Genomic DNA, 229,891 nt, shown 5'->3' with positions numbered 1-229,891 from the left:
GCGAGCTTAAGGAAGAAACACTGGCAAACGTTGAAGAATTAGAAGAAGAAATGCTTAAGCGTGACTATATCGATATCGTCCAGATCTCTGTTACCGAAAACGCTGATCCGATGATGGCTATGGCAGGCGGCGGAGCAGGCGGTGCATTGATGTACCTGATCTTTGACCCGGAAATGGATAACTTCCCAGAAGTACGTGAAGATATAGAAGATTATTTAGCAGATATTGGACAATCAGGTGAATGGAAGAGCCAGAACTTCTCTGCATCGTCAGGTCCTGCAAATGAAGTCAGCTATACATTTTACAGTGAAGATTTAAATAAACTCAATAAAGCGGTAAAAATGGCTGAAGACGTCATGAAGAAAAATGACCACCTGGAAGATGTATCTTCCAGCGCTAAGGATTCGTTTGTTGAGCACACATTTAATGTTGATCAAAATGAACTGCTGAAATACGGACTGACAACGGGTCAAATCGTTATGATGCTTAATCCTGCAAAAACGGATGATGTATTAACTACGATTGAAAAAGACGGTGATACTTTAGACGTTATTGTTCAGCAGGAACAGACGAAACAACCTAAATCAGTTGATGATATTTTGGCAAGACAAGTTCCGACAGCCCTTGGAACGACAATGCCGTTATCAGAGCTTGTAACAGTTGAAGAAGGAACAACACTTAATACTCTTGCCAGAAGCAAAGGGGAATACTACGCAACCGTTTCAGGTAAGGCAATAGGTGATGATATTTCAAAAGCAACATCTGAAGTTCAAAAAGATATCGATAAGCTGGATATGCCTAAAGGCGTTACCGTTGGAGTCGCAGGTGTACAGGCAGATATGACGGAAACATTTACACAGCTTGGAGCAGCAATGCTTGCTGCAATTGCGATCGTTTACTTCATTCTTGTCGTAACTTTCCGTGAAGGTGTCGCACCATTTGCAATTCTATTCTCACTGCCATTTGCAGTAATTGGTTCATTTGTCGGATTATTAATTGCCGGCGAAACAATCTCTGTATCTGTCATGATGGGACTGTTAATGTTGATTGGTATCGTTGTTACGAACGCTATCGTTTTAGTAGACCGCATTATTCATATGGAACGTGAAGGTATGAGTATGCGTGAAGCGATTCTAGAGGCGGGAGCAACGCGTCTTCGTCCAATCCTAATGACAGCTATCGCAACAATCGGAGCATTAATTCCGTTGGCAGTTGGCTCAGGCGGAGGCGGATTAATCTCGAAAGGTCTTGGTATTACCGTAATCGGAGGATTAACTAGTTCCACGTTATTGACACTGATTATAGTACCAATCGTATATGAAGTATTGTCCAAGATCTTTAAGAAAAACCGTAAAGAAGTAGAAGAAAACTAAATGGTTAAGCCCTGCAAGGTGATGGTGTCATCCTGCAGGGCTTTTTTTATATATGGATGCAAAGTAGGTTTGTAAGCTGTAATTTTGATTTCTAGACCGTAATTTTAATTTATAAGCTGTAATTAAAATTTATAAGCTGTAATTATTTTTTCTAGACCGTAAAGTTACAATTATAGACTTTTCGGCAAATTGAACCGAACAAATCTCCAAAAAGGAAAAGGCCAACTAAAAAACGTTAGTCAGCCTTTTTTACATATCAACTGCTTCCGCACCCGCCGCCACAACTGCTGCCACAGCTGCTTCCGCCGCCATCACTATTGCAGCTGCTGTCATGATTATCGTTTCTACATGCGCTTCCACAAGCAGTCGAATCACCAGAATAGTTATTGGCCGGGTTTAATTTCCCCATATGACTGTCATACTCTTCAAAATGGTGATAGGAATAATAAAGCATGGCCCCAGCTAAAATGGGAGCACTATCAATCGCGGTTGGCGTAAGTTTTAATCCTTTATAAGGATCTTTTTCTTTTGTAAACCGTTCAATTTCACTTTTAATTTCTGTAAGCAATGCATGAACAGTATCCTTATCAGCGTTTTCTCTAAAATATCTTTTGCCTAATTCCTCAACGGAAAGAGTACGGAGCTCCTCTATAAGTCCTGGATGAAGCGGATTTTTAAAGAAAGTACCCCAAGCGACAGGTGTGAATTCTGTGAATACGAAAAGCTTCGCGTATAAAAGATCAAACCATGCTCTGCCATGAGGATCAGGTGTTACTGTATCATTTGGTGCGTGATGAATGTGCTCACCGCAAAGGTCTGTAGAAAACTTCACGTATTCCTTCGTATACATCAGCATCTCGTGCCAGATAGCATCCACTTTTTTGCTGAACATCGGAACGTTATTCAATAAAGAGCACATAATGAAGAAGCGTTTAAGCTCGTAGAAACAAACTTCAAAATAAGCTTCTGTAGCTTTAGGGTGCTCTGATAGATATCGACGTTTAAGTTTTTCCTTAAACTCGCTAGGAAGAGAAGCCTCTAACTTCTGGACCCTCTTTTTAAGATGGAGATGTTCATTGACGCCTAATTCTGGAGGCAAAGTGGTCATTTCAGCGATCTTTAAGTAATTAGGTTTTGTTGCTTTCTTTATCAAAATGGGAGCTGCTATAGCAATAACAAAAAATAAAATAAAAAGTTCGATCATGCCTGACGCCTCCTTTAAACTCTTTTACTCTAATACTCAATTAAATAATATATTCTTCTAACCTTCTTTAATGATAATATAAGATCAGTTAATTGTAAAAATGTGGATGGTGAATGAATGTCGATATTATTAATAGCTGGAATGATTTTAACTGTTATTCTTTTATCAAAACAAAGGAACTGGTCTTCAGTAAATCTTGTAACAAATATTAGCTATAAATTAAAGGGCAGCCAGTTAAGTCAAAACTTTTGGCTGGCAGGAGCAGCTTTATTTGCTGCAAATACTGCCTTGTTTTGCATAGCATTTGTCATCATGTTCTTTTTGCCAATGGGAACAATAATGGGTCTTTTATTATGCATACCGCTTAGTATTTTTACGTGGCTATTCATTTCTGAGATTTGGGATGGAAATGATAAAGACAAGATTAAGATGGCATGTGTGGGAAATTCGTTTTTCCTTATCCTAATGATTTGGGCTATCTGGTATTACATAACGCTCGAGTCAGCTTATCCTGGTGATGATCTGTTTATGGCATGGATCGGACTGATATTTTCATTGATTTTAGGGTTAGGAGCTATGGTAGTGAGTATGTTTGTGATTTTGAGGAACAAGTGATTTTAAAATCTGTTAACAATAAGTAAATAATGAACTTTGTCTTGCAAAAGAACTAGTTATTTATTGTAATACAATCTGTTGGGGCGAAACTTGAGGCTTATCGGGTGTAAAAGGCAGTTGACGGGTGAAACCTATAGGATTTGGGGTAAAAACGATAGTCTTAGGGGCGAACGTGTAACAGATAAAAGAACACGTACCGTAAAAAGAAAAGACTGGCGAACAGCCAGTCTTCCGCTTTTAAGTATAGCTAACTTGTTTTTTCGTACTTTCAATCTCAAAATCTTTTATATTGATCATATTGGCCGATACATAGTGTTCGTTTCCAACGTGCACTAATTGAGGAGGATAGAGCGGCTTCTCTGGCAGGATGATCGGCTCGCGATATGGATTGCGACGTTCTGGATCGGCAACCGGTATAGATGCCAGTAATGACTTGGTATATGGGTGTATCGGGTTGCGATACAGCTCTTCTTTTGGAGCTAATTCTATTAAATGCCCAAGGTACATAACGGCTACACGGTCACTCATGTAATGAACAACACTCAAGTCATGCGAGATGAACAAACAAGTCAGATTCAGTTCAGCCTGCAGATCTTTTAATAGATTCAGAACTTGAGCTTGGACGGAAACATCTAGTGCAGAAACAGGTTCATCCGCAATAATAAATTTCGGTTCAAGTATTAATGCGCGTGCAATCCCAATCCGCTGGCGCTGCCCGCCGGAAAATTCGTGAATCTTTCTTTGATAAGAGTTCCGTGGAAGTCCAACCTTCTCGAGCATACTTATCGCTTTATCCATACGTTCTTTTTTTGTCCCCATTTTTTGAATATACAGCGGCTCCTCAAGGATTTCCCCAACGGTTAAACGCGGACTCAAAGACTCATAAGGATTTTGAAAAATCATTTGGATTTCTTTTCGGTAAGGTCTTAGCTTTCCCTCATTAAGCCTAGTTATTTCTTTTCCTTCAAACCAAATCTGTCCGTGCTCAGGCTTATATAAACGCATAATTGTACGTCCGAGTGTCGTTTTTCCTGAACCTGACTCACCAACAACCCCGAGCGTTTCCCCCCGGTGGATGTTTAAAGAGACGCCATCAAGCGCTTTATGAACACCACTGCTGTCTGTAAAATACTTTGATAAATTCTGCGCTCTTACGAGTAGATTATCCAATTGCAACTACCTTCCTTTCGTCATCATAGAAACGAACATAATGCAGTGGCTCTACTTCAACTAGCGAAGAAGGAGCATTGAAAGAGCTGCTTTCGTAGGTGTACGTTTTTGGCGCAAATTTTCTGCCCTCATAACCGGTATCTTCAAAAGTATAATCGGCTATACTCTTTAAGCGTTCCTCGCTGTTCTCAGGATTGGGAATACTGCCAATAAGTGCTTTGGTATAGGGGTGAACAGGATTCTTAAATATTGTATAAACATCTGCAGATTCCACGATATGACCTCCTAACATTACGTAAACCCAGTCGGCATATTCAGCAACTACGCCAAAATCATGTGTAATCAGGAGAACGGAGGCATCCAAATCTGTTTTATAATGATCAATTAAATCAAGAACCTGTCTTTGGATTGTAACGTCCAAGGAAGTGGTTGGTTCGTCAGCGATAATAAGCTTAGGTTTGCACGAGATTGCCATTGCAATAAAGATGCGCTGTTTCATCCCGCCGGAAAGCTGCTCAGGGTATTGATCATAGACTTGGACTGGATTTTTAAAACCGACTTGTTCCAGCAATTGCAACGCTTCTGTCTTCAAATCAGTCTTTGGAAGCAGCTTATGATATTTAAGCCCTTCTGTGATTTGTACGCCAACTTTCATGCCTGGATTAAGCGAGGCGATGGCATCCTGAAAAATCATGGAGATTTCATTCCCTCTGATTTTTCGCATCTCTTTTTCAGATTGCTTCAATAAGTCAATTCCGTTAAAAATGATGGAACCTCTCTCCACTTTACCGTTAGGCGGCAAGAGATTTAACACTGAAAGAGAGGTGATACTTTTTCCAGAACCAGATTCTCCAATCAATGCAACGGTCTGGCCTTTTTCTATTTGAAGACTGACGTCATTTACCGCTATACTTTTTTCTCTTTTTTTCTTAAAAGCAACATTTAAATGTTCAATTTGTAATATATGCTGATCCATATTCTACACCTCTCTTTACAACTTGTTTGTCTCTTCTACACTATTTTGAATACCTTGAATGATTAAATTAAGAGCGAATATCGTAACCGCAAAGCATGTTAGCGGAATTAATATAACCCATGGTGCAGCTTGCAGTTTGGAAAAGGACATCCCGATAATTCCTGACCATTCACCAGCTAAAGGAATATCTACTAGTTTCACATTAAAAGGATCACCTAGCGCTAAAGTTTCCGCGCCGCCGATAAAAATAGCTAACACTCCTAAATGCGCTAAGAGTATCAATACTTGAATCATTTGCTGAGCAAATAAAAGCAGTAATCGTGTAGACAGCTCAGGGAGGACGTGTTTGTAATACACATAAGGCTTTTTTGCACCTATAGCAAATGTGTTATTGATATAGTCTTTGTTTAAAATGTCCCTGATCTCACGGGAAAAAGTTGAGATTAAAGGAGGGACACCGATACAAATTAATACAATACATTGCATCACGATTAGTTCCGTAAAGCTCTTGCGCTCCATTGCATGCTTCATCAATAGAGAACTCATGAATAGATAAGCTAATATTGTTGTAGGAATGGTAAGTGTGGCTGAAATTAGATCGTTTAGAAAAGAGTAATTAGCTTTTGGATTGATAAGCGTGATTCCAACAGAAACTATTATTCTAAAGAATGCGATTACAAAAGCAATTAAGATGGTGTACTTTGCTCCATCAATAATTTGATAAAAAAGCTGTTTACCAAACAAATCAGTACCAAATGGTGGATGTTCAGATGGAGAATATGGAATGTGATCAATCATCTTTCCATCTGCATCATATTTAAAGTCCATCAGTTTCATGGCTTCTGATCTTTGAATATCCAAAATGTCGGTCCAAAAGAAACTGAAGACTAGTAAACCGAGAATAAAAAGCAATCCAATCAGAAATTGTGGCTGTTTTGCTAGTTTTATAATCATGCCGCATTTTCCTCCATCTGTTTGTTATTTACTGACGCGTTATAGTTATCCGCAATTTCAAACAGAACAGAAAAAGGGATAGCAATGAATAGTGCAGTTACTAAAAAAGCGGCGCCCTTAGTATTCATTAATAAATACATAATTCCGTTTAGGTTGTAGACGTATTCCACAATAAACAGGTTTGAAAGCATGAAAACGAAGATTGTCTTTGAGTACTGAAACAGACTCGTCAGGATGTTTCTGAACACGTGTTTTAAAGTAATGTAAAAACGGCTAAGACCCATAGCTCTAGCTACCGTAACATATGGCCGGTGCTGTTCCTCTCTCATTAATAGAAGAGTAATTTTAAACAACTGAATGGTTGGCACGATTGAAAGTACGATAATAGGCAGCAAGTAAATGGGATTATTGTAATCGTTATAAAAATAGATGACGATTCCTGTCTTTTTGTAGAGATATACGATAAAAACTTGCAATATAACTACGATAAATAAATCGGGCAATGATTCTAATGCAGTTAAAAAACCATAAATAATCCGTTGAATAAGTCTCGGAAGCATTGTAGTAATGAAGGTTAGAATTAGTGCAACGAGCAAACCTACTAGCAGAGCAGCAAAGAAGATTTTCATGGAATAAAAGAACTGATCATAGATCTCAGGAAACATGTCTTTCGTTACGGTTAATCCTCTCAATGAATAGACATAAACCTGTTGATGAAGCTGAGTGTTTATACCGAATATTAACGCTGGAAGAATACTGATAATAAGAATACCTAGGATGGTTGAACGCAGCCGCCTTAAATAACTATGGAAGGAAAAATACATAACACACCTCAGTTCATAAAATGGTAAAACGCATTCGGGCTGATTACTAGTTTAGTAATTATGCGGCATCCTCCTCCGTCTTCTTTTTAACGGAGACGTTATAATTATCCGCAATTTCAAATAGCACCGAAAAAGGGATGGCAATGAAAAGTGCAGTTACTAAAAAGACAACACCTTTCGTATACAGCAGTAAAGTCAAAATTCCGTTTAAATTGTATACGTATTCCACGATAAACAGATTGGAAAGCATGAAAACAATAATGGGTTTTGAATATTGAATGAGACTCGTCAAAATGTTTCTGAACACATGTTTTAATATGATGTAAAGCCTGCTAAGCCCCATAGACCTGGCTACCGTCACATAGATTCTGTGCTGTTCTTCTCTCATTAATAAAAGAGTGAGCTTAAACAGCTGAATGGTGGGTACTATGGAAAGTACGAGAACTGGCAGCAAATAAATAGGATCATCAAAACTATTATAAAAATTAATTAAAACTCCAGTTTGTTTGTAGATGTAGACAATACATACTTGTAAAACAACGACGATAAATAAATCTGGAAAGGATTCTAACACCGTTAAAAAACCATAAATCATGCGCTGAATAAATCTTGGAAGCATTGTCGTGATGAAGGTAAGAATCAGTGCAATTAGTAAACCAACGATTAAAGCTAAAAAGAAAACTGTCATCGAGTAAAAGAACTTATCAAAGATCTCAGGAAATACATCGCGATTTACTGGCTGACCTAGGTACGAATATGTTGTATAGATCCATACCTTTTCTTGTAAATGAAAGTTTACGCCAAATAAAAGCGATGGAAGCGCACTGATAAGAAGAATTCCTAGAACTGTCGAGCTAAACCGTTTTGAGTAACTGCGAAAAGAAAACATTTAACACCTCTCTCCGATTGTGATTACAATTTGAAATAATTGTAAACCAAATGACATATTTTTGAAATATAAATATGTATGAATTTTCCAAAAATATCTCTTTTATTTATTTGACGTACCATATAACGTAATTCATTCAAAAAATTTACAAATAAAAAATACTGGAGCTTTATCCAGTATTTTTAAGGTGGTTTATGAAACTAGCTTAATTATTGGCAGCAAGATTAGCTGTGTCACCAAGTGCAGCATCATATGCGTAATCATCGCGTATTCCAGACCTTTCTTCCAAAAAAGATATCCAAAGAAAACAGCGAGTACTCCGTTTAAAACGAAAGCACGGGCTATAATTATGCCATTGAGCTGTCCATATAAAACCTCAGTTGCTGGCAGATGTCCTGCTGAAAAGAGAAGGGCTGCCAATATAATTCCTATCCAGTAAAAATATGAAGGGATGGTTTCTCTGTATTTTTTAAATATGAAAGACAATAGCCAAATGATGAGTGTCATAAGGAAAAGCCGCATTAATATTTCTTCAACGATTCCTCCGTACAATACTCCGGCAAGTGTGGCTTTCCACCATACGACCCCTTCGCCATTTCCGAGCTTTGGCATGTGAGGCTGAAATAGAAATAGATCAGTAAGAATCATAAAAAAAGATCCGATTGCGCCGCCTATAAGAGCTAGTTTTAAAGCGGATCGATCAATGACAGGTTTCTTTTTCTCAGCAATCCACGTCTGGATTAAGGGGAGTGTAAGTCCTGTTCGTTCTGTAAGCTTTAAACCAATCCAACTTAATACAAAGCTTACTAATCCAATTTGTAACGCAGCTATGCTAATCATGACCGGCAGAGGAACTGGAACTGCTCCAATCATTTTTTCATACTCAGCTGAAGTAACTGTATTTTTTAACGATTCCAGCTGGAAGGGAACAACGAATGCTCCTGCAAGCAAGCCAAGCAAACCAAGAAATAGGGCAATTTTTAAATGTTTCAATTGTTGCATCCTCCATGTTCACTATTCAATTTTTAAAATATCTTCCTTTAACCACTGTATGCCTTCCATGACGAATTCTTTCTTCTGGGATGAATGCGGCGTATGTTCTAAAACCCAATAAATATTGTTCTGTTTTTGCAGCCCCTTTCAGTTTTAAAGCGTGAAAAAAGACAGGAATAAGATCCCGTCTTTTTAAATCCCACCTGCGCCGCCACCGCCAGAATGGTGATTTTGCTGTGAAGCGTTCCAGGCAGCAGCATTGTTGATTTTGTTTTGATCACTGACATGTTCTTCAAGTTCATATTTTGCATTGTATCTTTTATACCTCTGTTTCGTTCTCCAATGTACAATTGCAAAAAGCAAGAGAACCGCAGCGAGTGGTGATAAAATAAAAACCCAAAACATTTGAAAACACCTCCTAGTGATCGTGGTGCACTAGTTAATCTATGAAGTTGGTTTTTAGATATGCTTATAAAAAAGCAGATCATCAACAAAGCGTCCGTTTAAGTAAAATTCACCGACAAGTCTTCCTTGTTCCTGATAGCCGCATTTTTTGTAAAAGTGGATGGCTTTCTCATTTGTTGATAAGACACGTAAAGACAGCTTGGTTTTGCCGTTGTCCCGTGCCAGTTGCTCAACAGCCTGCATAAGCTCAAAGCCGATGTTTTGACCATGATAATCAGGATGAACGGCCATTGCTAGATCTGCCACATGCAGGTTAGAAGGGACTGGAAATACATCTTTATAAAAAATGTAGCCGCAAACTTTTCCGTTGCATCGTGCGACAATTTGACTGCCGGCAGGAAACTGCTTCCCATAATCCTCAGGTGAATCCCAGCGGATGTCTGGTGCAGGTGTTGTTTCTATGTTCCAAACAAGATGATCAATTTCAACAAGCCCAGGATAATCCGCAGGTGTTGATAAGGAAATCTCTAATGCAGGTTTCTCCATATGTTACACTCTCCTTACCTAGAAAATTCCATAAAGAGACATGAAACTCCTTTATTTTCGCAATAAGAATTCCATTGAATTGTTTGAGAATTGTTAGGGGTCTGTCCCGGGACAGACCCCCTTCAATTCAGACACAATTTCAACACATGCAACATACAAACAGCTTTGCTTTTTAGGACATGAATCACTATAATATAAGAGGAATCCTTAGAAGCAGTCCATGAACGGACTGTTTTTTGTGGTTATACAGCGAAAGATTTAAGTTAAAACTTTTAATAGAAGTCAAACAACGAAGGTGAAAGATATGAAACGTGCTAGACTAATATATAATCCAAGTTCAGGAAGAGAAACGGTAAAGAAACAGCTTCCTTATATTTTGGATAGACTTGAAAACGCAGGATATGAAACATCATGTCACGCGACTACACCTGAAGATGGCTGCGCTACACGTGCGGCACGCCTTGCTGGAGAACGAGGTTTTGACCTTGTTATAGCAGCAGGCGGAGACGGAACAATCTACGAAGTAGTAAACGGACTTGCAAGCCTTGAGAATCGTCCGATGCTCGGTATCATTCCTGCTGGGACAACAAACGATTTTGCACGTGCAGTAGGTGTACCGCGAACGATCGAAGGCGCTTGCGACGTTCTTTGCGGCGGTACTCACATGCCGGTTGATATCGGTAAAGTAAATGATAAATTCTTTATTAATATTGCAGGCGGCGGACGAATAACAGAACTTACTTATGAAGTGCCGAGCAAGCTCAAAACGATGATCGGTCAGCTGGCATACTTCCTAAAAGGAATCGAGATGCTTCCATCGATTCGTCCGACATATGTTGAGATTGAATTCGATGACAAGGAAAAGTACGAAGGCGAGATCATGCTGTTTTTAGTAGCAAATACAAACTCTGTTGGCGGGTTTGAAAAACTTGCTCCATCTTCTGAATTCCATGACGGCCTTTTCGATGTTATCATCTTAAAGAAAACAAACCTTGCTGAATTTGTCCGTATCGCATCCCTTGCGATCCGCGGTGAACATATCCATGATGATCATGTCATCTACAAAAAAGCGAAACGTGTAAAAGTAACGCCTCGCGAAAAGATGCAGATTAACCTCGATGGGGAATTGGGCGGCATTCTGCCAGGTGAATTCGAGAACTTGCATCACCACTTCGAGTTGTTAGTACCAAAAGAAAGAATCAAACCATAATATAAGCAAACGAGACTGAACACCTAAGCAAAGAGCTATTAGGTGTTCTTTTTCTTTTTAGGGGGAGTAATTAAATATGAAAAACAACTCAAATATCCAAAAATATAAAAGACTGGCACCTTTCTACGATAAGTTTATGGGCAACCGCCTTTTTCGAAAGGCTCGTCAGCAAGCTTTTTCTGAAATTGAAGTTCGACAAGGGGACTCACTTTTGTTAGTTGGAGTAGGTACAGGAGAGGATTTTCCGTTTCTGCCCGCGGGCGCATCAATTACAGGCATTGATCTTTCCGAAGATATGTTAAGAATTGCTGAGAGTAAAAAGAATAGCCGGGACATCACGCTGCTCCAAGTGAACGCTGAAGACATGGATTTCGGAAATCAAAAGTTCGATATAATCGTATTAAATTTAATCCTAAGTGTTGTAGAGCATCCTGAAAAAGTACTAGAGAAAAGCTTAAACTGTCTGTCCCATGGAGGCACGATTTTGATATTCGATAAATTTATAGATTCCAATCAGAAACCGAACGTAATAAGAAGATTTCTGAACAAAATCACTTCAGCGATCGGAACGGATATTAACCGTGATTTTTACAAAATAAAGAGTGGCTTTCCGATTGAAATTACGAAAGAATACAAAACGATTAATGACCTTTATACTATTATTGTCGCACGTGAAAGCCTATCAAACGATATATCAGTATAGTCCATTTACAGTAATGCGATTTATCCCCTTTGCATGATTGTCTCTTCCTTTATTATGTTAGAAAATTAAAACAATTCATAAAAAAGGAAGTGGAGGGGTTTGGTTATGAAAAAGTTTTTTGCGTTATGCTTAACAGTTATGTTGGCTGCAGCTTTTTTCCTGCCTCAGCAAAATGCGAAGGCGGTTGCTGGAATAGAGGTAGACACTGAGTTGACGAAAGTTCTTGGTGATCTTACATCTAACACACTGGTAGAAGCGGTGGTTACGTATGAATCATTACCGAGTTCATCAGATGTAACAGCTCTACAGAATCTTGGTTTAGAAACAAAAACGTTCAGCAAACTGCCAATGGTTGCTGTTAAAGGAACGAAGCTTGAGATTACATCACTTCTTTCAAGCAGCTTTGATGCAGTATCGGTCTACCATAACAAAGACCTGAACTTTTTAATGAAAGACAGCCGCAAATTAATTGGGGCTGAGCGAGTTTGGAATGAATTAGGGTATACAGGTAAAGGAACTACCGTTGCCGTTATTGACAGCGGAATTGATGCAACTCATCCAGATCTGCCGTTTGGCGAAGAAAAAGTAATTCAAAACGTAAAATTCTTAGCGGGAGATCTGTTCTCGAACGAACCGCTCTACCTTGAAAATGTTCAAAACACAGATACTTCTTCCGGTCATGGAACACACGTTGCTGGAACAATCGCAGGACTTGGAACAGCAAGTGAAGGATTATATACAGGTGTCGCGCCAGATGCTAAGCTGGTAGGACTTAGTACAGGAGAAGGAATCAACATCTTTTGGGCGTTAGAAGCATTTAACTATGCGATTGAAAATCAAGAAGAGTATGGCATTGACGTAATCTCTAACAGCTGGGGAACAACAGGTGATTACTCAGCAAACGACCCTATCAATATAGCAAGTAAAGAAGCACATGACGCTGGGATGGTTGTCACATTTGCAGCTGGTAATGAAGGACCAGACGACAACACGTTAAATCCATATTCTGCTGCACCTTGGGTCATTTCAGTTGCTGCCGGAACAAAGGACAAGCAGCTTGCAGACTTCTCATCTCGAGGAGTTGAAGGAGATAACTTGCTTCACCCAGACATTACGGCACCAGGTGTTGATATCGTTTCTACAAAATCAAAAACTGGCGTTGTCATGAACGCACTTGGTTCAGTGACAGATGCTGAATATATTGCGACAGAGCATCTTGCAAACTACACAACAGCAAGCGGAACGAGCATGGCTACTCCGCACATTTCAGGTGTTGCAGCATTAATGCTTGAAGCAAACCCGAACTTGCAGCCGGATCAAGTTCTTCAATTGCTGGAATCAACAGCTGATCCGATGGCAGGTTACAAGCTCCATGAAGTGGGAGCTGGATACGTGAATGCGTATGAAGCTGTAAAAGCAGCGGGTAATTAATAGACAGTGAACAGACCTGAACATTTGGGTCTGTTCTTTTTATATATTGCCATTTGGTGTCCATAAGCAGTTGTGCTACAATCAGAAAAGCATAATGGACAAAAAGGGACGATGAAAATGACAAAGGCTGATTTGCCTGTTCATAAAAATGAGAGTTATGAAGTTGATATAGTGGATTTAACCCATGAAGGCGCTGGAGTTGCGCGCGTTGATGGGTTTACTTTGTTTGTACCGAACACATTGCCGGGAGAACGTGCCAAGGTAAAGGTTGTGGGCATTAAAAAAGGATTCGGTTTCGGAAAATTAGAAGAACTTATAGAAGCGAGTCCTGAACGAGTTGAACCACCTTGCCCGATCTACAAATGGTGCGGAGGCTGCCAGCTGCAGCATCTATCCTATGAAGGACAGTTAGAATATAAACGCAAGCAGGTAGAAGATGTGCTCACACGAATCGGAAAACTTGAGGGTGTGCCCGTTCTTCCGACACTGGGAATGGGCGACGAGCCATGGCGCTATCGAAATAAAGCACAAGTTCCGGTAGGAGAGCGAGATGGCAGAATCATTACAGGCTTCTACCAAAAACGCAGCCACGAAATCGTAGAAATGGACAGCTGCATCATTACAGGAGATACGAACGATGACGCCGTTCAAGCGGTGAAAGAAATCGTTAATAAGTACAACATTACAGCTTATGACGAACAAAAACACAAAGGCATTCTCCGCCATATCATCGCACGATATGGTAAAACTACTGGCGACTTGATGATTGTTTTAGTCACAAACAGCAAAGATCTGCCGCAGCGTAAAAAGATTATTGAAGACATTACATCAGCACTTCCAGAGATTAAATCAATCGTGCAAAACGTAAACTCTAAACGCACGAATGTTATTTTTGGAGACGAAACACGAGTATTATGGGGTGCTGAATACATCTATGATTATATCGGCGACATTAAATTTGCCATTTCAGCTCGATCTTTCTATCAGATCAACCCAGATCAAACGAAAGTACTTTACGACCAAGCGTTAAAATACGCTGAGCTGAACGGTGACGAAACGGTTATTGATGCGTATTGCGGAATAGGAACCATCTCGCTTTTCCTCGCGCAAAAAGCGAAAAAAGTGTACGGAGTAGAAATTGTCCCAGAAGCCATTGAAGATGCCAGACGAAACGCAGAACTAAATAACATCACAAATGCAGAGTTCGCAGTAGGTAAGTCGGAAGATGTGATTCCAGAGTGGAAAAAACAAGGTATCACACCAGACGTGATTGTAGTCGACCCGCCGCGTAAAGGCTGTGACGAAGAACTATTAAAAACGATTATTGAGATGAAGCCTGAACGCGTTGTCTATGTAAGCTGTAATCCGGCAACATTGGCACGTGACCTCCGTATTTTAGAAGACGGCGGATTTAAAACTGTGGAAGTACAACCGGTTGATATGTTTCCGCAGACAACACATTGTGAGGCAGTTGCGAAAATAGTTTTGAAATTGTAGCCCCATAAAAAACACTTATTAATTAAATTAAACATTTACGAAAACGACCAAAGATAAATTAAAGATTTACGAAAAGAAGAAGGAGAGAGTGGGACAAAAAAGCCTGCTGACTCCTTCTTTTTTATAGTTTGAGGAAGTGTGATTCGTAAAACGGTAAAATAAAGTTTTACAAAAAGAGCGAGACAAGCGTGATAAAAGCGAGTGAAAAATTGGAGAAAGCAGGATTCATGATAAGACTTTATTTTAACTGTGAACGAAAGAATGCGGGTTTAAAGGGAGAGGAATCGTAAGAGTTTATTTTATCTGTACATGAAGAAGACAACTGACCCTTAAGGGAGTTGCCTTTTATCGTTCTTTGAAAAGAAGCTTTAAATAGTTTTTGATGAATATGCATATTCTCATTGATACTATTGCTGGCTTTATACAACAGTGAGTTTAATTTTCTTAACACTTCTTAATTAGTGAATGTTAGTATATATATAGATGATTGGCATATTTTTGTAAATCAATACTTTAAAGTAGATGCGCGTTTAGAACGGAGCCTTTAATCGGGCATGATTCTAAAGGGGCTTTGTAACAAATCAGTATGCTATTCCTGGGACGGACTATTTAGCAGCATCCCTTAAAGATGCTGTTGGAGTCTTCAAAAATGCTTTTGGAATAAAACCAAAGTAGTGGCTGATGCTGTGCATGAAAAGGTCACCAAAAAATGTTTTGACTGTATGGCTCCACTTATCGGAACTAAAGGACAAAGTGTTTTCTACAGATATAGTGAACTGTCCAGATTTTATAATAAGGGAGGTTGGCGACTTTGGGTATTATAAAAGCAATTACCGATTCAGTTGAAGGAACCTTTACTAGTCAGTGGAAAAAACTAATTACAGCGGGACATTTTGATGAGCATACAGTTGTTGCTCCTGGAGTACTTAAAAATAATAATAATGGTCGCGGAGCTAATACTCATGGCTTTATGGATATAATTTCAAACGGCTCAAAAATATTTGTGCCTGAAAATACCGCAGCTTTCATCTTCAGTCAGGGTGGAATTGAGAATATGATCACTACCCCTGGTGGTTATGAATATAAAGATGGAGATAAAAGTATTTTTAAAGGAAATGGTATTGCTGCATCTATGATCAAACAGGCAAAAGATAGAATCGGATTTGGTGGTATCTCTTCTTCTGAAAAGAAGATTGCATTTGTAAATTTAAGAGAGATTCGTGACATTAAATTTGGTACACGCGGCCCTCAGGTTTATAACGATTTATACTATGGGTGCGACCTTGAGATCTACGCATATGGTGGTTTCTCTATTAAGGTTGTTGACCCTGAGGTATTTATTAAGAAATTTGTGCCTGCTAATACGAACAGCTATTCATTTAATACCCCGAATGTTAGAGCACAAGTTCTTTCTGAATTTGTACAATCATTTATTGTTGCACTTAATTCACTTTCAACTACTTATAGGATTTCACAGTTACCATCACAGGCTATGGAAATAGCCAAGAGAATATCCGAAGATCCGTATAATGCGGGTTCCTGGAAAGAACGTTTCGGATTTGAGATTACTAAAGTTAAAATTGAAAACATAGAATTCTCACCTGAGTCCAGAGTGCTTGTTAACCAGTTTTCTGCTAATAAGATGAATATGAGAGCTTATGAGGATGTTTCACAGAAGACCTCCAATATTGCGGCTCAGCAGAAAATTGCTCAAGGTATTCAAGACAACGGACTTGGAAACGGCGGTATGCTCTATGGAATGAATATGGCCCAGAATATTGGACCTCAAGGCCAGTCAGTCTCAACGCCAATTTCTTCCATGTCTTTCGACCAGAAGATCAAAACAGTGAAAAATCTAAAAGAACTAGTTGATATGGGTGTTTTAACACAGGAAGAGTTTGATGCCAAAAAGAAAGAAATCATGGGCCTGTAATAAAGCGGCAAAAATTAGATTAATAAGTGGTATAAAGTGCAAAAGCCGGTTATTTTAGTTGGTCGGCTTTTGGACAGGGCATTCAAGACAATGGTTTAGGGATTGGAGCAGGTATAATTTTTGGAAGGAATATGGCTCAATGTTTGAACCCACAGAATGCCTCAATAGTTAATTAAAATCAGTAATGTTGTTTAATAAGCAAATCAAGGTCGTCAAGAAGCTTAAAGGCTAGCTCAGTGACGGAATTTTGTCGCAAGATAAATTTGACGTAAGAAAGAGATAATGGGGTTGTAGATTATGTTAACAAATACTTTAAGTAAAGTTCCGGTGAAATATCACAATGGCCTTAGAAATGGACTTTTGTTTGCCGCATTTTTTACTTTTTATTTTGGATTATTATTTTTTATGGTTTTTACCGAAGAAAGTGAGACAATCACAAAAGAAACAGGGCACCTTTTCTGGAAAAAAACAACAGAAACTACGATTCATTATGATTTGAGTGAGAGGATACCATATCTTATTGCAACTATAGTTTTAATATTAGTGGCAGTTGTTTGTCTTGTTATTGTATTTAGATTGACTCAGTTATCTAGGAAATATAAAAACTATTTAGCTGTTATTAAAGGTAATGACAAACTATTAATTCAACAAATCGCGGATATTAATAATTCAAATCCACGCCAAGTTATGAATGACCTTCAAAATATGATCGATTCAAATTATATAAATGGGCACTATATTGACTATAAGCAGGGCCTGTTGGTGGCTAACAATTATAATTCTGAAAAGTTTGTTAAGAAGATAGTTAAGTGTCAATCATGTAGCGCGAGTAATGAAGTAGTAATCGGACAATCAAATTATTGTAAATACTGTGACTGCTTGATAATCCTTGGATAGTCTTTGACTAGAAATTCGTGATGTGTAAAAACACCAACATCCCATGTGTTGCCACACTCAACGCATTGTGAGGCAGTTGCGAAGCTTGTACTCTCATAGCTTTAAAGAGCCTTTTTCTTGATGGATGAGGCTTATTTTGTTTGTGAGGACCCCGTTTTAGTACCAAGTAAAATATTTTGCTTTGAATTATTTCCATAAATTATAAATGAACAGTATTTGATAATCATTTAGTAGTCATGATATAAGTGTAAAAGAATATTTTTTATCGATATTTTGAAGTTGTATCCATAGTGAGAGGATTTGAGCTTGAAATGATAGATAATTTTTGGCGTGATTTACCGCGTCCATTTTTTGTACTTGCACCAATGGAAGATGTAACAGATGTTGTTTTTCGTCATGTCGTAAGTGAAGCCGGTCGGCCGGATGTATTCTTTACAGAGTTTACAAACTCGGATAGCTATTGTCATCCGGAAGGCTTAAAAAGTGTCCGCGGCCGTTTGACGTTTACAGAAGATGAACAGCCGATAGTGGCACATATATGGGGCGATAATCCCGAATATTTCAGCCAAATGAGCATCGGCATGAAAGAGATGGGATTTAAAGGTATTGATATAAATATGGGCTGCCCTGTACCAAATGTCGCTTCAAGAGGTAAAGGGAGCGGCCTTATTCTGCGTCCGGACGTTGCGGCAGAACTTATTCAAGCAGCAAAAGCTGGCGGACTGCCTGTCAGCGTTAAAACACGGCTTGGCTTCAAGGAGGTTAATGAGTGGGAGGAGTGGCTTACGCATATTTTAAAACAAGATATTGCGAACCTTTCTATTCATTTACGTACAAGAGAGGAAATGAGCCTTGTAGATGCGCATTGGGAGCTTATTCCGGAAATCAAAAAACTGCGTGACCGTATCGCACCAGATACGCTGCTAACAATCAATGGAGACATTCCTGACCGTCAAGTCGGGCTACAGCTTGCAGAAAAATACGGTATTGATGGTGTAATGATCGGGCGGGGAATTTTTAAAAATCCCTTTGCTTTTGAAAAAGAGCCAAGAGAGCATAGCAGCCAAGAATACCTTGATCTTTTAAGACTGCAACTCGACCTACAGGATAAATATGCTGAAGAAGTGCCGCGTTCAATCACAGGTCTTCATCGCTTTTTCAAAATCTATGTTAAAGGATTCCCTGGAGCTGCTGAATTACGAAATCAATTGATGAACACGAAATCAACAGATGAAGTGCGTGAATTGCTTGATAACTTAGACTGATGACTTATAAAAACAAATAGAATATAAAGTGAAAAACAGTATGGAAACTCATGGGTTACATACTGTTTTTGTTTATTTATTTTTCACTTCAATACTAGAGTGCTAGTCCTTTAAAAATGACTAAAAAGTTATGGGATAGAGGAAGACGGAAGCCCTTGCAGAATAAAATATGCAATCAGAATATTGTAACGACAAGGAGGAGTTACGTTATGAAATTACTGCTTACATCTGCAGGCGTTAATAACAAAAGCATACACGACGCGCTAGTTGATATGCTGGACAAGCCAATCGCCGATTGCACTGCACTGTGCATTCCCACTGCGATGTACGGACATCCTTGGGTCGGACCAGGCGTGAAAACTTGGGAATTCATCAGCGGGAAAGAAGAGAATCCCATGGTTAATTTAGGGTGGAAGTCAGTGGGCGTGCTGGAGCTCACAGCGCTGCCAAGCATCGATGAAGATCGCTGGGTGCCACTGGTCAGGGAGACGGACGTCCTGCTGGTGTCGGGAGGCGACGCTCTCTACCTGTGCCACTGGATGCGGCAATCCGGGCTGGCAGATCTTTTGCCGTCGCTGCGTTTAGTCTATGTGGGAATGAGTGCTGGGAGTATGGTGATGGCACCTAACATTGGGGAATTCTTCGTTGGCTGGACTCCACCCAACGGTGGTGATAAAACACTGGGCCTGGTCGATTTTGCAATGTTCCCCCATGTGGATCATGAGATGCTGCCGTATAACACGATGGCTGCTGCAGAGAAATGGGCAGCCGGGATGCAGGGGTCGGCGTATGCAATTGATGATCAAACCGCCATCAAAGTGATCGATGGAGCGGTCGAAGTTGTATCCGAAGGGCATTGGAAATTGTTTACGCCTTGATTTTACTTAGTTCGTAGCAAAGTTAGTTCTAAAGTAATGAAGCTTTTAATTCACATTTACTAAAACTGAAGTCAGAATAAAGATTGAAATAAAAGAAGGAGGAAGCAGGATAAAAACCTGCTTCCTCCTTCTTTTTATGGGTTAAAGGCTAGTACAAGGTTTTCTTTTATTAATTATTGAGCAGCGATTTCCCCTTTTCCTAATTGGTAGATTCTACCTACACAACCTCATTATAATTAGTTATAATTTATATTTTTGTAAAATTAAGATAATTCTTATTGTTCATTCGCAACTTTTTCTTCTACTCTATAATGAATACTATCCAATTAATAGGAGGTATTACATAGTGAAGAAAAAGCTTTTAGCACCTGTACTTTTGTCGTCAGCGCTGTTGGTAGGTTCTATTCCAGTGAACGTCCTTGCGCAACCTATCGAATCTAGTGAGGTTAGTAGTGTACAAGCTTCTAAAGAGTGGAATGAAAAAGCAAGTGTTCCTTTTTTTGTGAAGGAGCGGTCTGCAGAGAAGTTCTCTTCTAGCAGTTCTTCCAATGCCTTAAATTATTTGAAGAAAAATCAAGATAAGATCGGGATTAACAATCCTGACAAAAATCTAAAAGTGAAAAGTGTACAAAAGGATGAACTGGGTATGACGCATGTCCGCTTTACTCAGGCAATCAATGGAATTCCTGTAGAAGGATCTGAAGTTATTGCACATTTTAATAAAAATAATGAAGTAGTATCTGTGAACGGCAGAACAAATCAGACTCTTGCCGTTGAGGCAGTGGATACAACTGCTTCTATCAGCAGTGAAGCAGCACTTCAAGCAGCATTATCATCAGTTAACGCTCCAGAAGTACTGACATATGACCCAACTGCTGATCTTGTTGTCTATCCATTTGAAAAGAAAAATCATACTGCTTATAAAGTGAATGTTAACTTCATGGGTGAGGAGCCTGGAAACTGGTTTGTGTTTGTGGATGCAAACTCAGGAAAAGTGATTGATAAGTTCAATGGCTTGATGCATGCGGATGAAAATAAAACGCAAACAGGCTCTGGAAAAGGTGTGCATGGTGAGCACAGGAACCTGCATATAACCCACGTGAAGGAAGAGAATTCTGGAACGAGGTTTGCTTTAGCGGACTACTCACATGAAAATCTTGAAGGTATCTTCACGTATGATGCTACAGCTGATTGGAATTCCAGCAATGACGCTCTATATACGGGGAATTCTGCCTCCTTCATAAGCGACTATGATCGAGCTGCTGTTGATGCTCATTATAATTCTGAGAAGGTTTATGAGTATTATCTAAACGAACATGGCCGTAATTCTCTAGATGGAGAAGGTATGGCAATTAATTCTTATGTACACATGGGAGTCAATTACAATAATGCATTCTGGAATGGACGCTATATGGCCTATGGAGATGGAGATGGTGAGTTTTTCATTCCTTTATCAGCCGGTCTTGACGTTGCTGCCCATGAAATGACTCATGGTGTAATCTCTCATACGGCAAATCTAGCATACCGCAATCAATCTGGAGCACTAAACGAATCATTCGCTGACGTTTTTGGTGCATTGGTTGACGATAGTGATTGGGAAATGGGCGAGGACATTATGGCACCGGCTGCTAAAGCTGATGGTGTAACAAGACTGCGCAGCTTAAGTGATCCAAACAGCGTTGTCGTAAGTAATCCCCAAAGAGCAGCTTACGGCAGCGGAGTCTATCCAGCTCATATGGATGAATTTTATAACATGCCACTTAACGTAGATAATGGCGGTGTTCATGTTAACTCTTCCATCACAAACCATGCTGCATACTTGATTGGTCAAGAACTTGGAAGGGAAAAATTAGGGCAAATCTATTACCGTGCTTTATCTTTTTATCTAACTTCAAATTCTAACTTTAGCGAGGCACGTCAGGCTCTCGTACAGTCTGCAATCGATCTTTATGGCGAAGGCAGCGCGGAAGAGACTGCTGTTAACGCTGGGTTTGATGCGGTGGGAATTTACTAAAAGCATTCAGAACGATTAACCTCAGGAGTTCACTCCTGAGGTGTTTTTAATTTTAATACAATAAAATGAGTAAATATTATTAAAATATTCAAATAATTACAACTTTTTTAAATAAATTGTAATCTATCAAAAAACAAACTATAATACTATTTATTAGAAAGACAGTTGTCTTTTTCGGGTGGAATATATTAGGCGTACATCCATTGTTCCCTTGAAAAGACTTTATTTTATTACAGGTTTTTGAGAATAAACAGCTTTACAATTCTAACTTAGATTGGTGATGGCATCTATGAAAAGTATACTGAAAAAGTGGAATCATTTGAGTCTTGTTAAACAGATCATTATAGGATTGATTGTTGGTATTATCCTAGCTGTAACGATTCCGCAAGCAGCAAAACCTGTTGTTATTTTTGGCTCTTTATTTGTAGGTGCATTGAAAGCTATTGCACCTGTGTTGGTATTATTCTTGGTTATGTCGGCTATCGCGCAACACAAGGCGGGCCAACAAACGAACATGAAATCGATTATCTTTTTATATCTTTTAGGAACATTTCTAGCAGGATTAACAGCCGTTCTTGCAAGTTTTATTTTTCCTGTAGGTTTGTCCCTTGGAAAGGGAGCGGAAGGTGTAACGCCTCCGGGCGGTGTTGTAGAGGTACTCAAAACCTTGTTGATGAACGTTGTTGATAATCCTGTTAATGCCCTTGTTAACGCGAACTATATCGGGATATTGGCGTGGGCGGTACTCCTGGGTCTTGCTTTAAGGAATGCACAGGATACGACTAAAACAGTGATCTCTAATGTTTCAGACGCTGTATCTAAAATCGTTACTTGGGTGATTAAGTTTGCGCCGTTAGGAATCTTGGGGTTAGTGTTTGAATCTATTACGGCGAACGGTATAGATTCGTTATTAAGTTATGGTAAGTTACTTGCGGTATTGATTGGTTGTATGGTTTTTGTGGCGCTGGTTTTGAATCCAGCCATTGTGTTCCTAGCGATAAAGCAAAATCCATACCCGCTTGTTTTTAAGTGTTTAAAGGAAAGTGGGATCACAGCTTTCTTTACACGCAGCTCAGCTTCCAATATTCCTGTAAATATGAAATTATGTGAGAAGCTAGGTTTGGATAAGGATAGTTATTCCGTATCCATTCCATTAGGTGCAACCATCAATATGGCGGGTGCTGCGGTTACCATTTCTGTTTTGACACTTGCCGCGGTTCATACACTAGGCATTGAAGTGGATCTTCTTACTGCAATTCTTCTTAGCGTCCTATCAGCTATTTGTGCTTGTGGTGCTTCAGGGGTCGCTGGCGGATCACTATTACTGATTCCTCTCGCTTGCAGCTTATTCGGAATTCCAGGTGATGTGGCAATGCAGGTCGTTGGAGTAGGATTTATCATCGGTGTCTTACAAGACTCTTTTGAAACGGCTCTGAACTCATCTACAGACGTACTATTCACTGCAACAGCTGAATATAAAGAGTGGCGAAAAGAAGGAAAAGAAATAAATATCCAAAAAGCAGCATAAAGTACTGCAAAATGAATGGCACCCCAACGATTTTAGCGTTGGTGGTGCCTTTTTCGTTCACAAATACCCATACTTTAAGAGGAATTATTAGGAAGTCCATGGAATGACTTAAGTGGTGATTATTTTATAACCACAGGAGGTTAATCATGGGAAGATTAGTTCATTTTGAAATCCATGTAGACGACATGGAACGGGCAATGAAGTTTTATGGAGAAGTTTTCGGGTGGTCGTTTCAAGACTGGAGTGAATACGCGGGATTGCCTTACTATGGGGCAGTAACAGGAGACGAGAATACACCAGGGATTAATGGAGCTTTAATGAAGCGGCAAAGCGCACCGCCAGAACCTAATCAAGCTATAAACGGTTTTACTTGTACAATGGGCGTGGAAAATTACGACCAAACAGAAGCTAAAATTCTTGAGCATGGCGGCAAGGTCGCGATGCCTAAATATGCACTTCCAGGAATGGCGTGGCAAGGATATTACATAGATACAGAAGGTAATATTTTCGGAATCCATCAACCGGATGAGAATGCGAAATAGAAATCAAAAATAAACAGGGAGTTCATTGAATGAGCTCCTTTTTCTTATTTCTGGAAAACCACAGTTAATTCTATTAAAAATATGGCTAAACTATTATTAGTAGAATAATTGCTGAAAAAGGAGGTGTTCATTTGAAAGGTTTTATCTTTACACTTGTTTCCGTTATAATTCTTTCTGGTTGTTTTCATAACGACAAAAGAACATCTGAAAAAGGCGAAAAGGATGCAGTAGAAGTGCTTTCCAGGCAAGCTGAGGTGATCACAACAGATTTAGAAATACCTTGGAATATCACCAAACAGGATAACACCTTTTATTTGAGTCAACGGCCGGGTAATATCATTAAGGTTGATGGTGATAGCGGATCGAAAACAGTTCAGAGTTTAGAAGTTTCAAAGAAAATTCTGCATAGTGGAGAGGGAGGGTTGCTAGGTTTCATTCTTGCTCCTGACTTTAATACTTCTCAAGAAGCGATTGCATACCATACCTATAGGGAGGATGGTGCTGTTTTTAACCGAATAATTACGCTAAAATTGACCGGTAATACATGGACGGAAAAAGTGATTATACTCGAGGGAATCCCTGGAGGAAGAATACATAACGGGGGACGAATTCAAATTGGTCCTGACGGAAAGTTGTATGCTACCGCGGGTGATGCAGGGAATCCGGAAAATGCCCAAAACGTAAATATTCTCGCAGGGAAGATTTTGCGTATGAATATAGACGGTACTATGCCGCAGGATAACCCATTTGAAAACTCTTATGTGTATTCATATGGCCATCGAAATCCGCAGGGATTGGCCTGGGACCAGAACGGAAATCTTTATAGCTCTGAGCATGGACAGTCTGCACATGATGAAATTAATTTAGTCGAGCCTGGAAAAAACTACGGTTGGCCGATTATTGAAGGTGATGAACAAGAATCTGGTATGGTTTCACCGATCTTTCATTCAGGGGATGTCACGTGGGCTCCTTCAGGAATTGCCATTACAGATAACAAAATCTATGTATCGAATTTACGCGGCGAACGAATTTTAGTGTTTGATCTGGCTGAGAAAACGGTCGATACTTTTTTTCAAAGTGCGGGGAGAATGCGAGATGTGCTGATTGAAGATAATGCTCTGTATACGATTACGAATAATCGTGACGGCAGAGGCACTCCGCGAGAAGGTGATGATAAATTATTGAAACTGCCTTTAGTGGAGCAGCAATAACTTAAATTTCATTGAAACAAAAACACCCATACCTCATAAGATATTATGAATTTTTAAAAGTGGGTGAAGGTGTTGAATTCTTATATATTTAGACAGGATTGGACCGCTGTTTTACAACTTTTAAATCAAAGCCTATATGCTGAGGAAATGGTTTGTTCCATGAGTACACAACTATTTGTCATTCCCGCAACAGCAGACCTAAAAGGAAATGCAGAAATGCATAACAGTCTAGTTCCAGCTTCTTATCATCGAGTGACAGCAGTGGGAAGTGCAATACGTCTGCAAAACGGTGAAACTCATGAGACAATCATTCGCATTTTGGTTTCATGTGTAAACAATGGACTTAAAAGAGATCAAGAAGTAACAAAATGGCTGCCTGTAATGAGAGACGATGCCCCTGAAGAATTTAAACCGTTTCTTGAAAACATAATCAGCTGGCAGCAACAGGCAGAAAAAAGTTTAACTTCAGCTAAACAGCTTTTAAAACAAATGGGGTATGAAGCACAAGGTTGATTTTTTAAAACTTTTATTAATTAGACATACAAAAGCTAAAAGCCAACATTTCGTGTTGGTTTTTTATTATGTTTATCTAAAAAGACATTGTTACAGGTAACTTTAAGAATTATGAAATCATTAACAATATCATGAATTCTATTAATTTGACGTTTGAAAGAAAATCAACTTTATAGTTTTAACCTAAAACTTTTCAACATTCTTAGACTGAAAATACTATTATATGACAATAAAATTTAGGTTATTATGTGAAACGTTCTATTAATCGTTACTATTTAAATTAATTTGTAGAAACAAGTAGATTTAATTTTCTATTAATATACTAATAATTCAGATATATTTTTATTTGTATAATATGTAAAAAATGAGGAGTGATATTCTTGTTAAAAATTTTGTCTCAGGCAGGCTTATCTTTAGCATTAGTTGGAAGCGTTGCATTCACTAGCTACCAACCAAATGATGTCCATGAACAAGCAAAACATACATACGATTTAAGCTTAGCTCATTATGTTGGTGCTTCTCCGGAATTGGTTGAAAAGGCTAAAGAATTAAATATTGATATTTCAAAGGCAGATCCAGCTGAAAAAATGAATAATGGTACAAAGTTCCAGCAGGCAGGGGATAATCATGTTGCATATAGAAGTGCAACTGGGGATGTACCGGTACTTGTAATCTTAGCTAAGTATCCGAATGGCGATGAACCAGTTGGGGACATGCCTGGGCAGGTACCAGCGAAGTACTATGAGGATTTAATTTTTGGAACTGAATATAATCCTTATGAATTAGAACAATTTAAACAATATGATGGAGCGGACGTACCAAAGGATCGTACCATGCAAAATGCTTACAAGGAATCCAGTAATGGAAAAATCAATCTTGTCAAAAAAGAAAATACAGATTTTGCATGGGTGGAAATGCCTAAAGGGGCATCCTATTATTTAGATCAGGAAGGTACTTATGCTGAAGGTGGTAAATACGTTCTTGGGAATGTAAATGGGGATGCTCACACTGGTGAATTTATACGTGATTTATTAAAAGCAGCTGATGATCAAATTGATTTCTCACAATATGCAGAGGATGGAGAAGTTCCAAATATCTTCGTCGTCCATGAAGGAACAGGGGCTGAATTCAGCCGTGACCCGGCACAGTTCTGGTCTCACAAGTGGTCTCTATTAAGCGCTCTTTATTACGGCAAATATTATGAAACTGGAAAACCTGCAGATGCTTATGAAGGTATAACTCAATCAGCGTGGATTGATAAAACGATTGCTCAGGATATGACATATGATGGCGTCATCGTTAATAACTATAACATTCAGCCTGGTATCGGCGGAAACGTAGCAGGATATGATCTTGCAACGGGTGTTTATAAAGAAGAATTAAAACAAGGTCCTTTCCCTGCTCAAACTGGTGTTTACGCTCACGAATTCGGACATGCTCTAGGGTTACCGGATTTCTATGATACTGTTTATACATCTGAAGGTGTTGGGAACTACTCCATGATGGCAGGCGGTTCCTGGATGCGCTATCCGAATGCTCCTGCTTATTCCGGAAACTCGCCAACACACTTCGATCCATTCTCTAAGATTTTCTTAGGATGGACTGAACCGATTAATGTAACTCCTGAAGATGGTGTTCAAGAAATTACATTACCTGCAATAAACCAGGCAAATGCAGATAATGGTATCGTTAAAATGGAAGTGCCAGGTTCAAATGGTACAGAATACTTTTTATTTGAAAATATCCAGCAAGATGGTTTTAACAAAGGATTAAACCGTCAAGGTGAAGATTCTCACGGATTAATGGCATGGCATGTGGACGAAAATATTATTAATCTATACCAAACAGCCGGCTTCCGTCCAAACAACGTGGAAAACTGGATGAATAAGCGATTCCAGTATAATCAGTCACAAACAGCTAGCGATGGAACAGTTGTTACCCACTATGGTTTATCTGTTCTCCAAGCAGACGGTAAGTATGATCTAGAAAAGTATGCGAATCGTGGAGATGCGGGTGACTTCTTTAAAACAGGTTCTAAGCTGACTCCAAATTCTTCTAACGTTCATACAGGATCCTATTACTTCTGGAAAGGATATGGTTCAACACCAGCTGACTCTGGAATCCATGTAACAGATATCGTTGAAAATGAAGACGGATCTATTTCAGCTAAATTCTTTTATAGTTTTAACGAAGGAAAGAAGAAGTAAAAATAAAATATTTAGATTAATAAAGTACCCTTTCTTAAAAGCGATTTGAGAAAGGGTACTTTTATAAGTTCTAAACTTGCTATGCACATTTTGTTTTGTTATACACCAATATCCCTAACAGCCCATAGGATATGAATAAAGTTCATTAAGCAAGGGGCAATTATATGTATAACTATTTCAGATTGCATCCAAGCATTATTTCTTTTGACAGAGGTGATGTCACGGGAGATAAGGTCCCTGACAACGTGTACTTAACCGGATCAAAAACACCTGACAGTCCCTTTATTCAAAACATTACGCTTATCGTTCAGGATGGAAGAACAGGTGCATATAAATCAGTGACTTTATCTGAAAATGCTGGTTATAATCCTACATTATTTTTAGGGGATTTTACCGGGAACGGTGTGGACGATATTTTAATACGCATTGACTCAGGTGGTAGCGGCGCTTTCACATATGATTACGTTTATTCTTTCGTGAATAATAACCCGCAGCTACTATTCGTTTTTAATGTATATAACGAGCAATTCCAATATGATGTTAATTACCAAGACAACCACAAAGTGAAAGTAGTCAGCAAGATTAATAATCTAACGTATTTAATAGATATTTCTTTAAGAGATCCAGAGTACTTGAGTGAAATTTATAATGCGAACGGAAAGTTGAAAAGTCCCATTGAGGGCTTTGTTAATCCATTAAGTGGATTATATCCCGTAGATTTTGACTCTAATGGAGTCTATGAGCTGATGGCGTATCAAAAAATAGCAGGAAGGTACAATGCAGATGCCCTAGGTTATTTTGTAAATACGTTAGGGTGGGAGAATGATAGATTTGTTCTGCGAAATCAGTATGTAGCTATTTCTGGTTATTAGAAGATCATTAATTACAAGCCTCCGCTAATGGAGGTTTTATTTTTTTTTTTTTTTCATAAACTCATTAATTTGAATATAATGGAAATATAATGCAAAAAGATGATAATACATTGCAAAGGTGGGATAGCATGATAGTTGATTGCCATTTTCATGTGGATGAAACCATGTTGACTCTGGATAAAATGATAGAGGATATGGATCAAAATAATATAGATAAAACAGTATTAATTCCACCTATGAACGAAACAATGTTTGAAAGAGAGAGTTTTTATCAACATAGCTTACAACGCTTATTTCGATATCTAATTTTAAATGCACCACCAATAGGACTCAAAATTTATGATGGTCTAGTTAAAGACGGCTGTTTAAACCTTTATGGGAATTCGTACGAGATTTTCACTAAACCTAATAATGATATAGTTGCTTCTGCCATTAATAAGTTTCCAGAGCGGTTTCTTGGCTGGGCAGCAGTAAACCCGAAAATACCCTCATCAGTAGAAGAAGTAGATTTATATCTTAGTAATCCTAGATTTATTGGTATAAAAGCTCATCCATTCATGCATGGATATCGGATCAGTGAGTTGGATTCAATTGCCGCTCTATGTGAAGCAAAAGGAAAACCTATGTTAATCCATCTTTCTTCTGAACCAGACTCTTATAAATATCTACCTGAGAAATACCCTAACCTAAAATTAATTTATGCACATGCGGGCCTGCCTTTTTGGAAGAAACTTTGGATTTACATAAAAAAGAAACCAAACATATTTGTAGATACCTCAAGTGATTACCTGACCCCATCACTTGTAAGAATGGCGGTAGAATTTCTAGGCTATCAAAAAGTTCTGTTTGGCTGTGACGGACCTTATGGAATGAAAGAATATAATGTATACGATTATTCGGCTAAAAAAAGTTGGATAGATAAACTACATATTCCAGGTAACCAAAAGGAATATATACTGGGGAAAAACTTTCTAAATATGATTAATTAAGATATTAGTTTGATTATCCTTAGTTAGACAAAGGTCTCCAGTTTGAGTAGAATACAGTCAAAAAGAAAATTAAAGGTGTTTTGAAATATGCAAAAAATCATTGTAATCGGAGCTGGAATTCTAGGCGCATCTGCCGCTTATCACTTGGCTAGATCAGGTGCTGATGTGACATTGGTGGACCGCGGGGATAAAGGACAGGCAACGGATGCAGCAGCAGGAATCGTGTGTCCATGGCTTTCACAGCGTCGGAATAAAGCTTGGTATCAGCTAGTAAAAGGCGGTGCTCGCTATTATCCGGAATTGATTGCTCAATTGGAAGCAGACGGTGAAACGGAAACAGGATATAAACGGGTAGGTGCGATAAGTCTTCATTCAGACCCTGAAAAGCTGGAAAAGATGGCTGAAAGAGCAATAAAACGGAGAGAAGACGCTCCTGAAATTGGTGAAGTTACGATACTTTCACCCGCTGAAACAAAACGATTATTTCCTCCTATTTCAGAAGAATATGGGTCTGTTTATGTAAGTGGTGGAGCTCGTGTGAATGGAAGAGCACTGCGAAATGCATTAGTCCGTGCAGCTGTAAAGAACGGAGCTAGTCTATTAAACGGTGACACAACAATTTTTCATGAAAACAATAAAGTCCTTGGAATAAAACTAGAGGGGAAAACGATGCATGCAGACCAAGTAATCGTTACGGCAGGCGCATGGTCACAAGAGTTACTGGAGCCACTAGGTGTTAACTTCAAAGTAACACCGCAAAAGGCTCAAATTGTTCATCTGGAATTGCCTCAAACTGAGACAAGCTCTTGGCCTGTTGTGATGCCTCCAACCAATCAATATATCCTTACATTCGAAGATGGCAGAGTAGTTGTCGGTGCAACACATGAGGATGAAGCGGGATTTGATAATCGCGTAACGGCAGGTGGAGTCAATGAGATTTTAAACAAATCATTATCAGTTGCGCCTGGTTTAGCAGACAGTACAATGCTCGAAACCCGAGTTGGTTTCAGGCCGTTTACTCCTGGATTCTTGCCAGTGATTGGTGCATTGCCTAACTATGAAAACATCTTTCTCGCTAACGGATTAGGAGCTTCCGGATTAACAAGCGGCCCGTACCTTGGCGCAGAGCTTGCGAAACTAGCTTTAAATCAAACACCCGAAATCGATCTTAGCAGTTATGATGTAGCAGGAGCAATTGAGAATGTTAAATAGAAGGTGAAAAGACAACTGAGAGTTGTCTTTTTTCGTTATACTACCCTATCCTACACCAATATCTTCTGACTAAAGTAATCCAAATACTCATTAACTTGAATGACATCATAAATCTTCTTTTCTAAACAGAATTTGATAACCAAATCAGCGGTTTCGCTATCGGTAAGTGAATAGCCGGCTGATTCGAGTAGCTGTTCAAATTCCTCCTGATCTAGTTTAAGTCCAAGTGCGAGTGCAATCACAGTACTTTTCTTAGGTCGATAATCAGACTTCGATCGGATTTTTGAAAAATGCTTTCGGTCAATACCAGCACTCTTATAGACCTCGCTATCACTAACACCTTTTTGACCAATAAAACGAAACAAAACTTCCTGAAGAGTGGGTTTTCGATTATTTTTTATAAAATCATCTAACTCGATATGAAGGCTTTCTAAAATACACTCTTCCTTCATATCGGAGTACATACATTCATGTAATTCAATAACTAAGTGGTCATTTATATAAGCTTCTAACTCTTTTAATACCTTTTGATCCAGCATAAGATCAGCCTCCAAAATGTCGCTTCACAGGCGACCAAATTATGGATAAGTGCAGCTATTATTATAGCATGACAAACAAATTTGGAGGATGATTAAGATGAATAAGAATTTAACAGAGATTATTTTTTTGCTGGATAGAAGCGGGTCAATGTCTGGATTAGAAAATGATACAATCGGTGGTTTTAATGCTTTTGTTGAAAGGCAATGCCAGCTCGAGGGAGACACGCTGCTCACCACAGTTCTTTTTGATGACCAGTATGAAGTGTTGTGGAACGGAAAAGATGCGGCGAAAGTAAAATTAACATCTAAAGAGTATTACGTAAGAGGGACTACAGCATTATTGGATGCAGTAGGTAAAACCATTTTAGATGTTGGCCACCGATTATCAAAGACACCAGAGGAGCAAAGGCCGGGCAACATCATTTTTGTGATCACAACAGATGGTATGGAGAATGCGAGTCGTGAATTCACCTATGAAAAGGTAAAAGAACTTATCAATCGTCAGCAAGAAAGATACAGCTGGGAGTTTATTTTCATGGGAGCAAACATTGACGCTGCAGAAGAGGCGGAGAGTTTGGGGATTAGTAAAGACAATGCTTTCGACTTTGAGGCATCAGAGGTTGGTGTTGAAAAGATGTACAATGTGATGTGTGAGGCAGTAACTTTTAAAAGACAAGGGTGATTCTATATTTGAAGACAAGAGTAATAACCTATATTTAAGATGGGAGGTAGTATATCCTGTCTTTTTTTTGTTTGTAAAAGTGAAAAAATTGTATTGAAACTTAATTTTCTGTGAGTTATAATTCCAATTAACGAAAGCGCTTTCGATAAAGAGGAGATAACAATGGTTACCATCTATGACATAGCAAAGAAAACGGGTTTTTCTACGACTACAGTTTCTAAAGCACTTAACAATTATTCAGATGTTAGTGAGAAGACGAGACAGAAAATTCTTCAGGCCGTGGAAGACATGGGCTATTTACCAAATGCACATGCTCAATCACTGTCAACGAAAAAGTCTTGGACAATCGGTGTTATGTTTTCTGAAGACAATGAAGTCGGAATGAAGCATCCTTTTTTTAGTGCCATAATAGAAAGTTTTCGAAAAAATGCTGAACGTGAAGGGTATGACTTGATTTTCGCTTCACGACATCTGCGTAATAGAGATATCAGTTACTTAGAACATTTTTCATATCGTGCTGTTGATGGCATAGTAGTTATTTGTTCTGATCCGCAAGATCCGCAAGTACAAGAGATGATAAATAGTAATATTCCAATTGTAGTAATCGATATGAACAATCAAAATTGCAGTCTTGTATATTCGGATAATATTGAAGGCGGAAAGCTGGCAGTTAACTATTTGCATTCACTTAGACATACGAAAATTGCTCATATAGCAGGTGATGCCTCAACAGATGCTGGTGCAGAGAGAATCAAGGGATATAACAAGGCTATGAATGACCTGAAGCTGCCGATACATGAAGGCTATCTGATTAATGGCGGATTGTTTTCGATAAACGAAGGTAAAGCAGCTATGGAAAAACTATTGTCGTTGGATGATGTTCCGACAGCAGTGTTTGTAGCTGGCGATCATATGGCTATCGGTGCAATTGAGGCCATTAAGGAGAAGGGGTTAAGAGTGCCGGAAGATATTTCGATCATTGGATATGATGATATCGAAATGGCCGCATACATTACTCCTAAATTAACTACGATCAAACAAGATACAGATATGATTGGTTATCAAGCAGCACAGCTATTAATGAACCAGATTCTTCAAAAGAAAAAATTAGTCGTCTCTAAGAAAATTCCAGTTGAACTTATTATTCGTGAATCTTGTTCAAAAAAAGAGAATTAAAAAAGAAAAAATTTTTTTCGGTAATTTCGAAAGCGGTTTCGAAATTTTTTTTCACAAAAAATCGAAACCGTTTTCGTAAATATAATCTTATATAAAGGCAGGGGTAAACACATGAAAAAGATGATTAGTATGTTTTTGTCTTTAGTGTTGTTAGTGGGATTATTTGCAGGTTGTTCAAGCGACCAAAACACATCAGGTGATTCTAAGAAAAAAGCAGATCTAAAAATCTGGTCATTTACAGATGAACTTAAGAAACCAATTAAAACTTTTGAAGAGAAGAATGGTGTAACAGTAGAGTTAACGATTGTTCCAATTGCAGACTATCCAACAAAGTTAAAGCCAGTTCTTGAAAGCGGTGTTGGAGCACCTGACGTTTTTACAGGTGAAATTGCCTTTTTGAAACAATGGATTGATGCTGGCTACTGGGAAAATTTATCGGAAAAGCCTTATAACGCAGATGAGATTTCCGATAAGTATGTGCCATATGTTTACGACTTAGGAAAAGATAAAGATGGTAATGTACGTGCGCTATCTTGGCAAACAACGCCTGGTGGCATTTATTACAAGCGAAGCATTGCAAAGGAAGTATTAGGAACAGATGATCCAGCTCAAGTTGGAGAAATGATGGGTTCCATGGATAAAGTATTTGAAGTAGCCGAAAAAATGAAAGAAAAAGGCTATAGCATGTTCCCTGACGAAGGTTCGATCCGCTGGTTTGCACAAGGTGATAACCCGCAGCCATGGGTAAATGAGAAGAATGAGCTACAGCTGACGGAAGAAAAAATTGCGTACATGGATTATTCAAAACAGCTTAGAGAAAAGAACTATACAGCATTAGCTCCTGAATGGTCACCATCTTGGTTTGAGGCTATGGATAAGCCGGTCAAGGTGAAAGAGAATGGCAAAGAAAAAGAGACAGAAGTATTTTCATATGTTCTTCCTACATGGGGACTTCACAGCGTATTAAAAACAAATGTAAAAGAATCAGTTGGAGACTGGGCTGTAACAAGTGGTCCGAGCCCTTATTTCTGGGGTGGAACATGGCTTGGTGTTTACAACAAGTCTGAAAATAAAGAGCTAGCTTATAAATTTGTGAAAATGATGACTCAAGATGATGAATTCTTAACATCTTGGAGCAAAGAAACAGGGGACGTACTTTCTTACCTTCCTGTTACAGATGCCATTAAAGATGACTTTAGCGATAAATTCTTAGGTGGACAAAATAACTATCAATTTTTCTTAGATCAATCAAGTAAGATCACTCCAGGAATCGTAACAAAGTACGATCAGCAGCTAGATACACTTTACGGAAATGCGGTTCAGCAGTATGTGACGGGCAAAAAATCAAAGGATGCAGCAATTAAAGAATTTTATCAAAAAGCGCAAAATGCTTATCCTGACTTAAAAGTGCCGCAGAAGTAAGTAAGTATGTAAGTAAGTAAATTAATGTGCAAGTGGCGGGGGAAGTACTCTGCCACTGCACAATTATTGAAAGGGGGAGGGGAGATGAAAAATCTAAACCGTTACGGCTATGTTTTTATTGCCCCATTTTGGATCATCTTCTTGGTGTTTAGTATTTATCCAGTTTTATTAACGTTCTATTACAGCTTTACTAATTATTCAGGCAGTGGTGAAGCGCAAGTAGTAGGACTCGCAAATTATAAACGCCTGCTGACAGATACGTATTTTGTAGAAGCCTTCTTTAATACTTGGAAAATTTGGGGTGTGAATTTTGCCCTTCAAATAGGACTCGCTTTAATTCTAGCGATGATTTTTTCAGATATGAGAATGAAGTTAAAAGGACTTGCTTTTTTTAGATCGATCTTTTACCTTCCCAATTTAATTACAATCAGTTCGGTCGCTCTGTTGTTCGGTATTTTACTAGATTGGCAGCATGGTTCGTTAAACATGATGCTGCTGAAGCTGGGAATCATTTCGGATCCGATCAACTGGCTGAATGAACCGACGACCGCTCAGCTTTCTGTATCGCTGATCTTGACGTGGATGTGGTTTGGCCACTCATTTATTGTCGTGATGGCAGGGGTGTCGGGGATATCCAAAGACTATTACGAAGCTGCATTGATTGACGGTGCAAATCGCTGGCAGACCTTTTCTAAGATTACGATCCCGCTTTTAAAGCCTATCCTGCTTTATATCATGATTACCTCATTAATTGGAGGTCTTCAATTGTTTGATTTGCCGATGCTTTTAACAGATGGAATCGGATCACCTGACGGTTCGCTTAATACAATGGTGCTCTATTTATACAATCAAGCCTTTAAATATAACAATTATGGATACGCTGCTGCTGTAGCTTATGGCTTATTTGTTATCACTCTCATATTCTCTGCTTTTATCTTCAAAGGGATGTATGGGAAAGAACGTAAACAACCAAGGCAGGTGTAAAGCATGATAGGGAAAACAGCGGTAGATAAAAGTTTTTCAAATCCAGTTCAAAATAAAAGTGTAATAGAATCGAAACCAAAACCAAAAAGAAGTATACCAAAACTGATTTTGTACATCGTACTCAGTGTTATGGCTATCGTCTGCTTCATTCCGTTTTTAATGATGCTTGTAAATGCAACCCGTTCCAATGAAGCGATTTTATCCGGTTTTACTTTAATCCCTGGCAGTACATTGGTTGAAAATTATCAAACGATGATGAGCTATATCAATATTTGGGCAGGTTTTAAAAATAGTTTAATCATTTCAGTTCTCGTTACGTTTTTGTCGGGATACTTTTCAGCTTTAACGGCTTACGGATTCGCTTTTTATATATTCAAGGGCAAAAATGCGATGTTTGTTTTTATGTTAGTGATGATGATGGTTCCTGGACAACTAGGATTGATAGGATTTTATGAGTTAAGTAAAACACTAGGAATACTCGATACCTATATTCCATTAATTGTACCGGCAGCGGCGAGTCCGTTCGTGGTTTTCTTTCTCCGCCAATATATTATAACAACGCTTCATCCTAGTCTGATTGAAGCAGCAAGAATTGATGGCGCAAGTGAATTTAAGATCTTCCATACGATTGCAATTCCTATTATGATGCCAGCGATTGCAACGATGTCCATCTTCACCTTTATTGGATCATGGAATAACTACATCATGCCTTTAGTGGTTTTATTCTCACCTGAAAAATTCACATTGCCGGTATTGATGGGATTCTTAAAAGGCTCGCAAGTCGCACAGAATCTTGGATCAATGTATCTAGGGATCGCTATCTCGGTAGTGCCAATCATGATTGCTTTTCTATTTTTATCTAAATATATCGTTAACAGCATTTCAGCAGGTTCTATAAAAGAATAGAGGAGAGAACATCTATGAAATTTAATGATAACTTTGTTTTTGGAACAGCAACATCTTCCTATCAGATTGAGGGAGCTAGATTAGAAGAAGGAAGATCTCTTTCTATCTGGGATACGTTTTGTGACGTTCCAGGAAAAGTATATAAACAGCACAACGGAAGCATTGCTTGTGACCACTATCACCGTTTTGAAGAGGATATCCAAAACATAAAGCAGCTTGGGGTAGAAACTTACCGCTTTTCTGTTTCATGGCCGCGTATTTTTCCTGAAAAGGGTGTGCTTAATCCAGAGGGAATCGCTTTTTATAAAAAATTGACTACACGTTTGATTGAAGAGGGAATAAAGCCAGCAATCACTCTTTATCACTGGGATCTTCCTTTATGGGCACATAAGGAAGGCGGATGGGTGAGCCGTGAATCTGTTGAATGGTTCTTGGATTTAGCGAGAGTTTGCTATCAGGAGCTTGATGCTGAAGTGGACTCATGGATCACACATAATGAGCCTTGGTGTGCAGGATTCCTAGGGTATCATCAAGGATTTCATGCACCTGGTCATACAAATATGGATGAAGCGGTCAAAGCGGTTCACCACATGCTTCTTTCACACGGAAAAGCGGTTCAATTATTAAAAAATGAATTTCAATCCGAAACGCCTATCGGAATTACGTTAAACCTATCACCAATCTATGCAAAAACAGATTCAGTGAATGACCAGCTTGCTGCTAATAATGCAGACGGATATTCAAACAGATGGTTTTTAGATCCTGTGTTCAAGGGGCAATATCCAGTAGATATGATGAACCTTTTCTCAAAATATGTTCATTCATATGACTTTATTGAACAGGAAGACATGGAGGTAATCTCCACTCCATGCGACTTTTTTGGAATCAATTATTATAGCCGTGGCCTAGTTGAATTTTCAGCAGCAAATGATTTCTTGCACAGAGGTGCATACTCTGATTATGACAAAACAGGCATGGGCTGGGATATTGCGCCTGAAGAATTTAAGGATTTAATCAGAAGACTAAGAGCAGAATATACAGATCTGCCGATTTTCATTACAGAAAACGGAGCAGCTTTTGATGACCATGTTGAGAATGGAAGAGTCCATGATAAGGAACGTGTAGATTATATCGAAAAGCACCTGCAAGCGGTTTCTGACCTAAATGATGAAGGAATGAATATTCAAGGATACTATTTATGGTCCTTAATGGATAATTTCGAATGGAGCTTTGGCTATGATAAACGATTTGGAATTATCTATGTGGACTTTGACTCACAGGAAAGAATTTGGAAAGACAGTGCTTATCGTTACGCAGAGATTGTAAAGAATAGAGGAAATCAAAAAAGCAACAAAGGTACGGATGTTTTAAGCGTATAGGTGAATTATTATAGAAGACAATGAAAAGGACTGCCACAAAAGCAGTCCTTTTTAAATTAGTTGTTATCTGGATCAGTATCGTCATTGTAAACACCAGGTGCCTGTTCTGCGTTGAATGTCCAATCTACTTGCAGCTTATCGCCTTGGAATTGGTTTTGATCTTCGCCGTTATCGACAAACTGGAATAACACGAACATTTTTTCTTTCTCACCAGGAGGAATTCCGTCTGGTCGCTGTGTGCTGCCTACAAACTCATCAATAGCTGTTAAATCAGGTTTTTGTTCTTTAAGTTGAGCTAGTGTTGTTTCAACCACAGGAACCGTCGCGCTGCTCGTGTTATACATGATGGTTACTTTGATATGATTGGCAAGGTCATCTGTATTATCTGCTTTAGCATCTTCAACCGTATACTTTGTATCCAATAGAACTTTGTAAATGTCTAATGATCCTTTGTTTTCGAACGTGAACTCGCGATAGACCTCATCTCCTGGTTTAATGTTGTCGATATTGACCACAGCATTCGGATTGATGGATAAATCAAGCGTACCTGCAGCGAATGTGTTTTTTGTTTCAAAAGTGTCACTGAAATATGCGAATGTACCTCCGCCCATTAGTGATAAACCTAGTGCTGCTGTCATTACACCTTTACTTACTGTCTTTGTAAAGCCCATTTTCTCAACCTCCAATAGTATTATGTAGATCAAATTTTATTAAACTCGTATGTATGGTTTTATACATAGAGAGCTAACCGTGACTTATACTTTTTCTAAATCTATTTTTCTAGCAGCTTTCACAATGGATATGAGAGCAGTTACAAATAATAGAAGTCCTGGTATGAATAAAAGAAGGGCAGAAGCTTCTTTCGACTGAGTCAAATTTAATGCAAAACCTAGATAAGGAACCGTAAAGCCCGTATACTTGCCAATCACATCACTGGATTTGACAGACCACATATCGGGTCCGTCATTGTTATCGCCTTTAGTAAGATAAGAAACTTGTCCATTTTTATTTTTAACCTCAGTAATCCTGTGAGTAACCAGCTTTTCTTCCATATGGAAAGTAATAATATCGCCCTTATCAAAGGAAGAAGGATCGTCTGCAAGTTTAATAGTAATGACGGATCCGGTTTGAAAGACTGGTTCCATAGAACCTGATAAAACAGCTTTTATCTGGTAACCGAATATGGTAGTTTCAGTTCCGGAAAAACGTGATGATAAAATAATAAAAGCGAGAAAACATATTATGATGAGTAAAGCGCTGCTCACTAGTTTAGTTGCTATCTTTAGCAATTTCTTCATTTTCAGTCACTCCTTCGTTTTGAACTGCGTTTTCCTCAGGTGTTTGTATTTCTTCAGGATTAACGTTTTCTTCTGTTTCAATAGAAGGAACAAGATCCTTGTCCTTTTTAAGAGTTTCTTTAAATTTATTTATGCGCTGTTCTATAGAAGTACGTGTTTGTTTTATGTATTGAAAATCAATCTTCTGTTTCATTTCTTTACTTACCTCATTTATTAATTTCCATCCTTCATGAACATAACGATATGTTTTTGGATCTAGCTTTTTAACTTGAATTTCATAGTTTGACAGTTCATTACGGACACCCTCAAAATCACGGAATAACATGTGAATTTCTTTTTCTTTTGCTGTGATTTTAGCTAGAGCTTCATTCAGTTCTTGTAAAGTTGCATCGTCTGAGACTTGAGGGAGGGTGTTGTATATTAAGCCCATCTCCTTATAAATTTGTTGTCCAGAGTTTGTGAGTTCACTGATCGCAGCTGGAAAAACAACTGCAGCTGAAACTTCAATGGGTTTTAGTAGAGCCTGACTGGAGAAAGCGGCTTCCGTTTGCCCTGCAACTTGTGCTCCTGTGTAAAAGGAAACGGCGCACAATCCTAACAGAAGAATGCCATCATAATATTTGCCTCTCATTTTCAGTCCCTCCTAATCTTGTTGATTGACCCTATTATTGCAGAATAAGCCCGGAATTGTTATTGGGTTAATTTGCGCTAAAATCATGGACATTTCTTGTCGAAAATAGGGAGAATGCAGGTGAAAGCGCAGAAAATGGTCTTAGAATTAACCCAATTGACCGTGTTCGTGATCTTCTTAATAATTGGAATTATTCCGGAAGCACATTATGAAGAAGAGGTGAATGAATTGAAGAAGAAAAAACAAAAAAGGTTAAACCAAAAAGTAGTAATACCAGCAGTTTTAGCATTATCGGTTACTTTAGGAGGACTTTCTTTACCTGGATCCCAAGCGTATGCTAATGAGCCAACCGTGTTGTTTCAAGCACCTGAGGGTTTGAGTAAAGCAGAAGTTGTAAAAGCATACTTGCAATCACAAGTGGTTTCAGGCGTTGGGACAAAAACATTATCTACAATTGGTGATCAGTTTAAGATTGTAAGTGAATTTGCAGATAGTGCGACGAATACATATCACGTTCGTACTGTTGAGCAATACAATGGTATTCCGATCTATGGAAGCGGACAAACTGTTGCACTTGATGCTGACAACAATGTGTATGCGTCATTTGGAAAGGTATCCCAAAATCTAGCACGTTCTATTATTCCAACTGAACCTTCCATTACAAAAGAGGGTGCAGAAACAACGGCAAAAGAACATGTGGTATCGCAAATTGGTGAAGTAAAGGAATATGATGGCGTAGAAACGGAACTTACGATCTATCCGTATGAAGGAAGAAACTATCTAACTTACTTAGTGAAAGTTTCTACTTCTGTTCCTGCTCCAGGGTTTTACCATTACTTTATTGATGCAACAACTGGAGAGATTGTGGATCAGTTCAACGCTGTCCACGAAGCGGATGCACCAGCAGTCACTCCTATAACAGGGAGAGGACTGGATGTATTCGGTAAAGTGCAGAACTTTATTGCAGTAAAGGACAGTGTTTCTGGTAAGAGTTATCTGCATGGAGCAGCAATAGCCGGGGGAACAACAACTAACCCGAACATAGTACCCGTTCATACGTATAAAGCGAACCGAATGGGTGAGACGCCTTTCATTCTTTTATCAGGGCTTTTTGGTTTTACCGGTTTTGAAGTAGAGACAGGAACTAGTTTCTTTGCAGACCCTGCAGCGGTTTCAGCTCATTCAAACTCGATCAAAGTAAATAACTACTATCAAAGTATCCATAAACGTAACAGTATAGATGGAAACGGAATGCCGATTATCAGCACGGTTCACATCGGTTCAAAATGGAACAATGCGGCTTGGAATGGAAAGCAGATGCTGTATGGAGATGGTGACGGTATTCTATTCAGTTCACTAGCTGGTGCTATGGATGTTGCAGGACATGAGATGACACACGGTGTAATCTCCAAAACAGCTAATTTAACGTACCAAGGTGAATCTGGTGCAATCAATGAATCCCTCGCTGATATTTTTGGAGCACTGGCTGAAATGCATTCACAAGGATTAACAAGCCCGTCTGAATGGGAAATGGGTGAAGATATTTTCACACCAAATGTTCCAGGTGACGGAGGACTTCGTTCAATGAGCAATCCAAAATCCAAAAAGCTTTCTGCAGCTTATGGCTTAAAAGACAACGCTTATCCAGATCATTATGAAGACCGTTATTTAGGAGAGTTAGACAAAGGCGGCGTTCATATTAACAGCTCAATCAACAACAAAGCAGCGTACCTGATCTCAGAAGGTGGCGAGCATCGCGGTGTAACGGTAACAGGTATCAAACGTGCGAAAACAGAGAAAATCTTCTACCGTGCTTTAACTAACTACCTTGTACCATCTTCAGGATTTAAAGAAATGCGTGCAGCTGCAATCCAGTCAGCACGTGATCTTTATCCAGACCGTAACGGAGCACCATCAGCAGAAACAAAGGCAGTAATCGCAGCCTACGATGCGGTTGGTGTCCCAGCACAATAATTTTTATCTTCCACGAAAGAGCCTTCTTTCGTGGATTTTTTATGGTAATTTATCGTGTCTTTTGTACCTCCTTCACTTTTGCTTAATAGACCTTAGTGCTTAAAAATAAGGGATGTAAAGGGATATAGAAGGAAGAGTAATTATGAACAAAGAAATAGAAATATCAATTTGAATCAACTTTTGTTCATAACAGTGGGATAGGGAGAGACATGTATGCTTGAGGGAGAAATTATAAAATTTTACCGAAAAAAAAGAGGACTGTCACAAGAACAATTAGGAAAGGACATTTGTACAACTACACATGTCAGTAAGATCGAGCGGGGACAGACGAAATACTCCGCTGAAATAATAGCCTTATTCTCTAAGCGTCTTGAAATTGATATACACAAAGAAATAGAATCCTTCCAAACCATTGAGAAAAAATTGCATCAATGGCATGCCTCAATCATCATGCAAAGAATAAAAGAGGTAGAGAAAACAAAAAAAGAACTGGATCAGTTTCCGCTGATTCGTTCATCCAAGCATGCTGTCCTTTACCAGTTAATACTGGCCAGATATTATATACTGCACAAAGAGTCTGCTAAAGCGATTGACGTAATCAATCAGATTCAAAAACAGGCATTTACGATGTCTCGTTATGAAGAAAACCTGCACAAACATATACTCGGGATCTATTATTTGCAAAAGTACAATGATTTTCATAATGAGAATCGGACAATAGCGGTCGAAATCTTAACATCAATCAATATGGATGATTACCAAAATGAAGAACTCTACTATCACTTAGCATTGGCTTATCATTGGATAAGTTCTAAGACAAACGCATACATTTATGCAAAGAAAGCAGTGGAATATTTTAAGAAAACGAATAATTTCTTTAGAGCCATCCAAGCAGAATCAGTTATGCTTGTGCAAATTGAATGTGCAGCAGATTCAGATTTCAAAGATAAAGTTGAACGGTACCAAAATTTAATTGAGGATAGTGAAGCCTTAAATGAAGTAACGATCACGGCTATGCTTTATCATAATTTAGGTTTTGAGTATTTCAAAAGAAAAGACTACCAAAATGCTCATACGTATTATGAAAAAGCATTAAAGATGGCTAACAAGCAATCTTCCATTTATTTAAATCGTTTGTTTAATTTTCTTGATAACGCTATAGATGGAGAATTAATAACTTCCAAACGATTGTTAAAATATGCGGATGAAGGACTTTCATCAGCAAAGTCATTAAAAGAACCGTTATACCAGCATTTGTTTAACCTTCTCATATATAAGATCAAGAATCAGTATGACCTGTATTATGATTATTTAGAAGGAACAGCTCTTCCCTTCTTTTTATCAAACAATCAATTTACGATGATCGATAAGTTTGGGAAACAATTATATCAACAATTTATGGATACAAAACAATATGAAAAAGCTGCTCAGGTTTCGAGTTTATTTATAAATAGAATCTAATAATCAGTGTTAATTTGACAGAGAGCATTATTAAACTCTCTGTTTTTAGTTTTTGTCTAAGGCTGATTTAGTAAACCTTGTTGCTATTTGAAGGGGTTGATCTCCGCTCCAGGATGCTCGCTTTCCGCGGGGCGTGCGGTGAGCCTCCTCGGCACTTTGTGCCCTTAGGAGTCTCACCTGTCCCGCTGATCCCGTAGGAGTCTCCCACCTTGCGCTCCTATCAACTAGACCAAGAAGCTTAATCAACAAAAAATGTTCAAAAGCAACAATCTTTTAGAAATGAGCCTTGTCTAAAGTTATATTCTCTACATCAATGGGTAAAATACCTATGCAGGTATTTTGGGATATTTATAGAAATAATCATCGGAACAAAATTGAGAGGGGAATACACATGTATTTTAAATCATTCTTTGATGAACAGCTTGCGCATATGTCATACCTTATTGGCTGCCAGAAGACTGGAGAGGCCATTGTGATTGATCCGGCAAGGGATGTTGAGCCGTATCTTGAGGTTGCTAAAAAAGAAGGCTTCAAGCTTCATGCAGCAGCAGAAACACATATTCATGCAGATTACCTTTCAGGAGCACGAGAACTTGCACATCTTTATAACACTAAATTATTTATGTCAGATGAAGGGGATAAAGATTGGAAGTATCAATACATTTCAGAGTATGATCATGAATTATTAAAAGAAGGGTCCGCATTTTCAATCGGGAACGTTCATTTTGACGTGATTCACACACCAGGCCATACGCCAGAGAGCATTTCCTTTGTTTTAACAGATAAAGGCGGTGGAGCAAATGAGCCGATGGGAATATTTACAGGAGATTTTCTTTTCGTTGGCGATGTCGGACGCCCGGATTTGCTTGAAAAAGCCGCTGGGGTTGCAGGGACATCAGAAACAGGTGGAAAGCAGCTGTTTCAGTCTCTTCAAAAGGTTGGGAAACTTCCTGAATTTCTTCAAGTTTGGCCAGCTCATGGTGCCGGGAGCTCCTGCGGTAAATCTTTAGGGGCAGTTCCTGTGTCCACATTAGGGTATGAAAAGAAATTTAACTGGGCTTTTCAGATTAAAGAAGAGAAACAACTCTTGGATGAGCTACTGGCTGGACAGCCCGAGCCGCCTAAATATTTTGCTCAAATGAAGAAACTGAACAAAATAGGTCCTGAATTATTAAATAAAGAAAAAACACCAAAAGCATCTCTGCCATTAAACCATGGTGAAGTTTTAGTAGATACACGCCCTGCTGCTGAGTTTGAAAAAGGTCATGTGAAAGGTTCCTTGAATTTGCCGTATAACGGTTCCTTTACGAATTGGGCAGGCTGGCTGCTGGATTATGAAACCAACATTGTTTTAATTGTTAAAGAAGAAGAGAACTTGTTAAATGTGAAAAAATCTCTGCAATCCATCGGTCTTGATCAGGTTACGGGCTATCTATTGCCTGAAGATATCGGTCAAGAACTTGAAGAAGGATATGAATCCATTTCTGCTGAAAAAGCAAAAAAATTACTGGATAAAGAAGATTTCTATCTTATCGATGTACGTTATCAAAACGAGTGGGATGACGGTCACATTCCTGGTGCCCATCATCACATGCTAGGGAACTTAGAAGATCAGCTCAATGAAATACCAAAGGATAAAAAAATCATCACTCACTGTAAGTCTGGAGCACGTTCTGCAATCGGCACGAGCTTGCTTCAAGCAAAAGGCTTTAAAAATGTTCTTAACTTAGAAGGCGGTTTTTCAGATTGGCAAAAAGAAGGATTACCGGTTAAAAAGGATTAAATGCAAGCCCCTGTTGAAGCAGGGGTTTTTGTTTATCCTGTGTAATTCTTTCCTTTTTGGGGAACATAAAAAATCATAGGAGGGATGAACGATGAAAGAAAAAGAAGAAAAAGTGAATCAAGAAACTTCTGAAGGATTAAATCAGCTTGTTGAAATTATTAATGCTAAAGGCGATACAGAAGAATTACAAGAAATCGTCAATAAATACGATGATAAAAAGGAACATTCCCCTTTATGCAATGACGACTTTTTCTACACGGACTTAAGAGCGATTGCAGAAGACGGGGCAAAAGAAGATTAAAAAAGACAGAGCGCAACCGCGTCTCTGTCTTTTAATTTGGCTTTTCACTAAAAGTTTGTTGCTATTGATTCATGTTTCATTCTCTTCATTGACAAGTTGATTGGAGAGCAAGGTGCGAGACTCCTGCGTGCCAGCCACCTGAATAAACCTCTTGCAAGGCATGCGACGAGGAACACCCTTCGTTCGAATTTGCTTGTAGACGCAGGAGCACATAAATCCCTTTGAAGGTGAGACTCCTAATGGCGCAAAGCGCAAGGAGGCTCACCGCCCGCCCCGCGGAAAGCGAGCATCCTGCAACGGAAATCAACCACTTCCAAAAGCAACAAGGATTGCGCGATTTAAACCAATATCACCCACAAGATCATCGTGAAGACAATCGTTACAATACCTTGCAGCAATGTAGCCATCGTTTGTGCTTTATAGGCATCTGTTACTTTCATCCCTGTAAACTCTGTCACTACCCAGTAGAAGCTGTCGTTCACATGGCTTACTGTCATTGCTCCTGCTCCAATTGCCATAACGACCAGCGCCAGCGGAACGGCTCCTTCAATTCCCAGACCAGGAAGCATCGGCGCGATAAGTGAAGATGTAATAACGAGGGACGCAGTCGAAGATCCTTGTGCTGTTTTTAAAGCAGCTGCAATCAGGAATGGAATGAGCAGGAATAGAGCTCCGCTAAAAATATCACCAAGCGACCAGCTTTGAATGATATCTGCGATGCCTGTATTTTTAATAACTCCTCCAAATGCTCCGCCAGCCCCAGTGATTAATAGGATGGGAGCGGCATCTAACAGCGCTTCTCCAACCCATTTTGTCATCGTTTCTTCGTTGTATTTCGGCAGCAAAAAGAATGCCGCAATCACACCAGCTAATAAAGCCACAAGAGGACTTCCTAAGAATAGAAAGAAGTTTGCGATGTCTCCTTTTGCACCTTGATAGGTCACAACAGAACCAACACCAATTAAAACAATCGGAAGCACGATCGGTAAAAAGGATAAAAATGTGGAAGGCATTTTACCAAATGAAGAGACAATTTCATCATAATTCAATTCTTCACCGTCATCTTCAACTTCAATTTTATCGGCCACTTTTACTGCCCATAAATAGCCGGCAATGGTAGCGGGAATGGCAACGATCAGCCCAATGACAATAATCGTTCCTAAAAATCCATTTGCACCAATATTACCAGCGGCTGCAATAGGACCAGGGGTTGGAGGGACGAGCGTGTGTGTGGCATACAAACCTGTAGCAAGAGCGACAGACATAGAAGCAACAGCCACTTTTGCCCGTTTTGCGAGTGCTTTTCTTAAAGAAGACAAAATGACGAATCCAGAATCACAGAAAACAGGAATAGAAACGATGTAGCCAATAATACTCATAGCGAGCTGAGGTCTTTTCGGTCCGACAACTCGAAGAACCACCTCTGCCATACGAAGGGCGGCTCCGGATTTCTCAAGAATGGTACCGATGATCGTTCCAAAAACGATAACGAGCCCGATTCCACCCATTAGACCGCCAAAACCAGTGTTAATGTTTTCAACAATCTTCATCAAAGGCATGCCGGAAACGATTCCGACAAAGAAGGTTCCTAGAATCAAAGATAAAAATGGATGAAGCTTAAATTTCGTGGTAGCGATTACAACTAACAGTACACCGATTAATAAAATGAAAAATAACATGATGTGCCCTCCAATTCTATTTTTGTTAGAGTTCCTAAAAGTAAGGAGAGATTCTTAAACTTTCTACAAGTGTAGTACAAAGTCCAGCAATGTCAATTCATCTTTTGCAGTAGTTTAATAATCATCATTTGGATTACATATGTTTCCATTATGGATAAACTAATCTAAACTAGACTGAAAGATAGGAGGATGAAAAATGGACAGTGTTATTCTTTGGTCTTATTTCATCGTTATTCTACTGCTGAATTATGCGGCTGTAAAAGTCAATAAAAGCGGGAGATTAAAGTTGTTTTATTCAGGACTCATCTTAATGATTTTAGCTCCAGTAATGGCTTTTATTACAGGTGCCCTATTGCTTAATTTAGTAGCCGATATTGGAGAAGGTGCTGGATACGGCGGGTTCTTCTTTGGATTTGTAACACTAGTGAATGGATTTGTGATGCTTGCGGCAAGTTTATTCATCGGCCTTAAGAAATACTTTAAGAGTAACAAGCAAAATGATTTGCAGGAAAAGCCATAAAAATATATGCAGAGGAACACAAATAAATGCTTTGGGTAAGTGCGAGAGGATTTTTGTTATTATAGGAGTATATGTATAAATAATAGGAGTCTTCCATCATGAAAGAACAATATTATGATCAATTGCTCAACATTCATACACACGGTAATCAAAAAGGATTCCATCCTTCGATGCATTATAACCGTTACGAACCTACTCCTTATGAAGCTCTGGAAACATTGTTTGAACACTATGTATTAAAGAGCAGTGACCAAATAGTGGATTTCGGATGCGGAAAAGGACGGCTAAATTTCTTCGTTCACCACTTATTTCAGGCATCCGCTGCAGGAATTGAAATGGATGAAACATTTTATGAAGAGGCACTCGAAAACAAAAAGAATTATATAAAGAAACACAGAAAAGGAATGGAAAGCATTCATTTTCAATGCTGCTTAGCAGAAGAATACAAAATCGATTCTAAAGATAATCGGTTTTATTTTTTTAACCCATTTTCTCTGCAGATCTTCATGAGAACAATCAAAAATATCCTGCGTTCTGTTGAGAAAAAACCGAGGGAAATTGAATTGATTTTATATTATGCACCAGAAGAATATATCTACTTTTTAGAGAATCAAACAGCATTTGAGTTGAAAGAGGAGATCGTATTGCCAGAACTGTACGAGAAAAATCCATATGAAAAGTTTTTAATTTATCGTTTGGTGTAGGAAAGGAGTGAGCTGCATGACTCAAGAGAACCCTTTGTTAAAGGCTTTTAAGGAAACAGAATATCAAATTCCCGGCCATGGTAAACGGGATAATTCTGTGTTAAAAGAAGCTCTGGAAACAATAGATGGACAGCTTGAAAGTGATGTTTACGGGAATGGAAAGGTCATTGAAGACTTTCAGGAAAAAATAGCAAAGTTCTTAGGAAAAGAATCATCTGTCTTTTTTCCGAGCGGTACAATGGCACAGCAGATCGCATTAAGAATCTGGTGTGATCAAAAGAGTTTAAAAAAGGTAGCTTATCATCCACTATCCCATCTGGAGATTCATGAAGAAGACGGTTTGAAAAAATTGCACGGTATAGAGCCTATTCTTCTAGCGGACAAGGAAAGAGTAATTACTCTTAAGGATGTTGTAAATATGAAAGAGGAAATTTCCTGTTTGCTGCTGGAATTGCCACAGCGTGAAATCGGCGGGCAGCTTCCGGAATATGAGGAACTTGTCGCTATTTCAAACTATTGCCGGGATAAAGGGATTAAACTTCATCTGGATGGCGCGAGATTGTTTGAAATTCTTCCTTTCTACCAGAAGACCGCGGAGGAAGTTTGTTCTCTTTTTGATAGTGTTTATGTTTCTTTCTATAAAGGAATCGGAGGTGTTGCAGGCGCAATTCTTGCGGGTCCTAAAGATTTTACAGAGGAATCAAAGGTATGGAAAAGGCGCCATGGCGGTGACCTGATTTCTCTTTATCCGTACATTATCAGTGCAAATTATTACTTTGACCAGAGAGTTAATAAGATGGAGCAATATTATGAAGAAGCGAAAGAACTCGCTGTGCTTTATAATCAGTGCTATTGTGTTAAGACTGTTCCGCTTGAACCTGTCTCAAATATGTTTCATGTTTATTTTACAGTACCAAAAAATAAGCTTGAGCCTATCCTCTTAGAACTGTATAACGAAACAGATATTGGTTTAACGGGATCCTTAAGAGAAGTTAGTGAATCTGAATGTTATTTTGAAGTTAACATAGGTGACCAATATACTAATATACCTAATGAGAGGCTAAAGAAAGTGTTCTTCAGCTTAGATAAAAGATTGCGAGAAAATAGAATCCGAGTATAACTAAATTCAAATTAGAATAACATAGTCTGTGAAAAAGTTCTTGATTCGCTCAAGGACTTTTTTGTTGTTTTAGCGGTTTTTTTACAATTCTTTATTCTTCTGTAACGGAGAATTTATTTTCATTTCATAGAATCTAAATTGTTATACAAGGAAAGTATCAAAGGAGTGGGTTATATTGGGTTTTGAGAAATGGTTAAAAGAGTTTAATCTTGAAAAAATGAATCGCAGGAACTTCCTTAAAACGACAGGTAAATCTGCTGCGGCAACTGCAATCGGACTATCTATTCCTGCAATTAATCAAACTGAAGAGATTGAAGCTGTTCCAGTTTTTACAGGCAATCCATTTACCCTAGGTGTTGCTTCTGGGGATCCTCTTCCTGACAGCGTAGTGCTCTGGACAAGACTCGCTCCTAATCCTCTTGCAGAGGATGGAAAAGGCGGAATGGAAAACAGGTATGTTTCCGTTCAGTGGGAAATATCCTACGATGAAGCGTTCAATAAAACTGTTCTTTCTGGAAATGAGATTGCAGCGCCTGAGCTTGGACATTCCGTTCATGCAGAAGTGTATGGGTTAAAACCAGGAAAAGAGTACTATTATCGGTTCAAGGCAGGTAATGAAATAAGTCCAGTAGGAAGAACAAAAACAGCACCTCAGCGTGATGCAGATATTAAAAGTCTAACGTTTGGCATTGCATCGTGTCAGGCTTGGACGGGTGGCCGTTTTGCTGCTTATCATAATATGGTCGAAGAGGACCTTGATTTTGTCTTCCATTTAGGAGATTACATATATGAAAAAGGAGATACAGAAACACTTACCGATTATCGCCTGCTTCATGCACAATATAAAACATCTCAGGATTTGCAGGCTGCACATGCCAAGTTCCCTTTTATTGTTACATTTGATGACCACGAAGTAGACAATGATTGGTCTGATGATATTTCTGATCCGAATTATCCGGGAGGTGAGCGTGAACGATTCCTCGCTGTTCGCGCAGCAGCTTTTCAAGCGTATTATGAACACATGCCGCTAAGACGAAGATCGAAGCCAAACGGTCCAGACATGCTTCTTTACCGTAAGTTTACGTTTGGCAGCTTAATAGAATTCAGCATTTTAGATACGAGGCAATACAGGGATAATCAAGTAGGAAGCGGCTTTCCTGGTGGACCTCTTGATCCTGAAGCGTCAAATCCTAACCGAACGCTTGTTGGATCTGAACAAGCGGATTGGCTCTTGAAAAATCTTCGGGATTCACGTTCTAGATGGAACGTAATCGCTCAGCAGACCATGATGGCACAGTACGATTACGACCCAGGTGAAGGAATTAGCGTTAATCACGACCAATGGGATGGCTATTCTGCAGATCGAGATCGTCTATTTTCTTTTATTAAAAAATATGAGCCTTCTAATCCGGTCGTTCTGAGCGGCGATTGGCACTCAAGCTGGGTAAACGATCTGAAGGAAGATTTTAACGACTCAAGCTCTAAAACCTTGGCAACAGAATTTGTCGGAACGTCAATAAGTTCAGGATGTGGATGGAAAAATCAAATAGAAGCAGCACTTTCCGTTAATCAGCATGTTAAATTCTTTGATGGAGATTACCGCGGGTATGTGAAATGCCATGTCACACATAAGTCGTGGGAATCGGATTATCGAGTTGTGTCTTCTCCAAGTAATCCAGACGCTGTTGCAGTAACGCTTGCTTCTTTTACAGTGAAAAATGGAAAAGCAGGAGCAGTCAGAATTGGTGGTGTAGACATTACTCGTATTGCAGCTGACACCATGATGGCAGGTCAGCCAAGTCCTGTTAAAGTAACATTAAGTAATGGTACAGCAAAGCAAGTAGAAGTGACTGTGAAAATTCCTGTTCCAACTGGATGGAAGAGCGAGAGCTTCACAAAAGTACTTGAACCATCCGACGAGGCTGTATTTGATGTGATGGTAACTCCTCCCGCAGAAATACCTGCAACAGAAAGACTTCGTGTAGAAGTGAATGCTGGAGAAACGGCCGTATATGGTCCGCCGCGGGACATTCAAGTGGTATCAGCATTATCAGGTGAAAATGTTCAGCTTGCTTTAGACGGTGGAAGCAGCTCAACGCCAATTTTTCCGACATACAAGAGATTGGTTCCTGAAGATACATGGGAAGTTTCAAACGGATACGGATGGGTTGGTACGGCACCATTTGCTAGAGATAGAGGTAATGCTGATGCATTGCAACGTGATTTAATAGCATCACGAGAAGAGCTTACTATTTTCAGAGTAAACGTACCTGCTGGAATCCACAAAGTTTACTTCCTGACTGGTGATTCCGTTTATGGATCTGCAAACACCATCATACGATCAGACAACAAACTATTAGCCGAGGCTGGCTATGCTTTGGATCCTGGTCAATTTAAATGGCTCAGCTTTGAACTGGATGGAGGAAGTACAGGAAAGGAAATTGATCTTGAAATTTCTAGCGAACTAGGTGATGGGGCATGGCGCCTAGTAGCGTTTGTAATGAAGGGACTGAAATAATAGGAACGCAGAAAAAACTCAAGCCGAAGCATGCTTGAGTTTTTTTGTAGGTTGCTCATGTAAATAGATGCAAAAATGAGGAGTCAGGGAAAAAGGATGAACCATCCCCGAAAGGAATTTAAAGGCAGTATGAAGGTACAAGCCCTATTTGCATAAGAATTATTAGAATTATTTCGGGTATAAATTGGCTGTAGTTGTCACTGATCTAACAGCATCTTATAATAAAGAAAGAAGTTCATAATTTCATAGATTCATTCGGTAAACATGGTGTCTGATACAGACTTAATAGGGAATCTGGTGAAAATCCGGAGCTGTACCCGCAACTGTAAGTGCTGACGAAATAAGCAAAACCACTGTCTAAAGACGGGAAGGGCTTAGAGTAGGCTGAAGCACGAGTCAGGAGACCTGCCATGTTTATAGTGTTGATCTTCTTCGGGAGTTGGGAAGATAGGACGGGGATATTTTAATAGATTGTTTCTATTGAGTATTCAAGCCTGCCCATCCTTTGTGATGGGTATTTATTTTGTCGTTCCAATTCCCGCCACTAAAACAGGAGCATGAAAGCTCCGGGAAAGAGGAATGGTATGGTACAGCAATTATCATCAAATGTCTCAAGAACGATTCAAACGAAACTTGTTTTGCCTCCGGATACAAATCATATGGGAACGATTTTTGGAGGAACGGTCTTATCGTATATCGATGAAATCGCAGCGATCTCTGCAATGAAACATAGCGGGAAGGTTGTCGTTACGGCTTCTATTGATAATGTAAACTTTCTATCTTCTGCAAAAGTTGGCGATATTTTAATTCTTGAAGGTTTTGTCATATCAACAGGCAGGACCTCAATGGAAGTGTACGTGAAAGTCGAGTGCCAAAACTTAGAGACGGGGAACAGAACATTAAACACGACATCTATTCTTACGATGGTTGCGATTGATAAGGATGGAAAACCAACTCCTGTACCTAGTGTTATTCCGGAAACAGAAGAGGAATTATCATTTTTTAAAAATGCCCAGTTGAGAAAAGAACGACGCCTGTTATATAAAAACGTGAATCAATAGCCATTCATGAATAAAGAAGGTAAGATAGTTAGAGATGAAAGGAGTGAGGGTCTCAGTGAAAATTAAGAATATAATTTATGTATCTCTGGGATTCTTATTTCTTGGATTAGGAATTATAGGTATCATTTTGCCCCTTATCCCCACAACACCTTTACTGCTTCTAGCATCTTACTTCTTTGTAAAAGGATCTAAAAAGTTTGAACTGTGGTTTAAAAGTACATCGATATACAAAAACCATTTAGAAGAATTTATAAAAGAAAAATCCATGACGAGAAAAAAGAAAATCACGATTAATCTGTTTGCTGATGCCATGATTGCGGTGGCTTTTATTATGGCGGATAGTACGGTAGTGAGGGTAGTGCTACTGCTTATTGTTGCGTACAAATACTATTATTTTATTACCAAAATCAAGACCATATAAAAAACCTGAGTGCGATAAATTTGTACTCAGGTTTTCTTATGTTTATTGAATAATTGCTGAGCTCCCTGCTAACGATTCAGGTGCTTTTCCTAGAGCAAGCTGGCTAAGTCTAGAGTAACCAGTATGTTTATATTCTAAGAAGACTTTTCTTAACTCTTCAATATCCTTGTCGCTTGTTAATCTTTGCATTTCTTTTTTATACAATCGAATAACAGACCCAATAACAAATTGAGGTTTGGCGTTTCCCGGTTCCTCATTCATGATTAGGCAGCCCATGTAATGATATTTCAGCTGCATAGCACGGGTAAGGTTTACTATATCGATTAGCTTTTCGAAAAGTTCAGGACAGGATTGCTCTAATTTATTGAGTGCAGCTTGTGCCGATTTTAATTCGTTTTGACTACATAATGTGATCATGCATATACCTCCTCTTTTGCATCCCATGGTTTATCCAGAGAGATGACAGCTGCTAGTTCTTTACTTTTCATACGTCTCAGTTTTCGGACTTCAGCTCTTTCTTTAGCTGTTTCATATAAGAATTTCTCTTCTTCTGTCTCAGGGATAACTTGCGAAACATCAACGGGCTTTTTATCTTCTCCTAAAGCTACGAACGTTAAGAAGGCTGTTGCTGCAATCCTTCGATCCCCTGTAATCATGTCTTCAGCAATCACTTTGCAAAAGATCTCCATAGAGCTTTTTCCAGTATATGAAACGAACGATTCAATACAGACAGAGTCGGTTTGGTGGATGGGATGTAAAAAGTCGATTGAATCGGTTGAAGCTGTTACACATTCTTTTACTCGAGCGTGTCTGCGTGCTGATAACGTTGCATTGTTATCGAGTTTTCTCATCAATACCCCGCCGAATAACGTATTATAATTATTTAAATCCAGGGACATAACCTGGTCAGTATTAATGATGCGGCTTTCTCGCGCTTTCTTTTTATTCATATGAATCAGTCCTTCCGGAATGGAAATTTCCATTTACAAGGCAAGTGTACGCCGGAATTAACATGGAGTAAAATGGTTATTTTTCATTTAGAACATAGCCGTTATCTATGTAAATGCTTACAACCATACCATGACTGCATAAAAAAAGATGATTCTCTGTGGAATCATCTTGAATATTTATAAAAGCTGTTCTTTCGCAAAGTGCAGCCATTCTTTTGCCGCAAAAGATAAATATTGATCTTTTCTCCAAATAAGTGCGAGTTCCCATCCGATTGAGGGATTCACTACCTTGATTGTTTTCACTTTTGTCGTAAGGTGCCGGCAAATACTTTCAGGCAATAAAGAGACACCGAGTTTGCAGGCGACCATCTCTTCGATAAACGACCATTGTGAGCTTTCCGAGATTACATGAGGATTAAACCCTGCACGGTTACAAGAGGAGATAATTCTGTCATGCAAAACAAAATCTTTATTAAACAATATGAAAGACTCACTGTTTAGATCAGATAGGTTAACTGCTTCATTTTGTGCTAAGGGATGATCTGGATGAATAATAAGCTTCAAATCTTCCTTCATAAGAGAAAAGTACTGAAAGATATCGTTGTTTGTTGGAAGTACAACAACCCCAATATCCAGATGGTGATTGGCTACTTCTTCTTCGATTTTCTTTGAGCCATCCTCCATCAACTCGAACGTTATCGCTGGATACTTCTCATGAAAACTTCCAACCAGCTTTGGAAAGAGACGGGAATCAAAAATGGGGGGCAATCCTATGCGAACATGCCCTTTGTGAAGTCCCAGCAAATTATCCATCTCAGATTCCAAGTTGTTAAACGCTTTATCAACGAGTTTGGCTTGTTCATAGATGACTCGTCCTGCATCGGTTAAAATCAGTTTCTTTCTGCTGGAGCGGTCAAATAGAACCAATCCTAGTTCATCTTCTAAATTCTTGATCATTTTACTTATCGTTGGCTGAGTGATGAACAGTTCCTCAGCAGCACGGGTAAAACTATTATATTTTGCAACCTCAATAAAATATTGCAATTGTTTAATATCCATTTCCACACCTAATTTCTTTGAGAAAGCTTCTTATAAGTTTAGTATGTAGCTTATCAAAATAATTTACCAAATACTATATTGTGAACTGCAAAAAAAGAACAGCCTTTTATCAGGCTGCTTCTACATATTATTAAGGGGCTTCGTACAAAACCACCAGTCATAGCATTGAATTTCTCCTGCTTGCGCTTGTTCTACACGTTTTTTCGCTTCTTGAACAGTGTTGGCAGGGGGAACGATGAGACGGTCGCCGATTAGATCGTTCTTCGGCCAGTTTGCAGGAGTCGCTGCTTTATTTTTGTCTGCAGTCTGTAAGGCTTTAACTGACCTTAAGATCTCGTGGATGTTCCGTCCGACAGAATCCGGATACGTTAAGATGAGACGGATTTTTCCTGTTGGATCGACAATATACACGCTTCGAACAGTTCTTGTTCCCATAGTCGGATGAATCATTCCAAGTCTAGTAGCTATTTTCCCAAGGCTATCAGCGATAATGGGGAAGGTGATCTCTACTTTCAGGTTTTGTTTGATCCATTCAATCCATTTTATATGTGCGAAAACCTGTTCAACCGATAAGCCGATCAAGTACGTGTTCAGTTTGTTGAATTCAGGCATCAGCTTTTGAAACGCAACAAATTCCGTTGTACAGACCGGCGTGAAATCACCGGGATGGCTAAATAATACAAACCAGTGACCTTGATAGCTTGTTGGCAGGACAAGTTCCCCAAGGGTGGTATGAACCGTCATCTCCGGGAACTGATCTCCAATGAATGGCTTTGTATATTCCTGTGCTTGCTCCATATCTCTCCTCCTCTATATGATTCTGGGCTGGTTTCCCAACATCTTGCTCTTCTTTAACAATTGAGATTCGCCCGTTTTCTCCCATTTTTCAACAAGTTCAATTGCTTCTTCAGGTGTAAAGCCCTGACCAACTAAAACGCCTGAAAGGATAAATTCCTGGAATAGATGAGTTAGATTAATGCCTTCCTTTGATTCTTCCAAAGCTCTTTTTACTAATGGATCAATATACATTACCCACTGGTCTGCTGTACTTAGTGGCTGAGTTTGTGATGGCAATGACGTTTCAGTCTGGACTTGCATTTCGGTATCTGGACTGCGGGATGAGCCGGGCTGGCTATTAAGCGTAAATAAGTAATTGTATTTTGCGCTGTGTTTAATTTCATCTGTAATAATGTTGAACAAAATGTCGCGATAATACCTGTTAGGAAGACCTTGCCGGATCACACGGTATTTCTCAACGGCGGCTAATTCCCCGAATAATGCTTTTACAAGACCGTCTTTATACGTTTTTGGCCGCTGAAATTCTTCACCAGCTGTTTGTGGCACCTCTTGCCCCGTAAGGTCTTTATAAATTTTTCTGAACAGCCGGTTATGTCTTTTTTCATCATCACGGATTGAGGCGATAATTAATTTTTCTTCATTTGTCGGTGCCACAGAAATTAAGTATTCATAAAACAACTGATCTTCTCGTTCTCCTGCAACCGCTTCTCTAATAAGCTTCAAAGAAAGCTGAAGTGCTTGCTGCTGTCCGCTGGTTTGCTGTTCCTGTGGATTCATATAGGTCATAAGCGTACCTCCAAAAAATAATGTCGCAATAGTCTATGCAGACGCCTAGCTTTTGCGCCTAACTTTTTCCTCTGTCCCTGCTTTTAAACACCACTTGTCCCTCTTGTGAATATGAATGAAATTAAGCTTGTTTGATAATTAAGGAAGTGTTTATATGAATGAACTATATTGGCTAGCCTTGGGTGCAGCAACCATTCTTTTCACTGAGGCAGCTGGCTGGTTTTATTGGCGTTACTTTGGAAAAGGATCAATGAAAAGTTATATGAATGAAGATCAGAAACCAGAGGGGGATTTTCGGGTTATTCGCAAAATAAATACACCCACACAAAAAATTGCATTAGTAGATGTGGATGGAGAAATGTGGATCTACAGCAATGGGGATGTGATGTTCAGTACGACACGGGATGAGGATGAATACGCTGATGTTATTGTTCACGTTCCGATGGCTCAGCAAAAAACGTCAAAAGTGTTTTGATTATCGGCGGCGGAGGCGGAATTACCACTCGTGAAGCATTTTTTTACTGTACCGTTCCACAACTTCTCGACCAAAGATGGAGAAGATTGGGGCTATATTCTGGCTACAAATCTTCCAGTCGATGCAAAGGATATTAAGTTAAAAGTGACATCTGACTTTTTGACAGAGGAGCGGCTGCAAGATATTCTGCACCTCCATACTACTTAGTAAATTGGGATAACAAAGGAAAAGTACAAACCGATCGAAATACCGTACTTCTGGATATTGTAAAAGAAGCATTCGGCTATTAAAACTGGAGCATCTGCTGAACAAGCAGGTGTTTTTATTTAAGGTTGTTTTCGTAAACACTGTTGCTATTGGAAGTGGTTGATCTCCGCTCCAGGATGCTCGCTTTCCGCGGGGTGGGCGGTGAGCCTCCCTAGCGCTTTGCGCTGGCGGGGTCTCACCTGTCCCACTGATCCCGCAGGAGTCTCGCACCCTTCCGCTCCAATCAACTTGACAATGAAGAGAATGAAAAATGATCCAAAAGCAAAAATCTTTTAGTAAAAAGCATATTTTGAAGTGGAAAAAATGCAGCTTAGGAGCTGCTTTTTGCAGGTTAGTTGTAAGTGGATTTACTGGGTGATTTTGCTGACATATACTGGTGACACAAGCTTAACAGTCCTTAAAACGAAAGGAGGACGAGAGATGAAGTTAACCATTCATGAAAGTGACGATCAGGATGAGTTAGAGATTATCGTAAAGTGCAAAGAGATGAACGAGGAAGTCATTAAAGTATTAACTTCTATAAGGTCACTGGAAAGAAAAGTGCTGGGAACACTAGATGGGAAAATTCATTTGCTGCTGCCGAACGATATATTTTATTTCGAGTCTGTTGATAAAAAAAACTTTGCTTACACGAAGCAATCCGTCTATGAAGTTTCGCTGCGCTTGTATCAGATTGAGGAGCTGTTTGGGGAGGGGAATTTCTTTCGGGCAACAAAGGCGACAATCCTGAATCTCGATAAAATAAAAACGATAACGCCTCGGCTTGGAGGAAGGATAGAAGTGACGCTTGTGAACGGTGAAAATATGACCGTTTCCCGCCAGTATGTACCTGGCTTAAAAGAAAAGCTAGGTTTTTAAAAAGGAGGATTTGAAATGTGGAATAAAATAATGGAGTTTACACTCGTTTTTAAAACGATGGCCGGGTTGTTTTTCTCAGCAGGGATCATTATTTATGTGGTGTTCGGTTTCATGCTGGGGGCTCGTGATATTTCGTTTGAAATGGTAGTTCAGATTTTCTTTTTAAGCATTTTTGTAACATGTCTTCAGTATCTGTTCTGGGATGATGAGAGTAAAGTGAAGTTATCCGTCGTGAGCAAACTGCTGATTCAATATTTATTATTAGGTTTGGTACTCTTTGGAATGTCACAGCTGTTTGACTGGTTCGCGATAGGCACAAAAACGTTCTATAACATGCTGATTTTGTATCATGTAATCTATCTAGGCGGTATTCTTGGCTTTTCAATTTACTTTAGAGTACTTGGCATGCGGTTTAATCAGAAAATGATGCATTATCGGGAGCAAAAGCAGGGTCGATAGTGCCGTGAGATGTTTTATAAGTCTTCAAGAAAATTTATAAGTCTTCAAAATGATTTATAGGTCTTCAAAAAATTTTATAAGTCCTCAAATTTTTTTATAAGTCTTCATAAATTTAAGAGTACAAAAAAAGAAGATGACCATGAAAAGTCATCCTCTTTCCAATTTAAGCGCCTTTACGCACTAAATCCACTTCCTTAGACTTTCCTCCAAACAAGTAATCTTTCACAGCGTTTGTAGAGAACTTCGCTTTTTTAACAAACAGCGGATTTAAGATTACGATTGCAGCAAAGTTAGCCATCAGCCCCCAGAACCCTTCGTAAATTCCGAGAGATGTTCCAGTTGAGTAAACAGTGAATGTTACTGCAAGTCCAACAAGCAAGCCGATAATTGTAGCTTCTCTCGTTTGATTTCTCCAAAACAGACTTACCACGATTGCCGGGAAGATCTGTACCATGCCGGAAACACCCAACAGCTGAAGTGATACAAGAGCTTGCGGGAATACAAGTCCGAACAATAAAGCCAGTCCAATTACAACAAACACCATACCACGCGTGATCATCGTCAGTTTTGCGCCTTTTACTTTTGGATTGATCAAATCACGATAAATGTTGTTCGCGAAAAGGTTCGATGCACCGATCGCCATGATTGAACATGGAATTAATGATGCAAGTGCAATGGTTGAATATGCCAACCCTTGTCCGATTCCGCCATAAGACTTTTGAATCAAAGCCAGTAATGCAAAGCGTGGATCTGTTCCATCAGGAAGAACGAGAAACGCGATAAAGCCTAAAAATACAACAAGGATTAAAACAATATTGTAAAGCGGTAGATACAAGGCATTTTTACGGATGGCATCAGCACTGTTTGCTGTGAACACGCCAGTTGCAGCGTGTGCCCACATGAACAAAGCTAGTGCAGATACGAAAGATGCTGTAATGAACCATGGGATGCCTTTTGGCCCTTCAGTAGGAATCGTCAGTAACTGAGGTGCTTCGGTTACGATCTTATCCACCATCGGGTTCCAGCCGCCAAAGTGCATGATCGGAAGAGAAACGACCATGAATAGCATAATTGCCCAAACGAGTACATCTTTAATGATTGCTGTATATGTCGGCCCTTTGATCCCGCTGAAAAAAGTATAAAGAGCAACAAGGAAGAATGATGTGATCACGACCACTTTTACATTGATAAAGCCTGTCCCTGCTACTTGCAAGGTATCTTGAATACCGCTTAGCTGCAGGCAGATATATGGAATAAGCATAAGTACGCCAACGATAGCGATTAGAGACGAAAGAAGCTTAGAATCAAATCGCTCACGTGCATAATCTGCCAGCGTCGTGAGTTTATGATGATTGGCTACTTTCCAAAGTTTCGGAAGGAAAAAGTAAGAGATAAAATACGCAAGAACAGAGTACGGAATCGCGAAGAAAGCAAGGCTTCCTGCCGTATATGCAGTACTCGTTAATCCAAGAAATGTGTAAGCTGTATAAAGGTCAGCCCCAACTAAAAACCAGACAAGAAGACCTCCGAATCGGCGTCCGCCTACAGACCATTCCTCTACAGAACTGCGGGTAGCTTTGTCTCTGCCGGCAAGAAACCCGATAAGAACAACGGTTAAAATAATACAAATTGTGATTGAAAGTGCTGTAAGATTTCCCTGCTGCATTTAATCCAAGCCTCCTTGTGATTTCTGAAGTTGATAGATGCCAAAGGTGCAAAAAGGAGTTAACACGATCCATAAAAACAGCCAGAATTGAAGAAACGGCAATCCTAAAATAATGGGGTCAATCCTGTTTACGAAAGGCAAGACGACTAGCTGAGCTCCAAATGGTAAAACAATTAATAAGACCAAAAGAATTTTTTTCATGATGCTGCGCTCCTTCTTAGATGTTTTTAGAAATATAATGTTCACAATCATAACAGCTATAAAAGTGCGTAACAAGGGTAATTTTATAAATTTTTAAAATATTTACGCTAATTTGAAAATGAAAAGGTTTTCATGTTTTTGAATGTAGTATAATCATACAAAATCAACCAAATGAGCGGGGTGTAGTTCATGAAAATGGTCGTTGCAACTTGCCAGTTTCCTGTTTCGTCTGATATAAAGAAAAACCAAAAATACATCATAAAGCAAATGAAAGAAGCGAAAGAAAAGGGAGCAGACGTTGCCCATTTTCCTGAAGCTGCACTTTCTGGTTATGCAGGGACTGACATGCCTTCACTAGATGGATTTGATTGGGAGCTGCTTAAGAAATGTACAGAGGATATCTTGGATATTGTTCGTGAACTTCGTATTTGGGTTGTCTTAGGAACCACGCACCCGTTAAGCGGAAATCATAAACCGCACAATAGTTTGTATATCATAAATGCTGACGGAAAACTGGTAGATCGCTACGATAAGATGTTTTGTGCAGGGGATGAGACAGAACAAACTGGCGATCTGGCTCACTATACTTCTGGGGATTATTTTTGCACGTTTGAAATTAATGGTGTGAAGTGCGGAACACAGATCTGTCATGATTACCGGTACCCTGAACTTTACCGTGAATATAAGAAAAAAGGCGTACAAGTAATGTTTCATTCATATCATGCGGCGAATATGGGACAAGAAAGATTAGAGGCTATTAAGTCTGCTGTGGGGAAAGAAAATTTAAAGTATAACCACGGCTTGACATATCCGGAGATTACCATGCCAGCAACGATGACAAGTTATGCCGCAAACAATTTTATCTGGATCAGCGCGAGCAACAGTTCTGCAAAAGAAAGCTGCTGGCCGGCCTTTTTTGTTAGAGCGGATGGAGTAACGGTAGGACGACTGCGCCGAAATGTAGCAGGTGTATTAATAACAGAGGTAGATACGGCTGGAGATTTTTACGATTCAACGGTTGCATGGCGTGACCGGTCCATGAATGGCGTTTATTATAGCGGGACCCTTGTGGAGGACCCGCGCTCAACTGATAGGAGGAGTCTGTGATTACCAATTGCGTGGGTCATAATGATCCCCTTCAATTCTTGCATCCCCATCTGGCACAGAAAAACCTGTTTGTTTGATGTTAGCTGCATCTTTTACCCAATATAAATACGTCCAGCCTTTCTCGCTGCTAAACTCTACTTCCAAATGATAAGGATTGTATTGTCTACCGTTTCTTCTAGTTATGTTCCAATCTTCACCGGGATACTTTTTCTTTAAATAGGCATGCAGTTGTTCTGTTTTAATGGAAACTTGGTAATTAATCCAATGGGGACGTATAAGAAAAAAGGCAAGTACGATTATAGTAATTGAACTAGCGACATACAAACCGACTTTTCTTTTGGTTTTCGGAATAAGAATTGCCACAATGAATAAAGCACTAAGAAAAATGACGGTAAAAATGATTTCAATTACTGTAATAGGGTGCAGTTGCATGACGGTTTGTCTCCAATCCTTATATAGAACTTATTGCTATATCTATTCTACAGATAGAGGGAGATTCTTTTTTCAAAAGAATACTCTTTTTCAAAAAGACACACATAACAGTTAATCCAGAAAAAACAGCTTTGAACCCAGAAAAAAGCACCCTCAATCCAAAAGTTTTTACGTTCAATCCACAAATTTAAGGCCGCAATCCACAAATTCAAAATTGTGTCCTTCTGAAACGGACGCGCCTTCAAAAACACAAAAAAAGCCGGCCATAATCGGCCAGCTTCCATTCTCTCTACCACAAATACGGCTTCACTACCATAAACCACAGCATAATCATCAGCAAAATGAGGTAAATCCACACTGCTTTTTTCAATTTGTCTGCTAAAGCATTTTGATCGCTGCCTTCTTCTTCAAACTTGCGAAGAGTCGGCGAAAAGGCACGCGCCAAAAAGAACAGCGAGCAAAATAAAATAATCAGTGTCACTAAAACCCATGGTGTACTCCACGTCCATGGTCCTAAAAGCAATAGAAGAACTCCTGATCCTACTAGGACATGACCGGCGTGTTTGGCCAGCCAGACGATAAAGCGAAATGTACCAAGATGGGCGTTCATTTCAGCACCTTCAGCGGTCCGAAGTTTTTTTACAATCGGAAACAGGATAAAAAAGGGGCCAATAGAAACAATAACGCTGAGAATATGAATATAAAGTAAACCCCTATACAACAAATCCATTCCAGTGTGTATTAACCTTTAACAGGACTGAATTCGTGCACCCATACTTTCATGTGAGGAAGCCAAGGCATTCCTGGGTGGTAAGATAAAATCGCTTCTTTATATGCCTCTACTGTTTCGAAACCTTCATCTTGTGCATGTTTGTCTGTTAATTCACCTAATGACTGTGAGTAAACATTGTCCACGATAAACTTGTGGCCTTGTAATTCCATAATTTCGCCTACATCAGCATATCTTCCGTTACGGCGAGTAGCAGTCTTTTTGCCCGCGATTACCATTTCAACATCCGATGGCATTGTTACAAGTCTTTCGATCGAACATGTTTTTGGCGGCAAATTGTTGTTTTCATGATTTGTCATATGTAAAAACTCCTTTTCTATTTTCTCCATTTTCTAATGTATCACATTTTATAAATAAGTCTGCCTCTTTTCTTAACATCTAAACGGTAAGATGTGTCTTTGCTATGTTAGGGATGTACCTATATAATCAAGAGATGACTCTACCTGAGGGGGGCAAGAAAAGTTTTGATACAAAAAGCAAAGCAAATGCTAGAGTTGCATTACGGTTATTCTTCATTCCGGAATGGACAAGAGCAAGCGATACAATCGGTTTTAGCAGGAGAAGATACTCTTTGTGTCATGCCGACAGGCGGAGGTAAATCGATCTGTTATCAGATTCCTGCTCTTGTTTTTGAAGGAACAACTATTGTTATTTCTCCTTTAATTTCATTGATGAAAGATCAGGTTGATACATTATTGCAGTTAGGAATCTCCGCAGCCTTCATTAATAGTTCGATAACAGCAGCAGAAACGAGAGAACGGATTGAAAAGGCAAAGCGCGGAGAATATAAACTTTTATATATTGCACCAGAAAGATTAGAATCCTATGACTTTATGGATCATTTAAGACAAATCGATATTCCTTTAGTAGCAGTGGATGAGGCTCATTGTATCTCGCAATGGGGTCACGATTTCCGGCCGAGCTATCAGCGTATTCAGAGAATGATAGGGAACTTGCCGAAACGGCCTGTTGTTCTTGCACTGACGGCAACCGCTACACCGAGAGTCCGCCAGGATATTTGCTGGTCGCTTGATATCGATGAAAACAAAACCGTTTTAACAGGATTTGAGCGGGAGAATCTTTCTTTCTCAGTGATTAAAGGGCAAGATCGTCTCTCTTTTCTAAAAGATTTTATTAAAAAGAACGAAAAAGAAGCGGGAATTATTTATGCGGCTACACGAAAGACTGTCGATCAGCTGTACGAGCATCTGAAAAAGAGCGGTATCCAGGTTTCGCGTTATCATGCCGGGATGAACGACAATGAAAGAATGGAACAGCAAGAGCAGTTTCTCCAAGATGAATCTTCTGTAATGGTCGCGACATCTGCATTTGGTATGGGAATCGATAAATCGAACATCCGATACGTCATTCATTTTCAGCTGCCGAAAAATATGGAAAGCTATTATCAGGAAGCGGGCCGTGCTGGCCGAGACGGATTACCGAGTGAATGTATTCTTCTTTATTCGTCTCAGGACGTTCAAGTTCAGCGGTTCTTGATCGATCAGTCAAGTGAATCTGACCGCATTTCGCAGGAACTTGAAAAACTGCAGCTTATGGTGGATTACTGTCATACAGAGAGCTGTCTGCAAAAAATGATTGTGCGCTACTTCAGTGACGAAGAAATACCGCCATGCGGACGCTGCGGCAATTGTACGGATTCACGCGAAAGCATTGAGGTGACGAGGGAAGCTCAAATCGTTCTTTCCTGTATCGTGCGAATGGGACAGAAAAGATTTGGTAAAACAATCATCGCCCAGGTGCTGACAGGATCCAAAAATAAAAAAGTGATGGAGCTGAAATTTAACAAGCTGCCAACATACGGCATGATGAAAGAAAAAAGCATAAAAGAAGTCACCGATTTTATTGAATTCTTTATCTCACAAGAACTGATTGCAGTCGAGCATGGCTCTTTTCCGACTCTTTACATAAAAGAAAAAGGAAAAGATGTTCTGTTAGGAAAAGAAACGGTGATGCGAAAAGAAGCGGTTCAGACAAAGCAGGTTTCAAACGACGATCCATTGTTTGAAGAGCTTCGAATGGTCCGAAAGGCGATCGCAGAAAAAGAAAATGTACCGCCTTTTGTTATTTTTGCTGATACGGCGCTGAAAGACATGTGCGTGAAACTTCCTGAAACAAAAGAAGAGTTTTTAACAGTCACAGGAGTTGGCCAAAATAAACTAGAGAAGTATGGTGAACAGTTTATCGAGGCTATTCTGGAATTTTTAGTACAAAACCCGGAGCGCAAAGAGAATGCAGTGAAGGGGTCTGTCCCGGGGACAGACCCCAATAAGAAAAAAGCGACACCAAATTCTCACCTTGAAACATACACGTTTTATAAAGAGGAAATGTCTGTTGAAGAAATAGCAGAACATCGGGATCTGTCAGTGAGTACAGTGGAAAGCCACCTTATTCAATGCATGCAAGAAGGGATGGACGTTCATATGGAAGACCTTATCCCAGATGAATACATCGCTAAGATCGAAAACGCCATCCAGCAGGCTGGCGGAGAAAAGTTAAAACCGATCAAAGAATTACTTCCTGATGAAGTAAGCTATTTTATGATTAAAGTGTTTTTGCTTCAAAATGAGAATGGGAAACGGGTGACATTATGAAAAAGAACGTACGTTTAAAAGTGAAATCTTCATATGTGAAGGGCTTAAAAGCAGGCTATCCTCTCATTACAGAGGATGCTGTTCAAAATATCAGCAATGTAAAAGAAGAAGGTACAATTATCGAGCTGTTTGACGACAAGAATGCGTTCCTTGGAAAAGGATACTACGGCAAGCAGAACAAAGGCCGAGGCTGGGTTTTGACTCAAAATTCCCAAGAAGTAATTAATCAAAGCTTTTTTGAAAAGAAAATAAAGAAAGCGATCGATTACCGTGAAGCACTGTACAATGATTATGAAACGACGGCGTTCCGTGTGTTTAATGGTGAAGGAGACGGAATTGGCGGACTGACAATTGATCATTATAACGGCTATTACGTCCTTACTTGGTACAGTGAAGGAATCTATGCGTTTAAAGATGAAGTGATCGAGTCTCTTAAAAACATCGTTAAAGTAAAAGGGCTGTACGAGAAAAAGCGTTTTGCCGTTAAAGGTAAATACATCGATGATGATGATTTTGTGGAAGGTGAACAAGCTCCAAGTCCTTTAATCGTTCGGGAAAATGGCATCCACTTTGCGGTTTACTTAAATGATGGCGCAATGGTCGGCATTTTCTTAGATCAGCGAGACGTTCGAAAAACAATTCGCGACCGTTATGCAAAAGGAAAAACAGTACTCAATACATTTTCATACACAGGGGCGTTTTCAGTAGCAGCCGCACTAGGCGGAGCAACGAAAACAACGAGTGTTGACTTGGCTAACAGAAGCCGAAGCAAAACACAGGAACAGTTCAGTGTAAACGGTCTGGATTACGAAGATCACGACATCATTGTAGAAGATGTGTTCAACTACTTTAAGTATGCGGTTCGAAAAGAGCTTTCGTTTGATCTCGTCATTCTGGATCCGCCTAGCTTTGCCCGCTCGAAAAAACATACATTCAGCGCTGGGAAGGATTACCCTGAATTGCTGGCACAAGCGATTCAGATTACAGAAGAAAATGGAGTCATTGTAGCCTCTTCCAACTGCAGTACGTTCGGTATGAGAAAGTTTAAAGACTTTATTGCATCAGCTTTTAAACAAACGGGCGGAACGTATGAAATCTTGGAAGAATTCAAGCTCCCTACAGATTTCAAGACACATAAAGAGTTCAAAGAAGGAAACTACCTGAAAGTTGTTTTCATTCAAAAGTTAAGCTAAAAACGCGGAGGGATCTCTATGAATAAATATCGCCGCATTTTAATCATGACCTCAGTAGAAGCAGAACGGGATGCGATTTTAAGAGGAATAGGGTCTGACTCGCGGATCGACGTAAAGCTAGCAGGCGTCGGTCCTATTTCTGCAGGGATCCAAACGGCAAAAGCTTTGGCATCGGACACATATGATCTTGTGATTAATATGGGGATTGCTGGGGGATTTGCTGGTAAGGCAGAGGTTGGTTCGCTTGTTATCGCCAACGAAATTGTCTCTGCTGATTTAGGTGCCGAATCGCCTGAAGGTTTTATCACATTGGACGAGCTAGGGTTTGGAGCTTCCACCCGTGTAGAAACAGATGGTGATTTGGCTGAAATTTTATTGGGATCAATTAAAGCAACAAATATATCTGTGCAAGCCGGAAACATTTTAACGTTATCAACAGTAACAGGGACTACGGAAACAACCTCTAAACTGCAACATCGTGAATCTGGTGCATTAGCTGAAGCGATGGAAGGGTACGGAGTTGCGATGGCGGCAAAAGAGTTCGGTTTGCCAGTTTTAGAGATTCGATCTATTTCTAACCCAATCGGTCCTCGGGATCGTTCTGCTTGGCGGATTAAAGATGCATTAGTTACACTGGAATCAGCCAGTAAAGTTATCGCGGAGGTTTTGTAATGAGTAAAATGAGTATTGCTTTTTCTCCTTGTCCGAATGATACGTTTGTTTTTCACGCGTTGGTTCATGGCCTTGTGCCGGGAGCACCGGAATTTGATGTTACATATGCAGATATCGATATTACGAATGGATTAGCAGCTCGATCAGATGAACTTGATATTTTAAAAATTTCTTATGCAGCACTGCCGTGGGTGTTAGATCAATATGCACTTATTCCATGCGGCGGTGCATTAGGACGCGGCTGTGGTCCGCTCGTTCTCGTTAATCAGCCAGGTGATGTAAGTCCTGAAATGCTGTCTGGTGCCAAGGTCGCTGTTCCGAGTGAACGTTCGACTGCTTATATGCTGTTCCGTTTGTGGGCTGCTCAAAATGTCCCTGGCGGAGTGGGTGAGATCATCGTTATGCCGTTTAATGAGATTATGCCAGCAGTTAAGGACGGCCGTATCGATGCAGGTCTCGTTATTCATGAAGCGCGTTTTACGTATCAAAACTATGGATTGACCATGTTGGCGGATATGGGGAACTGGTGGGAAGAAGATACAGGACTTCCGATTCCGTTAGGTGCTATTATTGCACGCCGTTCACTAGATTTAGAATCTATTACGAAGTGGATTAAAGAATCAGTAGAATATGCGTGGCAGAATCCTGAAGCTTCAAAAGATTATGTGATGCAGCATGCGAGCGAGCTGTCTCCAGAAGTAGCGCAGTCTCACATCAATCTTTATGTAAATGATTTTACCGCTGATCTTGGAGATAAAGGCTTTGAAGCTATTACAACACTGTTAAATCGTGCCGGGGAAGAGGGCATTGTACCGAAGAAGGATTATACGAGACTATTAAAATAGTTAATAAAAGGGTGTCCATAATACTGGGACACCCTGTTTAAATTAAAATGGAGCGTTTTTAATTTTTAATTTGACCACGAATTTCTCCATCTGGAAAGTCTTCTGTATGTGCATTAATATAGGCGTTGCCTGCATTTATATGTTTGGCAAGTTCAGACAAAGGCAAACCAGATAAAGGACCAACAAGATCTAACCTGGTTAGTGTACCTTTTATTACTTTCTTTTCAACATCAATACCCGGCATAACTGGTCCGAATAGAAAGGCGACAACCGGTCCGTTTTCTCCCTTTATCCCTAAATGTATATGCGCTTGGGTAAATCCTTGTAAATCATTCACCACAAGTTTGAAATGCAGCTCTTTAAAGTTTCTACTAAATTCTAATTCCGCTGAACCGAAGGCATCTGTCACCACAGGTGGTACTTCCTGCTGGCCTGATAGTTTAGCAGTAAAACATAAGGACATCTTTATCAACTCCCAAAAAAGATTGATAACATTATATTCAGGCTTGTACAAAATGCTTGTATATTTGACTATCTTAGAGATTTTAAACTAAGATAGCGATTATTTAGTCAAACGGAAGTAAATGTCCAGTATCTCAAAAATATAATAAAAGAGAAATCGAAATACTTAATAAATACAAATAAAAACCATGACATTTATTAGACATTTCCCGACATGTATTGCAATTTCATAGATTAAGAAATTAACATTTTTTTAAGATATGCATACCTTATAGCAAGCAGAAAAATCTGTTATAAGGAGGCGCAATATGTCTAATACAAACGTGTTAACATTGATTGGTGCTTTACTAGCTGGTTATTTTCTACTTGGATTGCCGTTAGGCGGAACGTTTTTAGCTGCATTCGGTCCAGCGATCAAGATTATCGCTATCCTAACCGTTTTAGTGTTCGCAGCTGTATTGATCTACAAAGGTATATTGGACTTATTAGGTAAACATTAGTTATAAAGAAGAACCCGCTGGCGTCAGCGGGTTCTTCTTACTTACTTTGCAATTCTTTTAGCTCTTCCGTCATCTTTTCTAAAAGTTCAGGGCGGCCATGAAATTGTGCTGGTGTGTTTTGAAAAAGCTTAATGAGCCAGCTTTCCCCTTCTTTTACAGCAACAACCGTATGATGTGTATTCAATTCAGGAGAAAGGTCTGTTTTTCCGATAGGCACCATTCCTGCAATGGCTCGGAGGATTACAGCATTATCGCTTAAAAAAGAAACACTTTTCACTTTCCCGAAATAAGGCGGGGTTGGAAAGTTTTCAAAGATGGGATTCAGATGTGAATAAATTTCATCGCGGCCGATTGCCTGGCTTCCATCATATCCAATCATCTCGGCATCACCTGTAAAATGATCAGCCATGCTTCGTGCATTTCTTTCATTCCAGGCATTCAAAAAGCGATGATAAAGTTCTTGAACCGATTTGCCTTCCACAGAATTCATTGCCAGTCCTCCATATGTATGATTTGTTGTGTATTCATCATAACAAAAAAAGTCACCATCCAAAAATGGTGACTAAAAGAATCTTATTTCTGTCTTGCAGCAGCCCTTTTTTCAATTTCCGCATTAAGCGACTGCTGAATTTCATCAATCTTTTTAAAGTCCATGGCTCCAACATAATATTTCTCTAACTCATCATGCTTTCTTTTTGCTTCTGCTAAAAAGCTGATGGCTTCCTTCATTTTTTCTGAATATCGCCAGCTTATGATTTTTAACTCAGCAGCATATTTTTCATCTGTCCCTGGCGTGATTGTTTTTGCGTACATATCTACAATGGAGTCGCCAGACCGCTCAGGGAAATACTCATGCGGTGCAGTACTGTCAAAGATCGCAAAACCGAGCTCTCTCACAATGACCATATCAAGGCTGTTCGGATCGAAACCGCAGTGATAAATTTCAACATCATAACCAGACGCTTCCGCATTGGCTGCCAGCTTTTTTAACATAGTGGACTTACCAGAACCAGGACGTCCTTTAATAAAGTATCTTTCCTTTAAACCCTCAGTTAAATTTGGAACAAAGTCTTTAGCCCCAAGTGGAGTGGCTGCTCCTAAGAAACGGTGATAGACTACTCCTTGTTTGTTCTGCTTTTTCGAAAAGAATTTGTGCATCAGTTCATCTGTAAGTTCATTCGCCTTGTTATAATCCATATTCTCGATATAAATCTTTTCCCATTCGTCGTGAACCAGCAATGCTTCATGGAAGATGGAATAAGCCGTTTGGAAATCAGCAGAAATTTTTTCGGATAGCTTAAGAATATCATTCTTATTTTTAGCGAGCTTATTGGAATCCCACGCAACACCTAAGTTCACGTATTCCTCAATGGCACCTGGAGCTTTTGGTTCGATAACATGCGGAGCCGTTCCATCTACAATTCCTACCTTCAAATCACGCAGTATGACACCATCGATTGAGCCGTTATCAGAAGCACAATGAATGTATTCAACATCATACCCCTCGTCGTTCCACTTCTTCCCGATGGCTTTCATTAAAGTAGACTTGCCCGTTCCAGGTCCGCCTTTAAGTATAAAAAGACGTTCAAGCCCATTAAGATTCGATTCAAATAAGTTATGAAAACCCCTTGCTGTATTGCCGCCAGCATAGTAATTTAGAATTTTTCCAGTCAATGTTAAAAACACTCCTCTTATTAGTTAGTTGTGTTTCCTACATGCATAGTATGAGAGGGGGAACGAATAGGTGAAAGCCTAAGAAAAGAGTTTAATAATTAAATTGTTGAAATATGATGAAATAAAAAGAAATTTTACGAAAAAAGAAGTATGACAAACAAAAGTGGAATAAAATCAGCCCAAACAACATAATATTGATTATTCTGAATATTTAAAATAAATTCAGAATAGGTTAATATGTAGTTAACAAATGAAACACAACCTTTACAAGGAAGGCGTGATTCCAATGACGCAAGTAAGCGAAGCATATTAAATCACATCCAGGTAGAGATCAGCCCGTGAAAACTGATTTCGAGATGTGTGGATATGCGGGAACGCGCAAATACACATTACGGAAAGAGGATGATTCCAATGACGTATGTGAGCGAAGCATGCTAAGATCATGTTGCAGACGGAAATAGCCGGTGAAAACTATTTTCGCAGCGTGTGGGCATGTGGGAAATTACCAGAGTGAAGGAAAAATATTGATCTAATGCAAGGCAATTGATTGAACGGACAATTAATTGAAGTCTAGTTATGGGATGAATAACTAGCATTGTGTATTAGTAAGAAAGGAAAGAAAGTTTAAGTGAATATTGTGATCGAAAGCTAAAGGCGCTGTTTATGTGATATATACATATTCAGCGTCTTTGTTTTGTTGTTCAATACATAAAAGTTTCCATATAACTAAATGGCCTAACTTCTATATAATAAAAGGCAAACATATAGCAGAAGAGGTGAGGCTAATGAAATCTGAAAAACAGCTTATGAGTTTGATCAATGCAGCACAAGTACTAACATCAACACTCGATCTGGACAAAGTGCTCGATAAATTGATCAAAGAAGTTCTCAATGTAATAGACGGAGCACATGCTGTTATTCTATTTATTTATGATGCTAAACGAAAAAAATTAGTTATAAGAAAATGCGAAGGTTTCGATGAAAAATTTATGCAGCATATTGAACTGAATCCTGATGAGGGTATGACAGGAAGGACGTTTATGACTCAAAAAGCACAGATCTTTAGCCACATAAACGATACCACAAAAGGAATGGAAAACATTCAGCCAGAAAATCAAAAGAACTTTCATAAGGCATTAGGTGCATTGCATCAATATCCCAAAAGTACGATTTGCGCACCTTTGCTGTCCAAGGAAGGCTGTTTAGGTGTACTGACGATTGATAGTTTTTCAGAAGATATGCTATTCAGTTCTCAGGACCTTCGTATATTAGAAACATTTGCAAGCCAGGCTTCGATCGCGATTGAGAATGCAACCCTGTTTGCTCAGCAAGAACGTTCAAAACGAATTCATTCAGAATTGGCAAAAGTTTCTGTGTCTCAACAAGGATTAGACAGTGTAGCGGTAACTTTAGGAGATATGCTGAATAGGAAGGTATGTCTGTTTAATGAATTTATGGATTTTATAGCGGCATCATCAATAGAAGCAGAAAAGATGGGTAAGAGTGCTGTAGAGAAATACGCTGATATCTTTCATAAAATTATCCAAGGAACTTCACTGGTCCATAAAGATCTAGAGGATAAAAGACTTCTTCTTTTTCCGATAAAAACGGATAAGGTAGCAATAGGAATATTGGCAGTCTTTGGTGAAAAAAATGATGAGCTGGATACACTCGATGAGCTGGCAATCGATCTCGCAAACAACATTTTTGCACTTGAACTAATGGGTCAGGAAAGAATGTTGTCTGATCTCTATAAATATGAAGGATATTTGTTAGAGCAGCTCCTTAATCATAAATTAGATTCGTTTACGCAGCCTCAGCGTAACATAGTAGGTATTCTTGATCAAAATAGGTATTTATGTGTAAATATCAAGATTTCCAATCAACTGCTTCCCTTTCAGGAGCTGAATACTAAGAAGCAAATATTTAACCGTTTTCTATACAGAGAGCTTCAAAAACTAGATTATAAGGTATTAGTGCGGGATCGCAACATGGAGTATGACATTCTCGTTATAATCCATAATCAAAAACATGAAGAAAACGTGTTGCAGATGCTTACTGAGTTTTTTTCGAATCTTGAACGTACGCTAGTCCATAAGACTGCTTTTAAGTTTCATGTTGGATTGGGGAGGGTTTTTCGAAAGCTGAGTGAGATTGATACTTCATACAGAGATGCGATAAGGTGTGCAGAATATTTACAAATTCATGGATCAGTAGAGATTGTTATCTCTTATCAGGAGCTTGGTATTTACCGGCTTTTCTTAAAACACGATCGGGATGAACTTAAAGATTATATTTCTGATCTACTTGGTTTACTTATTCAATACGATGAAGAAAACTGTACCGAGCTAGTAGAGACATTACAAACCTATTTGGAATGTCAGCAAAATATGACAAAAACAGCTTCCAAGAGTTTTGTTCATTTGAATACTATAAAATACAGGTTACAAAAAATAAAAGAAATTCTTCAAATGGATAAGCTTCAGGGAAGAGAGTTATTTGAACTGCAGTTAGCGATCTATCTAAATAAATTTTTAAAAATAAGCCAATAGGCTGTTTAGGACAAACGTACAATGTACTGTTTGTCCATTTTTTATATTTTCAAAATATACAGACTATTCTATACTTTTCTTTAACCTATTAGATAGTTACATCATGAAGGGGGCAATACATGCTGACTACGGATAAATACTCCATCGAAGAAACGCTGCTGAAGAGTTACGATCGAAAGCTAAACCACTCAGGTGTATCAGGTGAAAGGTTAGCTAGACGCTTAGGTCAACTCTCCAAAATCGGATCGACTAAAGAGAGAGGTTCCCTGCGTATTGGATTCTCTAAAGAGGAAAGGCAAGCAAAAGAACTTGTGAAGAGCTGGATGTTAGAGGCTGGACTCAAAGTTAGGGAAGACGGGGCAGGTAATATCTTTGGAAAATTAGATGGGAGAGAAGAGAAAAATTTCTCAGTATTGTCGGGATCACACGTCGATAGTGTTCCAAACGGCGGCCATTTTGACGGTCCACTCGGTGTGCTTGCTTCTCTGGAAGTTGTTGAAGCATGGAAAAATACAAATTACATACCAAAGTGTTCGTATGAAGTGGTTATTTTCTCTGATGAAGAAGGGTCAAGGTTCAACGGAGGACTAAGAGGAAGCAGGGCGGTTTGCGGTGAGCTCGACATGGAAGAAGAGAAACAAAAGAAGGATCTGTATGGTGCATCCTTTCAAGAAGTTATTGAGAGTGACGGACTTACATTAGAGGGTTTTCACGATGCTCGAAGAGACGTGAATGAAATTAAAGCATTCGTGGAAGTGCACATTGAACAAGGGACAACCCTTGAAAAAGAGAATGTTCCTGTTGGAATCGTTACAGGGATTGCAGGACCATCCTGGCTAAAAATTAATTTCATAGGGAAAGCCGGACATGCAGGCAATACACCAATGAATGCAAGGGCAGATGCTTTGGCAGCAGCTAGTGAGTTTGTTGGAGAAGTGAGCCGCATGCCTGAACGTGTGAGCCGAACGGCAGTAGCAACCGTAGGCAAACTCCATGTTTATCCCAACGGCGTTAACGTGATTCCAGGAAAAGTTGAGTTATATGTCGATATTCGAGACATTCAACAGAAAACACTTGATTTACTAACGGAAGAAGTTTCGAAAAAGGCAATGGAAATTGGCAAGAAACATAATGTCAGTGTGGAGTATCAGCAGACACTTAATGTCGCACCGGTTCCCATTGAAAAAGACATGCAAATGAAATTAATCGAGGCTGTTGAAGCAAATGGAATTAAACCCATACTCCTGCCAAGCGGTGCAGGTCATGATGCAATGGTATTAGGCCGCCATGTTCCTTCAGCCATGATTTTTGTAAGAAGCAAAGACGGCATAAGCCATAATCCAAACGAATGGACGACATTAGATGATTGTATCCAATCCGTCCACGTATTGAAGAATATGGTTGAAACCTTAGTATCAAAATAAAGGATTTAAAAACAAGGAGAGGTTAAAGATGACGGTAAAAACAAAATCATTTGATCATTTAGTCGATGAGGTGTCAGAACAAGTAACCAAATGGCGCCGTTACTTACATGAAAATCCAGAGCTATCCTTTCAAGAAGAAAACACCTCCCAATTTATTTACGAAACACTAGAATCATTTGGTAGTATCGAACTGTCACGGCCAACAAAAACCAGTGTTGTTGGAAGAATTGTCGGTAAGCATCCGGGAAAAGTTTTAGCAATTCGAGCGGATATGGATGCGCTGCCGATCCATGAAGAGAATACAACCGAGTATGTCTCCAAAAATCCTGGTGTTATGCATGCATGTGGGCATGATGGTCATACGGCTATGCTTTTAGGAGCTGCAAAGATTTTATCCGGTTTAAAAGAAGACATTCAAGGTGAGATCAGACTATTTTTTCAGCATGCAGAAGAACTGTATCCTGGCGGAGCGGAAGAAATGGTACAAGCAGGGGTTATGGATGGAGTGGATGCGGTCATCGGAGCGCATTTATGGGCACCCCTTGAGATCGGGAAAATTGGTGTTGTCTATGGAGCGATGATGGCATCACCAGATACCTTTTATATAACCGTTAAAGGAAAAGGAGGACATGCAGCACTTCCTCATCAGACTATAGATTCGATCGCTATTGCCTCACAGATTGTAACGAACCTGCAGCATATTGTTTCTAGAAACACAGACCCGCTTGAACAGCTGGTCGTTTCCGTTACGAAATTTACAGGTGGAACTACTCATAACGTTATTCCTGGATCAGTTGAAATTTTGGGTACTGTTCGTAGCTTTGATGCAGAGATTCGCAAAAGCGTCCCAAAAACAATCGAACGGATTGTAAAAGGTATTACAGAGGCACATGGGGCAGATTATGATTTTGACTATGAATTCGGTTACCGTCCTGTGATTAATGATCACAAAGTGACACAAGTAATTGAAGATACAATAGTAGAGGTTTATGGAGAAAAGACTCTGGATCGAATGAAACCAAATATGGGTGGAGAAGACTTTTCCGCTTTCCAACAAAAAGCTGGGGGGACATTCTTTTATATAGGTGCAGGCAACCCAGAAAAAGAAGCGGTCTATCCGCATCATCACGCACGTTTTGAAATTGATGAAGATGCTTTAGAAAAAGGAGTACGTGTTTTCGTTCACGCAGCTTTCAAGCTGTTGGATAAATAGATGAATAGGGAGGGTTTAAAGTTGGATACGTTGATAAAATTAATAGCTTTAATACCGTTTGCAGGACTATTAGGTGGAACTTATTTTGCTAACAAAGTCACTCCTTATCTTTTCGGAATGCCATTCTTACTTGGTTATTGTGTAATCTGGGTTGTTCTCACTGCCATCATTATGACGATCATCTATATGATCGATCCTAAAAACAAGGAGGGTGAAGTGAAATGAACGCAGCACTTGTCATTATTTTTGCTGTTATGATCATGTCGATCTATCTTGGAATACGGGCTAAAAAAGGGAAAGACATGGATTTAGAGCAATGGACCGTTGGTGGAAGAGGGTTTGGAACTATATTTGTCTTTTTATTGATGGCTGGTGAAATCTATACGACGTTTACTTTCCTTGGAGGAAGCGGTTGGGCTTATGGAAAGGGAGGTCCAACGTTTTACATCATCGGTTATGGATGCCTCGCTTACATTATGTCTTACTTCTTACTTCCAAAAATTTGGCGTTATGCTAAAGATCATAATCTATTATCACAGTCTGATTTCTTCGTAAGTAAATATAAAAGTCCATATCTTGGAATTTTCGTATCTTTAGTTGGTGTAGTAGCAATGATTCCATATTTTGTTCTTCAACTAAAGGGACTTGGGATTATTGTTTCAGAAGCTTCATATGGAACGATCTCCCCAACCATTGCGATTTGGATTGGTTTAACTGTTGTCACTGTTTATGTAATGGTGTCCGGAATTCATGGTTCAGCCTGGACTGCAGTTGCAAAAGATATACTAATTCTTGTGGTTGTTCTATTTCTAGGTATCTATTTACCGATTCATTATTATGGGGGCATACAGCCGATGTTTGAGGCAGTTGAAGCCGTAAAACCAGGGTTTCTTGCCCTTCCTGATGCTGGCATGAGTACATCTTGGTTTGTAACAACAGTGCTTCTTACGGCACTTGGATTCTATATGTGGCCTCATACCTTTGGTTCTGTCTATTCAGCGCAAAATGAAAAGGTATTTCGTAAAAATGCGATTTTTATGCCGATCTATCAATTGATCTTATTGTTTGTTTTCTTTGTAGGATTTGCAGCTATTCTGAAGGTACCAGGGTTAGAAGGCCCTGAAGCGGATTTGGCACTATTAAAGATCTCCATCGAAACATTTGATCCGTGGGTGGTTGGCATTATCGGGGCAGCCGGAATCTTGACTGCACTTGTACCCGGATCAATGATTTTAATGGCTGCTGCAACCCTATTAGCAAAAAATGTTTACCAAGTGGTGAATCCAAAAGTAACGGATAATCAAGTTTCAAAAACCGCCCGTTACCTTGTTCCCGTTGTAGCGTTGATCGCTGTATTCTTTACTTTTAAAGGCGGAAATACCCTTGTAACATTATTGCTGATGGGATACAGTCTTGTGACCCAGCTTTTCCCAACTTTGATTTTTAGCTTAATGAAAAACAATTTTGTTACGAAGCAGGGAGCTTTTGCTGGAATAGGTTCAGGTGTAGCAACAGTTGCTTATATTACGATCACAGGATCAACTGTCGGATCACTATTTCCTTTCCTGCCACAGGCTATTCAAGATTTCAATGTGGGTATTATCGCGATGATTATTAATATTGTTATTCTTGTCGTAGTAAGTCTAGCAACAAAACCTTTAGCCGTTACAAGCGGCAAGACAAAAACGGCATAAAGATAGATATTTCAAAATAAGACTGTACCTAGCAGTCTTATTTTTTTTGTGAAAATACGCCTCAAGTCTTAGAACACATTACTTCCTGAAGCCATGGTTATTTTAGGAAGGTTTCGATAAGGTAATACTAGAAACATATTATCAAGTAAACTTTTTTATTGGAAAACGAAACTCTGAAACTTGTACATTCGTATGAATAAGAAAGAGTTTATGTCAGGAGTCGATTACAATGAACGGATTTTTAGCCTTTTTTATCCGAATGTTTGTTGCTATCCCATCCTCCATTGGAGTGTGGCTGGCGAGTATTATTGCGTATGACCAGACGTATCTCATTTCATCTGGAATCGCCGTTGCAGGTGGTGCTGCTGCATATACTGCAACCGGGCTTCTTCAAAAACAGCGATTTCTTAGTAACCACCAGCTATCGAGACGAGAATATAAATACATCAGAAGAAATTTAGATGAAGCAAAACCGAAAATCCACCGCCTGCAAAAGGCACTGCTTTCTGTTCGAGATTTGCCGACATTAAAGCAAAGAGCTGATTTGGTGCGAGTGGTGAGGAAGATTCAGAGCTTAACTCAAAAAGAGCCAAGACGTTTTTACCAGGCTGAACAATTTTACTTTTCCCATTTGGATTCAGCTGTCGAACTAACGGAGAAATATATGTTTTTAACAGCACAACCTAGAAAAACAAAGGAACTTACACAATCATTAGTGGAAACAAAACGAACACTTGATGAGCTAAAAGAATACATCGAAAAGGATTTATACCAAGTTTTGTCAAATGATATAGAAGACCTTCATTATGAGATCGATGTGGCGAAGTATTCGATCAAATCTTTGAAAGAATCACAATCTATTAAAAAGGCAGGAGATATACATGAAAGAAAATAAAGCACCCCTGTTTAACAATACAGATGAGCCGGCAAATCTGATGGATGACTTGCTGGCTAATCCCTTTGGTGAGGAGAAAGGGTCTCATCTGCAGCAGGAGGCAAATAAGCAGATCAGATTGATAGATGTACTTCCAGAAGAAAACAAAGAAAAAGCGTATCAGCTGGCAAAGCAGATTGATCCGACAAATCACCAAACGATGATTACGTACGGAGCACCCGCACAAGCGAAGCTTCATTCTTTTTCTAACACGATGCTCGAACATGTGAAAAAGAAAGACACCGGTCAGATCGGTGAGATCATTGGTGACTTAATGAGGAAGCTTCAAGATGTGAATCCTGAAGAACTGAAGTCTAATAAGCCTACTTTAATCGGTCGCATGTTTGGTAAGATCTCGGGTACTGTTCAAGAAGTGCTTTCCAAGTATCAGAAGACGGGTGCGCAGATTGACCGCATCTCCGTAAAACTAGACGGGAGCAAGAATGTCCTCATGTCTGATATCGTGATGCTTGAGAAATTGTATGAGAACAATAAGGAATACTTTCAAGCGCTGAATGTGTATATTGCAGCAGGCGAGTTGAAACTTGATGAGCTGAATCAAGTAACGATTCCTGAGATGAGAAAAGTGGCAGAACAAACAAATGATCAGATGAAGTTCCAGGAAGTAAACGATATGGTTCAGTTTGCTGACCGATTAGATAAACGTGTGCATGATCTGAAGTTGAGCCGAGAAATCACGATTCAAAGCGCACCTCAAATTCGTCTCATTCAAAATACGAACCAGGCACTTGTTGAAAAAATTCAGTCGTCCATTATGACGGCTATTCCTCTTTGGAAAAACCAAGTGGCGATCGCGCTGACACTGATCAGACAGCGTAATGCAGTAGAGGCTCAAAAGCAGGTTTCTAAAACGACGAATGAACTTTTATTAAAAAATGCAGAGATGCTTAAAACAAATACGATTGAAACAGCGAAAGAAAATGAGCGCGGGTTAATCGATATTGAGACTCTGAAGAAAACACAGGAAAATTTATTATCAACACTTGAAGAAACGCTTCGCATTCAAGAAGAAGGCCGCATGAAGCGCCGTCTGGCAGAAGAAGAACTTGCAACGATGGAGATCGGGTTGAGACAGAAGCTGCTGGAGATTAAAGGGGAATAATGAGTAGTTAATGGGAGGTGTTTTTATTGAAATGGAAACTTAGAATCCCTATGATGCTTTTTGTATTTGGGTTAATTTCAGGAATACACCAATACTTCCCATACATCATTATTTTTCAAGAAAGTGATATTCTGCGAAGTATTCAATATTTAGGAACACTTGGTATCATCTTTTTTGTACTTGAAAAATCAGGAATCCATGAAAAGAAAGTTAATATTACATTTGGTTTAGCCCTTATTGCTACAGGATTTTTGGCTGATTACCTAACTTCTTATTAAATTTAAGCGCTCAAAGATGAAAAACTTTGAGCGCTTATTTTATAGGTTATATTAGCATCCCCATCACAACAGTGTTGCTATAACTTCCTCTAATAAAGTTATCTTGTTTCAGCAAACCTTCCACTTCAAATCCTAACTTCTTGTAAAGCTCAATGGCAACTGTATTAGTTTCATTTGTAACAAGGCTGATCTTTTTGGTCACTCCGTTTTGTTTAGCTCCTTCTATAAGATCATTCATTAGTATCTTTCCTAACCCCAAGCCAGTGTACTTTTTAGAGATGACGATTCCAAGTGTCCCAACATGTTTTGTCCGTTCTTTTTGTGAGGAATTAATGGTTGCGATACTGATAATCTCTGAATCAATCAATGCCAACAGCATGATGGAATTTTGCTCATTTGAGGTTGCAGTGATGTATTCTTCGTATTCTCGAACATCACGCTTAAATTCGTTCGCTCCAAAGGAAAGAAAATCTGTTTCACCGCCAACCACATTGTAAAAGTCGATCATATTTTGAGCATCTTCTTTAGTTGCTTCTCTAATCGTCACTTCTATATTGTTTTTTAGGATAATGTTCCGCATCTATAATCATTCCTTCAGATAATAATTACTAAGTTAAATATAACCTACTAGTCTATTCATGGTACAATCCTAATATTCATGATTTTTTTATTAAAATTTTAACAAAAAGGTAATGCGTATCCTGTTCCTTCGCATAGAATATGAGGATTTTACATTTCAGAAGGAATGGAGAGAAGGAATGAAAACGAAAAAAATAGTCATCGGGTTACTCATGTTTTGTTTTATGTTCTTTTTTGTGCAGCCAGCAAAAGCAGCAGCTTCTTCTTTTATCATAATAAATAAATCAACTAACCAGCTGGCGTATTTCGAGAATAATAAATTATCAAAAGTTTTCAAAGTGGCAACGGGAAAGCTGCCGTCCTACACACCAGAAGGCAAATTTAAAATTGTAAACAAGATCACAAACAGGCCTTATTATACCGGAAATATACCTGGTGGAGATCCTCGAAATCCCCTAGGCAACAGATGGCTCGGCTTAAATGCAAGAGGAACTTGGGGAACAACATATGCAATTCACGGAAACAATAACGCAAATGCCATAGGGAAATATGTAAGTGCAGGATGCATCCGCATGTACAATAACGATGTGCAATGGCTGTATGCTAGAATTCCTGTGAACACACCTGTAGTAATCACCACTTCAAGTAAGACTTTTCCAGCCTTAGCAGCAGCTAATGGTTATAAAATCACAAACGGCTCAACAGTACCAGTATTCTCAATCGTGAACCTGAAAAAAGGCAGCCGCGGTGCTGAAGTCATGGAGCTTCAGCGCAGACTGACAAACTTAGGATACAGCACAAAAGGAATAGACGGGGTCTTTGGGAACAATACAGACGCAGCCGTACGGAAGTTCCAGAAAGCTAAGAAACTAAAAGTGGATGGAATTGTAGGACCAGCGACTAAGAAGGCGCTTGGGATGTTTTAATTAAACAACTGTTTAAAAAAGAGCTCATTTTTGTGAGCTCTTTTTTATTAGGAAATCCATGTTAATTACCAAAAATGATCTTTTTATTAATATCTACTTATAGTAGTATTTCTAAGTAATAGAAAGAAAATTTTGGTATTAGGGGCTTATTATGGACTTTGAGAAGAAGTTAATCGTTAATTCAGATAAAGAAAATTTACTGGGAGAACTCGTTAGATCAATGAACGAGTGTGTCTCGTTTTATTTTAGTGTGGCTTTTGTGAATTTTAGCGGACTTCAGCTTTTGCTTGATCCATTAAAAGAGGCACAAGAAAAGGGCGTAAAAGGAAAGATTATTACTTCAACTTATCTAAACTTTACAGATGCTAAGGCATTAGAAAAAATTAAAGAATTTGATAACGTGGAATTAAAAGTTTTTGTCACAGATAAAGAAGTTGGATTTCATACTAAAGCCTATATCTTTGAATACCAGAATAGCTACAAAGTTATTATCGGATCATCAAATATCACTCAAAGTGCGCTTAAAAGTAATATTGAATGGAATGTTGAGGTTATTGCTAAAGAGGATGCTGATTTTATAAAAAAGGTATTAAAAGAATACAATTCGTTATGGGAGTTTAGTGCTGAAGCTAACGCTGATTTTATTCAAGATTATGAAGCATTTTTAAAGAGTATTAAGAAAACACCTTCACAACAAGTTATATATGAGAATAAAGGCTATATTGTACCCAATCGGATGCAGAAACGAGCAATAGAGAATTTAGAGAGACTCCGACATTTTGATGAGAAAAAAGCTCTCGTAATTGCTGCTACAGGAACGGGGAAAACGTACATGTCAGCTTTTGATGTAAAACGTTATAAACCTAGAAAATTACTATTCATCGTACATAGAGAAGAAATACTTAAAAAAGCGAAAGAAACATTCGAGATACTTTTACCTAATGAAGGTCTAAAATTTGGATTGTTAACGGGTAATTACAAACAGAAAGATGCTGATTATGTTTTCGCCACAATCCAAACCCTATCTAAATGTTACCAAGGATTTGATAGAAGTGAATTTGAATATCTGATTATTGATGAAGCCCACCATGCTACAAGTCCATCCTATCAAGAAGTCTTAAGTTATTTTGACCCTAATTTCACCTTGGGAATGACTGCAACACCTGAAAGAAGTGATAGTGGTAATGTATTTGATCTTTTTGATAATAACGTAGCATTAGAAGTGCGATTGCATGAGGCTTTAGAGGATGAACTTGTAATTCCTTTTCATTACTTTGGGATCACTGATATTGAAAGTGTTGATCTTAGTGATGTTCATATTGATGATATAGCTGAAATCACTAAAAGATTAAAAGTAAACGAACGTGTAGATTTCATAATAGAAAAAATGGACTTTTATGGTCATGATGGCGATAAAAGAAAGTGTTTAGGATTTTGTGCAAGTATAGAACATGCGCAATATATGGCGGCTGAGTTTAATAAAAGAGGATACAACAGTGTTTGTTTATTTGGGGATCATTCTCCTTATCAACGAGAAATGTATATTAATAGATTAGAAGATGACACAGATGAATTAGAATTTATCTTCACCGTTGATATCTTCAATGAGGGTGTAGATATTCCTTCTGTTAACTCTGTTCTAATGTTAAGACCTACTAACTCTCCTATTGTTTTTATTCAACAATTAGGAAGGGGACTTAGAAAACATGCTAACAAAAGCTTTCTTACCGTGTTAGATTTCATAGGGAACCATAACAAAACTTTCTTAATAGCTTTGGCTCTAAACGGTAGTCGTTATTACGATAAGGAGAGTTTAAAGATTGCTATAGTAACTGGTTTTGCTAATATTCCAGGCTGCACCCATATCCAAATGGATAAAATATCGCAAGAAAGAATACTAGAGCAAATCGACAAAGAAAATTTTAACTCTATGAAGTATCTAAAAGAAGAATACTACGAATTTAAGAAGTTAAATCAAGGACATATCCCTTATTTATTGGTCGATTATCTTAAATACGATGGAGCACCTGATCCTATCAAATTTATAAATAGAGAAAAATCCTATTTGCAATTTGTAGCTAAAGTAGAGAAAGATGAAAAAATAAAAAGACTTCTGTTAGATGATAATTTTGATGCTACTTTAAAAGAGTTATCTAGCCACCTTCCACTTAAGAGAGTTTATGAGTTTGTCATAATAAAATATTTATTAGATCATGAGGATATTGGTGTTCAGAGGGCAAAGAATGAAATTTTAAAGTTGATTAAAAATGTAGATGAAGATAGTATTCTACATGCTTTTGAATGTCTTAATCAAAATTACTTTGACAGTGGTCAAAAGAAAAGTAAGCCTCGGTTATTTGTTTTACAAGACGAGAGGCTCTCTAAAACAGAATTGTTTAAGAGAGTATTAGAAAATGACGAATACAAAAAGTTCTTAGAAGATATTGTGGCTTATGGGATTTTTAGATACGAAAAAGAATATAAAGAAGAATACTATGGTGTTCCGCATTTTAAACTATATGAGCAATATCAGATGATGGATGCTGCTTTTCTTTCCAACTACAGAAAAACTCATAGCTCCTTTAGAGGATCGGGCTTGCTGGCAAATGGTAAAGAATACTTTTTGTTTATTGATTTACACAAAGAAGAAGATATTAAAGAGAGTATAAATTATCAGGACAAGTTCCTGAGTGAAAGATACTTTCAGTGGCAATCTGTTAATAGCACTACTCAGCAATCTGAAAGAGGACAAAATATTATTCATAATAAGCAAAGAGGTGTTAATTTACATCTGTTTGTGCGGAAGTTTGGAAAACTTGATGGAAAAACGGAGCCTTTTATTTATATTGGTAAAGGAAATTCAGTTGCTTTTGAAGGAGAAAAGCCGATAACCGTAAAAATTGAACTTGAGAACGAAGTGCCAGCTAGTTTATATAACGAATTTATAATAAAAGTGTAGACTCCTCATTTTGAAGAGTCTACACTTTTTTATTCGTTTATTAATTGCTCTACAGCAGGAATGTCTGCAGGAGCCCATTTTAATGCGGAAAGATTCTCTCTTTTTAACCAGATTAATTTAGAATGTTCACTGGCTTCAGGAATACCTTCAGTTATTTTGCACTTAATAGCGATCAAATTGATGATAAAAGTCTCATATTCATGAGTATGCTCATTAAAGAGCTCAATGGTTTCAATTGAACAACCTAACTCTTCTTTAATTTCTCTTTTGAGGGCAGTAAATAAATCTTCACCTTGCTCTACTTTTCCGCCTGGAAACTCCCACATATTTGGGATTAACATGTCAGGAGATCTTAGAGCACATAATATTTCGTTGTTTTCATTTTCAATAATAGCAGCAACTACTTTAACTAACTTCTTCAATTTAATCCTCCATTGTTTTAATTCTCTTAATTATCATATCATTTTTTGAATGGTCTTTTTTGCTAAAAGCACTCCAACAATCTATAATTCTACTCAACAAGAGAAGAGGTGACTGTAATGCGACTGGATCATACTGGCATTGCCGTAAGAAGAATAGATGAGGCGATTGAATTTTATACAAATGTATTGGGTGGTAAGCTCACTGAACGTTATACAAGCGAGAAGCCTGGAGTTGAAACGCATATCGCTGTGATAGAAATGGAAAATCAGGTCATTGAGTTGCTGGAACCAACGAGCAGGACCTCGCCTATTGAGCGTTTTATCAGGCAGAACGGTAAAGGTGTACATCATTTGGCGTACGAAGTAGATAACCTGCTTGAGACCATAAAAGATTTTGAAAGCAGAGGCTATACTTTTTTAAAAGACACATACCGGATCAACCCTTATGGACGCAGACTAATCTATATGAATCCTGTTCATTCGCAAGGGCAGATTATAGAACTGTGTGATTATGTATCTTTAGATGAATAAATGGTAATTTTACTTAAAATAAGAAAAGGCCCAGGAAAATTATTCCTAGGCCTCTTTCTTTGAAAAAATGCTGTTCTAATCAAATCAAGCCTATTTAAAAGTCCCTGTCGGAACATTAAAGATCCATCTGGTTTTGTCTTCTGCCTCTAAAGTGAGATCAAATGCATCATAATCTATAACTCTAACTTCTCCATGTTTTGATGGAGTCTTATATTCTTTTGAATCGACAAACTTTCTTTTTTCACCATCTGTTAGTACAACGACAATACCTTGAGCGGGATCTGACTTAAGAGCTCCAGTCTCAACGGTTACCCCGCGGGCATTCATTTCCTGATGGTTAACCGGACTGACCCAGCCATTCGTGAACCGAATACGTTGATCATTTACTTGGTCTTCTATTTTCTTGATGATTTGAGGTGTTACGGTACGGTCTTTTTGGATAACAAGTGGACCATCCTTCGTGTTATTTTTTGTAATACTGTCGTTTTTTGCTTTAATTTTATTTTTGTCTTTTCGTTCCTGGATCTCCTGTTTTTCTTTTGGCAAAGTCCCATATTCTGTATTAGAGGCAGAAACATGATAATAGCTAATTCCCGCACAAGATAGTACTCCTACAGTTAGTAATGCGAACCAAATTTTATTCATTTCCTTCACTCCTTTACCTATATATTAGTGCCACTGAATATCCGTTGATAGAATAGGAAATTTAGTTGATTCGGCTGTAATGGCATCACTGTTGAGCTCATTGATTAACTGTGTCCAGCCCTGGCTGGGTGTATTGTCAAGTTCCCAATGACAGCCAACGTCTTGGCAGGCTCCGGCTTGGGTTAAGGAAGCTCCAAATTTCATCTGGTTGTTTTGTGAAACAGCGGAGTACTTGTTGATGTTTTGCCACTGCTCTGCCATATCTCCGCTATTATCATAAATTTGTGGAAGTGGCCATGCTGGAGATGCTCCCCATGAAATGTAATAAATATCGTTATAGGTCCATCCGTTATTACAAGAATAATTAGTTGTTCCGGTGTTCGTGTTTGTATGGTAGCATCCGTCAGCACTTCCATAATTGTAAAGAGAATAGCTATTAACTGCATCATAACCTTTTACCCAGTCTCTCGTGCTGACCGTATCATCATAGCCAGGCTCCATATCATTCCCGCCATCCACTTCTACTTGGTCAGAATAGGAGTTTGCTGTGTTATGGGCATTGATGGCATCTATCATATTTGCAAAGTTCCGGCCGCCTTCATTTGTTACGGTATACGAATTATTTGTTCCAACGATCACTTGAACTGTCGAATAGTTATCAGATCCCGTTCCTTTCCAATAACCTCGGGAATAGGCTTGTACCGCATTTTTTACTTGATCGAGAGTGGCATCAGGCATTCCTCTAAGTGAAACAGTAGTGGGTGAAGGCTGGCCGCCAAAGTCAAGAATGACGATGCTTTGCTGTGTCCCAGCTTTACTAAAATCTGCACGTCCTTTTTGGTAGCCCATTTCATAAAGAGTGACGGTATCAATCGTGTCCATGTAATAGCTTGAGCTTGAAGTCGGAGGCGAGGCGGCTTCAATGCTCATAGCTGGAAAGAACAGTGATATCAATCCAAACCATAAGAATATTTTCGGTGTGTAATGACGTAAACCTAATTTTTTCATTTTTGTCTCCTTTTTATTTTAAGATGACAGACAGTTTTTTCTAAAATTCAGATAATTTTATAAAAGTGTTCGTAGTAGAATATTTATTTCATGGGCATAAAATGGTTTATTAATCTTTTTTTACAAATAATTAATATTAATAACATAAATTATATGGTGATAAATGAATTGTGTTTTTCATAATTTCCTAGTCTTTCATATATAAAATCTATACAATTAAAATTATAAGAATATTCTGTAAAGGGTGAAGACATGAAGTGGATTGATAATCTAGAGAGCTTTCCTTATCCGTTTAGAGGTTCAACCTACCGCTACTCCAATAACTCTATACCTATGAAGTCGCCACTTTGTGTTGAAGTCACCCCAGATTATAAAGAAGAGATGCAATTAAAGCGTACTCTTTTGAATCATCATGCTGAACGCTGCTATCAATCACTACCACACACCATTACTGGACAGTGGGAGATTGTTGAGCTGGTGATTGATCATCTTGCTGCTCAGTATCCAGATCAGTTTTCAGTAGAAAAAAAGGGTTCAAAATGGACATTTAACAACAAAATTTTAGAAGAAAAGCAGGAGTTCACGTTTGGCGGTGAATCAACATTGCCTGAGGAGCCTTTAGCTTTTATAAGCAGGCACGTGCAAGAGGATTTAATACTTATGATGCAGCGGGACGGTGATCTGTATCTCGATGCAGGGCAGCTTTGTTTTCCTGCTAACTGGTCGCTTGCGTTTAACTTAGGCATGAAGTTTAAGAGCATTCACCACCCAATTCCCGGATTTAAAGAAGAAGGGCTGGATGATCGAATTCTGCAATTCCTTATGAGGCTTGAAGCTGGCAACCCATGGGAGAGGAAAAACTGGTCTCTGATGGCTGGAGACAGGCTGGACACTTCTCTTGAGACATTTGATCAATGGGGGAAACTTCGTAAACAGGTGACAAAAGAGAATGCAGGAGAGCTTGTTCATATTCGTGTAGAAGTGCAAAAGCTGTTCAGATTGCCTCGAACAAACGGTATTCTTTTTACGATTCACACTCATTTGCTTTCTCTTGAAAATCTAGTTTCTAACCGGGAATGGTTGAAGCAGTTTCATGACATTCTATCAGAACTTCCACCGCATATAACCGATTACAAAGGGATTTCTCTTTATAAAAATGAGGTTCTTAAATATTTAAGTGAACAGCTAGAAAGCGGGAAAGTTGTATGACCGAAGCAGTTTTTGTTCCTGGTAAAAGAAAGTATGTGTTCTGTAGCGATCAAGAGGGCATGAAGCTTTTATTCAATGTAATAGAACAGGTAAAAGAAGAAGGACGACCTTATGAAATATTTAAAATTGAAGAAAACCAAGATTGTTTGGAGCTAGGCGAATTGTTAAAGAAGCAAAAAATGGGGACGCACCTCTATGTAGCATTACCTTATGCGGGACTGGAGAAAGTTAGAAAGACTGCTGAAGAAATAGGTTTTACTGAGGAAGAAACGCAATACATCGGGTATGGGAAAAAAGTGAAGAGAATTTTTTGCTGCCGTTGTCATGGAATGAATGAAACGGCTGATGTTCAAGCTGATATTCTTTGTAGCCAATGCGGTTTAGAACTATCGATATCCGATCATTACTCAGTTTTTCATAATGCCTTCTTAGGATATGTGTCAAAACTTTAGGAGTGGGTGTTTTGTATAAAGAGAAAACGATTCCGGTTTATGTTAAAGCGATTGAGCAGGAAACTGAATTTATAAGGAGCTTTACATTGGCTTCAGTTAATGAAGAATTGCTCCCTAAGTTTTCAGGAGGGGCTCATATTTCTACATATATTGAAGATGGAGAATTGCTTGTCAGACAATACTCTTTAACTAGTAATCCCGATGATACTAAACATTATCAAATTGCTGTCAGGTTAAGTGATACTTCAAGAGGAGGCTCACGATATTGGCATGAAAAAATGAAAGTCGGCGATCAACTCCAGATCAGCTATCCAAAGAATCATTTTCCCCTTAGCTTTAAAGCGAAGCATCATGTTTTTTATGCAGCCGGAATTGGAATTACCCCATTTTTATCGATGATGAATGAAATTCATTCCAGAGGTACTTCATTCGAACTTCACTATGCTTCTAAAACGGAGGAAGCTTGTGCATTCTATGAATTTCTTAAAGAGCATTATCCAAAACAATGCCGCTTTTATTTTTCTAATAAAAAGCAGCGGGTTGATTCATCTTCCTTAGAAGAACACGCTATTGGAACTCACGTTTATTTTTGTGGTCCTGAGTCATTTATCGCTGACTTAACTGAATCAGCGTATCAATTAGGCTATCCAGCATCAGCTGTACATATGGAACGGTTTACCCCGCCGCAACCTAAAGACATGGCATCTTTTAAGGTTCAACTAAAAGATGGAACTCTTGTAGAGGTTGCGAGGGATCAGACTTTGCTTGAAGCCCTCCTGAACAAAGGAATGAAAGCACCTTATTCATGCAGAGTCGGCAGGTGCGGTACGTGTGAACTCCGGGTTTTAGAGGGAGAAATTGCACACTATGATTCTTTTTTGAGTGAAGAACAAAAACAAAGCCAATCAAGGATTTTAACTTGTGTTTCTCGTGCGAAGTCAGATATGTTGATGTTAGATGTTTAGTCATAAAGGAGTGTCACTGAGTGATTTATATCCAATGTACGAAAACTTTTAGAATAAATAAAACTTCCAGCAGAAAAAGTTGATGTTACCGATGTTGATCCTCTTTATTGCTGGCATGCGAATATATTCTATAAAATGCTAATCTTTTTTAAAAAAGATTAATCGGGTGTATAATTTAAGAGTTCAAACGTTGGTGTGAGTCTGTCTGGAGCTATTTCAGCAGACTTTTTTATTTCATACAGCAAGGAGTTTTCAGATTGAAGCACCGAACTTTATTGGTTTATCTTGTCGCTTTTGCCGCTTTCCTTGGTCCCTTTTCACAGACGATTTATGTCCCTCTCATTCCAGAGGTGACAAAAGAGCTTCATACTACTTCTTTTTTAGTTAATTTTTCGATTTCCATTTATACCATTTTCTTAGCACTCATGCAGATGGTTTATGGTCCTCTAACGGATTCTATAGGACGGCGAAAAGTAATGCTGGCTGGTATTTTTATCTATTTAGTCGCAACGATTGGCTGTTTTCTTTCGGGGTCTATTGAGTCCTTGTTAGTTTTCCGTTCTTTGCAAGCAGTTGGTATTGCAGCGGGTTCTGTTGTTGCTGTAACGGTTATAGGTGATTTGTTTGAAGGGAAAGACCGTATTCAGCCCATGGGAACCTTTCAAATGATGGTATCGCTTGGTCCGGTCCTCGGCCCAGTTGCTGGGGGTTTCTTAAGCGGTTCGTTTGATTTTCATATGATCTTTGTCGCTTTATTATGTGTTGGGTTGATCGTTCTAGCAGGTAACTTTGTTTATTTGAAAGAAACTAAGCCAAAAGCAGATAAGAAACAAGATTTTAAGTTCACAGATTTTATTAACATTCTTAAAAATCGGATAGGATTTTCAGTAATTGGAATTGGATTTATCCAATACTACGCGTTGTATAACTTTCTGGTATTTTTACCTGGGATAATGAGTGAGCGTTATGGCTTATCTGCAGAACAAAAAGGACTTGTATTTCTTCCATTATCACTGGGAATTGTTATTGGAAGCTTCATCGGCGGAAAGCTGCGAAACTTCGACGAAAGAAAAGTTGTTGTAGGCACTGCTTTTCTTAATGTCCTGTCACTATTGTTCTTCATCTTAGTATCAGATGTGTCACTAAGCATGTTAATTGTGTCTATTAGTTTATTTGGATTGTTTTTGGGGATGTCTCTGCCTGTGCAGACAGCATTGCTTACACAGGAATTCCAAACGAACCGTGCGACTGCAATTGGCGCATATAATTTCTTTCGCTATATGGGGATGTCAGTCGGACCGCTATTAGGAAGCTTTCTATTCCATATAGGAAGCTATGATTTAGCATACGGATTTGTAGATGCTGTCTTGTTATTGTTCGCCTTGATAATGAGTAATCAACTGTTAATGAAACGAAGATCATTCCAATAGATTCGGAATGGTCTTTTTTTGGGTATATTGAATGAGCTCGGTTCTTGCGGTAAGCTAAGGTTAAACAAATGTTAAACAAGGGAAGATAAAAATTATGTACATGACAATAAAAGAAACTGCAGAATATTTATCGGTGCCTGAACCGGTAGTAGAAAGTTTAGTTCAGCAAAAGAAAATCCGTACAATTTTTGACGGAACCCAGCACTTGATTAACAAGGAGCAGTTCAATACACACTTTGAACAGCTTGAAAAATATAAAAAGATGGTGGAAGAATATTTAAGTGAACCTATCCCTGAAGACTGGGATGCAAAGGATGAAGATTAACAAACCTAAAAATTGTAAAGACATCAATATCGATATATGATAGAGAGAAAATAGCAGATTGGGGAGAGTGTAAAAGAAATGCATAGAGACAAGGAATTGCATTCTTTTTTAATAGATAAGACATGGCAAATGACTGAGGAATGGTATGCTTCTATCGATAAAAGCAAAGCCACGGGAGTCTATGCTTCTACAAATCTTGAAACCATCGCTACACTAAAAAAGCAGAATCATGAATTTCACCTTCATTTTTGTGAAGTCTTTATTAAAGAGGAGACCGAATTTCTAAAGGACTTTGAACAATGGGTAGTCATGATTGCGAAGGATGATGAGCACTTAAATACACCTGTGACCGTTATCATGAAGGAATTCTTTAACGTCCAGAGACAGTATCTTGGATTCGTAAAGGAGTTTGTGAATTTTCATAAAGGTAAATATTCCCAAGATGTTGTTGATTCTTGGAACGACGTAATAATCAATACCTTTAATAAAATTGTTACTTGGTTCGTTGAAGAAAATCAAAAGTACAGTGAAGAGAAGTTGATCGCACAGCAGGAAATGATTAATGAATTGAGCTCTCCTGTTATTGCACTCAATAATCACATGGGACTCCTTCCGTTGATCGGTGTGATTGATACGGCAAGGGCAAAGCTTATCGTAGAAAATACACTAGAGCAATGTTCTGAAAAAGGAATCTCACATCTTTTAATAGACTTATCTGGTGTTCTTATTATTGATACGATGGTTGCCCAGCAGATCTTCTCTTTAATAGAAACACTCGGCTTGATCGGGGTAAAATCGACACTATCAGGAATCAGACCGGAAATTGCTTTAACCGCAACGCAGCTCGGCCTCTCTTTCGATCAAGTTTCTATTAAATCAAGTCTGGCGCAAGCACTTGCTTCAAAAGAAAAATAATATTTTTCCTAGACTGGGGTCAAACCTGGTCTTTTTTCATGCCTTCTTTTCATAGATATAGAGTAGGGTGAAACATTTCCAGTACACATACGTTAAAATAAAAATAGAATGCTAGATTCTGGGGGGATTTGCTTCGGTGAAATGGATAATAAGAGTAGTATTTGTGTCTTTGTTAGGATTTCTAGTTTTTTTAATCATAGATGAAATGAGAAAAAAGAATGTTCCCATGCCAACTGAGATCCATCCAATCGTTGCTGAAAAAAGAGATCAGCTGATCCAGATAGCTGCTCAAAAAGGTATTACTATTGTGATAACAGATGACTTCCGTTCAGCGGAAGAACAGGATGAACTTTATACGCGCGGAAGAAGTACGGAAGGAACTGTTGTGACGCATGTAGAAGGCGGGGAGTCGTATCATAATTACGGTCTAGCCATTGATTTTGCACTTCAGTTGAAAGACGGAACGGTCGTGTGGGACTTGGAGCGGGATGATAATAAGAATGGAAAGTCGGACTGGATGGAAGTTGTGAGTATTGGGAAAGAATTGGGTTTTTCATGGGGCGGAGACTGGTATGGTTTTAAAGACTATCCTCATCTAGAAATGGATTTTGGCTTAAGTATTCGTGAGCTGCAGTATGGGGAGAGACCTCCAGCAAGATAGAACAGACATTGTCGAAAAGCCTATAAATTCATTTGAAGGATCATAAAATTTTTTAAAGGACCATAAAAAAATTTGAAGGACCATAAAAAATGATGAAGGCTCATAAAAAAATTTGAAGGATCATAAATTCAATTTTGGATATGAATAAGCTATTTATATCAAATTAAAAAGCAGGTTCCCAGACGGAAACCTGCTTTTTATATGTCATTAAAGCTTAAAGGAACTCTTCAACGAAACGATTTGGTTAAATACGATTTTGTCTTCTGTTGTATGCTTTGGATCTACGTTGAAGTAGCCGTGGCGGAAGAACTGGAACTTGTCATGCGGTTGTGCGTCCTTCATGTTCGCCTCGATAAATCCTTGTTTTACGATAAGAGAATCTTTGTTCACATAATCCAAGAATGTTTTGCCTTCGCTGTCTTCTTCGTTTTCCATGTCTGCATCCAGAATTAAAGGCTCATATAGACGGAACTCCGCAGGGACTGCTTGTGTAGCTTCAACCCAGTGCAGTGTTCCTTTTACTTTACGGCCAGTAAATCCAGTGCCTGATTTTGTTTCAACATCATACGTACAATGAAGCTCAATCACGTTGCCGTCTTCATCTTTTATAAAATCTTCGCATTTAATGAAGTATGCATGCTTTAAGCGAACTTCGTTTCCAGGGAAGAGACGGAAGTACTTTTTCGGAGGATCTTCCATAAAGTCTTCACGTTCGATATAAATTTCACGAGAGAAAGGAATCTGGCGCGTTCCCATTTCTTCGTTCTCTGGGTTGATCTCAGCATCCAGCATTTCAACCTGTCCTTCTGGGTAGTTCGTGATTACCACTTTGAGCGGATCAACGATACCCATCGTACGAGGTGCTTTAACTTTCAAGTCTTCACGGATAAAGTGTTCAAGCATTGCCGTATCGGCAGCACCAGAACCTTTTGATACTCCAACAGCTTTTACAAATTCAATGATAGATTCAGGTGTGTAGCCTTTTCGGCGCAAACCAGAGATTGTCGGCATGCGAGGATCATCCCATCCATCAACATAGCTTTCATCTACAAGCTGTTTTAATTTACGCTTGCTCATAACAGTGTTGATCAGACCTAAACGGCCAAACTCGATTTGCTGAGGCTTGCTTTCCATCTCGCACTCTTCCACTACCCAGTTGTAAAGAGGGCGCTGGTCTTCAAACTCAGTCGTACAGAGCGAGTGAGTCACACCTTCAATTGCATCCTCGATCGGATGAGCGAACGCATACATCGGATAGATGCACCAAGTGTCACCAGTGTTGTGGTGAGTAGCATGAGATACGCGGTAAATTACCGGGTCTCGCAAGTTAATGTTTGGCGAGCTCATATCGATTTTGGCGCGAAGAACCTTCTGTCCGTTTTCGAACTCGCCTTTACGCATACGGTCAAAAAGATCTAAGTTTTCTTCAACTGAACGGTTTCGGTAAGGACTTTCTTTGCCAGGCTCAGTTAGTGTCCCGCGGTACTCGCGGATTTCATCAGCGTTAAGATCATCAACGTACGCTTTTCCTTTTTTAATTAGGAGTACAGCGCGCGTGTACATTTCTTCAAAGTAATCGGATGCATAACGAAGGTTTTCCCATTCGAACCCTAGCCATTCAACATCTTTCTTGATAGCATCAACGTATTCTTGATCTTCTTTCAATGGGTTTGTATCATCAAAACGCAGGTTTGTTTCCCCGCCGAACTCATCTGCGAGTCCGAAGTTAATGACGATCGATTTTGCATGTCCAATATGAAGATATCCGTTAGGTTCTGGAGGGAAGCGTGTAACTATCTTTTTGTGCTTTCCGGATTCCAGATCGCTTTGGATGATTGTTTTAATAAAATTAGAAGAACTATTCTCCATCCCGTATCAAGCCTTTCCTTATATGTAAACTAAAGTATACTTTACATTATAACAAAAATAATTTTCAACTAAACGTATTCTTTTATGAGATAGGGATTATATTTAACTGCCCTTAACCTTATAATGATTAAAAAATTATCAAATGAACGGTGGGATTACACATGAATGTCATTGACTTACATTGTGATGCATTACTAAAACTCTGGGAAACAAAAGGGGATTTGCAATATGCCGATGCTCCTGAGCTTTCAACAAATAAAGAACGTCTTCAAAAAGGGAAAGTGAAAGTTCAGTTTTTTGCTATTTTCATAGAGCCGTTCATTCCATCGGATCAAAAGTTTCAGGCTGCACTAGACCAGATTGATTACTTTTACCGTGAAGTGCTTGGCAAAAACCCAGAGATGAAGCATGTGAAGGATTGGGGCGAACTCGCCGCTATAAAAGATGGTGAGATCGGTGCGTTGTTGACGCTTGAAGGTGTTGAAGCAATCGGTGATGACTTAACAAAGCTCAACATTCTTTACCAGCTTGGCGTTCGGCTGATTGGACTGACTTGGAATCATGCAAATCTTGCGGCTGACGGGGCACAAGAACCGCGTGGCGCAGGACTGACCTTATTCGGAAAAGAAATCGTGCAGTTTAATAACAAACATAAAATCCTAACCGACGTATCCCACCTATGTGACCGGGCATTTTGGGACGTAATGGAGATCGCGAAATACCCGTTAGCGAGCCATTCAAATTCTCGTGCTTTGTGTGATCATCCACGCAACCTGACTGATGAGATGGCAAAAGAAATGTTCCAAAAAGGCGGAATTGTTCACGTTGTTTATAACCCTCCTTTTACAAAAAGTGAAGGTTCATCCAGTATTTCTGATTTAATTAAGCATATCGATCACTTCTGCGGACTTGGCGGTGTGAAGCAGATTGGACTTGGATCAGATTTTGACGGGATTGCTTCACATATCGTGGATCTAGAGGACGCTTCTAAAACACAGAACTTAATTAATGAACTTTTAAAACATTATTCAGAAGACGAAGTAAAAGGATTTGCACATCGAAACTTCTTAAACTATCTTCCAAAATAAAATACCATAAAAATTATATGGGGGGTGTAATAGATGAAGGTTCGAGACAGAGGAATAATAGTTGGAACTTTTTCTTCAGGGAAGAAAAACTGTATTACAGATGTAGAAGGTGTGAAGGTCGGTCATGTCACGCTGGATTATCCGATTAATGATACAGAGTATGCATGCACAGGTGTAACGGCAATTTTGCCTCATGATGGCAACCTTTTTCAAGAAAAGGTTACAGCTGCAAGCTATATAATCAATGGTTTTGGTAAAACGACAGGTCTTGTCCAGCTGAATGAACTAGGTGTCTTAGAGTCGCCCATCATGTTGACCAACACGTTTGGCGTGCCGGCTGTTACGCAAGGAACGTTGCAGTACATGCTGGAGCAAAACCCTGAGATTGGTGACACAACGGGAACGGTGAACGTGGTCGTAGGAGAGTGCAATGACAGCTATCTGAATTCAATCCGCCATTTTCCTGTAAAACCGGATCATGCAATCGAAGCAATATTGAAGGCGAAGGATGAAGCTGCCGAGGAAGGTGCAGTCGGTGCTGGAAAAGGAATGATCTGCTTTGGTTATAAAGGCGGAATTGGAACATCTTCGCGCGTCGTATCTGAAAAATACACGTTAGGATGTCTCGTACTCAGTAATTTTGGCAAGAGGGAAGAATTTAAATACTCTCATTCAAAAGGTGAAAAAACAGAGGGGTTATCAGAAACGAGTGATGGCTCCATTATGATTGTACTCGCGACTGATGCCCCATTAAGCGACAGACAGTTGTTAAGAGTTGCGAAACGGTGCGGAATTGGACTTGGACGAACAGGCAGCCACTTCAGCAATGGCAGCGGGGATATCGTGATTGCTTTTTCCACGGCACACAAAATCCCTCATTTTAATGAAAAAGAAACTGAAATACGCACGCAGCTGCGAGAAGATCTTCCTATAATGAACGAACTCTTCACGGCTGCTGCAGAAGCAACAGAAGAAGCCATACTTAATTCGTTATCTCAAGCCGAAACGACAACAGGCCGAAATGGGCATACTGTTTCAGCTTTTCCTTTTAGACGAGTTGAGTAGGATCACCGCGTGAAATGTAAGACAGTTGGCGTGGAACTCAAAGGATTCTGCGTGAAACGGAATACTTTTTGCGTGAAACTAGAGCGGTTTGGCGTGGAACTCACCCTCTTTTGCGTGAACGTGTAATAAAATAAAAGAACATGTACCGTAAATACTAGAATTGGCCGCCTAAAATGAATGAGGCGGTCTTTTTGCGCCTTCTTTTATTCACTGTCCTTGCATAGCTTTTATGGAATAGATAGTGAAAGGAGCTTTGCTATGTATTACAGTCTGCCGGGGTATCAAAATATGGGTTTTAGACAGCCGAATGACCAAACAAAACTAAATCGATTAACCGTTACAGGTGAAGGTACCGTTTCAGCTGTACCTGATCAGGCGATGATAACAATCGGGGTAATTACCGAGAACATGAATCTAAGTATGGCACAAAAAGAAAATGCTGCTAAGACATCGGCTGTTATTAATGCATTGATGTCATTAGGGATTTCTCAGCAGGATATTCAAACTTCTTCTTACCGGATTGAACCGCAGTATAACTACGAAAACGGTCAGCAGACATTTCGCGGATATCGGGTGGAACATCAGCTTCAAGTAACTGTAAAAGACATTAGCAAAACCGGTCAGGTGATCGATCAAACTGTCGCGAGCGGTGCAAATTCTGTTTCGTCTATTCAGTTTACTGTATCGAATCCAGATGCTTTTTATAATCAAGCGTTAACTGCAGCTATTCAAAATGCGCAGCAAAAGGCAGTGGCTATGGCGAGAGCTCTGCAAGTCACTCTCCAGCCTGTTCCGATCGTCGTTCAAGAACTTTCACAGCCTTTGCCGCCAAGCCCTGTTCCTTTTCAAGCAGCAACACTGGCACAAGGAGCTGGAACCCCGATTCAGCCTGGGGAAAATAAAATTACTGCTACTGTAAAAATCGAATACACGTATAGCTAGGACAGGTATAAATTGACAACTTCTATTGCCGCGCATTATACTTAACCAAATGGTTAAATATAATGCTGAAAATTTGAATGATGTGTTTTCTGTTTTGTCAGATCCAACAAGAAGGAGTATTATCGAGCAGCTGTCAAAGGGAGAAAGGAGTGTCCAGGAGTTAGCAGAGCCTTTTGATATGTCGCTGCCTGCGATCTCAAAGCATTTAAAAGTTTTAGAGAATGCGGGTCTTGTAACGCAGCGGAAAGAGGGGCGTTACCGGTACTACTCTATAAAACCAGATTCGATGGATGGCGCATGCGAGTGGATGGATGCTTTAAAACAGTTATGGTCAAGATTTGAAGATATGTTTGGCTGCAGTAAAAACAAAAAGCAGTGATTAATGTTTGGAGTGTGAAAAATGGAGTCTCAGCAAGAAATTATTAAAGTTCAGGGATTGGTCAAACGGTATGGAGATTTCACTGCAGTGGATGGCAGTGAGTTCTCCGTACATAAAGGAGAAGTATTCGGTCTGCTTGGACCAAATGGTGCTGGAAAAACAACGACACTTGAAATGCTGGTCGGACTTCGTAAACCAGATGAAGGTACAGCAATTGTAGGCGGGTTTGATATTACTCGTGAGCTCGATAAAGTAAAAGAAGTTATTGGGGTTCAGCTTCAATCTACAACACTTTTTGAACTCTTGACGGTTGAAGAAATCCTTCATCTGTATGGCAGTTTTTATCGTGAGCACATATCGATTCCTGATTTGATTGAGGATATGCTTTTAACAGAGAAAAAGAACAGCCGGATTAAGGGAATGTCAGGAGGTCAGAAGCAGCGTCTTGCGATTGCTCTGGCACTCGTTCATGATCCGCAGATTATCTTTTTGGATGAACCGACAACAGGGTTGGATCCCCAAGCCCGCCGGACGCTTTGGGATATTATCTTGCGTTTAAAAGACCGGGGTAAAACGGTCGTGCTGACGACTCATTACATGGATGAAGCACATGTTTTATGTGACAGAATTGCGATTATGGATCAAGGTAAGCTTATTGCTCTCGATACGCCTAGTGAGCTCGTGAAGAATCTTCAGTCCGATAGTGCAGTAGAGTTCCGTTTTGATGAAGAAGCGGATGTGGTGCTGTCTGAAATAGAAGGTGTTAAACAGGTTGGAAGTCAGAAGGATGTACATATTCTTTATACGGATAACTTGCAAAATACGCTTACGAGTTTAATTGCTATAGCTTCTGAAAAAGAGCTGAAACTGGTTGATCTGCAAACAAGAACGGCAACGCTGGAAGATGTATTCATTCATATGACAGGAAGAAGGTTAAGAGAAGGATGAGAGCATACTATCAACTGACTTTAGCCCAGCTCCGGATTTTCCTTCGAAACCGGCAAGTATTGTTCTGGACGCTCGCTTTTCCGATATTTTTAATGATTATGCTCGGGGCGTTCTTAGGAAACGGCAATGGCATCTCTTTAACGGTCGCCGTAGTTGATCAAGACAACAGTGAGCAGTCGAAGGTTTTAGTGGAGGAACTGAAGAAAAACAAAGCGATTTCACTTGAGAAAAGTTCGGATGAAAAGGATATGTTAAAACAGCTGAAAGATGGTGACTTGCAATTAGTTTTAACCATTCCTGAAGGCTATGGCAAGAGTGTGGATGCAGGCGGGAATGCTGAGCCATTCCAACTGCCAGTCTATTATAACGAGACGAATCTAACCGTTTCACAGGTTGGTCTGCAGCTCGTGAATAATGCGGTAGATACAATTAGTAAAAAACAAGTAGATTACAAGCCTGCTGTTGTGACAGATTCTAAAGGTGTAGAAGCCTTGAACCTCCGTTACATAGATTTCCTTGTGCCTGGAATCGTTGCGATGATGATCATGAGCAACAACATGAACGGTGTGGCCGGTCAGATTTCCTCATGGCGCGAGCGCGGAATTTTGCGGAGGATGCAGGGAACAACATTGAAGGCATCAACATTTATTGCAGCTCAAATAACAGCTCGATTTATGCTGAACGGTTTGCAGGCAATGATCGTGCTTGGCGTTGCCTGGGCGGCGTTCGGAATTGAAGTTCGCGGGTCTTGGCTTACGGTCATTGCGTTCGTAACACTCGGAACGTTAGCTTTCATGGCTATAGGTTTTATTATTGCAGGTATCGCGAAAACTCCTGAGAGTGCTGGACCAATCGCTGGATTCCTGTCCTTTCCGATGCTGTTCTTGGGCGGGGTGTTTTTCCCGATAAAAGATATGCCGGAGTTTCTTCAGCCGATCGTGCAGATTCTGCCGATTGCACATCTCAGTCATGCACTTCGGGAAACGATGAACGTGGGGGCATCATTCATGGACCTCGGCATGGAAGCTATTATTCTAGGCTGCTGGCTCGTTGGAGCGTTTATTGCGGCAAGCTTTACGTTTAAGTGGGAGTAATTTAATAGAGAAAGAGGAGAAAAGATGGAGACACAAAACTATAAAAATCATGCACGCATGCATCCGATCTATCATTATGTATTGAGTTTACTAGTAGTTGGGGGACTAATTGCAAGTATCGTTTATCTGTTTAAAGCGGAGGATACTTTTTTAGGGGTACTTTTAATGGTGATGTCACTGAGCTTGGCGGTTACTTTTGCCTTATTGCGCTTGTACCCGTTAAAAGCACAAGACCGTGCGATTCGTGCTGAAGAGAACCTGCGTTATTATGTGTTAACAGGCAAGCTTTTGGATGCGAAGCTAACACCAGGACAGATTGTGGCATTGCGTTTCGCACCAGATAACGAGTTTCCAGGATTAGCAGAAAGAGCTGCTGCAGAAAACATGAAACCAAAAGAAATTAAACAAGCGATTAATAACTGGAAAGCAGATCATTACAGAATCTAAGGAAAAAAGGCAAATTTCAAGTCTTTTTGTTGATCTTAAATAAGAAAAACGTGGCTCAAGAGGGTGATTGTTCCCTTCTGAGCCTTTTTATTGTGTTTATAAATCCAATAATCTAGCAACTTGAGCGAAAATCAGCAGGTTAAGGGTGGTTCGACAAGCATCTTGAGCGAAAAACAGCATGTTAGGGGTGGTTCGACAAGCATTTGAAGCGAAACTCGGGCAAGTTTGAGCGAACGTGTAATAAATAAAAGAACACGTACCGTAACTTGCAATTTACAATATGGAGGATTAACCGATTCTTATAAGGAATAACCGCATTAGAGTAAATTTGAAACTTTTCCCGTGATCAGTTCCTCTAATAGGTGAAAGGAGGCTAGGACTTGTTAGATATCAGGTTAATTAAGAAAGCTATAAAAGGAAACGATGAAGCCTTTGAACAGCTGATAAAACAGGAAAGCGACAAGTTATACAAAACGGCTTATCTCTATGTCCGGAACAAGGAAGATGCGCTCGATGTGCTGCAGGAAACAGTATGCAGAGCATTTGTAGGAATTCATAAATTAAAAGAACCAAAGTTTTTCAGTACGTGGCTTGTGAAAATATTAATTCGTACAGCTTATGAAGTGCTTCAAAAGAAAAGGAAAACGGTGTTAACCGGTGAAGCGTTTATCGAGAGTCTTACAGAGAGTACTAGCCACAGCCCTGAAGAGGATCTGGATTTGGCTTATGCTATTTCAAGCTTAGATCAAAACTATCAAACGGTGATTATCTTATTCTATTTCCATGATCTATCGATAAAAACGATTGCCGAAAAGATGCAGAAACCAGAGGGGACAATAAAAACTTATCTTCATAGAGCCAAGGCGGAACTAAGAGGTTTACTGGAAGGAGCGGGATCATATGGGCAAAGAATGGTTTGATAGAAAGCATGATGATGAATTACCAAGAGATGAAATTATGAATGCCATTCAAAATGGCATGAATGCAGGCCGAAAGATGAAACGCAGAAATAAAGTGAAATCCGGAATAAAGATGTCTGCGTGGGTTACAGGAACTGCAGCGTCTGTAGTATTAGCTTCAGGATTTGTTTTTTCGCCAGTTAATACAGTATTAGCTGACGTACCATTGATCGGAAAGCTCTATGAACAGCTAAATCTTGAAATCGGAAAAGAGCTAGCCGGGAGTAATCTCGTAACAGAATTAAATGAAAAAGCTACAAGTAACGGGGTCGATGTTACTGTAACGAGTGCTTTTTATGATGGGAATGTTATTGGAGTGACGATTAAAGCTGAAGGAGAAGACCTCTCGTTGGATGCGATGGATAAAGAACACAGCCCGGAAGCGGGTTATTCATTCAGCGGAATTGATCAAGAACAGCTTCCAGGCACGAGAACCGGACTTGAAAAAGTGAAAGACGGCAGTTATGTTGCTGCAATGGAATTTGAATTGCCAGGTGAAGAATTGCCAAAGAATTATACGTTGCCATTAACGTTTAATCTTATAGCAAACAAAAAAGGAACCTGGAAGTTTGAAATTCCGGTAACACAGCTTCCGGTTGAAAAAATAAAATTGGATGCATCAGGAACATCAAAAGATGGTGCACATAAAATTGAATTAACTTCGCTATCGATCGGAAAGGCAACGGCGACGCTGGAGTATCTTTCTATACATTCAGTCGATGGTATTGAAGAACATGTAAATATGAAAGTGCTCGACAATAAAGGCAGAAGAGTACAGCTTAGAAGTAATGGAGATATAAAAGTAACTAAAAACAATAGTTTAATCACTAAACAGAGTAAGACAGAGATGGGTAATATTAAAGAAGACGTTAAATACTTAATGGTTTATCCAGAGGTTGTAAGTAAGAATGACAGGATTAATATTGAACCAATAAAAGTACAAATAAATTAAAATAAAAGATTGACCCAAAAGTAATTTTTGTACTTTTGGGTCTCTTTATTTGATAACGGCCTCTCAATATAGTGCTCTAAGTAGGCTATGGAAATGAAAATGGCAGGCTGCAGAGTGAAACGGCAAGCAGTTTGAGCGTAACTCAGCCTGTTTGAGCGTAACTCAGCTAATCTGAGCGTAACTCGCCATGTTTGAGCGTAAGTGACCTTTTTTGAGCGAACGTGTAATAAATAAAAGAACACGTACCGTAAAACTCATAAAAAAGAACTAACTCAATTAATTTGAGTTAGCCCTCCTCTAAACCGTCTCCCGCTCAATCAATTGAACGGGAATTTCTTCATGTGTAACATTCTCTCCACCCATTGCCTGATGAAACAGCTTCTTCCCAACTTCAACAAGCGGTATTTCCAGAGTCGTAATATGCATGACTTTAGAGATCGGCTGGTTATCAAAACCCATTATTGCTAAGTCTTCTGGGATAAAAATACCGTGCTCCTTGCAGCACGTTAGAATCCCGGCAGCAACCTGATCACTCGTAACAAGGAGAGCGGTAGGCCGATCTTTCAGCTGCTTTAATTTTGATACGACTCTCTCACCATCTTCAAAATTAAAACACCCTGAAAATATGAAATCGGGATTGCAGGATAAGGAGTTTTCCTTTAAAAAGTCTTTGTAAGCTGTATCTCTTTGTTCGCTGTTCGTTCCGGATTGTCTTCCAATACAATACCCGATCCTGGAATGTCCTTTTTGATAAAGATAATGTAAGGCAGCAGAAAAACTTTTATAATGATCAACGAAAGTGGATGAAACATTTTTTCCTCGTGCATCCTCACAAAGCACAATCGGCCCGTACTGTGTAAAATCCTCGATAACACTCCATTCGCATATCCTCGAACAGATGATAAGTGCATCAATCTGCTTATCCTTTAACATAGTCAAAGCTTCGATCTCTTTTACTTCCTCATAATTCGTTTGGATTAAAACAAGTTTGTAGTTATTATTTAATGCTGCATTCGCTATTCCTTCAATAAGCAATCCGAAATAAGGATGGTTTGAGAAGGGAACCACAACCCCGACCAGAAAAGTTTTTCCTTTGCTCAAATGCACCGCATTAATATTCCGCTGATAGTTGCATTTCTCCATAGCTTGTCTCACAGCTTCGGCTTTTTCAGCACTGACATATGGATAGTTGTTAATGACCCGTGAAACGGTTGTTACCGATACTCCGGCCATTTTTGCTATATCTTTTATATTTGCCATACACAGACCTTCTTTTTTAAAAAAGTTTTTCTTGCTTTGAAACGCGTTTCATAAATTATGCTCGGCATATAAAGAAAAAGGAGGAAAAAAACATGGTGATTTTATCAGGTATCATATGTTTGATTTTCTTGTGCGGCTCCATATTGATTTTGTCATTATTACCGATTTCACTGCATGAAAAAAGCGCTTTTTTTATAGGAAAGAAATCTGAACGAGAAGATGCCTTCAGCTATCTATTTGATGTTTATGGTAAGTCACACTTCTAGATTTATTCTAGTAACATTTGCAAACTTGTTCAACTCCATTGCCCTCTAAACTCCAATCAGTTAAACTGTAAAAATATTAAAGGTTCGATTTTGGGCAGAATGAATGTAAGTACGAAATTGGAGAGTATGCTTAATGGAGATGGAAAGACAAGAAACATACGACATAATGGCGGTTTGTTTGCTGGCGGGAAAAATTATGCTGCAAAGCGGAGCGGAAACGTATCGTGTCGAGGATACGATGATGCGCATTGCAGCTTCTTTTGGTGCCCATCAATCACACCCATATGTAACACCGACAGGTATACTTTTTTCAGTTGAAGGGACGGAACCTACTAAAACTAAGCTGATTCGGATCATTGAGCGTACAACCGACTTAGAAAAAGTAGCGAGTGTTAACGGAATATCGCGTAAAATAAGTGCTGGTGAGTACACCATCGAGGAAGCGTATAAAGAATTAAAGAAAATCAGTGAGTCTGGTTCTCCGTATTCGCTCTGGATCCATGTTCTTGCCGCAGCCATTTCGTCTGGCTGTTTTTTAATCATGTTCCAAGGGAGCTGGGGGGACTTTTTTCCGGCATTCGTAACTGGCGGTCTAGGATTCCTTTCACTTCTTTATTTTCATCAGCTCGTACCGATTAAATTTTTCTCGGAGTTTTCGGCTTCCCTGTTAATTGGATTGCAAGCTCTCTTTTTTGTTTCAACGGGTATTGGCGGAGAGCTGGATAAGATCATAATAGGTTCGGTGATGCCGCTCGTTCCGGGATTATTGATTACAAATGCAGTGCGTGACTTGATGGCTGGGCACCTGATATCTGGGCTCGCAAAAGGTGCAGACGCTTTCCTTACTGCGTTTGCCATTGGAGCTGGGATTGCTGTTACATTTTCATTCTTTTAGAAAGGAGCGTTCACGATGACGATTGTTGAACAGCTTATAACAAGTTTTATCGCGTCGGCGGCTTTTGTTATTATTTTTAATGGGCCGAAACGCTCTTTATGTCATTGCGGTCTTGTCGGAATGATCGGCTGGATTTTATATTTTCTTTTAGAGGCTAATGGGGTTGATATGGTGCTGGCGACAGTGATCGCGGCATTTTCCATAGCGATTGCCTCACAATATTTTGCAAAAAAATATAAAACACCTGTCATTATTTACAGTGTTGCAGGTATTATTCCGCTTGTTCCAGGCGGTATTGCCTACAATGCGATGCGAAACTTCGTGCAGAATGATTACAACCTCGCTATTAATTTAGCAGCAAAAGCTTTTATGATATCAGGATCGATTGCTATAGGACTTGTATTTTCTGAGGTAATTAACCAGATTATCAGAAAATCAAAGTTGAAGACGATAGTGAACAAGTCGCAGTAAAACATAATGTAATAAATTGAAACCAGCTGAACAGAACAGCTGGTTTTTTGTATGTGAACATTTTCAATCATATTTTACTATGAAAATGGCTGTTATTGGGATTCAACTAGTAACTTGTACGCTACTAAAGATACAAATGTCCATACTGGAAAGAATTTTAACTTGTATTCTCTTTTCTTTTCATCTCATAATAGGAAATACCTAAGTGGTGATTCTTGTCACAATTTGTAATCATATATGATTTATCTTATGATTACGAATAGAATAAATTTTCTGTTAAATATTCAAGGGGGTAAACATGAAGGAGTTCTTAGCAACAATTCAGACCAACTTTGAAACATTTGTAGGAGATGCTGTAGCGATACTTTGGAGTCAGCCGATGATTTATTTTTGTTTAGGCGTCGGGCTATTATTTTCTATTCTAACGAGATTTTTGCAAGTAAGGCACTTCAAAGAAATGATTAAATTAATGATGGAAGGTAAAAGCTCTAAAGCAGGGGTATCTTCATTCCAAGCATTGGCTATTGCATTATCAGGGCGAGTAGGGACAGGTAATATTGCCGGTACTGCAACAGCGATCGGTTTTGGGGGTCCAGGGGCAGTGTTTTGGATGTGGATGATCGCGTTTATCGGTGCATCCAGTGCTTTTATTGAATCAGCGCTTGCACAAGTTTATAAAGTAAAACAGGACGGCGAGTATCGCGGTGGTCCTGCGTATTATATTGAAAAAGGGATTGGCTGGAAGTGGTATGGGATAATTTTTGCTGTTTCAGCTTTAGCAGCGATGGCTCTATTAATGCCTGGGATTCAGTCAAACTCAATTGCAGCTGGACTTGAAAATGCATTTAATGTTAGTCCTGCTGTTACTGGAATCTTCTTAGTAATCATTTTAGCTGCCATTATTTTTGGCGGTGTAAAACGAATAGCGAATGTTGCCCAATATGTTGTGCCATTCATGGCGATTGGATACGTACTAGTTTCATTAATCATTGTAGCTTTCCATGTTCCACAGATACCTGAAGTACTTTCCCTTATTTTCAGAAGTGCATTTTCTTTTGATTCTGCATTTGGCGGAATTGTAGGTTCTGCAATAATGTGGGGCGTAAAGCGCGGGATCTATTCAAATGAAGCTGGACAAGGTACGGGAGCGCACCCTGCAGCAGCAGCAGAAGTATCGCATCCTGCTAAGCAAGGTTTAGTACAAGCATTCTCAGTTTACATCGATACTTGGCTTGTATGTACAGCAACAGCATTTATGATTCTTTTTACAGGAATGTATAATGTTCAGAACGAAGCGGATGGGAAGTTTATTGTTGAAAACGTTCCTGGGGTTGAAGCCGGTACTGCATTTACACAAGAAGCCATAGAATCTGTACTTCCTGGTTTTGGTTCTGGATTTGTCGCTGTATCACTATTTTTCTTTGCATTTACAACAATTATGGCTTATTACTATATTGCAGAGACGAATATTGCGTACCTTATGCGGGGGCGTAATAATAGAATTCCGATGTTCCTGCTAAAAATTGTATTGCTTGGAACTACGTATTACGGAGCTGTAAAAACAGCTGATCTTGCTTGGGCACTTGGAGATTTAGGTCTTGGTGTCATGGTTTGGCTGAACTTAATTGCAATCTTGATTTTGGCTAAGCCAGCTCTGGCAGTGCTGAAAGATTATGAAGAGCAAAAGAAAGCTGGACTTGATCCGGTATTCGATTCAACCAAGCTGGGCATCAAGAATGCTGAGTATTGGGAAGGCGGATATAAGGAATCAAAAGGAGATCAAGTAGAAAAAGTTTCATAATATTCAAATCTAAGGCGGACCGTATTTTTTACGGTCTGTTTTTTATGTGGTTTAAATTCATGTGTTTTCAGGAATTCTTATAAAAAGACATATAACTGGAGTGGAGGCAGACCTTTGATTAATCTACTTAAAAAGGGAAATAAATCGTCCGGAATCGCTGCATTAGGAAACACGGTACTCGCTATAGCTAAAGGTATTGCAGCCGCAGTCAGTGGAAGTGGTGCGATGTTTGCGACAACACTTCACTCGGCAGCAGATGCTTTGAATCAGGCGTTTGTTTTTTTTGGGAGTGCCCTTTCGGAAAAAGAACCAACTGATAAATATCCAGCGGGGTTTGGCCGTGTCGTTAATTTATTCGTTTTAGTGGCAGTCATAGTTGTTTCAATTATGGCCTACGAAACCATTTTAAAAGGGTGGAAACTGATTCAAGACCCGCATCCATCAACGAATTTACTGCTGAACATCGGAATTATGATTTTAGCGATCTTAGTTGACGGATTTATTTTGATCAAGGCGATGAAAGAGATCGTCCATGAGACTAGAAGCAAAGCTACAGGTTTTGGTATCGTAAAAGAGTCGTTTAAGAATGTAAGTTTAGCAGCACCGCCAACCCGTCTTGTTTTTTATGAAGATCTGATTGCGACTTCAGGTGCTATATTGGCACTTGTTTCAATTGTACTTGCCGATCTGACGGGTGCTTATATTCTGGATGGAATCGGAACATTGCTGATTGGTATCCTTCTTGTGTTTGTCGCGTTTAAACTCGGTATTGAAAACACAAGAGGTCTGATTGGTGTAGCTGCACCAAAGGTTGTAGAAGACAGAATTGCTGAAACCATCCTATCTGATAAGGATGTAGTGGATATAAAAGAACTTAGAATTCTTCAAGAAGGAAGAAGATATCATGTTGAGAGCTATATTGAACTAAAAGAAGGGTTCACATTGGCAGATGCAGATGATATCAAATTCCGCGTCCGTGATACACTCTTAGAAGATCCTGATATTGGGGACGTCACGATGGGGATCTTGGAAACAGATCATGTCAAAACATGGCCTAAAGAAGCGGAAATTGAAGTGAACGGACATGAAGATAATACTGAAAAAACTCGCTAAGCTTTATTAGCGGGTTTTTCTTTTGCAAAAAAATAGGATAAGAAGTCGAAATAGTTAAATATTTTCAAGAAAAAGGATAGAATAATAGTAGATTGTTAAGTTCATTAAACATCTAGGGAGTACGGGGGATATATCTATGTGGAAAGTATTTTCTTACTTAAAGACTTACCGGGTGGCTATAGCGGCTGCTCTATTCCTGACGCTTTCTGAACTGGCAGTGGAGCTGATGCAGCCGTTAATTATGGCTAAGATCATTGATGATGGAATTTTAAAAGGTGATTTAGAAGTGGTTAAGTTCTGGGGGGCAGTCATGTTCGGGCTTGCTCTTGCTGCTTTTATTGCTGGGATCGCCAATTCCTTTTTCTCCGCGCATGTCAGTCAGAGCTACGGGTTCAATATTAGGCGGCGTGTGTTTGAAAAGGTTCAGGCTTTTTCTTTCGTTAATTTTAATAAATTTCCTGCATCGTCATTGATTACAAGAATGACTCATGATGTAACACAGCTTCAAAATACGGTGTTTATGAGCTTGAGGATTATGTTAAGAGCACCACTGCTTTTAGCTGGCGGGGTAATCATGTCGCTCATCGTCAATTGGAAGCTTGCAATGGTATTGGTAGTAGCACTTCCTTTTCTTTTGTTTTTCTTAAGATGGGTGCTTCAGACTGCAGGGACGATGTTTCGTGATGTCCAAGATAGACTTGATGGTGTGAACCGTGTAATGCGTGAAAACCTGATGGGGATGAGGCTGATTAAAGCATTTTTACGAAGAGATCATGAATCCTCACGATTTGAAAAAGCAAGTGATGATCTGAAAGTTCAGACGGTATCATCACTCCGCCTTATTGAAGTTTCCATTCCTGTGTTGCTTTTGGTTATGAATATCGGAATTCTAGCCATTCTTTGGTTCGGAAGCAGACAAGTGAACTTTGGTGCGATCGAAGTAGGTGAAGTGGTTGCGATTGTGAACTATTCTTTTCGAATCTCTTCCGTTTTAACAATCATCTCATTTATCATCATGGCATTTTCACGTGCGAAAGCATCTGCTCAGCGTATTGGAGAGGTGCTCGATACAGAGATTGATCTCATTGAATCAGAAGATACGGATCAATCGGTAACCCTTCAAAAAGGTCATGTTGAGTTTAAGAATGTTTCTTTTAAGTATCCTGAAAGCGATGCATTCGTATTGCAGAATCTTTCTTTTTCAGTGAAGGCTGGTGAGACGTTAGCCATCCTTGGCTCGACAGGATCAGGTAAAACTTCACTGTTTCAGCTCGTCCCGCGATTATATGATGTAACTGAGGGGGAAGTGCTTGTCGATGGCAGAAACGTAAAGGCGTATCCTATTGACACACTTCGAAAAGGAATAGGTGTTGTTCCGCAGGAAGCTATTCTTTTTACTGGCTCAGTACTTGAGAATATCGGCTGGGGGAAAGAAGAGGCGACGGAAGAGGAGATTGTTCAGGCGGCAAAAGATGCACAAATACATGAGACGGTAGAGAAATTGCCGGATCAATATAAAACACGAGTTGGACAGCGGGGCGTGAACCTTTCTGGAGGTCAAAAACAGCGTTTGTCCATAGCACGTGCGTTAGTTAGAAAACCGAAAATATTAATGCTCGATGACAGTACGAGTGCACTGGATCTGAAAACGGAAGCAAAGCTATTAGCTGCTTTAAGAAAATATTCCTGCACAACGTTTATCATTACACAAAAAATCAGTACAGCGATGGAAGCCGACCACATTTTGCTTTTAGATGATGGCCGTGTAGAAGCTTGGGGTACGCACGCCGAGCTGCTTGAAACTTCGCCGCTTTATGTGAAGATCGTGCAATCACAGTTTGGGGAGGAGGGTTTCCAGTATGTCAAAGGGTTCAAACAGACCTCATCCACATAATCATTTGTTTGGAGAAAAAGTAAAACCGAAAAATTGGGCAAGTACGGTAAAACGTATTGGAGGCTATTTTTCTAGGCAAAAATGGCTATTAAGCTTGGTTTTGCTCATGGTAATCATCAGCTCCGCGTTAAGTTTGCTAGGGCCATTTTTAATCGGGGTCGCAATTGATTCATATATCGTTAAAGAAAATGCAGAAGGTTTGACGAAGCTATTAATCGGTCTGATCTTTGTCTTTATCGGACAGTCTTTATCGATTTGGCTTCAGAACTATTGGATGATCGGAATCGCTCAGCAGACGGTGTATCGCATGCGCAACGATTTGTTTAAGCAGTTTCACAGACTTTCGATCTCCTTTTTTGATAAAAGACAGCATGGAGAGCTGATGAGCCGTGTGACCAACGACATTGAGAATGTCAGTTCCACCCTGAACAGTTCTTTTATCCAGGTGTTTTCAAGTATTTTGACGCTTGTTGGTACAATTGCTGTCATGATTTATTTAAGTCCGCTGCTGACTATTATTTCTCTTTCTATCGTTCCTCTTATGGTCTTTGGACTAAAATGGATTACGAAAAGGACAGGTGCTAGGTTTAAAGAACAGCAAAGAAACCTTGGTGAAATCAACGGGTATGTAGAAGAAATTACTTCTGGACAGCGTATAGTTAAATCTTTTTCACAGGAAAAGAGAGTTATTGAAGAATTCATGGTGAAAAATGAACGTTTGAAGGAATCGGGCTATTGGGCTCAAACCTTCTCGGGGTTTATTCCAAAGCTCATGAACGTACTCAATAACGGCAGTTTCGCATTAATAGCAGGTGTTGGCGGTGTGCTGGCATTGAACGGAAAAGTTTCGATCGGGGTAATCGTAATCTTTGTAGAGTATTCAAGACAATTTACGAGACCATTAAATGATTTGGCAAATCAGTTTAATACACTTCTTTCTGCTGTAGCCGGTGCAGAGAGAGTATTTGAGATTTTAGACGAGTCGAGAGAAGAAAGAGATGAAGATGATGCTATCGAACTTTCATCCGTTAAAGGGAAAGTGGAATTCAGAGATGTTTCTTTTTCTTATGAAGGTGACGACCAAACAGTATCAGGTCTTAGTTTTTCGGTAAAAGAAGGTGAAACGGTAGCTCTAGTGGGACCTACCGGAGCTGGGAAGACAACAGTTGTGAATTTGCTTTCACGCTTTTATGATGCAGATAATGGACAGATCTTAATTGATGGTCATGATATTAAGAACGTAAAAAGAAGCAGTCTAAGAAGTCATATGGCTTTTGTGCTGCAAGACTCCTTTTTATTTGAAGGTTCTATATTCGAAAACATTCGTTATGGAAGGCTTGTCGCTTCTGATGAAGAAGTCATTGAAGCTGCAAAACTTGCAAATGCCCATTCATTTATTCAAAAGCTTCCAAAAGGTTATAATACGATATTAAATCAAGAGGGAAGCGGGATCAGCCAAGGGCAGAAACAGCTCTTATCCATAGCGAGGGCAATTCTGGCAGACCCGTCATTGTTGATATTAGATGAGGCAACAAGCAGTATCGACACGATTACGGAGATGAAGATTCAAGAGGCTTTGCAGAGATTGATGACCGGCAGAACAAGCTTTGTAATTGCGCATCGATTAAACACGATACAGCAAGCTGATCAGATTCTAGTTCTTCATGATGGCGGTCTCTTGGAAAAAGGAACTCATGAGGAACTGTTAAACCATAAAGGATTTTACCATTCTTTATATAACAGTCAGTTGAAACAAGAAGCTTAGTACTATCGGAATTACAACTTTTGTCTTATGGAAACGATGCTTTTGTCACATTTTCAGGGCGATTCTTGCAGGAATCTCCCTTTTTTTGTCGTAATTATAGTACACAAGCCATTTTGACCAGGGAGTAGAAAATGATCATTGAAAAGCTGCTTTTGCATGTATTGATTGTTATTGCACCAGTACTTAGCTATAGCTTTTTGTTCGAAAGCAGAAAGATAGGAAAATCCCCCTATTTTTTAGGCATTCTTTATGGTGTATCTGCTTCACTTTGCATGAATTTTGCCTATTTTGATTCGGGATTGTTATGGGATTTGCGGTATGTTCCTTTAGTGCTCTCTATTTTTTACGGCGGACCTATCTCTGGGATTATTACGCTCACTGCTCTTTTAGCGACCAGAACAGCAATAGGCGGAGACACGCTTTACTTAGGATACATAAGTGCATCAGTAGCTTGTATTGTTCCTTTTATTCTTTATAAGTATTTCTGGAGATTTCCTCCGCGAAAAAGAATTTACATGTCGATCATAGCCGGGTTATGGCCTGCTATTGTCCAGTTATTAATTCTTCTAAGCTACCTGTACATGAATGGTGAAGGTTTGCAGGTAGACCAAGATATCTTTTTATACATAGCTGTTTTTGGTATTATTCAAATTTTAGCAGTTGTTTTTGGCTCAATCTTAAATGAAGCTGTCATAGAGAGAAACTTAATGAAAGATGAGATCCGGCGTTCTGAGAAACAGCACACGCTTGGGGAACTGGCGGCTTCTATTGCTCATGAAGTCCGCAATCCATTGACTGTAGTTAAAGGTTTTCTTCAGCTGATGGAAGGTGAAGATGAACGGCATAAGCATTACTATCCGTTAATTTTAAGTGAATTAAGCAGAGCAGAAAGTATTATAAGTGATTACTTGAACTTCGCAAAACCGGAGTTTAAAAAGATCGAAACTTTTTCAATAGCTGAATTAGTAACGGAACTAAGTATTTTATTGAATCCGTATGCTTTAAAAGACGGTATCGCGCTTACGCATTTGATTGAATCGGATGCGAAGATTACTACAGACCGAAATCAGCTAAAACAGGCGCTGATTAATATCTTAAAGAATGCTGTTGAGGCAACTCCGAAAGAGGGACGTGTATCCATTAAGCTTATTCCTGAAGGGGAACAGGTTAAGATTATCGTGAGGGATACAGGAAAAGGGATGACTAAAGAACAGCTGTCCCGCATCGGCTCTCTGTTTTTTTCAACAAAACAGCAAGGAACAGGGTTAGGAACGATGGTATCCATTCGTATCATTGAATCTATGGGCGGCAAGGTGGAGTATACGAGCAAGATTGGAAAAGGTACGAAGGTAAGTGTCTTGCTTCCTTTAATCAGCTCGTTTGAAGAAGATTCTGTTTAAAATCCGCTTTAAAGGGGAAAATGCTGAAAAGAGGTGAAGCAGCATGGATAACTTTATGGCAGATATTTTTCGTTTTTTAGGCGGCTTCTTAAACGTCAGCTTATTGTTAGTAATCATTATTGTTATACTAATCGTGCGTCAGACAAAAAAGAAAAAGCCGAAAAACCAAGAAGAAGACTATCTCGAACATAATAATGATCATTCAAATGATAATAATAAGTAAAGAAAGCCTGCATATTGATTGCAGGCTTTTTTGGTGCGTTTAAGATTATTTAAGGAAGAGGACCATTAGTTCTTCATCATAATATGTCTCATCTACTCTAAGTGCTTTTTCTTCTTTTCCATATGTTGTGAAACCTAGTGAGCTGTAAAGTCCTTTTGCTTTTTCATTGCTGGAGACCACAGTCAGATTTATTTTAATAATATCAGGAATCTCTTTTGCATGGCTGATTGCAGCTGTTACAAGTGCTTTTCCGGCTCCTGAGCGGCGGCTTTCGGGCTTTACATACATAGCAAAAATGTTTGCCCGGTGCTTCATTTTTTCGATTTTGTCTTGGACTAATGTAACGGCACCAATCAGTGCATTTTCCTGAAATGCTCCAAAAGTAAAATCACCATCACCTTTAAGCCTGCTGGCCACTTGTTCAATTGGATTTTTACGCTCTAGAGCTTCTTCATAACTTGTAGCAAAAGCTTCAGGATGATTTTTTAATGCCTCCAGGCGCATTTCCCAGTACGCTTCGGCATCATCTGGTGTGAGCAAGCGGATCTCCATGCAAATAACCCCCAATAATTGTTTTAATTGGTAGTTTAACACAAATGGTATAGAGGGTGCTATTTGAAATTTAGATTTTTGAGGCCGGAAAATGAAATGAGTATCAATGAAGGCGTGAAATGGAGCATTCCTAACGGGTGTTTGCTCGTTTTTGGAGCGGGAAATAAATTGTTGGGGGTCAGTCCCCCTAGCGTGAGCTGTTTAGAAGATGTAAAGTGTAATGGTATGGTTTTTGCGGGAAGATAGGAATAACAGCAAGAAGGGAGGAAATGAACTTGGATCATCCTAAAGATCTCACAGAGAAACGGAAAACGGAGCATATTAGGATCAGTCTTCATGAAGATGTTGAGGGGAAGAACATTACAACGGGATTAGAGAACTATCGATTTATACCCAATGCTTTGCCCGAGATATCTTTTGAGGATGTGTCTCTTTCTGCTTCTTTTTTAGGAAAATCGATGAAGACTCCCTTTTTGATCAGTTCGATGACTGGCGGTACGGAGACTGCGCTTAGGATAAATCAGAACTTGGCTATTGCGGCACAGGAAAGAGGCTGGGCGATTGGCCTTGGATCTATGAGAGCGGCGGTTGAGAAAGAGGAGCTTGCTTACACTTTTCAGATTAGAAAATGGGCTCCTGACATCCCTGTTATTGCAAACATCGGTGCTGTGCAGCTCAATTATGGTTTTGGGCTGCAGGAGTGTAAACGAGCAGTCGAGATTGCTGAAGCAGACGCTCTCGTTCTTCACTTGAATACGCTGCAGGAGGTGTTCCAGCCAGAAGGTGATACGGACTTTTCTCATTTATTAAGTAAAATCGAAAAGCTTATTTCCGGGTTATCCGTTCCTGTTGGTGTAAAAGAAGTTGGCATGGGAATTGATAAAGAAACGGCTGAAAAGCTGATATCAGCAGGTGCTCAGTTTATTGATATTGCAGGGGCTGGCGGAACATCTTGGGTTCAGGTAGAGAGTTACCGTTCAGAAGATGCTGCAAGGAAAAAAGCTGCTGAAGCATTCCTGGATTGGGGTCTTCCGACTTCTGAGAGTATATCAGGTGTCAGGGAAGTATCAAAGGAGATACCCGTTATCGCGAGCGGAGGGCTGAAACATGGTGTTGATGCTGCGAAATCACTTGCGTTAGGTGCCGACCTAGCTGGATTTGGCCGAGGCCTGCTTCAGTCGGCTGTGGAGAAAGATGCTGAAGCTTTGATTTTACAAATGGACCGGATAGAATTTGAATGTCGAGCAGCAATGTTTGGGATAGGTGCTGTGAACATTGAGGACCTAAAAGCTACGAAACGATTGCTGAAAAAGTGATAAAATAGCCATAAGAAAAAGCGCTCCTGAAAAACCAGGAACGCTTTTTTCATGCATTATTATTTTACTTCATCTAATGTTTCTTCCATATTCTCAAATTGGTTCTGTACTTTCTGTGAAGGATCCTTCGTAACTAAGCTTACTAAGATGATAGCTATTAAGCTTAAGAAGAATCCAGGTATCATTTCGTATACTTGTTCTTTTAAATCAGGGAATTGTACCCAAGTAAGGACTGTAACAGCACCAACAACGATACCAGCTAAAGCTCCCCACATTGTCATACGTTTCCAGAATAGAGATAGTAGAACGAGTGGTCCGAATGCAGAACCGAAACCTGCCCATGCGTATCCAACAAGGCTAAGAATTGTATCATTCGGATTAAGTGATAACAACGTTGCTATTATTGCAACAGTTAAAACTGAAATTCTTCCGATTAGTACTAGTTGTTTTTGAGATGCATCTTTTTTGAAAAACTGCTTATAAAAGTCTTCAGTTACAGATGAAGAAGTAACGAGAAGCTGTGATGAGATCGTACTCATGATCGCAGCTAAGATGGCAGCTAATAAGAAACCTGTAATTAGCGGGTGGAACAATAGATTAGCAAACTCGATGAAAACTGTTTCTGGGTCAGCAAGTTTTCTGCCCTCTCTAGCGAACCAAGCTACTCCAATGAAACCAGTTAATGCTGCACCGATAAGTGAGATAATCATCCAGCTCATACCGATTCTTCGTGCTTTTTTAATATCTTTTACAGACGTTATTGCCATAAAACGAACAATAATATGAGGTTGACCAAAGTAACCTAATCCCCAAGCTAATAACGAAATTAGCCCTAGTGCAGTAAGTCCTTTAGTCAGACTAAGCAGTGATGGATCAACCCCGCGTACAGTGTCTATTACTGTTTGAGTGTCACCTATGTCGGTAAATGCGACAATTGGTACAATGATAAGAGCTATAAACATAATAATGCCTTGAACAAAGTCAGTCCAGCTTACTGCAAGGAACCCGCCGAAAAGAGTATAAGCTACAACTACTGCTCCTGTTAAAAGCATTCCTGTCAAATAATCCATTCCGAACGCACTTTCAAAAAGCTTTCCACCTGAAACTAGACCTGCAGAACAATATAGTGTAAAGAAAATAATAATTACGAGACCTGAAACAATACGTAAGATTTTTTTCTTATCATTAAAGCGGTTTTCAAGATAGTCAGGAATAGTGATTGAATCATCTGCAACTTCTGTATACGTTCGAAGTCGAGGTGCAACAAGGATATAGTTCAGATATGCTCCAATGGTTAATCCGACAGTAATCCAAAGACTGCTTATACCATCTGTAAACATTGCACCCGGTATACCCATCATCATCCATCCACTCATGTCAGATGCACCAGCAGACAATGCTGTTACAGCTGGCCCAAGACCTCTTCCCCCGAGCATGTAATCAGATAGATCATTTGTTTTCTTGTAAGCCCAGTACCCAATATACAGCATACCGGCCATGTAAATGACTAAAGAAATAATAACTCCTGTTTGCATGTAAAAAAATCTCTCCTTTTCTTTTTCATGAAATGGGTCACGTTAGTTTGCTCAACGGATAACAAGTTTATGAAAAAATAGACAGGTTGTATAAAACTAGAGCTTTTTGTTTGCAAAAAGAGTTTGCGAGGAGTGACAAAAAAACTTGAAGTTAAAAGCGCGGTGGAAAAACGCATAACAAACATTGCCGGAAAAAATGTTATCCGGCATCAACAACAAGATAAAAGCCAAGCCGAAAAAAATCGAAAATAGCGGCATCCGTTTTGAGCAAAAAACGTGCCCACTCCTTCTCAGAACATGTTTATCACTATAACAAAAACTAAGAAAAAACCCAAATCATAACCTAAAGATGCTATTCTGACGCTGTTAAGCTACAATAGAAAATAAGAATTTTACCTTAAGGAATGATTTCGTTTTGAGTATTTTACTAGTAGAAAATTTGTATAAAACTTATGGAGAGAAGACTCTCTTTGATAAAATTTCTTTTTCAATAAGTGAAAAACAAAGAATCGGGTTGATCGGTCCAAACGGTACGGGAAAGTCTTCTTTGTTAAAAGCTCTGTCAGGATTGGACCCCGCTGAACAGGGCAGCATCACTCACGCAAACCAGTTTCAGATTGAATACGTCGCCCAAGAACCGGAGCTGGACGAAGAACTTTCTGTTTTGGAGCAGATCTATTATGGCGATTCAGCCATCATGCGAACGATGCGTGACTATGAGCAAGCATTGCTGGATTTGGAAGCGGATCCTGCAAATGAGAAAAAGCTGCAGCGCTTAATGAATTGTCAGCAAAAAATGGACGAGCAAGAAGCATGGGAAGCGAACACCGTTGCGAAAACTGTTCTAACGAAACTTGGACTGCGCGATTTTTCAAGACAATTGAAATTCTTGAGCGGCGGACAGAAAAAGCGTGTTGCCATCGCAAAAGCTTTGATTCAGCCAGCTGACCTTTTGATTCTGGATGAGCCGACAAACCATCTTGATAATGAAACGGTTGAATGGCTGGAAACATTCCTCGCTGGGTACAAAGGCTCGCTTTTAATGGTTACACATGATCGTTATTTCCTAAACCGTGTTACGAATCATATTTTTGAGCTTGATAACGGAAAACTCTATGTTTACGAAGGAAATTACGAAACCTATTTAGAGAAAAAGGCAGAGCGGGAAGAGATCGCCCTGCAGAATGAAGATAAACGCCAAAACACGCTGAGACGTGAATTAGCATGGCTGCGCCGCGGGGCAAAAGCACGTACGACTAAGCAAAAAGCGCGTATTCAGAGGGTGGAGAGTCTGCAGGAGGAAACAGGTCCTGCTGCAAAAGGTTCTGTTGAATTTGCAATCGGATCACAGCGTCTTGGCAAAAAGGTAATTGAGGTAGAAGGATTGTCGAAAAGTCTTGATGGCAAGAAGTTGGTTGACGGATTGGATTATTTGATCGTTCCTGGTGAACGTCTTGGAATCATCGGACCAAACGGAAGCGGAAAAACAACTTTGTTGAACATGCTTGCAGGCAGAATGAAGCCAGACTCGGGTTCTGTTGAAGTCGGCGAAACAGTTAAAATCGGTTATTATACGCAGGATCATGATGAACTCGATGGCAACCTTCGTATGGTCGATTATGTAAAAGAGACGGCACAAGTAATCAGTACAGTTGATGGCCAGACGATTACAGCTGAACAGATGCTGGAACGGTTCCTCTTCCCGCGTTATATGCAATATACGTATATTCGCAAACTTTCAGGCGGAGAGAAGCGCAGACTTTATATGCTGAAGGTGCTGATGGAAGAGCCAAACGTTCTGTTTTTGGATGAGCCGACAAATGACTTGGATATTCAGACTCTCGGTATTTTAGAAGAGTATCTGGAAAACTTCCCGGGTGTCGTTTTAACCGTTTCGCATGATCGTTATTTCTTAGATCGGGTAGTGGATCACTTGCTGGCATTTGAAGGTGAGGGCAGGGTCGTCAGGTTCCAAGGCAGTTATTCCGATTATATGGAGGAGAAAAAAGAGCGTGATGAGGTCGCGGCTTCTGTTAAAAAGGAAGCTCAGGCTGTCGCAGCTGAGGCGGATGGTGGCGGCCAGCCGCGAAAAGAAAAGCGGAAAAAGCTATCATATAAAGAGCAGCAGGAATGGGACACGATTGAAGACCGCATTATGGCGCTTGAGGAGAAGAAGGAGCAGATCGAAGCTGAAATCGTTGCAGCGGGCAGTGATTTCGGACGAATCAGTGAGCTGTATGCGGAACAGAAAAAAGTAGAGACAGAGCTCGAAGCGACGATGGAACGCTGGGAAGAGCTGTCGTTGCTTGTGGAGGAACTGGATAGTTAAGCGTGAAACACCTCTTGCGGTTGGCAAGAGGTGTTTTTTCTTTAATAAGGAACTCGGCTTTGGCCGAGGAACAATCTTATCCATCCATATTTGTCGAAAAGTCTATAATATTATCTGTAGGCCCATAAAAAATTTTGAAGGATCATAAAAATTTTTGAAGGCTCATAAATAAATTTGAAGGCCCATAAATCTCATTTTAGGCCCAAAAACTTTAAAATCACCAAAATAAAAGCCCTCACTTTTAAAAGTGAGGGCTTAAAAATTCGATTAAAACACCTTCGTCGTCCAGCTTTCGCAGTTCCAGACTTCGTTTGCTACTTCTTTATAGAATTCTGGTTCATGGGAGATCAAGAGGACGCTTCCTTTAAAGGCTCTCAACGCACGCATTAACTCGTCTTTTGCCTCAACATCCAAGTGGTTTGTAGGCTCATCAAGTACCAATACGTTATTTTCATGGTTGATCAGTTTACATAAGCGAACTTTTGCTTTTTCGCCCCCACTAAGAACTTCTACTTTACTCTCGATATGTTTTGTTGTTAATCCGCACTTCGCCAGAGCTGCACGAACTTCATGATGAGAGAAACCAGGGAACTCGTTCCAGATTTCTTCGATACATGTGTTGTAGTTTGCAGATTTTACTTCTTGTTCGAAATAGCCGATTTCCAGGTTTTCACCCCGTTCAACCGAGCCAGAAACAGGCTTGATTTCACCTAAGATGCTGCGGAGCAATGTTGTTTTTCCGATACCATTCGCACCGACTAAAGCAATTTTTTGTCCGCGTTCCATGCGCAGGTTCAGCGGTCTCGACAATGGCTCATCATATCCGATTACGAGATCTTTCGTTTCAAAGATCAGCTTACTCGGCGTGCGGGCTTCTTTAAAGTTAAACTCTGGCTTTGGCTTTTCTTTTGCCAGCTCAATTACATCCATCTTATCTAGCTTCTTCTGACGGGACATCGCCATGTTACGAGTTGAAACTCTCGCTTTGTTCCGGGCTACGAAATCTTTTAAGCCGGCAATTTCTTGCTGCTGGCGCTTGAATGCCGCCTCCAGCTGGGATTTTTTCATCTCATGAACCGATTTAAAGTGATCGTAGTCGCCAACATAGCGGTTCAGCTCTTGATTTTCCATGTGATAGATCAAGTTGATAACGCTGTTCAGGAACGGGATGTCATGCGAAATCAGGATAAACGCGTTTTCGTACTCCTGCAAGTAGCGCTTCAGCCATTCGATATGCTGTTCGTCCAGATAGTTTGTCGGCTCATCCAGCAATAGAATTTCTGGTTTTTCTAATAAAAGTTTTGCAAGTAATACCTTTGTACGCTGACCGCCGCTCAAGTCATGAACATCACGGTCTAAACCGATATCATCAAGTCCAAGACCCCGCGCGATTTCTTCAACTTTTGCATCGATTACATAAAAGTCGTTATTCGTTAGCGTATCCTGGATTACTCCTACATCTTCAAGCAATTTCTCTAGCTCTTCAGGAGTGACTTCACCCATCTTTTCGTACATGCTGTTCATTTCTGTTTCCATGTCGAGCAAATATTGAAACGCACTCTTCAGCACGTCGCGGATCGTCATTCCTTTTTGAAGAACGGTATGCTGATCCAGATAACCAACGCGGACTTTTTTCGCCCACTCCACTTTTCCTTCATCTGGCTTTAATTTGCCAGTGATAATATTCATAAAGGTAGACTTACCTTCACCGTTTGCACCGATTAAACCGATGTGCTCTCCTTTTAGAAGACGGAAAGAAACATCGTTAAAAATAGCACGGTCGCCAAAACCATGGCTCAATCCTTGTACTGTTAAAATACTCATCTATATAACACCTTTTCTGTCAGTAATTTGTACCCTCTTGATTATAGTATTGAATGGGGAAGGAACTCAATAGGTGTATGACGAATCGTGACAATGAAAAAGCACCCAAGGAGAAAAATTCCATGAGTGCCTTTGTGTATTATTCTTGTTCTCCAGTACGATTTTTAAAAGCTTCTTTTGTAGCCAGGTTTGCTGAATCAGTCTCGTCACTTTTTTGAACGAGTCTGTTTTGCAGTGTATTATCTGGAAAGCGACCTGGATGGCCCTTTTTCTTATGTTCGAATTCTTTTCCGCGTGCCATGTGTTTTTCACTCCTCGTCTCTTTACACCGTATTGTGTCCAAGAGAGAGGGAATTTATGAACACCTAAAAAGGTTTTACAACCATTAAAATGATTAGTACTACAGCTAAACCGTGTAAAAGATAAACATAAGGGTCAAGCTGTTTATCAACGGTCCGATAAGAATCGGGCAGTTCGTCGCCTTCATGTGATGCAAGAATTTCGCTCATTTGTTTTTGTTTCTTAGGAATGATGCCTATAACAAGTATTTGTGCAAGAACATAAATAACCAGCGATGAGAGGTACCAAACTTCACTAAAAAGTGCAGAATTTAAATAACCTAATAAAAGTCCAGTTGCAAGAAGTGTTAAGCTTCCGATCTTCGGTAAAGTTTCTATCTTTGCGTTCACTTCAAGTGCATATCGTGCCTGTGCGGCTGTTTTTGCGAATTTTGTAACGACTGGCATCGCAAAGCTTGCGCCAAGACCGACAATGGCTGCAATAATGTGAATCAAGACAAGTGTTCCGTATAGCGTCATATAAATAATCCCCCATTTCAATAAAAAATTTTTCTTTCCCCCACACAATTTATTACACTAAACAGGAGAATAGTCCTCTTTTTAATAATGACTTTTATCCTAAGAGAACAAAAAGGAGATGCAATAATGAACCAAAAGGATGAAATCAGACATAAAGTTTGGAACAAGCTCACTGAAGAAAAGCTGGGCAGATTTCCTTTTCCTTTAAAAAATCGAATCCCTAATTTTAAAGGAGCAGAGGCTGCTGCTAAATACATAACGGATATGAAAGAATACAAAGAAGCTAAAGTCATCAAAGTTAATCCTGATTCGCCTCAGCTGCCTCTTAGGACTCAAATTTTAAAGGACGGAAAAATGCTGCTCGTGCCGACGCCGAGACTTAAGGATGGTTTCATTCAAGTGAAGCCGGAGTGGGTTCCGAAGGGTGAGGAAAGAAAAGCGGCAAGTCTTTCAAGCATTATGAACTATGGGAAAGTGCTTCCTTTATCTAAGATGCCTTCGATCGACTTGATTGTAGTGGGATCGGTTGCCATTCACCGTGACGGCAGAAGACTTGGAAAAGGCGAAGGATATGCGGACAGGGAATATGCGATTATACGCGAGCTTGGGAATAAAGAAGTACCCGTGATCACTTCCATTCAAAGTGCTCAGCTGGTTGATGATAATATTCCTGTTGATGTGTTTGACTTAACGGTGGATTGGATTGCGACTGAAAAAGGATTGATCGAAACAAAATCGCCTTATCCAAAACCGACAGGGATTGTTTGGGCAGAGGTAAGTGAAGAGGACATGGAAACCATGCCCGTTTTAAAAGAAATTAAAGAGTTGATTTCTAACAAATAATTAAGACATAGAAGGTTCTTTAAAGTATTGCAAAGGACTTTTTTCATCTGCAGGTACAATTTTCAGCTGACGCAATACTTCTTCAGCGAAACTGATGTAGTTTGAGCCTGTAGAAGTGACTACATTTTGATCTGTAACAAGATGTTCTTCTTTTTTGTTGTCCCAGTTCATTACGGGCAGATATTGTGTGTCATTTTGAGTGAGGGAAGCGGTATATCTTACGTGGTTCAGAATTCCGGCAGCTCCCAGTAATGCTGGTCCTCCGCATATAGCACCAATCAGTTTATTGCTATCGAAAAAAGTGCGAATTATGTTTGTCACACCAGTGTCTTCAAGCAAGTGATAGGGATTTCCGCCTGGAATGATAAGTGCTGAGTGATCATCCGGATCAACTTCATTAATTGTTATATCAGGCATGATCTTCAATTTGCCGGCTGATGTAACCGTTCTGCCAGATGAATATGGTGAACATGTAACTAATTCATAGTCAGAACCATTTAAACAAGTGATTAAAATTGAAATTTCAAATTCAGCGAAAGAATCATACACAAACAGTAATACTTTTTTCATATCTTGACCTCCTTTTGTATATCCAAATTTTAGCACCTGCTCATATGAATTTGCTACAAAAACAAGCATAATTTATTTCTCGAAGGAATATATCTGAAACACAAGTAAATAAACTCACAAAAAACGAAGACACAATCACACTAAAGGCTCGTTCTTTCTATTGGGGAAGGCTTGCCTTTTTATTGTGCAAAAGAGGAGGTGACTGCTAAAAATATTCCCTCAGTAATTCCTACTTGACAGATAGGTTTTATTGTATTAATTTATTTTAGTTAACTAAAGGGGGGACTTGTAGGTGACTACTTACTTAGTTTTATCAAATATTGCAATTATGCTTATACTTTTAGGTGTTTTGTTTTACATGCAAAAGAAACACGTTTCCTTTTCTAAACGTGTATTCACAGGCCTTGGATTAGGGATTCTCTCCGGTCTTGTTCTTCAGTACGGTTATGGTGCTGATTCTGAAGTTGCAGCAAAATCTACTGATTGGTTCAATTTAGTAGGCGGCGGTTATGTAACATTCTTAAAAATGATCGTTATGCCGCTTGTGTTCATTTCCATCCTATCCGCGTTTACTCGATTAAACCTTAAAGGAAACATCGGGAAATTAAGCGGATTAATTATCGGAATCTTAGTAGGAACAACTGCAATAGCAGCGGTTGTTGGGATTGGAACGTCTGTTGCTTTCGATCTTGAAGCTGTTCAAATTGAACAGGGTGAAGCAGAAACTGCGCGTGGTGAGCAGATGGAAGGTACTTTTGCAGAAGTGAAAGACTTAACATTGCCGCAGCAGATTCTATCATTGCTGCCAGCTAATCCGTTTTTAGATTTTACAGGTGCTAGACCAACTTCAACGATTGCAGTTGTTATCTTTGCGGCATTCCTTGGGATTGCATATCTGGGGGTGAAGCGCAAGCAGGAAGAACATGCTGAGTTGTTTGCAAAGATTGTTGACGCTTTTTACTCTGTGATTATGCGTGTTGTAACGCTGATTCTCCGTTTAACACCATACGGAGTACTTGCCTTAATGACAAAAACGGTAGCACTTAGTGATATGGGTGCGATTGCGAAGCTTGGTAAGTTTGTTATTGCTTCTTATGTAGCACTTTTGATCATGTTTGGAATTCACTTGTTACTGTTGACGTTTGCTGGGTTAAACCCAATCACATATATGAAAAAATCATTCCCGGTACTATCTTTTGCCTTTACATCCCGTACAAGTGCAGGAGCGCTTCCTCTAAACATCCGAACACAAAAGAGCATGGGTGTACCTGATGGAATTGCGAACTTCTCAGGTTCATTCGGACTTTCAATCGGTCAAAATGGCTGTGCTGGCATTTATCCAGCGATGCTTGCCGTGATGATCGCTCCGACTGTCGGAATCGATCCGCTGTCACCATCGTTCTTGTTGACTCTCGTTGTAGTTGTAGCCCTTAGCTCGTTTGGTGTAGCAGGTGTAGGTGGCGGAGCGACATTTGCAGCGATTCTTGTATTGTCTGCGATGGATCTTCCGATTGCATTAGCTGGTCTATTGATCTCAGTTGAACCATTGATCGATATGGGCCGTACAGCTGTAAACGTGAGCGGCGCGATGACATCGGGACTGTTAACGAGTAAAGTTCAGAAACAATTAGATACAGATGCTTACAATGACAGTGAAAATCAAGTTGAGGTAAGTGCGTAACCATCTCAATGAACGATCTTGCCTTCGGGCAGGGTCGTTTTTTGTTTGCCTGAACGGTTGTCCTAGTACTTGCATGGAATACATAAAGTCATTCGATAAAACTGAATAAATATTAGGCGCAGGATAATAAGATCCTGCGTTTTATTTATGTTTGTAAAAATCCACTAAAAAGGTGTGAAGCCTTTCCAATTAGGGTAAAAATTATAAACTGAACTTTCTAAAAGAGGGTATCCCATTACCAGCAGATGAAGGCTCTTCCAAATTCGTGAACATTGTATGTCAAAACTGTGATAAAGTTGTGAGCTTTATTTGAAGTTCTGGTGACATTTATTTACGGATAAGCCACATTTCAAGGGATTCTGATACTATGAAGGCAAAGGTTTTTTGTCATTTGGTTTTGCCTTTGATATCCATTGTGATTTGTTTCACAATGTACTATAATCACTTGTGGTTCGATTTATATAAGGCAAAAAGAAATGCTTTTAAATAGAGAAAGGAAGGTGGACCTGGTGATGCAACGGTTAAAGCCGTTTTTAACATTCGGGTTATTGATGGCCGTGTTCATGCTAAGCGGCTGCAGCGATATGGTGGTTTTAGATCCTAAAGGACCTGTTGGTGAACAGCAGAAGGATCTTATTATGTATTCGATCTGGTTTATGTTATTTATCTTGCTGGTCGTATATGCACTTACAGCTTTTATTGTTTATAAATATCGTGACCGCAAAAATCATAAGGGCTATGATCCTGATAATGAAGGAAGTCATTTGCTTGAGACGATTTGGTGGATCATTCCTATTATAATTGTTGTTGCTCTATCGATTCCGACGGTTAAAACAATCTATTCTCTTGAAGGACCTCCTGAAGAGACAAAAGATCAAAAGCCATTGGTGATTCATGCAACATCTGTGGATTGGAAATGGGTTTTCACTTACCCTGAGCAAGACATTGAAACGGTAAACTATCTTCATATCCCTGAAGATCGACCTGTTCTATTTAAATTGACTTCAGCCGATTCTATGGCATCATTTTGGGTTCCTCAACTAGGCGGCCAAAAATATGCGATGGCTGGCATGGAGACTGAGCTTTACTTGCAAGCTGATGAGCAAGGAACGTATGAGGGACGCAACTCCAACTTTACAGGAGAAGGTTTTACAGATCATACGTTTGATGTAATGGCTATGTCTGATGAAGAGTTTGAAAAGTGGGCGAGCGAAACGAATGCTGAAGCTCCTGAACTGACAAAGGAACAGTACGACAAGCTGATGCTTCCTGGCCACGTGAAAGAAATGACGTTCTCTTCTACTCACTTAGGTTTTGTTAATCATGCTGATGAAGCAGATTATGCGATTAAAGTACGTGAGCGATTAGGCTATGAGCCACTAATTCCTCACTCAAAAGAAGCAAAGAAAAAGCGTGAAGAAGAAAAGAAAAAGAAACAAGAACAAGAAGAATCAGAGTCTCATGGGGATTCACATGCCCATTAACAGAGGAGGCAACGTAATATGAAATGGGATGAATTTTTCGTAACAGGCGACCCGCTGATCTATGGGGCTGACGTTTCCATTGTTTTAACAATGGTGGGGATCCTGTTTTACTTGACTAGATATAAAAAGTGGAAATGGCTATGGACAGAATGGCTAACAACAGTTGACCATAAAAAACTCGGTATCATGTATATCGTTTCTGCAGTTCTTATGCTTTTCCGCGGTGGTGTCGATGCGCTTTTAATGCGTACGCAGCTCGCTGTTCCTGAGGCGAAATTCCTCGATTCACAGCACTATAACGAGATTTTTACAACTCATGGTACGATCATGATTATTTTCATGGCGATGCCGTTTTTGATTGGTTTAATAAACGTTGTTGTTCCGCTTCAAATCGGAGCTCGTGACGTTGCTTATCCTTATTTAAACGCAGTAAGTTTCTGGACGTTCTTTATCGGAGCGATGCTGTTTAACATCTCGTTCGTTATCGGTGGTTCGCCATCAGCAGGCTGGACGAGTTACATGCCGCTTGCGAGTAACGAACTGAGTCCCGGACCAGGGCAGAACTACTATTTATGGGGTCTGCAAATTGCGGGTATCGGTACACTTCTAACAGGGATCAACTTCCTTGTTACGATTTTAAAGATGCGTGCACCGGGAATGACATTGTTCCGTATGCCGATGTTCACTTGGTCATCACTTGTAACAATGGTTATCATTATTTTCGCTTTCCCGATTTTAACAGTAGCACTTGCACTTATGTCATTTGACCGTTTGTTCGGAAGCCACTTCTTCACTCTTCAAGGTGAGGGGATGGATATGCTTTGGGCTAACCTTTTCTGGCTATGGGGTCACCCAGAGGTATATATCGTAATCTTGCCGGCATTCGGTATGTTCTCAGAAATTATTTCTACGTTCTCTAGAAAAACATTGTTTGGTTATAAAGCCATGATCTGGTCTATGCTTCTTATCGCAGGATACAGTTTCTTGGTTTGGGTCCACCATTTCTTTACGATGGGCTCAGGTGCAGCCGTTAACTCTGTATTCTCCATCACAACGATGGCGATCGGTATTCCGACAGGGGTTAAGATTTTCAACTGGCTGTTCACGATGTACAGAGGTAAGATTCAATTTGCGACGCCGATGCTTTGGTCACTAGGCTTTATCGTGAACTTCGTAGTCGGCGGGGTTACAGGTGTCATGCTTGCGATGGCAGCTGCTGACTATCAGTACCACAACACATATTTCCTAGTATCTCACTTCCATTATGTGTTGATCGCAGGTACAGTATTTGCATGTTTCGCTGGTTTAATCTACTGGTACCCTAAGATGTTTGGCTACAAGCTGAACGAACGTATCGGTAAATGGGTATTCTGGCTGTTTACAATCGGATTTAACGTATGTTTCATGCCGCAATACTTCCTAGGTCTTGATGGTATGCCTAGACGTGTTTACACTTACAGCGAAGAGTCTGGCTGGGGTCCACTGAACATGGTTTCTACACTCGGCGGATTCATGATGGGTATCGCGTTCTTAGTACTCGTTTACAACATGTACTACAGCTTCCGTTTCGCGAAGCGTGAAACAACTGGTGACGCTTGGGATGGCCGTACGCTTGAATGGTCTACTCCATCAGCAATGCCGCCATTTTATAACTTTGCTAAAATTCCAGAGGTTACTGGTCTTGACCATTTCTGGAGACAGAAACAAGCAGGTAAAGTTGAGAAACTGACAGCTAAAGATATTAAAAAGATTCATATGCCTAGCAACTCTGGTGTACCGTTCATTATGGGATCGTTCTTCTTTGTTCTCGGATTCGGTTTTGTATTTGACTGGATGTGGATGGCGATTCTCGGTGGAATTGGTGTTATCGGAACATTGATTTATCGTTCATTTGAATATGATGACGGGTATTATGTAAGTGTTGAAGAAGTACTTGAAACAGAAAAGATTTCTAAATAAGGAGGCGTGAAAAAATGGCACATGCAGAAACACACGACCCCAACACGCCTTTAGAGTATCGTTCGGAGGTCGGGCGTTTAAATATTCTCGGTTTCTGGATTTTTCTAGGGGCAGAAATTGCGTTGTTCGCAACGTTATTCGCAACATATATGGTATTAACACATCGTATTGCTGACGGTCCGGCTCTTGGTGAACTGTTTGAAATAAAGAGTTTGTTGATTCAAACCTTCTTGCTTCTAACAAGTAGTTTCACTTGCGGACTCGCTGTTCACGAAATGCGCCGTCATAATGTAAAAGGCTTGATCACGTGGATGGTCGTTACGCTTGGACTTGGACTTGGATTCCTTTATTTCGAGATTCAGGAGTTCTTGCACTTTATTCATGAGGGTGCAAACATTGGTACGAGTGCAGCATGGTCAGGATTCTTCGTTCTCGTAGGTACTCACGGTGCCCACGTAACGTTCGGTATCTTCTGGGTAACGATGGTCTTGATCCAAGTGGCTAAACGCGGTTTGACGCCTGCCACTTCTGCAAAAGTTTTCATCACCAGTCTATACTGGCACTTCTTAGACGTTGTGTGGATTTTCATCTTCACTGCCGTTTATCTGATGGGGATGGTGATGCATCATGGCTAATAAAACAGCAGCTAATGGACATGGCGGATTCCCTTGGAAACACTTGATTGGATTCGTGCTCTCCATCGTGTTGACGCTGTTCGCACTATGGATTGCATTGGAAACTGATTTGTCACTGACTTGGATATTAATTATTATTTTCGGATTTGCGTTCTTGCAGGCTGCCTTGCAGCTCTTGATGTTCATGCACGTGACAGAGAACTCGACAAGCACGAAGCTTACGGGCCGCGTACAGGTAGGTAACATCCTGTTTGCAGCATTCGTAGCGATTGTTATCGTAATCGGTTCTGTCTGGGTTATGACAGCAGGCCACGCAAAACACGACAAACATGACGAACCGAAGACTGAGAACCATGGCGAACATGGAGGAGAAGAGAAGTCTGAGGAGCATGGGAGTCATTAATATTGTTGAAAAAGCCTCTTGCTTGGTTGCAGGAGGCTTTTTTGTGTGGGAAATGGATGATGTGGGCTCTCGTTTGGCGAGAGCCTTCGATATTTATAATAAATTTGAAGGCTCTAATCGATTAGAGCCCTCCATTTATACTTTGCCTGAGGGGATATGCGCGCTCAGGTAGCATTATGCGCGCTAAGAGAGCTTTTATGCGCGTTCAGGGAGTTTTATGCGCGTTCAGGGAGAATTATGCGCGGTCAGGGAGCTCTTATGCGCGCTCAGGAAGATTTATGCGCGTTCAGGGAGCTTTATGCGCGCTCAGCGAGCTTTATTGCATGTTCATTTACTTGGGCAAGGTAGATGATAGTATCTTCCCTTGCCAGAACCACTTAGATCTAGATTCATTGATCGTAAGAGGCGATTAGCTACATGTCTGGATTGCAATTGTAAAAAGTCACAAAACTGTTTATTTGTAATCCTTGTTCCATATAGTAGAACATAATCCTCTAAAGTAGGTATGTGCAGATTTCGATCCTCATTAGAACATTTTGCACAAACCCAAGTTCTATTTTTCCTCACAACAGGCATATAAAAGCACTCAGTACAATAAACACCTTTGATAATGTCCTTTTCTTCAATTTGATACCTTTTTAATAAGTCGGGATTATCGGGAGTGTGGTGTCGGACAAGCATCTTGGATAATTTCGTGATTTCTTTTTTCGTCAGCTTCTCAACTGAATTCATCTTATCGAAAACTTGAATTCGTTCTTGTAGATAAGGACTATGGGTGACATATTGAAGTACGTCTTTATGAGAGGGAAGGGATTTGATGATGGTTCTGGGGTTGCTCATTACAACCAGAGAATGGATAGGGATATTAGGAACACGATTTTTAGACAGCCAATCAGTTAAATGCGAACGCTGGCGCTTTACTTGAAAAATAGGATTTTGAAAGGCTTCTTCCGTACCGTCGTCTCGGATTCTGATGACCTGATTGAGATGATCAAAATGTAAAGTTCCAGTGATGTATTTTACTTCGAGGATTAAAATATAACGTGTGGATAAAAGAAGCGTATCAAGCTGAAAAAAACTGTCGTTGGCAGCAAGCCTTAAATCATGAAGAACAGAATAGCCCTTACTCAAGAAAGGTTTTAAAAAATAATCGTTCGATTGTTCACCATGATGTCCTGCGAGTCTTCCGCCTAATTCATCTGAAATGGTTAATAGTTTTGGATGATTTTGAATCAAACGCCGCTGAAAAACCTCTAACTTTTTGATTCTAAGCGACTTTGAGCGATCTTTAACTAACATTGACGACCTCCTTTGCTACATAACTATTCTCCTTAACCGAAGTTTTACCTGCCGGAAAACAATAAAAAAAGCAGCCCCGCCTAAGCGAGACTGCTTTCAATAGCAGTTGTAATACTAAAATTTATTACCTAACCTGCCCATCACCAGTCATACGATATTTAATCGTAGTCAGTGCAGGTAACCCCATCGGCCCGCGTGCATGGAGCTTCTGTGTTGAGATTCCAATCTCAGCTCCAAATCCAAGGGCTGAGCCGTCTGTGAAGCGTGTTGAAGCATTTTGGTATACAGCCGCTGCATCAACAGCATTCAAGAAATATACCGCCTTTTCAGCATCTTCCGTTACCACTGCTTCAGAGTGCTTCGTGCCATAACGCTCAATGTGAGACACGGCTTCTTCAACTGATCCAACGACTTTTACAGCTACAGCCAAACTTAAATATTCTTCAGCCCAGTCTTTTTCAGTAGCTGGGATAACGTCTGGCAGTATCTCACCAGCCTTTTCGTCACCATGAACTTCGATCCCATGCTTATCAAGTAAAGCTGCAACTCGATCTTTGTTTTGCTCTAACCATGCTTCATGGAAGATAAACGTTTCGGCTGCATTACACACGGCAGGGCGGTCTGTTTTTGCATTCTCTAAAATAGCCAGTGCTTTTTCAACGTCTGCATACTGATCGACATAGATGTGGCAGTTACCGACACCTGTTTCGAGAACAGGTACTGTGGCATTCTCAACCACTGTCTGGATCAGTTTTCCTCCGCCGCGAGGAATCAGAACGTCAATGTGCTCTTTCATCGTAAACAACTGTCCGGCAGCTTCGCGGTCTGTTGAAGCGATGAACTGTACAGCATCCTCAGGGATCTTTGTATCAGCTAATGCTTTATGAATGACAGATACAATCGCAGAGTTGGAGTGGATTGCGTTCGATCCGCCTTTCAACACGATAGCATTCCCTGATTTCAGTGCTAATCCAGTAGCATCAACGGTTACATTCGGACGTGCTTCATAAATCATTCCGATTACACCTAATGGAACGCGGACTTGTTCTACTTTTAAACCGTTGTCTAACGTCCATCCTGATAAAATTTCTCCTACAGGATCCTGAAGTTCAACAACTTTACGAAGGCCATCAGCAAATTCTTTTACACGGTCAGAAGTTAGGCGCAGACGGTCCATAAGGGCGTCTGAAAAACCTTTTTCTTCACCATTAACTAAATCTTTTTTGTTCTCTATTAAAATAAAATCCGATTCTTTTTCTAAAACATCTGCGATTACTAATAAAGCTTCGTTTTTCTCTTTTTCAGTCAGTAAGGCAAGCTTTTTAGAAGCCTTTTGTGCAAGCTTTGCCTGATCTTTTACATTTAATGGTTTGGTTGTACTATTAAAAGTACTCATCCAACGCCTCCTTGTAATTTTTAAACGTTTGTTTAATTTTCATCAAAAAATCCTAGTGAATCGGTACTGCTAAACGTGTGTGACACACTAAATCATCATTGTTGATTGCTTCTTCTGGACCAACGTCTTCAAGTTCGTCTGTTGAGAAGCCTTTGATCTTAATGAGTTGTTTTGATGAATAATTAGAAACACCTAATCCAACTTCATTGCCATCAAGGTCTTTAATACGGACGACAGAACCTTTTTTAAAGTGTCCACTTACATAGTGGATTCCAGTAGGGTATAGGCTTTTTAGGTCATCGATTCCTTCTTTTGCTTTATTGGTTACGACAATTTCACCTTCAGGACCTGAATGGAACGCAATCCATTGCAATTTTGTATCCAGATTGAATTCGTTCTTTTTAGGAACAAAATAAGTTCCTCGTGCGTCTCCTGTCACTGCTTTATGAATGATGTCATTTGCAGTTGCATTACCAAGGAATGATGAGATGCCTGAAGCCATTGCAATCTTGACTGCATCAATTTTAGAACGCATTCCGCCTGTGCCGACCGCACTGCCGGGTTCGCCAGCCGAATCCTCAATTTCTGGTGTAATTTCGCTTACTTTCGTTAATAGTTTAGCTTCTGGATTTTTTCTTGGGTCTTCTGTATATAGACCGTCAATGTCTGAAAGGATGATCAGTTGATCCGCATCTACAAGTCCTGCCACTTTTGCAGAAAGTGTATCGTTATCTCCAAACTTTAAACGTTCGACTGTTACCGTATCATTTTCATTCACGATTGGAATGATGCCGCGGTCTAAGAGAACATTTATTGTATTTCGTGCATTGTGATAACGATTGCGGTCAGAAAAGTCACTTCTAGTGATCAAGATTTGTGAAGCAGTATAGCCATGTGACACAAATCTTTCGGAATAAGCTTCCATTAGAAGACCTTGTCCGATTGAAGCAGCTGCTTGTTTTTCAGATAAGGTAGTTGGACGGTTTAAGCATCCTAATCTTCTGTACCCTGCTGCAACTGCGCCGGATGAGACTAGCAATACCTCGTGTCCTTCATCTTTTAATTTTACAACTTCATCTACAAGACGTTCTAATTTACGTCTGCTAATATCACCAAGTCCGCTCGTCAATGAGCTGGAACCAATCTTTATTACAATACGTTTATTTTTTGTTTCATTAAAAGCCATATCCGGTGTTAATCACTCCTGTTTTGTTAGTTAGTTTTTTGTGTTTTTTATTTACTTGTCCGGTCAAAAATTCAACGTTACTGAGTATAACATGGTCAGATTTTATGACAATAGGGTTTGGTGAGATAGTGTAGAAAACGGGCAAAAAGTGAAGAAAATCGAAGTAAGGAAGGATATATACGCTATAGAGGATGAGGGGAGATGAGAGGATGATGAGCCGAGGTATACCGCGGAATTTCTCAGGTTTAATTTACCAATAAATGCAAAAACCCCTCTAAATGAATAGAGGGGAGCAATGTCTTATCTTAATATTCTTTTTCCATTTTGCGTTTCGCCAAGTATGGACGGCCCCAAACAACGTATGCTGCATAATGAGCAAAAACGACGTTTGCAATAAATACCGTTATAAAGAAACTATGAACAAACAGGCTTAAACTGTCATATGCCATAAATAATCCAACGTAAGTCCATAACAGGGCGATAAACGGTATCTGTGCAAGTGCGAGCTTACGGCTATCATGCCACAAGAATAGCGGTGTCGCAGTTGCTACAAACAAATAAACCATAAAAACATCCATTACATATCAACCCCTTGATGTAGTGTACACGCTTACAATTTTGACAAATTAGCGTCTAAAATGTGAACGATTTGTTACATTTAGTATACCACAATAGGAGGGAAATGCCACATGGATTTGTACATTTTTTTGAAAATTCAAGTTATTAATCATAAAAAAAGAATCCGAAAGCCCATCAAGGCAACGAATTCTAAGACTTAAAAGTTATAACGGATACCGCCAAAATCTTTCTTTTTGAACCCATTCCAGCATTGCAGGATCTTTTTCTACGCTATTAACGAGCCATTGCGTCTGGGAGCGATGCGCTTTGATGCAGTTCATTTTATCTTCAAAAACATCAGAAACATCTGTAACAATGTGAGGAGCACCAAGGTCCTCTTCAGAATTCCTGGCAAAAGCTACACATAAAAGCTCTGGTCGCGCCGACTCATCCATGCTTTTAACCGCACGCACTACGGCTCTTCCCGTTGCTTCATGATCGGGGTGCACACTGTATCCTGGATAAAAAGTAATAATAGTTGCTGGCTTCACTTCATCAATGACAGATAAAAATTGTTCAGCGAGAAGCTGTTCGTCTTCAAATTCAATCGTCTTATCGCGAAGTCCAAATTGACGAAGATCTTCAATGCCAACTGCCGCACAAGCATTTTCCAATTCTTTTTGACGGATAAGAGGGAGGGATTCACGAGTTGCGAAAGGCGGATTTCCCATGTTTCTCCCCATCTGACCTAAAGTAAGGCAAATATAAGTAACGGGTGAACCCTTTTTCGTGTGTTTGGCAATTGTCCCTGATACTCCAAAAGCTTCATCATCCGGATGAGGAAAGATGACTAATAAGTGATCGTTCATGAATGATAACCTCCTTTATACATCAAATGGGGAAGAACTGAGCTGAAGAGCGACAGCCAGACGGCCTTCTTGATCATGACCCGCAAGAAGAAGCCTTCCTTCTGAGTCGATTTCCCAATGTGTTAATCCTTCTGCATAGATCCAGCCAAGTTCAATCTTTAAACCGACACGAAAAGGACCGATTCCCATGATCTTTCCAGACAAAGGTGTTACTTTTCCGTTTCGGATATATGCATTAACAGTAAGTACTGATTCATTATTGTGATTGGCATAAGCGCCGTTTGTGGTTTCCAAATGCAAATAAAGTTCTTTACCGATAAGTTGATCCAGTGCGTTCTGGACGTCATTAGCTTGAATAGGCTGCATACTTCACACTCCTGCTTATGATAGATGTACTTATTATAATTCAAAACAGCAGAAATCGTGTATGGATATGCCTGTCATAAAAAAGAGAGCCGATTCTATCAAACCGGCTCATCCATAAAAGTATTACTTATTTAGTTTATCGCGGTATGCTCCGTGCCATGTTGGTCCTACATATTGATTAAGTTCAAAACCTGATGCGATTGCTTCTGTAATAAAATCTTTTGCCGTAAGAATCGCTTCACGTGCAGGCTTTCCTTTTGCAAGTTCAGCTGTAATTGCAGCTGAGAATGTGCATCCCGCTCCATGCGTCCACGTTGTTTCGATTCTCTCTGATTCTAATACTTCGAACTCGTTTCCATCATATAAAACATCTACTGCACTTTCGTGATCCAGCTTGCCGCCGCCTTTTACGATAACGTATTTTGCACCGTTAGCTTGAATCTTATGAGCTGCTTCCATCATCTGTTCAACTGTTGTGATTGGTTCCATGCCAGCAAGTTGTGCTGCTTCAAAAAGGTTAGGTGTAACAACTGTTGCTTTTGGTACAAGAACATTTTGCAGTGTGCTTGCCAGTTCAGGGTGCAGTGGTTCTGCTCCTTTACAAACCATTACTGGATCGATTACTACGTTTTGAAGGTTATGTTTTTCAATTAGATCAGCTGTTATTTGGATTGCTTCCACAGATGCAAGCATACCTGTTTTTAATGCATCCACTCCAATTCCTGATACGACCGTTTCCAGCTGCTTTTTAAACATATCAGCAGGCAATAAAAATACTTCATGGAACCAGTCGCGATGCGGATCTTGAGCGACTACAACGTTAAGTGCTGTCATGCCGTAAACGCCAAGCTCTTGGAACGTTTTTAAATCAGCTTGAATACCTGCTCCGCCGCTAGTATCTGAGCCTGCAATAGTAAGTGCTTTTTTAGGTGACATTCTATGATCTCCTTTTCAGTTCGTTTCTGCTTCTGTAACAGATTATATCAAAAGAAAATAGGAAAAGGAAAAGTTGCGTTTATTAGTAAATAACACCAATCAAACGAAAGAGTTGACTTATTTGTATATACAGGTTAAATTGTTTTTGTGATATGTATATACAAGTTTTTAGATTCTTTGCAAACGCTTAATACAGCAGTTTGATTAAAGTACTAGTTTTCATCACATGATAATCAAGGGTATAGAAACGATAAGACCTTTTTTTATCAGCAGTAATGGAAACGGTTTCTAGGAGGGAACATTAATGAGCAAAATCCGCGAAACAGCTGAACAAATCGTCGTGGCTCTCGGCGGTAAAGATAATATATCTGCGGCTACACACTGTGTCACACGGCTTCGCCTTGCATTGAAGGACGAAGGGAAAGTAGATGAGAAAGCACTTGAGGATATTGATTTAGTTAAAGGATCGTTCTCAGCAAACGGCCAATATCAAGTTGTAATCGGACAAGGAACCGTTGATAAAGTGTACAACGAATTTATCGACATCACTGGTACAGGTCGGGCTTCAAAGGAAGACATTAAAGACGAAGCAAGCAAGAAATTGAATCCGCTTCAAAGAGCGATTAAAGCTTTAGCTGACATCTTTATTCCGATCCTTCCAGCCATCGTTACAGCAGGTCTATTAATGGGTATCAACAACATTCTGACAGGACCGGGCATTTTTTATGATGAAAAATCATTTATTGATGTTCACAAAAACTGGGCAGATCTCGCTGGCATCATTAACCTGATCGCCAATACCGCTTTCGTGTTCTTGCCTGCTTTAATCGGATGGTCAGCCGTTAAGAAGTTTGGCGGAAGTCCTTTGCTTGGTATCGTCCTTGGACTGATGCTCGTTCATCCAGATCTTTTAAATGCTTGGGACTACGGTAAAACAAAGGATATTCCGACATGGAATTTGTTTGGTCTGCCGATTGAAAAAGTTGGTTATCAAGGTCAAGTATTGCCAGTACTAATTGCATCTTATGTGTTAGCTAAAATTGAACTCTTTTTGAAAAAGCGTATTCCCGATTCACTGCAGCTATTGTTAGTTGCACCAATCACATTGTTAGTAACAGGATTCTTAGCATTTATCGTTATCGGTCCAATTACGTTCTCGATCGGTAATGCTGTGACAGACTTCTTCGTATCTATTTTTGATAACTTTGCTTGGTTAGGCGGATTGATTTACGGAGGATTTTACGCACTTCTCGTTGTGACTGGAATGCACCATACGTTCTTAGCTGTCGATCTGCAGCTTATCTCAAATACTGGCGGAACATTCTTATGGCCGATGCTTGCATTATCAAACATCGCTCAAGGTTCAGCTGCACTTGCCATGTTCGTTGCAGCACGTGATGAGAAGTTAAAAGGACTTGCAGGAACATCAGCTTTATCTGCTTATCTTGGTATTACTGAACCTGCTATGTTCGGGGTTAACTTACGCTTTAAATATCCATTTATCTTTGCGATGATCGGTTCTGCAATTGCAGGTATCGTGATTACGATTGCTGGCGTAAAAGCATCTTCCATTGGTGTAGGCGGAATTCCTGGATTCCTTTCAATTCTTCCTGGAAGCTGGGGTTCATTCTTTATCGGAATGGGAATCGTAATCGTCGTGCCATTTGTATTGACGTATTTCTATGCAAAATTGAAAAAAGATAAGTAAACGCTAAAAACATTTAAAACAAAACAACCGGATGATTCGTGATTTCCGGTTGTTTTCATTGATAATGAAAAAAATATGGCGGTGAAAATAATGAAGAACGAACCATGGTGGAAACGATCAGTTGTCTATCAGATATATCCGAAAAGCTTTAATGATACAACAGGAAACGGAACTGGAGATATTCAAGGGATCATTGATAAACTGGATTATCTGAAGAACTTAGGGGTCGATGTGTTATGGCTGACTCCTATATATGATTCTCCGCAGCGTGATAACGGATATGACATCCGTGATTATTATAAAATTTTTGATGAATATGGAACGATGGAAGACTTCGACCGCTTATTGGCTGAAGCGCACAAACGTAATCTGAAAATCATCATGGATATTGTCGTAAACCACACGAGCACTGAACATAATTGGTTTCAGCAGTCACGTTCTTCTAAAGACAATCCATATCGTGATTTTTACATTTGGAAGGATCCTGTTGATGGCGGCGAACCGACGAACTGGATTTCCAAATTCGGAGGTTCTGCGTGGAAATTAGATGAAGCAACAGGACAATATTATCTTCATCTCTTCGACGTGACACAGGCTGATTTAAACTGGGAGAACGAAGAGGTCCGCCAGAAGGTTTATGAGATGATGAACTTCTGGTTTGAAAAGGGTGTTGATGGCTTCCGTCTGGATGTTATTAATCTAATCTCAAAAAATCAGGAGTTTCCTGATGATGATGGATCAGTGGCACCTGGTGATGGCCGTAAATTTTACACAGATGGACCGCGTGTTCACGAATATATGCAGGAGATGAACAGAGAAGTTTTCTCAAAGTATGATGTATTGACCGTAGGTGAAATGTCTTCCACAACGATCGATAATTGCGTAAAGTATACGAATCCAGACCGTAAAGAGTTAAGCATGACTTTCAATTTTCATCATCTAAAAGTGGATTATCCGAACGGTGAAAAGTGGAGTGTTGCTGATTTTGATTTCTTGAAGCTTAAAGAGATCTTATCCACATGGCAGGTCGAGATGCATAAAGGCGGAGGGTGGAATGCGCTCTTTTGGTGCAACCATGATCAGCCAAGAATCGTATCGCGTTATGGGGATGATGGAAAGTATCGTGTAGAATCAGCAAAAATGCTTGCCACAACGATCCATATGATGCAAGGTACACCTTACATTTATCAAGGTGAAGAGTTCGGCATGACAAATCCGAAGTTCGATTCGATCGAGGAGTATCGAGATGTCGAGTCCTTGAACATGTTCAAGCTATTAAAAGAAGAAGGACGAAGTGAAGATGAGATTTTAGAAATTCTGAAGCATAAATCCCGTGATAATTCTCGAACGCCTGTTCAGTGGAACGATGAAGAAAATGCCGGATTTACATCAGGTGAGCCTTGGATTCCGGTTGCGAATAACTATAAAGAAATTAATGCAGAAGCGGCTGTTAAGGATGATAATTCCGTCTTTTATCATTATCAAAAACTGAATCAGCTCAGAAAAGATCTGGACATTATGACATATGGTGATTATGAGCTTATTTTAGAGGATCACCCTGAAATTTTTGCTTATTTCCGTAACGGAGATAATGATGAAAAACTGCTGGTCGTTAATAATTTTTACGGCACGGAGACAAAGTTCACTATTCCTGAGGAAAATATGGCTGATGGCTATAAAGCAGATGTGCTGATAAGCAATTATGATTCTGCGCCGGATGATTTTTCTTCATTTACGATGAGACCGTATGAATCTGTCGTTTTTCACTTGAAAAAATAATGCTACAATAAGCATGGTGAAAAATGATGCGAAAAAATAAATTTCAAGAAATCTATCAAGAACTTTCTTCACAAATAGCAGAAGGAATTATTGCGGCGAACACCCAGCTTCCATCTGAACACGAACTTGCAGACCGCTACGAAACATCAAGAGAGACGGTTAGAAAGGCGCTGAACCTTTTATCACAAAACGGATTTATTCAAAAAATCCGGGGGAAAGGCTCGATCGTCCTTGAGACGAACAAGTTCAGTTTTCCTGTTTCAGGGTTAGTCAGCTTTCAAGAGCTGTCAGAAACAATGGGGAAAAGCAGCGTAACGACCGTTCATGAGTTTGGATTGATTGAACCAGACAGCTTTTTACAGCAGCAGCTTCAGGCTGATTCAAATGAACTTGTTTGGAAAGTGATCCGTTCCAGACAGATTGATGGGGAAACCATCATTTTGGACAAGGATTTTTTCTTGAAAAAGTATATTCCGAAGCTGTCAAAAGAAATCGGTGAAAAATCAATTTATGCTTATTTAGAAAAAGAGCTGGGATTAACCATAAGCTTTGCGAAAAAAGAAATCGTAGTCGTTGAGTGTACAGAAGAAGATAAACAGCTGATGGATCTAAATGGATTTCAGCACATTGTCGTTGTGAAAAATTATGTGTATCTCGACGATGCTAGTCTTTTTCAATATACCGAATCCCGCCACCGATTAGATAAGTTTCGATTTGTGGACTTTGCGAGGCGGGGAAGATAGGAGAATGAAGGAGTGAGGGGAAATTGCCTCGCTCCTTTTTTTGTTGGGTTTTATGGCAGCAGGCGTGTCGGTTATTGTCGGCAAATGTAAACTCGTGGATAAACGCCTGAAATTTCTGGATTGAAGAGCAAAATTTTTGGATTCACCCCACAAACTCGTGGATTCAACAGAAAAACTTTTGGATTCATCGTTCCTGCATCTGATAATACAATTGCACACCCTCCAATACTGTCTTTACTTTAATTTACCACTCTTAAAGTGTTGACAGCATCTGTAAAGTCCGTTAGTATGTAAAACAGTTGCTCATTTACTTCAACGCATAAAAGCGTTTAAGCGTGTAAGTGAAATTATGATTCATACGAACGGAGAGATACATCATTATGAAAAAACAAATCTCATTACCGAAAGCGCTCGTTTTATTTGCAGCGATTTTTGCTGTTATGTTTACGAGTCTTGTTTATATAAAAGTAGAGCCTCACATTCCGCTGCTCGCTTGTTTAATTTTACTGTCTGCAGTTGGTGCTTTATTTGGAGCCAGCTGGAAAACCCTCGAAAAGGGAATGGTCAACGGAATCATCGCTGGTCTTCAGCCGATCATAATTCTCTTAACCGTTGGTCTTGTTATTGCTAGCTGGATGTTAAGCGGAACGGTTCCTACGCTCCTGTTTTACGGTATGGATATCATTCAGCCAGAATGGTTCGCTGTCAGCGCACTCCTTATTACAGTAATCGTTTCATCGTTTACGGGGAGTTCTTTTACAACTGTTGGTACGGTTGGAGTCGCTTTAATGGGAATCGGACACGTGTTAGGAGTGAATCCGGCCTTGGCTGCAGGAGCAGTTGTTTCCGGAGCATGCTTTGGAGATAAGATGTCGCCATTATCCGATTCCACTAACTTTGCACCAGGTGTTGTCGGTGTGAACATGTTCGAACACATTCGTCATATGATGTGGACAACAGTACCGGCATTCATACTAACGGCAATAGCATTTTTTGTTCTTGGTGGAAAAGGGACGGGAGCCGCTAATTTTGAGGAAATTCAACAGATTCGATCTGTACTTTCCAATGAATTTCCGATCCATGCAGTAACGCTTATTTCACCGATCATTGTACTTGTTTTAGCGTTTAGAAAACTTCCGATCATTCCAATTTTATTAGCAGGTGTAGTCGTTTCAATTGCGGTTTCATTTTTCCTAGTGCCAGATCTGACTGTACAAAAAGTGATGAACGTGATGCAGAATGGTTTACAGACGGAAACCGGAAACGCAACAGTAGACAGCATCGTAAACAAAGGCGGCTTATTGTCGATGATGTGGTCGATTTCACTTGTACTTATTGCATTAGGTTTAGGCGGAGTGATTCAAGCACTTGGACTGTTTGATCTATTGTTTGGTGCTGTAAAAGACACTGCGCAAAAAGCAGGTAAGCTTATTGCAACAACATTAGCTTCTTCAGTAGGAATAAACTTGCTTGCAGGCGAGATGTACTTGTCTATTCTTTTGCCGGGGCAGGCGTTAAAAGATGCATACGTAAAATCAGGTGTACCATTAAAGAACTTGTCACGAACAGTGGAAGATGGGGGAACACTCGTGAACCCGCTCGTACCTTGGAGTGTGAGTGGTGCATTCTTCGCGTCAACACTTGGTGTGTCTGTCATTGATTACATCCCATACGCATTGTTCCTATGGCTATCACCAATGTTTACACTGCTGCTCGCGTACACAGGCTGGAGCATCGGCCAGAAGAAATCACAAGCAGATAAAGATGAACATGCAGCTGCATAAAGTAAGAATAGTGAGACTCATCAGGAAAAAGCCTTTTGAGTCTTTTTTCTTCGCCATTTATGAATTTTTTGCATTTTTGACGTTCTTTTATGTGGAATTTTAAGCTGGAAAACAAGCTTGGGGTGAAGATAAAGCTTTACGGGGTGAAACTTCAAACAGATGGGCCGAAACTAACCCTAGTTGGGGCGAAACCAGTACGTGTTCGGGTGAAACTCCATCGCTATTGGGCGAACGTGTAATAAAAAAAGAACACGTACCGTAAAAGCCTCACCAAAATGAAAGAATAGTCCATCCACATAAGGAAAAGAGGGTTCCCTTCTATGGGTCACCCTCTTTTTATTCTTTATTCTTTTATTTCTTTCTTTAAGAAACCGGCTATAAAGGCAGTTACTACTGCACCGATCAAAATTGCTAATACATAAAGCAGAGGGTTGCCGTTTACGATCGGAATGACGAATGCTCCGCCATGCGGTGCTGGCAACCCGATGCCAAACACCATGGAAAGTGTCCCAGCCACAGCTGAACCTGCGATTGCTGCCGGTATGACACGTCCTGGATCGGCAGCTGCAAAGGGAATAGCTCCTTCGGTAATAAACGAAGCACCCATAATGTAGTTTGTCTTGCCGGCTTCTCTTTCAGCTTTCGTATATTTCTTTTTGAATAATGTTGTTGATAATGCAAGCCCAAGCGGCGGTACCATACCGCCAGCCATGATGGCAGCATGAGGCGCGAAGTTACCAGCATCAATCATCGCGATTCCAAATGTAAAGGCAGCTTTATTGATAGGACCGCCCATATCGATTGCCATCATTCCGCCTAAGATCAACCCAAGCAATACGAGGTTCCCAGTCCCCATTCCTTTCAGCCAAACTGTCAGTGCATCATTCAGTGCTTTTACAGGTTCGATTACAATGTACATCATAATAAGACCTGTCAGTAAAATACCGAACAATGGATAAAGAAGAACAGGCTTGATGCCTTCCAGTGAATCTGGCAATTTACTGAATGCTTTCTTTAAGCCAAGAACGAGATAGCCAGCTAAGAAACCAGCAATCAATCCGCCTAAAAATCCAGCTCCGCCTGTTGCTGCCATGAAACCTCCGACCATTCCAGGAGCAAAACCAGGTCTGTCCGCAATACTCATCGCTATGAATCCAGCAAGTACAGGAATCATTAATGCAAAAGCATTTCCGCCTCCAATCGTATTCAACGCTTCAGCGATCGGATGATAAGAAGGATCGTTGGGATCAAAGGCTTTAATTCCAAAAATGAATGAGATGGCGATCAAGATACCTCCGCCGACCACAAATGGAAGCATGTTTGATACACCGCTCATTAAATGCTTATAAAATCCTGATCTTCCGCTCTTTGATGTGTTGTTTTTTTCATCTGATCGAGAGGTTCCGGTGCTTTTATAAACAGGTGCATCTTGATCAAGTGCTTGCTGAATAAGTTCTTCAGGTTTTCTGATCGCTTGGGCAACGGGAACCTGAATCACATGCTTGCCGTTAAAACGGTCCATTTCCACCTGCTTATCGGCTGCTACAATGATCGCGTCGGCTTCTTCAATATCTTTTTTTGTAAGACCATTCTTGATTCCGCTCGAACCGTTTGTTTCAACTTTTAAATTTACGCCCATTTCCTTTGCTTTTGCTTTAAGAGAATCGGCAGCCATATATGTGTGGGCAATACCTGTCGGGCAGGCTGTAACGGCTAATATCTTTTGACGTGATGCTGACACGATTGGGTCTTCTTCTGTTTGCGTCTCTTTCTCTTTTGCGTCAATAGCCTGCAGAATTTCTTCTTTCGTTGCAGCGGTTTCGAGTTTTTTTCTGAACTCCGTGTCCATTAAAAAGCTTGAAAGTCTTGAAAGGGTGGCTAAATGATCATTGTTTGCGCCTTCATAAGCTGCAATCATGAAGAACAAATGAGCGTTCTGACCATCCAATGATTCATAATCAATACCGTCTTGAGAGCGGCCAAATGCAATTGCGGGCTGGCTGACGGCATTTGTTTTAGCATGCGGGATTGCGATGCCTTCGCCAATACCTGTTGTGCTCTGGCTTTCACGCGCTAAAATCGCTTTTTTATACTCTTCTTTATTATTTAACTTGCCCGCAGCATGCAGCTGTTCGATTAGTTCGTCGATCACTGACTCTTTCGAACGGGCGTCCAGGTCTAAGATAATGGTATCTTTCGTAAGTAAATCTGTGATTTTCATAGTGACTACCTCCCCAAAAGGTAAAGCTTTATATCTTTTTTATAGAGATTTCTTTTACTAATTTTTCAACTAGCTCTTTTGTGCAAAGATCTTCCGAAAATGCAGTAGCACTTCCAGATGCGACTCCGAACTTAAATGCGGTTAGAATATCGTCATGCTGGATAATCTGTGATAGAAAACCTGCTACTACTGAATCTCCAGCACCAACAGAGTTTTTTACGACTCCAGCTGGTACATTAGCAAGAAGAGTGTGCTGTTTATTAAGGAAAATTGCTCCCTCACCAGCCATAGAAACGATGACATTCTCCACACCTTCATTCAGCAATTTCTTCCCATAAAAAACCGCGTCTTCAACACTTTCAATCTTTGTTTGAAAAATATCGCCCAGCTCGTGATGATTAGGCTTTATTAAAAATGGCATATGAGGAAAAGTCTTTATAAGCGCTGTTCCTGCTGTATCAATAACTGCTTTTACACCTTTTTGAAGGCATTTTTTTGCAATCTCTCCGTAAAAATTTTCTGTGATAGATTGAGGTATACTGCCCGCTAAAACGAGAAAATCACCTTCATTCATACTGTTTATCTTTTCAAGCAGTTCTTGCTGCTTAGAAGAAGAGATACTTGGACCAAGTCCATTAATCTCTGTTTCTTTTTCAGATTTGAGTTTTACATTGATTCTTGTAACATCCGAAACTGTTATGAAATCGTGGGTAATCGTTTCATTTGTGAGAAATTCTTTTATGAATTCACCCGTAAAACCACCGGTATATCCTAGAGCAGTACTTTCAATTCCCAGACGCTTAAGGACTCTCGAAACATTGATTCCTTTTCCGCCAGGATACATTTGTGCTGTTTCTGTCCGGTTCAGATGGCCTTCCTTAAAGTCATTTACTCTTGCTACGTAATCAATGGATGGATTGAGTGTGCAAGTATAGATCATGATGTCACAACCCTTATTTCTGTTTTATCTTCAAAATCATAGGCAGCGTCTTCGTCCATTTCGTTTGTTAAAATGACAGCCTCATTTAAATCAGCAACTTTTGAGAATGAAGCTTCGTTAAACTTGCTGTGATCAGCTAGAATAAAAGCTTCTTGTGAAAGAGAGATTGCCAGCCGTTTTACTGCTGCTTCCTCTGGGTCAGGTGTAGTGAATCCTGCCTCAAGGTGTATGCCGTTTATTCCCATGAAGCATTTATCGAACCTGTAAGAGCTTAAGCTGTTAAGTGCTCCGCTGCCGACAAGTGCTTTGGTTTTGGGTTTAACAAGACCGCCGACCAAATACGTAGTAATTTGGTGTTCAGTCAAAGCCTCTAGATGAGAAATCCCGTTCGTTACCACTGTAATCGCTTTATCCTTCAAATGAGGGATCATTAACTGGGTTGTCGTTCCGGCATCAATGTAGATACAGTCGCCATCATTCACGATAGCAGCGGCAAAGTTTGCGATTTTCTCTTTTTCTGAAGAATTTCTGGCTGACTTTTCGACCACGCTTAACTCTTCACTTTTTTGGTGCAGAAGAGAAGCGCCACCGTGTACTCGTTTAAGTTTCTTTTCTTTTTGAAGCTGGCTCAAATCTCTCCGGATTGTTGATTCGGAGGAAGATGTGGCTTCGACTAGATCTTGTATGGTAACGACTTGCTTTTCGCCTAATCGTTCAATGATTTTACGGTGCCTTTCAGGAGTTAACATTTAAAAACCTCCAACAATCTTCATTCATTGACCTCAGTTTAACGTAAGCCCTTACATTTTTCAATCAAAAACATTCAAATTCAACCAAAAACAATCAATGATAGTCATCTCCAAATTCATCCAATTGCTTGTTATAATGATAGAAAAAGAATAATAGTAGATGTTGATTTCCGCTCCAGGATGCTCGCTTTCCGCGGGGCAGGCGGTGAGCCACATTTGTACGTGTCACTCTTAAGTGTCTCACCTGCCCGCCTGTCCCGCAGGAGTCTCGCACCTTGCACTCCAATCAACTGTCAAAAAAAAAATGAGGTTTGAAAGCAACAATCTTTTAAAAAAGAGCCCTAAAAAAGATTTAAAACAATAATGATTTAGATAATGATCCCAAAGAAAAGAGTGAACAGAATGGAATTGAAAACGGATTTTCCAAAAACGAGATCGTCTTTAGCAGAGGATTTTCGTAATCTGGGTTTACAAAAAGGGATGACCGTAATGGTGCATTCCTCTTTAAAATCGCTAGGCTGGGTAGTTGGCGGACCGGTGGCAGTCGTACAAGCTTTAATGGATGTAATTACAGAAGAAGGAACACTTGTGATGCCTGCACATACTGCTCATTATTCAGATCCGGCTGGCTGGCTGAATCCTCCAGTACCTGAAGAATGGTGGCCAGTCATTCGTGATGAAATGCCGGCTTTTGATCCTAAGATTGTGCCGACCTATTTTATGGGGGCGATTGTTGAAGCATTTCGGACGTTTCCTGGAGTAATAAGAAGTAACCACCCTACTGAATCTTTTGCGGCGTGGGGGAAAAATAAAGAAACGATCATAAACGGTCAAACTCTCGATTTTGCTTTAGGAGAGGATTCACCACTTGGGAAAATGTATGAACTAGGCGGCCACGTTCTTTTAATAGGCGTGGGCTATGACTCCAATACGACAATGCATCTGGCTGAACATCGTGTTCCAAACCCAAAAACAGAAGAGAACGCAGGACCATATTATCTGGATGGTCAGCGAGTTTGGAAGACTTTTACTCAAATTTCTTATCGTGAGGAACTGTTTGAGGAGATCGGCAATGCATATGAGGAAGCAGGTCACACCGTAAAAAAAGGGAAAGCTGGACTATCCGAATGCCGTCTGATTCCGCAAATGGAACTTGTGGACTTCACGGAACAATGGCTTGCAAACTACGATAAGGTATTTAAGCCTGCAACGAATGCTTAATTTGTTGAATTTACGGGTATCTTAAGAGCAAATCCACTGAAATGAGGGAATTGTTATGAGACGTTCCGTACCCGCAACGATAATTTCATTTATTGTAGGCATCATTCAATTAATTTTAGTTTTGCGTTTCATTTTTCAAATGTTCAACGCAAATGAAGGAGCTGCCTTTGCTCAGCTAATTTACGGATTAAGTGAGCCGCTGCTGCTGCCTTTCAAAGCTATATTCCCGAACATTGAACTGGCTAATGGTTTTGTTGTAGAGCTGTCAACCATCATAGCGATCATTGTCTATGGAGTGGTGGGTATGCTGCTTAAGCGTCTTTTCACAGTTAGAAAAGATCCCGTCCACCGAGAGACTGTGATAAGAGAAGAACCGACATCGCATGAGAAGAGAATTATTGAAGAGAAGCGCAGATAAATTGAAAGGCTGTTTTCATAAACTTTGTTGTTCTTGTAAGTAGTTGATTTCCGTTCCAGGATGCTCGCTTTCCGCGGGGTGTGCGGTGAGCCTCCTAGTGCTTTGCGCTTTAGGAGTCTCACCTGTCCCACTCATCCCGCAGGAGTCTCGCACCTTGCACTCCAATCAACTTGTCAATGAAGAGAATTGAAGTACGGAAGCAACGTTATTTTAGAAAAGAGCTAATTGAAAAACGCACACTCCCGACGTTGGGGGTGTGCGTTTTTTTGTTGGTTACCATCGATCAAATTATGTATTAAGCAATCGTAATGACTTCATATTGCGCCGAAAGTTCAACGAAATGCGCCATTCCGGAGATTTCTCCAGCTGCTAGTTCATTTTCGACATTATAGTGGTCCACGCATGTTTTGCATCCGAACACTTTTACGCCCTTTTCTTCAATTTCTTTCAGGTGAAGTGAGCACAATGATTGTTCTGTCAGGCAGTACACGCCGCGATTCATGAAAAAGATAGCTGCTGGGAGATCAGACTGCTGTTTTAAAACAGTAAAATACGTTTCCATCACATTTTCACCAAGGGCAGGGTCATTGCCGGTACCAAAAGAATCTGTAGTGACTAGAATGATTTTGTTTTGCATAAAAAAATCACGCCTTTCTTTTTTATAATTTTATGTGAATTATACCATGCTTTGACTAGGTTAAGAGACTCTTTGGTATCCTAGTTAGGAGGAGGGTGATAACATGAATGATTCTCTGTTTACAGTAATAGAAAAACAAGAAGGACGCCGTGCAACGTTTGAAGTCCTTGAATATAAACAATTGCCTGTAACGAGTGCCGGGTCCAGTTCATCTTATTATGCAAAGGAAACGGGAATTAAACTGAAACAAGTTAGGATTACACTTCGCCAAGGTGCGGTACAAGCTGAGGCGGGTGCTCTTCAGTTTATGAAGGGTGATTTGCAGCTGAAAAGTAACGCAGGCGGTGTTGGCGGTTTTATGAAAAAGATGGCTTCAAATATTCTGACGGATGAGTCTTTGTTCAAGCCTCTCTATGAGGGTACGGGTGAGATTTATTTAGAGCCTTCTTATGGACATTACCTTCTAATGAACCTTAACGAAGAAGAAGTAGTTGCAGATAAAGGAATGTTTTATGCCGCGGAGCCTACAGTCCAGCTTGGTGTCTCAAGACAAAAATTAACGTCTTCTATAAAAGGTGATGATGGGCTGTTTCAGACAAGATTAAAGGGTTCGGGCTTTTGCGTCCTGCAAAGTCCTGTGCCGGTAAATCAGATTATGAAAGTTCAATTGAATGATGAAAAACTTCAAGTAGACGGTACTTTTGCTCTTCTTAGAAAAGGTGACATCGATTTTTCAGTCAAGCGCGCATCTTCTTCCATCGTTGGATCTGCAACGAGCGGGGAAGGCTATTTACATGTATTTGAAGGAACAGGTGAAGTATGGCTGGCTCCTACATTAGGCAGATAAACAAAGAAAAGGCTCCTCTATTGATAAAAGAGGGGCCTTCACATTTCACTCTTCAAATTCACTATCGTTATTCTCATTTGCAACCTCAATCGGAACAGTCGGGTTAGCAGCTTCTCCATTACTCTTATTTACGGTAATCATTAAGATGCCGTTATTGTACTGAGCTTTTATATCTTCGTTTCTAAACATAAAAGGCAATTGTACAAATCGTTCTGTTCGTTTCATGGACTTTCTCTCCTGAAAATGCCCCGTACGCTTATTCTTCATCGATTTGATTTCTTCCCTTTGAGCTTTTATCTGAAGACCCTGGTTTAGTACTACAATTTGGATATCTTCAGGATTATATGCCTTAAGACTGGCATAGACTCTATAATCTTGAGCAGTCTCTTCTGTATCAACATCAAATGATATCTGGTCAGCGTAACGCTCAAACTGAGTTAACCCTTTGTTGACGAACTGTTCAAACGATTTAAGCCAGTCATCCATAGATCGGTTATTAGAGAAAGGATTTAAAGGACCTCTTCCAAACATCCGCTATTCCCCCTACGCATTTCCGGCATTATTCGAATCAAAAACATCAGGATCCAACGTATTTGTAGCACTGACAACAGAGATCGTCTGTATAAAGTTCCCTGTATTTCCGCCGCCAGCGCCATTGTACCCTTTCCCTGTAGTTTTAGGGTTGATTACTAGCGTATCGCCGAAATTCACAACCCCTTCTGCCGCATTGATGTTGATAGGTGCAACAATCAAACAGGGCACTTTAACACCTCCTTCTTATAAAAAAGGTTTTACGAGTGTGACGTCGTCCCTTTGAGATAGCTTATGTAGGTAGAAGCCTAAAGGTGAATGGATGTTTTTTATCACAGGAAGATGGGCGTATGCATAACATATGAGGAGAACCTTACAAAGGACTGAACGTGTATGCCGGCTATCGTAGGAAAGATTTCTGTAAACTCTGTATCTAGCGGTTCCGTATTTCATGTAGGTGACGTCCAGACGATCTGCCCGGTTAGTTATGCAAAAACTTATGCAGGTGCTGGTTCATTTAATACAGGTGATAATCTTCGTTTGCACAACGGCTACAACGTGACGTATACGCAAGACCCGGATGTAAATGACAACACTAACACTACAAATTTTTAAGCGACATGCAAATTCCTTAGCAAGAAGGCATACATCTTACTAAGGAGCTGATGATTGTATGAACGAGGAGCACAACTATTATTTAAGCAAGATGAAACAGATGATCGAGGACCAGAATGACAGAATTAAAGTATTGGAACTTCAGATAAAAAAGCTTAAGCAGCAAATTACTGCACTCGCTGATGAACCTAAAACGGTAGAATACAAGTTTGATCAATTAAAAGTAGAAAAACTTGAGGGAACCCTTCATATCGGCATAGGCCATTCCGCTGAAAGCAAAGATTTAATTGAGCAATTTAATATTGGGCAGAATACGGTTCAAATGCCAGGACAAATGAAGCGAAGTGTCATAGAAAATCCTAATTACCGTGAAATGATAAAAGCGATGGATGAATTTTTTATAAAAGAAGCTCCTGTGTATCTGCAATCTCTTGAAAATAAAATAAATGTTCCGCTTGATGAATCATACCGTGTTTTTATTTTAGAGGATGTTCAGCGTCAGGTGCCGGGAAGAATTAAGCATTATCTTACAAAATATGAACCAAAAGATGAGAGGGGCCGCAAAGATATTCTTCAAAAAACGAAAGAGGATATCTACCGGGGAATTGAAACATTCATCGTTCACTTAAAAGATTCGAAGGCAGACGGAGGTGGAGAGAGTGAAATTTTGCGTAACCAACCATGAGCTGTTTGTTGGTGAGATCAACATCATCGGAGTGGGTCTTTCTTCTGTTGTTTTAGTAGGAGATGTAGATTGCATCAATCTTGGATCAGCGTTTGACACTCCGCCTGAGTCGCTTGTTTTGGGAACATCACTCGTTCCGTTATAGAGGTGAGAAAATGTACAGAACATCTGCAGTCGATGAAGTGATCTTAAATTCACTTGCCTCATCTTCCATACTCCAGACAGGGGATACGGAAAAAATTCAATGTTTTTCTGCTGCTCTCGCTATTCAGCGAGAACGTACAGATTTTGGCAGGTTCGATATCCCGTTAAACAAGTATGACATTTTTTCGCAGCCTGTCGTTGTTCCTGTTTGTCCAGCAGTTCAGATTAAGAAAACGTTTAACGCATGCCCTTTTATTAGAGTGGGCAGAATTGATATCCTCGGTGTATCAAGTTCAGCTCTTCTTCATATAGGCTCAGTCAACGAGATGACCCTGCAATCACGGGTAAAGCATATCCGTAATTTTCTTAAAGATCCTTATCCAGAAATTGAGGAGGAGGAATCATGAATCTGTTTGTCAGTCAGACGATTGTAATTCAGCAATTAAAAGTAGAAGGCATTCAAAATTCCTCAGTTCTCCAGATCGGCAGCGCTGGCGTTATCCAACCGGTCTCGCAATTATTTAACACAGGCGGTCATATAGGTCCGGCTCCTCAAATTCCTGATCCTGATCTTCCTTCAGTTCCTTTAGGGCCGCCTTCATAAGAGGTGAATATGAATGGACACTTGGAAACAAATGATGGACTGGAAAAGGATGGCGGAAGAATACTTTGGCGATCAGTTCTTTGCACCTAATGAAGCGCCGAGTTCTGATATAAGGAACGAAAATCCGCTTTGCAACATATATGAAACACCTCAGGAAATTTGCTGTGTACTTGCGCTGCCTGGATTGAACCGAACCGATGACGTAGAAGTACTTGTAGATCCATTCAAATTGACTGTGCAAGGGAAATTATCTATATCTCTTGATTCCTATCGCTTGAATACCGAAGAATTTCAGCTTGGGGAATTTAAGCGGGAGATCACACTTCCTGTCCGGGTACACCAAGATCCTGTTCAAGCGCATTACCGAAAAGGGCTGCTTTTTATCCGGATGCTGAAAGATACAAGACCTGGTGCCAATCAAAGAAAAGTAAATCTGCATTGGGTACAGGAATAAGAAATGAAGCTTGACTGCAGTTTGGGTTATCGCTTACAATTTAGAAAAATAACGGAAGGAACAGGTGTATACGTCCAATGAGCAATTAATCTTATTTTTAGCCATTTACTTGAATAATTAAGTAGAACGCTAGATAGGATTACTCTGCCCATTTTTAGGACTTAACTACAGGCCTGTTTTTTTGTTGCCAAAAAATCGTTTTTTCACGCGGTTGTATGGTGATATTCGGCGTGGGCAGACCTCTCTAGTAAAACTGGGAGGTTTTTTTATGCTTTTATTGGAATCAATCGGACTTGAAAAGTCTTACAAAGGAAAATTAATTTTAAAACAAACAGAGCCATTTCAGCTCTTTAGTAAATATCGTATTGGGTTAGTAGGGCTGAATGGAACAGGAAAATCAACATTTTTAAAGCTGCTTGCTCTGATGGAAGAAGCCGATTCTGGTTCTGTACAGCACTACGGCACGTTCGCTGTTGTCAGCCAGTTTGAAGAAGGTTCACAAACGATTACAGCAAGAAGTGAAGGTCAGTGGAACCTTAAAGGGAAAAACTATGAAACAATGAGCGGCGGTGAAAAAACGCGTACTCAGATAGCGGCAGCTCTTGAGCAGCAGCCTGATATTCTTATTCTAGATGAGCCGACGAGCCATTTGGATGTTGATGGGATGGATCAGCTGGCAAAAGCTCTTAATCATCATAATGGTGCTGTATTGCTCGTGTCTCATGATAGAACTTTTCTTGATATGGTTTGCACAAAAATAATCGAGCTTGATCAGCAAACATTTACGTTGTATCACGGAAATTACACAGAATATCTTATTCAAAAAGAGCAAAAACAAGAGCGGCAGCAGTTGGAATATGAGCAATTTGTAAAAGAAAAAACGAGGCTGGAGAATGCTGCAAAGGAGAAATCATCAAAAGCTAAGGACATGAAAGATAAACCAGCTCGCATGTCATATAGTGAAGCGAAATTAGGGAAAATGAAGGTCCGAAGTGCAAAAAGGTCTTTGGAGAAAGCTTCGAAGGTAATTGAAAAAAGAATCGAGATGATGGATAAGAAAGAAAAGCCAAAAGAACAGCCAAAAATCGATTTTGATATTCAGCAGTTTTCAGTCATTCATGGTAAACAAGCGCTGGCTGTTAAACAACTTTCCGTTGGGTTTGACGAGCGGCAACTGTTTACTGACCTATCTTTTACTGTAAAGCCAGGTATGAAGGTTGTTTTAACAGGTAAAAACGGAACAGGTAAATCAACCCTTTTAGAGATAATAAATAGAGGAAATGAACAAATCGAAAAATCAAAGCAGCTCAAAATCGGCTACTTTCATCAGCATCTAAATATCCTTGATGAGACAAAAAGTATTTTAGAAAATGTCATGGAAAACAGCTTGTATGATGAGACATGGGTAAGGACGATATTAGCGAGGCTTTTATTTAAACGTGAAGATGTATTTAAAAAGGTTGAGGTACTTAGCGGCGGAGAAAAGATGAAAACTGCATTAGCGAAGCTTTTCTTAAATGATTATAATTTGTTATTGCTTGATGAGCCGACGAATTATCTGGATTTGTTTACGAGAGAAGCATTAGAAGAAGTTTTGATCGCGTATCCGGGTACCTTTATTCTTGCAACACATGATAGAAGATTAATGGAAAAAGCAGCAACACATGTTTTGGAGCTTCAGCCTCCAAAAGCATATTGGTTTGAGGGGAGCTATAAGGAATATCTTGAAAATAAGAATGGCGATAAAAAGCCAGATCTAAAAACCAAAGATCACAAAGATTATTTACTGAAGCTTGAACTTGAAATGACAGATTTAATCGGGCAGCTTTCCTTAACAATGAAAGAAGAAGAGAAAACAAGACTTGATCAAAGGTATCAAGAAGTTTTAAAGGAAATCAGACTGATAAAGGCTCAATAATATTGATGCTGGAGCTGCAGTTGAAAGTTTTAGCTTTCCTCTTAAAAAGGTACAGAATAACCGTATTACCTATTAGGAGGCGATAAAATGGAATTAAGAGATATTATGACTTCAGATATTGAGACTTGTGAACCAAGTACGAAAATTACTAAAGTTGCCGGTTTGATGAAAAGTTTAGGAGTAGGCTCTATTCCGGTTTCTGAAAATGGGGAACTAAAAGGGATTGTTTCCGATCGGGACATCGTTATTCGATGTGTTGCTGACGGGAATATTGAAGGTACAGTTAGTGATGTAATGACATTAGATACTGTTACAGGGACACCTGAAATGACGATTGATGAGGCTAAGAAGCTGATGTCTGAATATCAAGTACGCAGACTTCCTGTTTTGGATAATGGAAATGTGGTTGGTATTGTTTCATTAGGAGACCTTGCTGTTAAACATGAAGACAACGATAAAGCAGGAGACGCACTTGAGGAGATTTCCAAACCATTGTAAGTGACTATAACTGATAAAGGATGTCCTATAATTAGGGCATCCTTTTGTTTCTTTATTTATCTTTTTCTTCTCTTTCACCAGCAATTGTTGGCGGTTCTTCTTGGGAGGTAATATCAGTATCATATCCGATTTGTTTAAGATCTTCAGTGTCTGCCACAGTACCGCCAGCCATTCCTTCGTTAATCATCCTATCAATATCTAAGTACAGTTCATCTTTTCCTTCATGAGCTCTATCCTTATTACTCATTTCCTTCATCCTTTCAATTTTTCTAAGGCTGGTTTCATAAACTTTGATGCTATTGGAAGTTGTTGATTTCCGCTCCAGGTGCTCGCTTTCCGCGGGGCGTGCGGTGAGCCCACTCGTCGCTTTGCGACATTGATTGGTCTCACCTGTCCCGCTGATCCCGCAGGAGTCTCGCACCTTGCGCTCCAATCAACTTGTCAACGAAGTTTCTTCACAAAAGTTAGAAAAGAGCCTTGAAAAATAAATAAAATATATTGTTGTCGAAGATTTTTGCTATTATAATTGAAATTAATGGAAGCGTGGAAGCATACTTTTTATTTGGGCATCTATAAGTATGTGGAGCTAGTGATGCAACCGGCCGGCATTAGGAAGATCGTATCTTCTGTTGTGGGCTTTTTTATTTTGTCCTAAAAGTCAGGAAGAAAACAAAAATTTACGAGAAAAGGAGGTTTTCAAGATGGTAAATCACGCTGCACAGGCATTTTCATATGATCGGGGAAACCATTTTGCTTATGGGCATTTGAAAAAGAATCATGTAAAAAAGACTCAGCATCTTGAAGCCGTTCCTCCCGAGAAAACTCATAAAGAAAATAGAAAAGAAGATCATTTTGAAAAGAGTGTTCATGAAAATAAACCTTTTAAAACGTACACCAGAAAAGATATAGAGAAACATCATCAAGGAGCAATAGAAGCGGAACGGATCTATAGCAACTGGAGGCATGAATTAGCAGATAGCTCCGCTGACTTTATCCATTCTATTAAAGGTGAGCTGAAAGAAACTCCTGAAATTGGTTTAGATACCTTTAAAGAAGAAGTCTCTGAGTCACTTAACAAGTTTTTGCTGGGTTTAAAGAATGACCTGGAGACATTGCTTGCAGACTCGCCACAAGGGCAAGTAAAGAAACATTTAAAATCTGCTGAAGGATTATTAGAGACGGTTCGGGAATTATTATGGAACCAAATTGAAGATATCGTTAAGGAACATGTACCTGTGAAACCAGAAAATCAAAACGGGGAAAGTGACCCACTAAATGAAATAGAGCTGCCAATAGAAGAAACAAACCCGCCAGTTCAAAATCCTCCAGCCAACAATCCTACAGGGAACAATCCTGTTGTAACACTTGCGCCAAACCAGGTGTTTTCTTCAGGGTCGTTTAAAATGGAGGTAAGAGTCGGAAGCCTGAGCTCAGAAATAACGTTTGCCGATCCTAGCAAAAAGTCAGAAGGGACAACCATGTTTTATATCGTGGACGGTTATGGAGCGAGAAAAGCAGTAGATATTAAATTTTCTAATGAAACGCTTCAGAAGCTTTTTGAAGACCGTATTAAGGATTCTAAAATGTATAAAAAAGAAATTTCGCTGGAACGTTTTAATGCCGTACTAAAAAAGATTGAAGCTTATATGAAAGAACTGTCCTCTATTAATCCTGAACGTTTAAAATCAAAGGTTTATGGTGAGAAAGAAAAATTAAAATTTGAGAATGTAATCGATAAGTTCACTGATCTTTTTTACTCATTAAGAAAGTAATGAAACTTAAAGCATCAGCAGCCGTATAAAATAATAAGCAGAAATATAAGACGCTCAAAAATGGGGCGTTTTTTTAATTCAAATCCATTCCAAATATAAAGGAAAAAGGAGAAAAAAATGAAAAAGACTTTAATGGCCGCTATATTATCAATTACGGTATTAACAGGTTGTTCTGCAGTAAGTGAAGTAACGAATGGTCTGAACTATGTACCTGAAGCTACTGAATATATTAATGATGTACAACAATTTTCAAAAGAGATTTCTGCAATTGCAGAAACGGCAGTAAACGATCCAAAAGCGAGAGGAGAACTTGAACAGCTGCTGGAAGATATGAAATCAGACATTAGTGAGTTTGGGGATTTAACACCCCCTTCTGTGTTTGAAGATGTTCACAATCAGGTGATTGAACACAATTATAAGCTTCAAGAGGGAATTGATAAATATTTAACAGTCATAAAAGATGGAGAACTGAACGCTGATCTGCTCGAACAAAGCGGTTTGCTGGATGATATCGCTGTTTACAATGATCTATTATCACAAATTAAAAAACTCGGCGAATAATTTTAAAACAGCTGCAATCTTGTAGCTGTTTTTTCCTAACCCTCTCATGTTTTTTTATTTTTCATGTTACAAATCGACTATTTTCGGGAATATGACAGTGAGAAAAATGGCGAGGGTGGGTATAAAGCATGAATGATTATCATCTTAAGATTGAAGATTACTTGCAGCTATTAAAAAGAAGATACAAAAAGGGAAGGCTGCAGGCAAAACAATACCGTAAAAGAATCGAGCTTATTAACATGTGGCACATTCGCGGTGTTGTTAAAGTGCCGAAAGAATAATTTAAGTAATTATAGATACATGTCGATAAATGAATAAACACGACAAGACTTGGCAGGTGCAGCATGATTCCAATATACAATACATTTAAACAAGCTGAGCATTCAAAATATGATTATATTCTTCATATTGCGTTTGCCGTTCTTCTCTGTTTATATAGTTTTCTTTTACTATTTTCTAGCAAACTGCTAGGTTCTCTGTTTTTTATTTCTGGTGTTATGCTGCTAGGTTCTGCTGTTTATAGAGGGATTAATACCATTGTCTCGATAGCCAGTGTCATTCCAATGCTATGGCTGCTGTTTTATAGCAGAATTCTTTGGGTCGATGCCCTTCAAGTTTTGCCGTTATTCTTTTATGAAATCTTCAAGGCGTTATTTTTCCTTGGGTCTGGAATTGGAATAGCTCTATTATATAGTTTAGCTGTTAAATCAGCCCCGCTCTCTAGTTCAGTGAGCAGATACACTGTACATGGGATGTATTTTTTAACTGCTATCCTTTTAATGCCCTATAAATTAATCTATAGCTATGGAGCATTTATGCAAGGTGATATGAATGGGGTGTTATGGTCGATTCTAATCCTCGTTCTATGGGGGATTTTATATACTGCTCAGCTCATAACCCATGAGAATAAAGTTATGAGAATTGGTCTATTTGCCGTTAACATCGGTATTGGCTGGTGGACGATTAACAGGTGGATAATGATCCTTTCATAAGAAAAGAGAAGCCGGAGGGCTTCTCTTTGTTAGTTTCGTCTAAGTTTTGCTAATAGATGAAGAATCTCAAAGTATAACCAGACTAATGTTACCATCAAGCCAAATGCGCCATACCATTCCATGTATTTAGGAACACGCTGGCTTGCTCCATATTCGATAAAGTCAAAATCCAGAACCAAATTAAGAGCCGCTATGACTACGATAAATAGACTGATTCCAATACCTATTGGTCCTGAACTATGAAGGTAGGGAATATTGATTCCGAAAAACCCCAATATGAAGCTTGTAAGATAAACAAGCATAATTCCGGCTGTTGCAGAGAAAACGATCAATCTGAAGTTGTGTGTAACTTTAATGATTCGGAGCATATATGCGAGCAGCAAGGCAAATAGCGTACCAAACGTTAATGCCGCGGCTTGCATTGTAATCCCGTTGAATTGAGATTCAAAGTTTGCAGATATCCCGCCTACCACTAAACCTTCAAGAGCTGCATAAACCGGCGCTAGCAGCGGGGCAGTCTTAGGAACAAAGGCAATGATTATGGCTGAAATGAGTCCCCCGATCACACCGATTGTGATTAGATGTCCTACAGGTTCCCCGATATTATATTGATGCCAAGTGTAAAAGGAAGAAGCCATTAAAATGATCAGTAAAATAAACGTTTTATAAACTGTTCCTGATAATGTCATCTGTTTACTGACAGAGGTTCCTCCAAATTTATTAAAGGTTGTACTTTTTAAAGCAGGATTAGCACTTCTCATAAAATCTACCTCCTTACCTTTCTTCCATATAACTATACGATTTTTCTATTGTAAAGTTTCATGTTTAAGCCATTTACTTCTCTCCAATTTAAGACACAAGTCCCTCTTGATATTTTTTGAAATTATGGTTCTTTAGGAAGTAATGACTATTTTGGACAAAGACCGACAAATAAAACATAAATTGGATGTATTATATAGATGAAAGAAGGGAGGTGAATTTGTGCGAATTCCAAGCATCATTATGCAAGGTTTGATCGCAGGTGCCATCCTTTTTATTCCTGGTGAAGTATTTGCCGAGAAAAATAATGAAGATAAACAAAATTCAGCAGCTGAACAAAAAACTCAATCGGATCTTAAACAGGATAATGCAAAAGCTGATATTCCTGACCGAGAATCTCTTAAAGAGAATGTATCAAAACCTGAAGTTTCTGAAGCTAAGCCCAAGAAAATGAAAGGGGATACATCTAGCTCTAAAGGTTCGGAGAAAAGGTATGAAGCCAAAGAGAAGAATGCTGCTGCTGAAAAAAATAGGTCTTCTCAGCAAACAAAATACTCGAATGGACTAAAAAAATCAGTTCCTCAGGGACAACTCAAAAAGAATGTTCCAATAAATCAGCCTGAGAAGAAAAGGGCTGAAACTTCAAAGTACATACATACAGAAACGCCTATAAACCAATCAGTACTGCCTGAAGTAACGGCAGAGGATGAACAAAAGAAGAAGCTCTTTCTATCAAAAAAGAAGATTAAAGAACAGCGGGAAAAAGCTGTATCAAAACTTCCTATCGAGCTTCCTTCTAAAGAACTTCCCGCACAGCCGGATACAAAGGCAATACCATTAACTGCTGGACAAAGCTCTTCACATTCATCATCCTCTAAGGACGCTGGAAATGGAGGAGCACCTTTAGCCAATGTTAAGGCTAATTTGGTCCTGCCGTTGATCTTTGCTGATAGTGAAAAAGTTTCTGTGTATTTTAGCAGAATGGACCTCTTGAGAAGTCAATGGGTGAACGCACCGCCATCAATGCCACCGGAAACTGCTCTTTAATTTTTCATGGAGATATTGTGATGTTATTAAATCAACCATTTGAAAATTAAGGAGCGAATTATAATGAAAAAAGTCAACCGTACATTTGTAAAATCTTTAGTATTTGCTGGAACATTAACCCTTGCGGCAGTTGTAGGAACGGGTGCTGCTGAAGCGGCTGGTCATAAAACAGAGCATGCGATTAAGGCTCAAAGCTCAAAAGCATCTCAAGGACAAGTACAAGCTAAGGATGAGAAGTATGCAAAACCATCTAAAGTTACTGTAAAAGTTCAAAAGCCAGTTAAAGCTGAAAAGCCGGTTAAGCCTGAAAAAGCAGCAAAACCTGCAAAAGCTGAAAAACCTGTTAAAGATAAGAGTCACTCTCAAGGTGCAGAGCATGCAAGTGAAAATGCAAAGAAGCATGCTGCTCCTAACTCAGCTATTCATGCTGTTCCCACTGAAAAAGAAGAGCCAGTAGTAACTGAGCCTGTAACAGAGGAACCAACTGAGGTTACAGTTCCAGTTGAGGAAGAAGAAACTGAAGTAATCGAAATTGAAATTCCTGAAGCAGACAGTGATGAAGGTGAAACTGATGAAACTGTATCTGAAGAAGAGGATGCAACTCGCAACGAAGAAGATACTGATGTGGATTCTGATGAAGAAGCTGTGAAAGAAGACGATGATGACTCTGAAACAGACGAAGTTCAAGAGGAAAATGAAGACAATCCAGTTAAAGAAGAAGAGGGGACAGATGTTATCGCTGACGAAGATGCAGTGAAAGAAGACGAAGATTCTGACGAAGATGATTCTGAAGATGCTGATGATGTAAAAGAAGATGATTCAGACGAAGAAGAATCTGAAGATACAGAAGAAGTAAAAGAAAACAAATCTCTTCAAAACAAAATCAATTCTAATGCGTATGAGCGTTCAAGTGAAAACGCGAAGCTGCACGCTGCACCAAACGCTGCAGTACACGCTGTAGACGCAGAAGAAGTACCAGCTGAAGAAGAAGTGACTGAAGAAGCTCCAGCAACTGAGGAAACTACGACTGAAGAAGAAGTGACTGAAGAAGCTCCGGCAACTGAAGAAACTACAACTGAAGAGGAAGTGACTGAAGAAGCTCCGGCAACTGAAGAAACTACAACTGAAGAAGAAGTGACTGAGGAAGCTCCGGCAACTGAGGAAACTGCGACTGAAGAAGAAACTACGACTGAAGACGAAGTGACTGAAGAAGCTCCAGCAACTGAAGAAACAACTGAAGAAGTTGAAGAAGAAGCAAAAGAAAACAAATCTCTTCAAAACAAAATCAACTCTAATGCGTATGAGCGTTCAAGTGAAAACGCGAAGCTGCATGCTGCACCAAACGCTGCTGTTCACGCTGTAGAGGCAGAAGAAGCTCCAGCTGAAGAAGAAGTAACTGAAGAAGCACCAGCAACTGAAGGAACTGCGACTGAAGAAGAAGTGACTGAAGAAGCTCCTGCAACTGAAGAAACTGCGACTGAAGAAGAAGTAACTGAAGAAGCACCGGCAACTGAAGAAACTACAACTGAAGAAGAAGTGACTGAAGAAGCGCCAGCAACTGAAGAAACAACGACTGAAGAAGAAGTAACTGAAGAAGCTCCTGCAACTGAAGAAACAACAACTGAAGAAGAAGTGACTGAAGAAGCACCAGCAACTGAAGAAACTGCAACTGAAGAAGAAGCATCTGAAGAAGTTACTGCTCTATTAAACAAGATCCGTTCTTTAGCAGCAGAGCATGCTAGTGATAATGCGAAACTTTATGCGGCAATCAATGCAGCTATTTTAGCTGTTGAAGATGTATTAGAAGAAAATGCTCCTGAAGTTGTTGAAGTACCAGCAACTGAAGAAGAAACTACAGAAGAGACAGCTGTAATTGAAGTAAAATAATTGTTTTTGAAAGTCAGGGGTAGTGTCCCCTGGCTTTTTTATTTTTGTTCTTGTAGAAGCGTCAATAAAATAACCAATTTGGTGAAAATAATGCTTAGATTTTTCAATATAACACCAAAGATGGTTAAATTAGGTGCTTTTGGTGAAATTAATTCTAGTTGGCTCCTTCTGAACTTCAAAGTGCCAACAAAACCGGTGATTTAGTACTTGGCGTCAGCCAAGCTGCCTAATTTTGTACGGTTTCTTAGTATGTCCACTCTAAATTTGATGTTTTTTCGCTAGTTTTCCTCTATATCCACTAAAACAGCTACACCTGCATCTTTATTAATGTATCCATTACTTTTATTTAAGGATACCTCAGCACTTATGGAGACAAGCTCTTTCCCTGCCGCATACATTAAAGAATAACTATATATTCCAACGTTTTCTTTTAAAGGAACAGGGAACTATATTCTTGAGAACTAAGGAGGTGGGTTAGTTGTTAAATACGGGCGATCGAGCACCAGATTTTACGTTGCCATCCACGCTTCAAAAAGATATTTCTTTGGCGGATTTCAGAGGCAATAAAAATGTACTTGTAGCGTTCTATCCGCTGGACTTCACACCTGGCTGAATAAAGGAAATCACCTCTTGGAAAGAGGATTATCAGCGGTTTAAAGATGCTAATACAGAAGTTCTTGCGATAAGTGTGGATCATATTTATTCCCATAATGTTTTCTCCGCTAGCCTTGGGACGCTTCCTTATCCGCTTTTAGCCGATTGGCATAAAAAAGTGACAAAAGCTTTTGGCGTATTAAACGAAGAAAATGGTACGGCAATTCGTTCTTGTTTTTTAATTGACCAAGACGGAATTGTTCGCTACTGCAATCATAAGTTTGATGCTAACGAAAGACTTCAATATGAGGAAGTATTTAAAGCTTGTGAAAACTGTGGAAAGGAAGAATAGCAATGGACAAGGAACATAAATCCAAAAATCAACATGAAGATCCAACAGCACATGCTGAAAAGGAAATTAATGAATTTTTCTATGATGAAAATCGGGAAGATGATGGTCATCCTACTGACTATATGAACAATGAGATGCCAGCGGTAAATATTGCGAAACCTGATGATGAAAAGTAAAGCTGCATTTAGCGGCTTTATTTTTTTGAGGAAGCTTGTACAAAACCCCATGAATACGGCGCCATCTTTAAGATGATGTGTTACTATAGAAGAGAAAATATGCTGATATAGGAATAGGAAGGAACCGGCTAAATGAATATATTTCTTACCGGAGCTACCGGTTTTTTAGGTGGACGCTTAATTCAAAATTTAGCGCGTGAAGGACATACGTTATTTGTACTGGCGCGTAATATAAAAAAAGCAGAGCAGCTTCTTCTAAAAACAGCTGATCTTAAAGGCGATATTCATATTATTAAAGGAGATATTACAGTTCCTGATCTGGGTATGAACAAAGAGACTCAACAGGAACTTGCCAATAAAATTGATGTTTTTTATCATATGGCCGCCCTTGTAAAGTTTGATCTAGATCTTAAAGAAGAACTTTTTCAAATAAATTTTTCGGGTACTAATTATGCTTTAGAAGCAGCGGAAAAAATGGGTGTGTCGCATTTTTACTATGTGAGTACAGCTTACACATTAGGAAAAGACGAATATGCAAAAGAAGAGCTTCATTCGTTAGACCGTTCGTTTAATAATCCTTATGAGGAAAGCAAGTGTAAAGCTGAACACCTCTGTATGGATTATAAAAAATTCTTCAACGTTACAATTTTAAGACCTGCCATAATTATCGGCGATTCGAAAACAGGTGAAGCTGATTCGAAGTTTACACTCTATGGATTAATGAGAAGTCTGGAAGTTTTCAAAAAGAGATTTCAGCGTAAAGGACTGGGTGACCGAGTTTTTCATTTATTGTGTGAGGAAGGCAGCACGCAGAATCTCGTTCCTGTAGATTATGTGGCAGATGTTTTATCCGATGTGCTGCAAAAAGGCAGAGAAGATAACATATATCATATTACAAACAGCAATCCGCCGTTAAGTGCAGATGTATTTCAAATCATGAGAGACAAGGCTGGACTCGACCTTTTCAAGCTTGCACCGTATGATTATGAGCCAAATCTTAATGAAGAAGAACAGCTGTTAAACAATGTTGTTGATGTATATAAGAATTATTTGAATCGAAACATAGCGTTTGATGACTCAAACACGCAAGAACTGATTAAATCATTAGATAAAAAACCACTCCAAATGGATGAAGAGATGATTAAAAGAATTATTAAAGGTTATCATGATAGTTCTTCAATAACAAAATAATCTGAAAGCATCTATTTACAAAATATGCATATACTGGTATAGTGGAGAAGTAAATTATTCTAACAAAACCCAAGGAGGGATGTATGATGAGACAACTTAAAGGATTGACTTCAGAGAGTGTATTGTTTCTTGTACAGCCTATTGGGACAATGAAGGATAGCAGATAACGTTTTTTGATTTGTAATTTCTGCGATTAAATTTGTCATTTTAACCATGGGCTGTGCATTCAGTTCATGGTTTTTTATATGAAAAAGAGGTTATTTGTGCACCTCCTCTCTTTCTTTAAAGAACCGTATTCTGCGGTTCTTTTTTCATTACAAAAAAATTAGACAACATTTATTCGGAGGGTATTACATTGAATTTAAAATCACTAGGTTGGAATCAAACATTTGAAGAAGCTTTTAAAGCATATGAAAATCAATTACTAGTTCCTGGCAGGATCAGCGTTGAGCATAAAGGTCTTTATGACGTTCTTACTGAACACGGTGAACTGCTTGGCGAAATCACAGGGAAAATTCGATACAATGCTACTGGAAGACACGATTATCCTGCAGTAGGTGATTGGGTTGCTGTTTCAGCTGTTCCTCAAGAAGGAAAAGCTTATATTCATGGGATCTTGCCTCGAAAGAGCAAGTTTTCAAGGAAAGCAGCGGGTCTAACGACAGAAGAACAAATTGTAGCGACTAATGTAGACACTGTATTTTTAGTGAATGCGCTAAATCAAGATTTTAATCTGCGCAGATTGGAGCGCTACTTATTGATGGCATGGGAGAGCGGTGCAACTCCAGTTATTGTTCTAAGTAAAGCTGATCTTTGTGAAGATGTACAAAGGTATATGGATGAAGTGGAGACTATAGCTTTTGGAGTACCTACTTTCGCAGTCAGTGCGGAAAACGGAACGGGTCTAGATGCACTATCTTCTTTTATAAAAGAAGGAGAAACCGTCGCGCTATTGGGATCCTCAGGGGTTGGAAAGTCAACGCTAGCCAATAAGCTTTTCGGCCAGGAAGTATTGAAGACGAACGATATTCGTGAAGAAGATGGAAAAGGAAAGCATACGACGACTCACCGTGAGCTGCTCGTACTTGAAAAAGGCGGAATACTGATTGACACACCAGGAATGCGCGAGCTTCAGCTTTGGGAAGGTGACAACAGTTTAAGCCAGAGCTTTCAGGATATTGAGGCATTTGCAGAACAATGCCGGTTCCGTGACTGTACACATAATAATGAACCGGGATGCGGCGTTCAGAGTGCTATTGAAACCGGAGAATTGGATGAAGAACGTTATAACAGCTTCTTAAAGCTTCAGCGTGAACTCGCTTATTTTGCCAGAAAAGAGGATCAAAAACTGGCTCTTGCAGAAAGAGCACGCTGGAAAAAGATTGCGGGTGACCGTACGAGAGTTCACCGGAAATAAGATATGAAATCATCCCCAAAAGGAAATGCCTTTTGGGGATTTGTTATTTTTGTGAGTGGTTCTTGAAGATTACGAGCGGTTCCTGGGATTTACGAGCGGTTTTTGGGATTTACGAGCGGTTCCTGGGATTTACGAGCGGTTCCTGGGAATTACGAGCGGTTCCTGGGAATTACGAGCGGTTTTTGGGATTTACGAGCGATTCCTGAGATTACGAGCGGTTCCTGAGATTTACGAGCGGTTTTTGGGATTTACGAGCGGTTCTTGAAGTTTACGAGTGATTCTCGGACTTTACGAGCGATGCTGAAAGTACTCAAGCCATCACTAAAGATAAAACTGTTTATGTAATCCTTGTTCAATACAATTTCCGATAAAAAAAGGTTTTTTATAGGGAATCATCAAATTAAGAAGTGTAGAGGAGGGATAGGAAGTGGCTCAAACGTTTACGATTCAAACACACCAGCGAGACGAAATGTATGAGATTACGAGTTCACTGCAAGCTTATCTGGAGGAGCAGCGTGTAAAAGACGGAGTGATGTATGTGTACTGTCCGCATACCACAGCTGGCATTACTATTAATGAAAACGCAGATCCTGATGTGGTAAAAGACATGTTAATGAGGCTTGATGAAGTGTACCCATGGGAACACCCCAAATATCGGCATGCTGAAGGGAACTCAGCTTCTCATTTAAAAGCCAGTACAGTAGGTTCATCACAGGTCGTGCTGATCCAGAACGGCGAATTGCTGCTTGGAACATGGCAAGGCGTTTATTTTTGTGAATTCGATGGACCAAGGACTAGAAAGTATCACGTGAAAATACTGTCAAATCAAAATTAATTGATGAAACCCGCTGAGTACATTTCAGCGGGTTTTTTTATTATTTTCCTACTAAAGTTCTAGCTTCGGAATGTAAGGGATTTTGTTGAACATTAGGGAAAACTTTTAAATTTAAAATAAAATATCTATTTTTACAAAATTTTAGTTGTCTACTGCCGCGGATTCATGTACTATTTTTTTAAATAGTTGAAATTATCAAAATATTCTTTCGAGGGGGATTTTAGGTGGGGATTAAAAAAGGGTTAAAAGTATTAGCAGCTTCTGCATTATCTTTAGGACTTTTAGCAGGCTGTAATGCTTCGGGAGGATCAGGAGGCAGTGGTGGAGGAAGCGGAAAGGTTATTAAAATTGCAACACAGACTCCATTATCAGGAGGAAGTGCAACACTTGGAGAATCTATTAAACTTGGTGCACAGCTTGCTCTTGAAGAAAACAAGAAGAAGTTTGAAGACTTAGGGTACAAGCTTCAGCTTCAGCCGTATGATGATCAAGCTGACCCTAAAAAAGGTGTAGCTAACGCCCAGCTTATCGGTTCTGATAAAGCCATCCTTGGGGTAGTAGGCCACTTGAACTCAGGTGTTTCTATCCCGTCATCTGAAGTCTATGAAAAGTACAACGTCCCAATGGTCTCTCCAGCTAATACAGCTACGGAAGTTACAGACCGCGGACTTAAGACAGTAAACCGTATCGTTGCACGTGACGATTTCCAAGGTCCTGCAGGTGCAGACTTTGCGATTAATAAATTAGGAGCTAAAAAGATTTTCGTTATCCAAGATAAGACAGCTTACGGAACAGGTCTTGCTGACGCGTTCAAAAAAGCTGCTGAAGACGCTGGGGCTGAAATTCTTGGATATGAAGGGATTACCGTTGGAGAGAAAGATTTCAATGGTGTACTTACACAAGTACTGTCAAAGAAACCTGACTTAGTATTCTTTGGAGGACTTTATACAGAAGGCGGCCAGCTGATCCGTCAAGCGCGTGACAAAGGAATCGATATTCCTTTCATGGGCGGAGATGGAATGGACTCTTCTACACTTGTTGAGATCGCAGGCGATGCTGTAGAAAACGTATACTACACATCTGTTGCCGCTGATGCGAGCAAAACAGAAGAAGGCAAAGATTTCTCTTCAAAATACAAAGAGAAATTTAACAAGAACGTAGAATCTTATTCTGCTTATGGCTATGACTCTATGAGCGTTCTATTAAAAGGACTTGAATCTGCAATTGAAGGCAATGATGGAGATCTTCCATCCCGTGAGAAAGTGGCAGAAGAAATCCGTAAAATTCAAGAGTTTCAAGGTGTAGTAACTAAAGTCGGATTCGATGACAAAGGTGATAACAAGTTCGCTAAAGTATATATTTATAAATTCAGTGAAGCTAAATATCCTGGAGTACAAGAAGGCGAAATCAGTAAGTAAACCAACGTTTACATGAGAGGGAATGACCCTAAAGGCCATATCCCTCTTCTTTTTTACATAAACTCCCTAGTTGTGAAAGAGAGGAATATTTATGTTAGCTGAAATTTTACAAACTTTGCCTCAAGTTCTTGTCGATGGTTTAGCACTTGGTGCAATTTATGCGGTTATAGCACTTGGATACACGATGGTTTATGGAATATTGGAGCTTATCAACTTTGCTCATGGTGAAATTTTCATGACAGGTGCATTTATAGGTGTAGCGATGCTCATTTTGATGACAGGAATGGGCTGGCTGGCTGCTATGCCTGCAATTCTGGCTTTGATTCTTGTGCTGGTCGTTACTTCCATTCTCACCGGGTTTATGGGTGTAGGTATTGAACGGATGGCTTACAGGCCGCTTCGGAACTCGCCTAAGCTTATCACACTGATTTCTGCGATTGGTGTCTCGTTTTTGCTTCAAGATTTGGTTCGTTTTATAACGGAATACAAGAGAGGGAACTACATTTTAACTGGCCCTTCCATGTTCAATGAGCAGTTTGCTATTAAATTTTCTAGCATTTCTTCATCATTCAGTGATGCGTTTTTTAAGACTTCAACGATTATCCTCATCATTTCTGTCGTGCTAATGATGATAGGACTGGACTTTTTCGTTAATAAAACAAAATGGGGAATGGCGATGAGAGCTGTTGCACAAGATCGTGAAACAGCATCGCTCATGTCGATCAACGTGAACAAAGTCATCTCGCTAACTTTCTTTATCGGATCAGCTCTTGGAGGAGCAACGGGTGTACTGTTTGCCGTTCAATATGGAACGATCGATCCTTATATTGGTTTTATCCTTGGCTTAAAAGCATTTACAGCCGCTGTACTAGGCGGAATCGGAAATATTCGGGGAGCTATGGCAGGCGGTATTATGCTTGGACTTCTAGAAATGTTTGCCGCAGCAAATCTTCAGCTTTTAACCGGCGGTATTTTTGGGGCTGAATATAAAGATGTTTTTGCTTTTGCGATCTTGATCGTAGTTTTGATTTTTAAACCAGAAGGACTGTTTGGAAAAGCAGTTACTGAGAAAGTGTAGGTGAAGGTGCATGCATAAGCTGACAAATAAACTAAAAGGCAACAAACTGGCTCAAATCATACTTCTCGTGCTTTATGTGTTAGTAACTTCACTGAGCTTATACTTGGCTCAAGCATCTGTAACAGCATTTCTTCTGCTCTTATTTTCTTTGCTTCTCTTGTACTATACGGAACTGCCTGACCGATTAAAATGGGTAATTGCAGGTGTGGTATTGATTGGTGTCATACCATTCGTTTCAAGTACAGGGCCAGGGTACCAGTCCTATATGGAAGTGGCTACAGTTGTAGGAATCTATGTTGCGATGGCACTTGGATTGAACATTGTAGTCGGTTTAGCCGGACTCTTGGATCTGGGATTCGTGGCGTTCTTTGCCATTGGCGCATACACGTACGGAATCTTTGCTACAGGACAGGCATCTAATTTTATGCCATTCGGTGATTTTCCGTTATCAGGGGAGAGCTTCTGGATCTTTATTTTAATCGGCTGTTTTGTAGCGGCACTTTTCGGAGTGCTTCTAGGTATACCGGTTTTGCGTGTAAAAGGTGATTATCTTGCAATCGTAACACTCGGCTTTGGGGAGATAATCAGAATTGTTTTCAACAACCTTGATAAGCCTGTTAATATCACGAACGGTGCGATGGGGCTTGCTTCTGTAAAGCCGCCTGAAATTTTCGGCTATCAATTCGTGTATCCGAATCAGTTTTATTTTATCGTTCTAGCAATATTACTGTTTGTCATTTTGGCTGTAAGAAGATTCGAATATTCAAAGATTGGCCGTTCATGGAAAGCGGTTCGAGAAAACGAGATTGCTGCACAATCTATGGGAATTCACCTTGTAAGGACAAAACTATTGGCATTCGCGATTGGAGCATCTTTCTCGGGAATGATGGGAGTCGTCTTTGCAGCTAAGCAAACGTTCGTTGATCCTACAAGCTTTACATTGCTTGAGTCTATTACGATTCTCGTAATGGTTATATTGGGCGGGATGGGCAGTGTGCCTGGAGTTATATTAGGTGCTGCAGTAATCACGATCTTAAACCTTCAAGTTCTCACGGAAGTAACGAATTACTTGAACCAGTTGAGTCTTAACGGAGTAATCAGTTTTCCTGAGGCGCTGGCACCTGCTAAAATGCAGCGGTTTATTTTTGGAGCTATCTTAATAGTATTTGCAATCTATCGCCCTCAAGGATTAATTCCTGCGAAAAATCCTGTGTTCGATGAGGAATCTCTAAAAGAGGGTTCCAAAAAGCACAGAAAAGAACAGATTACAGTTGAACCTGATAAAGGATTTCAAGCATAGGGGGGCGGTATGAAATGTCTATTTTAACAGTGAGTAATTTAACAAAACAATTTGGCGGTCTCGTTGCTGTTAATTCAGTGGATATTACAGTTGAAAAAGGTTCGATTACAGCAGTTATTGGTCCTAATGGAGCGGGAAAAACTACTTTTTTCAATTTGATTACAGGTGTTTATCAGCCTGATAAAGGGAATGTGCAGCTCGGCTCAACTTCCTTAATCGGAAAGAAACCGCATGATATTGCGCGACAAGGTATTGCACGAACGTTTCAAAATATCCGTCTGTTCTCAAACATTACGGTTCTGGAAAATGTGATGGTAGGTTTGCACAAACAATTAAGAGCAGGCCTAGTCGGAACACTTTTTCAAACTAAAACGGTGCGCGAGGAAGAGAAACGTGCACAGGAAGAAGCGTATCATTGGCTTGAATATGTTGGTCTTGCTAAGCATTTGAATGAAGATGCTCAAAATCTTTCATACGGAGCGCAGCGGAGGCTGGAAATAGCCCGTGCTCTAGCGACAAAACCGAAACTCCTTCTGCTCGATGAACCAGCAGCTGGAATGAACCCAAGGGAAACGCGCGAGTTAACAGAATTCATTCACCGTATGAGAGGGGATCTTGATGTCACGATCGTATTGATTGAGCATGATATGAAACTCGTAATGGAAATTTCGGAACAAATTTTTGTATTGGATCATGGTGAAAAAATTGCTGAAGGAAAACCTGCGGAGATCCGCAATAATGTAAAAGTGATTGAAGCTTATCTTGGAAAAAGTGCCGTAACACCAGCGTAAGGGGGAGAACGATGAGTATTTTGCAGTTGAATGATGTAAACACATTTTACGGTGGTATTCATGCGCTAAAGGGGATCAGCATCTCTGTTGAAAAAGGGGAGATCGTTACATTAATCGGTTCGAACGGCGCAGGAAAATCGACTACGCTAAAGACGATCAGCGGTCAAGTGATGCCAAAAACAGGCACCGTTATTTATGAAGGAAAAGATATTTCAAAACAGCCGGCTCATTTGACGGCACAAACTGGGATTGCCCATGTACCTGAAGGAAGAAGAATTTTCCCAAGACTAACTGTAAAAGAGAATCTTGAGATGGGTGCTTTTATTGTAAAAGATAAAAGGATCGTAAAAGAACGAATGGAAAAAGTATTTCAATACTTTCCTCGTCTTCAGGAACGTTTGAGCCAAAAGGGAGGCACCATGAGCGGCGGTGAGCAGCAGATGCTTGCGATAGGACGTGCGTTAATGTCAAAGCCTCGTCTATTGCTGCTGGATGAGCCATCCATGGGATTAGCGCCAGTTATTGTTGAACAAATCTTTGACATAATCAGTGATTTAAACAAAGAAGGGATGACTATCCTTTTGGTCGAACAAAATGCCTACCAAGCTCTGCAGGTTGCACATAGAGGGTATGTGATACAAACTGGAGAAATCGTGATGGCAGGGCAGGGCCAGGAATTGATTACTAATGAACAAGTCCGTGAAGCATATCTAGCTTAAATGCCGCAGAAGAAAACCTGGCTGAAGAAAAGCCCGGTTTTCTTTTTGCTGTAGAACTTCTTTTGAAATTGGTCAGAAATGTTATAATTTAAAAGGAAGAAGAAAGGGGTATGAATCATGATTAAAGTACTCTTTGTTTGTTTAGGTAATATATGCCGTTCACCAATGGCTGAGGCTATCTTTAGAGATCTGGTTAAAAAAGAAGGTTTAGAAGATAAGATCTCAATAGACTCTGCAGGAACTGGCAATTGGCATGTAGGCGAACCGCCGCATGAAGGGACAAGAAATATTTTAACGAAGAATCAAATATCATTTGAAGGTCAAAAGGCGCGTCAGATTAAAACGAACGATCTGACACAATATGATTATATTATTGGAATGGATGCTGAGAATATTGGAAACATGCACAAGATGGCTGGGCAATCGGAGACAGGCATGATTGCAAGACTTCTGGATTTTGTGCCCGAGAATGAGTTTGAAGATGTACCAGATCCGTATTTTACCGGTAATTTTCAAGAAGTGTATGACCTTGTAACAGCCGGGTGCGAAAGATTGCTTATCGAGATAAAAAATAGAGAATCGCTATAACCAGGAGGATTAACAATGGGTGAGATCAGGCAATTGTCATCAGAACATGAAGTACGCGAAGCTTTTCCTGTGATGAACCAGCTGCGCACGCATCTTTCAGAGGACTTATTTTATGAACTTTTTCTTCATATGCAAAAAGAAGGCTACACATTATTTGCAAATTACCATAACGAAAAGATTGTCGCACTTGCCGGATTCGCCATTCTAACGAACTTTTATGATGGAAAACATGTATATTTATATGATCTGATAACGGATTCAGAGGAACGTTCAAAGGGGTATGGGGAGGAACTGCTAGCCTTTTTGGAATCATTTGCAGTCCAGAACAACTGCAATTGCGTAGCGTTGAGTTCGAATGTGAATCGCATAGATGCTCACCGTTTTTATGAAGAAAAAATGCATTATGAAAAACCGAGTTATGTATTTAAGAAACGGTTTTAAAGGAAAAACATGAGGTTAATTTAAAAATAATGTGGCAATTTGAAAGGGTTGATTTCCGCTCCAGGATGCTCGCTTTCCGCGGGGCGTATAAAGTGCTGCTCCTGCGTCTACAAGAAAATCCTGACGAAGCGCGCTTTCTCGTCGCATGCCTTGCGAGAAGAATACTCAGGTAGCTGGCACGCTGCTCCCGCAGGAGTCTCGCACCTTGCGCTCCAATCAACTTGTCAACGAAGAGTCTTTAAAAAAATGTTCGAAAACAACATTCTATTCGAAAGATCCTTTATTTATTCAATGATGGTGGGTTATCGAAAAATTCGTGATATGAAAGCTGGAATTCGAGAATATTATTAATTTTTTATTTTGTGAAATAAAAAATTTGGGGCTGCCAAAAGTAAGTTTACCTTACTTTTGGCATAGCCCCATTTTATTGTTCTTCCAGACTTGAAACCGAAACACTTTGTTTATTGTTAGGTTCATCAAGAGGATGGATTGTAGCTGTTCCATTTTGCTGATCTACATGCTCAATATAAATGCTTTGTCCATTATATGTGACGTTAGCCATGGCAGATGATGAAGAGATTTCTTGTGCGCGTTGTGCGTCCATTTTTCTTGCCTCCTTTTTAATTTTAACAAATATAATATGTGATTATATTTTCTTGAATATCCCTAGTTAACAAAAAAAGCTGGCTTATTAAGATCAATTCTGATCTAATGAGCCAGCTTTCTTTTTGAATTTGGGTTATGTTCTTGTGTTTTTTAATTATGCACGGCTACGCATGCTGCGCATAATCCAGCTTACAATAAGTACGACTACGATAGCACCGATGATAGCTGGAATAATCGCGAAACCAGCAACAGTTGGACCCCAGTCTCCTAACAGTAAGCCACCTAACCAAGCACCAACGAAACCAGCGATAATGTTACCGATGATTCCACCTGGTACGTCACGCCCTGTTAATAGTCCTGCTAACCAACCGATGATTCCTCCAATTATAAGTGCCCATAATAAACTCATTTAAAATTCCTCCTTTTTTTTGTGTGGTTGTAATATGGAATTATTCTTAAGTTACCCATTATAAAAAAATATAAACTTCTGTCGAAAAAAGTTTTTATCACCATAAGGAAAGGGAATGATAAAGGAAATATACAACTAAGTTAGGGGTGAGAGGACCATTGACTTTATGGCATATTCTTAAACACATGAAGGCAAAATCTTTCGGAATTGAATTTATGCACGGCTTTAAAAGAGGAGATGTAACAGGGCTGGCAGCACAGCTTGCTTACTATTTTCTTTTATCTTTGTTTCCTTTTTTAATTTTCTTATTAACACTAGGTGCTTTCTTTATAGAACCTGCTGAAGCACTTGATCTGCTCGAACATTTTGTACCGGCAGAGGCAATGGATTCAGTGAGAGAAAATTTGTTGGCAGTACTTGAAGGAAGAAGCGGAGGATTGCTATCTATCGGGATTTTAGCAACTATCTGGTCAGCATCAAACGCCATCAATGCTGTTATCAAAACATTGAACGAAGCTTATGGAGTTGAAGAATGCAGAGGCTTTGTAAAGACAAGGCTCTTATCGATCTTTTTAACTTTTGGCGTTGTTTTTGCATTTATTGTAGCTTTAGTTTTCCCAGTGTTCGGTAAGATGCTGGGCAATGCGGCATTTTCCTATTTAGGTTTAAGTGATGAATTTCTGACGATCTGGTCCGTACTTCGCTGGCTTATCAGTTTCTTTCTCATCGCAACAGTTGTTTCTATTCTTTACTATATGGCCCCGTGCAAAAAGTTAAAATACAGTGAAATCTGGTATGGTTCTCTCGTTGCTACATTTTTATGGCAGATCGTATCATTAGGGTTTGCTTTTTATGTAGATCACTTTGGGAATTATTCGCAAACGTATGGAAGTATTGGAGCTGTTATTGTACTCATGCTGTGGTTCTATCTAACAGGAATCGTTCTGCTTTCCGGCGGTGTGCTTAATGCTACATTCCATAAATATAAGATCGATTTTGCCAAGAAAAGGGGCTTGTTAAAGGCGGAATGATTGGAGAAGCTAGTAGTACCTTGAATTAAGGAGGTATTGCTAAATGGGAAAAAGCAACAAACAAAACACAAACCATAGCAAGAATAACAAAAATGAAAGTAAACACAAGACAAGCAGCAGTGCTAACAAAAAGAACAACTTTCATTAATAAGTAAAAGCTGTCCGGTTACGGGCGGCTTTTTTTGCTTTATTGCGAAGACTTTAAAGCAAAATTGTGATTGTGTTATAATGTTTTTCGTTGTGCCTCTAGACAGAAAGGGAGGGAGATAAGATGGAAGAACTTATACTCTCATTTATTGAATTTTTAAAGCAGTTTTCTTATTTTGGACTTATTATTGCACTTACTTTTGAATTTGTTCCCGCTGAGCTTGTTCTCCCGCTCGCAGGGTTTTGGGTATATGAAGGTGATATGAATTACTGGTTTGCTGTATTTGCAGGAACTTTAGGAGGTACACTAGGCCCGCTGACGCTTTATGCACTCGGCAGATATGGCGGAAGACCTTTTCTAATCAAGTATGGCAAGTATGTTTTTATTAAAGAAAAAGAAATTGATGCTGCTGATCGCTTTTTTGAGAAGTATGGTGCAGGAGTCGCGTTTTTCGGACGTTTCCTTCCTGGCGTAAGGACTACTATATCTGTTCCGTGCGGCATGGCAAAAATGAATGTTTGGGTATTTTCCATCTATACATTTATTGCAATGTTTCCGATTACTGCATTTTATATTTATCTTGGAAAGCAATTCGGACCGCAGTGGAAAGATGTCGGCGCAAAGGCAGAAGAATATATGCTCCCCGTGGCTGCAATTATCGTGACAGCAATTCTGTTATTTTTTGTTTTTAAAAAGGCTAGAAAATGGACATCTGTCTAAAAGACTCTTCTTTGATAGTTGATTGGAGCGGAAGGTGCGTGCCTACCACATGAGAAGCTTCTCGCTAGGCATGCGACGAGGAAGCTCACGTCGGTAGCATTGACTTGTAGACGCAGGAGCAAGAATACTTTCCTGAAGCGGTCAGGTGAGACTCTATAAGGTGCAAAGCGCGAGGAGGCTCACCGCTCGCCACGCGGAAAGCGAGCACCTGGAGCGGAAATCAACCCTTTCAAAAGCAACAATGCATACGAAAACAGCCAATAGGGAAAAACACCGCGTAAGTTGAAGAAAAATATTGGAGAGATTTTGTGTCTTTTACCTGTATCTCCTTAAGACCTTTGCGTGTTAAACTTAAAAAGGCACTTATGGGAATTTTTGAAATAAAGGCAGGAGAAAGGCAATATGAAAAAAGTTAGAATTGTTTTTAGTGTGATAGGTGCACTTTTCTTTATTGTGTACATGGCCGTTCTTATAAAAGCCACGCTTTTCTCATTTAATGAGTACGTATATGGAAAATCAGCAAATCTTGTTTTGTTCGATAGTATACGCCTGATGTGGAGAAGCGGAGATTACTGGCTGATTTTTAAGAACATCATAGGCAATATCATCTTATTTTTACCTCTTGGTCTTTTGCTGCCTTTAATATTCCGTTTGTTTAATTCATGGCGGCTTATGTTTGTAATCGGGTTTGGTACGAGCTTTGTTATTGAAGTGCTGCAATACGAATTTGCAAAAAGAATTTTTGATATCGATGACATACTTCTTAACGGATTAGGCGCAATGACAGGCTTATTTATCTATAAGTTCTTTGCCCTTCTATTTCGTCTTATGGAACGACCCTTTACTGGAAAAAAGAGAAAAAAATAAAACCGGGCTCAGCCCGGTTTTTTATTTTGTTTCTTTTCCTAGTACACGGTTAACACGTTTTGTCAGCATTTTCATTCCATCTCCGCCAGCTTGGTAATGACGAAGCTTTCCTTCTGCATCGAATACATAATATGCAGGAACATACTCATTTTCAAATGCATCCGTTAATGCATGGTCATTGTCTACAAAGATTGGCTGTGTAATATCATGTTCTGCAGCAACTTCTTTGATCTGTGCAATATCAAGATCCTTCTCAGAACGAGGCATATGAACGGCAATAACATTCAGTTCATCTTTATAATCATCTCGGAACTGATTGATGCTCGGCATTGCTTCTTTACATAAACCACAGCTGACTGACCAGAAGTGAATAAGGGTCGGCTTGTCGCCAACAAGATCGCTCTTAGAAACTTCACCATTGATCCACTCTGTTGCACCGCTAAGTTCAGGCATATCCGAACGTAATCTCATCATACAAATCTACTCCTTATAAATCAAAATTGTGTAAGTATCATTAATTCTAGTTTAAAGATTGCGCATTCAATGTCAAAATTCCTGCTTTTCATAATATGGGTAAAGTACAAAAAAATATTTAACCTATGCTGTTTTTGTCTGTACAGCATCAGCAGAAGTGCGGCTTTTCGTAAATATGATCGGCAGGCAGAGAATAAATAACATACCGCAGATCGCGAAAACAAAAGCACCGCCTTTAAACCAGCTGATAAAACTCCCCCCGATCAATGGACCAGCCATACTTCCGATGCTAAAACTGATTCCTGCTAAAATGTTGCCGGCAGGAAGGTGGTATTTTGGAAGCAGATCACTCATATAGGCGATTCCCAGAGAAAACATAGATCCAACAAACATACCAGAGAAAAAGAACAAGCCAAGAAGAACCCAGAAGGAATACATTGTCCAATAGGTAGCTAAAAACGAGAAAAAACCTGAAACGAAAGAAAAAATCCGAATAGGCTTTCGTCCATATTTATCACTTAACACCCCTAACGGAAGCTGAAAAACCAGGCTGCCTAATACAAATGCAGGCAATAAGACCGCTACCCAATCCAGACTTATACCGTTACGAAGGGCAAACACAGGAAAAGACCCATGAAGTGTTGCTTCTAAAAATCCGTATGCAAACGGAGGAAGCAATGAAACCCAAGCAATTTTAAAAACATCTTTATAACGTGAAAATGCAGTAACACCAGCCATTCGTGCCGACTCGGTCTCAGGTTTTTCATTTCGGATACTTGTCATTAGTATAAAAGAGATTAAGCAAAGCCCTGCTGCTAACCAAAACGGCAGGTTTTCGTTTACCTCGAGCATTTTTGTCATGAGAGGTCCGATTCCAAAACCAGCACCGAAAGCTATACCGTAAAGGGAGATATTCCGTCCCCGCTTGTTTTCTGGACTATTTGAAGTGATCCATGTTTGAGTAGAAAAATGGAGCATATGATCACCGATTCCGATAAGCAGCCGCAGCACGAACCAAAACCAAAATACTTTCCAGATTGGAAACAAAGAAAAACATAATATTACTGCTAAGAGACCTAACATAATAAGCGGTTTATAGCCAAACTTGCGCAGGGGCTTTTCAATGAACGGAGAAGCGATCAAAATCCCAATATACAGCGCAGTTGCATGGAAACCGTTTAACGATGCAGAGGTTCCGTTCTGCTCAAAAATAACCGCAATCAGCGGCAATAACATTCCTTGTGCGAAACCAGAAATAAAAACAATGCTGACTAAAACAGAGAATCTATATGTTGAAAGCTGCATGAGCATCTCCTTTTCAAAACAAACTAAAACCATTGTACAATGGATGCAGTTAAAAGTTGAATAAAAACTTTACCAGAGGTGTGTAATAATGGACTTTAAAATGAATGAAAAAGGATTTGAAACGACCGTTGAATATGGAAACTTAAAAATAAGCGGAGATGCCGAATATGGATTCAGGCCATTTCAGCTGCTTGTATCATGTGTAGCGGTTTGCAGCGGTGGTGTTTTAAGAAAAGTGTTAGAACGTATGAGACTGCCATACGAAAACATTGATGTTCAAGCAAAAGTGACACGTGATGAAAAGGAAGCAAACAGAGTATCAGACATTCATTTGCATTTTGTAATAAAGGGAAATGAACTTCCGCATGAAAAAGTAGAAAAAGCTTTAGTGGTAACTCGTAAAAATTGTTCGATGGTGCAGTCTGTTAAAGATAGCATCAACATCACCGAAAGCTTTGAAATACAAAAATCATACACTGAGAGGGCCGACTAAAACCATATTAGTCGGCTTTTTCATTATTGAGCATTTTTACGGTACATGTTCTTATATTTATTACACGTTCGCACAAAAACAATTGAGTTTCACGCGAATAAGCTATAGTTTCACGCCAACTGGACTGGGTTTCACGCAAGTCAACCCTGATTGCACGCCAAATGCTTTTGATTTCACGCAGTAATCCCGCATCTACCTCTAAAATAAGGTTAACTCTTATTTTATTTCCAACAATACCCCAGAGAAAGAGAGCAGTGCACGCGGATAAATTTCATGTGATAGAAAAAAATAGGGGTAAAGGAGGAAATTATGAGAAAAAGAATTTTTATTATCATATTTGTTATGCTCTTTGCTTTTACAAACCAGGCGTTTGCAGCGGAAAAAACAACTGAAAAGCCTGCAGAAAAACCGTCAGAAAAAACAACTGAAAAAACAGCTGAAAAAGCGGATGACAAAGCTGGCAAAAACGTAGACATAAAAGTTCCTGGTTCGGTGCTAAGCATCTCTAAAGAAAATACGTATCCTAACTCAGCACAAGATCTCCCATACCTTGAGCCAAGCAAGCTTGCAAAGGCGATGCTTAAAACATCTGATGTGCCGATTACGAATCCTGATCTTATCAGACTTCTGAATGAATCAAGCATTAACGCTTCTAAAGTGGCATTTTGGTACCGTGCTAAAATTTACTTAGGTCAATGGCCGCTTTCTTATCAATCAACGGAGACTACAGTAAACTGGGAGCACCAGCAGATCAATACAAATCGCTTGGATAACCGAGGGGCAAAGGCAGTAGCTAAATTATATTACAACCAGACAGCTCATAAAAAAGTGAGCGGCGGACTGACAGCTTCTATTCCAAACAGCGAAGCGGTTCAAAAGATGATGCTCATTACAGCAGCGGAAAAATCAAAACTGCCGCTTGCTTTTCAGACAGCAGTAGGTGCAGGAACAAAGAAATCGAACGTATACCATGTTTCTCCGAAGCAAGTCGGATACTTACACAGTTATGTACCGGCAGTTAACGAAAGAGGAAGAGTTACTTATGGAGAAGTATACATTGTTCTAAAAGGCGGAAAAAGAAAAATCGTTATTCAGAACGTAACACAGCAGGGAATCGGGGCTTGGATTCCAATCCAAGACCACGTATCATTCCGTTTTCATACGAGCAATATGTAAAAAAGGACAGCGTCTAGACAGCTGTCCTTTTTCTTATACAGAGACTAACAATGGTCGACCCACTGTTCGCTCCAATCTTGTATAGCATTAATAATTGATTTTAATGAATTTCCTTTATCCGTTAGTGAATATTCGATTCTTACAGGAGTCTCCGGATAAACGTTGCGCTTTACTATTCCAACTGATTCTAATTCCTTCATGCGTTCCGTAAGCATACGGTCACTCATCTCGGGAATTTGAGATTTAATATCTTTAAAACGTTTAGGACCGTCCATCAACACTCGGATGATGAGTCCTGTCCATTTTTTACCGATTATATCCATGGCAACTTCATATTTCGGACACATAGTGCTGTAATCCATATCATTCACCTCTATACTACAAAGCTTAAACTACAGTTTAATATTTGCCTTTTATTATACGTTTTAAACTTACTTTTGTAAAGTTTATAACTTTTTACCACTTTAAAGCTTTGTTGTTCTGCCGGAAAAATCAATTTCTTGATAATAAGAATGCTTAACAAGAACATTAGGACCAAGGCATTTAACAGCAGGGCAGTGGCATCCAAGTTCTTTAGCGAGCTTAGAATCATTCCAAGTATTATATGCATTAAGCAGGCTTGTATCTTTGATGTTCCCAAGCGGAGGAGCATCACCGAAATCAGTCACTATAATATTGCCGTCAAATATATTTATGTTCAGACGTGATCTTCCGTCAGGGTCATTTCTAACCGTTACATTTTCCTCATTCTGAAGCCTTTTCAGCAATTGGAGGTCTTCTTTGTTGTCGGAGCAGGCATAAAAAGGCAAGGTTCCAAACAGCATCCATGTCTTTTTATCTCGTATATCTAGAAGTCTGTGGATACTTTCTCGCATTTCATCCAGACTTATTGTTTCTAGCGTGCTTGCAAAGTCACTTGGGTACATCGGGTGTATTTCGTGCCGCTGACAGCCCATTTCAAGTATATGTTGATGTATGTCTTCCAAGTAAGGAACTGTCTTTTTATTAAGCATGGTTTCAGCAGATACCATAACACCTGCATTTGTAAGAGCACGTGCGTTTTCAGTAAGCCGAGAAAAATATGCTTCTCTTTGTGCTATCGAAGGCTTCTTCTCCATCATGGCAAAACCAGTCTCGGAAAACTCCTCCAATGTTCCCCAGTTGTGGGAGATATGAAGTACATCTAAGTATGGAATAATTTTTTCGTAGCGCGCTAAATCTAACGTTAAATTTGAGTTGATCTGTGTGCGGGCACCACGTTCTCTTGCGTATTTTAAAAGGGGCACGACATAGGTGTTTACTGATTTCAATGAAAGCATAGGCTCTCCGCCCGTAATACTGAACGCTCTTAATTGAGGAATTTCATCAAGTCTTTTTATAACTAACCCCAATGGAAGTGGTTCAGGATCTTTTGTTTGCAGTGTATAACCGACAGCACAGTGCGCACATCGCATGTTGCAGAGTGTAGTAGTCGTAATCTCAATATTGGACAGCTGCAATCTTTGATGATCGTGTATATCTAAATAAGCTTCCCATGGGTCATAGTCCGGGGTTATTGCTTTTAAAGCTGTTTTTGTAACCATTATAAAATCTCCTTCATGCCAAAATGGACAATACTTATCTTAACTGAACAATTGATAAAGAAAAAGGGTAAACTTATGTTGTCAAAAGCCTAATCTAATATTGGCAAAAGCGTCTGGCCTTGTTAAAGTAGAATGGATGGAAAGGAGAGATTAACATGGGTAACTCTATTCAGGATAAATCCTCTCAAAAAGAATATATTAAAAACCGTATTGATTTATTAGTTGATGTTTTAGATTCTATAGATGCTGAAACAGCCGGGATTGATGAAATCGACAAGATTATTTCAATGCTCGATGAGCTTGAAGAGAAGTGTAAGCAATTTCGTTACGACTGGGAAGAAAAATAAGATTGAAATCCGTTTCTTTATTAAAGGAACGGATTTTTTGCTATAATAGAAGCATTAGTATTGATTACGCTTACAACAGCAAGTCATAAAGGGGTAGTGGAGAGATGGAAAAATTTCAGGAAAGTATGTATAAACTGATTGTAGAAACATCAACCAAATTGCCAAAAGACGTCCGCCGTGCCATTCTTGCAGCAAAACTTAAAGAAAATGCAGGAACTCGCGCAGCTATGTCTTTAGATACGATTACGGATAATATTTTAAAAGCCGACGAAAATGTGTCACCGATCTGCCAGGATACAGGACTTCCTACATTTAAAATTAAAGTTCCTGTAGGTGCGAACCAAATTAAGATGAAAAAAGCGATTCGCCAGGCAATTGCTGATGCAACAAAGGATACGAAGCTTCGTCCGAACTCTGTTGATTCTATTACTGGAGATAACACTGGAGACAACCTGGGTGACGGAACTCCTGTTATCAAGTTCGAACAATGGGAAGAAGATTATATCGATGCTCGCCTTATTCTAAAAGGAGGCGGATGTGAAAACAAAAATATCCAGTACAGTCTGCCTGCTGAATTAGAGGGCTTAGGACGTGCTGGACGTGATTTAGATGGTATCCGCAAATGTATCATGCATTCTGTTTATCAAGCACAAGGACAAGGATGCAGTGCAGGCTTTATTGGAGTTGGAATCGGCGGAGACCGTACATCTGGATATGAACTCGCAAAGGAAATGCTGTTCCGTTCAGTTGAAGATGTTAACCCAAATGATAACCTTCGCAAGCTTGAAGAGTATGTGATGGAGAACGCTAATAAACTCGGAATCGGAACGATGGGATTCGGTGGAGAAACGACACTGTTAGGCTGCAAAGTCGGCGTTATTAACCGTATTCCGGCTAGCTTTTTCGTATCTGTTGCTTATAACTGCTGGGCATATCGCCGTTTAGGTGTAAAACTGAACGCTGAAACTGGAGAGATCCAAGAGTGGCTGTATCAAGAAGGCGAAGAGATCGATTTTGCAAAAGCAGATAAGGAAGCGGCTGCAGCGCTAGAGCATCAAGAAGAGAAAACAAGAAGCATTACTTTGGAAGCTCCTATTACAGAAGAGCAAATTCGTGAGCTGAAGGTTGGAGATGTTGTCACAATCAACGGCATGATGCATACTGGGCGCGACGCGATTCATAAGCATCTTATGGATAATCCTGCTCCGATCGACTTAAATGGCCAGATCATCTATCACTGCGGACCTGTTATGGCAAAAGATGCTGAAGGAAACTGGGAAGTAAAAGCTGCTGGGCCAACGACAAGTATTCGTGAGGAGCCATATCAAGGAGACATCATGAAGAAGTTTGGCATCCGTGCTGTAATAGGTAAAGGCGGCATGGGACCAAAAACACTAGCTGCCCTTAAAGAGCATGGTGGTGTATACTTGAACGCGATCGGCGGCGCAGCACAGTATTATGCGGAATGTATGGAAAAGGTAGAAGGTGTTGATCTGATGGAATTCGGTATTCCTGAAGCGATGTGGCATATCCGTGTTAACGGCTTTACAGCTGTTGTAACGATGGATTCCCACGGAAACAGCCTGCATGAGCATGTTGAAAAATCATCTTTACAGAAGCTGGAGCAGTTTAAAGATCCAGTTTTTAAATAAAAGTTGTTATAGGAACCGCAGTTCAGTGATTGAACTGTGGTTTTTTGTATGGAGGGCTGTGGGGCAGGGTCGTAAGGTCGAAATATGTCTGGGTGTGTCGACTCGTGGATAAATGGCCAAAACTTCTGGATTGAGCACCAAAATTTGTGGATTCAGCACAAAATCTTTTGAATTGCACAGAATCACCGCTGTTTCCTTAATATCCCTAGCATGGTTTTGGCTAATCAAAACACAATAAAGGTATAGGTTGTCGTTTGAAGGAGGAAGTTCTTATGAAAATCAACCGGCTCCTGTGCCTGATTTTGGTTTCCATTTTATTTTTTACCCAATCACATGTTACTTATGCCGAACGAGGTGTATCGAATCAAAAACTGGAATGGTTTTTTGAAAAAAAGGGGAAAGAAACTCCACCAGTCACTGATTCGAAATATCTTGAACTCATTAACAAATATGACAGTCTCTTTATTGGTGATCCAACAAAAAAAGACATCTATTTAACGTTTGATAATGGGTATGAGAACGGATATACAGATAATGTGCTGGATGTATTGAAACGAAAAAAAGTACCTGCTGCCTTTTTTGTAACCGGACAATTTATGAAAACTCACCCTCACCTAATAAAAAGAATGGCTGAAGAAGGGCATATAGTAGGTAATCATTCATATCATCATCCAGACCTGACACAAATTTCTGATTCACGATTAAAAAATGAATTAGAAAAAGTAAAGCTGAGATACACGGAACTCACAGGTAAGACAGATATGCACTATCTGCGCCCGCCAAGAGGTGTTTTCAGTGAAAGAACGATTATGCTTGCAAAAAAAGAAGGCTATACTCATGTGTTTTGGTCACTTGCATTTCCTGATTGGGAAACCAACAAACAACGTGGTTGGCAGTATTCCTACAACCAGATCATGAAACAAATTCATCCTGGCAGTATTTTATTATTGCATACCGTATCAAAAGACAACGCGGATGCACTTGAAACAACGATCGAAGCCCTGCAAAAAAGAGGATATACCTTTAAAAGTCTGGACGAACTGCAGTTAAAGAAAGCCGCACCTCCTTTATTGTTCAGATCATAAGAAAGCACCTTTGTGAATGATCCAAAGGTGCTTTTTGTATTCTTATTGGTAGAACTGGCGCATTTCGTCTACAATAAGAAAAGCGACTTTTAGCGAGGAAATGAGTGAATTATATATGAAAAATACAGCTAATCCTATCATGAAAACAGGACAAAGCTTTCCTTTAAGTATTAAAAGACTCGGAATAAATGGAGAAGGAATTGGATTTTATAAACGCCAGGTGGTATTTGTTCCTGGTGCACTTCCTGGTGAAGAAATTCAGGTTGAAATCACAAAAGTGTTTCCGAACAGAGCAGAAGGCAAAATCAAAAAGATAAAAAAGCAGTCAAAAAACCGGACAACTCCGCCATGCCCAATTTATGAGGAGTGTGGAGGATGCCAGCTTCAGCATTTGGCCTATCCGTCACAGTTAAAAGAAAAAAGAGATATCGTTGCACAGGCTTTTGAACGGTACACTAAAATTTCTAAAGACGAACTCCCTCTAGAGAAAACTATTGGAATGAAAGAGCCATGGTATTACCGTAACAAGAGCCAGTTTCAAGTAGGCAAGATAAATGATACAGTCATCGCTGGGTTATACAGCAGCAATTCTCATAAACTGATTAATATTGATCACTGCCTGGTTCAACACGAAGATACGAACATCGTAACGAATAAAGTTAAACAGATCATACGTGATCTTAACCTTCCTGTTTATAACGAAAGAAAGCGTACAGGGAGCATTCGCACAATTGTGGTTCGAACAGCTTTTCGTACCGATCAAATACAACTCGTTCTTGTTACAGCTACAGAAACTTTTCCTAAAATAGAACTGTTTATAGCAGAGGTTAAAAAACGTCTTCCGCAAGTAACTTCATTTGTTCAAAATGTTAATGAAGAAAAAACATCATTAATTTTTGGTGATCAAACAGAAGGGGTATACGGAAAAGACACGATAACAGAGCATTTAGGAGATCTTAGCTTTGAACTATCTGCACGTGCATTCTTTCAATTAAATCCGCAGCAGACGGTTAAGCTTTATGATGAAGTAAAAAGGCAAGCAAAACTGACAGGTAAAGAAAGAATTGTGGATGCTTATTGCGGCTCAGGGACAATAGGTATGTGGCTGGCAAATGGTGCAAAAGAAGTAAGAGGAATGGACATTATTAAAGAATCAATAGAAGATGCTAGAAAAAATGCTGAGAAACATGGGATTACGAATGCCCAGTATGAAACGGGCAAAGCTGAAAAACTGCTGCCTAAATGGCTAAAAGAAGGCTGGCGTCCTGACGTGATTGTTGTAGATCCGCCAAGAACGGGCTGTGATCAAACCTTTCTAGAAACAGTTGCAAAGATAAAACCAAAACGAATGGTTTATGTTTCTTGTAATCCTTCAACTTTAGCAAAAGATGTCCACATGTTGATAAGTAAAGGATTTGAAGTTGAGAATGTAACGCCTGTGGATATGTTTCCGCAAACAGCACAAGTAGAAGCTGTTTGTACATTGGTCTTAAAAAAACACTAGGTTAGCATGGGGAGGCTTTCTTATGACTTCAGAAAAAGAAAAGATGATTAATGGCGAAATGTATCGGCCAAATGATCCTCAATTAGAGAAAGAGCGCATAGAAGCAAGAAGGTTAACGAGATTGTACAATGCAACTTTCGAGAACGAGGCCGAAAAGAGAAACAAGCTTATCAAAGAACTATTTGGCTCAACTGGTGAAAACATTGGTATAGAACCTAATTTCAAATGTGATTACGGGTACAACATTCATGTTGGGGAAAATTTCTACGCGAACTTTGATTGTACAATTCTAGATGTTTGTGAAGTCCGTATTGGTGATAACTGCATGCTGGCTCCCGGTGTTCATATTTATACGGCAACACATCCCTTAGATCCTCATGAACGAAACTCAGGTAAGGAATATGGAAAGCCCGTTCATATTGGCAATAATGTATGGTTTGGAGGCGGTTCAATTATTAATCCAGGTGTAACAATAGGCAACAATGCTGTTATTGCATCAGGAGCAGTAGTCACGAAAGATATACCAGATAATGCAGTTGTAGGTGGAAACCCAGCAAAAATTATAAAAGAGCTTTCAGTAAAATAATAATTTTATTGCTTCAAAAATTCTGATATATACACACTATCCACAAGGTTTTCCACAGAAACTGTGTATAATCCACAATTTTTGCACAGAATTGCACATAATAAGTTATATGGTTAATCAATTTATTCACATTATACACAAGACTGTTGATAACTTTATCCACAGGTTATGCACTATCGAAAATTCTTTATATTAAAAAAAGACCTGCTATCCCAGCAGGTCTTTTTGCACTTAGCGACGGCCTTTTTGTTGGCGTCGGTCAGCGGCTTGTGCACGAGCTTGCGCTTCAAGATCGTTTTGATCTGCCAATTCACTTGAGTACTCGACGTCAAGTCCTTTGGCTTGAGAAGCATTAGCTTTGTTGTGCGATGGGGACTTTCGGTTACGTTTTTCCACAAAAATACCTCCTTAAAGATATACAATGTTTGAAACGTAAATCAAAAGCTTGTGAGGAACTTGTCCTCGAACTTAGAATGTGCAGAATACTAAATTCTGATACAGGAAGAATTCACCACTTATGAATAGTCTTCATTCGTCATTTCTTTAGTTTCTGCAACGGACTCTGCAGATTTTAATTCTTCTTTGTAAGTGACTTCTTGCGTTTTGGTTAAATCATTATTTCGTTCTTTTGCTTCGCGTTTGCTGCTTTTCATAAGTAATGCCTCCTTATAAATTGTCTGTTTTTGAGGTTGTTGATTTCCGCTCCAGGATGCTCGCTTTCCGCGGGGCGTGCGGTGAGCCTCCTCGCGCTTTGCGCCTTTAGGAGTCTCACCTGTCCCGCTGATCCCGCAGGAGTCTCGCACCTTGTGCTCCAATCAACTTGTCAAAGAAGGGTATTCACAAAAACCAAAAAAGACCACCTTCAAAAGATGAAGGTGGTCTTAGTATGTGCAGGCTTTATAAACATGTTACGTGTATTAAGCTTCCTTTAATTGCTCTTCTGCCACTTCAAGCGGCTGAGTACGCAGCTGATGCATTAAATAGTTATCTTTTTCAATCTGATAAAGGTTATAAATTTCTTCGCCTTGATTGAGCTGGTCGTAAATATCCTTGCGTGATTCATTTGCAAGTGTCACATAAGGGATTTTTTCTGCAGCTTTTTGTGAGCGAATGTTTACCTTTCGGATTCTCATAAATACCGTATGAATATCCTTTTCAAAAAATAACTCAGAAAAGAATGCTTCTTTTGCTATGTTATTATAACCCTTGCCAAAGTATGGCTGACCGATCCATGTTCCAAGAAAACCGTAGCCATCTTGAACATCGAATAAATTAATGGTGCCGATAGGATTATGCCACTCATCCAAAATCGTTCTGGAAATGATTTTTCCTTGGTCTTCTTCCTCGATCGTTTGCTTCGTTAAGAACATGAATTCCTCAAAAGAAGCAGCTTTTTGACGTACAAAAGGGAAGACGTCTGGGTGCACCATTAAATTGTAAAGAACATGACTGTCTGATAAATCACGCTTTTTCAACAATTTAATCCCTCCTAGAGGGCAGAATTATCCCCCACCCTCGAATTAAGAATAAAAATTAATTCGGGGTGGGAATCGAACCCACTAGGACCAGTCATAGCTGGTGGCGCACCAATTGCCTTCCCTTGCTCAATATTTAATTTATGAAAATAATTTTGGTGTTCAAAAGAGCACTTTTTAGTTAGACCGGATTAATTGAAATCCGCATGTTGCTCTTCTTGTATCATAAGACATTTTTCTAAAAAAGAAAATAGTTATTTTGTAGATTTTTTGTAAATTATTTCGCCTTCAATCATCGTCATAACTGGAGTAGCAGAAAAGTGGAACGGATGCTCTGTCCACAAGGATAAATCAGCATCTTTCCCGGGTTCAATACTTCCGACACGATTCGCTATTCCAAGGTTTCTGGCTGGTGCAATCGTGATTCCTTCAAGCGCCTTTTTTTGGCTTAATCCTTCCCGTACTGCAATGGCTGCACAAACGTTCAAGTATTGGATAGGAATATAAGGATGATCAGTTGTGATCGAAACTTCGACATTATTTTCAGATAATATGCGATACGTGTCCCATGTTTTGTTTTTTAGTTCAATCTTAGACTTTCGGGTTAATGTTGGCCCAACGCTGACCTTTAGATTTAAATCTTTTAACGAATCTGCAATTAAGTGTCCTTCTGTACAATGCTCAATCCGGAAATCTAGGTTAAACTCTTCTGCAAAACGGATGGCTGACAATATATCATCTGCACGATGAGCATGAATGCGCACAGGTATTTCGCGATTTAATGCTGCAGCAATCGGGGCGACACGGAGATTATCTTGGTAAGCAGAGCCCTGTGCCTGGTAAAAAGCTTCACGGAGCATACCCATAATTCCCATGCGGGTAATGGAATCATTGTGGCGTCCGCTATGAATCCGTTTAGGATTCTCTCCTAGTGCAATTTTAAGTCCTGCCGTTTCTTTGATAATCATTTTCCGTATATCATGGCCATGTGTTTTAATAACTGAAGTCGTGCCGCCGATAACATTCGCGCTTCCTGGCATGATGTGGGCGGTCGTAACCCCGAATCGTACAGCATCTTTAAATGCAATGTCCAGAGGATGACAGCCATCGATCGCACGAATATGCGGAGTAAGCACCTCGTGTGTTTCATTGGCATCATTTCCTGCCCAGCCTGTTCCTTCATCGTAAAGACCCAAATGTGTATGTACATCAATAAATCCAGGGAGAAGATGAAGGTTTTCTGCATGTATAACCTCCATTTCAGAAGCAGGCTCTATTGAAGTTTCAACGGCAACGATCTTGCCGTTTTCTATTAATACATCTCCTTGCTCCAGCTCAGAGCTTGTTATTGGATATACTTTTGCTTTTTGAATTAACTTCTTCATTATGAATCACCTAGTCATTTGTTTTTATTAGGCTCATTTCGAAAAGATTGTTGCTTTGGAACATTTTTTTGGAGTACGCTTCTTCGACTAGTTGATTGGAGCGGAAATCAACATCATCTATTAGCAACAAGTATTACGAAAACAGCCTTTTATTATCATTGTAACAAATCATGTAAAGCCCCCTTTAGGTGTGGAAACTTAAACACATAACCTAAGTTTACCGCTTTTTCAGGAATTACTTGCTGGCCTTTTAAGATCAGCATGCTCATTTCACCAAAAAGGAGCTTAAATGTAAATGAAGGGGCAGGCAGCCAGTGCGGACGGTGCATCACTTCACCTGTAACTTGGCCAAACTCTTTCATCGTAACAGGATTTGGAGAGGTAACGTTTACAGGACCTCTATAATCATTGTCTTCTATGGCTTTTTGAATTACCCATACAACATCCTCTATATGAACCCATGAAACCCATTGGCTGCCGGATCCAACAGTTCCTCCTGCAAAAAAACGATAAGGGAGAGACAACTGGGGAAGGACACCGCCATTTCGTCCAAGAATGAGTCCAAACCTCGTAATCACAGTCCGGCAGCCTAACTCACTTGCCTCACTTGCTTTTGTTTCCCATGCTCTTACAACTTCGGCTAAAAAATCGGTACCAGCTGATGTTGTTCTTTCAGTAAACACTTCCGATTCTGAAGTGCCATAATAGCCAATTGCTGAAGCGTTAACCCATACCTCAGGCTTTTGGGGCATTTTTTGAACGAGTTGCAAAAGGTTTTCGGTCACTTTTAAACGGCTGTTTAAAATTGCTTTCTTCTTCTCTTCAGTCCATCTCCCATTAATGGACTCGCCAGCAAGATTTATCACAGCGTCAATAGGAGGAAGCTCAATTTCTTGTTCGGCTAGCCATTGAACATAATGAACCTTTCTTTCGTTTGTCTTTTTATTGCTTCTTGTAAGAATGAATACTTCATTTCCAAGTGAGGTTAGATATTTTGTCAGTGCACTTCCAACAAAACCTGTGCCTCCCGTAATTAAAATATTTTTCAAAAAAAATCCACCTCTTCTCATAATGTTATTTAAAAATTAAGAATATTTGTTATAATTCATCTTGTACATACTATAGTACCACTATTGAGGAGGAGAAAATGCATATGGAGCTTCAACGAAATGTACCCGCAAAAAAGAAGAATCCTTTTTTGAAAGCGCTTTTGTGGATAGGTATAGGGCTAGCTGGAGGAATTGCACTTTCAATCATTGCTCTGCAACGGGATGAAAAGATCAACGCTATTTGGTTTGTCGTTGCTTCTTTGTGTACGTATGCGATCGCTTATCGGTTTTATGCGCGATTTATTGCAACAAAGATTTTCAGCCTCAACAAAAACAATGCGACACCTGCTGAAAGATACACGGACGGAAAAGATTATGTCCCAACAAATAAATGGGTTTTGTATGGACATCACTTTGCAGCGATAGCAGGAGCTGGTCCACTTGTCGGTCCGACATTAGCTGCACAAATGGGATATTTGCCAGGGACTATTTGGATTATTGTCGGAGCAGTACTGGCGGGGGCAGTTCAAGACTTTGTTATCTTAATAATATCTATGAGACGCAGAGGTAAATCAATTGGTCAGATTGCTAAAGAAGAAATTGGACCAGTTGGCGGTATTTTAGCTTTAATCGGTGTTTTTGCTATTATGATCATTTTAATTGCAGTACTTGCATTGGTTGTTGTTAATGCACTCAAATCCAGTCCATGGGGTACCTACACGATTGCAATGACGATTCCTATCGCTCTATTTATGGGCATTTACATGCGTTATTTAAGGCCGGGGAGAGTTGGAGAGGCATCAATAATTGGTTTTGTTTTATTAGTTTTCGCATTGATCAGCGGTCAATGGGTTGCTGATTCCCCAACACTTGCACCAATTTTTACATTTGATGGTGAAACTTTGGCTTGGATGCTGATTATTTATGGTTTCTTAGCATCAGTGCTTCCTGTCTGGATGCTCTTAGCACCGAGAGACTATTTAAGCACATTCTTAAAAGTAGGAGTAATTGGAATGATGGCACTAGGTATTTTAATTGTTATGCCTGAAATTCAAATGCCTGCTCTTACAAAGTTCATTGATGGTACTGGTCCTGTATTTGCAGGTAATCTATTTCCGTTCTTGTTTATTACGATTGCATGTGGAGCGGTTTCTGGTTTCCATGCTCTTATTTCTTCAGGAACTTCACCTAAGTTGATTGCAAATGAGAGTCATGCTCCAATGGTAGGTTATGCGGGGATGCTGACAGAATCTTTTGTAGCTGTTATGGCTATGGTTGCTGCAACATTATTAACTCCTGGAATTTACTTTGCAATCAATTCACCAGGGGCAGCAATTGGTCCTGATGTTGCCACAGCAGCAACTACGATTTCTTCATGGGGCTATACCGTTTCAGCTGATGAGATTAATGAACTTGCTAAAAATGTAGATGAAGAGTCTATTCTTTCCCGAACAGGAGGAGCACCTTCACTTGCTGTGGGGATTGCACAAATATTTTCACAAGTTATTGGCGGGCCTCAATTGATGGCTTTCTGGTACCACTTTGCGATACTTTTTGAAGCGGTGTTTATATTGACCACCATTGATGCAGGTACAAGGGTAGGGCGTTTTATGCTTCAGGATCTTCTGGGCCAGGTGTATAAACCACTTAGAAAAACGGATTCAATGGCCGCCGTTTATTTTACAAGTGCACTTGTTGTAGCAGGCTGGGGTTACTTCCTGGTAGTTGGTGTTACAGATCCGTTAGGAGGAATTAATACCCTGTGGCCATTGTTCGGTATTGTTAACCAGATGCTCGCTGCAATCGCTCTAATTGTAGCAACCACTGTTATCTTAAAAATGGGGAAAAAGAAATATGTGTGGGTAACGTTAATGCCTCTTGCCTGGTTGATGATCGTGACATTCTATGCTGCGTGGCAAAAGATTTTTTCTGACATCCCGAAGATTGGTTTCTTAAAGCAGGCAGAGGTTATGAAAGAAGCTGCAGCAAGCGGAAACTTGCCGCCTACTGTCCCATCCATTGAAGCTGCAGAGCGTCTTGTTTTTAATAACACATTAAACGCTTATTTAACAGCGATCTTTATGCTGCTTATTTTAGGAGTGCTAATTGATGCAATGAGAATCTGGTATAAAGCCATCAAGAGTGATAAACCTTTAGAAACGGCTGAAGAGCCATTTGTGCAGACAAAGCTTGGTGAGGTTTCATGAGTTTAAAAGCAGCTTGGGAATGGGTGAGAAGTATCTTTCAAGTGATTTTTTATATAGGAAAAGGCATATCAAACCTGCCTGACTACCAAGCTTATGTAAAACATTTGGAGAATAACCATCCTGAAAAGAAACCTCCAACTGAAAAGGAGTTCTTTGCGGAATTACTTGAAAATAAATATGGCGCTAACGCAAAACGCTGTTGATAAGCTAAAAACAAGTGCAGGCTGCACTTTCACGAAAAAGCATCTTCTCTAATGGGAGGATGCTTTTTTCTAATAAAAAACGAATTATGGTACACTAATGGGTGAAAGAAGGTGGGTAGATGGCTGTAATAACAAGGATTTCTGCTCAGCAAAAAAATGATGAACGATTTAATGTATTTATTCAAAAAGGAAAAAAAGAAGAGTTCGCTTTTAGTGTGGATGCTGATGTTTTAATAAAGTTTCAGCTGCAAAAAGGTATGGAGATCGATGAGGATGAATGGGAAGAAATCATCGAAGAAGATGAGTATCGAAAGGCTTTTAATAAAGCACTCCATTTTTTGTCGTATCGAATGCGGACAGTCCATGAAATAGAAGCGTTTCTTGAGAAAAAAGAGGTCACTGAATCCACGATCAAAAGGGTAATCGATAAATTATCAGAGTATGATTTTGTTAATGATAAAACGTTTGCGGAATCGTTCGTAAAAACCCGTATGAATACTTCTTTTAAAGGACCGGGTGCTATCCGCCAGGAGCTTAAGAAAAAAGGCATAGGCGAAGGCGATACGGAAGAGGCGCTAGACCAGTTCACATATGAGGAACAGCTCGAGGCTTCCGTGAAGTTTATTCAAAAACAATTCAGAAGCAATGCAAAACGTTCTGAGAAAGAACAAAAGCAAAAAATCGCTCAGCAGCTTCAGCAAAAAGGATTCAATTGGGAAGTGATTGAGATGGCTTTCCAAGAAGCAAAGATCAGCCAGACTGCTGAAGAAGAAAAAGAAGCCCTGCTGGCTCATGCGAAAAAAGCGCATCAAAAGTATAAGAAATACAGCGGCTATGAGTACGAGTCACGCATGAAGCGGTTTTTATACGGCAAGGGCTTTGATTCATCAGTTATATCGGAAGTTCTAAATGGAGACGAGCTTAACGATCTATAAAAATTTCTGATCGGTTATCGTCCTGATCGAAAATCATTTTTGCTACCGTTTCTGGAGATTTTAAACGGGAGCGGTCTTTAATGTGATCTGTCTCATCCCAAAATGGCGTATCCATGCCACCCATATAGACCGCTGTAGGGAATATACCGGTTCCTTCCCATTCTTTAACGAGGCTTTCTGTAAAACCGCGTACAGCAAATTTCGTAGCGCAATAGACAGACTCATTCACTTTTCCTCTTAGGCCGGCAGTAGAGATAATGTTCATGACCTTGCCGAAGCCTTGTTTTTTAAAAAGAGGAAATACTGCTTGTGAAGGATAAAGCGTTCCATATACATTTGTATTGACCATGAGCTCAATATCGTCTTTTGTTAAGGCGTTTAGAGGTTCAAAAACACCAATTCCTGCGTTGTTTATTAAAAGGTGTACAGATTCTTTTTCAAATATTGCATGTAAAACGGTTTGGACTTGCTCATAGTTGGCAACATCACAAACTTGATAGGAAACGCGATTATCATTTTGCGTTATGGTTTTTACGGCTTCCTGAAGTTTCGTTTCCGTACGCCCAATCAGGCATACATTAAATTTTTTGATGTATTGCTTTGCTAAGGCCAATCCAAGACCTGACCCGCCGCCTGTAATAATGACAGTTTTATTCAAAATAATCACTCCTATGTAAAGTAGGTTTGAATCCACGTTTCAGCGTACAGAAAAGAGAGGAAAGATTCAAATGGAAAAAAGATTTAGCGAGATGACTGAGTCTGAAATAAGAGCAGAAATTGCTTCCTTAAGGGCAAAAGCACAAAAAGCAGAACAAATGGGCATGGTAAGTGAGTACGCTGTTTATGAACGTAAAATTGCTATGGCTAAATGCTATCTGATGGATCCTGCAACCATTGAAAGCGGAAAAGAATATGGCATACAAGGAGATCCTGGCTCCACTTTTTCTGTTCTTTACCTAAATGGTATTTTTGCCTGGGGCTATAAAAATAAACAGAGTACGTTAGAAGCGTTGCCGATTTCTGTTCTGGAGGTATAAACCCGTTTTTTTCTATTTGCAAAAAAACTTCTTTGAAAAGTTGATTGGAGTGCAAGGTTCGAGACTCCTGGGGGACGAGTGTGACAGGTGAGACTCCTATGGCGCATAGCGGCAGGAGGCTCACCGCACGCCCCCCGGAAAGCGAGCACCTGTAACGGAAATCAACCACTTCCAAGAGCAACAAAGCTTTACGAAACATAAATAAAGAAGCGATAACAGGACCGCTTCTTTATTCTTCACTATGAACGCTTACGTGTTTGAATTTCAAGCACATAGTTATTTAGTGCTTGCTGGGTCTCCCCATTCACTTGATTGTACGCATGCTTCGAATTGGCACGCGGAGAGTGAAAGGGGTCAGAGTATTTTCCGTTAAATCGTGTTGATGAGAAGTAATCTTTCTTGTTCAACTGATTCACCCCCCAGAATGAAATTCATAACCGCAAGAGTTACTGATCATCTCGGTGTTGATTGGATAGAAACATTCGCTCCTGTGGATGGTCGCGAGTTGATCCATCTGGCCGTTTAGAAGAGAACTCTTCTTTTGCTCTCGGCTCACCTGAGAAGGAGATCCGATTAGGGAAGTTTTTCGATTTATTACGCATGTGGTATTACCTCCTTTAAATCGGTTCTCAACTAGTATGAAACGTAATAGAAACCTTTATGTGACGGGACTTTCTTTAAAAATTGGATAAGGAGGGAGAATAATGGAAGAGCGTTTTGACAGATTGGCGAAAATGTTGCAAAAAGTGAACCCAGGGCTAAGTTATCATGAATCAAGGGAATGGGTGGAAGGATTATGGGAAGATTTTGAATCAACCCGAGCAAAAGCAGGCAGGGAATATGAGGGACAAGATGTAACCGAGAAAATGGTAACACAGCTCATTAATTCTTACGGCCACAAGCTGCACGAATACTTCTCCAGCAATCCAAAATTTCAGCGATTCATTAAAAAAGACGGGCCGATTAACTGTAACGGGTTCTCTTTTGGAGGAGAAAACATCAAATAACAGCTTAAATAGCATACCAATTCGCAGGTGAATTGGTATGCTATTTTTTATTGTTATATCAATGTTTTTGGCGATTTTATGTATAATTTAGCACCCGAATTCGCATACTAATTAGCAGGATGACAATAACTATTGTCACGCTGCTAATTGCACTGCTAAAATAGGTGTTAATTTGGTTACCAATTTTGAAAGGAAGAAAAAGATGCCGACAAAGACGCTTGATTTTATTGAGCCTAAAAACAAGAATGCCAAAACAGTGGATTGGCACATCTCAGAACAAACCCGTTCTCTCGTCAAATACTATGCCGAATACTGTGAGATCACAGAAGATGAAGTGGTGGACTTGTTCTTAAGCCGAAACCTTGTAAAAGACGAAAACTTTATCAGCTGGATTGAAAAAAGACGGAACAACAAACGTATTATGAAGTCAATCGGTTTAGAACTATAAGGAGGATTACTGATTGGTCAAGCTAAAACGGCTTCTTTCAAAAGACGAATCACTAATTGATATTGAAACACCAATTGCCCATAAAGAATTGCAGGATCGAAATCAACAGTACCCTCTACTTCCGCCGTTGCAATTCTCTAAACGTTATCACCCAATGCTGTTCCAACCTGTTTCTTATAAGTGGAAAGGCGAAGAATATAGCCTCCAGATGAACCACTGTCTCAATCCTTATTGTGAATCGTTTGGACTTCCTCAGGTGAAGTATCAAACGGTCAAAGGAAAACCCAGCCGCTACAAGTTAGTTGGAGCAAATTACGATAAAAGAATCCAATGTAACGATAATCCTCTCCCTTCCAAATCTGATAAGTCAACGCTTGGCTGTACATCCAGTGTTTTATCAAACTGGTCTATTGCAGAAGAAATCAAACGATTGGTTGAGGCGGAGTCAGTTGCCGAAGTGAACCCAGAGTACACTTTTCATAAAGATACTTGTACAAACGTAGATTCCACACCGTTTGATGAACCGCAGTTTTTCTATAAACAAGGAAAAAGTAGAAGTAACTCTCAGCGGTATCAATGTAAAACGTGTAAAAAGAAAACGAATGTCCTTCCAACACAGCGACAATCAAGCACTTATCATCAGAAGAGAAACGATATTCTTCCGACGTTCACAAGGATGTTATTGAACCGCACACCTGTCAGTCGAACGTGTGAAGTCTTACAAATCGGCAGGAAGACTTACTACACGAAATTAGAATGGATGTACCGCCGTTGTTTAGAGTTTTTAAATCGGTATGAAAAGAAAGGTTTTCAGCAGCTGAAGTTTGATGAAATGTGGCTGAACACCGATAAGATGACCTACCACTTGAACAATGTGAGAAAAAAGGGTGAAGGTGGATTCCATTATCGAAACATAGATGCGGCGATGTTTCCGACAAATATCATCGTTACAACGGATACGCATAGTCGTTATGTCTTTCGAGCTGATGTGGCATATGATTGGAACGTAACATTAGAAGATATCGCACTTGATACCTTTCTTTATAAAGAAGATCATCTGTCGGAATTCAGTAAGAAGAATGCCCGTTTTAGAAAATACACGAGCTGTCCGATGCCACCTACTGCCAATGACACTGAAACAAAGGGTGAGTACCATTTAGCTTTATCCGAGTGGGAGAAAAGGCAGTCTTTTATCGATGGCTTACACGTTCAGGCGACTTATACAAACATCGCTCATTACTGGTTGATCAAAGAGATGGTTCAAGCGAAGGAATGGCGGTTTATCACTGATGACGATGCCTCCATAATGTCCGCCTTATACCGTACATTCTCTAATGAAATTCGAACGTATGATGCACATCATTTTTTATGTAAGACCGACAAAACGAAATCGAAACAACAGGCTTATGAAGAGTATAAGGATGCGAGAATCAACCTCAAATGGTGGGCTGACGGTCAAGACCTTCAAACAAAATCTTACTTCCGAATAGCTACACGATATCTAGAGGAACAATTAAAAATACACTCTTTCTATCAAACGGTTACAACCCCTGTAAAAACGTATATTAAAGATGCGAACAATCCATTAGAACATCCCATCGCTGCAATTGATAAAGGATACTATTCCGTTGATTGCAAAACGGACGTGAGTGGTCTTTCTGAGAAGGAATTAGCGAAGCTGTTGATCCAAGTGAACGATCAATCATCTGATGCGTTTATCCAAGTGATTAGACGAAGACTAAACATCTTAGAACGTCCACTTGTAACAGCTAGAGGAGAAGGTAAAAGCTATATCTATGCCAATTTCAATCCAAAGTACGCACAGTTCGCTCTAACCATCTTAAGAACGTATTACAACTTCTGTATGAAAGATAAACAAGATATGACTCCTGCACAACGGATCGGTTTAACGGATAAGGTGTTTGAGTTAGAGGATATTATATATTTGAGGTAATAAAAAACACCTAAATAACTCTGTAACGAAAAACACCTCACCTTTGAGGTGTTTTTTTAAAAGGTTTGTTGGAATTTTATGTTAATATTTAAATATGAAAACAAGTATGATTACTAAAAAGGAGGAGTTTATTTGAAAGTTAAATTTTCTTTACTCGTGTTTTCTTTGTGCTGTTTGATTATGAGTGGTTGTGTTTCAGAGAAAGAGGAGACAAAGGATGAAAAAGCACAGCCCGTTATGCAAAATGATGATTCGCCTAGTTTTGTTAGCGATGATGATATTAAAAATATTGATTGGGACAATACGATTTCAAAAATAGGGACCAATGGAAACAGTGATATCTTTGGAAATCCAAACAAAGTCGGTTATGTTGGACCAGATTTACAAGCGAAGAAAAAAGATAAATGGTTATGGCACTTCTTTGGGAAAGCAGAAGGAGAATTAACCGTGGTAGCTTATCATCAAGAAACATCTATGAAAGAGCCTTTGTTAACTAGTGGTTATACTAGAGATTTTTCAGGAGGAGCAATGAACGGGGCAGATGCCACGATGCCTTCTAATGTTTCTTTACCTTCATCTGGGAAATGGGCATTGCTTGTCTATATTGATGAGCAGTTATTTGACACTTTAGTAATAAACGTAAAAGATAAAGCAACTGAATAAAGTAAAAAAAAGACCAGATTTATTTCTGGTCTTTTTTGATGTTATTTACATAACCAATCATAGTGCTATTTCCTATGCTAAAAGGCTTGCGAATTGCCATTTTCTCCTCCAAAAGAGAACCCGTTAGATTAACTGAGCCCGTCTCTTTACTTATTCATTGTTATTTAAAAGATCCATCGGTGAGAAATCCATTTTCTTTTTCAGACGGTCTTCAGAATATACCCATCCCGTATAAGATGTGATAATGTTCAGGTTCTCATCGAGCTGGACCATGGCAACAAAGGGATAGTGACCTTTACTTCTATATCTTAAATCGATAAATTGGACCATATGTCCATGATCATTTTTCTCAACTTCCCATCTGTGAACAGGGGAGAAGGAAAGAAAGGCCGAAATATTTTTATCCAATTTTGCCGCATCGACGATCTTTGTCTGTGGAATGGGGAGCCTGTCAAATGTATCCCAGATCGTCACTTTCCCATTTTTTAAGCCAGCAACGAAAAATTCATGCTTTGATTTAATGGCCAAATGATATTGTCCCCAGCGTATTGTGGGACTCGCATAAATTTCTTCTGCTTCCGGTATTTTTTCTAAAACGATTTTATTTACTCTTTGACGTGCTAGAATGCGCCAGATGTAATAAAACACAAGAATGATATACACCGCTAAAAATGTGTATCCCGGGTGGACTCCAACATACCAGAGAAGAAGCCCCGCGATATGGAGGAAAAAAATAAATGGATCAAAGATGCTTATTACGCCAAGAGCAACCCATTTCTTTGAAACAGGATATAAGGCTTGAGTGCCATAAGCGTTAAAAATATCTACAAATACATGCAGGAAAACAGCAATAGCGGTCCATAAGAGCAGCTTTCCGCTATCTGCCTGCGGAACAAACAATGAAATGATGCCGAATAAAAGAAGCGGCCAGATCACCAATGCAGGCAGGGAATGGGTTAGACCCCTATGATTACGAATATAGACTGCGTTGTTTTTTAGCTTTAGAATAGTATCAAAATCAGGAGCCTGGGAACCGATCAAAGTCCCGGCAAGGATGGCTTGGGATGTCGCTGGATCATTTGCAATTGCAGGGTCCAGCATGGCTAAACCGCCTAATCCCAACCCCATCACAATATGTGTGCCTGTATCCAAGGCGACCACCTCCTATGTAGGGAATGGAGTGAAAGTTAATGTTAACAGTTTTCATGGAGTATAAAGTAATTCCACAGACACTTCAATCATATGAGTACGAAATGGCATCTGTGATTGATGAGCTTAAAAAACTAGGCGCAGCCGACATTCAGTGGTACAGAGCTGCGGATCAGCCGTCGCTTTATGTTGAATATTTTAAGGTTAACGATAAAGAAGCATATGAAACGATAAAAGAAAAACGTACGTCTTCAGAGCACCCTGTTTTTTCAAAACTTTTCCCGTTTGTGTCAGGGGGAGCAGAAAAAATTCACTGCTGGGCGTTTGAAAAAATGAACGTAAAGGAAGATTTTTAAATTGAACACAACAAGTAATAGTATATTTTCCCTCGAAACGTCATATGTGAAACAATTTCAAGAACAATTGCTTACTTGGTATGGTGAAAATAAGCGAACTCTGCCTTGGCGTGAAAACCAGGATCCCTACCGTGTCTGGGTATCCGAAATCATGCTTCAGCAAACAAGAGTGGATACGGTGATTCCTTATTTCGAACGGTTCACAAGTCTTTTTCCTACTCTTCAAGATCTTGCTTATGCTGATGAAGAGAAAGTACTTAAAGCTTGGGAGGGTCTAGGTTATTATTCCCGAGTTCGAAACTTACAAACCGCTGTAAAGGAAGTATGCGAATCTTATGGCGGAAAAGTGCCTGATACACCTAAGGAAATAGCAGGTTTGAAAGGTGTTGGTCCTTATACTGCTGGAGCCATTTTAAGTATTGCTTATGGCATTCCTGAGCCAGCAGTCGATGGCAACGTGATGCGTGTTTTATCAAGAATACTCTTAATAGAAGAAGATATCAGCAAGCCTAAAACCCGGATTTTGTTTGAAAAAGCTGTTCGCGAACTCATATCCCACGAGGATCCGTCATCTTTTAATCAAGCGATGATGGAGCTTGGTGCGTTAATCTGCACACCGAAATCACCAGCTTGTTTGCTTTGTCCGATGAGGGAGCTTTGTAAAGGTTTCGAGCAAGGAAAACAGCATGAGCTTCCTGTTAAGCTTGGTAAAACAAAGGTCAGAAAAGCAAAGATGGCAGCAGGAATTTTAACCGGAGAAGATGGACGTTTCCTTATTCACAAAAGACCTTCAGAAGGTTTGCTGGCAAACATGTGGGAGTTTCCGAATACCGAATATGTTGGTGAAAACAAAAATGCAGAAACAGAAGCGTTAAAAGGATATTTGGATGAAAATATTGGTGTCGAGGTTTTGCTTGAGGAAAAGGCTGGCTATATTGAACATGTTTTTTCACACTTAAAATGGGAAATCAATATATGGCAAGGAAAAATGCTGGATGGTACTGAAGAGATGCCGCCCGATTGGAAATGGGTAACAGTAGACGAACTGGATCAGTATCCGTTTCCTGTTTCTCATCAAAAAATTATCAGGCTTATTAAGGAGGCGATTATTGTATGAACTTAGAACTTGAAGGAAAAGCAGTCCTCGTTACAGGCGGATCAAAGGGCATCGGACAGGCGATTGCATATGCATTTCTAGATGAAGGCGCAAAGGTTGGAATTGTAGGACGGACCCTGAGTGATTTGGAATCAGCTCAAAAAGAAGGCATCGAGATTTTTCAAGGGGACGTAACTGATGAACATGATCGGGAACGTGTGATGAAAGACTTCTTGGAGAAGTTTAGTACGATTGATGTACTCGTCAACAATGCGGGCGGCAGTAATGGATCAACTGTTATGGAAACAAGCATGGAGCAATTTGAAGAAGCGATGCATCTGAACTTTTTGTCAGCTGTGGACTTGAGTAAGAAAGCTGCTGCAGTGATGAGTGCTAATGCCGATGGGGGAGCCATTATTAATATTTCGTCTATCTTCGGCCGTGAATCAGGCGGTAAGCCAACTTATAATGCAAGTAAAGCGGCAATGATTTCTTTCACGAAATCATTTGGAGATGAGATGATTTCCAAAGGTGTCCGTGTAAACGGGGTAGCTCCTGGTTCTATATTGCATGAGACAGGAAATTGGAAAAAAAGATTGGAACAAGATCCAGATAAAATAAATGCATTCGTTGAAGAACATATTTCGGCTGGACGTTTCGGTACAGTCGAAGAAGTTGCAAATGTAGCTGTATTTTTAGCTTCTAAGAGAGCTTCCTGGGTCGTCGGCAGCACGCTGAACGTCGATGGCGGCCAGTCATATAGCAACTTTTAATAAAAACAAGCCCCAGCGAAGCGGAGGGCTTGTTTTTATGCGCGTTCGCAGAGATTTATGCGCGTTCGCAGAGATTTATGCGCGTTCGCAGAGATTTATGCGCGTTCGCAGAGATTTATGCGCGTTCGCAGAGATTTATGCGCGTTCGCAGAGATTTATGCGTGTTCGCAGAGATTTATGCGCGCCGTCAAAAAAGATCCCCAGCACGCTGCACGCTGGGGATCCACCTTATTCAATCATATTTAACTTCGGTCCCGTGTGTCCAATCAGCTTCGCCGCGCTTTAAGCCGCCGCGAGCTTCGATTTCTTTAATAATTTCTCTGTGAATACTCGTGCCTTCTTCGTTTAGATAAGGGGCCATCTGCTGCAGTGAGTGATGAAAATAGGCGAGCTCTTCGTCTTTCCATTCATTTTTGCTGGTCATACTCAGTTCGGTCATATCTCTTCCTACATACATGATTTCAATCCTCCTTAAATTAGTGTAATCATTCATTTATCCCCCAATTTTTTAACTTTTAATACTGGAAATATATATTAATAAAAACACCTTATAAAACACATCTCCCCCGGGTAAATTATATTTCGTGGAGGTGAAAAAACATGGACAAACAACAACAACAAAAACAACAACAACAGCAAGCTCGCCAAAAGCAGCAAGCTCAACAACAACAAGCTGGTCAGTCTTACGGAACTGAATTTGCTAGCGAAACTAACGCTCAAGAAGTTCGTCAGCAAAACCAACAGTCTCAACAAGGTAAGAACCAACAACAAAAATAACCTCTATCCAGGAATGCTCCCTAATCACTAGGGGGCATTTTTTGGTTTAATTTTTTTATTTAAAGGCTCTTTTCTAAAGGATTGTTGATTTTGGTTCTTATTTCTCTCTTCATCTGCAGGTTGAATGAAGCGCAAGGTGCGAGACTCCTACGGGACGAGCGGTCAGGTGGAGACTCCTAATGGCGCAAAGCGGCAGGAGGCTCACCGCACGCCCCGTGGAAAGCGAGCAACCTGGAGCGGAAATCAACCACATTCAAGAGCAACAATGAATAAGAAAACAGCCTATTAAAAAACCAGTACGTTTTCTATACATAACCGATGGGAATACTAATAGAGCGGAATTATTATAAAAAAGGCGTTTATTTTTAAAAAACAGGGACAAGTACATTTCCAAACTATTCTTAAAACGATATAATAAAGTAGAGAAAAAAACGTGTTTTGTAAGAAAGCAATGATCGGGAATGAAAAAACAAATGTAGAACGAGGTTTAATCATGGAGCTGGTGAATTACCGACAAATGGATAGAAGAAAGGAGAGTCAGCAACTCAATAGGTAACATTAGCTTCCGGAACTCGGGCAGAAAGGAGAGAGAGATGAGTTTTCCTGCAACCGGAAGTATAATCAATATTCAAAGCTACAAACATAATGGCTACCTCCACCGTAACTGGGAGGATACTGTTATTTTGAAAGGGACGCCCAGTCAGGTTATCTGCGGTAACGACCGGATACTGGTTACCGAATCTGACGGCCGTCAATGGCGGACAAGAGAACCTGCTATATGCTATTTTAATTCTAAGCAGTGGTTCAACGTGATTGGCATGATACGTGAAGATGGTATCTATTATTACTGCAACCTTGGCTCGCCTTTTATGTGGGACAAGGAAGCATTAAAGTATATTGATTATGATTTAGATATTAAAGTCTTTCCAGATGGAACTTATATCTTATTAGATGAAGACGAATATGAGCTTCACAAAAGAATGATGAGGTATCCCAGTCAGCTGGATACGATTATTCAAAAAAATCTTCAAGAATTAATCATGATGGTTACACAGAAAAAGGGACCATTTGAACCTGGATTTGTGGAACAATGGTATGAAAGATATTTAGAATTTCGTTAAAAAGGAAAACCTGTTGATAGCCGGCAGGTTTTCTTTTTATGAATACAGAATGGTGTGATGTGCATGGATAGTATCAAGCGGTATTTGGCTTTTGTTAAGCCATACAAATGGCAGATTTTCTGGACGATTTTAATTGGTCTTGCTAAATTCGGAATTCCTTTAATGACTCCGCTTATTCTCAAATATGTGGTGGATGACATTATTCAGACTTCATTGCCGTTTAATGAAAAGATGAATAAACTATATTGGCTGATGGGCGGTGCAGCTGTAATATTTGTTGTTCTTCGTCCACCGATTGAATACTGGAGACAGTATTACGCGCAGTGGGTCGGAAGTAAAATTCTATATGATATCCGCGATAAGATGTTCGACCACATTCAGCGCTTAAGTCTCCGTTTTTATTCAAACAACAAATCAGGAGAAATTATTTCAAGAGTAATTCATGATGTTGAGCAGACGAAAACGTTTGTAATCACCGGCCTTATGAATGTTTGGCTTGATATGGCAACCATTATTATTGCTGTAGCCATTATGTTTTCCATGGATTTCTGGCTGACCATCGTCGCGCTATCGATGCTGCCGGTCTATGCGTTTTCGGTAAAATTTTTCTATGCCCGTCTCCGCCAGCTGACAAAAGACCGTTCACAGGCACTTGCAGAAGTACAAGGGCATCTGCATGAACGAGTTCAAGGTATGTCAGTTATTAGAAGCTTTGCTCTTGAAGATCATGAGCAAGTTCAGTTTGATAAGCGCAACTCGAAATTTTTAAATAAAGCAATGGATCATACGAAGTGGAACGCAAAAACATTCTCTGTTGTAAACACAGTGACAGACATCGCTCCGCTGCTTGTTATTGGTTTTGCTGCATATCAAGCCATCAGCGGGAACATCACGATCGGTGCCTTAGTAGCTTTTGTGGCATATATGGACAGGCTTTACAATCCGTTACGACGCCTTGTCAATTCTTCAACAACACTAACTCAATCCATTGCTTCTATGGACAGGATGTTTGAATTCCTGGATGAATCTTATGATATAGAGGATTCGCCTGGAGCAAAGCCTCTTAACAATGTAAAAGGGGCACTGGACTTTGAAAATGTTTCTTTTTCATATAATGAGGAAGAAGCAGATGTACTGCATAACGTCTCGTTATCTGTCGTACCTGGGGAAACGATTGCCCTAGTCGGAATGAGCGGGGGAGGAAAGTCATCGTTAATTAGTCTGATTCCCCGGTTTTACGATGTAACAGAAGGAAGCATCAAGCTTGATGGAACAGATATACGAGATTTTCAGGTAAGATCTTTACGCGATAAAATTGGAATGGTTCTGCAGGATAATATTTTGTTCAGCGAGTCTGTACGAGCAAACATCCTCATGGGAAACCCGGAAGCTTCAGATGAAGAGATGATCTTAGCCGCTAAGGCAGCGAATGCACACGATTTTATAATGAATCTGCCGCAAGGATACGATACTAAAATAGGAGAGCGCGGCGTAAAGCTTTCAGGCGGCCAAAAACAGCGTGTTGCCATCTCAAGGGTATTCTTAAAAAATCCACCGATCCTAATTTTAGATGAAGCTACGTCAGCACTTGATTTAGAAAGCGAGCACCTTATTCAAGAAGCGCTTGAGAAGCTCGCAAAAGACCGGACAACGTTCATCGTTGCACATCGGCTGTCCACGATTACTCATGCAGACCGCATCATTGTTATTGATCATGGGAAGATCGCCGAAATAGGCAAACACAAAGAATTAATGGAAAAACAAGGACCATATTATGATTTATTTACGGTTCAACAATTAAGTTAAAGAAATTAAAGACTGGCAGATGCCGGTCTTTTTTATGTAATCTTTCATGAAATAAATCCAATAAAAGCATGACTTTATACCTACATCCAGAGGAGTATTTGTCGATTATTCTGAAAATTAATTATTGTCAAAATGTCAGAGTAGTGTCATAATTCACAACAGAGAAGTAATATTCTAGTAAATTTGACAGCTTAGAGAAAGGAGTGAGATCTCATGGGGAATCCAGTTTTAGAAGTTAAGAATCTGAAAACTTCTTTCCTGACAGAGGATGGCGCAATTCCAGCTGTTGACGGTGTCGATTTTCACATCAATCCCGGCGAAGTTTTAGGAATTGTTGGTGAATCCGGCTGCGGCAAGAGCGTAACATCACTATCTGTCATGGGCTTAGTACCTACCCCGCCTGGGAAGATCGAAGGAGAAATTCTCTTTAAAGGTGAAAATCTTGCTTCTGCACCAGAAAAAAGGATGCGGCAAATTAGAGGCAATGAGATCGGAATGATTTTTCAGGAGCCGATGACAAGCTTGAATCCGGTTATTACAATCGGTGAACAGCTTATTGAATCACTGCGTATACATAGAAAATGGTCAAAGAAAGAAGCATGGGGCAAAGCGATTGAAATGCTTAAGCTGGTTGGATTGCCAAGAGCTGAAGAGCTTGTAAAAGAGTATCCGCATCAGTTATCGGGAGGTATGCGTCAGCGCGTCATGATCGCGATGGCCATGATCTGTGACCCGAAGCTTCTAATCGCGGACGAGCCTACAACTGCTCTTGATGTAACGATTCAAGCCCAAATTCTAGATTTAATGAAGCGGTTAAACAAAGAAACAGATACTGCCATTATGATGATAACTCATGATCTTGGTGTAGTTGCTGAAATGTGTGAACGAGTAGTTGTTATGTATGCTGGAAAAGTAGTTGAAGAGGGCTATGTGAAAACCATTTTCCAAAACCCGCAGCATCCATATACAGTAGGACTGATTAAATCAGTACCAGATATGAGGGAAAAGGTTGGAAGACTTTATTCCATTCCTGGAAATGTTCCAAAGCCTGGATCCATTAAAACAGGCTGTTCATTTGCACCTCGCTGTGAGCATGCAGGAACAAGATGTATCTCTGAAACTCCGCATCTTAAAACTCAAGAAGGCAGCCATCAAGTGAGATGCTGGCTTTACGAGGAGAAAGGAGTGAACCTGCATGAGTCAGACACAGCTATTAGTTAAAGTAGAAAATCTTAAAATGCACTTTCCGATTAAAGGCGGAGTGCTAGGCAAACAAGTCGGCGAAGTAAAGGCTGTAGATGGTATTTCCTTTTTTATAAAAAAAGGAGAAACACTTGGACTCGTAGGGGAGAGCGGATGCGGAAAGTCCACAACAGGACGAATGCTGCTAAGACTTTTAGAACCTACTGAAGGAAAAATTTACTTCGAAGGCGAAGATATTACAAAACTTTCAACTAGCGCGATGAGAAAGAAACGCCGCGAAATGCAGATGGTGTTTCAGGATCCTTTCGCTTCACTCAATCCGCGTCATACGGTTGAAAAGATTCTAGAAGAACCTTTGATCGTTCACGGTGTAAAAGATAAAGCCGAACGAAAAAGAAGAGTTAAAGAATTACTTGAAGTTGTAGGGCTCAGCAGCTGGCATGCAAAACGCTATCCTCACCAATTTTCAGGAGGACAGCGTCAGCGGATAGGGATTGCCAGAGCTCTTGCTGTTAATCCGAAGCTGATCATAGCGGACGAGCCTGTTTCTGCACTGGATGTTTCCATTCAATCTCAGGTGCTGAACCTGATGCAGGATCTGCAGAAAGAATTCGATCTAACATATCTGTTCATCGCACATGATTTGGGAGTTGTACGCCATATCAGTGACAGAGTTGGAGTGATGTATCTGGGGCATATCGTGGAGCTTGCCGATAGTGAAAAACTATACGACAACCCGAAACACCCATACACTCAGGCATTATTATCTGCTGTTCCGATTCCAGATGTTGAACATCAAAAGGACCGAGTCATTCTCCAAGGAGATGTACCGAGTCCGTCCAATCCGCCAGCTGGCTGTCCGTTTCATACGAGATGCCCTGCAGCGATGGAACATTGTGCATCAGTTAAACCTGTTTTAAAAGAAGTTGCTGAAGGCCACTACGCTGCCTGCCATTTATACGAATAAACGGTAAGCGCGTACATATACACAAAGGCACTATTAAAATGAGAACTGGGGGAAAGAAGATGAAGAAAAGTCTATTAACTTTATTTGCTTTAATGCTTGCTTTATCGCTTGCTTTGGCAGGATGTTCATCAGGCAGTAAAAGCGGAGGAGACGACGAGAAAGTCGATCCGAACAATGTTATGATCTACGGTCGCGGCGGGGACTCTGTTGCACTTGATCCAGCTGTTGTTACTGACGGTGAATCTTTCATCGTTACAGAACAAATCTATGAGCCGCTAGTAAACTACGGCAAAGACAACACAGATATCGTTCCTGGTCTTGCGAAAGAATGGAAGATTTCTGATGATGGCTTAACGTACACATTCACACTTGAAGAAGGCGTTAAGTTCCATGATGGCGAGAAGTTCAATGCTGACGCAGTAGTTAAGAACTTTGACCGCTGGGCACAAAGTAAAGATGGCGAAAAATTCGCTTACTACGGATCTATGTTTGGTGGATTTGAAGGTGACGAAGGACACGTAATTAAAGATGTTAAAGCAGAAGGTGACTACACAGTAGTTATTACACTGAACAAGCCTCAAGCTCCATTCCTAAAGAACGTAGCTATGAGCCCGTTCGCAATCGCGAGCCCTAAATCTTTAGATGGCGACAAGTTAAGCAAACAGCCAGTTGGTACTGGACCTTTCAAATTCAAGAGCTGGAAGCCAAATGACACAATCGTACTTGAAAAGAACGCTGATTACTGGATGGATGGTCTTCCAAAACTTGATGGTGTAACTTTCAAAGTAATTAAAGATAACTCTTCTCGTTTAAATGCTTTAACTAAAGGCGAGATCGACTTAATGGATGCTCTTAATCCATCTGATATGAAAAAAGTAACAGATAACGGAAAACTTCAATTGTTCGAACGTCCTTCAATGAACGTTGGTTACTTAGGATTTAACGTTGAAAAAGCACCATTTGATAAGAAAGAAGTTCGTCAAGCGATCAGCCACTTGATCGACAAGCAAGCGATCATCGACAACTTCTATGAAGGAACTGCTGAGCCGGCTAAAAACCCAATGCCTCCTTCAATCGCTGGTTACAACGATGAAATCCAAGACCGTGAGTATGACGAAGCTAAAGCTAAAGAACTTTTAGATAAAGCAGGATTAGAAAAAGGATTTGAAATGGATCTATGGGCAATGCCAGTAGCTCGTCCATACATGCCAAACGGCCAAAAAGTAGCTGAAGCAATTCAAGCAAAACTTGCAAAAGTTAATATCAAAGCTAACATCGTAACTTTTGAGTGGGGTACTTACCTTGAGAAAGTTCAAAAAGGTGAAGCGCCAATGTTCATGTTAGGCTGGACTGGTGACAATGGAGATGCGGATAACTTCCTTTATACGCTTCTTGACAAAGACACAATCGACTCTAACAACTACTCTCGTTACGCTAACGAAGAAGTTCATAAGCTTTTAGTTGAAGCACAAACAACAGCTGATGAAGCGAAGCGTGAAGAACTTTACAAAAAAGCTCAAGTAATTATTCATGAAGATGCTCCATGGGTGCCGCTTGTTCACTCTAAGCCTCAATTAGCAGGAGTAAGCAAAATCAAAGGATTCGTTCCACATCCAACTGGATCTCAATCTTTCGTGGATGTATCTTTCGAATAAGGTATGGCGGGGAGTATGGCCTAAAATAGCCTGCTCCCCTTTTTTTGCAAAATGACTTATTACCCTATCATACTTGTAATTCTTCGGAGAAAGAGGTGACCCTATGTTTGCCTATACTATCAGACGGTTAGCAACGCTCGTTCCTGTACTTCTAGGAATGACATTTATAGTTTTTATGATGATTCGTGCTATCCCGGGGAATCCAGCACAATTAATCTTAGGGCAGCAGGCCACAAAAGAAGCCGTTGCATCATTAACAAAGCGACTTGGGTTAGATCAGCCTTGGTACACACAATTTATCGATTATTTAAAAGGTCTATTTACTGGAGATCTAGGAGTTTCACTTAAAACGAACGTACCGATCGCAGAGGAAATCTGGCCATATTTAGCAGCGACTATTGAATTAGCGCTTGTAGCGATGATCATCGCAATTGTAATTGGTATTAATGCTGGTATCGTATCAGCTTGGTTCCAAAATTCATGGTTTGACTATGCGGCAATGGTGCTCGCTTTAATAGGGATTTCTATGCCGATCTTCTGGCTCGGTTTGATGGAGCAATATGTATTTTCTATCCACTTTGATTTATTGCCTACCACTGGCCGTGATAATATTCGTGTCCCGGTAGATCCAATAACGCACTTATATCTAATCGATACTCTGATTCAAGGCAGAATGGATCAGTTTGTGGAAGTAGTTAAACACCTTATCTTACCTGGTGTGGCCCTTGGAACGATCCCAATGGCAATCATTGCGCGTATGACACGATCAAGTATGCTTGAAGTAATGCGTTCTGATTATATTCGTACCGCTCGTGCAAAAGGGATGAAAATGTTCTGGGTCGTTTACAAGCATTCATTGAAAAATGCTTTAATTCCGGTTGTAACGGTTATCGGATTGCAAACAGGATTGCTTCTAGGTGGAGCTATTCTGACAGAAACAATCTTCGGATGGCCTGGTATTGGTACGTATATTTACGATGCTATCTCTTACCGTGATTATCCGGTTATTCAATCAGGTATTCTTGTGGTGGCTACCATCTTTGTATTAATTAACTTACTCGTGGATCTGCTCTATGCAGCAATTGATCCGAGAATTAAATTTAAGTAGGAGGGATTAGAGAATGTCAGAACTAACTAGATCACAACCTCCCGTAGTCCCGCAGCCGGATCCGCAGCCTCAGCATATGCCAGTGGAACCTGTGGAAGACAAAGTAATCTCTCCTTGGAAAGATGCTTGGAGAAGTTTTAAAAAGAATAAAATAGCACTTGTCGGCCTGTCGATCGTATCCTTTTTTATTGTAATTGCGCTGCTCGCAGATGTGCTGGCTCCATACGAATATAGTAATGTAGAGCTGAAAGACAAACATATCTCGCCATCGGCTGAACACTGGTTCGGAACAGACGAATTTGGCCGTGATATCTTAAGCCGTATTATACACGGTGCACGCATTTCTTTATGGGTTGGCTTTTTCTCAGTAGCAGGTTCTGTAATCGTAGGTTCATTGCTTGGTATCGTAGCAGGTTATTACGGGAAATGGGTGGATGGCATCATCTCGCGTATTTTCGATATCTTGCTTGCGTTCCCGAGTATCTTGCTTGCGATCGCAGTAGTATCTGTACTAGGACCATCCTTAAAGAATGCTTTGATTGCAATTGCAATTATCAACGTTCCAACGTTCGGACGTTTACTGCGTTCAAGGGTGCTTAGTGTAAAAGAAGAAGAATACATCACCGCAGCACGAGCAATTGGTATGAGTGACACGAGAATTCTCGTTCACCATATTTTGCCGAACAGCTTGGCTCCGATCATCGTTCAAGGAACACTTGCTATCGCAACAGCAATTATCGAAGCGGCAGCTCTAGGATTCTTGGGAATGGGTGCTCAGCCTCCGACTCCAGAGTGGGGTAAAATGCTTGCTGATTCGAAAGACTTCATCATCCAGGCACCATGGACGGTATTGTTCCCAGGTCTGGCAATCATGCTGACCGTATTAGGGTTCAACCTAATGGGTGACGGATTGCGTGATGCACTCGATCCACGGATGAAGAGCTAAAAAGGTAAAGGGAATGAGGAGGCTTGGCGTATGCTGAGCTTCTTTTTTATTGTTCTTTTTTTATGAGTGGCTCGAGGTGGTAATGGCGAGATTTAGTAGATCCAGTATAAGGTAGATTCATAGAACGTAGAAGATGGTTTGTTTGATTACTGGATTCCAAATTTAAATAATTCATGCATTCCCGATTCGTTATCTTTGTAGAAATAAGATAGGCATAGTCTTGTAACGCTGTTATATGAGCTGTTTTTGATGAGGTTTTACAAGTGAGGCACCGCCAATTACCCCAGGTATATTTCATGATGGAAAAATCACATATAGGACAGAATACACCGTTTACCAATTCATTTTTGTTAATTTGAAAGAGTTCACAAACATCTGGATTGTAGGTTGAGTTTAATTTAGTTAGTAGTTTTGTAAGTTTCTTAATTTGCTTTTGTTCAAGAATCGCAATGGGGTATTTTTGTGAAAGGTTCTGGAATTTTTGTTGGAGACTTGAACTCTTTATCACCTTTTCAATAGCTTCTTTATAAGTAGGAGAGGCTTCAATAATTGCCGAAGGATGCGTCATGATAACAAGTGTTTCAATAGGAACAGAATTAAGCTTATATTGATTTAGAATCTTAGTAAGATGATAACTCTGTCGTTTAACCTGTTCTATGGGATTAGAGAATGATTCTCTTCTACCCTCGGAAGTCCTAATAAGTTGTGAAAACCGATCTTCAAAATAAAGATGACCAGCCAGATGTTTTATCTCAAGGATTGTAATGAAACTAGGATTAATAAGTATTGTATCTATCTGGAAAAAATAATCATCATGTAGGATGCGTATTCCATGGAGGTAGTAAATAAGACCTTTTGGTAAATAACGATAAAAATAGTCAAGGGATTGCTCACCTTTAAAACCAGATGAGTGTTTTTTCAATTGTTCTTGAAGTACTTGTCTTCTACTATGAGTTTGAGGAACTCTCTTTATCAGTTTTGAGAGTTTTATAATAAAAATGGGTGTCTTTCTCTTATTTTTAATAAAAACGCCTCCTAGTATTTTATGTTAGGGGAAATTGTTCTTAAGTTTGCCGCATTCTTTCGTTTGAAGCAAAGTTGGAAATTCTTAATTTGGAAGATAAAACCTGATAATTCCTGAAATTTTGTATATAATCCCGCGAGAATTGAGTTTAATTCCGCGAGTTTTAATTAGAATCCCGCGAGTTTTGAGCTTATACCCGCAAGTCTAACAAACATCAACAAAATACAAGGCCAAGTGAACCGCTGATCCACAACAAAAAAACCAGCCCCCACAAAAAGGGCTGGTTTCCTTATCTAATCTTCAAATCGCTGATCCAATTGAACTTCGCTGTCGTCCTGATGGTAGTTTTTAAAGCTTTCTACCAAAGTGTTCAGGTGTTCGAGCTGGTCACTGTAATCGATAATTAGCGCGAAAACAGGGAATAGCTGAATCCATTCTTCGTTTTCTGGACTTTTGTAATAGCTCATGATGCATTTCATAAGCGACTTCTTGCTGATTTCGTCGTCCATGTCGAGTGTGTGCTGCGCTCTGATTTTATCCGTGTATTTCAGCAGCATTTGTTCGTGGAAGTTCGTTAATCCATCGAGCTTAAGCTGAATCAGTTCCTGAAGCGGTTCAGGCATGTTGTATAATTCGTTCTCATGCCGGTGCAGGCTCTTCAGCAGCTCCAGCGCTTTGTTGGTTGTCTGAATCATCTGCCTGTAGAGTACAAGCTTCCGGGTTTTTGAATATTTGTTCGTCCTGAAATAAGTTCGTTCTTCTTTATATAATAAATAGTATTGATCCATCTTAAAGCGGTTTTCTTTTAGATGAGTCAAATCTTCCTTAATAGCATTATGTTCTGATGCGTGTCTCGTGACCATGCGAATCCATTTAATAATTTCATCGGTATGACCTGAGATCTTATAATACAATTTTGTTTCGTATTTAGGAGGCATAAATACCAGGTTTACTAAAAATGCGGATAGAACACCGAGCATAATGAGCAGAAACCGGTCCACTGCAAAACCAATAAAGTTCTCTGTGTGGCTCTCCATAATCACGATTACCGTAACAATTGATAACGGGATTGTTTTTTCAATTTTCATCTTTAAGTTGGCTGCGATAACGAGTACAACGACAAATCCAATTACAAACGGGTTATTGCCTAGCAAAATAACAAAAATAATAGCAAAAATAGCACCTACAAGATTCCCTTGAATCTGTTCCAATATAGTTTGATACGACCTGTAGATCGAAGGCTGAATCGCGAATGTTGCAGCAATAGCCGCGTATACCGGCTGATCCAGTTGAAACATCATTGCCAGGTAGATCGATAACGATATGGCTAAACCCGTTTTAATCATTCGGGCTCCTAATTTCATAACTGCGATAATTCCTTTCTCATAAAAAATGTTAATAATCTCAAACACTATAAACTGTTTTGTAAGTTTAATCAAGTCAGAGTGTGTTAACAAATTGTGAAAATTACAGACTTACATACCGTATGAAAAGACGCCGGTATTTATTACTTGTTTTCCCATAAAACAAAAAAAGAATCCGTGATTGGACGGATTCTTAATACAACTATAAATACTAAAGTCTGCTGAATGCTTTTCCAGCTGCTTCAATCGTTGCCATAACGTCTTCTTCAGTATGAGCAGTTGTTAAGAACATCGCTTCATACTTAGAAGGTGCAAGGTTGATGCCTTCGTTAAGCATCTGTTTAAAATACCTTCCGAAAATCTCTCCATCTGTTGCTTCAGCCTGCTCATAATTAACGATCTTTTCATCTGTGAAATAAAGAGTTAATGCACCTTTCAAGCGGTTGATGCTCACTGAAACATTATGTTTCTCAGCTTGTTCTAGCAATCCTTTTTCTAGAATCGCACCTAAACGATCCATCTCCTCGTATACACCTTCTTGCTGCAATACTTCCAAGCATGCAATTCCCGCTGAAATGGAAGCTGGATTTCCAGCCATCGTTCCTGCTTGATATGCGGGTCCAAGCGGGGCTACTTTTTCCATGATCTCTTTTTTGCCGCCGTATGCACCGATTGGAAGTCCGCCGCCGATAATTTTGCCGAGTGCTGTCATGTCTGGCTTCACACCAAGTAAATCTTGCGCGCCTCCATACATAAAGCGGAAAGCAGTAATAACTTCATCGTAGATAACAAGAGCACCATGCTCGTGGGTAATATCATTAACTGCTTGTAAAAAACCTTCTTGTGGCTCAACGATTCCGAAGTTCCCAACGATCGGTTCCACCAGGACAGCAGCAATCTGGTCGCCCCATTTGTCCATGGCAGCACGGTATGCATCAACATCGTTAAAAGGAACAGTGATAACCTCTTGTGCAATACTTTTCGGAACGCCTGCAGAATCTGGGGTACCCAGTGTGGATGGACCAGAACCAGCAGCAACAAGGACTAGATCAGAATGACCGTGGTAGCAGCCTGCAAATTTAATGATCTTATCGCGGCCGGTATAGGCACGGGCAACGCGGATTGTCGTCATAACCGCTTCAGTTCCAGAGTTTACAAAGCGGACTTTGTCCATGGCTGGCATGGCTTCTTTAAGCATTTTTGCAAATTTAACTTCAAGTGCAGTAGGTGTACCATAAAGCACGCCGTTTTCAGCAGCTTTAACAATCGCTCTTGTTATATGCGGGTGAGCATGTCCAGTAATAATAGGACCATATGCCGCAAGATAATCAATATAGCGGTTGCCATCCTCATCCCAAAAATAAGCACCTTCAGCGCGTTCCATAAAAACTGGTGCACCGCCTCCAACTGCTTTAAATGAACGGGAAGGGCTGTTTACACCGCCGACAATATGTAAGAGAGCTTCATCATAAAGAGCTTCAGATCGAGAGTGATTCATATATATAATTCCTCCTAAAAGACTAATAAACCTTGAGTACAACTAGTATTGTAGCATGAAAAAGGGATACAGACAGGCATGGAAAACTATATGCTATTTTCTCAACTATTTGAGTTTTAGAAGATGTATAGGATACACTATCTTAGTGCTTGAGTTTCTCTAAAGGAAACTCTAAATTTTGCTTTGCAAAATTACAAACACTAAAAATACCTTACTTATTTTAAAAGGCTCTTCTTTAAAAGATTGTTGCTTTTGAGTAATTTTGTTCCATTCACTTCTTTGACACGTTGATTGGAGTGCAAGGTGCGAGACTCCTGGGGGAGTAGCGGGACAGGTGAGCCTCCTAATGGTGCGGAGCGCCAAGGAGGCTCACCGCACGCCCCCCGGAAAGTGAGCATCCTGTAACGGAAATCAACTACTTTCAAGAGCGACAAAGTTTGCGAAAACAGCCTTATTAAAATAACTTATATTATTTCTTTTATTTATTTTGGAGGCTTCCTTATATGGAGAATATTATAGATGTTCAGAATCTGAAGAAAGAGTTTAAGTCCTTTTCGAGCCGGCAAGGTTTGAAGGGGGCGTTTCGTGATCTTTTCACACGAAATTACACGATAAAAACAGCGGTAGATGATATTTCTTTTTCTATTAAAAGAGGAGAGATGGTCGGATATATTGGTGAAAACGGAGCTGGTAAGTCTACTTCTATTAAAATGCTTACTGGCATCTTAACACCGACTGACGGCAAAATTGTTGTAAATGGCATGAATCCGCATAAAGAGCGGGAGAAATTCGTTAAGACGATCGGGGTTGTATTCGGCCAGCGTTCACAGCTATGGTGGGATATCGCGGTTCAGGAATCGTTCAGGCTGTTAAAGAAAATATACAACGTTCCTGATCAGCAATATGAAGAACATATGAAAGATGTGATCGAAACGCTCGATATCGGACCGCTTCTTGATAAGCCTGTCCGAAAGCTGTCACTCGGACAAAGAATGCGGTGTGAATTGGCAGCAGCTCTTATTCATAATCCGCCGCTTCTGTTTTTAGATGAGCCGACAATCGGTCTTGATGTTCTTGTGAAACTAAAGATTCGTGAGTTCTTAAAGCGCATCAACGAAAAGTATGGAACGACGATTCTTTTAACGACACATGACCTCTCAGATATTGAAGCTCTTTGTGAGCGGGTTGTCATGCTTGATGAAGGAAAGATTATTTATGATGGTCCGTTAAAAGAACTTCGTGAAAACTGGGCAGAAGGAAAACAGATTCAGTTCCAGTTCAGTGAAAAGGCATCATTGGAAGAATTGCAGAACCTAACGAAAGATCATCTTGTCGTTTGGGAACAAGGTGAAAGTGACCTTATTTGGGTAGCTTCTGTCGACAGTGATGAAACAGTGATATCAGGAGTTATCGGAAAAGTGACGGCTGTTAAAAAGATTGCAGATTTAAAGATTCTAGAGATCTCAACAGAGGAAATCATCCGTAACATCTATGTTGAAGGTGCTGTTCGTCATGGGTAAGTATATTGAAATGATCCGCATCCGTTTCTTAATGATGCTGGCTTACCGTACAAACTATTACAGCGGAATTTTAATCTACAGCATCAATATTGGAGCTTATTACTTTTTGTGGAGCGCGATCTATGGCGGGAAGGAAAACATTCAGGGCCTTTCGATCACACAGATGACCACATATATTGCAGTAGCTTGGATGGCAAGAGCCTTTTACTTTAATAACATAGACCGTGAGATTGCTATGGAAATTAAAGAAGGAAAAGTGGCGATCGAGATGGTTCGTCCTTATCCATATTTAAATATGAAGATGATGCAGGGACTAGGTGAAGGGATCTTCAGGTTACTATTCTTTTCTGTTCCTGGAATGGTTATTGTTGCGCTCGTTTTCCCAGTTGAGTTATCGGCTAACGCCTGGACTTGGATTTACTTCTTTATATCGATTGGCTTCAGCTTCATTATTAACACACAAATCAATCTGCTTGCCGGCATTGCTACGTTCTTCTTATTTAATAACGACGGACTGATCCGAGCAAAGCGTGTTGTGATCGATCTTTTCTCAGGGCTGATTCTGCCGCTTAGTTTTTATCCGATGTGGGCGCAGAATATTATGAGCTATCTTCCGTTTCAGGGGATCAGTTACATTCCGAGTATGATTTTTACTGAAGGGTTTAAAGGGTCTCAAGTATTTGAAGCTCTGATCAATCAGGCGGTCTGGTCAGCTATTTTAATTATCCCTGTGTATGTGCTCTGGATTTTAGCGAAGCGCCAGCTTGTGGTTCAAGGGGGATAGAAACAGATGGAATATTTATCGGTCTTTTTTCAATATGCAGGACAATATTTAAAAACAAGGCTTACTTACCGTGCCGATATGGTAGTGGAGATTTTTTCTGATTTTCTGTTTCAAGCCGTGAACCTCGTGTTTATCCTTGTTGTTTTCGGACATACGACACTCCTTGCAGGGTGGAGCAAGGACGAGATGATCTTTATCTATGGATTCTTCCTTGTACCGTTTGCGATATTTTCTTCCTTTTTTAACATATGGGATTTTACAGACCGTTATATTGTAAAAGGGGAGATGGACCGTATCCTAACTAGGCCAGTTCACAGTCTGTTTCAAATCGTGCTGGAGCGAATGGAGCTTGAATCATTATTTGGTGCTGTAACAGGACTGATTGTCATGTTTTATGCGGGTGGCAAGCTGGGTCTCGAGATCAGCTGGTACGACCCGTTTATCTTTCTGCTTCTTGTTTTAGGAGGAGCACTCGTATATGCGGGTATCTTCATCAGCCTTGCTACGATCGGATTCTGGTCGGATTCACGGACAGACATCATGCCTATGATGTATAACATCGGTAACTATGGGCGGTATCCGGTTGATATTTATAACAAAATCATTAAGTACGTGCTAACGTGGATTCTACCGTTTGCGTTTGTTGGTGTATACCCGGCCTCTTACTTTTTAGAAAGGGAAGAGTGGTATACGTATGCCTTCTTAACACCAGTTGTCGGACTCGTATTCTTTATGATTGCCGTAACTTTGTGGAATGTCGGTGTCACAAAATACCGCGGTGCAGGAAACTAAAGAAAACCGTTCTCCAAAAATAGGAGAGCGGTTTTTTGCTTAATAAAGAGTTCGTTTATCAAAGCTTTTCTCAAGACTTTTCGTCATAACGTTCACACATAAAATCAAAACGGTATAAGCGACAACAGGGATCATAACAACAAAAGGCTCCAGCATTAATTCTCGGTGATACATGCTGATCAGTCCAGTCCATTCGTTCGAGACAGTCGCATAGTTGTTGAATTGGTCATGCACCTGACCTGAAGTGATCTTAACCCCTCCGATAAATAGATGATAGATGGCTAAGTGAAGCATTAAAGTTAGCACTTGTGAAAATTGCCTGCCGGCGAGTACAAATAGCCGTGGCCACAAATGCGGCAGAATATGGCGTGCCGTAATTTGTAATGGGGATGCTCCCATGTGTTTTGCGCAAGTCACATATTCATTTTGAGATAATGAGTCAGCTGTTTCTGCAATTATTTTCCCTAATGGAAAGACCCCTACTGCAACAAGGACAACCAGCTGAATGACCAGTGTTTCTGTATAACTGAAAACAGACTGTGTTCTAAGCTCATAAAAAAGGAGCGGAGATAAAACAAGCAATACAATTAGTGATTGAGGTACAAATTGAAAGCCCTGCAGCAAGCCGCTCACCCAGCTTTTTTTAAACAAACGTTTAAAAACAAGTCCGCCAATAAATGAAAGCAGCATTCTTGTAAGTGTAATAACCAGAGCGAAGAAGATCGTATATTTTGCCCCATCCACTATTGCATAAAATAAATCTTTGCCATTTCTGTCGGTACCGAACCAATGCTCCGCAGATGGACTGAATGGCGGGATTTTCAATGACTTTTGATCGAAATTATATTTGAATTGTTCGACAGACGGTTCGGTCATAAAAATGGGCATGGTCATACTTATTAATAGAATGATAGTCAGCAAAACGGTTCCTAAATGAAAAGCGTTTAATTTACGAAGCATTTGAAATCCTCTCTTTCTTAATAAACAACTTTACCCCTTTTACCACTGCAAACAGAGGAAATGCGATAAGCATCAGCAGTGCAGCTCTCGTTTCAGCAGGCTGTTCACTAAGCAAAATTTGTATAATTCCATTCAAATTAAAGAGATATTCCAGGATGATTATCTGACTGAAAAGCAGGAGCATGATAAACGGAAGATGTATAGACAGTTCGGAAATTGTATTTTTTAAAAGGTGATGAAAGACTATATGTGAATTTGAAAGGCCTTTTGAACGTGCAAAGGTAATGTAGTCCTTTTCTATTTCGGTCTGGGATAATACGAGCTGGAGCCTGAATAAATAAATAGCCGGTACGATGCTCAATGTTATAACCGGTAACAAAATGGAAGGTTCTCTGCTCGATGTAAAAGGATTTGCTGCAAGGAACCCCGTTTTTTTATAGATCCAGACAACCGCTAATTGAATGCAAAACACAAAAAATAAATCAGGTAATGCTTCAAGAAGCTCGCTAATGCGTAATGCCGCTTTCTTAAATGAAGAGGGAAGAAGTTCTGCTATCCAGCCCAGCATAACAGCAAGGATGAATGCAGCTGCAAAGCTAATCAGCAACAAGATTAAAGTGTAAATAACAATATCCCAAACCTCAGGAAACAAAGGGATTTCATAGATCTCATTAACGAATTCGTAGGAAAGGTTTACGGGCATAGGCTCTATGATCATGTTTTGAGAATGGATGTATAAAGTAAGGGAATCAGGACTTGCGAGATTCTTAAGTGCCCCTGCCACGGACTCACCATATCTTAAAAGACTAAATTCAATCCCATCATCACCAGCGAGAAAGGATGGAACAGCAGCAATAAGAATAATGCTAGAGCATAGTAAAAATAATTGGTGAAGATTTAAGATTACTTTTCTCATATGAGGGCTCTCCTTTTTTAAGTTAAATCAGGCATAAAGATATATTCATCTAAGACTGGCTGCTGCATGAACTGCGTAACTTCTGTCCTTAAAGATTCCAAGCGGTCACGTTTTCCTGTGTAAAATACGTAATATCCTTTTCTTTGAGTTTCCACTAAGCCGCAAGAGAGTAATAGTTTTAAATGGCTTGATACAGTGGCTTCGGTTAATCCGAATTTATAGGCAAGCTGTTTCGTGCTGTATGGGTGATGAAGCAGATCCTGCAAAATCTTCAAACGGGTTGGTTCACTGAGTGCTTTTAACAGTGAAATTAAATCCTCGGGAGGCTCTTGGTCTTTTTCTGAATCAGGAACCGCAACATGAAGAGCAATTGCAACCCGGTCTTCGTTGCAGCAAAGCATGACGTGAGGTGTTGCGTAAGTAGACGGCTGGATGACGAGTCTAGGAAACTCTTCAAAGGAAAAGGTGTATACATCGTTCTTTTTTATCTTTATATTTTCGGACGTAACGGTTACATCGGGATGAATGCTGTTTAATGTTTCTATCTTTGAGCACATAAGTTCTTTCTTAAAATTGTCAGATGCCCTTGCTATCCAAGGAGTTATCCGGAAAAGCTCCTCCGCAAATAGGTGACGGTTATAGTCATAAAAGAAATCACAAAATCTGCTTTTCCAGCTCGCTGTTCTTAATAGAATGTCTTTTTCAATAGAGTGGAGGGGTGCAGTTGCCGGATTGTTCTTCCACTTCAGCAAGCTGTCTGTTCTATATTTCTCTCCGAGCAATAGATAAGCAAAAGTTAAGTCGGGAACTCTTGCTAACTTTTCAATTCCTTCTTCTACCGTTTCCTCGTTAAATTGAAATTCGTTTCGGATGTTTATAAAATACATCCAGTCATAAAAATGCGGTCCCCATTCCTTTATAAGCAGCGCGAGATCTTGAGGCAGTTTATTGAGCGCTCTTTCTGCCCATGCCTTTCTGTAAGGATGGTGTGAAGGGTTTTGAATAACGTGAAGACTGGTCATCATTTCGTTAAATGGTGAAAAATCAACAGATACGTGCATCAATTCTAACTTCCTCTCCGATTATTGTTTATTTTTGATTAGGTATGCATCTAATTAGTTTTTATAAATCCCAAAATTACAAATAATTTACATTTAGTTGGTAGCAAAGTCAATAATAATTTTCAAAAAAATCCTGACTAAAGTAGTGATTTTTTGTTTTTGAATTCGTTTTGCTGTTTGAACATGGTAAAAGTCTAGTAATATATGAGCGTACTACTTTTGAACATTGCAGAAATGAGGGATACATATATGAAGATCATGGTTATAGCAGGAAGCCCTACGGCAGAATCCAGAACACGGGGAATTGCTCAATATGCAGCTGAGGTACTGAGAGAAATGAATGTTGAAGTTTTATATTTCGATGTAGGAATTGACCGGCTTCCATTGTTTACAGGTGACGCAACGTCTGCAGAAAATGAAACAGTGAAAAAACTTGCGGATTACGCTGAACAAGCCGACGGCTTCTTCGTAACAAGCCCGGAATATCATAGCGGTATGAGCGGAGCATTAAAGAATGCACTTGATTTCTTAGGCGGAAAGCATTTTAAAAATAAGCCTTCAGCAATTGCGGTCGCAGCCGGCGGCGGAAAAGGCGGAATAAATGCACTGGCAAACCTTCGTACCGTATTGCGCGGAATTTATAGCTTAGTTATACCTGACCAATATGTGGCTGATCCCGTTAACTTTGATGAAGGAAACGTATTAGTTGATGAGCTGGCAAAGACGCGTGTGCGTGAATTGGCAACTCAACTGAAGGAATTAACGGAGCTTGTCTCTGCAAATAAAGCAAAGAATTAATAGCAAAGACAGCTTGCATAAATGAATGCGGGTTGTCTTTTTTCTTTAGGCTCATTTCTAAAAGCTTGTTGCTACTGATCATTTTTTCATTCACTTCATTGATAAGTTGATTGGAGAGCAAGGTGCGAGACTCCTTTGGGACGAGTGGGACAGGTGAGACTCCTAAAGGCGCAGAGCGCCAGGAGGCTCACCGCCCGCCCCACGGAAAGCGAGCATCCTGAAGCGGAAATCAACCACTTCCAAAAGCATACGAATACAGTCTTTCTTTAAAACTCGATAAAGGCTGTCCTATTCACATTGAAAATCTCATAAGATAAATTGAGGTGGAAAGAATGGGACATGGCGTATTGGTCATTTTATTAATAGCAAGTGCTGCCATCATTATGCGCAGTATATGGATGCTGTTTAAACACCCTGGTATAAAAGAGCATCTAATGCCAGCCAGTCATCTGCTGGTTTTATTCATTGTGTATGGAACAATTATTTCGGGTTTTGGAATGATATATGCTTTATTGTCCATTATGGGTTATCCGGTGATAAAACTGGAGCTGGAGCAAAGCGATTTCATCTCGTTTATTGAAGCTTGTATTTATTTTAGCAGTACGACGATTCTTTCGGTTGGATATGGGGATATTGTTCCAGTCGGTGCAGGAAGATGGATTGCGGCACTTCAGGCACTGATTGGCTATTTGTTGCCGATCGCATTTGTTCTCTCATCTGTTATTCACCATAATAGAACAGCAAAATAGTTGTTGAAGAAGCGGCAATTAGGCTACCCTTAAAAGAGATTTATTTTAAGGAGGCTTATTCAATGACTGTAGAAACCGGAACAAAAGCGCCTGATTTTAAACTGCCAGCCAGCAATGAGAAGGAAGTCCAGCTTTCTGATTTTAAAGGCAAGAATGTGGTTTTATATTTTTATCCGAAAGACATGACACCAGGATGTACAACACAGGCTTGTGATTTTAGAGATATGCATGGTGACTTCGAGGAGCAGAATACTGTTATCATTGGTATTAGTCCTGATCCGTTAAGTCGACACGATAAATTCATAGAGAAACACGGTCTGCCGTTTTTACTTCTGGCTGATGAGGATCATAAGGCTGCAGACTTGTATGATGTCTGGAAGCTTAAGAAGAACTTTGGGAAAGAATACATGGGGATTGAGAGATCAACTTTTATCATTGATAAAGAGGGGATCATTCAAAAGGAATATCGAAAAGTAAAAGTGAAAGATCATGTGCAAGATGCGCTAGAATTTATAAAAGAAAATTTATCATAAGAAAAAGCCCTGTATTAGGGGCTTTTTTAACTTTCCTGCAATTCATTAACAGGAATGTTCATTTCGTTATCCGGCTGTTCTCTTGTGTAAGCTCTTGCTGTTTGACTGTTTTCGTCAACAGATTGAAGCCAGACAGGAGTTCCATTATGTAAAACTTCGATCTCTTTTTCAGATTCAATAATTTGCTGAGCACGTGATACGTTCATATTTAATCACCTCCACGATATTTATTATGCAGCGGTGCAGATAATACTATGCTTTCATTTATAAAAAATAGGCAGGATTGCTCACCCATGATAAAATGAAATAGTGTGAATTTTATAACAGATAAATAATGGGGGTCTACATAATGAGAGATGATCGTTTAACAACATTAGCAAGAACATTGTTAACGCACTCACTTAAACTTGAAAAAGGTCAAAAGGTATTAATTACTTCTTTTATTGCAGGAAAGCCGCTAGTTAAAGAACTTGTTAAAGAAACATATAACATGGGAGCTTATCCGTACGTACAGCTTGTGGACGAAGAAATTTCCCGTGTTTTGCTGACGGGATCTTCGAAAGAACATACAGAGCCACAAGTGAAGTGGGATTTAGCGAGAATGGAAGACGTGGATGCTTATATCTCCATTCAATGTAAAAACAATGATTCAGAGTTTGCTGAAATTCCAAGTGATATTTTCCAAATGAAAGCCGAGTTGAATAAGCCGGTTCAAAACCTGATTATCAACGATCGCCAATGGGTATTGCTGAACTATCCAACAACAGGTCTAGCTCAAATGGCTAAAATGAGTCTAGAGAAATTTACTGACTTCGTGCTTGATGTGTGCAACGTCGATTATAAAGCGATGGCAGAAGCGCAAAAGCCTCTTCATGCATTGATGGAACGTACCGATAAAGTACGCATCACAGGACCAGGAACAGATTTAACGTTCTCTATTAAAGGTATTCCTGCTGTGATGTGTGCAGGCGAAAACAATATTCCTGATGGAGAGGTATTTACAGCGCCAGTCAAAGACAGCGTGAACGGAAAAATTACGTATAACACGCCTTGTCCATATCATGGAACAACATTTAATAATGTAAGCTTAACGTTTAAAGACGGAAAAATTGTTGAAGCTACTTCAGACAATACTGAGAAATTGAACGAAATCTTTGATACAGACGAAGGCGCACGTTATGTTGGTGAGTTTGCAATCGGTGTAAATCCATTGATCCAGCATCCGATGGGTGACATCTTATTCGACGAAAAGATTGGCGGCAGCATTCACTTTACACCAGGAAGAGCTTATCAAGATGCTTTTAATGGAAATGAATCAGGCATCCACTGGGATATGGTCCTCATTCAGCGACCGGAGTATGGCGGGGGCGAAATCTACTTCGATGATGTTTTAATCCGTAAAGACGGATTATTCGTTCTGCCTGAATTACAAGGATTGAATCCAGAAAACCTTAAATAAGCAGTGGAAAAAAACTAATATAAATTGCGGGATGCACTGTCCCGCTTTTTCTAATTCACTAATAATAAAAAGAAGGTGTTTTTTATGATACTTTCAAGTGGACGATTAAAAGATGAAATGAAAGAAGAACTTAAAGAGCGGTTTCCTGAAGAGGAGTTTCATTTTTACAACAAGATGAAAGAAGCTGTCGTGGATCTTGATCAAGCTGAAGTACTTATTTCTTACGGTGAAGATCTGACAGACGAACTAGTCGATAAGGCAAAATCGTTAAAATGGATTATGGTTATCTCTGCAGGACTGGATAAGATGCCTTTTAAAGCTCTTCAAGAAAAGGATATCCTCATTACAAACGCCAGAGGCATACATAAGACCCCGATGGCAGAATATACAATTTCAATGATGCTGCAAGTGTCGAGAAAAGCAAAAGAATTAATGGAAAATCAAAAAGAGCATAAGTGGGACCGAAAAGTTCCTATGACTGAAATTTCAGGACAAACAATCGGTATATTAGGAACGGGAGCAATCGGATCAGAAGTGGCGAGGCTGGCGAAAGCATTTAATATGAAGACGATTGGTTTTAACAGAAGAGGCGGATCAGTGCCGAACTTTGATGCAATCGTTGATCAAGAAGGAATAAACAAGCTGTATGAAGAAAGTGATTTTATTGTGAATGTGCTTCCTTCAACACCTTTAACAGAAAGGTTCATTGGGGCTGAGGCTTTTTCGCGGATGAAATCGTCTGCTGTACTTATAAACATTGGCCGCGGCACTACAATAGTTGAAAGTGAACTTATTGAAGCTCTCCGAGAAAAGAAAATTCATCATGCCGCTCTGGATGTTTTCGAAAAAGAACCGCTCTTTGAAGAAAGTCCGCTATGGGATATGGACAATGTGACCGTAACACCGCATCTATCTGGTATTTCACCGCAATATCAGGAAAGAGCAATTGAGATTTTTAGTGATAACCTTAAACTTTACCGGAAGAGCCGGCTTTCTGAGATGACCAATATCATTCCATATGATCGGGGGTATTAATATGAAGATTTACACAAAAACTGGGGATAAAGGAACAACATCTTTAATCTTTGGCGAAAGAGTATCAAAAAATGACATCAGGGTAGAAGCATATGGTACATGTGATGAAGCGAACAGTATGATTGGTCTTGGAATAAGTCAATTACCTGATGAAGATTGGGCAAAGCAAGCAGCGATCGTCATGCAAAAAGTTCAAACGGTTCTTTTTCATGTTGGTGCTGAACTTGCGACACCTTCAGGCAAAGAAGTATCATGGAAGCTGAAAGAAGATGACATTCGTTTTCTTGAGGAAACGATCGATAGCTGGCAGGATGGGCTAAAACCATTGAAGCAGTTTATATTGCCAGGAGGGTCTCCTTCTGCAAGTGCTCTGCATACAGCCAGAACGATTGCAAGACGGGCGGAGCGGCTAGCCGTAGGAGTGGAAGCTGTGAACCCTCTTGTTTTATCTTATTTAAACCGGCTATCAGACTTTTTATTCGTTGCTGCAAGATATGTAAACGAACAAATGCAGGTAAACGAACCTGTACTTCACGAAGATTTAACCTGAAAAGCGAGTGTTCCGTATACTTCAATTGACAAAACCTGTAGTTAAGCAGTAGACTAATTATAACGATTATAAAGTAATAATTCTTAAAGAAATGGGGTGCATGACGAATGTCTAGTGCAAAGATCAATGCTGCAATTGACAATTTAAAAGAAGCAGGTGTACGTATTACACCGCAGCGTCATGCTATCTTAGAGCATCTTATTCAATCGATGTCCCATCCAACTGCTGATGAGATCTATAAGGCGCTGGAAGGGAAGTTTCCAAATATGAGTGTTGCTACCGTCTATAATAATCTCCGTGTATTTAAAGAAGCGGGCCTTGTCAAAGAACTGACTTATGGAGATTCATCTAGCCGGTTTGATTGTGTGACAACGGATCACTACCATATCATCTGTGATTCTTGCGGAAAAATTGTAGATTTTCATTATCCAGGCTTAGATGAAGTAGAGAGTCTTGCTGAGTCGGTGACAGGCTTTGAAGTAGGTCGGCACCGGATGGAAATCTACGGCGTCTGCCCGGATTGCAAAAGAAAACATTAAAAAAAGCTGACTTCCTAAACGGAATGTCAGCTTTATCTATTTTCTTTACGCATTTGGCGTTTGGAATTGTATTTTTCATCAAACTCTTCGCCTTCAAGACCTTTATCCATCGTAAGCGGCTGATTACAGGACATACATGCATCAACACGGCCGAGAACTTTCGTTACTTTTCCACAATTCGGACAGACAACTTGCACTGCCTGAGTAGAGATCATTCCAATCCAAAAGTAAACACCAGCACTAGCGATCGTTGCAATAAAACCAATAACCATAAAAATAGACATTACGACAAAACTTGTCTTGAAAAACAGGCCTGCATACATGATGATAATACCTATAAACACAAGGCTTAAGGCAAACGTACGTATTTTATTAATTTTGCTCGTATACTTTATCATACCTGTCCCTCCTACGTTCATTAGTATAACATATGAACTCTAAAGAAAAGAAAAAGGATTTCTTTATTTGATGTTGAAAGATAACACACAGGATTTTGTTAATATGGGAGATGACCTTTAATGGACGATATTTTACGCCCCCTTTATCAGGAAAGAGCCAGCAACGAAAACACGTTAGGTGTTTTGGATGTTGAAAAGACAAAAGCATTTAGCCCAGGTACTGACCACTTTGACAGTATTCTTCTTATTATAGTAAAAGAATCTGATCAGCCGTGGATGATTAAACATTACGAGTTTCAATCTGGTTCAGCGGCCTTGCATGTGGTGACAGAAGAGCTATTGAATTCATGGCTCATGCTTGGCACTAATAAAAGAGCAGTTGACTGGGTAATGAACGGAAAAGTCCTTTTTAATCGAAACGAATACATAACGAGGTTAAGGGACAGGCTTCATGAATTTCCGGCAGAAGAGCGGACACATAAGATTGGACTTGAGTTCGCTAAACTTTTAAGACGCTATAATGATGGGAAGGAATTATTCCACTCTGGACAATATCTTGATGCTTTTAATAACATCATGCATGCCCTTCATCATTTAGCGCGTTTGTCTGTTATTGAACATGGTTATTATCCGGAGGTAACAGTTTGGAACCAAGTGAAAATGATCCAGCCTGAGATCTTCAAGCTTTATGAAGAGCTTGTAACAGGTGAGGAATCGATTGATAAAAGAATTGAGCTTCTCCTGCTTGCTTCTGAGTTTTCACTTTCTTCTAAAACAAAACTTGGAGCCAATCATTTACTAAGTGTTATTAAACAAAAAGACGAATGGGCTTACCATGAGTTAATGAAGCATAGTGAAGTACAGGATTATGCCATCGACCTTCCAATGCTTCTTACACATCTAAAAGATAAGGGATATATTAAGACGGTTAAACGGGAAACAAAGAGCAAAAACCTATACCACCGTTATTACGCGATAAAAGAATAAACTTTTTTACAAAAAGGTGTTGACCTGTTTATGAATATCGTGCTATATTATTTCTTGTCGCTGCGACACACAGAAACAATGTTGCAGTCGGGAAACACGGTAAAAAAACAGGTTGACATCTTATTTTTGAGATGTTATCCTAATAAAGTCGCCAAAACGAGCGACAAGCTTTAAACAAACAAGTTCTTTGAAAACTGAACAAAAGCAAAGGTAAGGAATTAAGAATTAATTCCGTCAGTTTTAAAACGAGAGCAAGTCAAACACTTTTATGGAGAGTTTGATCCTGGCTCAGGATGAACGCTGGCGGCGTGCCTAATACATGCAAGTCGAGCGAATGAAGAGGAGCTTGCTCC

General features: G+C 39.8%; 240 protein-coding genes, 1 rRNA gene and 2 riboswitches (1 of these 243 cut by a window edge). Of the genes, 163 read left to right on the top strand and 78 right to left on the bottom strand.

Features of this window, described 5'->3' with window-relative positions:
• A protein-coding gene (locus ACFQ4X_RS18795; RefSeq protein ID WP_379837901.1) for an efflux RND transporter permease subunit crosses the window boundary here: on the top strand, positions 1-1,373 show its end. 1,711 nt of this gene lie to the left of the window's left edge; only the last 1,373 of its 3,084 coding nucleotides appear in the window; the start codon falls outside the window, past its left edge; its stop codon occupies positions 1,371-1,373.
• Positions 1,374-1,629: 256 nt separating this feature from the next.
• Here ACFQ4X_RS18795 and ACFQ4X_RS18790 read toward each other — a convergent pair whose 3' ends face one another.
• Positions 1,630-2,577 carry a hypothetical protein gene (locus ACFQ4X_RS18790; protein ID WP_379837899.1) on the bottom strand — a complete coding sequence of 316 codons (948 nt, stop codon included), beginning with the start codon at positions 2,575-2,577 and terminating at the stop codon, positions 1,630-1,632.
• 117 nt (positions 2,578-2,694) lie between these two features.
• Between ACFQ4X_RS18790 and ACFQ4X_RS18785 the strand changes: the two genes are divergently transcribed.
• A complete protein-coding gene (locus tag ACFQ4X_RS18785; RefSeq protein ID WP_379837897.1) occupies positions 2,695-3,192 on the top strand; it encodes a hypothetical protein in 498 nt (165 codons plus the stop codon).
• 237 nt (positions 3,193-3,429) lie between these two features.
• On the opposite strand, the gene ACFQ4X_RS18780 is transcribed toward ACFQ4X_RS18785, so the two are convergent.
• The 8 genes from ACFQ4X_RS18780 to ACFQ4X_RS18745 all read right to left on the bottom strand — a co-directional run bounded on the left by ACFQ4X_RS18780 (position 3,430) and on the right by ACFQ4X_RS18745 (position 9,949).
• Positions 3,430-4,362: an ABC transporter ATP-binding protein gene (locus tag ACFQ4X_RS18780; RefSeq protein ID WP_379837895.1), complete on the bottom strand. Its 933-nt coding sequence runs from the start codon at positions 4,360-4,362 to the stop codon at positions 3,430-3,432.
• Positions 4,355-5,338, bottom strand: coding sequence for an ABC transporter ATP-binding protein (locus ACFQ4X_RS18775; RefSeq protein ID WP_379837893.1), 984 nt, complete (start codon positions 5,336-5,338; stop codon positions 4,355-4,357). The genes ACFQ4X_RS18780 and ACFQ4X_RS18775 overlap by 8 nt, the downstream gene beginning before the upstream one ends.
• Before the next feature lie 15 nt (positions 5,339-5,353).
• A complete protein-coding gene (locus ACFQ4X_RS18770) occupies positions 5,354-6,292 on the bottom strand; it encodes a hypothetical protein (RefSeq protein WP_379837891.1) in 939 nt (312 codons plus the stop codon).
• Positions 6,289-7,116, bottom strand: a complete 828-nt coding sequence (locus ACFQ4X_RS18765) for an ABC transporter permease subunit (protein ID WP_379837889.1) — start codon at positions 7,114-7,116, stop codon at positions 6,289-6,291. The genes ACFQ4X_RS18770 and ACFQ4X_RS18765 overlap by 4 nt, the downstream gene beginning before the upstream one ends.
• A gap of 58 nt (positions 7,117-7,174) precedes the next feature.
• Positions 7,175-8,005, bottom strand: coding sequence for an ABC transporter permease subunit (locus ACFQ4X_RS18760; protein ID WP_379837887.1), 831 nt, complete (start codon positions 8,003-8,005; stop codon positions 7,175-7,177).
• 192 nt (positions 8,006-8,197) lie between these two features.
• Positions 8,198-8,998, bottom strand: a complete 801-nt coding sequence (locus ACFQ4X_RS18755; protein WP_379837885.1) for a CPBP family glutamic-type intramembrane protease — start codon at positions 8,996-8,998, stop codon at positions 8,198-8,200.
• Positions 8,999-9,190: 192 nt separating this feature from the next.
• Positions 9,191-9,403, bottom strand: a complete 213-nt coding sequence (locus tag ACFQ4X_RS18750) for a hypothetical protein (RefSeq protein ID WP_066285805.1) — start codon at positions 9,401-9,403, stop codon at positions 9,191-9,193.
• 54 nt (positions 9,404-9,457) lie between these two features.
• Complete coding sequence (locus ACFQ4X_RS18745) at positions 9,458-9,949, bottom strand: GNAT family N-acetyltransferase (RefSeq protein ID WP_379837882.1); 492 nt, start codon at positions 9,947-9,949, stop codon at positions 9,458-9,460.
• Between the two features lie 304 nt (positions 9,950-10,253).
• Here ACFQ4X_RS18745 and ACFQ4X_RS18740 point away from each other — a divergent pair, with 304 nt between their 5' ends.
• The 17 genes from ACFQ4X_RS18740 (at position 10,254) to ACFQ4X_RS18660 (ending at position 30,851) form a co-directional block, all read left to right on the top strand.
• A complete protein-coding gene (locus ACFQ4X_RS18740; RefSeq protein WP_379837880.1) occupies positions 10,254-11,159 on the top strand; it encodes a diacylglycerol kinase in 906 nt (301 codons plus the stop codon).
• Between the two features lie 76 nt (positions 11,160-11,235).
• The gene (locus tag ACFQ4X_RS18735) at positions 11,236-11,862 is read left to right on the top strand and encodes a class I SAM-dependent methyltransferase (RefSeq protein WP_379837878.1); all 627 of its coding nucleotides are present in this window, start codon (positions 11,236-11,238) and stop codon (positions 11,860-11,862) included.
• A gap of 105 nt (positions 11,863-11,967) precedes the next feature.
• Positions 11,968-13,293 (top strand): S8 family serine peptidase, encoded by a 1,326-nt coding sequence (locus tag ACFQ4X_RS18730; RefSeq protein WP_379837876.1) that lies wholly within the window; start codon positions 11,968-11,970, stop codon positions 13,291-13,293.
• Between the two features lie 117 nt (positions 13,294-13,410).
• A complete protein-coding gene (rlmD, locus tag ACFQ4X_RS18725) occupies positions 13,411-14,790 on the top strand; it encodes a 23S rRNA (uracil(1939)-C(5))-methyltransferase RlmD (RefSeq protein WP_379837874.1) in 1,380 nt (459 codons plus the stop codon).
• A gap of 811 nt (positions 14,791-15,601) precedes the next feature.
• Positions 15,602-16,723 (top strand): SPFH domain-containing protein, encoded by a 1,122-nt coding sequence (locus ACFQ4X_RS18720; protein WP_379837872.1) that lies wholly within the window; start codon positions 15,602-15,604, stop codon positions 16,721-16,723.
• Between the two features lie 297 nt (positions 16,724-17,020).
• On the top strand, positions 17,021-17,620 hold the full coding sequence (locus ACFQ4X_RS18715) for a hypothetical protein (protein ID WP_379837870.1): 600 nt from the start codon (positions 17,021-17,023) through the stop codon (positions 17,618-17,620).
• A gap of 311 nt (positions 17,621-17,931) precedes the next feature.
• Complete coding sequence (locus ACFQ4X_RS18710) at positions 17,932-18,885, top strand: tRNA dihydrouridine synthase (RefSeq protein WP_379837868.1); 954 nt, start codon at positions 17,932-17,934, stop codon at positions 18,883-18,885.
• Between the two features lie 209 nt (positions 18,886-19,094).
• Positions 19,095-19,763 (top strand): Type 1 glutamine amidotransferase-like domain-containing protein, encoded by a 669-nt coding sequence (locus ACFQ4X_RS18705; protein WP_379837866.1) that lies wholly within the window; start codon positions 19,095-19,097, stop codon positions 19,761-19,763.
• A gap of 346 nt (positions 19,764-20,109) precedes the next feature.
• Positions 20,110-21,777, top strand: coding sequence for a M4 family metallopeptidase (locus tag ACFQ4X_RS18700; RefSeq protein WP_379837864.1), 1,668 nt, complete (start codon positions 20,110-20,112; stop codon positions 21,775-21,777).
• 289 nt (positions 21,778-22,066) lie between these two features.
• Entirely contained in the window at positions 22,067-23,305 is a 1,239-nt protein-coding gene (gene sstT / locus ACFQ4X_RS18695; protein WP_379837862.1) for a serine/threonine transporter SstT, read from the top strand.
• Between the two features lie 146 nt (positions 23,306-23,451).
• Complete coding sequence (locus ACFQ4X_RS18690; RefSeq protein WP_379837860.1) at positions 23,452-23,847, top strand: VOC family protein; 396 nt, start codon at positions 23,452-23,454, stop codon at positions 23,845-23,847.
• 131 nt (positions 23,848-23,978) lie between these two features.
• On the top strand, positions 23,979-25,058 hold the full coding sequence (locus tag ACFQ4X_RS18685; RefSeq protein ID WP_379837858.1) for a PQQ-dependent sugar dehydrogenase: 1,080 nt from the start codon (positions 23,979-23,981) through the stop codon (positions 25,056-25,058).
• A gap of 159 nt (positions 25,059-25,217) precedes the next feature.
• Entirely contained in the window at positions 25,218-25,571 is a 354-nt protein-coding gene (locus ACFQ4X_RS18680) for a hypothetical protein (RefSeq protein ID WP_379837856.1), read from the top strand.
• Between the two features lie 380 nt (positions 25,572-25,951).
• The gene (locus tag ACFQ4X_RS18675; RefSeq protein WP_379837854.1) at positions 25,952-27,778 is read left to right on the top strand and encodes a M6 family metalloprotease domain-containing protein; all 1,827 of its coding nucleotides are present in this window, start codon (positions 25,952-25,954) and stop codon (positions 27,776-27,778) included.
• Positions 27,779-27,942: 164 nt separating this feature from the next.
• The gene (locus tag ACFQ4X_RS18670; RefSeq protein WP_379837852.1) at positions 27,943-28,650 is read left to right on the top strand and encodes a VCBS repeat-containing protein; all 708 of its coding nucleotides are present in this window, start codon (positions 27,943-27,945) and stop codon (positions 28,648-28,650) included.
• A gap of 128 nt (positions 28,651-28,778) precedes the next feature.
• Positions 28,779-29,639, top strand: coding sequence for an amidohydrolase family protein (locus ACFQ4X_RS18665; protein ID WP_379837850.1), 861 nt, complete (start codon positions 28,779-28,781; stop codon positions 29,637-29,639).
• A gap of 87 nt (positions 29,640-29,726) precedes the next feature.
• Positions 29,727-30,851, top strand: a complete 1,125-nt coding sequence (locus tag ACFQ4X_RS18660) for an NAD(P)/FAD-dependent oxidoreductase (RefSeq protein ID WP_379837848.1) — start codon at positions 29,727-29,729, stop codon at positions 30,849-30,851.
• Positions 30,852-30,901: 50 nt separating this feature from the next.
• Here ACFQ4X_RS18660 and ACFQ4X_RS18655 read toward each other — a convergent pair whose 3' ends face one another.
• Complete coding sequence (locus tag ACFQ4X_RS18655) at positions 30,902-31,390, bottom strand: hypothetical protein (RefSeq protein ID WP_379837846.1); 489 nt, start codon at positions 31,388-31,390, stop codon at positions 30,902-30,904.
• Positions 31,391-31,487: 97 nt separating this feature from the next.
• On the opposite strand from ACFQ4X_RS18655, the gene ACFQ4X_RS18650 reads away from it, so the two are divergent.
• The 6 genes from ACFQ4X_RS18650 to ACFQ4X_RS18625 all read left to right on the top strand — a co-directional run bounded on the left by ACFQ4X_RS18650 (position 31,488) and on the right by ACFQ4X_RS18625 (position 37,939).
• Positions 31,488-32,072, top strand: coding sequence for a vWA domain-containing protein (locus ACFQ4X_RS18650; RefSeq protein WP_379837844.1), 585 nt, complete (start codon positions 31,488-31,490; stop codon positions 32,070-32,072).
• Between the two features lie 162 nt (positions 32,073-32,234).
• Complete coding sequence (locus tag ACFQ4X_RS18645) at positions 32,235-33,248, top strand: LacI family DNA-binding transcriptional regulator (protein ID WP_379837842.1); 1,014 nt, start codon at positions 32,235-32,237, stop codon at positions 33,246-33,248.
• 111 nt (positions 33,249-33,359) lie between these two features.
• Positions 33,360-34,670, top strand: coding sequence for an ABC transporter substrate-binding protein (locus ACFQ4X_RS18640; protein WP_379837840.1), 1,311 nt, complete (start codon positions 33,360-33,362; stop codon positions 34,668-34,670).
• An 84-nt stretch (positions 34,671-34,754) separates the two neighbouring features.
• On the top strand, positions 34,755-35,654 hold the full coding sequence (locus tag ACFQ4X_RS18635) for a carbohydrate ABC transporter permease (RefSeq protein WP_379837838.1): 900 nt from the start codon (positions 34,755-34,757) through the stop codon (positions 35,652-35,654).
• 129 nt (positions 35,655-35,783) lie between these two features.
• The gene (locus tag ACFQ4X_RS18630; RefSeq protein ID WP_379837962.1) at positions 35,784-36,560 is read left to right on the top strand and encodes a carbohydrate ABC transporter permease; all 777 of its coding nucleotides are present in this window, start codon (positions 35,784-35,786) and stop codon (positions 36,558-36,560) included.
• A 14-nt stretch (positions 36,561-36,574) separates the two neighbouring features.
• The gene (locus tag ACFQ4X_RS18625; RefSeq protein WP_379837836.1) at positions 36,575-37,939 is read left to right on the top strand and encodes a GH1 family beta-glucosidase; all 1,365 of its coding nucleotides are present in this window, start codon (positions 36,575-36,577) and stop codon (positions 37,937-37,939) included.
• Between the two features lie 56 nt (positions 37,940-37,995).
• Here ACFQ4X_RS18625 and ACFQ4X_RS18620 read toward each other — a convergent pair whose 3' ends face one another.
• The 3 genes from ACFQ4X_RS18620 to ACFQ4X_RS18610 all read right to left on the bottom strand — a co-directional run bounded on the left by ACFQ4X_RS18620 (position 37,996) and on the right by ACFQ4X_RS18610 (position 39,868).
• On the bottom strand, positions 37,996-38,610 hold the full coding sequence (locus ACFQ4X_RS18620) for a TasA family protein (RefSeq protein ID WP_379837834.1): 615 nt from the start codon (positions 38,608-38,610) through the stop codon (positions 37,996-37,998).
• 84 nt (positions 38,611-38,694) lie between these two features.
• Positions 38,695-39,237 carry a signal peptidase I SipW gene (gene sipW, locus ACFQ4X_RS18615; RefSeq protein WP_379837832.1) on the bottom strand — a complete coding sequence of 181 codons (543 nt, stop codon included), beginning with the start codon at positions 39,235-39,237 and terminating at the stop codon, positions 38,695-38,697.
• Entirely contained in the window at positions 39,209-39,868 is a 660-nt protein-coding gene (locus ACFQ4X_RS18610; protein ID WP_379837830.1) for a hypothetical protein, read from the bottom strand. Before ACFQ4X_RS18610 ends, sipW begins: the two co-directional genes overlap by 29 nt.
• A gap of 120 nt (positions 39,869-39,988) precedes the next feature.
• On the opposite strand from ACFQ4X_RS18610, the gene ACFQ4X_RS18605 reads away from it, so the two are divergent.
• The 4 genes from ACFQ4X_RS18605 to ACFQ4X_RS18590 all read left to right on the top strand — a co-directional run bounded on the left by ACFQ4X_RS18605 (position 39,989) and on the right by ACFQ4X_RS18590 (position 45,387).
• Positions 39,989-41,842 (top strand): M4 family metallopeptidase, encoded by a 1,854-nt coding sequence (locus tag ACFQ4X_RS18605; RefSeq protein ID WP_379837828.1) that lies wholly within the window; start codon positions 39,989-39,991, stop codon positions 41,840-41,842.
• A gap of 213 nt (positions 41,843-42,055) precedes the next feature.
• Positions 42,056-43,303: a helix-turn-helix domain-containing protein gene (locus ACFQ4X_RS18600; RefSeq protein ID WP_379837826.1), complete on the top strand. Its 1,248-nt coding sequence runs from the start codon at positions 42,056-42,058 to the stop codon at positions 43,301-43,303.
• 391 nt (positions 43,304-43,694) lie between these two features.
• Entirely contained in the window at positions 43,695-45,086 is a 1,392-nt protein-coding gene (locus tag ACFQ4X_RS18595) for an MBL fold metallo-hydrolase (RefSeq protein WP_379837824.1), read from the top strand.
• A 91-nt stretch (positions 45,087-45,177) separates the two neighbouring features.
• Complete coding sequence (locus tag ACFQ4X_RS18590; protein ID WP_379837970.1) at positions 45,178-45,387, top strand: hypothetical protein; 210 nt, start codon at positions 45,178-45,180, stop codon at positions 45,385-45,387.
• A 338-nt stretch (positions 45,388-45,725) separates the two neighbouring features.
• On the opposite strand, the gene ACFQ4X_RS18585 is transcribed toward ACFQ4X_RS18590, so the two are convergent.
• On the bottom strand, positions 45,726-47,066 hold the full coding sequence (locus tag ACFQ4X_RS18585) for a GntP family permease (protein WP_379837822.1): 1,341 nt from the start codon (positions 47,064-47,066) through the stop codon (positions 45,726-45,728).
• A gap of 196 nt (positions 47,067-47,262) precedes the next feature.
• Between ACFQ4X_RS18585 and ACFQ4X_RS18580 the strand changes: the two genes are divergently transcribed.
• The 6 genes from ACFQ4X_RS18580 to ACFQ4X_RS18555 all read left to right on the top strand — a co-directional run bounded on the left by ACFQ4X_RS18580 (position 47,263) and on the right by ACFQ4X_RS18555 (position 53,410).
• Positions 47,263-47,586, top strand: coding sequence for an inner-membrane translocator (locus ACFQ4X_RS18580; protein ID WP_379837820.1), 324 nt, complete (start codon positions 47,263-47,265; stop codon positions 47,584-47,586).
• Between the two features lie 98 nt (positions 47,587-47,684).
• On the top strand, positions 47,685-48,290 hold the full coding sequence (locus ACFQ4X_RS18575; protein ID WP_379837818.1) for an SAM-dependent methyltransferase: 606 nt from the start codon (positions 47,685-47,687) through the stop codon (positions 48,288-48,290).
• Positions 48,291-48,306: 16 nt separating this feature from the next.
• Positions 48,307-49,410: a threonine aldolase family protein gene (locus ACFQ4X_RS18570; RefSeq protein ID WP_379837816.1), complete on the top strand. Its 1,104-nt coding sequence runs from the start codon at positions 48,307-48,309 to the stop codon at positions 49,408-49,410.
• A gap of 175 nt (positions 49,411-49,585) precedes the next feature.
• Positions 49,586-51,928, top strand: coding sequence for an alkaline phosphatase D family protein (locus tag ACFQ4X_RS18565; protein WP_379837814.1), 2,343 nt, complete (start codon positions 49,586-49,588; stop codon positions 51,926-51,928).
• A 248-nt stretch (positions 51,929-52,176) separates the two neighbouring features.
• Positions 52,177-52,355: riboswitch (cobalamin riboswitch) on the top strand.
• 157 nt (positions 52,356-52,512) lie between these two features.
• Positions 52,513-52,989: an acyl-CoA thioesterase gene (locus ACFQ4X_RS18560; protein WP_379837812.1), complete on the top strand. Its 477-nt coding sequence runs from the start codon at positions 52,513-52,515 to the stop codon at positions 52,987-52,989.
• 55 nt (positions 52,990-53,044) lie between these two features.
• Positions 53,045-53,410, top strand: a complete 366-nt coding sequence (locus ACFQ4X_RS18555) for a DUF454 family protein (protein WP_379837810.1) — start codon at positions 53,045-53,047, stop codon at positions 53,408-53,410.
• A 42-nt stretch (positions 53,411-53,452) separates the two neighbouring features.
• On the opposite strand, the gene ACFQ4X_RS18550 is transcribed toward ACFQ4X_RS18555, so the two are convergent.
• The 5 genes from ACFQ4X_RS18550 to ACFQ4X_RS18530 all read right to left on the bottom strand — a co-directional run bounded on the left by ACFQ4X_RS18550 (position 53,453) and on the right by ACFQ4X_RS18530 (position 57,003).
• Positions 53,453-53,827 carry a hypothetical protein gene (locus ACFQ4X_RS18550; RefSeq protein WP_379837808.1) on the bottom strand — a complete coding sequence of 125 codons (375 nt, stop codon included), beginning with the start codon at positions 53,825-53,827 and terminating at the stop codon, positions 53,453-53,455.
• Positions 53,824-54,360, bottom strand: a complete 537-nt coding sequence (locus tag ACFQ4X_RS18545) for an acyl-CoA thioesterase (protein ID WP_379837806.1) — start codon at positions 54,358-54,360, stop codon at positions 53,824-53,826. Before ACFQ4X_RS18545 ends, ACFQ4X_RS18550 begins: the two co-directional genes overlap by 4 nt.
• Positions 54,361-54,537: 177 nt before the next feature.
• On the bottom strand, positions 54,538-55,419 hold the full coding sequence (cidR, locus tag ACFQ4X_RS18540; RefSeq protein WP_379837804.1) for a cidABC operon transcriptional activator CidR: 882 nt from the start codon (positions 55,417-55,419) through the stop codon (positions 54,538-54,540).
• 120 nt (positions 55,420-55,539) lie between these two features.
• A complete protein-coding gene (locus ACFQ4X_RS18535; RefSeq protein ID WP_379837802.1) occupies positions 55,540-56,217 on the bottom strand; it encodes a peroxiredoxin in 678 nt (225 codons plus the stop codon).
• 12 nt (positions 56,218-56,229) lie between these two features.
• Positions 56,230-57,003 carry a ferritin-like domain-containing protein gene (locus ACFQ4X_RS18530; RefSeq protein ID WP_379837800.1) on the bottom strand — a complete coding sequence of 258 codons (774 nt, stop codon included), beginning with the start codon at positions 57,001-57,003 and terminating at the stop codon, positions 56,230-56,232.
• 154 nt (positions 57,004-57,157) lie between these two features.
• On the opposite strand from ACFQ4X_RS18530, the gene ACFQ4X_RS18525 reads away from it, so the two are divergent.
• The 4 genes from ACFQ4X_RS18525 to ACFQ4X_RS18510 all read left to right on the top strand — a co-directional run bounded on the left by ACFQ4X_RS18525 (position 57,158) and on the right by ACFQ4X_RS18510 (position 59,062).
• Positions 57,158-57,478 carry a hypothetical protein gene (locus ACFQ4X_RS18525; RefSeq protein ID WP_379837798.1) on the top strand — a complete coding sequence of 107 codons (321 nt, stop codon included), beginning with the start codon at positions 57,158-57,160 and terminating at the stop codon, positions 57,476-57,478.
• 30 nt (positions 57,479-57,508) lie between these two features.
• Entirely contained in the window at positions 57,509-57,685 is a 177-nt protein-coding gene (locus tag ACFQ4X_RS18520) for a hypothetical protein (protein WP_379837796.1), read from the top strand.
• Positions 57,686-58,165: 480 nt separating this feature from the next.
• Positions 58,166-58,603, top strand: a complete 438-nt coding sequence (locus ACFQ4X_RS18515; RefSeq protein WP_379837794.1) for a LytTR family DNA-binding domain-containing protein — start codon at positions 58,166-58,168, stop codon at positions 58,601-58,603.
• A gap of 15 nt (positions 58,604-58,618) precedes the next feature.
• Positions 58,619-59,062, top strand: coding sequence for a hypothetical protein (locus ACFQ4X_RS18510; RefSeq protein WP_379837792.1), 444 nt, complete (start codon positions 58,619-58,621; stop codon positions 59,060-59,062).
• A gap of 163 nt (positions 59,063-59,225) precedes the next feature.
• Here ACFQ4X_RS18510 and ACFQ4X_RS18505 read toward each other — a convergent pair whose 3' ends face one another.
• Positions 59,226-60,728, bottom strand: a complete 1,503-nt coding sequence (locus ACFQ4X_RS18505) for a sodium:solute symporter family protein (protein WP_379837790.1) — start codon at positions 60,726-60,728, stop codon at positions 59,226-59,228.
• Positions 60,729-60,929: a DUF3311 domain-containing protein gene (locus ACFQ4X_RS18500; RefSeq protein ID WP_379837788.1), complete on the bottom strand. Its 201-nt coding sequence runs from the start codon at positions 60,927-60,929 to the stop codon at positions 60,729-60,731.
• Between the two features lie 189 nt (positions 60,930-61,118).
• Between ACFQ4X_RS18500 and ACFQ4X_RS18495 the strand changes: the two genes are divergently transcribed.
• The gene (locus tag ACFQ4X_RS18495) at positions 61,119-62,036 is read left to right on the top strand and encodes a carbon-nitrogen hydrolase family protein (RefSeq protein WP_379837786.1); all 918 of its coding nucleotides are present in this window, start codon (positions 61,119-61,121) and stop codon (positions 62,034-62,036) included.
• On the opposite strand, the gene ACFQ4X_RS18490 is transcribed toward ACFQ4X_RS18495, so the two are convergent.
• From ACFQ4X_RS18490 to ACFQ4X_RS18480, 3 genes are all read right to left on the bottom strand, one after another.
• Positions 62,037-62,468 carry a hypothetical protein gene (locus tag ACFQ4X_RS18490; RefSeq protein ID WP_379837784.1) on the bottom strand — a complete coding sequence of 144 codons (432 nt, stop codon included), beginning with the start codon at positions 62,466-62,468 and terminating at the stop codon, positions 62,037-62,039.
• A gap of 289 nt (positions 62,469-62,757) precedes the next feature.
• Complete coding sequence (locus ACFQ4X_RS18485; RefSeq protein WP_379837960.1) at positions 62,758-63,192, bottom strand: hypothetical protein; 435 nt, start codon at positions 63,190-63,192, stop codon at positions 62,758-62,760.
• A gap of 17 nt (positions 63,193-63,209) precedes the next feature.
• Positions 63,210-63,557: an ASCH domain-containing protein gene (locus ACFQ4X_RS18480; protein WP_379837782.1), complete on the bottom strand. Its 348-nt coding sequence runs from the start codon at positions 63,555-63,557 to the stop codon at positions 63,210-63,212.
• A 165-nt stretch (positions 63,558-63,722) separates the two neighbouring features.
• Here ACFQ4X_RS18480 and recQ point away from each other — a divergent pair, with 165 nt between their 5' ends.
• Genes recQ through ACFQ4X_RS18460 form a run of 4 tightly spaced genes read left to right on the top strand, consistent with a single transcriptional unit; the run spans position 63,723 to position 68,580 of the window.
• A complete protein-coding gene (gene recQ, locus ACFQ4X_RS18475) occupies positions 63,723-65,870 on the top strand; it encodes a DNA helicase RecQ (RefSeq protein WP_379837780.1) in 2,148 nt (715 codons plus the stop codon).
• A complete protein-coding gene (locus tag ACFQ4X_RS18470; RefSeq protein ID WP_379837778.1) occupies positions 65,867-67,063 on the top strand; it encodes a class I SAM-dependent rRNA methyltransferase in 1,197 nt (398 codons plus the stop codon). Before recQ ends, ACFQ4X_RS18470 begins: the two co-directional genes overlap by 4 nt.
• Positions 67,064-67,081: 18 nt before the next feature.
• Positions 67,082-67,735, top strand: coding sequence for a futalosine hydrolase (locus tag ACFQ4X_RS18465; RefSeq protein WP_379837776.1), 654 nt, complete (start codon positions 67,082-67,084; stop codon positions 67,733-67,735).
• Positions 67,736-67,743: 8 nt separating this feature from the next.
• The gene (locus ACFQ4X_RS18460) at positions 67,744-68,580 is read left to right on the top strand and encodes a 1,4-dihydroxy-6-naphthoate synthase (protein WP_379837958.1); all 837 of its coding nucleotides are present in this window, start codon (positions 67,744-67,746) and stop codon (positions 68,578-68,580) included.
• Positions 68,581-68,638: 58 nt separating this feature from the next.
• Here the strand turns inward: ACFQ4X_RS18460 and ACFQ4X_RS18455 are convergent, their stop codons facing one another.
• On the bottom strand, positions 68,639-69,043 hold the full coding sequence (locus ACFQ4X_RS18455; protein WP_379837774.1) for a CHRD domain-containing protein: 405 nt from the start codon (positions 69,041-69,043) through the stop codon (positions 68,639-68,641).
• Between the two features lie 307 nt (positions 69,044-69,350).
• On the opposite strand from ACFQ4X_RS18455, the gene ACFQ4X_RS18450 reads away from it, so the two are divergent.
• Positions 69,351-69,542 carry a hypothetical protein gene (locus tag ACFQ4X_RS18450; protein ID WP_077364968.1) on the top strand — a complete coding sequence of 64 codons (192 nt, stop codon included), beginning with the start codon at positions 69,351-69,353 and terminating at the stop codon, positions 69,540-69,542.
• Between the two features lie 37 nt (positions 69,543-69,579).
• Here the strand turns inward: ACFQ4X_RS18450 and ACFQ4X_RS18445 are convergent, their stop codons facing one another.
• Entirely contained in the window at positions 69,580-70,032 is a 453-nt protein-coding gene (locus tag ACFQ4X_RS18445) for an SgcJ/EcaC family oxidoreductase (protein ID WP_379837772.1), read from the bottom strand.
• 83 nt (positions 70,033-70,115) lie between these two features.
• Positions 70,116-71,216 carry a PRK06851 family protein gene (locus tag ACFQ4X_RS18440; RefSeq protein ID WP_379837770.1) on the bottom strand — a complete coding sequence of 367 codons (1,101 nt, stop codon included), beginning with the start codon at positions 71,214-71,216 and terminating at the stop codon, positions 70,116-70,118.
• Between the two features lie 785 nt (positions 71,217-72,001).
• Here ACFQ4X_RS18440 and ACFQ4X_RS18435 point away from each other — a divergent pair.
• The 8 genes from ACFQ4X_RS18435 to ACFQ4X_RS18400 all read left to right on the top strand — a co-directional run bounded on the left by ACFQ4X_RS18435 (position 72,002) and on the right by ACFQ4X_RS18400 (position 80,434).
• Positions 72,002-73,768 carry a helix-turn-helix domain-containing protein gene (locus tag ACFQ4X_RS18435; RefSeq protein WP_379837768.1) on the top strand — a complete coding sequence of 589 codons (1,767 nt, stop codon included), beginning with the start codon at positions 72,002-72,004 and terminating at the stop codon, positions 73,766-73,768.
• Positions 73,769-73,887: 119 nt separating this feature from the next.
• Positions 73,888-75,192, top strand: coding sequence for a Zn-dependent hydrolase (locus ACFQ4X_RS18430; RefSeq protein WP_379837766.1), 1,305 nt, complete (start codon positions 73,888-73,890; stop codon positions 75,190-75,192).
• Between the two features lie 28 nt (positions 75,193-75,220).
• Positions 75,221-76,405, top strand: coding sequence for a M20 family metallopeptidase (locus tag ACFQ4X_RS18425; protein ID WP_379837764.1), 1,185 nt, complete (start codon positions 75,221-75,223; stop codon positions 76,403-76,405).
• A gap of 21 nt (positions 76,406-76,426) precedes the next feature.
• The gene (locus tag ACFQ4X_RS18420) at positions 76,427-76,630 is read left to right on the top strand and encodes a DUF3311 domain-containing protein (protein ID WP_379837762.1); all 204 of its coding nucleotides are present in this window, start codon (positions 76,427-76,429) and stop codon (positions 76,628-76,630) included.
• A complete protein-coding gene (locus tag ACFQ4X_RS18415) occupies positions 76,627-78,099 on the top strand; it encodes a sodium:solute symporter family protein (protein ID WP_379837760.1) in 1,473 nt (490 codons plus the stop codon). The genes ACFQ4X_RS18420 and ACFQ4X_RS18415 overlap by 4 nt, the downstream gene beginning before the upstream one ends.
• 229 nt (positions 78,100-78,328) lie before the next feature.
• Entirely contained in the window at positions 78,329-78,994 is a 666-nt protein-coding gene (locus ACFQ4X_RS18410; RefSeq protein WP_379837758.1) for a 5-bromo-4-chloroindolyl phosphate hydrolysis family protein, read from the top strand.
• Positions 78,981-80,156: a toxic anion resistance protein gene (locus ACFQ4X_RS18405; protein WP_379837756.1), complete on the top strand. Its 1,176-nt coding sequence runs from the start codon at positions 78,981-78,983 to the stop codon at positions 80,154-80,156. The genes ACFQ4X_RS18410 and ACFQ4X_RS18405 overlap by 14 nt, the downstream gene beginning before the upstream one ends.
• Before the next feature lie 26 nt (positions 80,157-80,182).
• Complete coding sequence (locus ACFQ4X_RS18400) at positions 80,183-80,434, top strand: hypothetical protein (RefSeq protein WP_379837754.1); 252 nt, start codon at positions 80,183-80,185, stop codon at positions 80,432-80,434.
• A gap of 46 nt (positions 80,435-80,480) precedes the next feature.
• Here the strand turns inward: ACFQ4X_RS18400 and ACFQ4X_RS18395 are convergent, their stop codons facing one another.
• Positions 80,481-81,014, bottom strand: a complete 534-nt coding sequence (locus ACFQ4X_RS18395; protein ID WP_379837752.1) for a GNAT family N-acetyltransferase — start codon at positions 81,012-81,014, stop codon at positions 80,481-80,483.
• 178 nt (positions 81,015-81,192) lie between these two features.
• Here ACFQ4X_RS18395 and ACFQ4X_RS18390 point away from each other — a divergent pair, with 178 nt between their 5' ends.
• Together ACFQ4X_RS18390 and ACFQ4X_RS18385 are read left to right on the top strand one after the other, a co-directional pair.
• Entirely contained in the window at positions 81,193-81,939 is a 747-nt protein-coding gene (locus ACFQ4X_RS18390; protein ID WP_379837750.1) for a L,D-transpeptidase family protein, read from the top strand.
• 151 nt (positions 81,940-82,090) lie between these two features.
• A complete protein-coding gene (locus ACFQ4X_RS18385; protein WP_379837748.1) occupies positions 82,091-84,898 on the top strand; it encodes a DEAD/DEAH box helicase in 2,808 nt (935 codons plus the stop codon).
• Positions 84,899-84,927: 29 nt separating this feature from the next.
• Here ACFQ4X_RS18385 and ACFQ4X_RS18380 read toward each other — a convergent pair whose 3' ends face one another.
• Entirely contained in the window at positions 84,928-85,320 is a 393-nt protein-coding gene (locus ACFQ4X_RS18380) for a (deoxy)nucleoside triphosphate pyrophosphohydrolase (RefSeq protein ID WP_379837746.1), read from the bottom strand.
• Positions 85,321-85,437: 117 nt separating this feature from the next.
• Here ACFQ4X_RS18380 and ACFQ4X_RS18375 point away from each other — a divergent pair, with 117 nt between their 5' ends.
• A complete protein-coding gene (locus ACFQ4X_RS18375) occupies positions 85,438-85,851 on the top strand; it encodes a VOC family protein (protein WP_379837744.1) in 414 nt (137 codons plus the stop codon).
• 90 nt (positions 85,852-85,941) lie between these two features.
• Here ACFQ4X_RS18375 and ACFQ4X_RS18370 read toward each other — a convergent pair whose 3' ends face one another.
• Together ACFQ4X_RS18370 and ACFQ4X_RS18365 are read right to left on the bottom strand one after the other, a co-directional pair.
• Positions 85,942-86,496 carry a hypothetical protein gene (locus ACFQ4X_RS18370; RefSeq protein ID WP_379837742.1) on the bottom strand — a complete coding sequence of 185 codons (555 nt, stop codon included), beginning with the start codon at positions 86,494-86,496 and terminating at the stop codon, positions 85,942-85,944.
• A 24-nt stretch (positions 86,497-86,520) separates the two neighbouring features.
• The gene (locus ACFQ4X_RS18365; protein ID WP_379837740.1) at positions 86,521-87,504 is read right to left on the bottom strand and encodes a hypothetical protein; all 984 of its coding nucleotides are present in this window, start codon (positions 87,502-87,504) and stop codon (positions 86,521-86,523) included.
• A 252-nt stretch (positions 87,505-87,756) separates the two neighbouring features.
• Here ACFQ4X_RS18365 and ACFQ4X_RS18360 point away from each other — a divergent pair, with 252 nt between their 5' ends.
• The 7 genes from ACFQ4X_RS18360 to ACFQ4X_RS18330 all read left to right on the top strand — a co-directional run bounded on the left by ACFQ4X_RS18360 (position 87,757) and on the right by ACFQ4X_RS18330 (position 93,461).
• On the top strand, positions 87,757-88,713 hold the full coding sequence (locus tag ACFQ4X_RS18360) for a heme-dependent oxidative N-demethylase family protein (RefSeq protein ID WP_379837738.1): 957 nt from the start codon (positions 87,757-87,759) through the stop codon (positions 88,711-88,713).
• Entirely contained in the window at positions 88,710-89,165 is a 456-nt protein-coding gene (locus ACFQ4X_RS18355; protein WP_379837736.1) for a dimethylamine monooxygenase subunit DmmA family protein, read from the top strand. The genes ACFQ4X_RS18360 and ACFQ4X_RS18355 overlap by 4 nt, the downstream gene beginning before the upstream one ends.
• A gap of 11 nt (positions 89,166-89,176) precedes the next feature.
• Positions 89,177-90,130 (top strand): PDR/VanB family oxidoreductase, encoded by a 954-nt coding sequence (locus ACFQ4X_RS18350; protein ID WP_379837734.1) that lies wholly within the window; start codon positions 89,177-89,179, stop codon positions 90,128-90,130.
• A gap of 257 nt (positions 90,131-90,387) precedes the next feature.
• Complete coding sequence (locus ACFQ4X_RS18345) at positions 90,388-91,560, top strand: MFS transporter (protein WP_379837732.1); 1,173 nt, start codon at positions 90,388-90,390, stop codon at positions 91,558-91,560.
• Between the two features lie 94 nt (positions 91,561-91,654).
• Positions 91,655-91,885 carry an excisionase family DNA-binding protein gene (locus ACFQ4X_RS18340; protein WP_379837730.1) on the top strand — a complete coding sequence of 77 codons (231 nt, stop codon included), beginning with the start codon at positions 91,655-91,657 and terminating at the stop codon, positions 91,883-91,885.
• A 78-nt stretch (positions 91,886-91,963) separates the two neighbouring features.
• Positions 91,964-92,800: an STAS domain-containing protein gene (locus ACFQ4X_RS18335; RefSeq protein WP_379837728.1), complete on the top strand. Its 837-nt coding sequence runs from the start codon at positions 91,964-91,966 to the stop codon at positions 92,798-92,800.
• Between the two features lie 136 nt (positions 92,801-92,936).
• The gene (locus tag ACFQ4X_RS18330) at positions 92,937-93,461 is read left to right on the top strand and encodes a M15 family metallopeptidase (RefSeq protein ID WP_379837726.1); all 525 of its coding nucleotides are present in this window, start codon (positions 92,937-92,939) and stop codon (positions 93,459-93,461) included.
• A gap of 207 nt (positions 93,462-93,668) precedes the next feature.
• On the opposite strand, the gene ACFQ4X_RS18325 is transcribed toward ACFQ4X_RS18330, so the two are convergent.
• Entirely contained in the window at positions 93,669-95,330 is a 1,662-nt protein-coding gene (locus ACFQ4X_RS18325; RefSeq protein WP_379837724.1) for a glutamine--tRNA ligase/YqeY domain fusion protein, read from the bottom strand.
• Between the two features lie 161 nt (positions 95,331-95,491).
• Here ACFQ4X_RS18325 and ACFQ4X_RS18320 point away from each other — a divergent pair, with 161 nt between their 5' ends.
• From ACFQ4X_RS18320 to ACFQ4X_RS18280, 9 genes are all read left to right on the top strand, one after another.
• On the top strand, positions 95,492-96,418 hold the full coding sequence (locus tag ACFQ4X_RS18320; protein ID WP_379837722.1) for a dipeptidase: 927 nt from the start codon (positions 95,492-95,494) through the stop codon (positions 96,416-96,418).
• 33 nt (positions 96,419-96,451) lie between these two features.
• A complete protein-coding gene (locus ACFQ4X_RS18315) occupies positions 96,452-97,483 on the top strand; it encodes a P1 family peptidase (RefSeq protein ID WP_379837720.1) in 1,032 nt (343 codons plus the stop codon).
• Positions 97,484-97,741: 258 nt separating this feature from the next.
• Positions 97,742-98,425, top strand: a complete 684-nt coding sequence (locus ACFQ4X_RS18310; protein ID WP_379837718.1) for an SIMPL domain-containing protein — start codon at positions 97,742-97,744, stop codon at positions 98,423-98,425.
• Between the two features lie 49 nt (positions 98,426-98,474).
• Positions 98,475-98,804, top strand: a complete 330-nt coding sequence (locus ACFQ4X_RS18305; protein WP_425589405.1) for an ArsR/SmtB family transcription factor — start codon at positions 98,475-98,477, stop codon at positions 98,802-98,804.
• A 21-nt stretch (positions 98,805-98,825) separates the two neighbouring features.
• Positions 98,826-99,752, top strand: coding sequence for an ABC transporter ATP-binding protein (locus tag ACFQ4X_RS18300; protein WP_379837714.1), 927 nt, complete (start codon positions 98,826-98,828; stop codon positions 99,750-99,752).
• The gene (locus tag ACFQ4X_RS18295; protein ID WP_379837712.1) at positions 99,749-100,846 is read left to right on the top strand and encodes an ABC transporter permease; all 1,098 of its coding nucleotides are present in this window, start codon (positions 99,749-99,751) and stop codon (positions 100,844-100,846) included. The genes ACFQ4X_RS18300 and ACFQ4X_RS18295 overlap by 4 nt, the downstream gene beginning before the upstream one ends.
• A gap of 24 nt (positions 100,847-100,870) precedes the next feature.
• Positions 100,871-101,293 carry a DUF6526 family protein gene (locus tag ACFQ4X_RS18290; protein ID WP_379837710.1) on the top strand — a complete coding sequence of 141 codons (423 nt, stop codon included), beginning with the start codon at positions 100,871-100,873 and terminating at the stop codon, positions 101,291-101,293.
• 380 nt (positions 101,294-101,673) lie between these two features.
• Positions 101,674-102,213: a sigma-70 family RNA polymerase sigma factor gene (locus ACFQ4X_RS18285; RefSeq protein WP_379837708.1), complete on the top strand. Its 540-nt coding sequence runs from the start codon at positions 101,674-101,676 to the stop codon at positions 102,211-102,213.
• The gene (locus tag ACFQ4X_RS18280) at positions 102,194-103,204 is read left to right on the top strand and encodes a DUF4179 domain-containing protein (protein ID WP_379837706.1); all 1,011 of its coding nucleotides are present in this window, start codon (positions 102,194-102,196) and stop codon (positions 103,202-103,204) included. The genes ACFQ4X_RS18285 and ACFQ4X_RS18280 overlap by 20 nt, the downstream gene beginning before the upstream one ends.
• A 297-nt stretch (positions 103,205-103,501) precedes the next feature.
• On the opposite strand, the gene ACFQ4X_RS18275 is transcribed toward ACFQ4X_RS18280, so the two are convergent.
• Positions 103,502-104,464 (bottom strand): LacI family DNA-binding transcriptional regulator, encoded by a 963-nt coding sequence (locus ACFQ4X_RS18275; protein ID WP_379837704.1) that lies wholly within the window; start codon positions 104,462-104,464, stop codon positions 103,502-103,504.
• 92 nt (positions 104,465-104,556) lie between these two features.
• Between ACFQ4X_RS18275 and ACFQ4X_RS18270 the strand changes: the two genes are divergently transcribed.
• The 9 genes from ACFQ4X_RS18270 to ACFQ4X_RS18230 all read left to right on the top strand — a co-directional run bounded on the left by ACFQ4X_RS18270 (position 104,557) and on the right by ACFQ4X_RS18230 (position 114,292).
• Positions 104,557-104,730, top strand: a complete 174-nt coding sequence (locus ACFQ4X_RS18270) for a hypothetical protein (RefSeq protein ID WP_379837702.1) — start codon at positions 104,557-104,559, stop codon at positions 104,728-104,730.
• Between the two features lie 133 nt (positions 104,731-104,863).
• Positions 104,864-105,625: a threonine/serine exporter family protein gene (locus ACFQ4X_RS18265; RefSeq protein ID WP_379837700.1), complete on the top strand. Its 762-nt coding sequence runs from the start codon at positions 104,864-104,866 to the stop codon at positions 105,623-105,625.
• A 15-nt stretch (positions 105,626-105,640) separates the two neighbouring features.
• Positions 105,641-106,096, top strand: coding sequence for a threonine/serine exporter family protein (locus ACFQ4X_RS18260; RefSeq protein WP_379837699.1), 456 nt, complete (start codon positions 105,641-105,643; stop codon positions 106,094-106,096).
• Between the two features lie 298 nt (positions 106,097-106,394).
• On the top strand, positions 106,395-107,897 hold the full coding sequence (locus ACFQ4X_RS18255; protein ID WP_379837697.1) for an alanine/glycine:cation symporter family protein: 1,503 nt from the start codon (positions 106,395-106,397) through the stop codon (positions 107,895-107,897).
• A 114-nt stretch (positions 107,898-108,011) separates the two neighbouring features.
• Positions 108,012-109,010 (top strand): cation diffusion facilitator family transporter, encoded by a 999-nt coding sequence (locus ACFQ4X_RS18250; protein ID WP_379837695.1) that lies wholly within the window; start codon positions 108,012-108,014, stop codon positions 109,008-109,010.
• A 136-nt stretch (positions 109,011-109,146) separates the two neighbouring features.
• A complete protein-coding gene (locus ACFQ4X_RS18245) occupies positions 109,147-110,904 on the top strand; it encodes an ABC transporter ATP-binding protein (RefSeq protein ID WP_379837693.1) in 1,758 nt (585 codons plus the stop codon).
• Entirely contained in the window at positions 110,870-112,669 is a 1,800-nt protein-coding gene (locus ACFQ4X_RS18240; RefSeq protein ID WP_379837691.1) for an ABC transporter ATP-binding protein, read from the top strand. The genes ACFQ4X_RS18245 and ACFQ4X_RS18240 overlap by 35 nt, the downstream gene beginning before the upstream one ends.
• Before the next feature lie 131 nt (positions 112,670-112,800).
• Positions 112,801-114,069 carry an ATP-binding protein gene (locus tag ACFQ4X_RS18235; RefSeq protein ID WP_379837689.1) on the top strand — a complete coding sequence of 423 codons (1,269 nt, stop codon included), beginning with the start codon at positions 112,801-112,803 and terminating at the stop codon, positions 114,067-114,069.
• 43 nt (positions 114,070-114,112) lie between these two features.
• Positions 114,113-114,292 (top strand): hypothetical protein, encoded by a 180-nt coding sequence (locus ACFQ4X_RS18230; protein ID WP_379837687.1) that lies wholly within the window; start codon positions 114,113-114,115, stop codon positions 114,290-114,292.
• Positions 114,293-114,337: 45 nt separating this feature from the next.
• Here the strand turns inward: ACFQ4X_RS18230 and ACFQ4X_RS18225 are convergent, their stop codons facing one another.
• The gene (locus ACFQ4X_RS18225; RefSeq protein ID WP_379837685.1) at positions 114,338-114,844 is read right to left on the bottom strand and encodes a GNAT family N-acetyltransferase; all 507 of its coding nucleotides are present in this window, start codon (positions 114,842-114,844) and stop codon (positions 114,338-114,340) included.
• A gap of 269 nt (positions 114,845-115,113) precedes the next feature.
• On the opposite strand from ACFQ4X_RS18225, the gene fni reads away from it, so the two are divergent.
• Positions 115,114-116,160 (top strand): type 2 isopentenyl-diphosphate Delta-isomerase, encoded by a 1,047-nt coding sequence (gene fni / locus ACFQ4X_RS18220; RefSeq protein ID WP_379837683.1) that lies wholly within the window; start codon positions 115,114-115,116, stop codon positions 116,158-116,160.
• 59 nt (positions 116,161-116,219) lie between these two features.
• Here the strand turns inward: fni and putP are convergent, their stop codons facing one another.
• Positions 116,220-117,695 carry a sodium/proline symporter PutP gene (gene putP, locus ACFQ4X_RS18215; RefSeq protein ID WP_379837681.1) on the bottom strand — a complete coding sequence of 492 codons (1,476 nt, stop codon included), beginning with the start codon at positions 117,693-117,695 and terminating at the stop codon, positions 116,220-116,222.
• 415 nt (positions 117,696-118,110) lie between these two features.
• Between putP and ACFQ4X_RS18210 the strand changes: the two genes are divergently transcribed.
• Complete coding sequence (locus tag ACFQ4X_RS18210) at positions 118,111-120,024, top strand: ABC-F family ATP-binding cassette domain-containing protein (protein ID WP_379837679.1); 1,914 nt, start codon at positions 118,111-118,113, stop codon at positions 120,022-120,024.
• 267 nt (positions 120,025-120,291) lie between these two features.
• Here ACFQ4X_RS18210 and ACFQ4X_RS18205 read toward each other — a convergent pair whose 3' ends face one another.
• The 3 genes from ACFQ4X_RS18205 to ACFQ4X_RS18195 form a co-directional block, all read right to left on the bottom strand.
• Entirely contained in the window at positions 120,292-121,848 is a 1,557-nt protein-coding gene (locus ACFQ4X_RS18205) for an ABC-F family ATP-binding cassette domain-containing protein (protein ID WP_379837677.1), read from the bottom strand.
• Between the two features lie 139 nt (positions 121,849-121,987).
• Positions 121,988-122,149 carry a hypothetical protein gene (locus tag ACFQ4X_RS18200; RefSeq protein ID WP_165389522.1) on the bottom strand — a complete coding sequence of 54 codons (162 nt, stop codon included), beginning with the start codon at positions 122,147-122,149 and terminating at the stop codon, positions 121,988-121,990.
• Positions 122,150-122,213: 64 nt separating this feature from the next.
• Positions 122,214-122,666: a DUF2269 family protein gene (locus ACFQ4X_RS18195; protein ID WP_379837674.1), complete on the bottom strand. Its 453-nt coding sequence runs from the start codon at positions 122,664-122,666 to the stop codon at positions 122,214-122,216.
• A 126-nt stretch (positions 122,667-122,792) separates the two neighbouring features.
• On the opposite strand from ACFQ4X_RS18195, the gene ACFQ4X_RS18190 reads away from it, so the two are divergent.
• Entirely contained in the window at positions 122,793-123,509 is a 717-nt protein-coding gene (locus ACFQ4X_RS18190) for a 5-formyltetrahydrofolate cyclo-ligase (protein ID WP_379837672.1), read from the top strand.
• Here ACFQ4X_RS18190 and ACFQ4X_RS18185 read toward each other — a convergent pair whose 3' ends face one another.
• On the bottom strand, positions 123,510-124,079 hold the full coding sequence (locus tag ACFQ4X_RS18185; RefSeq protein WP_379837670.1) for a DJ-1/PfpI family protein: 570 nt from the start codon (positions 124,077-124,079) through the stop codon (positions 123,510-123,512).
• Between the two features lie 328 nt (positions 124,080-124,407).
• Here ACFQ4X_RS18185 and ACFQ4X_RS18180 point away from each other — a divergent pair, with 328 nt between their 5' ends.
• The 5 genes from ACFQ4X_RS18180 (at position 124,408) to qoxD (ending at position 130,241) form a co-directional block, all read left to right on the top strand.
• Positions 124,408-125,760 carry an L-cystine transporter gene (locus ACFQ4X_RS18180; RefSeq protein WP_379837956.1) on the top strand — a complete coding sequence of 451 codons (1,353 nt, stop codon included), beginning with the start codon at positions 124,408-124,410 and terminating at the stop codon, positions 125,758-125,760.
• Positions 125,761-126,269: 509 nt separating this feature from the next.
• Positions 126,270-127,244, top strand: coding sequence for a cytochrome aa3 quinol oxidase subunit II (gene qoxA, locus ACFQ4X_RS18175; protein ID WP_379837668.1), 975 nt, complete (start codon positions 126,270-126,272; stop codon positions 127,242-127,244).
• Between the two features lie 18 nt (positions 127,245-127,262).
• Positions 127,263-129,203 (top strand): cytochrome aa3 quinol oxidase subunit I, encoded by a 1,941-nt coding sequence (gene qoxB, locus ACFQ4X_RS18170; protein ID WP_379837666.1) that lies wholly within the window; start codon positions 127,263-127,265, stop codon positions 129,201-129,203.
• Positions 129,204-129,217: 14 nt separating this feature from the next.
• The gene (gene qoxC / locus ACFQ4X_RS18165) at positions 129,218-129,838 is read left to right on the top strand and encodes a cytochrome aa3 quinol oxidase subunit III (protein ID WP_379837664.1); all 621 of its coding nucleotides are present in this window, start codon (positions 129,218-129,220) and stop codon (positions 129,836-129,838) included.
• On the top strand, positions 129,831-130,241 hold the full coding sequence (qoxD, locus tag ACFQ4X_RS18160) for a cytochrome aa3 quinol oxidase subunit IV (protein ID WP_379837662.1): 411 nt from the start codon (positions 129,831-129,833) through the stop codon (positions 130,239-130,241). The genes qoxC and qoxD overlap by 8 nt, the downstream gene beginning before the upstream one ends.
• A 327-nt stretch (positions 130,242-130,568) precedes the next feature.
• Here the strand turns inward: qoxD and ACFQ4X_RS18155 are convergent, their stop codons facing one another.
• From ACFQ4X_RS18155 to pdxK, 7 genes are all read right to left on the bottom strand, one after another.
• Positions 130,569-131,540: a nuclease-related domain-containing protein gene (locus ACFQ4X_RS18155; RefSeq protein WP_379837660.1), complete on the bottom strand. Its 972-nt coding sequence runs from the start codon at positions 131,538-131,540 to the stop codon at positions 130,569-130,571.
• Between the two features lie 124 nt (positions 131,541-131,664).
• Complete coding sequence (locus ACFQ4X_RS18150) at positions 131,665-132,936, bottom strand: glutamate-5-semialdehyde dehydrogenase (RefSeq protein WP_379837658.1); 1,272 nt, start codon at positions 132,934-132,936, stop codon at positions 131,665-131,667.
• A 52-nt stretch (positions 132,937-132,988) separates the two neighbouring features.
• Positions 132,989-134,122, bottom strand: coding sequence for a glutamate 5-kinase (proB, locus tag ACFQ4X_RS18145; protein ID WP_379837656.1), 1,134 nt, complete (start codon positions 134,120-134,122; stop codon positions 132,989-132,991).
• A gap of 305 nt (positions 134,123-134,427) precedes the next feature.
• Positions 134,428-134,700, bottom strand: coding sequence for a spore morphogenesis/germination protein YwcE (locus ACFQ4X_RS18140; protein ID WP_066286041.1), 273 nt, complete (start codon positions 134,698-134,700; stop codon positions 134,428-134,430).
• 204 nt (positions 134,701-134,904) lie between these two features.
• Positions 134,905-135,549, bottom strand: a complete 645-nt coding sequence (gene bshB2 / locus ACFQ4X_RS18135) for a bacillithiol biosynthesis deacetylase BshB2 (protein ID WP_379837653.1) — start codon at positions 135,547-135,549, stop codon at positions 134,905-134,907.
• Positions 135,550-135,564: 15 nt separating this feature from the next.
• Positions 135,565-135,915 (bottom strand): YojF family protein, encoded by a 351-nt coding sequence (locus tag ACFQ4X_RS18130; RefSeq protein ID WP_251323263.1) that lies wholly within the window; start codon positions 135,913-135,915, stop codon positions 135,565-135,567.
• Positions 135,916-136,038: 123 nt separating this feature from the next.
• Complete coding sequence (pdxK, locus tag ACFQ4X_RS18125) at positions 136,039-136,851, bottom strand: pyridoxine/pyridoxal/pyridoxamine kinase (protein WP_379837651.1); 813 nt, start codon at positions 136,849-136,851, stop codon at positions 136,039-136,041.
• 304 nt (positions 136,852-137,155) lie between these two features.
• Between pdxK and treP the strand changes: the two genes are divergently transcribed.
• The 4 genes from treP to nhaC all read left to right on the top strand — a co-directional run bounded on the left by treP (position 137,156) and on the right by nhaC (position 142,865).
• Positions 137,156-138,559 (top strand): PTS system trehalose-specific EIIBC component, encoded by a 1,404-nt coding sequence (gene treP, locus ACFQ4X_RS18120; RefSeq protein ID WP_379837649.1) that lies wholly within the window; start codon positions 137,156-137,158, stop codon positions 138,557-138,559.
• Positions 138,560-138,649: 90 nt separating this feature from the next.
• Positions 138,650-140,338: an alpha,alpha-phosphotrehalase gene (gene treC, locus ACFQ4X_RS18115; RefSeq protein ID WP_379837647.1), complete on the top strand. Its 1,689-nt coding sequence runs from the start codon at positions 138,650-138,652 to the stop codon at positions 140,336-140,338.
• A 26-nt stretch (positions 140,339-140,364) separates the two neighbouring features.
• Entirely contained in the window at positions 140,365-141,081 is a 717-nt protein-coding gene (gene treR / locus ACFQ4X_RS18110; RefSeq protein ID WP_379837645.1) for a trehalose operon repressor, read from the top strand.
• Between the two features lie 380 nt (positions 141,082-141,461).
• Entirely contained in the window at positions 141,462-142,865 is a 1,404-nt protein-coding gene (gene nhaC / locus ACFQ4X_RS18105) for a Na+/H+ antiporter NhaC (protein ID WP_379837643.1), read from the top strand.
• Positions 142,866-143,208: 343 nt separating this feature from the next.
• Here the strand turns inward: nhaC and ACFQ4X_RS18100 are convergent, their stop codons facing one another.
• Genes ACFQ4X_RS18100 through ACFQ4X_RS18090 form a run of 3 tightly spaced genes read right to left on the bottom strand, consistent with a single transcriptional unit; the run spans position 143,209 to position 146,775 of the window.
• On the bottom strand, positions 143,209-145,086 hold the full coding sequence (locus tag ACFQ4X_RS18100; RefSeq protein ID WP_379837641.1) for a PTS fructose transporter subunit IIABC: 1,878 nt from the start codon (positions 145,084-145,086) through the stop codon (positions 143,209-143,211).
• A gap of 28 nt (positions 145,087-145,114) precedes the next feature.
• Positions 145,115-146,026, bottom strand: a complete 912-nt coding sequence (gene pfkB, locus ACFQ4X_RS18095) for a 1-phosphofructokinase (RefSeq protein ID WP_379837639.1) — start codon at positions 146,024-146,026, stop codon at positions 145,115-145,117.
• Positions 146,023-146,775, bottom strand: coding sequence for a DeoR/GlpR family DNA-binding transcription regulator (locus tag ACFQ4X_RS18090; RefSeq protein WP_379837637.1), 753 nt, complete (start codon positions 146,773-146,775; stop codon positions 146,023-146,025). Before ACFQ4X_RS18090 ends, pfkB begins: the two co-directional genes overlap by 4 nt.
• 402 nt (positions 146,776-147,177) lie before the next feature.
• On the opposite strand from ACFQ4X_RS18090, the gene ACFQ4X_RS18085 reads away from it, so the two are divergent.
• The gene (locus ACFQ4X_RS18085) at positions 147,178-147,996 is read left to right on the top strand and encodes an aminoglycoside N(3)-acetyltransferase (RefSeq protein WP_379837635.1); all 819 of its coding nucleotides are present in this window, start codon (positions 147,178-147,180) and stop codon (positions 147,994-147,996) included.
• A 55-nt stretch (positions 147,997-148,051) separates the two neighbouring features.
• Positions 148,052-148,414, top strand: a complete 363-nt coding sequence (locus ACFQ4X_RS18080) for a YggT family protein (protein ID WP_379837633.1) — start codon at positions 148,052-148,054, stop codon at positions 148,412-148,414.
• Between the two features lie 295 nt (positions 148,415-148,709).
• Here the strand turns inward: ACFQ4X_RS18080 and ACFQ4X_RS18075 are convergent, their stop codons facing one another.
• Entirely contained in the window at positions 148,710-149,051 is a 342-nt protein-coding gene (locus tag ACFQ4X_RS18075; protein ID WP_379837631.1) for a DsrE family protein, read from the bottom strand.
• Positions 149,052-149,154: 103 nt separating this feature from the next.
• Between ACFQ4X_RS18075 and ACFQ4X_RS18070 the strand changes: the two genes are divergently transcribed.
• Entirely contained in the window at positions 149,155-149,898 is a 744-nt protein-coding gene (locus ACFQ4X_RS18070; protein ID WP_379837629.1) for an AIM24 family protein, read from the top strand.
• 45 nt (positions 149,899-149,943) lie between these two features.
• Here the strand turns inward: ACFQ4X_RS18070 and ACFQ4X_RS18065 are convergent, their stop codons facing one another.
• Positions 149,944-150,429 (bottom strand): Hsp20/alpha crystallin family protein, encoded by a 486-nt coding sequence (locus ACFQ4X_RS18065; RefSeq protein WP_379837627.1) that lies wholly within the window; start codon positions 150,427-150,429, stop codon positions 149,944-149,946.
• A 12-nt stretch (positions 150,430-150,441) separates the two neighbouring features.
• Positions 150,442-150,660: a spore germination protein gene (locus tag ACFQ4X_RS18060; protein WP_077364836.1), complete on the bottom strand. Its 219-nt coding sequence runs from the start codon at positions 150,658-150,660 to the stop codon at positions 150,442-150,444.
• A gap of 162 nt (positions 150,661-150,822) precedes the next feature.
• Between ACFQ4X_RS18060 and ACFQ4X_RS18055 the strand changes: the two genes are divergently transcribed.
• The 8 genes from ACFQ4X_RS18055 to ACFQ4X_RS18020 all read left to right on the top strand — a co-directional run bounded on the left by ACFQ4X_RS18055 (position 150,823) and on the right by ACFQ4X_RS18020 (position 155,347).
• Positions 150,823-151,044: a spore germination protein gene (locus ACFQ4X_RS18055; protein WP_077364834.1), complete on the top strand. Its 222-nt coding sequence runs from the start codon at positions 150,823-150,825 to the stop codon at positions 151,042-151,044.
• A 58-nt stretch (positions 151,045-151,102) separates the two neighbouring features.
• On the top strand, positions 151,103-151,729 hold the full coding sequence (gene gerPC, locus ACFQ4X_RS18050) for a spore germination protein GerPC (RefSeq protein WP_379837624.1): 627 nt from the start codon (positions 151,103-151,105) through the stop codon (positions 151,727-151,729).
• Positions 151,704-151,874, top strand: coding sequence for a spore gernimation protein GerPD (locus ACFQ4X_RS18045; RefSeq protein WP_077364830.1), 171 nt, complete (start codon positions 151,704-151,706; stop codon positions 151,872-151,874). Before gerPC ends, ACFQ4X_RS18045 begins: the two co-directional genes overlap by 26 nt.
• Before the next feature lie 10 nt (positions 151,875-151,884).
• Positions 151,885-152,280: a spore germination protein GerPE gene (locus ACFQ4X_RS18040; RefSeq protein WP_379837622.1), complete on the top strand. Its 396-nt coding sequence runs from the start codon at positions 151,885-151,887 to the stop codon at positions 152,278-152,280.
• On the top strand, positions 152,277-152,477 hold the full coding sequence (locus tag ACFQ4X_RS18035) for a spore germination protein GerPB (protein WP_379837620.1): 201 nt from the start codon (positions 152,277-152,279) through the stop codon (positions 152,475-152,477). Before ACFQ4X_RS18040 ends, ACFQ4X_RS18035 begins: the two co-directional genes overlap by 4 nt.
• A gap of 13 nt (positions 152,478-152,490) precedes the next feature.
• Positions 152,491-152,931 carry an Hsp20/alpha crystallin family protein gene (locus ACFQ4X_RS18030; RefSeq protein WP_379837618.1) on the top strand — a complete coding sequence of 147 codons (441 nt, stop codon included), beginning with the start codon at positions 152,491-152,493 and terminating at the stop codon, positions 152,929-152,931.
• A gap of 268 nt (positions 152,932-153,199) precedes the next feature.
• Positions 153,200-154,849 (top strand): ribosomal protection-like ABC-F family protein, encoded by a 1,650-nt coding sequence (gene abc-f / locus ACFQ4X_RS18025; RefSeq protein ID WP_379837616.1) that lies wholly within the window; start codon positions 153,200-153,202, stop codon positions 154,847-154,849.
• Between the two features lie 87 nt (positions 154,850-154,936).
• Positions 154,937-155,347: a CBS domain-containing protein gene (locus ACFQ4X_RS18020; protein WP_379837614.1), complete on the top strand. Its 411-nt coding sequence runs from the start codon at positions 154,937-154,939 to the stop codon at positions 155,345-155,347.
• A gap of 52 nt (positions 155,348-155,399) precedes the next feature.
• Here ACFQ4X_RS18020 and ACFQ4X_RS18015 read toward each other — a convergent pair whose 3' ends face one another.
• Entirely contained in the window at positions 155,400-155,594 is a 195-nt protein-coding gene (locus ACFQ4X_RS18015; protein ID WP_379837612.1) for a hypothetical protein, read from the bottom strand.
• Between the two features lie 284 nt (positions 155,595-155,878).
• Positions 155,879-155,960: riboswitch (cyclic di-GMP riboswitch) on the top strand.
• 88 nt (positions 155,961-156,048) lie between these two features.
• Here ACFQ4X_RS18015 and ACFQ4X_RS18010 point away from each other — a divergent pair.
• From ACFQ4X_RS18010 to ACFQ4X_RS17995, 4 genes are all read left to right on the top strand, one after another.
• Complete coding sequence (locus ACFQ4X_RS18010; protein ID WP_379837610.1) at positions 156,049-157,119, top strand: hypothetical protein; 1,071 nt, start codon at positions 156,049-156,051, stop codon at positions 157,117-157,119.
• A 117-nt stretch (positions 157,120-157,236) separates the two neighbouring features.
• Positions 157,237-157,680 (top strand): DUF6376 family protein, encoded by a 444-nt coding sequence (locus tag ACFQ4X_RS18005; RefSeq protein WP_379837608.1) that lies wholly within the window; start codon positions 157,237-157,239, stop codon positions 157,678-157,680.
• 128 nt (positions 157,681-157,808) lie between these two features.
• A complete protein-coding gene (locus ACFQ4X_RS18000) occupies positions 157,809-157,961 on the top strand; it encodes a hypothetical protein (protein ID WP_156774206.1) in 153 nt (50 codons plus the stop codon).
• Between the two features lie 63 nt (positions 157,962-158,024).
• Positions 158,025-158,672 carry a hypothetical protein gene (locus ACFQ4X_RS17995; protein WP_379837605.1) on the top strand — a complete coding sequence of 216 codons (648 nt, stop codon included), beginning with the start codon at positions 158,025-158,027 and terminating at the stop codon, positions 158,670-158,672.
• 29 nt (positions 158,673-158,701) lie between these two features.
• Here the strand turns inward: ACFQ4X_RS17995 and ACFQ4X_RS17990 are convergent, their stop codons facing one another.
• Complete coding sequence (locus ACFQ4X_RS17990) at positions 158,702-159,433, bottom strand: Bax inhibitor-1/YccA family protein (protein ID WP_379837603.1); 732 nt, start codon at positions 159,431-159,433, stop codon at positions 158,702-158,704.
• Between the two features lie 220 nt (positions 159,434-159,653).
• Between ACFQ4X_RS17990 and ACFQ4X_RS17985 the strand changes: the two genes are divergently transcribed.
• From ACFQ4X_RS17985 to ACFQ4X_RS17920, 14 genes are all read left to right on the top strand, one after another.
• Positions 159,654-160,478 (top strand): hypothetical protein, encoded by an 825-nt coding sequence (locus ACFQ4X_RS17985; protein ID WP_379837601.1) that lies wholly within the window; start codon positions 159,654-159,656, stop codon positions 160,476-160,478.
• A gap of 63 nt (positions 160,479-160,541) precedes the next feature.
• Positions 160,542-162,365, top strand: coding sequence for a hypothetical protein (locus ACFQ4X_RS17980; protein WP_379837599.1), 1,824 nt, complete (start codon positions 160,542-160,544; stop codon positions 162,363-162,365).
• A gap of 478 nt (positions 162,366-162,843) precedes the next feature.
• Entirely contained in the window at positions 162,844-163,311 is a 468-nt protein-coding gene (locus tag ACFQ4X_RS17975) for a redoxin domain-containing protein (protein ID WP_379837597.1), read from the top strand.
• Positions 163,312-163,313: 2 nt separating this feature from the next.
• Positions 163,314-163,487, top strand: coding sequence for a hypothetical protein (locus tag ACFQ4X_RS17970; RefSeq protein WP_379837595.1), 174 nt, complete (start codon positions 163,314-163,316; stop codon positions 163,485-163,487).
• Between the two features lie 132 nt (positions 163,488-163,619).
• Positions 163,620-164,678, top strand: coding sequence for an SDR family oxidoreductase (locus tag ACFQ4X_RS17965; protein WP_379837593.1), 1,059 nt, complete (start codon positions 163,620-163,622; stop codon positions 164,676-164,678).
• Between the two features lie 355 nt (positions 164,679-165,033).
• On the top strand, positions 165,034-166,095 hold the full coding sequence (gene rsgA, locus ACFQ4X_RS17960) for a ribosome small subunit-dependent GTPase A (RefSeq protein WP_379837591.1): 1,062 nt from the start codon (positions 165,034-165,036) through the stop codon (positions 166,093-166,095).
• Positions 166,096-166,522: 427 nt separating this feature from the next.
• Positions 166,523-166,930, top strand: a complete 408-nt coding sequence (locus tag ACFQ4X_RS17955) for a secondary thiamine-phosphate synthase enzyme YjbQ (protein ID WP_379837589.1) — start codon at positions 166,523-166,525, stop codon at positions 166,928-166,930.
• A gap of 224 nt (positions 166,931-167,154) precedes the next feature.
• On the top strand, positions 167,155-168,348 hold the full coding sequence (locus ACFQ4X_RS17950) for a branched-chain amino acid ABC transporter substrate-binding protein (protein ID WP_379837587.1): 1,194 nt from the start codon (positions 167,155-167,157) through the stop codon (positions 168,346-168,348).
• A gap of 91 nt (positions 168,349-168,439) precedes the next feature.
• Positions 168,440-169,426, top strand: a complete 987-nt coding sequence (locus ACFQ4X_RS17945; RefSeq protein ID WP_379837585.1) for a branched-chain amino acid ABC transporter permease — start codon at positions 168,440-168,442, stop codon at positions 169,424-169,426.
• Positions 169,427-169,436: 10 nt separating this feature from the next.
• Entirely contained in the window at positions 169,437-170,726 is a 1,290-nt protein-coding gene (locus ACFQ4X_RS17940; RefSeq protein WP_379837583.1) for a branched-chain amino acid ABC transporter permease, read from the top strand.
• 14 nt (positions 170,727-170,740) lie between these two features.
• Positions 170,741-171,517 (top strand): ABC transporter ATP-binding protein, encoded by a 777-nt coding sequence (locus ACFQ4X_RS17935; protein ID WP_379837581.1) that lies wholly within the window; start codon positions 170,741-170,743, stop codon positions 171,515-171,517.
• Positions 171,518-171,528: 11 nt separating this feature from the next.
• Positions 171,529-172,236, top strand: a complete 708-nt coding sequence (locus ACFQ4X_RS17930) for an ABC transporter ATP-binding protein (protein WP_379837579.1) — start codon at positions 171,529-171,531, stop codon at positions 172,234-172,236.
• Positions 172,237-172,353: 117 nt separating this feature from the next.
• Positions 172,354-172,824 carry a low molecular weight protein-tyrosine-phosphatase gene (locus ACFQ4X_RS17925; RefSeq protein WP_379837577.1) on the top strand — a complete coding sequence of 157 codons (471 nt, stop codon included), beginning with the start codon at positions 172,354-172,356 and terminating at the stop codon, positions 172,822-172,824.
• 15 nt (positions 172,825-172,839) lie between these two features.
• Positions 172,840-173,265, top strand: a complete 426-nt coding sequence (locus ACFQ4X_RS17920) for a GNAT family N-acetyltransferase (RefSeq protein ID WP_379837575.1) — start codon at positions 172,840-172,842, stop codon at positions 173,263-173,265.
• Positions 173,266-173,689: 424 nt separating this feature from the next.
• Here ACFQ4X_RS17920 and ACFQ4X_RS17915 read toward each other — a convergent pair whose 3' ends face one another.
• A complete protein-coding gene (locus ACFQ4X_RS17915; protein ID WP_379837573.1) occupies positions 173,690-173,869 on the bottom strand; it encodes a small acid-soluble spore protein H in 180 nt (59 codons plus the stop codon).
• Positions 173,870-174,025: 156 nt separating this feature from the next.
• Complete coding sequence (locus ACFQ4X_RS17910; RefSeq protein ID WP_066286139.1) at positions 174,026-174,280, bottom strand: GlsB/YeaQ/YmgE family stress response membrane protein; 255 nt, start codon at positions 174,278-174,280, stop codon at positions 174,026-174,028.
• A gap of 158 nt (positions 174,281-174,438) precedes the next feature.
• Between ACFQ4X_RS17910 and ACFQ4X_RS17905 the strand changes: the two genes are divergently transcribed.
• The 3 genes from ACFQ4X_RS17905 to ACFQ4X_RS17895 all read left to right on the top strand — a co-directional run bounded on the left by ACFQ4X_RS17905 (position 174,439) and on the right by ACFQ4X_RS17895 (position 177,046).
• Positions 174,439-175,311 (top strand): YihY/virulence factor BrkB family protein, encoded by an 873-nt coding sequence (locus tag ACFQ4X_RS17905; protein ID WP_379837571.1) that lies wholly within the window; start codon positions 174,439-174,441, stop codon positions 175,309-175,311.
• Positions 175,312-175,582: 271 nt separating this feature from the next.
• Complete coding sequence (locus ACFQ4X_RS17900; protein WP_379837569.1) at positions 175,583-176,179, top strand: DedA family protein; 597 nt, start codon at positions 175,583-175,585, stop codon at positions 176,177-176,179.
• 402 nt (positions 176,180-176,581) lie between these two features.
• Complete coding sequence (locus tag ACFQ4X_RS17895; protein WP_379837567.1) at positions 176,582-177,046, top strand: VanZ family protein; 465 nt, start codon at positions 176,582-176,584, stop codon at positions 177,044-177,046.
• 21 nt (positions 177,047-177,067) lie between these two features.
• On the opposite strand, the gene ACFQ4X_RS17890 is transcribed toward ACFQ4X_RS17895, so the two are convergent.
• Complete coding sequence (locus ACFQ4X_RS17890; RefSeq protein WP_379837954.1) at positions 177,068-177,517, bottom strand: TlpA disulfide reductase family protein; 450 nt, start codon at positions 177,515-177,517, stop codon at positions 177,068-177,070.
• A gap of 126 nt (positions 177,518-177,643) precedes the next feature.
• On the bottom strand, positions 177,644-178,825 hold the full coding sequence (locus ACFQ4X_RS17885; RefSeq protein WP_379837565.1) for an MFS transporter: 1,182 nt from the start codon (positions 178,823-178,825) through the stop codon (positions 177,644-177,646).
• An 88-nt stretch (positions 178,826-178,913) separates the two neighbouring features.
• On the opposite strand from ACFQ4X_RS17885, the gene ACFQ4X_RS17880 reads away from it, so the two are divergent.
• Positions 178,914-179,318: an OsmC family protein gene (locus ACFQ4X_RS17880; protein WP_379837563.1), complete on the top strand. Its 405-nt coding sequence runs from the start codon at positions 178,914-178,916 to the stop codon at positions 179,316-179,318.
• A 309-nt stretch (positions 179,319-179,627) separates the two neighbouring features.
• On the top strand, positions 179,628-180,494 hold the full coding sequence (locus tag ACFQ4X_RS17875; protein ID WP_379837561.1) for a YfkD famly protein: 867 nt from the start codon (positions 179,628-179,630) through the stop codon (positions 180,492-180,494).
• Positions 180,495-180,538: 44 nt separating this feature from the next.
• Here ACFQ4X_RS17875 and ACFQ4X_RS17870 read toward each other — a convergent pair whose 3' ends face one another.
• Positions 180,539-180,856 (bottom strand): winged helix-turn-helix transcriptional regulator, encoded by a 318-nt coding sequence (locus ACFQ4X_RS17870; RefSeq protein WP_077364763.1) that lies wholly within the window; start codon positions 180,854-180,856, stop codon positions 180,539-180,541.
• A 102-nt stretch (positions 180,857-180,958) separates the two neighbouring features.
• Positions 180,959-182,077 carry a radical SAM/CxCxxxxC motif protein YfkAB gene (gene yfkAB / locus ACFQ4X_RS17865; RefSeq protein WP_379837559.1) on the bottom strand — a complete coding sequence of 373 codons (1,119 nt, stop codon included), beginning with the start codon at positions 182,075-182,077 and terminating at the stop codon, positions 180,959-180,961.
• 155 nt (positions 182,078-182,232) lie between these two features.
• Between yfkAB and ACFQ4X_RS17860 the strand changes: the two genes are divergently transcribed.
• From ACFQ4X_RS17860 to ACFQ4X_RS17840, 5 genes are all read left to right on the top strand, one after another.
• Positions 182,233-182,424, top strand: coding sequence for an SE1561 family protein (locus ACFQ4X_RS17860; RefSeq protein ID WP_379837557.1), 192 nt, complete (start codon positions 182,233-182,235; stop codon positions 182,422-182,424).
• 104 nt (positions 182,425-182,528) lie between these two features.
• Complete coding sequence (locus tag ACFQ4X_RS17855) at positions 182,529-184,076, top strand: fumarate hydratase (protein ID WP_379837555.1); 1,548 nt, start codon at positions 182,529-182,531, stop codon at positions 184,074-184,076.
• 272 nt (positions 184,077-184,348) lie between these two features.
• A complete protein-coding gene (gene pdaA, locus ACFQ4X_RS17850; protein ID WP_379837553.1) occupies positions 184,349-185,161 on the top strand; it encodes a delta-lactam-biosynthetic de-N-acetylase in 813 nt (270 codons plus the stop codon).
• Between the two features lie 115 nt (positions 185,162-185,276).
• Entirely contained in the window at positions 185,277-186,665 is a 1,389-nt protein-coding gene (rlmD, locus tag ACFQ4X_RS17845) for a 23S rRNA (uracil(1939)-C(5))-methyltransferase RlmD (protein ID WP_379837551.1), read from the top strand.
• Positions 186,666-186,687: 22 nt separating this feature from the next.
• Positions 186,688-187,251 carry a sugar O-acetyltransferase gene (locus ACFQ4X_RS17840; protein ID WP_379837549.1) on the top strand — a complete coding sequence of 188 codons (564 nt, stop codon included), beginning with the start codon at positions 186,688-186,690 and terminating at the stop codon, positions 187,249-187,251.
• Between the two features lie 231 nt (positions 187,252-187,482).
• Here ACFQ4X_RS17840 and ACFQ4X_RS17835 read toward each other — a convergent pair whose 3' ends face one another.
• The 5 genes from ACFQ4X_RS17835 to ACFQ4X_RS17815 form a co-directional block, all read right to left on the bottom strand.
• Positions 187,483-187,647: a YfhD family protein gene (locus ACFQ4X_RS17835; protein ID WP_379837547.1), complete on the bottom strand. Its 165-nt coding sequence runs from the start codon at positions 187,645-187,647 to the stop codon at positions 187,483-187,485.
• 119 nt (positions 187,648-187,766) lie between these two features.
• Positions 187,767-187,904 (bottom strand): hypothetical protein, encoded by a 138-nt coding sequence (locus tag ACFQ4X_RS17830; RefSeq protein WP_156774208.1) that lies wholly within the window; start codon positions 187,902-187,904, stop codon positions 187,767-187,769.
• A 264-nt stretch (positions 187,905-188,168) separates the two neighbouring features.
• Positions 188,169-188,729, bottom strand: a complete 561-nt coding sequence (locus tag ACFQ4X_RS17825) for a GNAT family N-acetyltransferase (RefSeq protein WP_379837545.1) — start codon at positions 188,727-188,729, stop codon at positions 188,169-188,171.
• Positions 188,730-188,980: 251 nt separating this feature from the next.
• On the bottom strand, positions 188,981-190,111 hold the full coding sequence (locus ACFQ4X_RS17820) for an amidohydrolase (RefSeq protein WP_379837543.1): 1,131 nt from the start codon (positions 190,109-190,111) through the stop codon (positions 188,981-188,983).
• Positions 190,112-190,266: 155 nt separating this feature from the next.
• Positions 190,267-191,181 (bottom strand): TIGR01777 family oxidoreductase, encoded by a 915-nt coding sequence (locus ACFQ4X_RS17815; RefSeq protein ID WP_379837541.1) that lies wholly within the window; start codon positions 191,179-191,181, stop codon positions 190,267-190,269.
• A gap of 83 nt (positions 191,182-191,264) precedes the next feature.
• On the opposite strand from ACFQ4X_RS17815, the gene ACFQ4X_RS17810 reads away from it, so the two are divergent.
• The 3 genes from ACFQ4X_RS17810 to recX all read left to right on the top strand — a co-directional run bounded on the left by ACFQ4X_RS17810 (position 191,265) and on the right by recX (position 194,505).
• Positions 191,265-193,367: a carbon starvation CstA family protein gene (locus tag ACFQ4X_RS17810; RefSeq protein WP_379837539.1), complete on the top strand. Its 2,103-nt coding sequence runs from the start codon at positions 191,265-191,267 to the stop codon at positions 193,365-193,367.
• A complete protein-coding gene (locus ACFQ4X_RS17805) occupies positions 193,364-193,570 on the top strand; it encodes a YbdD/YjiX family protein (protein WP_379837537.1) in 207 nt (68 codons plus the stop codon). Before ACFQ4X_RS17810 ends, ACFQ4X_RS17805 begins: the two co-directional genes overlap by 4 nt.
• A gap of 119 nt (positions 193,571-193,689) precedes the next feature.
• Positions 193,690-194,505, top strand: a complete 816-nt coding sequence (gene recX, locus ACFQ4X_RS17800; protein ID WP_379837535.1) for a recombination regulator RecX — start codon at positions 193,690-193,692, stop codon at positions 194,503-194,505.
• On the opposite strand, the gene ACFQ4X_RS17795 is transcribed toward recX, so the two are convergent.
• On the bottom strand, positions 194,492-195,172 hold the full coding sequence (locus ACFQ4X_RS17795; RefSeq protein WP_379837952.1) for an SDR family NAD(P)-dependent oxidoreductase: 681 nt from the start codon (positions 195,170-195,172) through the stop codon (positions 194,492-194,494). The two genes, recX and ACFQ4X_RS17795, sit on opposite strands and share 14 nt — an antisense overlap.
• 61 nt (positions 195,173-195,233) lie before the next feature.
• Here ACFQ4X_RS17795 and ACFQ4X_RS17790 point away from each other — a divergent pair, with 61 nt between their 5' ends.
• Positions 195,234-195,542, top strand: coding sequence for a YfhH family protein (locus tag ACFQ4X_RS17790; RefSeq protein WP_379837533.1), 309 nt, complete (start codon positions 195,234-195,236; stop codon positions 195,540-195,542).
• 239 nt (positions 195,543-195,781) lie between these two features.
• Here the strand turns inward: ACFQ4X_RS17790 and ACFQ4X_RS17785 are convergent, their stop codons facing one another.
• Positions 195,782-195,949 carry a YpzG family protein gene (locus tag ACFQ4X_RS17785; protein WP_077364736.1) on the bottom strand — a complete coding sequence of 56 codons (168 nt, stop codon included), beginning with the start codon at positions 195,947-195,949 and terminating at the stop codon, positions 195,782-195,784.
• 39 nt (positions 195,950-195,988) lie between these two features.
• Positions 195,989-196,144: a small, acid-soluble spore protein K gene (gene sspK, locus ACFQ4X_RS17780; RefSeq protein WP_066286185.1), complete on the bottom strand. Its 156-nt coding sequence runs from the start codon at positions 196,142-196,144 to the stop codon at positions 195,989-195,991.
• A 102-nt stretch (positions 196,145-196,246) separates the two neighbouring features.
• On the opposite strand from sspK, the gene ACFQ4X_RS17775 reads away from it, so the two are divergent.
• The 4 genes from ACFQ4X_RS17775 (at position 196,247) to ACFQ4X_RS17760 (ending at position 199,614) form a co-directional block, all read left to right on the top strand.
• Positions 196,247-196,549: a YfhJ family protein gene (locus tag ACFQ4X_RS17775; RefSeq protein ID WP_379837531.1), complete on the top strand. Its 303-nt coding sequence runs from the start codon at positions 196,247-196,249 to the stop codon at positions 196,547-196,549.
• A 202-nt stretch (positions 196,550-196,751) separates the two neighbouring features.
• Positions 196,752-196,997 carry a hypothetical protein gene (locus ACFQ4X_RS17770; protein ID WP_379837529.1) on the top strand — a complete coding sequence of 82 codons (246 nt, stop codon included), beginning with the start codon at positions 196,752-196,754 and terminating at the stop codon, positions 196,995-196,997.
• Positions 196,998-197,010: 13 nt separating this feature from the next.
• Entirely contained in the window at positions 197,011-198,951 is a 1,941-nt protein-coding gene (locus tag ACFQ4X_RS17765) for an insertion element protein (protein ID WP_379837527.1), read from the top strand.
• 132 nt (positions 198,952-199,083) lie between these two features.
• Complete coding sequence (locus tag ACFQ4X_RS17760; RefSeq protein WP_379837525.1) at positions 199,084-199,614, top strand: DUF4871 domain-containing protein; 531 nt, start codon at positions 199,084-199,086, stop codon at positions 199,612-199,614.
• Between the two features lie 150 nt (positions 199,615-199,764).
• Here the strand turns inward: ACFQ4X_RS17760 and ACFQ4X_RS17755 are convergent, their stop codons facing one another.
• The gene (locus tag ACFQ4X_RS17755; RefSeq protein ID WP_379837523.1) at positions 199,765-200,766 is read right to left on the bottom strand and encodes a metal-dependent hydrolase; all 1,002 of its coding nucleotides are present in this window, start codon (positions 200,764-200,766) and stop codon (positions 199,765-199,767) included.
• Positions 200,767-200,804: 38 nt separating this feature from the next.
• Here ACFQ4X_RS17755 and ACFQ4X_RS17750 point away from each other — a divergent pair, with 38 nt between their 5' ends.
• The 3 genes from ACFQ4X_RS17750 to ACFQ4X_RS17740 are packed head-to-tail and all read left to right on the top strand — an operon-like array spanning position 200,805 to position 202,988.
• On the top strand, positions 200,805-201,119 hold the full coding sequence (locus tag ACFQ4X_RS17750) for a hypothetical protein (protein ID WP_379837521.1): 315 nt from the start codon (positions 200,805-200,807) through the stop codon (positions 201,117-201,119).
• A gap of 1 nt (position 201,120) precedes the next feature.
• Complete coding sequence (gene mutY / locus ACFQ4X_RS17745; RefSeq protein ID WP_379837519.1) at positions 201,121-202,236, top strand: A/G-specific adenine glycosylase; 1,116 nt, start codon at positions 201,121-201,123, stop codon at positions 202,234-202,236.
• The gene (locus ACFQ4X_RS17740) at positions 202,233-202,988 is read left to right on the top strand and encodes an SDR family NAD(P)-dependent oxidoreductase (protein ID WP_379837517.1); all 756 of its coding nucleotides are present in this window, start codon (positions 202,233-202,235) and stop codon (positions 202,986-202,988) included. The genes mutY and ACFQ4X_RS17740 overlap by 4 nt, the downstream gene beginning before the upstream one ends.
• 232 nt (positions 202,989-203,220) lie before the next feature.
• On the opposite strand, the gene ACFQ4X_RS17735 is transcribed toward ACFQ4X_RS17740, so the two are convergent.
• The gene (locus ACFQ4X_RS17735; RefSeq protein ID WP_066286205.1) at positions 203,221-203,445 is read right to left on the bottom strand and encodes a hypothetical protein; all 225 of its coding nucleotides are present in this window, start codon (positions 203,443-203,445) and stop codon (positions 203,221-203,223) included.
• Between the two features lie 143 nt (positions 203,446-203,588).
• On the opposite strand from ACFQ4X_RS17735, the gene ACFQ4X_RS17730 reads away from it, so the two are divergent.
• The 8 genes from ACFQ4X_RS17730 (at position 203,589) to ACFQ4X_RS17695 (ending at position 212,571) form a co-directional block, all read left to right on the top strand.
• Entirely contained in the window at positions 203,589-203,765 is a 177-nt protein-coding gene (locus ACFQ4X_RS17730; RefSeq protein WP_226537168.1) for a gamma-type small acid-soluble spore protein, read from the top strand.
• Positions 203,766-204,358: 593 nt separating this feature from the next.
• Positions 204,359-204,886, top strand: coding sequence for a nucleoside tri-diphosphate phosphatase (ntdP, locus tag ACFQ4X_RS17725; RefSeq protein ID WP_077364724.1), 528 nt, complete (start codon positions 204,359-204,361; stop codon positions 204,884-204,886).
• A 63-nt stretch (positions 204,887-204,949) separates the two neighbouring features.
• Complete coding sequence (locus tag ACFQ4X_RS17720; protein WP_379837514.1) at positions 204,950-206,692, top strand: ABC transporter ATP-binding protein; 1,743 nt, start codon at positions 204,950-204,952, stop codon at positions 206,690-206,692.
• 213 nt (positions 206,693-206,905) lie between these two features.
• A complete protein-coding gene (locus ACFQ4X_RS17715) occupies positions 206,906-207,913 on the top strand; it encodes an ABC transporter ATP-binding protein (RefSeq protein ID WP_379837512.1) in 1,008 nt (335 codons plus the stop codon).
• A complete protein-coding gene (locus ACFQ4X_RS17710) occupies positions 207,888-208,862 on the top strand; it encodes an ABC transporter ATP-binding protein (RefSeq protein WP_379837510.1) in 975 nt (324 codons plus the stop codon). Before ACFQ4X_RS17715 ends, ACFQ4X_RS17710 begins: the two co-directional genes overlap by 26 nt.
• Before the next feature lie 59 nt (positions 208,863-208,921).
• A complete protein-coding gene (locus ACFQ4X_RS17705; RefSeq protein ID WP_379837508.1) occupies positions 208,922-210,517 on the top strand; it encodes an ABC transporter substrate-binding protein in 1,596 nt (531 codons plus the stop codon).
• A gap of 103 nt (positions 210,518-210,620) precedes the next feature.
• Complete coding sequence (locus ACFQ4X_RS17700) at positions 210,621-211,625, top strand: ABC transporter permease (RefSeq protein ID WP_379837506.1); 1,005 nt, start codon at positions 210,621-210,623, stop codon at positions 211,623-211,625.
• A gap of 13 nt (positions 211,626-211,638) precedes the next feature.
• Complete coding sequence (locus ACFQ4X_RS17695) at positions 211,639-212,571, top strand: ABC transporter permease (RefSeq protein ID WP_379837504.1); 933 nt, start codon at positions 211,639-211,641, stop codon at positions 212,569-212,571.
• A gap of 46 nt (positions 212,572-212,617) precedes the next feature.
• On the opposite strand, the gene ACFQ4X_RS17690 is transcribed toward ACFQ4X_RS17695, so the two are convergent.
• From ACFQ4X_RS17690 to ACFQ4X_RS17680, 3 genes are all read right to left on the bottom strand, one after another.
• A complete protein-coding gene (locus ACFQ4X_RS17690) occupies positions 212,618-213,493 on the bottom strand; it encodes a nuclease-related domain-containing protein (protein ID WP_379837502.1) in 876 nt (291 codons plus the stop codon).
• A 395-nt stretch (positions 213,494-213,888) separates the two neighbouring features.
• Positions 213,889-214,959 carry an FUSC family protein gene (locus tag ACFQ4X_RS17685; RefSeq protein ID WP_066294531.1) on the bottom strand — a complete coding sequence of 357 codons (1,071 nt, stop codon included), beginning with the start codon at positions 214,957-214,959 and terminating at the stop codon, positions 213,889-213,891.
• A 211-nt stretch (positions 214,960-215,170) separates the two neighbouring features.
• Positions 215,171-216,457, bottom strand: a complete 1,287-nt coding sequence (locus tag ACFQ4X_RS17680) for a glutamate-1-semialdehyde 2,1-aminomutase (protein WP_379837500.1) — start codon at positions 216,455-216,457, stop codon at positions 215,171-215,173.
• 503 nt (positions 216,458-216,960) lie between these two features.
• On the opposite strand from ACFQ4X_RS17680, the gene ACFQ4X_RS17675 reads away from it, so the two are divergent.
• Genes ACFQ4X_RS17675 through ACFQ4X_RS17665 form a run of 3 tightly spaced genes read left to right on the top strand, consistent with a single transcriptional unit; the run spans position 216,961 to position 219,553 of the window.
• Entirely contained in the window at positions 216,961-217,977 is a 1,017-nt protein-coding gene (locus tag ACFQ4X_RS17675; protein WP_379837498.1) for an ABC transporter ATP-binding protein, read from the top strand.
• Positions 217,970-218,761 carry an ABC transporter permease gene (locus ACFQ4X_RS17670; RefSeq protein ID WP_379837496.1) on the top strand — a complete coding sequence of 264 codons (792 nt, stop codon included), beginning with the start codon at positions 217,970-217,972 and terminating at the stop codon, positions 218,759-218,761. Before ACFQ4X_RS17675 ends, ACFQ4X_RS17670 begins: the two co-directional genes overlap by 8 nt.
• Positions 218,762-218,767: 6 nt before the next feature.
• Positions 218,768-219,553, top strand: coding sequence for an ABC transporter permease (locus ACFQ4X_RS17665; RefSeq protein ID WP_379837494.1), 786 nt, complete (start codon positions 218,768-218,770; stop codon positions 219,551-219,553).
• Between the two features lie 39 nt (positions 219,554-219,592).
• Here ACFQ4X_RS17665 and ACFQ4X_RS17660 read toward each other — a convergent pair whose 3' ends face one another.
• Genes ACFQ4X_RS17660 through ACFQ4X_RS17650 form a run of 3 tightly spaced genes read right to left on the bottom strand, consistent with a single transcriptional unit; the run spans position 219,593 to position 222,490 of the window.
• A complete protein-coding gene (locus ACFQ4X_RS17660) occupies positions 219,593-220,513 on the bottom strand; it encodes an ABC transporter permease (RefSeq protein WP_379837492.1) in 921 nt (306 codons plus the stop codon).
• Positions 220,503-221,429 (bottom strand): ABC transporter permease subunit, encoded by a 927-nt coding sequence (locus tag ACFQ4X_RS17655; protein ID WP_379837490.1) that lies wholly within the window; start codon positions 221,427-221,429, stop codon positions 220,503-220,505. Before ACFQ4X_RS17655 ends, ACFQ4X_RS17660 begins: the two co-directional genes overlap by 11 nt.
• 17 nt (positions 221,430-221,446) lie before the next feature.
• Positions 221,447-222,490 carry an ArsR/SmtB family transcription factor gene (locus tag ACFQ4X_RS17650; RefSeq protein WP_379837488.1) on the bottom strand — a complete coding sequence of 348 codons (1,044 nt, stop codon included), beginning with the start codon at positions 222,488-222,490 and terminating at the stop codon, positions 221,447-221,449.
• Positions 222,491-222,739: 249 nt separating this feature from the next.
• Between ACFQ4X_RS17650 and ACFQ4X_RS17645 the strand changes: the two genes are divergently transcribed.
• From ACFQ4X_RS17645 to bcp, 3 genes are all read left to right on the top strand, one after another.
• The gene (locus ACFQ4X_RS17645; RefSeq protein WP_379837486.1) at positions 222,740-223,288 is read left to right on the top strand and encodes an NADPH-dependent FMN reductase; all 549 of its coding nucleotides are present in this window, start codon (positions 222,740-222,742) and stop codon (positions 223,286-223,288) included.
• 332 nt (positions 223,289-223,620) lie between these two features.
• Positions 223,621-224,037 (top strand): ion channel, encoded by a 417-nt coding sequence (locus ACFQ4X_RS17640; protein WP_379837484.1) that lies wholly within the window; start codon positions 223,621-223,623, stop codon positions 224,035-224,037.
• Between the two features lie 62 nt (positions 224,038-224,099).
• Positions 224,100-224,570, top strand: coding sequence for a thioredoxin-dependent thiol peroxidase (gene bcp, locus ACFQ4X_RS17635; protein WP_379837482.1), 471 nt, complete (start codon positions 224,100-224,102; stop codon positions 224,568-224,570).
• Between the two features lie 26 nt (positions 224,571-224,596).
• Here the strand turns inward: bcp and ACFQ4X_RS17630 are convergent, their stop codons facing one another.
• Positions 224,597-224,776: an H-type small acid-soluble spore protein gene (locus tag ACFQ4X_RS17630; RefSeq protein WP_379837480.1), complete on the bottom strand. Its 180-nt coding sequence runs from the start codon at positions 224,774-224,776 to the stop codon at positions 224,597-224,599.
• A 143-nt stretch (positions 224,777-224,919) separates the two neighbouring features.
• On the opposite strand from ACFQ4X_RS17630, the gene ACFQ4X_RS17625 reads away from it, so the two are divergent.
• From ACFQ4X_RS17625 to perR, 4 genes are all read left to right on the top strand, one after another.
• Entirely contained in the window at positions 224,920-226,029 is a 1,110-nt protein-coding gene (locus tag ACFQ4X_RS17625; RefSeq protein WP_379837478.1) for an aminopeptidase, read from the top strand.
• Positions 226,030-226,113: 84 nt separating this feature from the next.
• A complete protein-coding gene (locus tag ACFQ4X_RS17620) occupies positions 226,114-227,064 on the top strand; it encodes a D-2-hydroxyacid dehydrogenase (RefSeq protein WP_379837476.1) in 951 nt (316 codons plus the stop codon).
• Position 227,065: 1 nt separating this feature from the next.
• Positions 227,066-227,614, top strand: a complete 549-nt coding sequence (locus ACFQ4X_RS17615; protein ID WP_379837474.1) for a cob(I)yrinic acid a,c-diamide adenosyltransferase — start codon at positions 227,066-227,068, stop codon at positions 227,612-227,614.
• 107 nt (positions 227,615-227,721) lie between these two features.
• Positions 227,722-228,153: a peroxide-responsive transcriptional repressor PerR gene (gene perR / locus ACFQ4X_RS17610; RefSeq protein ID WP_077364684.1), complete on the top strand. Its 432-nt coding sequence runs from the start codon at positions 227,722-227,724 to the stop codon at positions 228,151-228,153.
• A gap of 32 nt (positions 228,154-228,185) precedes the next feature.
• Here the strand turns inward: perR and ACFQ4X_RS17605 are convergent, their stop codons facing one another.
• Positions 228,186-228,551 carry a YgzB family protein gene (locus ACFQ4X_RS17605; protein ID WP_066286256.1) on the bottom strand — a complete coding sequence of 122 codons (366 nt, stop codon included), beginning with the start codon at positions 228,549-228,551 and terminating at the stop codon, positions 228,186-228,188.
• Positions 228,552-228,671: 120 nt separating this feature from the next.
• On the opposite strand from ACFQ4X_RS17605, the gene ACFQ4X_RS17600 reads away from it, so the two are divergent.
• Both ACFQ4X_RS17600 and ACFQ4X_RS17595 read left to right on the top strand, forming a co-directional pair.
• The gene (locus ACFQ4X_RS17600) at positions 228,672-229,538 is read left to right on the top strand and encodes a nucleotidyltransferase-like protein (RefSeq protein WP_379837471.1); all 867 of its coding nucleotides are present in this window, start codon (positions 228,672-228,674) and stop codon (positions 229,536-229,538) included.
• A gap of 265 nt (positions 229,539-229,803) precedes the next feature.
• Positions 229,804-229,891 (top strand): 16S ribosomal RNA (locus ACFQ4X_RS17595); the annotation flags it as partial.

Source organism: Fictibacillus halophilus, assembly GCF_042680145.1.
In the GTDB taxonomy this organism is placed as follows: domain Bacteria; phylum Bacillota; class Bacilli; order Bacillales; family Fictibacillaceae; genus Fictibacillus; species Fictibacillus halophilus_A.
The sequence above is the reverse complement of the archived record's forward strand: the minus strand, read 5'-3'. Positions and strand labels throughout refer to the sequence as shown.

Coding starts and splice junctions, on each gene's coding strand:
- ACFQ4X_RS18280 (WP_379837706.1), top strand. CDS start 102,194: ATGGGCAAAGAATGGTTTGATAGAAAGCATGATGATGAATTACCAAGA.
- ACFQ4X_RS17720 (WP_379837514.1), top strand. CDS start 204,950: ATGGATAGTATCAAGCGGTATTTGGCTTTTGTTAAGCCATACAAATGG.
- ACFQ4X_RS18770 (WP_379837891.1), bottom strand. CDS start 6,292: ATGATTATAAAACTAGCAAAACAGCCACAATTTCTGATTGGATTGCTT.
- ACFQ4X_RS17600 (WP_379837471.1), top strand. CDS start 228,672: ATGGACGATATTTTACGCCCCCTTTATCAGGAAAGAGCCAGCAACGAA.
- ACFQ4X_RS18785 (WP_379837897.1), top strand. CDS start 2,695: ATGTCGATATTATTAATAGCTGGAATGATTTTAACTGTTATTCTTTTA.
- ACFQ4X_RS18080 (WP_379837633.1), top strand. CDS start 148,052: ATGAGACGTTCCGTACCCGCAACGATAATTTCATTTATTGTAGGCATC.
- ACFQ4X_RS17815 (WP_379837541.1), bottom strand. CDS start 191,181: ATGAGAAGAGGTGGATTTTTTTTGAAAAATATTTTAATTACGGGAGGC.
- ACFQ4X_RS17650 (WP_379837488.1), bottom strand. CDS start 222,490: ATGCACGTATCTGTTGATTTTTCACCATTTAACGAAATGATGACCAGT.
- ACFQ4X_RS18090 (WP_379837637.1), bottom strand. CDS start 146,775: ATGTTAACTCCTGAAAGGCACCGTAAAATCATTGAACGATTAGGCGAA.
- ACFQ4X_RS18295 (WP_379837712.1), top strand. CDS start 99,749: ATGAGAGCATACTATCAACTGACTTTAGCCCAGCTCCGGATTTTCCTT.
- ACFQ4X_RS17805 (WP_379837537.1), top strand. CDS start 193,364: ATGAGTTTAAAAGCAGCTTGGGAATGGGTGAGAAGTATCTTTCAAGTG.
- ACFQ4X_RS17860 (WP_379837557.1), top strand. CDS start 182,233: ATGGGTAACTCTATTCAGGATAAATCCTCTCAAAAAGAATATATTAAA.
- ACFQ4X_RS18745 (WP_379837882.1), bottom strand. CDS start 9,949: ATGGAGAAACCTGCATTAGAGATTTCCTTATCAACACCTGCGGATTAT.
- ACFQ4X_RS17810 (WP_379837539.1), top strand. CDS start 191,265: ATGGAGCTTCAACGAAATGTACCCGCAAAAAAGAAGAATCCTTTTTTG.
- ACFQ4X_RS17740 (WP_379837517.1), top strand. CDS start 202,233: ATGAACTTAGAACTTGAAGGAAAAGCAGTCCTCGTTACAGGCGGATCA.
- ACFQ4X_RS18670 (WP_379837852.1), top strand. CDS start 27,943: ATGTATAACTATTTCAGATTGCATCCAAGCATTATTTCTTTTGACAGA.
- ACFQ4X_RS18140 (WP_066286041.1), bottom strand. CDS start 134,700: ATGGATGTTTTTATGGTTTATTTGTTTGTAGCAACTGCGACACCGCTA.
- pfkB (WP_379837639.1), bottom strand. CDS start 146,026: ATGATCTATACTTGCACACTCAATCCATCCATTGATTACGTAGCAAGA.
- ACFQ4X_RS18030 (WP_379837618.1), top strand. CDS start 152,491: ATGGACACTTGGAAACAAATGATGGACTGGAAAAGGATGGCGGAAGAA.
- ACFQ4X_RS17655 (WP_379837490.1), bottom strand. CDS start 221,429: ATGAGAAAAGTAATCTTAAATCTTCACCAATTATTTTTACTATGCTCT.
- ACFQ4X_RS18360 (WP_379837738.1), top strand. CDS start 87,757: ATGAAGTGGATTGATAATCTAGAGAGCTTTCCTTATCCGTTTAGAGGT.
- ACFQ4X_RS18035 (WP_379837620.1), top strand. CDS start 152,277: ATGAATCTGTTTGTCAGTCAGACGATTGTAATTCAGCAATTAAAAGTA.
- gerPC (WP_379837624.1), top strand. CDS start 151,103: ATGAACGAGGAGCACAACTATTATTTAAGCAAGATGAAACAGATGATC.
- ACFQ4X_RS18465 (WP_379837776.1), top strand. CDS start 67,082: ATGAATAAATATCGCCGCATTTTAATCATGACCTCAGTAGAAGCAGAA.
- ACFQ4X_RS17885 (WP_379837565.1), bottom strand. CDS start 178,825: ATGCAGCTTTCAACATATAGATTCTCTGTTTTAGTCAGCATTGTTTTT.
- ACFQ4X_RS18425 (WP_379837764.1), top strand. CDS start 75,221: ATGACGGTAAAAACAAAATCATTTGATCATTTAGTCGATGAGGTGTCA.
- ACFQ4X_RS17840 (WP_379837549.1), top strand. CDS start 186,688: ATGACTTCAGAAAAAGAAAAGATGATTAATGGCGAAATGTATCGGCCA.
- ACFQ4X_RS17870 (WP_077364763.1), bottom strand. CDS start 180,856: ATGGATTACAGCACTATGTGTCCGAAATATGAAGTTGCCATGGATATA.
- ACFQ4X_RS17890 (WP_379837954.1), bottom strand. CDS start 177,517: ATGAGATTACGTTCGGATATGCCTGAACTTAGCGGTGCAACAGAGTGG.
- ACFQ4X_RS18510 (WP_379837792.1), top strand. CDS start 58,619: ATGTGGAATAAAATAATGGAGTTTACACTCGTTTTTAAAACGATGGCC.
- ACFQ4X_RS17605 (WP_066286256.1), bottom strand. CDS start 228,551: ATGATAAAGTATACGAGCAAAATTAATAAAATACGTACGTTTGCCTTA.
- ACFQ4X_RS18570 (WP_379837816.1), top strand. CDS start 48,307: ATGACTCAAGAGAACCCTTTGTTAAAGGCTTTTAAGGAAACAGAATAT.
- ACFQ4X_RS18015 (WP_379837612.1), bottom strand. CDS start 155,594: ATGAGTAATAAGGATAGAGCTCATGAAGGAAAAGATGAACTGTACTTA.
- recX (WP_379837535.1), top strand. CDS start 193,690: ATGGCTGTAATAACAAGGATTTCTGCTCAGCAAAAAAATGATGAACGA.
- ACFQ4X_RS18290 (WP_379837710.1), top strand. CDS start 100,871: ATGGAGACACAAAACTATAAAAATCATGCACGCATGCATCCGATCTAT.
- ACFQ4X_RS17625 (WP_379837478.1), top strand. CDS start 224,920: ATGAGAGATGATCGTTTAACAACATTAGCAAGAACATTGTTAACGCAC.
- ACFQ4X_RS17615 (WP_379837474.1), top strand. CDS start 227,066: ATGAAGATTTACACAAAAACTGGGGATAAAGGAACAACATCTTTAATC.
- ACFQ4X_RS18760 (WP_379837887.1), bottom strand. CDS start 8,005: ATGTTTTCTTTTCGCAGTTACTCAAAACGGTTTAGCTCGACAGTTCTA.
- ACFQ4X_RS18480 (WP_379837782.1), bottom strand. CDS start 63,557: ATGACAAATCATGAAAACAACAATTTGCCGCCAAAAACATGTTCGATC.
- rlmD (WP_379837551.1), top strand. CDS start 185,277: ATGAAAAATACAGCTAATCCTATCATGAAAACAGGACAAAGCTTTCCT.
- ACFQ4X_RS18040 (WP_379837622.1), top strand. CDS start 151,885: ATGTACAGAACATCTGCAGTCGATGAAGTGATCTTAAATTCACTTGCC.
- ACFQ4X_RS18600 (WP_379837826.1), top strand. CDS start 42,056: ATGCTTGAGGGAGAAATTATAAAATTTTACCGAAAAAAAAGAGGACTG.
- ACFQ4X_RS18730 (WP_379837876.1), top strand. CDS start 11,968: ATGAAAAAGTTTTTTGCGTTATGCTTAACAGTTATGTTGGCTGCAGCT.
- ACFQ4X_RS17990 (WP_379837603.1), bottom strand. CDS start 159,433: ATGAGAAGTGCTAATCCTGCTTTAAAAAGTACAACCTTTAATAAATTT.
- ACFQ4X_RS18620 (WP_379837834.1), bottom strand. CDS start 38,610: ATGGGCTTTACAAAGACAGTAAGTAAAGGTGTAATGACAGCAGCACTA.
- ACFQ4X_RS18645 (WP_379837842.1), top strand. CDS start 32,235: ATGGTTACCATCTATGACATAGCAAAGAAAACGGGTTTTTCTACGACT.
- ACFQ4X_RS18545 (WP_379837806.1), bottom strand. CDS start 54,360: ATGAATAAAAAGAAAGCGCGAGAAAGCCGCATCATTAATACTGACCAG.
- ACFQ4X_RS18525 (WP_379837798.1), top strand. CDS start 57,158: ATGAATGAACTATATTGGCTAGCCTTGGGTGCAGCAACCATTCTTTTC.
- bshB2 (WP_379837653.1), bottom strand. CDS start 135,549: ATGAACGATCACTTATTAGTCATCTTTCCTCATCCGGATGATGAAGCT.
- ACFQ4X_RS18515 (WP_379837794.1), top strand. CDS start 58,166: ATGAAGTTAACCATTCATGAAAGTGACGATCAGGATGAGTTAGAGATT.
- fni (WP_379837683.1), top strand. CDS start 115,114: ATGAACTTGGATCATCCTAAAGATCTCACAGAGAAACGGAAAACGGAG.
- ACFQ4X_RS17680 (WP_379837500.1), bottom strand. CDS start 216,457: ATGAATCACTCTCGATCTGAAGCTCTTTATGATGAAGCTCTCTTACAT.
- ACFQ4X_RS17675 (WP_379837498.1), top strand. CDS start 216,961: ATGGAGAATATTATAGATGTTCAGAATCTGAAGAAAGAGTTTAAGTCC.
- ACFQ4X_RS17925 (WP_379837577.1), top strand. CDS start 172,354: ATGATTAAAGTACTCTTTGTTTGTTTAGGTAATATATGCCGTTCACCA.
- ACFQ4X_RS17630 (WP_379837480.1), bottom strand. CDS start 224,776: ATGAACGTATCACGTGCTCAGCAAATTATTGAATCTGAAAAAGAGATC.
- ACFQ4X_RS17735 (WP_066286205.1), bottom strand. CDS start 203,445: ATGTATGTAGGAAGAGATATGACCGAACTGAGTATGACCAGCAAAAAT.
- ACFQ4X_RS18395 (WP_379837752.1), bottom strand. CDS start 81,014: ATGCGGAACATTATCCTAAAAAACAATATAGAAGTGACGATTAGAGAA.
- ACFQ4X_RS17645 (WP_379837486.1), top strand. CDS start 222,740: ATGAAGATCATGGTTATAGCAGGAAGCCCTACGGCAGAATCCAGAACA.
- ACFQ4X_RS18240 (WP_379837691.1), top strand. CDS start 110,870: ATGTCAAAGGGTTCAAACAGACCTCATCCACATAATCATTTGTTTGGA.
- ACFQ4X_RS17730 (WP_226537168.1), top strand. CDS start 203,589: ATGGACAAACAACAACAACAAAAACAACAACAACAGCAAGCTCGCCAA.
- ACFQ4X_RS18530 (WP_379837800.1), bottom strand. CDS start 57,003: ATGACCTATATGAATCCACAGGAACAGCAAACCAGCGGACAGCAGCAA.
- pdaA (WP_379837553.1), top strand. CDS start 184,349: ATGAAAATCAACCGGCTCCTGTGCCTGATTTTGGTTTCCATTTTATTT.
- ACFQ4X_RS18100 (WP_379837641.1), bottom strand. CDS start 145,086: ATGAAAATCACAGATTTACTTACGAAAGATACCATTATCTTAGACCTG.
- ACFQ4X_RS18375 (WP_379837744.1), top strand. CDS start 85,438: ATGCGACTGGATCATACTGGCATTGCCGTAAGAAGAATAGATGAGGCG.
- ACFQ4X_RS18535 (WP_379837802.1), bottom strand. CDS start 56,217: ATGGAGCAAGCACAGGAATATACAAAGCCATTCATTGGAGATCAGTTC.
- ACFQ4X_RS18195 (WP_379837674.1), bottom strand. CDS start 122,666: ATGACGCTATACGGAACACTTGTCTTGATTCACATTATTGCAGCCATT.
- ACFQ4X_RS18625 (WP_379837836.1), top strand. CDS start 36,575: ATGAAATTTAATGATAACTTTGTTTTTGGAACAGCAACATCTTCCTAT.
- bcp (WP_379837482.1), top strand. CDS start 224,100: ATGACTGTAGAAACCGGAACAAAAGCGCCTGATTTTAAACTGCCAGCC.
- ACFQ4X_RS18085 (WP_379837635.1), top strand. CDS start 147,178: ATGGAATTGAAAACGGATTTTCCAAAAACGAGATCGTCTTTAGCAGAG.
- ACFQ4X_RS18560 (WP_379837812.1), top strand. CDS start 52,513: ATGGTACAGCAATTATCATCAAATGTCTCAAGAACGATTCAAACGAAA.
- ACFQ4X_RS18255 (WP_379837697.1), top strand. CDS start 106,395: ATGAAGGAGTTCTTAGCAACAATTCAGACCAACTTTGAAACATTTGTA.
- treC (WP_379837647.1), top strand. CDS start 138,650: ATGAAGAACGAACCATGGTGGAAACGATCAGTTGTCTATCAGATATAT.
- ntdP (WP_077364724.1), top strand. CDS start 204,359: ATGAGTTTTCCTGCAACCGGAAGTATAATCAATATTCAAAGCTACAAA.
- ACFQ4X_RS18245 (WP_379837693.1), top strand. CDS start 109,147: ATGTGGAAAGTATTTTCTTACTTAAAGACTTACCGGGTGGCTATAGCG.
- ACFQ4X_RS18235 (WP_379837689.1), top strand. CDS start 112,801: ATGATCATTGAAAAGCTGCTTTTGCATGTATTGATTGTTATTGCACCA.
- ACFQ4X_RS18310 (WP_379837718.1), top strand. CDS start 97,742: ATGTATTACAGTCTGCCGGGGTATCAAAATATGGGTTTTAGACAGCCG.
- ACFQ4X_RS18735 (WP_379837878.1), top strand. CDS start 11,236: ATGAAAAACAACTCAAATATCCAAAAATATAAAAGACTGGCACCTTTC.
- ACFQ4X_RS17880 (WP_379837563.1), top strand. CDS start 178,914: ATGGACTTTAAAATGAATGAAAAAGGATTTGAAACGACCGTTGAATAT.
- ACFQ4X_RS18340 (WP_379837730.1), top strand. CDS start 91,655: ATGTACATGACAATAAAAGAAACTGCAGAATATTTATCGGTGCCTGAA.
- ACFQ4X_RS18635 (WP_379837838.1), top strand. CDS start 34,755: ATGAAAAATCTAAACCGTTACGGCTATGTTTTTATTGCCCCATTTTGG.
- sipW (WP_379837832.1), bottom strand. CDS start 39,237: ATGAAGAAATTGCTAAAGATAGCAACTAAACTAGTGAGCAGCGCTTTA.
- ACFQ4X_RS17715 (WP_379837512.1), top strand. CDS start 206,906: ATGGGGAATCCAGTTTTAGAAGTTAAGAATCTGAAAACTTCTTTCCTG.
- ACFQ4X_RS18665 (WP_379837850.1), top strand. CDS start 28,779: ATGATAGTTGATTGCCATTTTCATGTGGATGAAACCATGTTGACTCTG.
- ACFQ4X_RS18005 (WP_379837608.1), top strand. CDS start 157,237: ATGAAAAAGACTTTAATGGCCGCTATATTATCAATTACGGTATTAACA.
- ACFQ4X_RS18495 (WP_379837786.1), top strand. CDS start 61,119: ATGAAAATGGTCGTTGCAACTTGCCAGTTTCCTGTTTCGTCTGATATA.
- ACFQ4X_RS17970 (WP_379837595.1), top strand. CDS start 163,314: ATGGACAAGGAACATAAATCCAAAAATCAACATGAAGATCCAACAGCA.
- yfkAB (WP_379837559.1), bottom strand. CDS start 182,077: ATGGTTACAAAAACAGCTTTAAAAGCAATAACCCCGGACTATGACCCA.
- ACFQ4X_RS18335 (WP_379837728.1), top strand. CDS start 91,964: ATGCATAGAGACAAGGAATTGCATTCTTTTTTAATAGATAAGACATGG.
- ACFQ4X_RS18415 (WP_379837760.1), top strand. CDS start 76,627: ATGAACGCAGCACTTGTCATTATTTTTGCTGTTATGATCATGTCGATC.
- ACFQ4X_RS18370 (WP_379837742.1), bottom strand. CDS start 86,496: ATGAATAAAATTTGGTTCGCATTACTAACTGTAGGAGTACTATCTTGT.
- ACFQ4X_RS17980 (WP_379837599.1), top strand. CDS start 160,542: ATGAAAAAAGTCAACCGTACATTTGTAAAATCTTTAGTATTTGCTGGA.
- ACFQ4X_RS18265 (WP_379837700.1), top strand. CDS start 104,864: ATGGAGATGGAAAGACAAGAAACATACGACATAATGGCGGTTTGTTTG.
- ACFQ4X_RS18055 (WP_077364834.1), top strand. CDS start 150,823: ATGCCGGCTATCGTAGGAAAGATTTCTGTAAACTCTGTATCTAGCGGT.
- ACFQ4X_RS17930 (WP_379837579.1), top strand. CDS start 171,529: ATGAGTATTTTGCAGTTGAATGATGTAAACACATTTTACGGTGGTATT.
- ACFQ4X_RS17790 (WP_379837533.1), top strand. CDS start 195,234: ATGGAAAAAAGATTTAGCGAGATGACTGAGTCTGAAATAAGAGCAGAA.
- ACFQ4X_RS18630 (WP_379837962.1), top strand. CDS start 35,784: ATGGCTATCGTCTGCTTCATTCCGTTTTTAATGATGCTTGTAAATGCA.
- ACFQ4X_RS18790 (WP_379837899.1), bottom strand. CDS start 2,577: ATGATCGAACTTTTTATTTTATTTTTTGTTATTGCTATAGCAGCTCCC.
- ACFQ4X_RS18590 (WP_379837970.1), top strand. CDS start 45,178: ATGAAAGAAAAAGAAGAAAAAGTGAATCAAGAAACTTCTGAAGGATTA.
- ACFQ4X_RS18595 (WP_379837824.1), top strand. CDS start 43,695: ATGTATTTTAAATCATTCTTTGATGAACAGCTTGCGCATATGTCATAC.
- ACFQ4X_RS17875 (WP_379837561.1), top strand. CDS start 179,628: ATGAGAAAAAGAATTTTTATTATCATATTTGTTATGCTCTTTGCTTTT.
- ACFQ4X_RS18130 (WP_251323263.1), bottom strand. CDS start 135,915: ATGCAGCCTATTCAAGCTAATGACGTCCAGAACGCACTGGATCAACTT.
- ACFQ4X_RS18505 (WP_379837790.1), bottom strand. CDS start 60,728: ATGCAGCAGGGAAATCTTACAGCACTTTCAATCACAATTTGTATTATT.
- ACFQ4X_RS18680 (WP_379837856.1), top strand. CDS start 25,218: ATGAGTACACAACTATTTGTCATTCCCGCAACAGCAGACCTAAAAGGA.
- ACFQ4X_RS18205 (WP_379837677.1), bottom strand. CDS start 121,848: ATGAGTATTTTAACAGTACAAGGATTGAGCCATGGTTTTGGCGACCGT.
- ACFQ4X_RS18655 (WP_379837846.1), bottom strand. CDS start 31,390: ATGCTGGATCAAAAGGTATTAAAAGAGTTAGAAGCTTATATAAATGAC.
- ACFQ4X_RS18070 (WP_379837629.1), top strand. CDS start 149,155: ATGAATGATTCTCTGTTTACAGTAATAGAAAAACAAGAAGGACGCCGT.
- ACFQ4X_RS18000 (WP_156774206.1), top strand. CDS start 157,809: ATGAATGATTATCATCTTAAGATTGAAGATTACTTGCAGCTATTAAAA.
- ACFQ4X_RS18460 (WP_379837958.1), top strand. CDS start 67,744: ATGAGTATTGCTTTTTCTCCTTGTCCGAATGATACGTTTGTTTTTCAC.
- ACFQ4X_RS18575 (WP_379837818.1), top strand. CDS start 47,685: ATGAAAGAACAATATTATGATCAATTGCTCAACATTCATACACACGGT.
- ACFQ4X_RS18390 (WP_379837750.1), top strand. CDS start 81,193: ATGAAAACGAAAAAAATAGTCATCGGGTTACTCATGTTTTGTTTTATG.
- ACFQ4X_RS18585 (WP_379837822.1), bottom strand. CDS start 47,066: ATGTTATTTTTCATTTTATTAATCGGTGTACTGTTAGTTGTAATCGCT.
- ACFQ4X_RS17640 (WP_379837484.1), top strand. CDS start 223,621: ATGGGACATGGCGTATTGGTCATTTTATTAATAGCAAGTGCTGCCATC.
- ACFQ4X_RS17895 (WP_379837567.1), top strand. CDS start 176,582: ATGAAAAAAGTTAGAATTGTTTTTAGTGTGATAGGTGCACTTTTCTTT.
- ACFQ4X_RS17705 (WP_379837508.1), top strand. CDS start 208,922: ATGAAGAAAAGTCTATTAACTTTATTTGCTTTAATGCTTGCTTTATCG.
- ACFQ4X_RS18660 (WP_379837848.1), top strand. CDS start 29,727: ATGCAAAAAATCATTGTAATCGGAGCTGGAATTCTAGGCGCATCTGCC.
- qoxD (WP_379837662.1), top strand. CDS start 129,831: ATGGCTAATAAAACAGCAGCTAATGGACATGGCGGATTCCCTTGGAAA.
- ACFQ4X_RS18065 (WP_379837627.1), bottom strand. CDS start 150,429: ATGTTTGGAAGAGGTCCTTTAAATCCTTTCTCTAATAACCGATCTATG.
- ACFQ4X_RS18430 (WP_379837766.1), top strand. CDS start 73,888: ATGCTGACTACGGATAAATACTCCATCGAAGAAACGCTGCTGAAGAGT.
- ACFQ4X_RS18500 (WP_379837788.1), bottom strand. CDS start 60,929: ATGAAAAAAATTCTTTTGGTCTTATTAATTGTTTTACCATTTGGAGCT.
- ACFQ4X_RS18155 (WP_379837660.1), bottom strand. CDS start 131,540: ATGTTAGTTAAAGATCGCTCAAAGTCGCTTAGAATCAAAAAGTTAGAG.
- nhaC (WP_379837643.1), top strand. CDS start 141,462: ATGAAAAAACAAATCTCATTACCGAAAGCGCTCGTTTTATTTGCAGCG.
- ACFQ4X_RS18200 (WP_165389522.1), bottom strand. CDS start 122,149: ATGGCACGCGGAAAAGAATTCGAACATAAGAAAAAGGGCCATCCAGGT.
- proB (WP_379837656.1), bottom strand. CDS start 134,122: ATGGCTTTTAATGAAACAAAAAATAAACGTATTGTAATAAAGATTGGT.
- ACFQ4X_RS18580 (WP_379837820.1), top strand. CDS start 47,263: ATGGACAGTGTTATTCTTTGGTCTTATTTCATCGTTATTCTACTGCTG.
- ACFQ4X_RS17685 (WP_066294531.1), bottom strand. CDS start 214,959: ATGAAATTAGGAGCCCGAATGATTAAAACGGGTTTAGCCATATCGTTA.
- ACFQ4X_RS17900 (WP_379837569.1), top strand. CDS start 175,583: ATGGAAGAACTTATACTCTCATTTATTGAATTTTTAAAGCAGTTTTCT.
- ACFQ4X_RS18275 (WP_379837704.1), bottom strand. CDS start 104,464: ATGGCAAATATAAAAGATATAGCAAAAATGGCCGGAGTATCGGTAACA.
- ACFQ4X_RS17935 (WP_379837581.1), top strand. CDS start 170,741: ATGTCTATTTTAACAGTGAGTAATTTAACAAAACAATTTGGCGGTCTC.
- ACFQ4X_RS18320 (WP_379837722.1), top strand. CDS start 95,492: ATGAATGTCATTGACTTACATTGTGATGCATTACTAAAACTCTGGGAA.
- qoxC (WP_379837664.1), top strand. CDS start 129,218: ATGGCACATGCAGAAACACACGACCCCAACACGCCTTTAGAGTATCGT.
- ACFQ4X_RS18260 (WP_379837699.1), top strand. CDS start 105,641: ATGACGATTGTTGAACAGCTTATAACAAGTTTTATCGCGTCGGCGGCT.
- ACFQ4X_RS18315 (WP_379837720.1), top strand. CDS start 96,452: ATGAAGGTTCGAGACAGAGGAATAATAGTTGGAACTTTTTCTTCAGGG.
- ACFQ4X_RS18230 (WP_379837687.1), top strand. CDS start 114,113: ATGGATAACTTTATGGCAGATATTTTTCGTTTTTTAGGCGGCTTCTTA.
- abc-f (WP_379837616.1), top strand. CDS start 153,200: ATGCTTTTATTGGAATCAATCGGACTTGAAAAGTCTTACAAAGGAAAA.
- ACFQ4X_RS17915 (WP_379837573.1), bottom strand. CDS start 173,869: ATGGACGCACAACGCGCACAAGAAATCTCTTCATCATCTGCCATGGCT.
- ACFQ4X_RS18385 (WP_379837748.1), top strand. CDS start 82,091: ATGGACTTTGAGAAGAAGTTAATCGTTAATTCAGATAAAGAAAATTTA.
- ACFQ4X_RS17770 (WP_379837529.1), top strand. CDS start 196,752: ATGCCGACAAAGACGCTTGATTTTATTGAGCCTAAAAACAAGAATGCC.
- ACFQ4X_RS18640 (WP_379837840.1), top strand. CDS start 33,360: ATGAAAAAGATGATTAGTATGTTTTTGTCTTTAGTGTTGTTAGTGGGA.
- ACFQ4X_RS18325 (WP_379837724.1), bottom strand. CDS start 95,330: ATGGAGAATAGTTCTTCTAATTTTATTAAAACAATCATCCAAAGCGAT.
- ACFQ4X_RS18300 (WP_379837714.1), top strand. CDS start 98,826: ATGGAGTCTCAGCAAGAAATTATTAAAGTTCAGGGATTGGTCAAACGG.
- ACFQ4X_RS17665 (WP_379837494.1), top strand. CDS start 218,768: ATGGAATATTTATCGGTCTTTTTTCAATATGCAGGACAATATTTAAAA.
- ACFQ4X_RS18690 (WP_379837860.1), top strand. CDS start 23,452: ATGGGAAGATTAGTTCATTTTGAAATCCATGTAGACGACATGGAACGG.
- rlmD (WP_379837874.1), top strand. CDS start 13,411: ATGACAAAGGCTGATTTGCCTGTTCATAAAAATGAGAGTTATGAAGTT.
- ACFQ4X_RS18740 (WP_379837880.1), top strand. CDS start 10,254: ATGAAACGTGCTAGACTAATATATAATCCAAGTTCAGGAAGAGAAACG.
- sspK (WP_066286185.1), bottom strand. CDS start 196,144: ATGCGTAATAAATCGAAAAACTTCCCTAATCGGATCTCCTTCTCAGGT.
- ACFQ4X_RS17945 (WP_379837585.1), top strand. CDS start 168,440: ATGTTAGCTGAAATTTTACAAACTTTGCCTCAAGTTCTTGTCGATGGT.
- putP (WP_379837681.1), bottom strand. CDS start 117,695: ATGCAAACAGGAGTTATTATTTCTTTAGTCATTTACATGGCCGGTATG.
- ACFQ4X_RS18010 (WP_379837610.1), top strand. CDS start 156,049: ATGGTAAATCACGCTGCACAGGCATTTTCATATGATCGGGGAAACCAT.
- ACFQ4X_RS17830 (WP_156774208.1), bottom strand. CDS start 187,904: ATGAAAAGCAGCAAACGCGAAGCAAAAGAACGAAATAATGATTTAACC.
- ACFQ4X_RS18150 (WP_379837658.1), bottom strand. CDS start 132,936: ATGAGTACTTTTAATAGTACAACCAAACCATTAAATGTAAAAGATCAG.
- ACFQ4X_RS18410 (WP_379837758.1), top strand. CDS start 78,329: ATGAACGGATTTTTAGCCTTTTTTATCCGAATGTTTGTTGCTATCCCA.
- ACFQ4X_RS17820 (WP_379837543.1), bottom strand. CDS start 190,111: ATGAAGAAGTTAATTCAAAAAGCAAAAGTATATCCAATAACAAGCTCT.
- ACFQ4X_RS17750 (WP_379837521.1), top strand. CDS start 200,805: ATGTTAACAGTTTTCATGGAGTATAAAGTAATTCCACAGACACTTCAA.
- ACFQ4X_RS18610 (WP_379837830.1), bottom strand. CDS start 39,868: ATGAGAGGCAAATATTATGATGGCATTCTTCTGTTAGGATTGTGCGCC.
- ACFQ4X_RS17620 (WP_379837476.1), top strand. CDS start 226,114: ATGATACTTTCAAGTGGACGATTAAAAGATGAAATGAAAGAAGAACTT.
- ACFQ4X_RS18490 (WP_379837784.1), bottom strand. CDS start 62,468: ATGCAACTGCACCCTATTACAGTAATTGAAATCATTTTTACCGTCATT.
- ACFQ4X_RS17775 (WP_379837531.1), top strand. CDS start 196,247: ATGGAAGAGCGTTTTGACAGATTGGCGAAAATGTTGCAAAAAGTGAAC.
- cidR (WP_379837804.1), bottom strand. CDS start 55,419: ATGGATATTAAACAATTGCAATATTTTATTGAGGTTGCAAAATATAAT.
- ACFQ4X_RS18075 (WP_379837631.1), bottom strand. CDS start 149,051: ATGCAAAACAAAATCATTCTAGTCACTACAGATTCTTTTGGTACCGGC.
- ACFQ4X_RS18365 (WP_379837740.1), bottom strand. CDS start 87,504: ATGAAAAAATTAGGTTTACGTCATTACACACCGAAAATATTCTTATGG.
- ACFQ4X_RS18405 (WP_379837756.1), top strand. CDS start 78,981: ATGAAAGAAAATAAAGCACCCCTGTTTAACAATACAGATGAGCCGGCA.
- ACFQ4X_RS18765 (WP_379837889.1), bottom strand. CDS start 7,116: ATGTATTTTTCCTTCCATAGTTATTTAAGGCGGCTGCGTTCAACCATC.
- ACFQ4X_RS17855 (WP_379837555.1), top strand. CDS start 182,529: ATGGAAAAATTTCAGGAAAGTATGTATAAACTGATTGTAGAAACATCA.
- ACFQ4X_RS18355 (WP_379837736.1), top strand. CDS start 88,710: ATGACCGAAGCAGTTTTTGTTCCTGGTAAAAGAAAGTATGTGTTCTGT.
- treP (WP_379837649.1), top strand. CDS start 137,156: ATGAGCAAAATCCGCGAAACAGCTGAACAAATCGTCGTGGCTCTCGGC.
- ACFQ4X_RS18450 (WP_077364968.1), top strand. CDS start 69,351: ATGTCTAATACAAACGTGTTAACATTGATTGGTGCTTTACTAGCTGGT.
- ACFQ4X_RS17940 (WP_379837583.1), top strand. CDS start 169,437: ATGCATAAGCTGACAAATAAACTAAAAGGCAACAAACTGGCTCAAATC.
- ACFQ4X_RS18305 (WP_425589405.1), top strand. CDS start 98,475: ATGGTTAAATATAATGCTGAAAATTTGAATGATGTGTTTTCTGTTTTG.
- qoxB (WP_379837666.1), top strand. CDS start 127,263: ATGAAATGGGATGAATTTTTCGTAACAGGCGACCCGCTGATCTATGGG.
- ACFQ4X_RS18190 (WP_379837672.1), top strand. CDS start 122,793: ATGAACCAAAAGGATGAAATCAGACATAAAGTTTGGAACAAGCTCACT.
- ACFQ4X_RS18775 (WP_379837893.1), bottom strand. CDS start 5,338: ATGGATCAGCATATATTACAAATTGAACATTTAAATGTTGCTTTTAAG.
- ACFQ4X_RS18445 (WP_379837772.1), bottom strand. CDS start 70,032: ATGAATTCTGTGGAAGGCAAATCGGTTCAAGAACTTTATCATCGCTTT.
- ACFQ4X_RS18750 (WP_066285805.1), bottom strand. CDS start 9,403: ATGTTTTGGGTTTTTATTTTATCACCACTCGCTGCGGTTCTCTTGCTT.
- ACFQ4X_RS18435 (WP_379837768.1), top strand. CDS start 72,002: ATGAAATCTGAAAAACAGCTTATGAGTTTGATCAATGCAGCACAAGTA.
- ACFQ4X_RS18270 (WP_379837702.1), top strand. CDS start 104,557: ATGGTGATTTTATCAGGTATCATATGTTTGATTTTCTTGTGCGGCTCC.
- ACFQ4X_RS17695 (WP_379837504.1), top strand. CDS start 211,639: ATGTCAGAACTAACTAGATCACAACCTCCCGTAGTCCCGCAGCCGGAT.
- ACFQ4X_RS17965 (WP_379837593.1), top strand. CDS start 163,620: ATGAATATATTTCTTACCGGAGCTACCGGTTTTTTAGGTGGACGCTTA.
- ACFQ4X_RS17710 (WP_379837510.1), top strand. CDS start 207,888: ATGAGTCAGACACAGCTATTAGTTAAAGTAGAAAATCTTAAAATGCAC.
- ACFQ4X_RS17670 (WP_379837496.1), top strand. CDS start 217,970: ATGGGTAAGTATATTGAAATGATCCGCATCCGTTTCTTAATGATGCTG.
- ACFQ4X_RS18180 (WP_379837956.1), top strand. CDS start 124,408: ATGCTTATACTTTTAGGTGTTTTGTTTTACATGCAAAAGAAACACGTT.
- ACFQ4X_RS17995 (WP_379837605.1), top strand. CDS start 158,025: ATGATTCCAATATACAATACATTTAAACAAGCTGAGCATTCAAAATAT.
- ACFQ4X_RS18225 (WP_379837685.1), bottom strand. CDS start 114,844: ATGGAGATCCGCTTGCTCACACCAGATGATGCCGAAGCGTACTGGGAA.
- ACFQ4X_RS18710 (WP_379837868.1), top strand. CDS start 17,932: ATGATAGATAATTTTTGGCGTGATTTACCGCGTCCATTTTTTGTACTT.
- ACFQ4X_RS18455 (WP_379837774.1), bottom strand. CDS start 69,043: ATGTCCTTATGTTTTACTGCTAAACTATCAGGCCAGCAGGAAGTACCA.
- pdxK (WP_379837651.1), bottom strand. CDS start 136,851: ATGTCACCTAAAAAAGCACTTACTATTGCAGGCTCAGATACTAGCGGC.
- ACFQ4X_RS18550 (WP_379837808.1), bottom strand. CDS start 53,827: ATGATCACATTATGTAGTCAAAACGAATTAAAATCGGCACAAGCTGCA.
- treR (WP_379837645.1), top strand. CDS start 140,365: ATGCGAAAAAATAAATTTCAAGAAATCTATCAAGAACTTTCTTCACAA.
- ACFQ4X_RS17920 (WP_379837575.1), top strand. CDS start 172,840: ATGGGTGAGATCAGGCAATTGTCATCAGAACATGAAGTACGCGAAGCT.
- ACFQ4X_RS17660 (WP_379837492.1), bottom strand. CDS start 220,513: ATGCTTCGTAAATTAAACGCTTTTCATTTAGGAACCGTTTTGCTGACT.
- perR (WP_077364684.1), top strand. CDS start 227,722: ATGTCTAGTGCAAAGATCAATGCTGCAATTGACAATTTAAAAGAAGCA.
- ACFQ4X_RS18715 (WP_379837870.1), top strand. CDS start 17,021: ATGTTAACAAATACTTTAAGTAAAGTTCCGGTGAAATATCACAATGGC.
- ACFQ4X_RS17700 (WP_379837506.1), top strand. CDS start 210,621: ATGTTTGCCTATACTATCAGACGGTTAGCAACGCTCGTTCCTGTACTT.
- sstT (WP_379837862.1), top strand. CDS start 22,067: ATGAAAAGTATACTGAAAAAGTGGAATCATTTGAGTCTTGTTAAACAG.
- ACFQ4X_RS18705 (WP_379837866.1), top strand. CDS start 19,095: ATGAAATTACTGCTTACATCTGCAGGCGTTAATAACAAAAGCATACAC.
- ACFQ4X_RS17910 (WP_066286139.1), bottom strand. CDS start 174,280: ATGAGTTTATTATGGGCACTTATAATTGGAGGAATCATCGGTTGGTTA.
- ACFQ4X_RS18020 (WP_379837614.1), top strand. CDS start 154,937: ATGGAATTAAGAGATATTATGACTTCAGATATTGAGACTTGTGAACCA.
- ACFQ4X_RS18185 (WP_379837670.1), bottom strand. CDS start 124,079: ATGAAAAAAGTATTACTGTTTGTGTATGATTCTTTCGCTGAATTTGAA.
- ACFQ4X_RS18470 (WP_379837778.1), top strand. CDS start 65,867: ATGAAAAAGAACGTACGTTTAAAAGTGAAATCTTCATATGTGAAGGGC.
- ACFQ4X_RS18650 (WP_379837844.1), top strand. CDS start 31,488: ATGAATAAGAATTTAACAGAGATTATTTTTTTGCTGGATAGAAGCGGG.